Here is a 222671-nt window from a genome sequence, read left to right as displayed (position 1 = left end):
CCCGCGGGTCGTCCCGCGCTGCTCAGCCGGGACGAGGTGACCACCGTCTTCCACGAGTTCGGGCACGCGCTGCACGGTCTGCTCTCGGACGTGACCTACCCGTACTTCTCGGGCACGAGCGTCCCGCGCGACTTCGTGGAGTTCCCGTCCCAGTTCAACGAGATGTTCGCCGCCTGGCCGACGATCCTCGACGGCTACGCCCGGCACCACGAGACGGGCGAGGTACTGCCCGAAGGACTGCGACGCTCGGTCCTCGAGCCCGGCACGCGCGGTGAGGGTTTCGGCACCGTCGAGTACCTGGCGGCCGCGGTGATCGACCTGGCCTGGCACACGATCGAGCCGGGCACCGTCGTCGCCGACGTCGAGGCCTTCGAGGCGGCTGCCCTCGCCGACGCCGGGCTCGATGTGGCAGGCGTGCCGCCGCGCTACCGCGGGCCGTTCTTCAACCACATCTTCTCGGGCGGGTACAGCGCCGGGTACTACAGCTACATCTGGTCGGAGGTGCTCGACGCCGACGCCTCGGCCTGGTTCACCGCGCACGACGGCCCGACGCGGGAGAACGGCGAGAAGCTCCGTGCGGCTGTGCTATCCCGCGGCGGGAGTGTCGATGCTTCGCAGGCCTACCGTGACTTCCGGGGTGCCGACCCCGACATCACTCCGCTGCTCGAGCGCCGCGGCCTGACGGCGTAGTGATCCGGGACGCCGCGCTCGGGGCACCGCGGGCGTGGTTCCGCGCACCGTCGTTCGACGGCCCGCCGCCCTACTGACGTACTGAGAAGATCGACCGCAACGGCGCGCCATCACCCTCGAGATCGCCGTCGGCGATCGCCTCGTCCACGCTGACGGTCCCGGTGGACAGGCCGACGACGGTGTCGGGCGACGCGGTCAGGACCGTGCTTGGTCGCTCCGCCGGGACGAAGGCGGATGGCCCCGCCTCGTCGACGCGCACCACCATGAGGAAGCCCTCGACCTCGATTCCGGCCTCCACGGCAGGGGAGGCGGTGCGACCGCGCAGCAGGGCGGGGACGGCGAGCGTGAGCCAGCGGGGTTGGAAGGCGTCGTCTCCACGGCCCGAGGCGAGCAGGGAGATGCCCCACCGCCCGAGTGCCTCCATCGGCTCGCGGAGCTCGGCACCCCACGGCGTGAGTCTATAGACCACACCGGCACCGTCGAGGTGGCGTTCGACGATCCCGTTCGCTTCGAGGCTGCGCAGGCGATCCGCCAAGAGGTTCGTCGCGATCCCGGCGAGCGAGGTCTTCAGCTCGCCGTACCGCATCGCCCCGGGCAGCAGCTCGCGGACGATCAGGAGGGTCCATCGGTCGCCGATCACGTCCAGTGAGCGCGCGAGTGCGCAGAACTGACCGTACGAGCGGGCCGACACCGGAGGATTGACTTTTTCAACCATGCTTGATTGTATCAAGTCAATTCGCAGGATGGCGCGACCGAGGAGCGATTCGCATGGACATGACCATCAGCTGGCTCGCAGTACTCGCGGCGACCGTCGTCGGGTTCGTGATCGCCTTCGTCTGGTACAGCGACTGGGGTCTCGTGGGCGGAACGTGGCGCAAGCTGACCGGCGTCACGAAAGAGATCTCGGCCGGCGCGGGCAAGGGTCCGATGGTGATCTTCGTCGCCTCGCTGGTCTTGACGGCGATCGGCCTGGCGGCGGCGGACTCGCTCGCGGCCGGCTTCTTCGACTGCGATTCCCCGTGGCTCGGTGTCGCAGTCGGGTCAGCGGCGTGGGCGTGCTTCTCGTTGTCGACGCTGGCGCAGCACAACGGTTTCGAGATGAAGCCCACGCGACTGACCGTGATCAACTGCGCGTATCAGCTGGTCCTGTTCGTGGGCATGGGCCTGGCCGTCGGGCTGCTCCGGTAGTCGCTCGAGACCGTCGTCGAGGGCGCGTCAGTCCGCCAGTCGCCGCAGGATGTCGAGCTCGCACCCGGGTTCGGACGGGTCGTAGCCGTGCTCGATGAGCCAGCGTGAGACCAACAGGCAGCGCATGGACCACCATCCCCGCACGATGTCGCGATCGACCTCACCGCCGTAGCCGGTGAGCACGTCCTCCAGGCGATCGGGATGACCGAGAGTCATGGTCGCGAGGTCGTACGCGGGATCGCCCTGTGCGGCCTCGGACCAGTCGATGATGCCGGTCACGGCGCCGTCGGCGACGAAGACGTGCTCCACCTGGAGATCGCCGTGGATGAACGCCGGCTTCCAGGGGCGCAGAACGGATCGCGCGCTCTCGCGGTTCTGTGTGATGACCCGCTGGGGGAGCTCGCTGTGCTCAAGGAGCCACGCGCACTCGGCGTCGAGTTCTCGGCCGAGTCGCGCGGCCGACGGCCCGTGCCACGGTGGAAGCGGCGCATCGTGGAGAGCCCGGATCGCGGTTCCGGCGGCGATCCACGCCGACCTGGGAGCGGAATCCGGTCCGTCGAGCGAGCCGAGTGCCGTGCCGCGAACGGCTTTCACCGCAAGGACGGGTGGTTCGTGCCAGAGCACGTCCGGGGTGGGCACGGGCGCGAGCCGCATCGCGTCGATCTCTCGGCGCGCGTGCGTCGGATCGCCGTCGACTTTCAGGAAGGTGTCACCGACGCGCAGCGTCGCGCGCGAGCTGTGAGCGACGACCACGTCGACGGTGTCCACCTCGCGATCGTCGCGCACTCACCTGCTCGCGCGCCACGTGTTTGCGCGGCGTCAGGAGACGATCACACCGCGCGGGTCGGTGTGGCTGTCCCGGTCGGCGACGGCGCGACGGACGTCCCGCGCGCGGAAGTCCAGGCCGTCGTGGTCGCTCGTCAGCCAGACGAGGAAGACGATGAAAGTGATCAATGCCAGCACGCTGAGCATCTCGACCTCCTAGGTTCGAAGAGTCTCGATTGATAGTGATGATCCATCAAACTATCACCGGGACTCCGGTCGAACGAGGTGACGCTCAGCACGTCAGCGGCGGAAACGCAGCGTGACCAGCTGAAAGGGACTCAGAGTGAGGCGGACGTCACCGGCGGGCTCGGGAGCGTCGGCAGGGCGTTCCAGCAGGTCGGTGCGGACGGCAGACTCGTGGGGGAAGTCGGCGCGCACGGTCGCGGACGCGCGAGTGCCGCGGGACTCGTAGAGGCGCACGACCACGTCGCCGCTGTCGTCCTCCGCGAGCTTGACCGCCTCGACGATCACGCCCGGGTGGTCGACAGCGACCAGCGGGGAGACGGCCGCCGCGCCGGGGACGCTGCGCGGCGCGAGGTTCCGGCGGTAGCCCTCCTCGACGGCGTCGCCGATCGTCGCGCCCGGCCGCACCGAGACCGCGAGGCGGTGCCGGCCCTGGTCGGTCTCGGGATCGGGGTAGCGGGGCGCGCGGAGCAGCGAGAGCCGCACGACGGTGCCGGATGCGGCCGCGGTTGCGGTGCCGGAGGCGGCCTGGGTTGCGGTGCCGGGCGTCGCGCCGTCGGAATCGATGGGACGCCGCGTGATGTCGTGACCGTAGGTGGAGTCGTTCGCGACGGCGACGCCGTAATCGGGCTCGCCCACGTGCACCCAGCGGTGCGCGCAGATCTCGAACTTCGCGGCGTCCCACGACGTGTTGGCGTGCGTGGGCCGGAAGACGTGGCCGAACTGGGTCTCCGCGGCGCTGCGCTCGGCGTGGACGTCGAACGGGAAGGCCAGTTTGAGCAGCTTCTGCCGCTCGTGCCAGTCGATGTCGTTCTCGATGTCGAGGGCCGGGGAATCTGCTCGCAGGGAGATCCGCTGCGTGATCGTCGAGTCCCCGAAGGCGCGGCGCACCACGACGGCGTCGCGCTCGGCCGTCACCGCCTCCGCGTCGACGAGGTCCGTCACGTCGCGGCGGTAGAACGAGTCGATGTCCCACGCCTCCCAGTGGTTCGGGATGTCGCGGTGCAGTTGGAGCAGGTTACCGGGCGCCGCCATCGCCTCCCGGCCGGTCGCGGCGTCGACCAACGAGACGAGCAGGCCGCGGGCGTCGATCAGGGCGGAGACCACGCCGTTGTCCAGCCGGAAGCCCGATCCCTCGGGTGCCGGTGGGACGGACTCGGGCGCGTCGACCACCGCCGCGCCCAAGGCGGGTACCCCGTCGCGGGCGTGCGGTGCGGCGTTGAACACCAGTCGGCGCTCGCCGGCATCCGCGACCCGCTGCGTCCGGGAGTCGCTGCCCGCCAGCGCCTCCAGGGCCGCCGCGATGATCCGTTCGAGCCGCCGCGCCACCGCGGCGTAGTTCCGTTCCGCGTCCTGGTGCACCCAGGCGATGGAGCTGCCGGGCAGGATGTCGTGGAACTGCTGGAGCAGCACCAGGTGCCAGATCTCCTCGAACTCCTCCAGCGGGTACGCGAATCCGGTGCGGACGGCGGCGGTCGCCGCCCACAGCTCGGCCTCGCGCAGGAGGTGTTCGCTGCGCCGATTGCCCTGCTTCGTGTTGGCCTGCGACGTGTAGGTGCCGCGGTGGAACTCGAGGTACAGCTCGCCCACCCAGCGCGGCGGGTGCGGCAGCTCCGCGGCGGCGGCGTCGAAGAACTCCGCGGGCGAGGAGATCTCGACCGCGGGGGATCCCTCCAGCGACGCCGTGCGGGCGGCCGCGGCGAGCATCTCCCGGGTGGGGCCGCCGCCACCGTCGCCCCAGCCGAACGGGACGAGCGAGCGGGTGCCCGTGCCCTGCTCGCGGTAGTTCTTCTGCGCCCGAGCGAGATCCGCGCCGGACAGGTCCGAGTTGTACTTGTCGACGGGCGGGAAGTGTGTGAACAGCGCGGTGCCGTCGATGCCCTCCCACAGGAACGTCGAGTGCGGCATCCGGTTCGTCTGGTTCCACGAGAGCTTCTGCGTGAGGAAGTACTGCGAGCCCGCGGCGGCGACGATCTGCGGCATCGCCGCGGAGTAGCCGAAGGAGTCGGGCAGCCACGCCTCGGGAGTGTCGATCCCGAACTCGTGCAGGAAGAACCGCTTGCCCGCGACGAACTGCCGGGCCATCGCCTCGCCGCCGGGCATGTTGGTGTCGGCCTCGACCCACATGCCGCCCACCGGGATGAACTGCCCGGCCGCCACCTTGTCCTTGATCCGACCGAAGAGCTCGGGGTAGCGATCGCGCACCCACGCGAACTGCTGCGCGGAGGAGCAGGCGAAGCGGAACGAGGGATCGCGGTCCATGAGGTCCACGACGTTCGCGAAGGTTCGCGCGCACTTGCGGGCCGTCTCGCGGACCGGCCACAGCCACGCGGAATCGATGTGCGCGTGACCGACCGCCGTGATCCGGTGCGCCGACCCGTACGCCGGCGAGGCGAGCGCGGGCGCCAGCGCCGCCCTGCCCGCCGCCGCGGTGCCCGCGACGTCGTGCGGGTCCACCACGTCCAGCATCCGTTCCAGGGCGCGCAGCACCTCGTGCCGCCGGGGCAGGTCGAAGGGCAGCTCGTGCATGAGCCCGTTCAGCGTCCAGACGTCCTGCTGCAGATCCCACACCGTCAGGTCCCGCAGCGCGAGGTCGATCGTGCCGAGCCGGTACAGCGGACCGTCGCCGGCGGTCTCCCGGTCGCCCAGGTGGGTGGGGGAGACGAAGTCGCCGCCCAGGTCGGGATTGGCGGCCGCCTCGATGTACAGGTCCACGGGCTCGCCGGGCTCCAGCGGGACGTAGGCGTTGAAGGGCGAGATCCCCTTCACGACGGTGCCGTCCGCGCGGTACACGAGGCCCTCGGCGTTGAAGCCGGGGCCGCCGGTGAAGCCGAGCTCGACGCGGAGCTCGAGCGCGCCGTCGACGTCCGACCACTCCGACGGCGGCGCTCCGGTCACGTGCAGCCACAGCGTGGACCAGGGGGCGCCCCACGGGGTGCCGGGCGTGATCGCCGTGTACTCCTGGGCCACCGCCTCCGCGAAGGGCACCGGCTCGCCCGGCGCCGGCCACGCGGTCACCGTGACCGGGGCCGAGTGCGAATACACCGCCCCGTTCAGGAACTCCCGCGTGAACCTGTCGAGCCGCTCTTCGGTCAGCCGCCGGTCGTCGTGCATGACTGCACGTTACGGCCTCAGGGCGTGTGATGTGCGGGGAGGAACGCGGACGCGTCGTGCCCCGACTCCTCGGCCCGGATCACGTGCACCACCGCGTTGATCAGCGCCAGGTGAGTGAAGGCCTGGGGGAAGTTCCCGAGGTGCTTGCCCGACTTCGGGTCGATCTCCTCCGCGTACAGCTTCAGCGGCGACGAGTACGCGAGAAGCCGTTCGCACAGCGCCCGGGCGCGGGTGACCTCGCCGATCTCCACCAGCGCCGAGACCAGCCAGAACGAGCAGATCGTGAACGTGCCCTCCTCGCCGTGCAGGCCGTCGTCGGTCTCCTCGACGCGGTAGCGCAGCACGAGCCCGTCCTCGGTGAGCTCGTCGGCGATGGCGAGCACCGTCGCCTTCACCCGCGGGTCGTCGGACGGGAGGAACCGCAGCAGCGGCACCAGCAGCAGGGAGGCGTCGAGCGCGGGGGCGCCGTAGCGCTGGGTGAACACGCCGCGCGAATCCACGCCGTGCTCGAGGATGTCGGCCTTGATGACCTCGGCCTTCTCCGCCCACTCGCGGGCGTAGTCGTCCTCGCCGTGCATCGCCGCGAGCTTGGCCCCGCGGTCCAGCGCGACCCAGCACATGACCTTGGAACTGGTGAAGTGCTGCGGCTCGCCGCGCACCTCCCAGATGCCGCGGTCGGGCTCGCGCCAGTGCTTGAGCGCCTCCTCGACCTGCTCCTTGAGCACCGGCCACAGCGTCTCGGGGATCCGCTCGGAGGACTTGGTGTTCAGGTACACCGAGTCCAGCATCGTGCCCCAGATGTCGTGCTGGCGTTGGTCGAACGCCCCGTTGCCGATCCGGACGGGCCGCGCACCGTCGTACCCCGAGAGGTGCCCGAGCTCCTCCTCGAGGAGAGTGCGCTCCCCGCCGACCCCGTACATGACCTGCAGCGGGTGACGCTCGCCGTTGTTGGCACCGGAGACATCGGCGATGAAGGAGAAGAAGTCCTCGGCCTCGCGGTCGAGGCCCAGCGTGTACAGGCCCCAGAGCGCGAACGTGGAGTCGCGCACCCAGGCGTAGCGGTAGTCCCAGTTGCGGACGCCGCCCGGCGTCTCCGGGAGCGAGGTGGTCGACGCAGCCAGCAGCGCGCCAGTGGGGGAGTACGTCAGGCCCTTCAGGGTGAGCGCCGAACGCTGCAGGTAGGTGCGCCACGGGTGGTCGGGGAACTGGCCGCGGTTGATCCACTGCCGCCAGGACTCCGCGGTCGCCCACATCTTCTGCGTCGCCTCGGGGTAGGTCTGCGGCACGGGATGCTTGCTCCAGGACAGGGCGACGAAGACCTCATCGCCCTCCTTGAGGCGGGTGTGCGCCCGGGCCTCCCGGCCCTCCAGCCCCAGCCGCATGTTCGTCGTGAGCTTGAGCTCCGGGTTCTTCCCGAAGTCCGTGCGGGCCCGCGCGACGGCCTCGCCGTAGCCGTCCGCCGAGTAGGTCCACTCGGCGCCGGCCCGGTGGTAGTCGAAGGCCGGCTCGCAGTTGAGCTGCAGCTCGACGGTGCCGGACACGCACCGGGCCGTGCGGAGCAGGATGTGCTCGGCGTCCCAGTCCGTCGGGGTCCGACGGTGCGTCCGGGACCGGGTGCTCGTGTCGTGCCAGGGACCCATCACGAGGGCGTCGCGCACGATCAGCCAGCCGGTGGAGGTCTGCCACGTGGTCTCCAACATGAGGCTGCCGGGCAGGTAGCGCCGGTCGACGGGGACCTTCACGCCGTACGGCCCGAGCCGGAAGGAGCCGGCGCCGCGGTCGAGGATCGCGCCGAAGACGCTGGGGGAGTCGGGGCGGGGGATGCACATCCATTCGACGCTGCCGTCGCGCGCGATCAGGCAGGTGTTCTCGCAGTCCGAGAGGAAGGCGTAGTCGTGGATGGGCGGGAAGACCGCATCGCCGATCGACGGGGCGTCGGTCACGAGCGCATCGAGACCGAGCACATCGGGGCCGGGTGCGTCGGTGGTGGGGCCGTCGTTCTTCGCTGCCATGCACACCATGATGAGGCACGGTGGCGGGTTCGCGCACGGCGGTCGCTAGGCTGGTCGGGTGCATGCGATCGCGCAGTGGTGGGACTCGGTGGAGCTGTGGCTCACCGGACTGCCCTACGTACTGCAGGTCAGCCTCGTGATGGTTGTACTCGCAGTGATCGCAATGCTGGTGGTGCGCGTCCTCAGCGCCCTCATCGATCGCGTCGCCGACGCGCTCGACGCCCGCCTCGAGCGGTCAGGTCGCGCGGACATCGCAGGTCAGCGTGCCGGAGAAGGGAATGACGAGAGTGTCTGAGACAGGCGGCGGATGGCGGGCGCTCGTGCCCAAGTCGAAGGTGACCCTCGCGTTGATCGCGCTGCTGGTGCTCCTCGTCGTCGCGTGGGCCCTGCTGCGCTGACGGCTCTCCGTAGGATTCTCGCCTGACCTTGTCCCGAGGAGAACGGCGAGACGTGATCCGACCCAGCCTCCGCGGCCGTGCTGTGAGCATCGTCGCGATCGCCCTGACCGTGGTGCTCACGGCGTGCGGCGGCGGCTCCACCGACGACCCGCACGGCGTCGACATCTCCAGTGGCGACAAGCGGGTGAACCTCGTCGCCTTCGCGGCGCCCAAGCCCGCCTTCGACGTGGCCATCCCGCTGTTCCGCGAGACCAACCCCGACGTGGGCTTCTCGCAGTCCTACGGCGCCTCCGGCGATCAGTCCCGCAAGGTCGCGCGGCACGTGCCCGCCGACGTGGTGAACATGTCCGTCGCGCCGGACGTGACCCGCATCGTCAAGGCCGGGCTCATCGACAAGGACTGGGAGAAGGCCTACCCGCGGCGCTCCGTGCCCTTCACGTCCCTCGTCGCCGTCGTGGTCCGGCCCGGCAACCCGAAGGGCATCCACGACTGGGCCGACCTGCTCAAGCCCGGCGTCGAGGTGGTCACCCCGAACCCGGCGAGCTCGGGCTCGGCCAAGTGGAACCTGCTCGCGCCCTACGCCGCGCTCTCCAACGGCGGTCAGGAGCCGGCGAAGGGGCTGGCCTTCGTCAAGGAGCTCATCCGCGATCACACGACCGTGAGTCCCGGCTCCGGCCGCGACGCCACCTCCGCCTTCGAGTCCGGGCAGGGCGACGTCCTGCTCAGCTACGAGAGCGAGGCCGTGCTCCTGCAGCGGCAGAGTGAGAAGGACGGCAAGCCCAAGCCCGAGTACTTCATCCCGCCGCAGTCCTTCCGCATCGACCTGCCCGTCGCCGTCGTGAACACCGCGCAGTCCCTCGACGCGGCGAACCGCTTCGTCGGCTTCCTGTTCTCGCCCGAGGCGCAGCGCGCCATCCCGCGGTCGGGCTTCCGGGCCGGCGACCCCGCGATCGCCGCCGAGACCGCGCACCTGTTCCCCGCGCAGCCGCAGCGACTCTGGACGATCGACGAGCTCGGCGCGGTGCTGGGTAAGGGGACGGCCGCGAAGAACAACGGCAAGGACCTCACCGGCTGGGCCGCCGTCGACGCGGCGCTGTTCGGCGACAAGGGCGCCATCGCCGCGGCCTACAAGAACGGCGGCAAGTGATGCGGAGCCTGATCAACCCGCTGCGCATCGGCGTGGCCTGGCTGTGGATCTCGCTGATCGTGCTGCTGCCGATCGCGGCCATCACGACCAAGGCCTTCGACCACGGCTGGTCCGGGTTCTGGGAGGCGCTGACCGCGAAGAACGCGGTCTCCACCCTGGTCATCACCGTGTGGGTCTCGCTGCTGGTCACGCTGATCAACGTGGTGATGGGCACCGTCATCGCCTGGGTGCTCGTGCGCGACGACTTCCCCGGCAAGGGCGTCGTCAACGCCCTCATCGACCTGCCCTTCGCTCTGCCGACGATCGTCGCGTCGATCGTGCTGCTCTCGCTGTACGGGCCGGACAGCCCCGTCGGGCTGACGCTGAACGCGACCCAGCCGGCGATCGTCATCGCGCTGGCCTTCGTGACGCTGCCCTTCGTGGTGCGGCAGGTGCAGCCCGTGCTCATCGAGCTCGACCGCGAGGTCGAGGAGGCCGCGGCCTCCCTCGGCGCGCCCAACCGGGTGATCGCGGCGAAGATCGTCATCCCCACACTGCTGCCCGCGATCCTCTCCGGCGCCGGCCTCGCCTTCACCCGCGCGATCGGCGAGTTCGGCTCGGTCGTGCTGGTCGGCGGCAACATCCCCGGCCAGACGCAGGTGGCCTCGCAGTACATCCAGCAGCAGCTCGAGGTCGACAACCAGGTGGCTGCGTCCGCCGTCTCGGTCGCGCTGCTCGCCATCGCCTTCGTGCTGCTGGCGGTGATGCGGTTCGTCGGGTCGAGGACCGCGAAGAGGGAGGAGCAGGAGTGAATCTCTCCAGGAAGACGGTGCTGAGCCTCCGGTCGGTCGCGCTGCTGTACCTGCTGGTGCTGCTGGTGCTGCCCATCGGCGTGATCCTGTACCGCTCGTTCGAGCGCGGCTTCGGTGAGTTCTGGGCCTGGATCACGACCCCGGCGGCGATCTCGGCGCTGCAGCTCTCGCTGCTCATCGTCGCGATCGTGGTGCCGCTCAACGTGATCTTCGGCGTGCTCGTCGCGCTGGCCCTGGCCCGCGGGAAGTTCCGCGGCAAGGCCGCGCTGCAGGCGGCGGTCGACCTGCCCTTCGCGGTCTCGCCGGTGGTGGTGGGTGTCGCGCTCATCATGTTGTGGGGCGTGGGCGGCTGGTTCGGCGGCATCGAATCCCTCGGCTTCCGGATCATCTTCGGGCTGCCCGGCATGGTGCTGGCGACGACCTTCGTGACGCTGCCCTTCGTGGTGCGCGAGGTGGAGCCGGTGCTGCACGAGATCGGGCAGGACCAGGAGCAGGCCGCCGCGACCCTCGGCGCGAGCGCCTGGCAGACCTTCTGGCGGATCACGCTGCCGGCGATCCGCTGGGGCCTGACCTACGGCGTGGTGCTCACGATCGCCCGAGCGCTGGGCGAGTACGGCGCCGTGCTCATGGTCTCGTCGAACTTCCCCGGCATCTCGCAGACGCTCACCCTGCTGGTGAGCTCGCGCAACCACGACGACTACAACACCTTCGGGGCGTACGCCGCCGCGACGCTGCTCATGCTGCTGGCGCTCGTCGCGCTGGTGGCGATGTCCCTGCTCGAAGCGACCCGCAGGAGGAACCGCGATGACGATTAACGTGGTGGGAGCCAACAAGCGCTACGGCGACTTCGCGGCCCTCGATGACGTCTCCCTGGAGATCCCGGACGGCTCGCTGACCGCGCTGCTCGGGCCCTCCGGATCCGGCAAGTCGACGTTGCTGCGCTCGATCGCCGGCCTCGACCGGCTCGACTCGGGCCTCGTCGAGATCAACGGCGTCGACGTCACGCACGCGACCCCGCAGCAGCGCGACATCGGCTTCGTCTTCCAGCACTACGCCGCGTTCAAGCACATGACGGTGCGGGAGAACGTCGCGTTCGGGCTCAAGATCCGCAAGCGCCCGGCGGCCGAGGTGAAGGCCAAGGTCGACGACCTGCTCGAGGTCGTCGGACTCAGTGGCTTCCAGACCCGCTACCCCGCGCAGCTGTCGGGCGGCCAGCGCCAGCGCATGGCGCTCGCCCGCGCGCTGGCGGTGGACCCGCAGGTGCTGCTGCTCGACGAGCCCTTCGGCGCGCTGGACGCGAAGGTGCGCGATGAGCTGCGGTCCTGGCTGCGCCGGCTGCACGACGAGGTGCACGTGACCACCGTGATCGTGACCCACGACCAACAGGAGGCGCTCGACATCGCCGACCGGATCGCGGTCCTCAACAAGGGTCGCATCGAGCAGGTCGGCACCCCGTCGGACGTCTACGACCGGCCCGAGACCGAGTTCGTCATGTCCTTCCTCGGCTCCGTCGCGAAGCTCAACGGCGTGCTCGTACGCCCGCACGACATCCGCGTCGGCCGCACGCCCGAGTTGGCCCGCGCCGGCGGGCTGACCGCGGAGGAGGCGGGCGTGCTGCGCGCCGAGGTCGAGCGCGTGGTCTACCTCGGCTTCGAGGTGCGCGTCGAGCTGAAGAACGCCGCGACGGGGGAGCGCTTCCAGGCGCAGATCACCCGCGGCGACGCCACCGCGCTGGACCTCGCGGAGGGCGACGTCGTGTACGTACGCGCCACCCACGTGCCGGAGATCGCCGCGCCGAAGTAGCGATCGGCGCCTCGCCGTCGATGTACGGTCGTGAACATGGCGGCGCGGGATGAGCAACCGCGGGACCTGCGGGGAGCTGCGGACCTGCGGGCGCGGGACGTCGACCGGGTGTGGGTCATGGCCCGCGTCGACGAGGCCTTCACCGACGGGCAGCTGACGGTGGACGAACACCTCGACCGCCTCGCCGCTGCTCGCGTCGCGACGACCATTCGGGAGCTCGACCTCGTGCTGCGCGACCTCCAGGTTCCGGTGGCCCCGAGCGCGCACCGTCGGGGGGAACGGCGCGCGCGGGTGGCGGTCGTCGTGGTCGCGATCGCGGTCGTGGTCACGATTCTCGCGGTGGCGATCGCGTGGTTCTCGGCCGAGTCCGTCCCCGACCGGCCCGCGGCCGCCGACGACCGCCCCGGTGCCGCGGCGCAGGTGGCGGACCGCCTCGTGGGCGGGCCGATGTTCTCCGCCGCCGGCCTCGATGAGGTGGTGCGTGCGACCCGGGAGAAGTTCGGCACCACGGTGATCGAGGGCGTGCACTTCTACCGGGACAAGGCGGTGGTCAGGGTCCCGGAGGCGGTGTCGCCCACCGGTGCGGCGTGGTACACGTACTCCCTCGGAGGGGCGTTCCACGACCGCGAGGTCTACGGCGGCCAGGCGGTGTCGTCGGACGCGGCGCTCCGCGTCGACGTCGCGCGGCTCGACACGAGGCGCCTCGCGGAGCTGATCGCGTCCTCGCCCGAACGGCTCGGGCTCACGGGCGCCGCGAATCTGTCGCCGAACGTGCCCTTCCGCGTGACGGTCGGCGGCGACGACGGCGGCCAGGTCTGGATCGGCGTCAATGACATCGGTATCGACTCGCACCTCGTCGCGGGCCTGGATGGAGCGATCCTCGGCGTCCATCGCTGCGGGTGGGGCTGCTGAGCCGGAAACCCGGTTGTGTGCGTCGGTAATGTTGGCGGTATGACCGATTCGAGCGGTATCGACTTCCAGCGCGTCACCACCCGTGAGCAACTCCTCGGCTTCCAGGAGTGCGCGACCATCGGCTTCCAGAGCAAGATGCCCGACGCCGAGCAGTGGCTCGAAGCGGTGTCCGCGCAGCTGGATTCGCTCGACCACCGCGTCGCGGTCGACGGCGGGCGCACCGTCGGGACCTTCCTCTCCTTCGACCAGGAGCTGACCGCCGTCGGCGGCACGCGGGTGCCCGTGCGCGCGATCTCGGCGGTGACGGTGCTGCCCACGCACCGTCGCCGCGGCATCCTCGGCACGCACATGCGCGAGTGCCTATCCGCAGCCCTCGCCGGCGGCGCGCCCGCGGCCACCCTGATCGCCGCCGAGCAGGCGATCTACGGCCGCTACGGCTTCGGGCAGAGCACCGAGACCGTCGACGTCCGGGTCGCCGTGGACCGCGGCCGCCTGCCCGAGCCGCCCGTCGGCGAGGTGCGGTACGCCCGGAGCGAGGACTACCTCGCCGCGTCGATCCGCGTCCGCGAGCTGCTCGACTATCCCGGGCAGGTCTCGAAGCTCGACATCAACCTGCGCCGCACGGCGGGGGTGCTGCCGGGCGGCGGGCCCGACGAGACCCTGCGCGTGGTGCTGCGTCGCGGCGGCGACGTCGCGGGCGTGCTGGCCTACACGGTCGCGCCCAAGTGGACCGACAGCCGGCCCGACTCCACGCTCAAGGTCACCGAGCTGCTCGCCGTCGACGCGTCCGCCGAGCGCGACCTCTGGTCCTTCGCGATGAGCATCGACTGGGTGCTGTGGGTCGAGGCGTCGCAGCGGCCCCTGGACGACGTCGTGAGCACCGTCCCCGCCGACCCTCGCACCGTGCAGCTGTCCAACCGCACCGACTTCCTGTGGATCCGGCCCTTCGACGTACCCGCCCTGTTCTCGGCGCGCACCTACGCCGCGCCGGGCCGGCTCGTGCTCGACGTCACCGATCCGGGGTTCGACGGTGCCGGCCCCGGCCCCGCGCACGGGCGTTTCCTGATCTCCACTGACGGGGGAGCGGGCACCTGCTCGCCCACCGACGAGCCCGCGGACCTGGCCGTCGACATCGCCGACCTCGGCCGGCTGTGGCTCTCCGACGAGCCGGTGTCGCGGCGCGTCGCGACCGGGGCGATCCGCGAGCTGTCCGACGGGGCGGCTGCCCGCGCCGACCTGATGCTGTTCAGCCCGCGCCGGGCGTGGGCCGTCGAGATGTTCTGACGCAGGCGGCGTCAGTCGGACGGGGCGGTCGCCGCGCGGTGGTCGCGGGACGCGGCGACGACGCGGGCGATGAGCGCGCGCAGCGTCTCCAGGTCCTCCGTCCCGACGGCGGCGCCCACGTGATCGGCCCAGGCATGCTGCTCGGCGGCCATGGCGGCCACGGCGGCGCGGCCGGCATCGGTAGGGGCGAGCAGCTTCGCGCGACGGTGGTGCGGGTTGTCCGCCCACTCCGCCCAGCCGCGGTCCACTACGTCGTTCGCCACCCGCTGCACGCTCTGCCGGGTGAGTCCGAGGCCGATCCGTCGCGCGATCTCGGACACGGGCCGCGCCTCGTCGAGCGTCGCCCCCAGGACCTGCCACTGCGCGGGGGTGAGGGCGTGGGGGCCGGTGATCGCCGCCGCGGCGGCGAGGAACTCCCCGTTCAGCTCGAACGCGGGGAGGACCAGTGCGGTGAGGGCGTCACCCTCAGGCGTTCTGCCAGGCACTCGTCGCCTCCATCAGCCGGTGGAAGTGCTGCGTCTCGCCGGTGCGGAACAGCTGCTCCCAGGCGTCCGCCACGTCGCCGGGGTACAGGCCGGTGACCCGCATGACCTCGGCGGTGAACGGCACCGCGTGAATGCCGCTCGCCGTGGTGATCCCGCGGTCGGTGACCACGGGCGCGTCCGCGTAGAGCGCGCCGCCCGTGTAGCCGGTGAGCTGGAGGTAGCCGGGGTCGTTGGAGGTGTGGCGGCGGTCGTCGAGCAGGCCGGCGCGGGCGAGGAGGAAGGTGGCGCCGCAGATGGCGGCCACCGGAACGTCGCGCGCGAGGAGGCCCGTCACGGTCTCGAGCACTCGCTCGTGCCCCTCGTCGTAGTGCTCCCCGCCCGGAAGGACGAGCGCGGCGAGCGCACCGTCGGCGACGAGATCGGCGACGTCGCGCGTGGGGCGCACCGGCATTCCGCCGAGCGAGGTCACTTCGTCGAGTCCGTCGCCGACCAGCGTGAGGGTGAAGCGACCCGGCCGGGCCTGCTCGGCCTGCGCGATCTGGGTGGTGAGGTAGGCGTACTCCCAGTCGGCCATGGTGTCGGTGGCGTACAGGGCGATGGTGCGAGGGGACATCGGATGCTCCTAATGACAGTGTGCTGTCAGTATGACAGCACACTGTCAATAGGTCCAGGGGTGGCGCAGAAACGACGCCGGCCGCGCCCCGAGAACGGGGCGCGGCCGGCGGACCGTCGAACTGCTCAGACCAGGTGGGCCAGGGCGTCCCCGACCAGGCCCGCGGCGAGCGTGTTGCCGCCCGCGGGGTCGATGAGCAGGAACGAGCCCATCTCCCGGTTCTTGTCGTAGTCGTCCGCGACGATCGGCTCCGCGGTCTGGACGGTGATGCGGCCGATCTGGTTCAGCTCCAGCGTGCTGCCCTCGCCGACAGTGAGGTTCTGCTCGTCGAAGACCGCGTCCAGCCCGCCGATGATGGCCTGCGTGGTCTTGGTGCCGTGCTTGAGCAGCAGCCGCGCACCGATGCGCAGCGGCTTCTCGGCCAGCCAGCACACCGTCGCTTCGAACTGCTGTCGCGCCTCGGGGGCATCCGCGGCGGAGACGATCACGTCACCGCGGCTGACGTCCACGTCGTCGGCGAGGATCACCGTCACGGAGCGGCCGGTGTGCGCGGAGGCGAGCTCGCCGTCCGGGGTATCGATGCGCTCGACCCGGCTGCGGGTGCCGGCGGGGAGGACGAGCACCTCGTCGCCCACGTCGACGGTGCCGGCGGCCACCTGCCCGGCGTACCCGCGGTAGTCCGGGTACTCGGGCGTGCGGGGCCGGATCACGTACTGCACGGGGAAGCGGAAGCCGATCGGCTTCGTGTCCGGGTCCGTGGGGATCGACTCGAGGTGCTCGATGAGCGACGGGCCGTCGTAGTACGGCGTCTGGTCCGAGCGCGAGGCGACGTTGTCGCCGTGCAACGCCGAGACCGGGATGGCGTGGACGGACTCCTCGGCCCAGCCCAGCGAGCCGGTGAGCGCGCGGAATTCGGCGGAGATCTCCTGGAAGACCGACGCGGGGTCGTCCACCAGGTCGATCTTGTTGACCGCGAGCACGAGCCGCGGAACGCCCAGCAGCGACAGCACCGCAGCGTGCCGGCGGGTCTGCTCGATGACGCCCTTGCGCGCGTCGGTCAGCAGGATCACGACCTGTGCGGTCGACGCGCCGGACACCGTGTTGCGGGTGTACTGCACGTGGCCGGGGGTGTCGGCGAGGATGAAGGACCGGTTGGGCGTGGCGAAGTAGCGGTAGGCCACGTCGATCGTGATGCCCTGCTCGCGCTCGGCGCGCAGGCCGTCCACCAGGAGCGACAGGTCCGGGGTGTCGAGGCCCTTGTCGACCGACGCGCGGGTCACGGCGTCGATCTGGTCGGCGAGCACGGACTTCGTGTCGTAGAGCAGCCGCCCGACGAGGGTGGACTTGCCGTCGTCGACGGAGCCGGCGGTGGCCAGGCGCAGGAGCGCGGGAGCGGTGTTCACGGGTGCGCTCATCAGAAGTACCCCTCCTTCTTGCGGTCCTCCATGGCGGCCTCGGAGACGCGGTCGTCGCCACGGGTGGCGCCGCGCTCCGTGAGGCGCGACGCGGCGACCTCGGCCATGATCTGCTCGTTGTTCGACGCGGTCGACTCGATCGCGCCGGTGGTGGAGCCGTCGCCCACGGTGCGGTACCGCACCGACAGGGTCTGCACGTCCTCGCCCTCGCGGGGGCCGCCCCACACGCCGGAGGTCATCAGCATCCCGTCGCGCGAATAGACCTCGCGCTCGTGCGCGTAGTAGATCGACGCCAGCTCGATGTCCTCGCGGGCGATGTAGCGCCAGATGTCGAGCTCGGTGAAGTTGCTGATCGGGAACACCCGCACGTGCTCGCCGGGCGCGTGCCGGCCGTTGTACAGGTTCCACAGCTCCGGACGCTGCCGCTTCGGATCCCACTGGCCGAAGGCGTTGCGCAGCGAGAAGATCCGCTCCTTGGCGCGGGCCCGCTCCTCGTCGCGCCGGCCGCCGCCGAAGACGGCGTCGAACCGGTTCTCCGAGATGGCATCGAGCAGCGGCACCGTCTGCAGCGGGTTGCGGATGCCGTCGGCGCGCTCCTCGAGCCGGCCGTCGGCGAGGTAGTCCTCGACCTTCGCCACGTGCAGGCGCAGGTTGTACTTCTCGACCATCCGGTCGCGGAAGTCCAGCACCTCCGGCAGGTTGTGGCCGGTGTCCACGTGCAGCAGCGCGAAGGGCAGCGGCGCCGGCCAGAAGGCCTTGACCGCGAGGTGCAGCAGCACCGTCGAGTCCTTGCCGCCCGAGAACAGGATGACGGGTCGCTCGAACTCGCCCGCGACCTCGCGGAAGATGTGGATGGCCTCGGACTCCAGTGCGTCGAGCGTGCTGAATTCCGTGGGGTCGCCAGTGGACACGATCGGCTCCGTGGGCTCTGTGATGGTCATGAGGCGTGCAGTCCGCATTCTGTCTTGGTCGAACCGGCCCAGCGGCCGCTTCGAGGATCGGAACCCGGGGCGGGCTTGTTCGTGCAGGGCTGGCAGCCGATCGACGGGTAGCCCTCGTCGACCAGCGGGTTCACCAGGATGCCGTTCTCCTCGATGAACTGCTGCATCTGCTCGTCGGACCAGTCGACGATGGGGTTCACCTTCAGCAGGCCGAAGCCCTCGTCGAAGGAGATGAACGGGGCGTTCGCGCGGGTGGGCGACTCCACCCGGCGGATGCCGGTGACCCAGGCGCGGAATCCCTTGAGCGATTCGCGCAGCGGCACCACCTTGCGCAGGTTGCAGCACAGCGCCGGGTCGCTCGCGAACAGGTCCTTGCCGAGCGCGGCGTCCTGCTCGCCGACGCTCCGTTCGGGCGTCACGTTGAGCAGGTCCACCTCGTAGATCGCCTCGACCGCATCGCGCATGCCGATGGTCTCGGGGAAGTGGTAGCCGGTGTCGAGGAACAGCACCTTCGGCCGGTCCTGCACCTGCTTGGCGAGGTGCACCAGCACCCCGTCCTGCATGTTCGACGCGACGATGAAGTCCTCGCCGAAGGTGTCGAGCGTCCACCGCAGCAGGGTGAGCGCATCCGCGCCCTCCAGCTCCTTCGACGCGCGTTCCGCGAGGGCGCGGAGCTCGTCCGCGTCGCGTCCGGTCAGGGGGTTCGACGGTGCGGTCATCGCAGGTCCTCCTCCGCGGCGCGGAGCGTCCACTGCGCGAAGCGCTCGTCGGCCTCGCGCTGCGACACGAAGTTCCGCACCACTCGCTCGATGTAGTCCCCGAGGTCCGTCGACAGCACCTTGTGCTGGCGCAGCTTGCGGCCGAACCCGCTGTCGAGCCCGAGGCTTCCACCAAGGTGAACCTGGAAGCCCTCGACTTGATTCCCCTCGTGGTCGTCCACGAGCTGGCCCTTGAAGCCGATGTCGGCGATCTGGGAGCGGCCGCAGGAGTTGGGGCAGCCGTTGATGTTCACCGTGATCGGCACGTCCAGCTGGGCGTTGATGTCGGCGAGCCGCTGCTCCAGGTCGGGCACCAGGACCTGCGAGCGCTTGCGGGTCTCCACGAAGGAGAGCTTGCAGAACTCGATGCCGCTGCAGGCGATGAGGTTGCGCCGCCAGATCGACGGGCGGCCCTGCAGGCCCAGCGGAGCCAGTTCGTCGATCAGGGAGTCGACCTGATCATCGGGCACGTCGAGCACGATGAGCTTCTGGTACGGCGTGAACGAGGCGCGGTCCGAGCCCACCCGCTCCATCGCGTCGGCGACGCCGCTCAGGACCGTGCCCGAGACGCGGCCCGCGATGGGGGAGAAGCCGACGGCGTTGAGGCCGTTGCGCAGCTTCTGCACACCGATGTGGTCGATGGGGCGCTCCGGCTGCTCCGGCGCGGGACCGTCGATCAGCTTGCGGCCGAGGTACTCGTCCTCGAGGACCTGGCGGAACTTCTCGATGCCCCAGTCCTTGACGAGGAACTTCAGCCGGGCCTTGCTGCGGAGGCGGCGGTAGCCGTAGTCGCGGAAGATCGAGACCACGCCCTCCCACACGTCGGGCACCTCGTCGAGCGGGATCCACGCGCCCACGCGCTGCGCGAGCATCGGGTTCGTCGAGAGGCCGCCGCCGACCCAGAGGTCGAGGCCGGGGCCGTGTTCGGGGTGCTCGACGCCGACGAAGGCCACGTCGTTGATCTCGTGGACCACGTCCTGCTGGCCCGAGATGGCGGTCTTGAACTTGCGCGGCAGGTTCGAGTACTTCGGGTCGCCGATGTAGCGGCGCACGATCTCGTCGATCGCGGGCGACGGGTCCAGGATCTCGCCGAAGGACTCGCCGGCCAGCGGGGAGCCGAGCACCACGCGGGGGCAGTCGCCGCAGGCCTCGGTGGTCTTGAGGCCGACGGCCTCGAGGCGCTTCCAGATCTCCGGGACGCTCTCGATCTCGATCCAGTGGAACTGGACGTTCTCGCGGTCCGAGAGGTCGGCGGTGTCGCGGCCGAATTCGGTGGAGAGCTCGCCGAGCGTGCGCATCTGCGCCGCGTCGAGCTTCCCGCCGTCGCAGCGCACCCGCATCATGAAGTACGGCGCCTCCAGCAGGTCGATGTTCTCGTCGCCGGTGAACGTGCCGTCGTAGCCCTGCTCGCGCTGCGTGTACAGGCCCCACCAGCGCATGCGGCCGCGGAGGTCGGCCTTGTCGATCGAGTCGAAGCCCTGCTTCGAGTAGATGTTCTCGATCCGGGCGCGCACGTTGAGCGGGTTGTCATCGCGCTTGGTCTGCTCGTTGGGGTTCAGCGGCGTGCGGTACCCCAGCTTCCACTGGCCCTCCGACTTGCGCTTGACCGGGCGCGTGCGCGCCGGCCGCGTGGGGGCGGCGTCAGCGGCGGAGGGGACAGGGGCGTCGGCGATCGACGTCATGGAGACTCCTGGGATTCATGGGATGGTGCGCCGGGCTGGTGGCGCTTCCGGGAATCGACGCGGGCAGAGGCGTCGCGAATCAGGCCCGACAGCCGCTGCTGCAGACCCGCAGGTAATCGATGTGCCGGCGCGACGCCAGCAGCTCTCCCTGTCCATCCATCGAGATCATTGTGCCACCGGCTGGGCGGAAAAGAGGAATCGGGTTCCGCTCACCGGTGCACGAAATCCCGTGGTCGGCGCACCTGCCAGACTGGACCCGTGCCCGCGCCCTCGACCCCTGAGCTCAGCCGGCTCGACGGTGCCGCGACACCGTTCGGGCTGTACCTGCACGTTCCGTTCTGCGCGACGCGCTGCGGTTACTGCGACTTCAACACGTACACCGCCGGCGAACTGGGCGCGTCGACCTCGCCGCAGGCCTGGGCGGAGGCGATCGACGGGGAGCTGGCGCTGGCGCGCCGCGCGCTCGGCGACGCAGAAGTGTCGACGGTCTTCGTGGGCGGCGGCACCCCGTCGCTCCTGGGCGGCGACGGCCTCGCGGCCCTGCTCGACACGGCCCGCCGGCACTTCACCTTCGCCGAGGACGCGGAGGTGACCACCGAGTCGAACCCCGAGTCCACCTCGCCGGAGTTCTTCGCGCGGCTGCGGGAGGCGGGCTTCACCCGGGTCTCGCTCGGCATGCAGTCGGCGGCCGCGCACGTGCTGCGCGTGCTGGACCGCACGCACACGCCCGGGCGGGCCGTGGCCGCGGCGAAGGAGGCCCGCGCCGCGGGCTTCGACCACGTGAACCTCGACCTCATCTACGGCACGCCGGGGGAGTCCGACGACGACCTGCGGGCCTCGCTCGACGCGGTGCTCGACGCGGGCGTCGACCACGTCTCCGCGTACGCGCTCATCGTCGAGGACGGCACGGCGCTGGCCCGGCGGATCCGGCGCGGCGAGCTGCCCGACACCGACGGGGACGTGCTCGCCCACCGCTACGAGATGCTCGACGGCGCCCTGCGGGACGCCGGCTTCGACTGGTACGAGGTGTCGAACTGGGCCCGCTCGGACGCGGGGCGGTGCCGGCACAACGAGCTGTACTGGGAGGGCGCCGACTGGTGGGGCGCCGGGCCCGGCGCGCACGGGCACGTCGCCGGGACGCGGGTCTGGAACGTCAAGCACCCGGCCCGCTACGCCGAGGCCGTCGCGGGCGGGGCGCTGCCGATCGCGGGCCACGAGGTGCTCACCGACGAGGACCGGCACGTCGAGGACGTGATGCTGCGCGTGCGCATGCGGTCCGGGATCCCCCTCGCCGTGCTGCGGCCCGACGAGGCCGCCCGGGCCGACGCGGAGGTCGTCGTCGGGAACCTCCGCCGCGAGGCCGACGCGTACGTGTTGACCGACGCCGGCCGCCTGCTGGCCGACGGGGTCGTGCGCCGGATCCTCGACTGAGCGGTGCGAGACCGGTCAGGACAGCGCGAAGACCACCGTCACCGTCACGGTGAGCGACTGCTCGCCGGACTCGATCGGCACGGGTGCGGCGGCGACGCCCGGAGCGGAGTCGGGGGCCGAGAACTGCCGGGTCGTGGTGGGCCGGGCGGACGCGCCCTCGGTGACCGTGCGGACCTCGCCGAGCTTGCCGCCCGAGAGCTTCGCGTACTGCTCGGCGCGGGACTTGGCCTCCGCGAAGGCCTTGTCGCGGGCCGTCGCCTTGAGGGCGGAGTCGTTCTCGATGTCGAAGCCGACCGAGCTGATCCGGGTCGCGTCGCCGCCGGCGGTCGCGAGGTCGCCGAGCAGCTTCGACGCGGTCTCCAGCTTGCGGACCTTCACCGTGAGCGACTGCGTCGCCTCGTAGGAGGTGATCTGCCGGTCGGTGCCGTAGCGGGGATTGACCCGCACGTTCGCGGTGGCGACGTCCTTCTTGTCGACGCCGTTGGCGCCGGCCGCGTCGATCACCTTCTGCGCGCTCGCCGAGGCGTCGTTGAGCGCGGTCGTCACGTCGCCCGCCTGGTGCTGGACCGCCAGCTCCACGGTGAGGACGTCCGGCTTGCCGGAGGCGTCGCCGGTGCCGACGGCCGTGATCTCGCGCGGGGAGTCGTTGGAGGTGCTCGACGACCCGCACGCCGTCACTGACCCGACGGTGAGTGCGACCGCGACCGCGGCCGCCCCCGCGATGCGCGCGCGTCGTGCCACAGTGGATTTCGTCTTCGCCATGGTCCCCACGGTGCCAGGGCGCGACAGTGACCGCAGCGGATCGCCACTTACCGCAACGAACGGACGGTTAGACCAACTCCCATTCGACGGTGACCCGCGCGGTGACGTGGCGCTCGCCCGCCTCCATGGCGGGGCCGCCCGCGGGGGCCGCGGCGACGGACTTCGCCGCGAAGTGCACCTCGGCCCGCGGACCCGCCGCCGACGGGTCGTCGGAGATGGAGAGCACCGCGCCGAGGGCGTCGCCCGACAGCGCGGCGTACTGCTCGGCCTGTGCCCTCGCGTCCGCGAACGCGGCCTCGCGGGCCGCGGCGGCGGGGGCGGCACCGTCGGACAGGGCGAAGGTGACGGACTGGATCCGGGCCGCGTCGCCCGCGGCGGAGGCGGCGGCCTGCAGGACCGCGGCGGCGTCGCCGACGGTACGGATGGTGACGGTGAGCGACTCGTTGGCGGCGTAGCCCTCCAGCCGGCGGTCCTCCCAGGGGCCCGTCTCGACGGCCTGCAGGCCCACGTTCGACGTGGCGACGTCGCCGTCGGCCACCCCTGCCTCGCGGACCGCGGAGACCACCGCGCGGGCGGCCTCGCCCGCACCGGAGAAGGCGCCGGCCACGTCGGCCGCGCGGAACTCCACGCCGATCCGGGCGATGACGACGTCGGGGGTCGCGGTGGCGATGCCGGACCCGGTCAGGCGGATGATGCGCGACATGGGGAGTCCTCTCAGTCCTGGCGGGCGTGCTTGCCGTGCCTCCCCGAGGATGCCGGACGCGGCGGAGTGCCGGGTGGGAGCGCGTGCACGCGGCAGTGCAGCACCTCGCGGCCGCGCAGCGCGGACCGCACGGCGCGGTGCAGTCCGTCCTCGAGGTAGAGGTCGCCGTTCCACTCGACCGCGTGCGGGAACAGGTCGCCGTAGAAGGTGGAGTCCTCGGAGAGCAGGCGGTCCAGCGCCAGCACCGTCGTGGTGGTGACGATCGCGCTCAGCCGCACCTGTTGCGGCGGGATCTGCGACCAGTCGCGGGCGGTGAGGCCGTGATCGGGGTACGGCTTCCCGTCGAGTACGCCCTTGAAGATCACGGCTCGACTCTAGCCCGCGTAAGCTGGACATTCGAAGTTCACACTCGAAAGGACGGCGCGATGTCGACGACGGAGGACCGGCGCTTCGAGGTGCTCCGGGCGATCGTGGCCGACTACGTCGAGACGCAGGAGCCCGTCGGCTCGAAGGCCCTGGTGGACCGGCACCAGCTGGGCGTCTCCAGCGCGACGGTCCGCAACGACATGGCGGTCCTCGAGGCCGAGGGCTACATCACGCAGCAGCACACCAGCTCGGGGCGCATCCCCACCGAGAAGGGCTACCGGCAGTTCGTCGACCGGATCGCGCAGATCAAGCCGCTGTCCTCGGCCGAGCGCCGCGCCATCCTCCAGTTCCTGGAGACCGGCGTCGACCTCGACGACGTGCTGCAGCGGTCGGTGCGGCTGCTGGCCCAGCTCACTCGGCAGGTCGCGGTCATCCAGTACCCGGTGCTCAGCTCCGCGCGGGTGCGCCACCTCGAGGTCGTCGCGCTCGCACCCACGCGCCTGCTGCTCGTGGTCATCCTCGACTCGGGCCGCGTCGAGCAGCGGCTCGTCGAGCTGGGCGGCCCCGCCTCCGACGAGGACCTCTCCCGGCTGCGCGAGCTGTTCGGCGCCGCCGTGCACGGCAAGCTGATCCCCGACGCCTCGATGGGCGTCGCTGACCTGGCGCCGCTCGCGCCGCGGGACCTGCGCGATGCCGTGATCCGGGTGTCGACGGTGCTCGTCGAGACCCTTGTCGAGCGCGCCGACGACCGGCTGGTGCTGGGCGGCACCGCGAACCTCACCCGGAACGCCTCGGACTTCGACGCCGTCTCCGGCTCCCTGCGCAGCGTGCTCGAGACGCTGGAGGAGCAGGTGGTGGTCCTCAAGCTGCTCACCGCGCGGCAGCAGCCGGGCATGGTCTCGGTGGCGATCGGTTCGGAGACGCAGGACGAGAACCTGCGCGGCGCGTCCGTCGTCTCCACCGGGTACGGCGCGCCCGGTGCGGTCTTCGGCGGGCTCGGCGTGCTGGGGCCCACCCGCATGGACTACCCGGGCACGATCGCCTCCGTCGCCGCGGTCGCGCGGTACGTCGGCGAGGTGCTCGGGGAGCGCTGATGCCCGTCCGCGCATGATTCGCGGCGGGGTGACCTGCGCGAATGGTCCGATCGGGCGGTGTGGTGGAATCATGGGTTGAGCGCGGTCCGATCAGGTCCGCTGACTGTCGCCGATTTCGTTAGAGGGTTTCGCAGACGTGGCACGTGATTACTACCGCATCCTCGGGGTCGATTCGAAGGCCTCCGACCAGGAGATCAAGCGCGCGTACCGCAAGCTCGCCCGCGAGCTGCACCCCGACGTGAACCCCGACGACGCGGCGCAGGAGAAGTTCCGCGACGTCTCCGACGCCTACGAGGTGCTCAGCGACCCCGAGAAGCGGCGCGTCGTGGACATGGGCGGCGACCCGCTGGACAGCTCGCCCGGCGGCGGCGGCTTCGGCGGCGGGGGCTTCAGCGGCTTCGGCGGTGGCGGCCTGGGCGACGTCTTCGAGGCCTTCTTCGGAGGCGGCATGGGCGGCGGACGGGGCCCGCGCGGCCGGGTCCGCGAGGGCAACGACGCGCTGATCCGCATGGAGCTGGACCTCGACGAGTGCGCGAACGGCGTGAGCCGCGAGCTGACCGTCGACACCGCGATCCTCTGCGACAAGTGCCAGGGCGCCGGTACCGAGGGCGACAGCAAGCCGTCGACGTGCCCCACCTGCCACGGCGCGGGCGAGGTCCAGTCCGTGCAGCGGTCCTTCCTCGGCCAGGTCATGACCTCGCGGCCGTGCCCCACCTGCTCGGGTGCCGGCGAGGTCATCGAGAACCCCTGCAGCAAGTGCAGCGGCGACGGCCGCGTGCGCACCCGCCGCAACCTCACCGTGAAGATCCCCGCCGGCGTCGGCGACGGCATGCGCGTGCGCCTCGCGGGGCAGGGCGAGGTCGGCCCCGGCGGCGGCCCCGCCGGCGACCTCTACGTCGAGGTCACCGAGACCGAGCACGAGTACCTCACCCGCGACGGCAGCACGCTGCACGTCACCGCGCGGGTGCCGATGTTCGACGCGGCGCTGGGCGCCGAGGTCACGGTGCCCACCGTCATCGACGGCGAGCTCACCGTGGACGTGCCCGCGGGGACCCAGACCGGCGACACCACGGTGCTGCGCGGCCACGGCATGCCCCAGGTCAACTCGCAGGTGCGCGGCAACCTCGTCGTCCACTTCGACGTGGCGATCCCGGCGCGGCTGGACAAGAAGCAGACCGAGAAGCTACGCGAGCTCAAGGCGCTCTTCCCGGGCGAGGGCCCGCACGCCGCCCGTCGCGGCGGCCAGGACCAGGGCGGCGGCATCTTCTCCCGCCTGCGCGACACCTTCGCCGGACGGTAGCCGCAGGTGGCGGCCACCGTCTTCCTCGCGGAGTCGCTGCCCGCGCCGGGGGAGGAGTACCTCCTCGCCGGCGACGAGGGCCGGCACGCCGCGGCCGTGCGGCGCGTCCGCACGGGCGAGGAGCTCGTCCTCTCCGACGGTGCCGGCGGCTTCGCCCGGTGCACCGCGACCGCGGTCGGCAAGGCCGACGTGACGGTGCGCTGCGCCGAGACCTGGACGGTGCCCCCCGCGTCGCCGCGCGTGGTGCTGGTGCAGGCGCTGCCGAAGTCCGATCGGTCCGAGCTGGCGGTCGAGCTCGCCACCGAGGCGGGGATCGACGCGATCATCCCGTGGCAGGCGTCCCGTTGCGTCTCCCGGTGGGACGGTGGCGGGTCCGGCGGCAAGGGCTCCGGCAAGGCCGAGAAGGGCGTCGCCCGGTGGCGCGCCGTGGCCCGCTCGGCCGCGAAACAAGCACGGCGAGCGTACGTTCCAGAGGTCCACGACCTGGTGACCACGCGGGAACTCGTTCCGTTACTCACCAGTATGGATGCGAATGTAGTTGTCTTGCACGAGGGTTCGGCGGTCCCTTTCGGTGAGGTTGACTTCTCAGTAACCGGAACCATCGTTATCGTGGTGGGGCCGGAGGGCGGAATCAGCCCCGAGGAACTGGATGCCCTGGTCGGGATGGGTGCGCAGCCCGCGCTCCTCGGCCCGACGGTGCTGCGGACCTCCACCGCGGCCGCCGTCGCCCTGGGTGCTCTGGGAGTGATGACCGACAGATGGTCCGGCACGCCGCCGGACTGATCGACCGGACCGGCGGGGTGCCGGCCGGCGGCTGGGACGAAGGAGTGCTCGGACACGATGGCGCGTCGCATCTTCTACGGCAGCGAGGAATCGCAGCACGGGCACTTCTACCCGGGCGACGCCGACAAGCCCCTGATCACCCTGGTGCACGGCGGCTACTGGCGGAACCTGTACTCGATGACGATGGAGTCGAAGGTCGCCAAGGACCTCAACGACCGCGGTTACCCGGTGTGGAACGTCGAGTACCGCCGCGTCGGCGAGCCGGGCGTGGTGTGGCCGATCCTCGGCGACGACGTGCTCGCGGCGATCGACTACGGCACCGACAAGCTGGCCAAGGGCGCCGGGCACATCGTGGCCGCCCACAGCGCCGGCGCCACCCTGGCCGTCTGGGCCGCCGCGCAGCGCCCCGACCTCCTGGGCGTGATCTCCCGCGGCGGCGTGCTCGATCTCATCGAGCGCGGGGACGGCGATCAGTCGATGCGCCTGCTCTTCGACCTCGCGCCCAACGCGAACCAGCGGCTCATCAAGCGGACCTTCGCCCAGGCCAGCCCCGTCGCGGCGATGCCTTTCACGACCCGCGTGCGCGCGCTGCACGGCCGGCTCGACGAGCAGGTGCCCTACCAGCTCTCGGAGTGGTTCCTCTCGCAGGCGCAGGAGAACGGCATGGACGCTACGCTCACGATGATCGAGGGCGAGGGTCACGACGACTTCCTCGAGCCCGGATCGAAGGGGCACAAGGCGACGCTCGCGGCGATCGAGGAGCTCGCCGCGCGGTGACCCGCCGCGGTGCGCGATCCGCCCCCGGCGAAACCCACGGGCCTTCCGAGGGTGAGCGGTACTAAACTGGGCGTATCCGCACCGTCAGGCGCGGTCACCGCCGAGACAAGGATTGACGCACCGCGTGCCAGACCCCACCAGTTCCGACAGCCCCGCCCAGGCCGTGACGCCGGCGCGGTCCACCGTCGAGATCCCCATCGAGCTGACCTTCGGTCTTCTCGGCCCCGCGGACGCGAACCTCCGAGCGCTGGAGAACGTGCTCGACGCGGACGTCCACGCCCGCGGCAACGTGATCACCCTGTCCGGCCGCCCCGCCGACGTCGCGCTGGCCGAGCGGGTCGTCGCCGAGCTGCTCGCCGCCGTGCGCAGCGGCGTCGCGGTGAGCCCCGAGGAGGTGCGCCGGTCCGTCGGCATGATGACCGACGGTTCCGGCGAGTCGCCGGCCGAGGTGCTGACCCTCGACATCATCTCCCGCCGCGGGAAGACGGTGCGCCCCAAGACGGTCAACCAGAAGAAGTACGTCGACGCGATCGACGAGCACACCATCGTCTTCGGCGTAGGCCCCGCCGGCACCGGCAAGACCTACCTCGCGATGGCCAAGGCCGTGCAGGCGCTGCAGTCCAAGCAGGTCAGTCGCATCATCCTCACCCGCCCCGCGGTGGAGGCGGGCGAGCGGCTCGGCTTCCTGCCGGGCACCCTGAACGAGAAGATCGACCCGTACCTGCGCCCGCTCTACGACGCGCTGCACGACATGATGGATCCCGAGGCGATCCCGAAGCTCATGGCCGCCGGCGTGATCGAGGTCGCGCCGCTGGCGTACATGCGCGGCCGGACGTTGAACGACGCGTTCATCATCCTCGACGAGGCGCAGAACACCACCGCCGAGCAGATGAAGATGTTCCTCACCCGCCTCGGCTTCGGCTCGAAGATCGTGGTCACCGGCGACGCGACGCAGGTCGACCTGCCGGGCGGCGCCACCAGCGGCCTCCGCGCCGCGGTGGGCATCCTGCGCGGCATCGACGACATCCACATCTCCGAGCTGTCCAGTGCCGACGTGGTGCGGCACCGCCTGGTCGCCGAGATCGTGGACGCCTACGCCCAGTTCGAGGAACAGCTCGAAGCCACCAAGCGCCCGCAGTTGGGCGCGCGACGCATCCCGGGACGCCGATGAGCATCGAATTCGCCAACGAGTCGGGCTTCGACGTCGACGAGGCGGAGGTCGTGGCGGTGGCCGCGTTCGCCATCGCCGCGATGGACGTGCACCCGGGCGCCGAGCTGAACATGCTCGCCGTCGACCTCGACACCATGGCCGATCTGCACGTGAAGTGGATGGACCTGCCCGGCCCCACCGACGTCATGAGTTTCCCGATGGACGAGCTGACCCCGGGCGGCCGCCCGGACATGGTCGAGGCCGGCCCCGCGACGCTCGGCGACATCGTGCTGTGCCCGCAGTTCGCGGCGGAGCAGGCGACCGCCGCCGGGCACTCCACCGGCCACGAGCTCAACGTGCTCACGGTGCACGGCGTGCTCCACCTGCTGGGCTTCGACCACGCCGAGCCCGACGAGGAGCGTGAGATGTTCGCGCTCCAGGACAGCATCCTCGCCGAGTACTACGCGCAGCAGCGCGACCAGGAGCGGCGCGCCCGCCAGTCCGCGCGCGACGAGAAGCTGCTCGGCCGCACCGGCTTCCTGGGGCGGCGGGACTGAGCGTGTCCTCGTCGATCCTGCTGATCGTCGGCGTCGTGGCCCTGGTCTTCCTGGGCGGTCTGTTCGCGGCGATCGATTCCGCCCTGATCACGGTGTCCCCGGCGCGCGTCGAGGACCTGGTGGAGGAGGGCCGTCCGGGTGCGAAGCGCCTCCAGCGCGTCCTCGTCAACCGGCCCCTCTACGTCAACCTCGTGGTGCTCCTGCGCACCGCGTGCGAGGTCCTGGCAACTGTCCTCGTCTTCCTCGTGCTCGACCGCTACCTGTCCACGGTGTCGACGGCGGTCGTCACCGCGGCCGTGATGACGGTGGTCAGCTACGTCCTGATCGGCGTCGGGCCGCGCACCCTCGGCCGGCAGCACGCGTACACGCTGGGCTGCTCGGCCGCGGTGGTGTTGCAGGCGATCGCGATCCTCATGGGCCCGATCACCCGCCTGCTGATCCTGCTCGGTAACGCCATCACGCCCGGCCGCGGCTACCGCAACGGCCCGTTCGCCACGGAGGTCGAGCTCCGCGAGCTCGTCGATCTCGCGCAGCAGCGCGGCGTGGTGGACGAGGACGAGGGCAAGATGATCCAGTCCGTCTTCGAGCTCGGCGACACCGCCGCGCGCGAGGTGATGGTGCCGCGGCCCGAGATGGTGTGGATCGAGGCCGACAAGTCCGTCTCGCAGGCCACCCGGCTCGCGGTCCGCTCCGGGCACTCCCGCATCCCCGTCATCGGGGAGAACGTCGACGACGTGCGGGGCGTCGTCTACCTCAAGGATCTCGTCGCCCTGCCCGACGGTGCCGATCGCCACGCCATCGAGGTGGGCCGCATGGCCCGCCCGGCGGTCTTCGTGCCCGACTCGAAGCCCGTCGACGCGCTGCTGCGCGAGATGCAGCACACCAACAACCACATGGCCGTCCTGGTCAACGAGTACGGCTCCATCGCCGGCCTCGTGACCATCGAGGACGTGCTGGAGGAGATCGTCGGCGAGATCACCGACGAGTACGACTCCGGCGAGGTCGCGCCGGTGGAGGAGCTCGGGGACGGGGTGTTCCGGGTGTCCGCCCGGCTCGACCTGGAGACACTCGGCGAGCTCTTCGACAAGGAGATCGAGGAGGACGAGGTCGACACCGTCGGCGGCCTCCTCGGCCTGGCGCTGGGCCGCGTGCCCCTGCCGGGATCGGAGGTCGAGGCGCACGGCCTGCTGCTGGAGGCCGAGGGCGCCACCGACCGGCGCGGCCGGGTGCGGATCTCCACGGTCCTGGTGCGCAGCGCCGACGGCGAGGAGGCGGCACCGTCGGACGACGACGCGACCGCGAACGACGAGAAGGAGCCCGCGTGACCGAGACATCCGACGAGGACCGCAAGCTGGTGACCCTCGCGCGCGGCGCGATGGCCCGGGCGGGCGCCGCGCACGGCGCCGCGGTCCGGGACCTCGACGGGCGCACCTACGCCGGTGCCCCCGTCGCCCTGACGTCCCTGACGCTGACGGGGCTGCAGGTGGCCGTCGCGACGGCGCTGAGCTCCGGGGCCGAGGGCTTCGAGGCCGCCGTCCTGGTGGGCTCCGCCGACGGTGCCGACGCCGGCATCGTCACCCTGCACGAGGTGACGCCGGACGCTCCGGTGTCGCTGTTCGATGAGCGTGGAGAGGCCCGCCCGTGACCGAAGAGATCCAGACCCCCGAGGACTTCCGGTCCGGCTTCGTGTGTTTCGTGGGGCGGCCCAACACGGGCAAGTCCACGCTGACCAACGCGCTGGTCGGGACGAAGGTGGCGATCACGAGCTCGCGCCCGCAGACCACCCGCTCGACGATCCGCGGCATCGTCAACCGGCCGGACTGTCAGCTGGTGCTGGTGGACACCCCGGGCCTGCACCGCCCGCGCACCCTCCTCGGGCAGCGCCTCAACGACCTGGTGCGGGACACCTACTCCGAGGTCGACATGATCTGCCTGACGATCCCGGCGGACGAGAAGATCGGCCCCGGAGACAAGTACATCCTCGAGCAGGTGCGGCACATGGCGCCCCGCACGCCCCTGATGGGCGTGGTCACCAAGATCGACAAGGTGGGCCGCGACAAGGTTGCCGAGCAGCTCCTGGCCGTGTCGAAGTTCCTCGGCGAGAACAGCGACGTGATCCCGGTGTCGGCGACGTCGGGGGAACAGGTCGAGGACCTGGTGCAGCTGCTGGCGTCGAAGATGAAGCCCGGGCCCGCGTTCTACCCGGACGACGAGATCACCGACACCGACGACGACACGATGATGGCCGAGCTCATCCGCGAGGCCGCGCTCGAGGGCGTCCGCGACGAGCTGCCGCACTCGCTGGCCGTCGTGATCGAGGAGGTCGTCGAGCGGGAGAAGACGCCCGCCCAGGAGAAGACCGGCAAGCCCGGCCTGCTCGAGGTGCACGCCCTGCTCTACGTCGAGCGGAGCTCGCAGAAAGCGATCATCATCGGCAAGGCCGGCGCCCGCCTGAAGTCCGTCGGCACCGCCGCCCGCGGTGAGATCGAGAAGCTGCTGGGCCGGAAGGTCTTCCTGTCCCTGCACGTGAAGATCGCCAAGGACTGGCAGCGCGACCCGAAGCAGCTGGGGCGCCTGGGCTTCTAGCGCTCGGGCGGTCAGCGACCGAGCATCCGCTGCCACCAGTTGGGGCGGTACCGGTTCCGGTACTTCTCCGGGTCCGGCAGCGGCCCCGGATCGTCGGCCCTGCCCTCGACGAAGTCGATCATCTGCTGCGGAACCGGCTCTTTGAACTCGCGGAGGCCGGTGACCACGACTCGGATGATGTCGCGGCGTTCTGCCAGGCTGAGGGGGCGTTCCACCGCTTCAACGCGGTCGCTGTCCGTCATCTCGAGCCTCCTTCACCGGTGTTCTCGCTTCCAGTATCGCGTCTGTAGCGGGTCAGTGCCAGGTGCATGGCGATGTCGCGTTCGGTGCTCGTCGCAAGCGTAGATTTGAGAAGCCCCTCGATCACAGCCCACCCGTCGCGCTGCTGCATGCGATCACCCGCGTACGTCGCTTCGAGCGCCCACTGGCACCGCGTCCACCACTCCTTCCGGTTGTCCGCCAGCCGCTTCTGGCCGATCGTCACGATCGCCATCACGACGGCCGCCGTGCCGACGATGATCGTGGCCCATCCCGGTGTCATGACCTCTCCCCCCGAAGAAATCGAATCTGATCTCATCGTCCGCCGCCCCACCGACAAGTTCGGCGGCGCGGCGTGGGGTGCGTGTCGGGGCGGGGTGGGATGATGGAGGGTATGAGGTCGTACCGGGACAGCGCTGTGGTGCTGCGGCAGCACAAGCTGGGGGAGGCCGACTACATCCTCACGCTGCTGACCCGGGACAACGGCCTGGTCCGCGCGGTCGCGAAGGGGGTGCGCCGGCCGCGCTCGCGGTTCGGCGCCCGACTGGAGCTGTTCGCGCACGTCGACCTGCAGCTGCACCCCGGCCGCAACCTCGACATGGTGACGCAGGTGCACTCCATCGCCGCCTACTCGGGCGATCTCGCCGGCGACTACGGCCGCTACACCACGGCGTGCGCGGTGATCGAGACGGCGGAGCGGCTGGCGGGCGAGGAACGCGCCCCGGCGCTGGAGCTGCACCGGCTCACCGTCGGCGCGCTGCGTGCCATCGCGGAGGGGACGCGCGACCGCGACCTGGTGCTCATCTCGTTCCTGCTGCGCGCGATGGAGTCGGCGGGCTGGGCGCCCACGCTCACGATCTGCGCCCGCTGCGGCGACGAGGGGCCGCACCGCGCCTTCCACGTGGCCGCGGGCGGCGCCGTCTGCGTGCACTGCCGCCCGTCGGGCTCGGCGGTGCCGGGGCAGGGCGTGCTGGACCTGATGGCGGCCCTCGCCCGGGCCGATTTCGACCTCGCCGAGACCACGGGCGAGCGGCTGCGCAGGCAGGCCAACGGGCTCGCCGCCGCGCACCTACAGTGGCACGTGGGGCGGCAGCTGCGGTCGCTGCCCATGATCGAGCGGCACGCGCCGCACAGCCCGGCCCTCACGGCCGGTGAGAGGGAGGTCGACGGTGCCGGGACTGCGGCGGGGTAGGTCCAAGACGACGGTGCCGAAGGCGCCGGTCACTGTCCGGCCCCCGGACCCGCACCCGTCCGGGGCGACGCCGCCGGAGATCCCCGGGGAGCTGGTGCCGAACCACGTCGCCCTCGTCATGGACGGCAACGGTCGGTGGGCCAAGGAGCGCGGGATGCCGCGCACCGAGGGGCACAAGCGCGGCGAGGCCGTGCTCATGGACACGGTCTGCGGCTGCATCGAGATCGGCGTGAAGCAGCTGTCGGCGTACGCCTTCTCCACGGAGAACTGGACGCGCAGCCCCGAGGAGGTGCGCTTCCTCATGGGCTTCAACCGCGACGTGATCCGGCGCCGCCGCGACGAGATGCACGAGATGGGCGTCCGGGTGAAGTGGGCCGGGCGGCGTCCCCGGCTGTGGGCCAGCGTGATCAAGGAGCTCGAGGTCGCGGAGGAGCTCACCAAGGACAACACCGTCATGACGCTCACGATGTGCGTCAACTACGGCGGCCGGGCCGAGATCGTCGACGCCGCACGGGAGCTCGCGCGTCGCGCCGCTGCGGGGGAGATCAATCCGGACCGCATCACCGAGCAGTCCTTCCAGCAGTACCTGTACCAGCCCGACATGCCGGACGTGGACCTGTTCCTGCGGCCGTCGGGGGAGAAGCGCTCCTCGAACTTCCTGCTGTGGGAGAGCGCGTACGCCGAGTACGTCTACCAGGACACCCTGTTCCCCGACTTCGACCGGCGGAACCTGTGGGACGCGTGCCTCGAGTACGCCAAGCGCGACCGCCGGTTCGGCGGCGCGCAGTGACGGTGCAGGACCCCCGGCTCGACGCGCTGCGCTCCCGGCTCGAGTCCGCACTGGCCGACGGGGTGGTGCTGCGCCGTGACGAGAACCAGGCGGTGCTGGTCGATTTCGGCGAGACCCCGGCGTCCGTGCAGGTCTTCGCCCTCGCCCGCGACGTGGACGTCTACTCGCTGACCCAGGTGGTGGCGTGGGACCTCGCGCTCACCGACGAACTCCGCGCCGACGTGCGCGCCGTGGCGGACGGCGTGCAGTTCGGCTCGCTGCGGCTCATGGAGCGGGAGGTCTCGGCCGACCTGGTGCTGTCCTATTCGTTCCCCGCCGGCACACTCGCGGGCGACGCGCTGCGGGAGTTCGTGCTCTTCGTCCTGGCCCAGGGCGTCGACGCGCGCCGCCGCCTCGTCGGCTGAATGTGCGGTCATCCGTTCCAACGATCGCTCGAACGAATGACCGCACATCTCCGGCGGTGGTGATCAGGGGCGCAGGAGCACCTTGCCCACGCGGCCGGGGCGGCCGCTCGCCGCTGCGGCGGAGGAGATCTCGTCGAGCTGGTACACCCCGTCGACGGGCAGTGCGAGGGTGCCGGCGGCGACGCCGCGGACGACCTCGCCCATGAGCTCGGCCCGCTTGGCGGGCGCCATCTCCTGGCTCACGGTGCGTCCCCAGAAGCCCTTGACCACGATCTCCTTGAAGATCGCGACGTTGACGGGGATCTCCAGCATCGCGCCCTCGCCCGGGTTGGTGGCGCTCATCGCGCCGAACGAGACGAGCGTGCCGCGCTGGCCGAGCAGGAGGGCGAGCTGGGTGCTCGCCGCGCCACCGATCGAGTCGACGGCGGCCGCGTAGCCCGCGTCGCCGGCGAGCTCCTTGGCGCGGTCTCGCCAGCCCACGCTGTCGGTGGCGATCACGTTGGTCACGCCGAAGGTCGCGAGCTCGTCGACGGCGGCGGACCGTCGTACCAGGCCTGTCACGTTGATGCCCCGGGCGGCCGCGAGCTGCGCCAGCAGGCGCCCGACCATGCCGTTGGCGGTGTTCTGCACGATCCACTGGCCGGGCTGGACGTTCAGGTAGTCGAGCAGGCTGATCGCGCTGAAGGGCATCGAGAAGAGCTGTGCGGCGGCCTCATCGGAGATCTCCCCGGGGACCGGAAGCAGACCGGCGGCGCCGGCGACGAAGTACTCCGCCCAGGTGCCGAAGGCCGAGCCGGTGGCGACGCGCTGGCCGACGGTGAAGCCCTCGATGCCCTCGCCGAGAGCGTCGATCACGCCGACGGCCTCGGAGCCGGAGGCGGCGGGGAGGGCGGGCTTGTAGCCGTAGTCGCCCTTCACGGTCCACAGGTCGTGGTTGTGGATCGGGGCGAGCAGAGTGCGGATCCGCACCTGGCCGGGCCGCGGCTCGGGCAGCGGGACCTCGCGGACCGACAGGACGCTCGCGGGGTCGCCGAACTCGTCCTGGATGAGTGCACGCATGGATGTCTCCTTGTGAGAAGTGGTGGGGGAGTTCAGTCGTTCGCGACGGTCACGGTGACGTCGATGTTGCCGCGCACGGCGTTCGAGTACGGGCAGACCTGGTGGGCCGCGTCGGCGAGGGCCTGGGCGGCGTCGTGCTCGACGTCGGGGATGACGACCTCGAGCGCGACGGTGAGGCCGAAGCCGCCGGAGTCGTTGGGGCCGATGCCGACGCGGGCGCCGACGCTGGAGTCGCCGAGCGCGACCTTCTGCGTGCGGGCGACCATCTGGAGCGCGGAGTGGAAGCAGGCGGCGTAGCCGGCGGCGAAGAGCTGCTCGGGGTTGGCGCCGTCGCCGGATCCGCCCATCTCCTTCGGGATGGCCAGCTGCAGGTCGACGCGGCCGTCGTCGGTGCGGGTGCGGCCGTCGCGGCCGGCGCCGGTGGCGATGGCCTCGGCGGTGTACACGGTGCTCATGTCGGGGGTTCCTCCTGGAACGTCGGGGGTGATCAGGTGTGCGCGGCGCAGAAGCGGTTCGCCAGGTCGCGGAGCGCGACCGCGTCCTCGACGGGCAGGTTGAAGCCCTCGTAGACCCGGCTGCGGGCGGCGTCGACCCGGGGGCGCAGCGCGTGCCCCGCGGCGGTGACGTGGACCGTGACCAGTCGTTCGTCGGCCTGGTCTCGGCGGCGCTCGACGAGGCCGGCGCCCTCGAGCCGCCGGATCAGCGGCGACAGGGTGCCGCTGTCGAGGCGCAGGCGTTCGCCCAGCGCCGAGACGGTGACGCCGTCGCGCTCCCACAGGGCGAGGAGCGTGACGTACTGGGTGTAGGTGAGGCCTAGCGTCGACAGCTCCTCGCGGTAGGCGTTCGACGCCACCCGCGCGGCGGAGTACAGCGCGAAGCACAGCTGCTCGTCCAGGGTCCGGTTCGCTTCCACCCCATGATGATGGCACGCAATTCAATTGCGCACAACCGAAAATTCCTGCGACTGGACGAACTGGGTCGACCTGTCTACCTGCGGGTTTACATATCAGCGCGAACTGTCCACGATTTACTTGACAAATCGTCGGAACATGTCAAATACTGAGTCCAGAGCGTATGACCTCAGTCACAGCCCCTGCCGGGGGCGAACGGATTAAGGAGGCACCATGAAGGGCCTGGCTTACATCGATGCGGACGGCAAGGAAGCCGTCTGGACCGACCACAAGAAGCGACTCTGGCTGTGGGGCCTGTTCGTCCCCACCGCCCTGTTCTTCGCGGTGGGGCTCATCATGCTGCTGGGCATCGGCAGCACCCCGCTGATGTACCTCGCCCCGGTGCTGTGGTGGATCGGCCCGATCCTGCTGTACGTGATCCTCCCGATCGTCGACATCAAGGCCGGCGACGACGGCGAGAACCCGCCGGAGGAGGTGATGGAGGCGCTGGAGAACTCCACGTACTACAAGTGGCTCACCTACGTCTTCCTGCCCTTCCAGCTCGCCTCGCTGGTGCTGATGTGCTACCTCCTCACCGCTGACAACCTCACCTGGCTGGGCGGCGTGTACGCGACCGGCGGCGGGCTCGGCCTGATCAGCCAGATCGGCCTCACCCTCAGCCTGGGCGTGGTCGCCGGCATCGCCATCAACACCGGTCACGAGCTGGGCCACAAGAAGCCCGAGAACGAGCGCTGGATCGCCAAGCTCACCCTGGCGCCCGCCATGTACGGCCACTTCTTCATCGAGCACAACCGCGGCCACCACGTGCGCGTCGCCACCCCGGAGGATCCCGCGTCCGGCCGCTTCGGCGAGACCTTCTGGGAGTTCCTGCCGCGCAGCGTGTGGGGCAGCCTCAAGTCCTCGTGGGAGCTGGAGAAGACCCGCCTCGAGCGACTCGGCAAGAGCCCGTGGACCCTGAAGAACGACGTGCTCAACGCCTGGCTCATGACCGTCGTGCTGTTCGGTGGCCTGACCGCGGTCTTCGGCTGGTACGTCCTGCCCTTCCTGATCATCCAGGGCGTCTACGGGTTCAGCCTGCTGGAGTCGGTGAACTACCTCGAGCACTACGGCCTGCTGCGTCAGAAGCTCGCCTCCGGCCGCTACGAGCGTTGCGCCCCGAAGCACTCCTGGAACTCGGATCGCATCATCACCAACGTCTTCCTGTACCACCTGCAGCGCCACAGCGATCACCACGCCAACCCCACGCGCCGCTACCAGACCCTCCGCTCGTTCGAGGAGGCCCCGTCGCTGCCCCAGGGCTACGCCACGCTGATCGGCCTGACCTACTTCCCGCCGCTGTGGCGCCGCCTGATGGACCACCGCGTCCTCGACCACTACGACGGCGACATCACCAAGGTCAACATCCACCCCCGCGTCCGCGACAAGGTCCTCGCCCAGTACGGCGCCACCGCGACCGGAGAGCAGGCCGCCGCATGAGCGCCTTCAAATGCCCCGTGTGCCAGTACGTCTACGACGAGGCGGCGGGCGCGCCCCGCGAGGGCTGGCCGGCCGGCACCCTCTGGGTTGATATTCCCGACGACTGGAACTGCCCCGACTGCGGGGTCCGCGACAAGATCGACTTCGAACCGGTCTGAGCCGGCGCGAATCCTCCCCTCCGAGAAAGGAACCGACAATGAGTGACGCACCCTTCAAGCTGTTCCGCTGCCTCCAGTGCGGCTTCGAGTACGACGAGGCCGAAGGCTGGCCCGAGGACGGCATCGAGCCCGGCACGCGCTGGGACGACATTCCGGACGACTGGTCCTGCCCCGACTGCGGCGCCGCCAAGGCCGACTTCGAGATGGTCGAGGTATCGCGGGCATGAGCACCGACAGCGTGGTGATCGTCGGCACGGGCGTCGCGGGCGCCACCGCGGCCCTGGCGCTGCGGACCGGCGGATACGACGGGGCCGTGACCCTCATCGGGCGCGACCCGCACCTCCCGTACCGGCGGCCCACCCTGTCGAAGGACGTGCTGCTGGCGGGGATGCCCGTCGAGAAGGCGCTCCTCAAGCCGGCCACGCACTGGGAGGACATCGACGTCACGGTTCGCACCGGGGTCACCGTGACGGGTGGCGACACCGCCGCCCGCACCCTGGAGCTGTCCGACGGTGCCGACCTCGCCTACGGCTCGCTGGTTCTCGCGACCGGCGGTGCGGCCCGGGAGCTGCCGGGCCTGCCGCCCGCGCCCCGCGTGAGGTACCTGCGGGACTTCGCCGACGCGACCGCGCTGCGCGACGAATTGGGCCGCGCGGGCCGGGTCATCGTGCTCGGCGCCGGACTCATCGGCTCGGAGGTCGCCTCCGCCGCCGCGAAACTGGGGGCCGCCGTCACCGTCGTCGAGCCGGCCGCTCTGCCGCTCGCCCGCGTCGTGCCCCCGTCGATCGGGGAGCGCCTCGCCGGCCTGCAGCGCGACGCCGGCGTCGACCTGCTGCTGGGCGTCCGGCCGGGGGAGATCACCGTCGACCCCGACCAGGTCTCCGTCGCGCTGCCCGGCGGCGGCGCCCTCGTCGCCGACCTGCTGGTGGTGGCCGTGGGCTCGAGCCCCGACACCGGCCTCGCCGAGCGTCTGGCCCTGCGCGTGGACGACGGTATCCTGGTGGACGAGCAGTACCGCACGTCCGCCGAGGGCGTCTACGCCATCGGCGACTGCGCGCGGGTGCCCCATCCGCTGGAAGGCGGCAGCTACCGGGCCGAGAACTGGTCGGCGGCGCAGGACCAGGGCACCGCGGCCGCGCAGGTGCTCCTCGGCGGCGCGCCCGCCCCCACGGTCCCGTGGGGCTGGTCGAACCAGTTCGGGGCGGTGCTGCAGTTCGCGGGATGGCCCGCGGCGGACGACGAGCTGGAGGTGGACGGTCCCATGGACACGGCGAGCGGTGATCCCTTCTTCGCGCGGTGCAACCGCGGCGGCAGCCTCGCCGGCGCCGTCGCGGTGGGTCGGCCCAAGGAGCTGCGGGCGGTCCGTGGCGAGCTGTCCGAGCAGATCGCGGCGGCGGTCGCACGATGACCGTCCTCGTCGGGCGCGATGCCGCTGATGCCGCGCCGAAGCAAACGGTGCGGGATCAGGCGCTCGACGCGGTCAGCGGCGTCCTGAGCGGGAGGGAGTGGTCGGCGGTCACCATGGCCGCCGTCGCCCGCCAGGCGGGCGTCAGCCGGCAGACCCTGTACAACGAGTTCGGCTCCCGCAAGGGCATGGCCGTCGCCTACGTCACCCGGTTCGTCGACGGCCTCCTCGCCTACGTGCAGGAGCGGATCGACGCGCACCCGGGCGAGATCGACGCCGCCGTCGACGACGCCATGCGCGGCGTCTTCGAGATCGGGATGGGCGACCCCGTCGTCATCAACATCGTGGGACCGAACCCCCACCGCGACCTCATGGGGATCGTGACTATCGACGGCACGCCGATCATGCAGCGCGCCGCCGAGGGCCTCGCGGAGATCCTCGCCATGAGCTGGGCACAGGTCCGCCGGGCCGACGCGCAGATCGCGGCCGGCGTGCTCGTGCGGCTCGCGTTCAGCCACCTCACCATGCCGATCGAGGGCCCGGAGGAGGCGGCGCGCGAGGTGTCCGCGGTGCTCTCGCCGTTCCTCGCCCAGGCCGTTCGTAGCTGAACCGCGCCCGGATCGGGTCAGGGCCGGGAGCAGTCGGCGCAGCGGCCGAAGATCTCCAGCGTGTGGGTCACGTCGGTGAAGCCGTGCGCCGCGGCGGTCCGGGCCGACCACGCCTCGACGGCCCGGTCGGTGACCTCGACGGTGCGTCCGCACTCGCGGCACACGAGGTGGTGATGGTGCTCGTCCGAACACAACCGGAACAGGGCCTCGCCGCTGTCCGTGCGCAGGGTGTCGACGGCGCCCGCGTCCGCCATCGCCTGGAGGTTCCGGTACACGGTGGTCAGGCCGATCGACTCGCCGTCCGCGCGGAGCCGCTCGTGCAGCTCCTGCGCCGACTTGAACTCCGAGACCGATCGCAGCGCCTGCGTGATCGCCCCGCGCTGTTTGGTCGCCCGGATTCCGGTTCCCTTGGCGGCGTGGACGGTCACCGTCACGCCCCCGGCCGCTCGGTGGCGTGGGCGACCGCGTCGACCACGATGTGCGCGAGGTGGTCGTCGACCAGGCGGTAGACGATCTCGCGGCCGTTGCGCTCGCCGCGCACGACGCCGGCCGATTTGAGCACGCGGAGGTGCTGGCTGACGAGGGGCTGGGTCACGCCGAGGGCGTCGACCAGTTGATGCACGCAGAGCTCGGAGTGCATGAGCTCGAGCACGATGGAGATCCGGACCGGGGCGGCCAGGGCGCGCAGGAGGTCGCCCGTGGCGGTGAGCACCTCGGGATCGGGCTGGGTGCGCGGCGGGTCCTCGGGGTCGACGGGGCAGTCGGCGACGAGGGCGGTCGGGACGATGTCGGTGGGAATGGGGTGCCTCCTCTTATCAACAATCATTTTCATATGCGGGATCGGCCACGTCAAGCCGCCGGACCGGAGGCGTCCCATCGCGCCGTGGTCCGGGGTGCGAACGGTAGAGTCGGTGCGTACGTTTTTCTGGTCTCACAACCCGTCGGAGATGAAGCGCGCCGTGGCCAAAGCAACCAAAGTCGATACCGTCGCCAACCTGTGCAAGCGCAGGGGACTGGTCTTCCAGTCGGGTGAGATCTACGGCGGCACGAAGTCGGCCTGGGATTACGGGCCGCTGGGCGTGGAGCTCAAGGAGAACATCAAGAAGCAGTGGTGGCGCAACATGATCACCTCGCGCGACGACGTGGTGGGTCTGGACAGCGCGATCATCCTGCCCCGCCAGGTGTGGGTCGCGTCCGGCCACGTCTCGGTGTTCAACGATCCGCTGGTCGAGTGCCTCAACTGCCACAAGCGGCACCGTCAGGACCACCTCCAGGAGGCGTTCGCCGAGAAGCGCGCCGCCAAGGGCGAAGAGGTCGACCCGGACGCCGTGCCGATGTCGGAGATCGTCTGCCCGGATTGCGGCACCAAGGGGCAGTGGACCGAGCCCCGCGACTTCAACATGATGCTCAAGACCTACCTCGGCCCGATCGAGTCGGAGGAGGGCCTGCACTACCTGCGGCCCGAGACCGCGCAGGGCATCTTCGTGAACTTCAAGAACGTGATGACCACGGCGCGCAAGAAGCCGCCGTTCGGCATCGGCCAGATCGGCAAGAGCTTCCGCAACGAGATCACGCCCGGCAACTTCATCTTCCGGACCCGCGAGTTCGAGCAGATGGAGATGGAGTTCTTCGTCAAGCCGGGTGACGACGACGAGTGGCACCAGTACTGGATCGACTACCGCCTCAAGTGGTACACGGACCTCGGCATCGACCCGGAGAACCTGCGCCTGTTCACGCACCCGCAGGAGAAGCTGAGCCACTACTCCAAGGGCACCGTCGACATCGAGTACCGCTTCGAGTTCACCGGCAGCGAGTGGGGCGAGCTCGAGGGCATCGCCAACCGCACCGACTTCGACCTCGGCACCCACACGAAGCACTCGGGCGAGTCCCTGGAGTTCTTCGACCAGCAGTCGGGTGAGCGGTACACGCCGTACGTCATCGAGCCCGCGGCCGGCCTCACCCGCTCGCTGATGGCCTTCCTCGTGGACGCCTACACCGAGGAGGAGGTGCCGAAGGCCAACGGCGGCACCGACACCCGCGTCGTGCTCAAGCTCGACCGTCGCCTCGCCCCGGTGAAGGTCGCAGTGCTGCCCCTCTCGCGCGACGAGAAGCTCTCGCCCAAGGCACGCGAGCTGTCCGCGCAGCTGCGGCAGTTCTGGAACGTCGACTTCGACGACGCCCAGGGCATCGGCAAGCGCTACCGCCGCCAGGACGAGATCGGCACGCCGTTCTGCGTCACCGTCGACTTCGACACGCTCGAGGACGAGTCCGTGACCGTGCGTGAGCGCGACACGATGGAGCAGGAGCGCGTGCCGCTCGCCGAGATCCAGCAGTACCTGGCCGCGCGCCTCGCCGGCTGCTGATCAGGTCGTGAGAACGGCGCCCCGGTGATGCACCGGGGCGCCGTTGTTCTCTTCGCTCTCGGATCTTGTCCGATCTGGACAGTGCTAGCCGCAGGTGATCTCGACGCGGAACTTCTTGGTGCTCAGGTCGGCGGCGCGGGCCTCTCCGGTGATCGTGTACCGGTTGCCGGCCTTCGAGGCCTTGGCCGAGCCGACCTTCCCGACGGGCGTGTTCAGCACCGTCATCACGTTGCCGCCGGTGGCGATGAACAGGCTGTTCACCGTGGGCGGGTTGCCCTCGGTGAGCATGGCGCCGACGCCGCGGGCGGTCTGCACGCTGCCCGAGCCCACGGTGATGCTGTCGCCGTTGCGCGAGCAGCCGGCGTTGACGTACTCGGCCGCGCTCTCGGCCTTCCCGTCGATCTCGACCACGGTGCTGGAGTCGGTGTTGGGGGAGGTGCACGCCGCGAGCGCCACCAGGGTGCAGCCCGCGAGGGCGACTGCCGCTTTCTTCATGCGATCACCGTACCGGGGGATCGCGGCAGGTCCGACGCGCCGCACCAACCGGCCGCACGGTCTCACTATGGGATACTCGACGCATGACGAACGGCAAGGTGGTCCATTTCGACACGCAGCGCGGCTTCGGCTTCCTCGCGCCGGACGCGGGGGGCGAGGACGTCTTCCTCCACGTGAACGACATCGATTTCGACGAGTCGGCGCTGCGGCCGGGCACTGCGGTCACGTTCGAGGTGGAGAAGGGCGACAAGGGGCTCAAGGCCGTGAACGTCGCCGTCGTCGGCGGAGCTCCCGCCGCCGCGCCCCGTCGCGACAACCGGGACAGTCGCGATTCCCGCGATTCCCGCGATTCCCGCGATTCCCGCGGCGACCGGCGCGACCAGGCGCCCCGTCGGGACGCCGCACCGCGCGCGGCCGCCGGAGCGCTCGACATGCAGTCCTTCGTCGACGAGCTCAACGAGCTCCTGCTCGATTCCTCGGACGATCTGACCGCCGGCCAGATCATCGCGATCCGTCAGCGGATCGCGGACTTCGCCTTCGCGCGCGGTTGGGTCACCGAGTAGGTGCCGCTGCTGCCCGGGCCGGCCGCGTACCAGCCGGCCGACGTCGAACGCCTCGTCGCCGAGCAGCCCAAAACGGCGGGGCTCGAAGCGGATACGGAGCCCACGCTCTTCTCGGGCCCGCAGTGGGAGGCCCTGCGGTGGGAGGGGCACAGCTCCGCCTTCGCGCGGGATCGCGCGCGCGTGCTGCACAGCGCCGCGCTGCGCCGGCTCGCCGATAAGACGCAGGTCGTGGGCCCGCGCGAGGGCGATACGCCGCGCACCCGGCTCACCCACTCGCTGGAGGTCAGCCAGATCGGCCGGGGCATCGCCCTCGGCATCGGCTGCGATCCCGACCTCGTGGACCTCGCGGGCCTCGCCCACGACATCGGGCACCCGCCCTACGGGCACAACGGCGAGCGCGCCCTCGACGAGGTCGCGTCGAGCATCGGCGGCTTCGAGGGCAACGCGCAGAACCTGCGCATCCTCACTCGCCTCGAGCCCAAGGTGCTGAACGCTGCGGGGGAGTCGGCCGGCCTCAACCTCACTCGCGCCGCGCTCGACGCCGCCACCAAGTACCCGTGGCTGCGCCGCGAGCCCGGCGGCAAGTTCGGCGTCTACGACGACGACGCCTACGTCCTGGACTGGATGCGCGGCGGCGAGAACGGCCCGCACGGCACCCGGCAGTGCCTCGAATCGCAGGTCATGGACTGGTCCGACGACGTCGCCTACTCCGTGCACGACGTCGAGGACGGGGTCCTGTCGGGCCGCCTCGACCTGCGCGCCCTCTCCTCGCCCGCGGAGGTGCGCAGCCTCTCCGGCTTCGGCGCGAGCAGCTTCCGCGGCGCCGAGGCCGCCGAGCTGGAGGAGGCCGGCGCCCGCCTCGCCTCCTTCGAGGTGGTCGCCGCGGCCGCGAAGTACGACGGTGACCTCGCCTCCTCGGTGGCGCTCAAGCGCATGACGAGCGAGCTGGTGGGCCGCTTCGCCTCCGCCGCGATCGACGCGACCCGGGCGGCCACGAGCAACGAGCCGGTGTGCCGGTACGAGGCCGACGTCGAAGTGCCGCCGTCCGTGCGCGCCGAGGTGATCCTGCTGAAAACGATGGCGCTGCAGTACATCTACTCGAACCAGATGCACCTCGCCATTCAGCAGGGCCAGCGGGACCGGATCCTGCGCGTGGCCGACTACCTGATGGGCGCGTCACCGTCGAACATCGATCCGCTGTACTCCCCGGCCTACCTCGCCGCGGATTCCGACGCCGTCCGCCTGCGCGTCGTGGTCGACCAGATCGCGTCGATGACGGAGACGCGCCTGGAGCGGCTGGACGAGAAAGTGCTGGAGAGTTGAAAGATCGACACCTCTCCGCGCTCTGAGGGACATCGATTTCGATTGACCTGGGAAAACGCCGGATGCAGGTGTAGATCTTTCACGCCACGGGAGTCAGTAGACTGTTGCCGTGGTCGGCAGAATCCCGGAGCGTGACATCGCGGCGATCCGCGACCGTGCGCGCATCGAGGACGTGGTCGGCGAGTACGTGGCGCTCCGCCCCGCCGGCGTCGGATCGATGAAGGGCCTGTGCCCGTTCCACGACGAGAAGACCCCCAGCTTCCACGTGCGTCCCACGCAGGGCTTCTTCCACTGCTTCGGCTGCGGCGAGGGCGGCGACGTCATCTCCTTCCTGCAGAAGATCGAGCACGTGCCCTTCGTGGAGGCCGTCGAGCAGCTCGCCGACAAGGTGGGCATCCAGATCTCCTACGAGGGCGGCGCTCCCGGCCCCAAGCAGGACCGCGGCACCCGCATGCGGCTCGTCGCGGCCAATGCCGCCGCACAGAAGTTCTACGCCGAGCAGCTGCGCACCCCGGAGGCGGAGATCGCCCGGACCTACCTCACCGAACGCGAGTTCACCGAGGAGGATGCTCGCTTCTACGGCTGCGGCTACGCCCCGTCGGGCTGGGACACCATGACGAAGGCGCTGCTGCGGCAGGGCTTCGACGTCAAGGAGCTCGAGGCGGCGGGCCTGTCCAAGCAGGGGCAGCGCGGCCCGATCGACCGGTTCCACCGCAGGCTGCTGTGGCCGATCAGGAACCTCGGCGGCGACGTGATCGGCTTCGGCGCGCGCAAGCTCTTCGACGACGACAACCTCGGCAAGTACATGAACACGCCGGAGACGATCCTCTACAAGAAGTCCCAGGTGCTGTTCGGTCTCGACCACGCGAAGAAGCACATCGCCAAGGGGCACCAGGTGGTGGTCGTCGAGGGCTACACCGACGTCATGGCCATGCACTCCGCCGGCGTGGAGACCGCCGTCGCGTCCTGTGGCACCGCCTTCGGCGAGGACCACGTCTCTCTCGTGCGGCGGCTCATGATGGACGACAGCTACTTCCGCGGCGAGGTGATCTACACCTTCGACGGTGATGCCGCCGGCCGCGCCGCCGCGATGAAGGCTTTCGACGGCGACCAGAAGATCGCCGGGCAGTCGTTCGTCGCCATCGCACCGGACGGCATGGACCCGTGCGAGCTGCGCCAGAAGCGCGGCGACGAGGCCGTGCGGGACCTCATCGCGCAGCGCGTGCCCATGTTCGAGTTCGTGGTGAAGACGCTGATCCAGGAGTTCGACCTCGACACCGCCGAGGGGCGCGTGCACGCGCTGCGCCGGTCGGTGCCCGTGGTCGCGCGGATCAAGGACATGGCACTGCGGGACGAATACTCGCGCCAGCTCGCCGGGTGGGTCGGCTGGGAGGACGTCGCGCAGGTGCTGCGCCGCGTGCGGGAGGAGTCCGCCCGGATCCGCCGCGGCGAGGGGCGTCCCGGGCCCGGCGCGCCCGCACCGTCGACCAACCGGATCCGCGACGCGGTTCCCGAGGCCCCGGCACCCCGCCCGACGGGGCCGCAGCGCCCCAACCCCGCCGACCCGGTCCTCTGGGTGCAGCGCGAGGTGCTCAAGGCCGCGCTGCAGGTGCCCGCGCTCGCGGGCATGGTCTTCGACGCGCTCTCCGACGACATGTTCACCGACCCCGCGTACCGCCAGGTGCGGCTGGCGATCGAGGCGGCGGGCGGCATCGCGGCGGGCCTCGGCGGCCCCGAATGGGTGGACACGGTGGTGCGCCACGTCGACGGTCCCGTGCTCGAGCCGCTGGTCACCGAGCTCGCGGTGGAGCCGATGCAGGTGGCGGGCGACCCGTCGCCGCGGTACGTCGAGTCCGTGATGGCGCGGCTGCAGGAGGTGTGGGTCGGGGCGCAGGTGGCCGACCTCAAGTCGAAGCTGCGCCGGATGTCGCCCAATTCCGACGGTGACTACAACCGCCTGTTCGGCGACCTCGTCGCGCTCGAGAGCTACCGGCAGAGCCTGCTCAAGATGGCTGTCGGCGACTCGGCGTTCTAGTCCGGTTCGGTCTAGTCCAGGTCGGTCTTGGGGGAGTAGATCACCGTCTGCGCGTCGATCTCGCGCATCGTGCGCATCTTCGGATCGGGGTTGAGCTGCTCGGCGAGCTTGCGGCGCCCGATCTCCACGGCCTTCTTCGTCGCCGGGCTGGTGGCGATGGCCTTCGCGGTGCGGTTGATCTGCTCGTACCGGCGGCGTCCGGCCTTGGTGCCCAGCACGTAGCCGGCACCTGCGGCGATAACCAGTCGCATCATGCCGCCACTGTACCGGCCGCGGCCCCGCTCCGGCGGGCGGTCCCCGGCCGATAGGCTCGATCCATGAGCTCGTACCCGCCCGCCCAGACCGTCGCCGAGTTCGAGGCCGGGATCGCCGAGGTGATGCGCCGCATCGACGCCGCGGCGGCCCGGGCGGGGCGGTCACCGTCGGACGTGCGGCTGCTCCCCGTCAGCAAGACGGTGCCGCAGGAGCGGCTGCGGCTCGCCGTGGCTGCGGGTTGCCGGGAGCTGGGGGAGAACAAGCCGCAGGAGGCGAAGCGCAAGAGCGCCGAGATGGCCGACTTGGACGTCTCCTGGGCCGTGATCGGCCACCTGCAGACCAACAAGGCCAAGGACGTCGCCGCCGTCGCCGCCGAGTTCCAGGCACTCGACAGCGTCCGCGTCGCCGAGGCGCTCGACCGCCGGCTCCAGGCGCTCGGCCGCGGCCTCGATGTGTACGTGCAGGTCAACACGTCGGACGAGGAGCAGAAGTACGGGCTGCCGCCGGCCGAGGTGCCGGCCTTCCTCGCGGAACTGCCCGCGTTCGCTTCGCTGCGGGTGCGCGGCTTCATGACTCTCGCGGAGTTCTCCGCCGACGAGGAACGGGTGCGCGCCTGCTTCCGCCGGCTCCGGGACGTCCGGGACCGGGCCGTGCAGGACTGGCCCCAGGCGGTCGAGTTGTCGATGGGCATGTCGGGCGACTACGAGATCGCCGTGGAGGAGGGCTCGACCTGCGTGCGGGTGGGCCAGGCGATCTTCGGCTCTCGGGCGCTGCCCGACAGCCATTACTGGCCCGAGGGGCAGTAACCTTCCCCTCGTGCTGACCGATGACGAGGATCGCCAGTTCACCGTCGCCGACATCGCCGAGCTCCTGGCGGTCGTCGTGGCGCTCGGCCTGCTGTTCTGGCTGCTCGACCCCCTCAATCCGTGGTTGAAGTACCCCGCGATCCTGTTCGGCTCCGTCGCCGTGCTCGCGGTGTGGCGCGGCCTGCGGAGGGTGATCGCGAAGCGCAGCGGCGGTCGCGCCGGCGGGATCGCGCCCCTGCAACTGGTCGAGACGGTTCCGGGCGAGTACTCGCTGATCCTCCTGGCCGGCGGCACCCCGTCCGACGATGCCGTCGTCGCGCTCGGGCACGAGCCGAACGGCTACTTCTGGCAGGGCGTCGCCGAGCGGATCCTGCCCGAGCAGATGCGCGTGGGAATCCGGTTCGACAGCGAGGCGGGCATGTTCAGCGCGCGAAGCGACAAGGAGACCCTGGTGATCCTGGGCTCGGAGATGGCCCGGATCGCGACCGATCCCGCGCGTGTGCGCGAGGTGGTCGCCGCTGCGGAGGCCGACGGCTTCGTCTTCGACGACTGACGGCCCGGCGGGGGCGCGGCCCGGCACAATGGTCGGGTCCAGCGGTTGCAGACAGTGATCGGAGTCCCATCGTGCTCGGTCTCGTGCGCTCGTGTTCCACTCACCTCGATCCCGCGGTGCGGCGGCTCTGGCGCGCGCACCTGTGCGGGCTGTGCCTGACGCTGCGCGACACCGCGGGGCAGCCGGCGCGGGCGTTCACCAACACCGACGCCGCGCTGCTCTCGGCGCTCGTCGAGGCGCAGCAGCCGCGGCCCGCCGCCACCCGCACGGCCGGCCCGTGCGCGTTGCGCGGGATGCGCCGCGCGGAGGTGATCGCGCCTGCGGAGCTCGGGGTGCGGCTGGGTGCCACCGCCGCGCTCACGTTGGCGTCGGCGAAGATCGGTGATCGCGCCGCCGAGCGGGAGGAGGGCCTGTGCGGCCCCGGTCCCGCGGGGCGCGGCACCGTCGGGCTGCTGCGGGCGACGGAGCGACGGCTCGGGCGCCGCGCCGCAGCCGATGCTCCCGTCGCCGCGGCGGCGCACGTTCCCGACGCCCTCGCCGGGCTCGCCGAGCAGGCGCGGATCGAGTCCCGCGCCACCGAGCTCGCCGAGGTGACCGCGCCGACGGCGTCGGCGGTCGGCGCGATGTTCGCGGCATCGGCCGGGCTCGCCGGCTGCCCGGAGAACGAGGAGGCCCTCGGCGAGCTGGGCCGCGCCTACGGCGAGTTCGCGCACCTCGCGGACGCGCTGGAGGACCTGCCGCGGGATCGGAAACGGGGCGACTACAACCCGCTCGACGCGACCGGCACGTCCGTGGACGCCGCCGTCGCGCGGCTGCAGGCGTTGCGCGACATCGTGATCGACAGGCTCGGCCGGGTCGAGCTGCGCGACGACCGGCTGGTGCGACCCCTGCTGCTCACCGCGATGGCCACGGTCCTCGCCGCCCAGCGCACGCCGATGACCAAGAAGTCGAAGAAGAAGCTGGGCAGGAGATCGGTCGAGGTGGGCGAGAACGCGGGCGATTGCTGCTGCGACGGCGACTGCTGTTGCGGCGACGGGTGCTGCTGCGACTGCTCGTGAAACGACACCGCCCCGGTGGAAGCACGGGCTTCCACCGGGGCGGTGACGGATTCGGGTGCTTAGGCCTCGACGCGGACGTCGGCGCGGGCCGGGATGACCACGGGGTGCACGCCGGACATGCGCTCGAGCACGCGGACCACCTGGCAGGAGTAGCCGTACTCGTTGTCGTACCAGACGTAGAGCACGAGGTCCTTGCCGTCGGCGATGGTCGCGAGACCGTCGACGATGCCGGCGCGGTGCGAGCCCACGAAGTCCGTGGACACGACCTCGGGCGACTCGATGTAGTCGACCTGCTGGCGCAGCTTCGAGTGCAGCGAGACGCGGCGGAGGTAGTCGTTGACCTCGTCCTTGCTGGTCGGCTTCTCGAGGGTGATGTTGAGGATCGCCAGCGAGACGTCCGGGGTGGGGACGCGGATGGACGAGCCGGTGAGCTTGCCCTCGAGCTGCGGCAGCGCCTTCGAGACGGCCTTCGCGGCGCCTGTCTCGGTGATCACCATGTTGAGCACCGCCGAGCGGCCGCGGCGGTCGCCCTTGTGGAGGTTGTCGATCAGGTTCTGATCGTTGGTGAACGAGTGCACCGTCTCGACGTGGCCGCGCTGGATGCCGTAGGCCTCGTCCAGGGCCGCGAGGACCGGGGTGATCGCGTTCGTGGTGCACGACGCGGCGGAGAGGATGTTGTCGGCGTCCTCGATCGTGCTGTCGTTGATGCCGTGCACGATGTTCTTCAGCGGCGCCTTGCCCGGCGCGGTGAGCAGCACGCGCTTGGCGCCCTTGCTCTTGAGATGCAGGCCGAGGCCCTCCTCGTCGCGCCACTTGCCGGTGTTGTCGACGATCAGCGCGTCCTTGATGCCGTACGCGGTGTAGTCGATCGTCGACGGATCGTCCGAGTAGATGACCTGGATCCGAGTGCCGTTGGCGATGATCACGTCGTTCTCGGCGTCGATCGAGACCGAGCCGGCGAACGGACCGTGCACGGAGTCGCGGGCCAGCAGGCTGGCGCGCTTCTCGAGGTCGTTCTTGACGCTGCGGCGCACGACGATCGCGCGCAGGCGCAGGCCGTGGCCGTTGCCGGCGTGGCTGATCAGGATGCGGGCCAGCAGGCGGCCGATGCGGCCGAAGCCGTACAGCACGACGTCGGCGCCGTCACCATCGGAGACCGGGACGTTGCGCTTGGCGATCTCGGCGCGCAGCAGCTCCTGCACGGCCTCGTCGGACTCGAGGTCCGCGGCGAGGACGGCCAGGCGCGCGATGTCGATCGACGCGGGCTCGGGCGCGATCTCCAGCAGGCCGCGCAGCACCTTCTCCGTCTGCGCCAGCGTGAGGGCCTGGTGGCCCAGCTCCTCGGCGCGCTCGTGCGCCGAGATCACCGCGGAGGTGGAGAGGTTGATCAGGCGGTGCCCGTGGATCGACGACACCACACCGTGCTGGCGGTACAGCCGGCCGATGATGGGGATCAGGCGCTCGGCCTGCTCCTCACGGGCGACCCAGGCGTCGCGGTGGCTGTCGTACGCGCCGCGATGCCCATCGGCAGTCGCGGAGTTCGACGGGGACTCGGGCTCCAGCTGTTGCGTCACGCCCATCATTATGCAATGCGCTGACCGCGCCGCGAGCCACCGGGGCGATGGTGGGAGTGTGCAACCAATCGGCTCCGGAATGCCTGGTCACCGTGGTCGGTGCGGCGGAAGTGCGTTCACGCTCCACCGGGACGATCGCCGAGCGCGCGCTCGATCCGGTCGACGACGTCCGACGGTGCGCCCCTCGTGGCGTCGATCGCGACGTCGTGCGCGGGGGAGCGACGGAGGAGCGCCGCCTCGCGGTGGGCGCGATCGGCGAGAATCCGCTGGTGAGCAGGGTCGGCGCCGAGCAGTTCGTCGCCGGGGAGGCGTCCGGTGCTCTCCGCGGAGCGCAGTGCTACGCGGGCGGTGAGGGCCTCGTCCGAGGCGTCGAGCAGGACGCCGGCCAGCCCCTCGGGGTGCGCCTCGGCGACCAGGTCCGGGTCCCGGGTCACGACGATCAGGTCGTCTGCCCCGGCGTTCGCGTATCCCCGGGTCAGCGCCGCGTACGCGGCCGCGTGCACGTCGCGGTGGTAGGCCGGGCCGTGGAAGCCGAGCTGTTCGACGTCGATGTATGCGGTCGCGCGCCCCGCCGCCCACCGGCGCCGGACCAGCTCCCAGCCCACGGTGGATTTGCCGGCGGCGGTCGCGCCGTGGAGCACCGTCGTCGGCAGCGGAGCGGCGCGCGCGCTCGGTGCCGTCGCCCAGGGCGCGGTCCGGGCGGTCGTCCGACGGGCGACCAACTCGCGCGCCACGTCGTCGACGTCGCGCGAGGTGGTGTCGACGGTGTCGGCCGCGCTGCGGTCGACCCGCGCGGCCAGCTCCTCGAGGTCGGCGAGCGCGTCCGGCGGCGAGCCGCGGTCCAGGTAGCGCCGCCGCAGCTCCGGCCACGCGCAGCGCAGCCGCACATGCGTGAGGTCGATGCCGGAATCCGCTGGGGCGTCGGCGAACACGGGGTCGCCGAGGTCCGGGTCGACGATGCCGGAGATCACCATCTGGCGCAGCCCGAGCCCCGCGAGGGTCCCGACCAGACGCCGGGCGTTCTCCGCCTTCACCACGTGCGGCGTGGCGCCCGAGAGGCGCTCGAAGGGGCCGAGCAGCCCGAGCTGATCGATGTCGACGTACGCGGCGTTCGCGCCCGCGGCGGTGAGCAGTTCGAACACCCGCCACCCGGTGGTGGTCTTGCCCGTCCCGGGCGCGCCGCTGATCCACAGCGCTGGCGTGGTCACGGATTCAACGTATCCGGGGTCGCAAGCGGATTTCCGTGACGATCCGCATGGTCCGTCGTGGTGGGGCAGGTGGGGCTCGAACCCACGACCAGCGGATTATGAGTAAGTAGCGCTCGCCTCCGTCGGCAGCGCCGCGACCAGGGATATTTCGTCGGCGAAAAGCGGAAACGCGCCGCGTAACCGCCCTTGACCAGCACGGATCCGGTAGGGATCGGGTCGCCTCCGGTCGCCCTCGGGAGGGGTCCGGCGGGTTCCGGTCGCCCGCACGGGGGCTGAGACGGGGGTGAGATCAAGACCCTCCGAAACCTGTCGGTGGCGCATGGGATGATCCCAGCTCAAGGCAGACGCTTCGGAAGGCAAGGCGCGGTATGGGGTGGTTCAGTTGGATCCGAGACGCGTGGGACTTCTTCTTTGCTCTAAGTGCAAGTGCTTGGAGCGCCATCGCTGCGTGGTTTGCGGTTGGAGCGGCGGTGTTCGTTGGGTTGAAGGCCGCGGGCTATGCGAAGGAGCAAGTTAGGCAGATACGGCAGCAAATAACTGATGCTGAACGCGACAGGATCGTCCAGGCTGACAAAGATCGTCAGGCATCTATCGAACGCGATCGAGCGCGGACCGAACAAATGGCGCAGGCTGAGGCTGACCGGGCCGTACGAGAGCAAGCGATGATCACCCAGGCTGAAAGCGCCGAGGCCGCAAGGCAACAGCAGGCCGACGACGCTAAGAAGCTCCGGGAACTTCAGGCGCGCCCGAACGTCGTGATGTTTGCGCGACCTGTCGAAGGAAACTGGCAGTTCTTGGACATCGTCATCAAGAACTTCGGGACGACTCCTGCCTTCGACATCAGAATTGAACTGGATTCGACCCCAGAGAGCGCGCCTGACAGTCCGGGGGAGCCGATACGGCCGGTGGCGATACCGGATTTCATTCCGATTCTTGCGCCCGGCCAGGAGTGGCGAGGGCTGTGGGATTTTGCGCCTCATCACATCGACGCGCAGGGTATCAAGAACGTTCACGAGGGTACGGTTCGGTACACCGATATTTCGAGGTCGGTCCACTACGAAACTCCCGTTTCGCTCGACTTCCTCATGCTCAACGGGGCGGAATTTGTGTCGATGAACACTATTCACGACGTAGCTAAAACGCTTGAAAAGCGGATGAAGGCGACAAACGAAGCTTTAGTGCAGATCGGAAAGATTGCGGCTAAATTCTCGTCTGAGAACACCGGCATATGGGTAAACCTCAGTGAGGATCCGCAGCAACTTCAAGCTAGGCGGGACGCTGAGCGAATGCAGGATGCCGCCGATGCGAACGATTTGGCTAGGCGTTTCGGAATCAACCAAACAGAGGTACAACCGGCGCGAGGTGAGCCGAATCCTTCGGCTCCTGCCGATCCTGCGCCTGCGGAGCCGCCGCAATCTGAGGGCGAGTGAGCGGCGCGGCCTTGCCGCCCTCCGCGCTGGAGATGTAGTCGCCGTACACGTTCAGGGTCGTGGTGAACTGGGCGTGGCCGAGCCACTTGCTGACCTGCATGTAGTGCTCCCCGGCGGACAGGCTGAGCACCGCGAACGTGTGGCGGAGGTCGTGCCACCGAGAGTTTGGCCTACCCTGCTCGGCAAGCGCGGTCTGTAGGTGCCGCTTGTAGACGTTCGCCGCGTTGATCGGGTGCGCCCAGTCGTACATCTGCGACTTGTCGGTGACGTCGCGCCCCCGGCGCTTGGCCTCAGCGAGCGTCAACCGGGCGGGGAACACCGGCGCGGTCGGTCGGTAGTCGGGGTTGGGCTGGCCGTTGCGGGTCGGCCCGTACGGGTGCACCTCATCGAGGTACCGCCGCAGGTCCTCCACCAGCCACCCGTCAATCGGCACCGTTCGCCGGGACTTCTCGGACTTGGGCGCGCCGACCTTCCAGCCGCCCTTGACGGCGGTCCGGGTCCGCTCGACTCGCAGGCTCCCGGTCCCCGTTGCAGCGGCCTGTCGCCCTCGCTCGCGGTTGCTCGGGAGCGTTAGGTCTCCGAGTTCGAGGCCCTGAAGCTCAGCCTGGCGGAGGCCGGTGTACGCGGAGAACAAGACAGCAAGGCCATAGATCGGGTGGCCCTGCCGGTCGGTGATGTCCGCGACCACAGCGGCCACGGCATCCGCCGTCAGCGGGCGCGCACTGAACCGCTCGGCACGGGCAGTGCGGACGACCGGCGCGGCGTCCGGCGCGGAGGTCTCGGGGGTGGCGTCGGCACTGTGGCCGGCCACGAGCTCCACGACCTCCTCGCCCGCGTGGACGGTGGTTCGGCGCGGGAACGGCAGCGAGTGGACCGGGTTCGACGGCAGCGCCCCATCGACCACGGCCACATCCAGAATCCGGCGCAGGGCGTCATAGGCGTGCTTGGCCGTGCCGCGCGACAGCGTGATGAACTCCGGCGCGGTGTTCTTGGTCTGGTTGGCAGCGCCCTTGTTCTTCCCGGTCTGGTCCTCGTCGGCGCGGCGGGCACGCTCGGCTGCCGGGGTGCGGGTGTTGTAGTCCCGGCGAGGTCGCGGGCTCAGCAGCGCGGTGCGGAACCTCCGCACGTCGGTCGGGCTGATCGTGGCGACTGCACGGCTCCCGAACACGGGCGCGAGGTAGCGCCGGTATGTGGCCTCATACTCCGTGATGGTGTCGGGTTTGATCGTGCCCGCGAGGCTGTCGAAGAACGCGCGGGCGTAGTGGGCGAACGGGAGGTCACCCGCCTTCAACGTGGCCGACGTGGACGTGGCGGCGGTGCGGTGGCGTCGCGACCGCAGGTCGTCCTCGAACTGCTCTGCCTCGGCGTAGGTCGGGAAGGTCCGGTAGTGCTGGGACTTCTTCTTGCGGCCTGTCGGGCGCGCTGGGTCTTGGGGCACGGGCATCCCAAACTCATCGCGCACTGTCTCCTTCCAGGTCACGATGTAGGTGCGGACGGGCTTGCCGTTCTTGCGCTGCTTGGTCTCGCGTGGGGTGATCGCCATGTCAGGCCTCCATCCGGGCGAACGCGCGGCGGACAGTAGACGGCTGCCACTGCATCGACCCGCTGGGGCTGAGCACGCCGTCGGCCTCCAGGGAAGCGGCGATCTTGGCGAAGCTCAGGCCGTCCGCGCGTAGCTCGATGATCTTGGTCTTGGCGTCTCGGCTCATCCGCTCGGGAGCGCCGATCCGCACGCCCTGGGCCTTCTTGGCTGCGAGGGCTGCGCGGGTGCGTTCGCTGATGAGGTCGCGCTCGAACTCCGCGAACACAGCGAGCATCTGCATCATCGCCTTGCCCGCCGGGGTCGTGGTGTCGAGGTTCATGTCGAGGGCGACCAGCGCCCACCCGAACCGGCGGGACTGCGCGCTGATCTCAGCGGCGTGGATGACGGATCGCGCGAGCCGGTCCATCTTCGCCACGACCAGCCCGTCAGCTCGGCCATCGGCCAGCAGCTCCAGCGCCTCCGACAGCGCGGGGTTGATGTGCTTGCCGCTCCTGCCTTCGTCGCTGAACAATCGCAGCTCCCACCCGCGCCGCTCTGCCTCGGCCCGGATCGCAGCCTCTTGGGCGTCGAGTCCTGCGCGGCTCTCGGCCTGTTCCTCGGTGCTGACTCGGACATATCCGAGCATCAATCGCCTACTGCCCGTGGTGCTCTGACTTATCGACATGGCATGTCTCCCAACGTTATTCGGGGCGTATCCGTTCGTTTCCGCCTTACGCCCCGACCTTACCGCCCGATTTACGCGATGGCGACAGCATCGCTTCATGATCATGAAGTCGACAGAGCTGGGTGTGCCCACTCCGGCTCGAGCGGTCGGGCCGTAGGCGGTGCGAGCGAGGCCGGGGCTCCCCGGTCTACCGCTCGCCCCCGTTCAGCGGCGTACGTCGTCGCTAGGCGGTCGCGCGGGCGTCCTCCGGGGCCGGGAGCGGCCGGGGGCGCAGTCCTCGGGGCGTGCGCGCGCGGGCTACTTGTGGCGCGGGGTTGTCCTGGCCGCCTTGGCGTTCGCGGTCCTGACGAACTCTGCTGCGGTCTCGGCGTCTGCTGCATCCGCCGAGGCCAGTGCGGGTGGCAGCTTGGCCGGCGGGTCGCTCGGCTCCGCAGGCTCCACGACCTCCGCGTCGATGTAGCCGCGAGGCCTGCGCGCTTCGTCTTCCTCCATCATCGCCCGGTGTGCTGCGAACGGGTCTGCTTCGTCGGGCTCACCGCCCCGCATTGCTCGGCTGTCCTCTCGGGTGCCACCTGCGATACCCGCGAACACCTGCTCCCACGCCTTGGCCGGTCCCACCTCAACCTCCACGGCCTGCTTGGCTCCGATGCCCGCACGGTCCAGCGCGGTCTTGATGCCCTCCAGCTTCACGTACGCGGGCACCTTGTCGTTGGTGGCAATTCCCAACAGTTCCTTAGCCATTCGGTCTGCGGCCATTTCCAAGCGCACGCGCGCCTTCGCCTTGACCTGGGGTGCAGAGCCACCGTGGTTGCGGCAGACCTGCATCCCGGCGCTCGCGGCTTTCCGGCAGGGCTGGCCGTTCGTGCGTCGCGCAGTACACCGCCGCTTCGGCTCCCGTCCATCCGCCCAGGCTAGGTCTGCGCTGTCGCCTTCCTTGGGTTCTGGCTTCCTATGGTCCTCAGCATCATTGGCCTGCACAACCTCAGCTCGTGGTGCGTCGTCCGCGGCCACGTCATCCTTGGCCTCAAGCGGCACCCAGATTTCCTGGGTGTCGTCCTCGGGGTCGTCCACCCAGTGGCCCCATTCGCCGAACTCCTCGTGCCACTCGGGCGCGGAGCTCTCGACCTCCATAGGCGCGGGGGTGGGGCGGGGCTCGTGGTTGCTGTCGCTGCCTTCGTTCGGCTTGGTGGCGTCGTCGTTCGGGGGTGTGTTCATCTGCTCGGTCATGGTCAATCTCCTTCTAGTGGTGGTGTTTCCGGTGGGTTCTACGTCCGCGTAAAACCGAGACTTCCGTGTTCGTCCCGATCCGTGTTCGTCTTATAGCGCGGGACGAGGACGGCCTAGGGGCCGTCCGTCGTCCCTCGCCCGCCCGCTCAAATTCGGTGTTCGTCCCGTGTTCGTCCCGCTCGGGACGAGCATGAAACCCGCAGGTAGACGCAGGTTTCTTGTCGCTTTGCAGTTCGGTGTTCGTCCCGGCGCGGGACGAGCACGAAAAGTCCGATTCCGTGTTCGTCCCGGTACTCGTCCCGTAGCGCTCGTACGGTTTACCGCCGACCGGTCCGATTCCGCCCGCCCTCACTGCGAATCACCCCGCTCGATCACCAGATTCAGGCCAGGCCCGTGACGCCAGACGTCGGTCATACGGGACTTGCTCCCGTCGCCGTACGGCAGGTTCTCCCTGTCCTTGACGATGCGCTTCCTGGAGACCAACTCGGCCCATGCAAGATCGACGGGCTGCCTCTTGCACTCAAGTGCCTTGGCTGACAATCGGATGTGATCGGACTTGCTCATTGAGGGGTTGCGGTCGATGCTCGCCAACAGCTCATCGCGAATCTGGACCTCACGACGGACCCCCGCGCCTGAGCCACCACTCGACCCCGCCCCACTGGTCCCGGTGGGGTTCACGGCCCACGTGATCCGGTCGTCACCGTCAGCGCCTTCGTGACTGCCGGTGTCCTCGTTGAACCGGCCCAGGTTCCAGTCGATGTCGTACTCGCGCCCGCCCCACTGCCGCGACCCATAGCCCACGCGCAGGTGGAACTCCCCGGCGTCCACGTCGGGGTCGGAGTGGTGGAACCGGGTGATCCATGAGTCCGCGACCTCGGCTTGGCCGGCCATCGAGATCATGTCGAGGTCGTTGCCCTTGCCCGCCGTGGACCGGTAGTGGTCGGTCATCAGAGAGGTCGCGCCCTCACACTCCGACCGGACCAGCTTGTGGAAGGCGTCGATAGCCTGCCCGCGCTGGTACAGGTTCCCGGCTTCCACGCCCTCGGGGTGGAAGTTGTAGAAGCTCTCGATCAGCACCAGGTCGGGCTGCGCCGCGTCGAGCATCCCCTTCAGCTCGGCCGCAAACCTCGGGTCGCTCATCGGAGCAGCACCGAATGCGACCTGGAGCGGGAAGTGGGGATCGCCCGCCACGTCGTTCGGGTCCACCCCGTACGTGCGGCACATGCGCTGGAGCTTGCGCTGAACGTCGCTCTGGCCGCCCTCGCCGACGATGTAGAGCACGCGCCCACGCTTCGGTACCGCGAACGGCTCGTGATTGTAGAGCGGCTGCCCCGTCGCGACCGCCAGAGCCAGGGCGTGGTTCTCGTGGGTCTTCAACGACTTCTTCGGCCCAGCGATCACCCCGAACGTGTCCCGCACGAGGATGCCCCTGACCATGAACTCCGGTGGTGGTACCGGCTTCGCCCACTCCTGCGCGCCCATGAGCTTGAAGATCGGCGTGGGGGCAGCGCCGCTCGCCGTCTTCGCGGTGCTGGTCGAGTCGCCAAGCGCGTCCTGATGCCACGCGCCGCCTGGCTCAAAGGCTGCGTGCACGTAGTCGGGTGTGGGGTCGCCTGCGACGGTCCGCCCCGCGCCCTCCCACGCTCTGTCGAAGTCGCGAGCTGCCGCAGCCTCCCCGTCGCCCCTGGGATCTCGATCCGCATACCTCGGGCCGACCGATGCGATGAACCCGGCGCGCAGGGTGGCGTGCGCGATCCCGAGACCAGCGTCGCCTTGCTCCGCGTAGCGGATCACCTTTCCCTGCACATTCCCGGTCGCGGCTATCGTTTCGTGGCCGTTGCCAGGGAACTCTGCGAGCGCCGTCCGCACGGCCTCCGCCATGCGCGGTGACATCGGCCCCCGGTAGTCGGAACGGGCCGCGAGCCGATCCAGGAGCGCCCCGCCCTCGGCCTCAGTAGCCTTCTCCGCGTTGCGCGTACGCGGCGCGGTAATCGCGTCGATGATCGCTCGCGGCAGCTCCGTCAGGCCCTCGGGCCGCGGGACTTCACCCACCTCAGCGAGCGTCCCGTCAGGCCTCCACCAGCGGTACCGCTTGCCGCCGTTGGCTGGGTTGGTCGACGGGAAGACCACCGAGTAGCGGTGCCCTCGGTGGAGCACCTCCACACCCTCGCCGAATGGCTTGAGGTTGCTCGGCCAGGCCATACCAGCCGACCAACTCCGGCACCCGGTAGAACGCGTGGAACGAACCATCCGCGCGGCTCGTGCTTGTCCAGGTGTCGGGCAGCTCCAAGCCCGCCGCGCCTTCCATCGCGGCGATGGTCTCGGCGGCAGGCTTCCCGTCGTGGTTGTCCACGTCGAACGCGATCACGTTCGACGGCAACCGCAGACACAGGTTCCCGTCCTGGTGGCGCGGCGATTGCGCCCAAGCGGTCAGCTGGTTGCTATCAGGGTCCGCACCTTCGTGCCCGGTGTAGTCCATAGGCGGCGGCCACTTCTGTCCTTCGGGGAGCGGCAGCACTCCGCGCCAACCTGCGGCGCGGTACCGCTGTGCCCATGCCGCATACCCGCCAGGAGGCGAATCGACAGTTTTCTCAGTCGTTGTCACGCCGCACCGACCTTCGCGGTCCACCGCGTGAATGCAGATCGTGCCGCAACCCTGCGTGCCCGCCACCACTCGGCCTCACGTCGAGCGCGGCGCATATCGCGGTCGATTTCCTCGCAGTGAGCGCGCATCATGTCGTTCCAGAGCTGCTGGAAGTAGCCGGGGTACTCGGCGGAGTCGGAGTCACAAGCGGGCCAGCGGCGCGAGTAGTGGTGCGGGTTCTCGACCACTGCTTGTGGGGCGTCGCACCCTAGCTGATCAGGTAGAATAGACATGAAAGCCTCTCTTGGGGATGGGTTTTCGGGCCATCGCTCTTTGCCGGTCGTTGGTTCATTGCTCTGCCCTCGGCTCCAGTCGGGCCGGGGGCATTGCGCTATCTGCGTGCCTTCAGGCGGGTCGGCAGGACGACCGCGCCAGGCCATAGCTCTTCCTTGCAGCACGTGAGGCAGAACGGGAGCGCCCAGATAGTCGCGCCGCGCGTGACCATCACGATCCGCTTCGGCTGATTCGCTCGATCCAGCGCGGCGCGCAGACGGTCCACCTCCGACCACACATCGTCGATGCGGTCCTTGTAGTCGCGGCCAGAGGCGGTGCGAGTCGTGAACTCGGCGTCTCGGTGCGCTGCCCGGTAGTCATTCAGCAGTCCCTGGTAGCGGCTTCCCATGTTGTGGACGCACGAGACGCACACCGAATCGAAGGCGCTCGACCACGTGCCCGTCATCCGGTGGTGCATCATCGTGCTCGCACGGTTGCGCCCGACGTAGTGGTGCGCGAGGTAGACGGCCAGCCGTTCAGGGGATTCGCCGGCCAAGATCGGCCAGACAACGCGACGCATCGCGGTGCCGTCGAACACGCCCGCGTCAGGCCAGCCTGGGCTATCGACGTACTGCGGGTCGAAGGTGTGTGGATCCAGGAAGGCTGCGACCCGCATCCGCCAGTCGCCCACGGATTCGGCGCGGGAGCCATCGGCGTGACGCTTGAATGGCACCCATCGCGTGACCTCTCCGGCGGCTTGCCGGGCGAACTCGGCGCGCTGCTCGCTCTCGCACCACGCCACCGCCTCCGGCTTCGGCTCCCACCAGTGCGCTCCGCGAATATCCTGCCGCCAGTACGGAACCGATGCGCTCGCGAGGACCAGCATGCGGGCTCCGGGCTTGTCGCCAAGCTCGAAGTCCAGTGTCGTGCCGAACTCTCGAACCAGTTCTGTGTCCATGCCACGGACACCGCCGCGCTTGTCCGCCCACGGGTCGGCTTGCCATCCCTCGGGGCGAGGATCGACCATCTCACTGCCCACGTGCGGAATCCCCGCGCCGATGAGCGAGCGCACATCCTCGGGGAGTCCGTAGGTGGGGCGCTCGCGGTCCATGTAGGCGCGCAGGCAGTCGGGGACTTCGCCGGTGCTGTCGCTCTCGGTGAAGGCCGAAACTTGCTGATCGACCGCAGCGAGGTAGCCGGGGCCGTTGTGCTCGGGACGGTGCCCGGTCAGGTGCGGCGCGATGCCGGGGAACTTCGCGAGCAGCGCGGCGCGCTCGTACTGGTTGTTGGTGTACTCGTTCATGCCGCGCCGCCTCGCTCGCCAGCGGTGCCGTAGGCAATCCGCGTACCGCGCAGGCAGGCCCGTAGGTCGTTGACGGAGTACATGTTGCGCGTGCCGACCCGGTAGCACGCGAGTTCGCCGCGCTGGGTGGCCGTCTTGATCAGGTTCTGGGTTACGCAGGGCACCCCAGCGCGAGTGAGATACTCGACAGCCTCGGCGCGAGTCATGGTCGGCAGGTCGGGATCGACCGCCACGGTTTCCACTGTGGACATGGCTTCCTCTCTGAGGGAGAGGGGTGCCCAAACGGGAACTGAGCTCACGCAGGGACATCCCTCACATGGTTGTGAGTTGTCCACTGCGTGACCGAGCGGCTACTTAGCGAGACGCTGCCCTATACAGACCGTGCCCAGGTATCTGGGCCAACACATTCGCACAGTCACTTTCATCCCTGAGCCTGTACCTACCTGCATGACATCTGCAGCACCCGTACAGCTCCGGAACAGCGGGGTGATCCGCCCTTTCGAGCGGGTCGATTCCGATAGTACCCGACCGGATCGGGCGGTCTCGGAAGTCTTTCGGCGCTACTTGTCTCCCCAGAAGGCGCGGCCAAATACCGCTGCCAGGAACATCAAGAGCAGCAGCCCGCCCCAGCCGATGGCTTCCATGTCGACCTCCCTGTGTGAGTAGGCCGCTACCGTAGCGCCAGGCACCGACGTGCTCGCATGGTTTGTCCGGTGCCGGCTGCCTCGCGCTTGCTCCGTTCGGCGTCCGCGCGCTGGCGTAGGGTTTCGTTAGCTGCTGTAACAGAGTTACGGCGACCCTTGCGGTTGTGCCGCATTCACTCCTTGGGCTGGTGGCCCTGACGGAGCCACCTTGTTCTGAATCTTCGCGCTCGGCGTTCTGTCGGCGCTGACCTCCCAGGAGAACCTCATGCGTACTTCCGCACTGGCCGGCCACGAGTCGGTTGATCCCAAGTTCCTCGCCCCGATCTGCGGCGCGGACGTGTCCCGTCGTCGCGGCTACCACTCGGAGGGCGACGTCACGGCCCGCGTGACCGAGACCGCCGATGGTGTCGACCTCAATTCCATTTGGAATGAGCAGGTCTCGGCGCTCTCGATCCTCAACGAGCATCGAACCACCCTGGCGAGCCTTCTGAGCTACACCACGACCGACGCCGCGCTGGCTGTCGCGCAGGGACCGGACGCCGGGGTGAAGATGGAGCTGGCGTCGGAATTCGGTGTGCCGTCCGCGTACCGCCCGAACCAGGACTACCTGCGGATGGGCCTGCCGTTCAAGGACTGGGACACCCGCTCGGCGTTCACCTGGAAGTTCCTCCGCGATGCCAGCTCCGAGCAGGTGTCGGCGATCTTCGCCGCTGGAATCGAGGCCGACAATCGCCTCATCACCGGCTCGATCTTCAACCGGCTGTTCAGCCCCGCGCCTGCGATTGCCGACGACACCCAGCTCACTGTGTACGGCCTGTACAACGGCACCGACGGCATCGCCCCGCCCACCTACATGGGGCGCGAGTTCCCGGCGACCACCACGCACTACTTCACCACCGGCAGCGCGGTACTCGACTGCGCTGACGTCGAGAACGGCATGAAGCTTCTCACTGAGAAGGGATTCGGGACGAAGGCCAGCGGCTCGACGCTGCTCATCATCGCGAACGAAGACACCGTCGAGCACATGACCGAGTGGCGCCGAGGTGAGCCGACGCGCGCTGCGGAGTCGGGTGAGCCGGAGGCACCCAAGGCGCGGTACGACTTCGTACTGTCGGCGGGCGCACCCGCGTACCTCACCGACCAGCAGGTCATCGGCCGGATTGCTCCGGCTGAGTTCCAGGGGCTTGATGTGCTCGGCAGCTACGGCCCGGCGTTCGTGGTCACCAACCACCTCATCCCCGCCGGGTACGTCCTGGTGGTGGCGACCGGTGGCCCGAACAGCGCGCTCAACCCGGTCGCGGTGCGGCAGCACCCCAAGCCCGAGTACCAGGGCCTGCGTCAGATTCCCGGCAACCAGCAGAACTACCCGCTCATCGACAGCTTCCTGTCGCGGTCGTTCGGCGTGGGCGTGGCTCGACGGGGCGCGGCCGCAGCGATCGAGGTCACTCCGTCCGCCAGCTACACCGCCCCGACGTTCGCTGTGTAGCGCAAGAAGAACCTCGCACCCTCGGGTGCTTCACCACGGGCATCGGCGGGGGGCTCACAGCCTCCGCGCCGTTCCTGTCCTCGGGAGAGAAGGCAAGGACATGACCACGAATACATCGGGCAGCGGCCCTACGCCGGGTGAGCGGTTTCGGAACGCCTTCGACCCCGGCTCCGGCGACTTCAGCGGCGGGAGCGGCGTGGAGCTAGGCGCACGGGCCGCCCTCTGTCGCGGTCTCGCCGCGCCGTCACCGGCGGCGGGCGGGTACAGCGGCGCAATCGCCGGAACCAGCCTCCACGACGCCACCGAAAGCCGCGCCCGACTGCTCGCCGGCCAACCGACCTCCGGCAACCACTGGGAGAAGAATCATGGCTAAGCGCAGGCGCACGACGCGGCCACGGACCGCCAAGCAGATCGCAGCCCAGAAGAAGGCCACCGCTGCATCGGCTGCCAAACGGCGCGGTACCGGTAGAGCGACGGCAACACGGGGCACCGGCGCGAGGGCAACACCGACCGGCACGACGAAGGTAACGACCCCGACGCTCAACGGCAAGACCTCCCGCGCTCGGGTGTACCGGTCGGCTGCGTACGCGGCTGCTGTCGCGGGCGGGGCGCGGCTCGCTGCGTCGTCCACGAGTCGGCGCGCTGCGGGTGCGGTCGCGAAGTCCTACGTGCGCGGCAGCTTTGAGCGGAACTTGGAGGTCGGCCAGGGTGGGGCGTTCAAGGGCGTCAAGGCGGGCGCGGAGTTCCGCACCCCGTCAGGGCGCGGGGTGCTCGTCAAGGGCATCGTCGGCTACCACGGCAAGCCAGACCGTCGGTTCGACGTGACGCCGTCCCTCAACAAGCGGACCCGCACCATGACGGTGAAGGTGAAGCCCAACCCTGGCCGAAAGGTCAGGTAGTGCGGCTACGGGTAGACGCCGTTCTCAACCTTCACGCGACAGTTGGCCCGGATGTCGAAGGCGAGGCCGCTGTCGTCGCCCACCTTGACACCCTGTTCCTTCGCGCACTGCTCGATCCTGTTGAAGTCGGATGCGTCTTTGGTCATGCCTGCGATCTGAGCACCGACGAACACGACGACCACCAGCGCGACAATGGCAGCTCCCGCGATGATGATGCGCTTCTTGTTCCGCTGGACGAACGCCTTGAACGCCTCCAGCTGTGGGATCGGCTCCCCGCCCGTCTCCACCGTGATCTTCATCCGAGCTCCCCAAACCGCACGTTGCCTCCTTCTAGACAGGCTTGCATCATGCCTGCTCAGCCGGACATTCCGGCGCGATTCGGAGTCTAGACGATTAGAGTTGTGACGTTTTGACTCTGGGACGTAAAGGGTTGGGACGTATGTAGTAGGTACGCCATGAGTCCCGCGCCGAAGCCCACCCCAAACCCTGCCGTTGCGGCGTTCGGTCGACGGGTGCGGGCGCAGCGGGAGAAGCTGGGCCTGTCTCAGGAGGCGGCAGCGGTCCGGTGTGAAGTCCATTGGACCTACCTCGGGCAGGTCGAGCGCGGGCAGAGGTCCGCGCGGGTCGAGAACATCATCAAGCTCGCCAAGGGGCTGGAGACGACACCGGGCGCGCTGCTCGATGGTCTTTCCATCGACAGCGAGTAGATGCGCGGAGGAATCGGGCAAACCTGTCAGAGGTTGCCGCTAAGTTCACGGCATGGATGAAAACGAGAAGGCCGTCGATGAATCAGGCCAGAAGCCGTTGCAATATCCGAAACTGAAGCAAACGAAAGACTGGTTCGGTGCGCCCGACTACTACCTCCAGCGTATGGCGGACATGGGTAACGCGACCGGGTGGGGCATGGGCCTGACTCTGCTGGTCAACGGCATGGTGGTCCAGGGAACAGTGACTTCGGGGCAGAACTACTTCGAGACAAGTGCGGCGCGTGTGCGGGCAGGTGTTGCTGCGGATGAGGTTGACGAGGAGACTGCGCGCGTTGCAGAACGAATGATTGGGTATTACCTCGATGACCCTGCAGCAGAAATTGATGTGCAGAAGTATGGGGCAATGGAGACTGATGAGGGTATGACGCGGTACATACATCTCAGCGACGTGAGCATCATTCAGTCGGGGCAGCAAACGCTGAACCTCGATAGCTTCAGGGTCCTGTTGTCGCACGTGTCAGCCTGGGCGGTCGGGCGGCGGTAAGACGCCCGGGGGATGAGACGGGGATGAGACGACGGCCCGAAATCGTGTGATTTCAGGCCGTCGGTCTCGATCCTCAACCCGTCTACCTCGGGTTTCTCAGGTGGGGCAGGCGGGGCTCGAACCCGCGACCTACGGATTATGAGATCGTTCTCGTGCCAGTCCAGATGACGCGAAACTGCGCTTGACCTGCGCTGCATCGCGTCGTACTGCGAAGCACAGAGAAGCTGATTTCACCGCGCGCCACCCGCATACCCCCCAGGGCAGAACGCTTCTGTGGGTCGTCCTTCAACGAAAAGACCCTCGTCGCCCTGACCGGCAACGAGGGTCGGAGAAGGACCAGACCAGTGGACCAACTTCGTCTCGACTATACCCAACCCTCAGCCACGAGCGGCGGTCCGGCGGCGAGCCCCCGCGAGCCGCAAGTGGCCGCCGCTGGGCCGCGAAGCGGCCCACTTGGTAATACCTCAGAGTTAGTGCAGCCACCCGAGGTCAGCGACTTCTGGGCGGAGGACTGGGTCACCCGTCGACGGGTTCGTTTCGGAGCACGGGCGCTTCTCTGGGAAGGCTCTAGCCTGGGTGCGGTACGTCGATGCGGGCGCTTCATTCACGGCGATAGTCCCTCTGCCGACGATCGCGTCCGGACAGGGCGCAGGGCGGGCAGAGGCGTTCAGATCAAGCGGACAGGCAACCGCGCTGGGTTCGGTGGCTTAGCTACCTGCGGAAGCGTATGGGCCTGCCCACGATGCTCGGCAGTGGTCGCGGCCGAACGGGCCGTGGAGCTCGGAAACGCGATCCGCGCGTGCCATGCGGCCGGCGGCTCGGTTTTCATGGTCACGCTCACGATGCGACACCGCAGAGAGGACGCGCTCGGTCAGCTGTGGGACGGGCTCAGCTCAGGATGGCGGGCCGCTTTCGGTGGGGTCGCGTGGACTGGTAAGGCCGGAACCACCGACCGCCCGCGAAGGCTCGGGCAACGCGAACTATTCGACGTTGCTGGACATACCAGGACGGTGGAAGTAACGGTCGGGGTCGACGGGGCTGGATGGCACGTCCATGTGCACGCTCTGATCTTCGTAGGTGATGTCGGACTTGAAGGTGCGCTCGTGCGTTCGTGGGGCGACATAATTCGTCGGATGCTGGGGTGGAAAGAAGCTCGCGACGTACCGGCGGCGTGGGTGGCTCGGATAGCCTTCGCGTCGTTGATCTACCGCCGTTGGCGTGCCGGCCTCGGGAAGGCAGGATTTGACTGCGGGGCAGCCGGCGTAGACGTGAGAGAAGTCGCCGACCACGGTGGCGAATTCATCGGCAGGTATCTCGCTAAGGCGACATACGACGCGGCGACCGCCGCCGGCTACGAGAACGCCGGTGGAACCACCAAGAGGGCACGTGGCCGGAACCAGACCCCATTCGAAGTGTTGTACGAGATCTCGGAATCGGTCGCAGCTCGATCCTGGGGCATCAGAACACCACGTCGTTGGAAGATCCTCCGCGACAGTACTGACTTTCTGCTTGTCGACCTCACCACTGCGGAAGTGAAGGAGGTTGCGCCACCACTCCTATGGCGTCGATGGTGGGAGTGGGAGCAGGAGTCGAAGGGCAGGCGTCAGCTGGTCTGGGCACGTTCGCGATCTGGACACCGTGCGGATCTCTGGGACGAGATCCTTCAGGCCAGAGGGCGAGAGCGTGGCGATGAGGAAATCGCTCGCGACGACCTCGGCGGTGTCGTACTGGGGGAGATATCCCGGTCCTCATGGTACGGACGGATGGCATACCGTCCGTCGTGGCTGACAGCAGCTCTCGAAGCCGCTGAACGCGGTCCGAGAGACCTTCGGGATTGGTGTGCCGACCACGATATCGAGTTCGACCCAGTGCCGAGCCGAATCGAGGACTAGGACCCCTCGGGCAGTCCCGAGTCGCACTTTAGCGACACGTCATCGATTCCTACCTGCGTCAGCTGCGGTTTCACGTTCTCCAACAAGGCTTTTTGGTCACTGATGGTTTTCTCAGTTCCAGAGGGTGCGACCACAAGGCGGTAGCCGTCGGTCAGGTAGCACCGTCTCTCGGCCGCTCCCGGTTCCGCGTCTTTGCCGTTTGGAATGACGTCGGCGATGGGCGGGCGCCCCGGATTCGGATAGATCCCCATCCGAACGTCACCACAGAACAGAAAAACATTGAACGCGCTGACATCCTGCGTCGCGTTAGGGGTCTTCTGCCAGCAGCCCCCGATCGGCTTCATGACGGCCATCAGCTCCTGCGCCGACCAATTCGCTCGCTTCTGCGCCTTCTCGGAAGCCTGCGGGGTGGAATCGGAACTACCGGCGCAAGAGATCGCTGTGACGAGAACGATCACGATGAGCACGAGCGCAGCCAAACCGGCGAAGATGAAGTTCCTCGTCCGGTCTGGGCCACTGAACGGGCCATGCTTGGCGAATCCGCTACCAGGCGGTGGGAAGTTCGGCGGTGGACCGGCAGGCCCTTGCTGGTTGCGCTCGTCTGGCTGCATGTCGTTGTCCCCCTCGATAGACAGTCAAAAGGAACATACAACACCTCTGCGACCAGAACCCGGATCTCTCGACCGCGGTCGCTGAGGGCTGCTGGAGTCAGGGCTAGGCCGGCCTTGTGTGAGGAGCGGTTGAGTCGACTACTTACTTGCCTGATCTCGCCACCGGAGCGCGGTTGTGTGCGCAACCCCTGCGGCCTTCGCGGCAGGCTTGATAGCCATCCCGTGATCAACTGCTCTGCGTACCAGTAGTTCTCGTTCACGCTCCGCGGCCCGGACGAGCGTGGCTGCCGCCCGAAGCGCCGGCCCCCAAATCTCTCCGGCTGGCGCGGGCTCCAAGCCGAGGTCGGCAAACAACTCGCCTGGTTCGGTGGTCGCTGCCTCGGCGGCAGTGCGCGCCTCATCCAGCGCCCGGCCGAGTGCCTCAAAGTTCGTCACTAGGCAAGGGTAGCGCACGCTACCGCCCGCGAGTGGTAGTGGCAGCTACCCAATTGGGTTGCGAACGCTACCGACACTGGTAGTGTGGATCTCAGTGGGGCGTGGTGCTTCGCGGCGAATTTGAAGGAGAGAACGCAATGGCTGAACTCACGAGCATGGTGATGCCGACACCCGCTGACCAGGTGTTTGGCGTGGGCACGGGCGGTACTGCGAGAGAGAAGGCGGCGTATGTCGACGGGAAGCGCCAAGACGTAGCTGCGACCTGGCTTGACGGGTCTGCGGTGCATCGGCTGACTGGCATAGCCATCTCGGTCGCGGGCCAGGGGCTCGACGGTGCGGTCGTTGAGACGACGACACCGCTCGAAAATGTCGCGGCTGGAACGGTTTTCCGTGCTGAAGGGCATGTGGAGATCCGTGTGCGCGCCGACGGACGTCCGGGGTTCAACGGAGGTGGGCCGCGCGGCGTGCTGACAGTGACGGTCTTCATTCAACGGCTGGTGCCGGTCGGCGCGATCGATGAGCTCCTGGTTGCGATGGGTGATGCTGCGGCGAAGGCGAAGCGGTGAACACCGATAGGCTGGTGAGGCTCGCGAGTGCGATGCCTCGTCGGGTATGGATGGGGATCCTCGGCGGGGTGCTCGGCCTCGTTCTCTTGCTCGCTACAGCGGGCAGATGTAGCGGTCCGGGCACCCCACAAGCCGACCCTGAGCCACCGATCAAAGTGTTCGGGAATGAACTTCAAGTTGCCACCTGCGGGCTCAGCGACGAATCTCGGACGAATCCGCAGACGTGGGCCGTCGTCGGTCCTGAGTTGGTGGAGACGAGAACGTGCCTGGCGGTTGGTGTTGGAGACCTCGATCGGGCGATTGATGCCGCGATGCCACAGGTCGCGGCTGACCGCGAAGGCAAGCTGGTGAATGCGGACGGGCGATGGCGGGTCTGCGCTATCCCGAAGTACGCATCAAAGAAGGTCTCGCTTCGCGAGATTCACTGCCCGGGGGTTTCGTGATGCGGGCCGGCGCGGGCAGGGGCCGTCCGACGACTATCGATCATGCCCGGGAAGAGACCGCTTTCGAACGTACGGTGCGGACGTACCCGGTCGCGATTCTCTTCGGCGGCTGTGCGTTGCTGGTGACTGCGTACGCATGGGCGCTCGGATATCGGACGGTCCTGGCGGCGGGACTGGTGGCGTTGGTCGCGGCGCTGCTGCTGAGTGCGATGTTGGACCCGGTGCTGGTGATCTGGCTGCGGTGGCGGTCGGTACTCGGCGACGCGGATTTGGTCGCTAACGCGACTGGGATACCGGACGTGCATGCGGTATGGCCGACGACAGACGGCGTGAAGGTGCGCTTTTCAGGCTTGGCGGTCGCGCCGAGCGACGTGTTTGCCGCAGAGGAGGCGATTGCCGCAGGGTTCGGGTACTCGGCGGCAGTGATCGAGGAGCGGCGTGGCCTCGTCCGGACTACGCGCCGCCGGTACGTGATGACGCTGACCCGGAAGGATGGGTTGGTTGAGGCGTTCGACCTCGGTGACGAGATGCGAAACCGATTCACCATCAACGGATCACGGATCGTCATGGGACGCGACAAGTCGATGGGCTGGGTGGAGTGGGACCCTCTCGGCACTCCGGGACACGTGGCCGTGGCCGGCGCTACCCGCAGCGGTAAGTCGGTGTTGACGTACGGCATGTTGGCGCAGCTCGCGCCGATGCGGGACGTGGTAGTCGTCGGCGTTGACCCGACCGGAATCCTTGCGAAACCGTGGGGCGCAGATTGGTGGGCATCGGGAACGGCGGACATGACAAGGGCCGCTGATCTTCTCGAAAGGGAAGTGGCGGAGATGGATTCTCGGAATGGTGAGCTGGCGAACCTTGGAGTTGACAAGATTGGTTCGGTGTCGCCCGAGGTGCCATTGAGAGTGATTGTCTTCGAGGAGTTTGCAGGGATTGTCAAGGCAGCCGAGATGCAGGACCGAAAGGTGCGGCAGCGGATCGAACTGGCTCTTGCCCGGCTCGTCGCTGAAGGCGCGAAAGCGGCTATCCGTGTGATCTTGTTGACCCAGCGTGCTAGTGCGAAAGTCGTTGATACAGACGCGCGATCGAACTTCGCTGTTCGCATAACACTGCGGGTAGAAGACGGTGAGTCCGTGCGGATGCTACATCCGGATCTCGATCAATCCTGGGTGGATGCAGTGAAGAAATACACAAACGGAGTTGGAATCGTGGACATCCCGGGCTTCCCGACGCGCAAATTCAGGGCGGTGTATATCGGGCCTAGAGAGTATGAAAAGTACTTGGTGGCTGTGGGTGTCGGGCGCGACTTAGCGTTTGCGCGAGGTGGAGTTCTCGATCGGTACAAATCGGAACAGGGGGGAGTAGGGGCATGACTTACAGGAATATTCAAGACCTTGTGGACGACGGGTTGGCGTGCTGCGAGTGCCGGCGGCATTTCGTTCCTGGCGACGTGTCGCGGCCGGTATTTGGTCTGCGTTTCGGGTGGTTCGCGTGCAGCACCTGCTCGCCGGGCTCTGGTCTCAACGCGGAGCAACCGCAGAGTCCCGCACCCCGTAACTGGCCGGATTGTGCGGTAACCGGTGCGCGGAAAGGGTCGCGGAGCGACCGCGAAGCGGCTGAAAGCCCTTGTAGGGCAGTGGTTACCGTGAAACAATCGGCCATTGGGGTGGGGGGCGTACGTGCGACGACGGCGCAGCTCGACCACCTCGCTGCTGGTGGTGCACGATGAAACCGACACTGCTCAATGAATCAGGAGCGGCAGACTACCTCGGCGTCGGCGTGCATCGGGTTCGGTCCTGGCGCACTCGAAGGACGGGACCTGCGTATCTGAAGATCGGCCAGGCCGTGCGGTATGACACCCGCGATCTTGATGCGTGGCTGACGGAGCAACGTGTCGAGCCGGAACCCCCGATGCGTGGCGGGCGGGTGCGGCAGGGACGAGTTCGGAGGTGATCGAGAAGCGCGGCGACGGGTACCGGGTGCGGCTCTATCACCGTGGCCGGCATCTGGCGTCGCGGACGTTCCGGAGGAAGCGCGATGCGGAAGTCTGGGAGCGTCAGCAGAAGGATCGGCTCGCACTCGGGACGTGGGTCGCTCAGGATGATCTGGACGCCACTGTGAATGAGTGGGCTGAGCTGTTCGACTGGACGTCGGGGCAGCCGGGGACGCAGGCGAAGCGCCGCGGAATTTGGGACAAGTGGGTGGAGCCGCGATGGGGCCGGCTTCCCGCGAATCAGGTCGCACCATCAGACGTGGGAGTGTGGATCTCCGGAATCGTCGCGAAGAGGTCGCCGTCGACTGCGCGTCAGGCTCTCGGCGTTCTTCGACAGGTGCTCGCGATCCCGGTCTCGGACGGCGTTCTGTCCCGCAACCCCGCTGAGGGAGTGAAGGTGCCTCGTACGCCGCGCACGGAGCCAGCACCGCTCACTCACGACCAGCTGTGGCGGCTGGCAGGTGCGATGGCCGGGGAGCGCGACCGACTGATGATTCTGGTCGCAGGCTATGGCGGCCTCCGGTGGGGCGAACTTTCGGCCCTGCGGGTATCTGACCTGCGGAATTCGGCGGTGCGGGTGTCGCGCGCCTACAGCGATGTTGGCGGAATACTGCATCTGGGCGACGTGAAGGATCATGAGGCCCGCACGGTCCCGCTTCCGCCATCTGTTGCTCGACGACTTGCGAAGCTCGCGGCACAGTACGCTGATTGCAGCGAACAACTGCTCTTTCCCGCGAACAATGGCAACACACCGCTTCGAAACAAGAACTGGCGACGCGACAAGCTGACCCCCGCCGCTGAGACGATCGGCCGCACGGTCACCCCGCATGAACTGCGCGATACCGCCGCAAGTCTCGCGATCGACGCCGGCGCTTCCGTCGTCGCGGTCGCACGTCTCCTCGGCCACGAAGACGCCACCACGACGCTCCGCCACTATGCCGGCCTGTTTCCGTCAGACCTCACCGACATTGCGAAGCGGCTCGAAACCAAGGGCCGGACAGCGCGGCAACGCTATGAACTGCGAACCGGTGACACCCCAAGCGTCACCCGTACGCCCCCCAATGGGGAGCAATTGACCATCGACGACCCGCAGAAAACGTTCTGACCTGGTGGGGCAGGTGGGGCTCGAACCCACGACCAGCGGATTATGAGTCCGCGGCTCTAACCGACTGAGCTACTGCCCCCGAGCCGGTCGTCCTGATCATACGAAGCGTCTCGTCGATTACAGGCCCTGACCAGCGCGGATACAGTAGCACTGCGCGGCTTCGTCGTCTGCATCGGCCCGAGCGCGCGGGGGTTGCGGGCGCAGCGAGTCATACGCCATCGGTGTTACGACTGTTGCAATTGTGGTTCAATGCTCTTCGATGGGCGGATGTGACTGAAGTGACTCAGTGACTTCCGACGATGCTTCAAGACAGCGAGCACCCCGAGGAGTCCGCCATGGCCAGGAGAAACTGGTCCTTCCGCATCACGATCGCCGCGCTCGTCGCGGCCCTGACCGCGACGTGCCTGGCCGCGACGGCGAGCGCGGACACCACCGTCGGCCCCTCGGGCATGACCGTGACCCCGTCCGGCGCCGGCGGCCAGGTCTCCGACTGGCGTGCCGGCACCGTCATGAAGATCTGGAGCAGCGGCGGCGTCTCGATCCCCGTCGTCACGGCGAACGCCGGCGGGAAGTTGGAGGTCCGCGCGCGCGGGGAGATCTGTCGCGGTGCGCCCGTGATGGAGGTCAAACGCGCGGGCGTCACCCTTGCCACGCTCACTCTCGCGTCCGGGTGGAACACCTACTCCGTCGGGCTCGGTGCCCAGACGGGCTCGAGTCCCGTGACCCTGGAGTTCACCAACGACTACCGGTGGTGGTTCTGCGATCGGAACCTGTACATCGCGAGCGTCGCGGTTCGCGACGGTGCGGTGACCCCGACTCCCACGCCCACCCCGACACCGACGACCACGGTGCCCACGACGACGGTGCCGACGACAACCGTCCCGACGACGACGGTGCCCACCACGACGGTCCCGACGACGACGGTGCCGACGACGACCGTCCCGACGACGACGGCGCCAACCACGACGGTCCCGACGACGACGGTGCCGACGACGACCGTCCCGCCGACCGGCTGCCCGGTCAACCAGTTCCAGGCGCGGTACTTCAACAACACCTCGGCGACCGGGACCCCGGTCGCGGTGCAGTGCGAGAACGCCCCCGGTGGCTCCTTCACCGGCCAGCCCCTCGCCGGCGTCAACGCCGACAACTTCTCCGTCGACTACAACGGCGTCCTCACCTTCCCGCAGACCACCACCTACATCGTGTCGGCGACGCTCGGCAACGTCGGCGCACGCGTCTGGCTCGACGACGCACTCGTCATCGACAGGGCGACTCCGCAATGGGGTACGACCAACGTCCCGCGCACGGTGTCCGCGGGACAGCACCGAGTGCGCGCGACCTACCTCAACACCTCGGGGATCGCGCACTTCGGCGCCTCGTTCTCCCGGGCGACGCCGAGCGCGCCGTCGAACAACGGCAACTACTTCGCGGCCGATTCCTTCTGGAACCAGCCCGTGCCGCCCAACGCCACCGTCGATCCGCGGAGCCCCGGGTGGGTCGCCGCGGTGAACGCGAGTAGCAACGGCATCTCGGTGAACAGCCGGGACTGGACGACCACGGTCTACAACGCTCCGCCCGGAACGCCGACCACCGACATTCACGTGAGCAATTCCAATCGCCGACTCACGATTCCGTATCTGTCGTCGTATCGGCCCACCACGGACGGGGATGCGCACCTCGCGGTGATCGACGACGCCACCGGCTGCCTCTACGAGTTCCAGACCTTCAATCAGTGGAGCCGGACGGCCAACGCGTCGGCGACCTACCGGGTGTACACGGGATCCGGCGGTCACACCGCGGGGCCGAGTCACGCGGGCGGCGATCTGTCCTATCTCGCGGGGATGATCACGCCGCAGGACGTGCAGGCCGGCGTCATCGACCACGCACTGCGGTACGCATTGCCGGGCGGCTCTCCCACTTTCGTCTACCCGGGCACGCGGTCCGACGGCTCCGTGCTGGGCGGCGTGCCGCAGGGGACGCGCCTCCAGCTCGACCCGAGCCTCGATCTCACCCGGTTCGGGCTGACGCCCTTCCAGCTCATGGTCGCCCGCGCCCTACAGGTGTACGGCGGTTTCAACGCCGATCACGGGGACGTTTTCGCGTTGTACGCGCGCAGCACCCTCGACGGCACGACGTACGCCCAGGCACCCCAGGGGCTGCCGGACGCGCTGATCCAGCACATCCGGTTCCTCACGCCCACGATCTCGTCGCCCGACGTCTACCTCGACCGCGCCGACGACCCGGGCTGCAACCAGCAACGCTGACCGGGCCCGCCGATCGGCGCGTCGTGCGCCAATTCCTCCCGCCGCGTGAGAACGACGCCTAACGTGTGGCTCAGGTCACTCGAATCGAACGAGGGGGTCGGAGTGCTCGATCACTACGACGTGCGCAGCGGTGAGTTCAGTCTGGGTATCCGTCCGCCCGCGGGCCGGCGAGCAGGCCTGGGGGTGTGGCGCGTGATCAAGGCGGTGCTCAATTCCGCCGCCGAGCTCGACGTCTACGTCTGCGCCGCGCGACACGGAGCGCACGGCGAGCGCTGGGCACCGTCGTAGCACCGGGGCCGCACGGCTAGTCTCGGTCGCATGGCCGACGACGCACGCCAGCTGCCCGACGACGACGGTGCCGCGGCCGACGCGGGTAGGGGGCGGAAGCTGCTGGCCAGGGGTGCGGAGGCCGCGCACCGCGCGAATCGCAGCGCGGCGATGACGGGCCTCGTGCGGGCCGCGCGGGAGAATCTGCCCGGCGGGCCCAAGAAGGACCTGTTCCAGCCCGATGCGGAGTCGACGGAGCGACTGGCGAGTCTGGTCGATCGCATCGTCGGCGACGAGCCGACGGTGACGCGCGAGCTCGGCAACCTGGCGACCGCGACGTGGCAGGCGATGATCAGCCGCCGCGACCGCGACTACCTGCCGCCGAAGCCCATCACGATCCTGTTCACCGACCTCGTGGCGTTCTCGACCTGGGCATTGGATCGCACGGACGACGAGATCGTGCGGCTGCTGCACGCCGTCAACCGGACGACCGCGGAGATCGTCGGGCGGCACGGCGGCGTCGTGGTCAAGACCATGGGCGACGGTGCCCTGGTCGCCTTCGACGGCGAGACCGCGATCGAGGCGGCGTACGAGGCGATCGAGGCCGTCGGGGCCATCGAGGTGGCCGAGGGCTACCGGCCGACACTGCGCGCGGGCCTGCACACCGGCACCCCGCGGCGGGTCAAGGGCGATCTCATCGGCGTCGACGTGAACATCGCGGCACGCGTCGCGGAGGCGGCGAACGGGGGCGAGGTGCTGGCCTCGGAGACCGTCTTCACCATCGCCGATAAGGCCCGCTACCAGGTGCGACCGCGCCGATTCAAGGCCAAGGGCGCGCCCCAGAAGCTACAGGTCTTCTCTGTGCGCCCGCTGTACTGAACCTCCGGGATTTCCCTGAACTTCCCGAAATACCGGAGCCGGGCTGTAACGAACCGTGGCAAGGTCCCTATAGAGCGTGTGACTTGAGTCCTAGAGTCCAGCGGCGGCCTTCGTGCCCCGTCTCCATTTCCAAGGATGGGAACCAGATGAATACGAAGAAGATCGGAGCCGCGTCGTTCGCCGTCGTGGCCGCCGCCGGCCTCCTCGCCGGATGTGGCAAGTCGACCGAGGGCGACAGCCCCGTCGCCTTCTCGCCCGTGACGGGCGACCAGTTCACCGCGAACCCGGGCGCCTTCCAGACCGACGGCGTCGCCGTGCCGCCCAAGGAAGTGACGATGGTGGGTAACACCGTCGCCGCGCAGGCCGTGGCGAACTCCGGCCTGCCGCAGGGCACGATCACGTCGACCGCGAACAACACCACCGTGTACTACCCGCCGGCCCCGTCGATCCCCGGCCTGCGCGTCGCGCCCCAGCCGGCGCCCCCCGCGCCCATGGTGCGCCCGGCGAACTACAAGCCGTGGAACTACACCCCGGCGGAGATCGCCGTCTACCAGCAGATCTGTGAGACGGGCTCCTGGAAGCAGACCGCGTCCGGCCCGGGTGGCACCGTCAGCACCGAGGTGCAGACCCAGACCTGCTACACCCTCTACGGCCGCCAGCTCGGCGTGAAGCCGTGGCACCCGAGCCAGCCGCGTCCGTGGCAGCGCCCGGATTACCCGAAGCCGTGGTTCTCGGCCGACTTCAAGGTCGACGTGCCGGTCTTCTGGGTCTACCCCCAGAACTGGACCCAGCCGCGCCCGCAGCCGATCATCTCGGTGTCGATCAGCCTGAACCTGGGCAACAACCCGTACCGCCGCGTCAACCCGGCGTGGGATCAGCCGTACTACCCCGTGTGGGCGGTCACCCCCGGTCGCGTGATCGACGTGCGTGACCAGGCTCGCGTCGTGGCGCCGATCTACACCACCACGACCACCACGTCGACGACCACCACGACCACCACCACGACGGCGCCCGTCTTCCCGGGCACGGTTCTCGCCCCGCTGCCGACCTCGGCGACGGTGGTTCCCGTGACCGCGGTGCCCGGTGCGAAGGTGACCGGCAACGTGAACCTCGACGCGAACGTGACCGTTCCGACCGCCGCCGCGCTCAAGGGCGCGACGATCCAGGCCGGTACCACCGCCTCGCTGAACGCGGCCGTGGGCACCTCGGTCGAGGCGACCGTCGCGAAGCCCAGCTCCGACAACGGCAATCGCGTCGCGGTCGACGGCAACGCCGGCGCGACCGTCTCCGGCGGTGCGGGTGCGGGTGCGACCGTGACCGGCGGCGCCGGTGCGGGTAACGGCACCGTCACCGGCGGTGCGGGTGCCGGTGCGGGCGCCACGGTGCCCGGCGGTGCCGGTGCGACGGTGTCCGGCGGTGCGGGTGCGACCGTGACCGGCGGTGCCGGTGCGGCCACCACGACCACCACCAAGCCGGCCGAGCGCCCGGCGACCCCGACGCAGACGCAGACGCAGCAGCCCACGCAGACGCAGACGCAGACCCAGGAGCCGACGCAGACGCAGACGCAGCAGCCGACGCAGGCTCAGCCGACGACCACCACCCCGGCCGCGACCCCGCAGGCCGCGACCCGGACGCAGACCCAGGCGCCGACGGCCACCAAGCCGGCGACCGCTCCCACCTGCACCCCGGCTCAGGTCGAGGCGGGTACCTGCACCACCGGTAACTGATCGCCGACGCCCTCGGGGAGACCTCCGGCAGGCCCTCTGACCTGCCGATTGGTCTCCCCGAGCGCGTATGCGCTAGAGTCTCTTCTCGGTCAAAGTTCAATCCCCCATAGCTCAATTGGCAGAGCATTCGACTGTTAATCGAAGGGTTACTGGTTCGAGTCCAGTTGGGGGAGCAGAGAAGCCCGCAGGTCACTGCGGGCTTTTTGCTATCCAAGGTGTGCCGAGTGTCAAAACACGTGCCAGAAGAGATGCCCCGCCCCTCGTCGACCTGTCAGTCGGGCGCGGGATCATCAGTTCATGAAGCGCAACTACATCGGCGCCGCGCCCGAGCAAGCTATCCAGTGTCTGCTCTGCCGGAGCGCCACCAGATTGAGTAAGGCGCACATACCCCCACAGTGCGCGGGCAACCGCCAGGCGGCCGTTAAACGAATGCGCCCATACATTCAGGACGAGGTCATGCGGCAAAGCAGTCCCAAGGACGGGGGGATGTGGTTGCGGACGATATGCCAGGACTGCAACAACCTCGCGAGTAAATACGACCCGGCATACGGAGACCTCGCACGCCGGATAGACGTCGCGAATCGGCTCGCCGGTCGAGTGGTCCTGCCCTACGGTGGCGATGGAACAGTTCCCGCGATCAGCGTGGCACCCGGTCGTGTTGCCCGGTCAGTTCTGCACGGAATGGTCGCCCTCGCTCCGTCCATGAGCTTGATGCACGACGACTTCCTGGCATCGCTCATCCTTGACGACGACTCACTCAGGCTCCCCGAAGGGCTCCGGTTGAGCGTGGCGCGGGTCGACACCTGCGCGTGCAGGATTTCAAGTGCTTACTCGATGATGAGGGTGGTTGGAGCTCGACAGATGTACGACGTGCTGGCCGAGGTGTGCTTCTACCCGTTTCTGTGGATCTTGCATTCGACGCGATCGTCGCACGTCAGCCTGGGACCGCACCTTGCCGATGCGGAGGGCTGGGGTGATGCGACGGAGTGGATTCGCTACAGCCGTTCCGCTTACCGTGCTGACATGCGTGACGTCCTGAGCAGACTTCCGATGACCACTCACCCGACTGAACGTGACCGCGACGAATGGGTCGAAATGCTCAATCAGGAGCACTCCTACCTTCTGGAGGGGGCTATCGACCCATCCAAGCTGCGATTCACGAACCGATAGCCGGATCGCGTCGAACGGGCTGAGGTGTGCGGTGGGGATGCCGAAGCGGCGGCGTACGTGCGCAACGCGGTCGCGCAATACTCGCTCTGTCGGCGGAACCAACCCTGGTCCGCCAGGTCCGCCGTCCGTAGGGCGATGTCGGTGGGCAGGTCGCCGCGTGTCCTCGGCGGCGGAACTCCACTTCGACGATGCCCGTGCCGGTGGCGAGGTCCAGCACTGTGCCTCCCTGTGGGAGGAGTGGGCTGATCGCCTCCGCAGCGGCGGAGGCTCGGGGAGCGCCGCCGCGGGTGGCGTCGTAATCGGCTGCGTGCCGGTCGTAGGTGGACACAGCGCGACGATAGCCGCGCGGCCGCTCAAGCGGAGGTTCGCGCGCCCAGCGCCTCGCAGGCGGCCGCGGCACCCAGGGCGGCCAGCAGGACCACGTCGACGTGCTGTACCCGCCTCAGCTGCGCGCTGGGGCCCTCGGCGGCGCCCGCCAGGGCGAGGAAGGAACCGACGGACGCGGTCCCGGCGGCGATCGCGGGCCAGCGGAAGCGTTGGTCCGCGGCGCCGGCGAGGAGGGCGGTGCCCAGGATCCCGAAGAAGGTCGCGCGGTGCCGCAGCAGGAGTTCGGTGTCGGGGTCCGGCACCGTCACGCCGTAGGCGCGTTCGATGCGATCGCGGGAGAGGACGGCGGCGGCGGGCAGCAGGTGCGCGACGCCCACGGCGGCGAGGAGCGCGCCGGCGATACGGTGCGTGGTCACGGGTGGAACCTCCGGTGGTCGGGGAGTGATGCTCCTAGCATCGGTGAGGTGACCACCAGCGCGCTTCCGGAAACGTGCGCAGTCCCGGGCGTGCTGTGGGTCTCGCCCGCGACCGCGCTGTACCTGGGGCCGTCGCTGGGGCTCGCGGCCCACTCGACGTCCGTGCACTGCCTCGTCGTCGGGGTCGACGGTCCGCTCGACGTGCAGGTGGGTTCCCACACGGTGTCGGCCCGCAGCATCCTGGTGCCGCCGCGGGCCGTGCACCGCGTGGTCGCCGAGCCCGGCACCCGGATCCTGTTCTGCTACAACGACGCCACCGCGGTGCGCGCGCGGGACCTGGCGGCTCGGATGACGGAGCCCGGGGAGTTCGCGACGGGCCACCGGGCCGAGGCCGAGTTGCTGCGGTTGTGCGAGGAGCGCGATCCCTCGGGCGCGGCGCTGGTCGCGGCGGCCTTCGGCGCGGGAGCGCCGCCGGAGCCCAGGGTGCGGCGTTCCGTCGAGCGGGTGCGGGCGGACCCGGCCGGCTGCTCCGCGACGGCGCTGGCGCAGGCCGAGCACCTGTCGACGCCGTACTTCCTCCGGGTGTTCGGCAGGGAGACCGGCACGAGTTTCCGGCGGTACCGACTGTGGGTGCGGATGCTGCGGGCCGCCGAGTCGATCGCCGCGGGCGCCGATCTGACGAGGGCCGCCGCCGATGCGGGCTTCGCCTCGCCGTCGCATTTCAGCGACGCCTTCCTCGCGATGTTCGGGCTCAGCGCCACGGCCCTGCTCGGCACCGGATCGCGCCTGGTCGTCGGTGCCGCACCCGGCGATTGGTCGTAAAATCGATTGGGGTGACGGGGCCGCCGGCGCGATACTGGGGTGCATGGCGACGCAGTACGACCGGATCAGCGATCGGCTCCAGCGGTTCATCGAGGGGCAGCGGATGTTCTTCGTGGGCACCGCGGCGCCCGACGGGCGGGTCAACGTGTCCCCGAAGGGACTCGACTCCCTGCGCGTGCTCGGCCCGAACCGCGTGGCGTGGCTCAACGGCACCGGGAGCGGCAATGAGACCGCGGCGCACCTGCTGCGGAACCCGCGGATCACCGTGATGTTCTGCGCCTTCGAGGGCAAGCCGCTCATCCTGCGCCTGTACGGCACGGCGCGGGCCGTCCACGACGGTGACGCGGACTGGGATGAGCTGATCGCGCTGTTCCCGCCGATGCGCGGCGCCCGCAACGTCTTCGACGTGACCGTCGATCTGGTGCAGACGTCGTGCGGTTTCGGCGTGCCGCTCTACGAGTACGACGGGCAGCGCGCGCTCATGGACTCGTGGGCCGAGAACAAGGGCGACGAGGGCATCGAGCGGTATCACCGCGAGCGCAACACCCACAGCATCGACGGTTTCCCGACGGGAATCCCCGTGCGGTAGAACGATCACCGGCCCGGAGGGGCGGCCGGGCCGGTGATCGAGTCCGCGGGTTACGCGGCCTTGTCCGCGCCGGCGTCCCCGGCGCCCGTGGTCCCGTCGTCCGTGGTCGTCGTGGTGTCGGTGGTCGACGGTGCGGTCGCTGTCTCCGTCTCTGCGGCGGCCGGTTCGGGAGCCGTCACGGGATCCGCTGCGGGAGGCTCGGTTGCGGGATCTTCTGCCGACGGTGCCGGGTCGGGTGCAGCGGGCGCGGGCGCCGGGTCGCTCGCCGGGGTCTGAGTGATCGGCGTCGACTTGCCGTCGTCACCCTTGTCCTTGTCGCCCTGGAGTCGTGCCAGCAGGTCGGGCAACGCCTCGCCGCCCTTGTCGAGGCTGTGGTCGCCGCCGGTCTCGGGCACGGTGACCTTCGACGTGGTGTCGGAGACCGCCTCCTGCCCGGTCGCGGCGAAGGTCGTCGACCGCGCGCTCGCATTCGAGTCCGCGGCGGACTGCGCCGGGGCGCCGGGCAGATTCGCGGACTGCTCGGACAGGGTCTTCGAGAAGTCCAGGAGCGACGACGCCGAACCGTTGATGAACGGGCCGTACTGGCTGGTGGCGAAGTCCGACAGCGGCTTGAGCGTGACCGCGGAGATCGCCTGGTAGACCGGGCCGAACGCCGTCATCACCGGCGTGATGAACGCGTCGATCCCGAGGAGCTGCGTCAGGGAGCTGACGCCGAGCGGCGACGTGACGCCGGTGATGATCTGGCTCAGCGGATCGGTCGGTAGGAGTCCCTCAGGAATGAGGCCGGCGCTCGAGTTCGGACCGGTCTGGCTGCCGACCTGGAGCAGGTTGTCCGAGAACAGCTTGACGCCGAACAGCGACGGCGACGTGAGTCCCGCACCCTCGACGCCGAAGTTGAAGCCGCCCAGGCCGTAGAGGATCGGCAGCGGCACGCCCAGCGGGTTCTGCAGCAGAAGCAGGTTCTGGCCGTTGTTGACATTGATCCCGTTGGTGCCGACGTAGTTGCCCGTCGTCACGTTGATGTTGGTGAAACCGACCGGCAGGATCGTGTTGACGTTCGTCATCGTGAGGCCGATGGGGGAGTAGACGCCGTTCTGCGTGGGCAGCAGCACGTTCGCGCCGAGCACGCCGGCCTTCGCGAGGCCGAGCGGCAGCTCCACGCCGGCCGCGCCGATCGGCACCGACACCACAGTCTCGGAGCCGCCGAGCCACCCGGGGATCTTCAGCGCCGCGGTGGGAGCAGCACCCCAGAAGCCCGCCTTCGCGCCCAGCGGGAAGGTGTAGGTGCCGTCGGCCTGCGGCAGCCAGACGGTCCCCGAGGGGAGGCTGCCCTCGGGGAGGATCTCCAGCGGCCCTAGCGGAATATCGGGCAGGCCGGGAATAGGGTTGGGGAGGATGAACTTCTTGATCGCCAGCCCACTCGGGGTCTGGACGAAGGTGTTGAGGACGTTGGTCGTCCCGCTCAGCTGCAGGAGCTTCCACGCGTACGAGCTGGTGTACTTGCTTTGCGTGGCGGTGAGGCCGTCGACGATCTCGCTGAGCGCGGGGAGATCGCTGATGTACTGGCCGATGACCGGGAGGCCGAGCGCACCGTCGAGCACCGTCGCGGCGCCGTTCAGGAGCGCGCCGCCCGGCATCGACGTGGGCAGGATCTTCGACAGGTCGAGCTGCGTGCCACCGGGGAGCACGACGTTGGGCACCACGCCGGGGACTCCGGTGGGCAGGTTCAGGCCTGCGATGTTGCGGAGGACGGCCGGGAGGCTCGAGATCTTGGTGACATCGACCTTGTTGTACGACGAGCCGAAGGTCGGCAGGATGCCGCCGGTCTGGCCCGCGATCGGGTTCCACACGGAGCCGGCGCTGTTGGTGACGTTGTTCGAGGCGTTGAGGAAGTTGTCCAGCGCGTGCGAGTAGTCGCTGATCGCCTTGCTGTAGTCGGGCGCGGCCGCCTGCGCCGGGGCGCTCATCAGGCCGACGGCCGCAGTAGCGCCGACGGCGGTCGCGGCGACGGCGGTGCGCTTGGCGGCCAGCTTCGAGGCCTTGCGATGCTTCGCACTCATGGTGGGAGGTTCCTCTCGGACGAAATGCAGATGCCGCAATCGCGCATCCACGGTGAGAATAAGAGTGTTGAAGCCTGAAAGAACTTCCTTTGCGCTACAGCAAATATCCGGAGTTCTGCGTCACCGATTCGACGCTCTGCTATTGACCGAATCTAAGGTCCTCGACGGCGTCGCGATAGGGTCTGGGGGAACGATCGAAGGGATTCGGATGAGCCTCGCGGAACTGTCGGAATGGCCGGTCGGCACGGCCGCCGGTGCGCTCCTGCGCACGGATGGGGCGGGCACCGTCGAGACCCATGGGGGCCTGGATCGGCAATACGAATTGGCTTCCGTCACCAAACTTCTCGTGGCCTACGGCGTCCTTGTCGCGATCGAGGAGGAGGCGATCGACCTCCGGCAGCCGGCCGGACCGGAGGGCAGCACCGTCGAGCATCTCCTGGCGCACGCGTCGGGCGTCGCGTTCGATTCCCCCGACGTCGTGGCTCCGCCGGCAACGCAGCGCATCTACAGCTCGTACGGATACGAGCTCCTGGCCGATCTGATCGAAAAGGAAGCCGGAATCGCATTTCCCGAGTACCTCGGCGAGGCCGTCTTCGAGCCGCTGGGGATGGTGAATTCGGAGCTGGCGGGGCCGGCCGGGCACGGCGCTCGGTCCACGGTGTCCGATCTGGCGCGGTTCGCCGCGGAGGTCGCCGCGCCCACGCTGCTCGACCCGGGCACCGTCGACCGTGCGCGCGGCGTCCACTTCCCGGGCCTGCCGGGCTTCGTGCCCGGCTACGGGAAGTTCGCGAACAACACCTGGGGGCTCGGCTTCGAGGTGAAGGGCGACAAGCGGGCGCACTGGACGGGTACGCGGAACTCGCCGCGGACCGTCGGACACTTCGGACAGGCGGGGACGTTCCTGTGGATCGACCCCGATCTGCAGCTCGCGGCGGTCGTCCTCACCGACCGGCCCTTCGGCGCCTGGGCCAAGCCGCTGTGGTCCGAGTTCAACGATCGGCTGATTTCTCAGGAACTTCAAGGCGAGTAACTGGCGCAACACGCGCATCATGGTGCACAATGGCTTCATAACTACATCGATGTGATAAAGCGCAGCTGGTAGCCGGCACGTTTCGACAGGTGGCTTGGGGAAGACGTCCTCGTCGAAACGAAGAAGGTGGCAACCATGCAGCAGCTGAGTCAGTTTGCAGAGGTGACGACGGGAGTCGTGTGGATCCACGCCGCACCTGCTGCATTGTGCCCGCACGTGGAGTGGGCACTGTCGAGGACCCTCGACGCCCGGGCCACCCTCAAGTGGTCCGCGCAGGAGGCCGTCCCCGGTATGCAGCGTGCCGTCGTCGACTGGGTGGGCCCGGTCGGCAGCGGTGCGCGGATGGCGAACACCCTGAGGGAGTGGAACTCCCTCAGGTTCGAGGTCACCGAGGACCCCTCCGAGGGGGTCGACGGTGAGCGGTTCTGCTACGCCCCGGGTCTGGGGCTGTGGCGCGGCACCATGAGCGCGTCCGGCGACACCCTGCTGGGCGAGGCGCAGCTGCGCTCGATGATGCTCGACCAGGGTCCCGAGGGCCTGCAGACGTCCCTCGACTCGCTCCTGGGCACCGCCTGGGACGAGGCCCTCGAGCCCTTCCGCATGGGCGGCCAGGGCGCTGAGGTCACCTGGCTGTCCCAGGCCGTCGGCTGAGACCTGCCTGAAACCCGGCCCTGGCGGGCGAGCGCGGCGCTGGGCGACGGCGCCCCGCCGGGACCGGGACACGGGTGAGGATTCCCCTGCGATTCCTCGAGCGCGAAAAGTTGTCGGCCCGATCTGCCACCATCGGGACATGGCACTCTCCACGTCTGAGAAGCAGGAATTCCTCGCACAACCCCACGTCGCGGCGTTCTCCGTCGCCGAACCCGGTCGCGGGCCGCTCACCGTGCCCGTCTGGTACGCCTACGAGCCGGGCGGAAAGCCCTGGATCACCATCGGTCCCGGGTCCCGCAAGGCGACGGCGCTCGCTGCGGCCGGCCGGTTCTCGCTGATGGTCGACACGGTCGAGCCGCGCACGATGTACGTGAGCGTCGAGGGAGCGGTCGCCGAATCGCGGCCGTCGACCGACGAGGAGGTCCGGGCGATGGCGGCCCGCTACCTCTCCGGCCCCGCGCTCGACGGCTACCTCGAGTTCGCCTTCGGCCAGCTGGGGGAGCACCTCACCGTGGTCCTCGAGCCCGAGCACTGGCTCGGCGCCGACCTCACGATGTGATCGCCCGACGGTGCCGGGGCCGCCGGCACCGTCGGTGCGTTCAGTACTTGACCCAGCGCGCCGTCGTGGGCGCGCTGCTGCAGGTGACCCGCACCCAGTACCACTTCCCGGTGGGCTGGGCGCCGGGCACGATCACCTCGCGAACCGCCTTGCCCGGCAGGGGGAACGGGATGTTGACGGTGTCGAAGTTCCAGCCGGACGGACGCGAGTGGTAGGTGCACCACCCGGCGTCGCCGTACGTCTGATTCCGGACGATCACCCGGGCGCCGGCCCACGTGGCGACGGGATTGCTGAACGTCACGGTCGTCCAGGCGTTGGCGACGCCGGAGCCGACGACGCCGGCGGCGGGAACGAGTGCGAGGGCGGCGGCCGTGGCGGCCAGACGCTTGGCGGAGGTGTTCATGGGCTTGTCCTTCTGATTCGGGGAGTGCTTGCCGGATCAGAATGGCGGTGCCCCAGGCGCGTTGACACGCGTAGCGGACTACTCGACCTGCAGGGACGGTGCCCTGCGGACTACTCGATCGGCACCGTCGGGACATGCGAAACCGGCCGCCGAGGAGATCCTCGACGACCGGCTTCTGGAGAGAAGTTTCAGTACTTGCCGAACGCCAGCGCCACGTTGTGGCCGCCGAATCCGAAGGAGTTGTTCAGCGCGTAGGAGATGTCGCCCGTGCGGGCGGAACCGTGGACCACGTCCAGCTCGATCTCCGGATCCTGGTTCTCCAGGTTCAGGGTGGGCGGGATGATCCCGTCGCGGATCGAGAGTACGGTCAGTGCGGCTTCGAGAGCACCCACGGCGCCGATGGAGTGGCCCAGCGCGCCCTTGGGCGCGTAGATCGCGGCGTCCGTGCCGACGACGGCGTTGATGGCCTTCGCCTCCGCGGCGTCACCGATCGGCGTTGCCGTGGCATGCGCGTTGATGAAGTCGATGTCGGAGCGGGACAGGCCCGCGGTCTCCATCGCCCTCTTCATCGCGCGGGCGGCGCCGCCGCCCTCCACGTCGGGGGAGACCATGTGATAGCCGTCGGAGGTGATGCCGGCGCCGAGCAGCCGCGCGATCGGCTTCGCGCCGCGCGCCAGGGCGTGCTCCTCGGTCTCGATGATCATGAGGGCCTGTGCCTCGCCGAAGACGAAGCCGTCGCGGTCCTTGTCGAACGGACGCGAAGCGGCCTGCGGGTCGTCGTTGCGGGTCGACAGTGCGCGCATCATCGCGAAGGAGGCGATGGGCGGCGAGTCGATCCGGCCCTCCACGCCACCGCAGACCGCGATGTCGGCATCGCCGAGCACGATCTGGCGCCAGGCGTGCGCGATGGCCTCGTTGCCCGTCGAACAGGCCGAGACCGGCGCGATGGCACCCGCGCGGGCACCGATCTCCAATGCCGAGACGGCGCACGCGCCGTTCGGCATGGACATCTGCACGGCGAACGGCGAGACCTTGCGGACACCGTGATCGCGCAGCGCGTCCACGGCCTCCACCATCGTCTCGCCGCCGCCGAGCCCGGTGCCGACGACCGCCGCGAGGCGCGTCGGGTCGACATCCGGGCGTCCGGCGCGGTCCCACAGCCGCTTGGTCATCACGTGGGAGACCTGCTCGACGTAGGACATGCGCCGCTTCGACACATGCTGCTTGCTGATGTCCCCGGCGTACTGGCGGTCGGGCCGCTCGGGTACGTCGTCCGACGGGTCCGACAGCAGCTGGCCGCCGAACCGCACCGGCAGATCGGGGATCTGTACGCCGATGAAATCTCCCTCGAGCGGACGGATGCCGCTCTTACCCTCGAGCAGACCCTGCCAAGTGGAGTCGGTATCGACGCCGATCGACGTGGTCAGCTCGATGGCGGTGACGACGACACTCGGGAAGTCGCCACCGCGCGTCGAGAAATTCCTCAGCGAAGGCAAGGGCTTACTTGCCCTTCTCGGCCTCGTACTTGCCCTTGAGCTCGGCAGCGAGATCAGCGTTCTCGGCCTCGAGCTTCTGGATGTACGCGACGGCGTCGCCGACGGTCTTCAGGCCCGCGAGGTCCTCGTCCGGCACCTTGACGCCGTACTTGTCCTCGAGCTGCACGGCGATCTCGACCATCGACAGCGAGTCGATGTCCAGGTCGTCGATGAACGCCTTGTCCAGGGTGACCTCGGAGGGCTCGATGCCGGTGACCTCTTCGATGATCTCGGCGATGGCGGCGACGATTTCGTCCTGGCTGGTGGCCACAGTGGGTCCCTTTCCTTGTGTGACCCGACCCGCGATTTCGCGGAGACGGGAGTCTATCCGTGCGACGACGGGCGTCGCGGGGTTCGACGGTGCCGGGCGGCCCGTCGGGTGGTCTTCTCGCTACTGCGCGGGGGCGAGCAGCTCGGTGAGGTCGGCCGGGGTCTTGACGGCGACCTGCGGCACACCCTTGAGCTCGCGCTTGGCGATGCCCACGAGGGCCCCGGCCGGGGGCAGCTCCACGACCATCGAGACCTCGGCCTCGCGCATGGTGGCGGTGCACAGGTCCCAGCGGACCGGGCGGGTGACCTGCGCGACGATCTGCGCCAGGGCGGCCTCGCCGGACGTGACGGGCTTGCCGTCGCGGTTCGAGAGCAGCGTCAGCTGCGGGTCGCGCGGGGTGATGGCCTGCGCGGCGGCGGCGACGGCCTCCTGTGCGGGGGCCATGAACTCGGTGTGGAAGGCGCCGGCCACGGCGAGCGGGCGCAGGCGCGCCTTCTCGGGGGCGTTGTCGGCGAGCTTCTGCAGGTTCTCGACGGTGCCCGCGGCCACGATCTGCCCGGAGGCGTTCATGTTGGCGGGGATCAGGTCGAAGGACTCGAGCGTGGCGAGCACGTCCGCCTCGTCGCCGCCGAGGACGGCGGTCATCGAGGTGGGGACCAGGGCGCACGCGGCGGCCATGGCGCGGCCGCGGATGGCGGCCAGGCGCACGGCGTCGTCGGCCGTGATGACACCGGCGACGGCGGCGGCGGCGAGCTCACCGACGGAGTGGCCGGCGACGACCGTGTCCGAGGGCTGCGTGCCCATCTGCTCGAAGGCGAGCAGTGCGGCGGCGACCACGAGGGGCTGAGTCACGGCGGTGTCCGTGATCTCGTCGGCCTCGGCGATGGTGCCGAGGCGGACCAGGTCGAGATCGGCGATCTCGGACCAAGCGCGCAGGCGCTCCACGGCAGAAGGCTGATCGAGCCATGCGGTCAGCATGCCGGGCTTCTGGGAACCCTGTCCGGGTGCGAGCAGTGCAATCACGTGTACCAGGAAACACCCCGGGAACCTGAAAAGAAGGTGTTGGAGCCTGAGAACCTGGCTCATCGAATTTGTGGGGTTTCCACAAAAGTGCTGCTCAGCGAGTCCTGCCTGTTACCAGAGTGTTATGTGTGACTGGATTAGCTCAGCGAGATGTCTGTGATCCGCGTCATAGCGGCGGGGGTGAAGCGGTCAGGATTCGCTGCCGCGAGACGTCCGATCGTCGCTGCCACACGCAACACGAAGGCGTCGCGCGGGTCCTGCGGGTCCCGCCCGGTGATCTCGGCGATCTTCTTCAGGCGGTACCGCACCGTGTTGGGGTGGACGAACAGCTCGCGGGCGCACGATTCGACTGCGCCGCCGGAGTCCAGATAGGCGTCCAGCGTGTCCGACAGGGCCGAACCCGCCTCTTCGAGGGGCTTCACCAGGAGTTCGTAGAGGGTGCGGCCGGCGTGCGTGTCGCCGATCAGCGCGCGCTCGGGCAGGAGCTCCCAGCTGTGCACCGGACGCGGCGCGCCGGGCCAGCCGGCGACGGCGTTGACGCCCGCGATGGCCTCGACCGCCGAGGCGTGGGCGTCCTCCAGCGTCGGCGTGGTGTGCCCGATCACCACGGGACCGTCGGCGAAGTGGAGCATGAGGGCGTCCGCGAAGGGGTCCCCTGTCGTGACGGCACCGCTGACGATGACCACCAATTTGGTGCCTTGTACAACGGCGAGCGCCGACCGGCCGTGCGATCGGGCGGTGTCGTGGACCGATCCCGCGACGGAGACGTTCTGGTCCGGCGGGGGATTGCCGACGATGACGGTCGCGGATGCGACAGGGTCCCAGTTCAGCGCGGCGGCGCGGGAGAGCAGGTTGGCGCCGGTGTCGCCGCGGACCACCGCGTCGACCACCAGCGCCTCCATCCGCGAGTCCCACGCGCCCCGGGCCTCGGCGGCCGAGGCGTAGATCGACGCGGCGCCGAAGCCGATCTCCCGGCCGTACCGCAGGACGGCCTCGGTGAGCGCGATGAGCTGGTCCTCGTTGCGGGCCAGCAGCGGCAGCCAGCGCTCGAAGAACTCCATGGCCACGCGGACCATCTCCACGGTCTGCAGGAGCGAGACCTTGCGGGCCAGGTCCTGCGGCACCGTCTGGAAGGAGGCGACCGTGTACTCGACGTTGCTCGGGTTCTCGATCCACTCGGCGAAGTTGACCACCGCCGTCTGCACGACCAGCTGGATCGACGCCCGCTGACTGGCCTCCAGGTCCGCGAAGTACGGGAGCTGCTCCTCCATGGAGCGCACCGCCTCCGTCGCGACGCGGCCCGAGTACTGGCGAATCCTGGCGAGGATCGCTTCGGGCAGCACGTCGCGAGGCTCGGGGCGCTTCCGGTTGAAGCTCCCCTTCCCCGGCTTCCCGGGGAGGGGGAACGAGCCCGTATCAGCGGTCATGGAGTCCTAGGCTACGCCGGGGTCCGACGTCTGCTTCGGGGCGGCGAGCACGTCGTCGATCCGGTACCGCTTCGCGGCGTCCGCGGCGACCGAGAAATCGAGTGCTCCGTCCCGGGCGAGCCCCAGGAGAACGCCCACGACGATCGACTCGGCGTCCACGTTGAAGTACCGCCGGGCCGCCGGGCGCGTGTCCGAGAAGCCGAAGCCGTCGGTGCCCAGGGTGACGTAGGTGCCGGGCACCCACTGCCGGATGAGGTCCTGCGTGCCGCGCATGAAGTCGGACGCCGCGATCGTCGGGCCCTCGGTGCCGCCGAGGATCTTGGTGACGTGCGGGGTGCGGAATTCGGCGCCCGGGTCGCGCAGCGCCGCCTTCTCGGACTCGATGCCGTCGCGCGACAGTTCGACCCAGCTGGTCACCGAGAACACCGACGCGGAGACGCCCCACTCCTCGGCCAGCATCTGCTGGGCCTTGAGCGCGTCGGGCATCGTGACGCCGGAGGCGAGGATGTTCGCCTTCTTCTCGTGCGCGGTGTCGGCGGGCTTGAACAGGTACAGGCCCTTGAGCAGACCGTCGACGTCCAGGTTCTCCGGCTCCGCCGGCTGGTGGATCGGCTCGTTGTAGACGGTGATGTAGTAGTAGATGTTCTCCGGGTTCTCCCCGTACATCCGCCGCAGGCCGTCGATCACGATGTGCGCCAGCTCGTAGGCGAACGCGGGGTCGTAGGCGACGACCGCCGGGTTGGTCGACGCGAGCACGTGGCTGTGGCCGTCGGCGTGCTGCAGGCCCTCGCCGGTCAGTGTGGTGCGGCCGGCGGTGGCGCCGAGCACGAAGCCGCGGGCCATCTGGTCGGCGGCCGCCCACAGGCCGTCGCCCGTGCGCTGGAAGCCGAACATCGAGTAGAAGATGTACAGCGGGATCATCGGCACGTCGTGCGTGGCATATGAGGTACCCACCGCGGTGAACGACGCGGTCGAGCCGGCCTCGTTGATGCCCTCGTGCAGGATCACGCCCTGCGGGTTCTCCTTGTACGCGAGCATCAGCTGTGCGTCGACGGCCGTGTACGTCTGGCCGAGGCGGTTGTAGATCTTCAGCGTGGGGAACCAGCTGTCCATGCCGAAGGTGCGCGCCTCGTCGGGGATGATCGGGACGATCCGCGGGCCCACCTCCTTATCGCGCAGCAGCTCCTTGAAGATGCGCACCACGGCCTGCGTGGTCGCGACCTCCTGCTTGCCCGAGCCCTTGAGCATCACCTTCACCGCGTCGATGCCGGGGGTCTGGAGAACCTGGGCCTGCGTGCGGCGGGTCGGCAGGAAGCCGCCGAGCTGCTTGCGGCGATCCAGCATGTACTGGATCTCCTTCGACTCCGGTCCCGGGTTGTAGTACGGCGGGAGGTAGGGGTCCTTCTCGAGCTCGGCGTCCGAGATCGGGATCCGCAGGTGATCGCGGAAGCCCTTGAGGTCGTCGAGGGTGAGCTTCTTCATCTGGTGCGTGGCGTTGCGGCCCTCGAAGTTGTGGCCCAGGCCGAAGCCCTTGACGGTGTGCGCCAGGATCACCGTCGGCTGGCCCTTGTGCTCCATCGCCGACTTGTAGGCCGCGTACAGCTTGCGGTAGTCGTGGCCGCCGCGGCGCAGGCCCCAGATCTGCTCGTCGGTCATGTCCTGGACCAGTTCCTTGGTCCGCGGGTCGCGGCCGAAGAAGTGCTCACGCACGAACGCGCCGTCGTTCGCCTTGAAGGTCTGGTAGTCACCGTCGGGCGTGTTGTTCATGATGTTAACGAGCGCGCCGTCGCGGTCCTTGTGCAGCAGCTCGTCCCACTCGCGGCCCCAGATCACCTTGATCACGTTCCAGCCGGCGCCGCGGAAGAAGGACTCCAGCTCCTGGATGATCTTGCCGTTGCCGCGGACGGGCCCGTCGAGGCGCTGCAGGTTGCAGTTCACGACGAAGGTGAGGTTGTCGAGCCCCTCGGTCGCGGCGATCTGGATCTGGCCGCGCGATTCGGGCTCGTCCATCTCGCCGTCGCCGAGGAACGCCCAGACGTGCTGGTCGGACGTGTCCTTGATGCCGCGGTCGTGCAGGTAGTGGTTGAACCGCGCCTGCTGGATGGCGTTCATCGGGCCGAGGCCCATCGACACCGTCGGGAACTCCCAGAAGTTCGACAGCAGCCGGGGGTGCGGGTAGGAGGGGAGGCCCTTGCCCTTGTCCTCGTGCGACTTCTCCTGGCGGAAGCCGTCGAGGCGCTCCGCGGGGATGCGGCCCTCGAGGAAGGCGCGGGCGTAGATGCCGGGGGAGGCGTGGCCCTGGATGAAGACCTGGTCGCCGCCGCCGGGGTGCTCCTTGCCGCGGAAGAAGTGGTTGAAGCCCACCTCGTACAGCGACGCCGCGCCGGCGTACGTCGAGATGTGGCCGCCGACGCCGACGCCGGGCCGCTGCGCGCGGTGCACCATGATCGCGGCGTTCCACCGGATGTAGGCGCGGTAGCGGCGCTCGATCTCCTCGTCGCCCGGGAACCAGGGCTCGAGATCGGTGGGGATGGTGTTGACGTAGTCGGTCGACGTCAGCGACGGGATGGAGACGCGCTGCTCGCTGGCGCGCTCGAGCAGGCGCAGCATCAGGTAGCGGGCGCGGGCGGGGCCGTGGGTGGCGATCAGATCGTCGAAGGACTCGATCCACTCGCCGGTCTCGTCCGGATCGATGTCCGGGAGATACGACGCCACCCCCTCGCGAATCACGCGGACGCGGTCCGGGCGGCCGTCGTTCGACGGTGCGGGACCCTCTCCTGAGGCGGGTGCCGGGGTGGTGGCGATCGAGTCTGTCACTGGTGCTCCTCACGGGTCGCGAAGGCGGTGCGTAGGTCTGCGGTGTGTCGCAGATCCCATCCTGCCGCATTCGAAAGTTACTCGACAGTCGTATTCCGCGTGGTGGAATTCGCCAGGTCTGCAGCGCGAGTTCGGCGTACCCCGCTTGCGCGCACGCGCAGGTGCCGTAAGTTGACACCGAACAGCTGTATGCGGGTGGCAACGGGCCGCCCGCGCTGACGCGAGGAGGCTCCCACCGGTGTCCACGAATGGGTCATTCGCCCAGAAGATGGGCCTGCAGCCCGGCAACATCGTGCAGGAGATCGGTTGGGACGACGACACCGACGACGATCTGCGCCTTGCCATCGAGGAGCTCACCGGCGCGGAGATGCTCGACGAGGACACCGATGAGGTGATCGACGTGGTCGTGCTGTGGTGGCGCGACGACGACGGGGACCTCGTCGACACCCTCATGGACGTGATCACCCCGCTCTCCGACGACGGCTACGTCTGGGTGCTCAGCCCCAAGACCGGTCAGCCGGGGCACGTGCAGCCCAGCGAGATCGCCGAGGCCGCGCCGACGGCCGGCCTCACGCAGACCTCGTCGACCAATCTCGGCTCCTGGATCGGCTCGCGGCTCGTGCAGCCGAAGTCCGGCCGCGTGGCCAAGAGGTGACATCTCCCCGGCTCGACGGTCCGCTGCAGGTCGGTGCCGAGGCGCCGTCGTTCACGCTGCGTGATCAGAACAACCGGCCGGTCTCGCTGGAGTCCTACCGCGGCCGCAAGAACGTGCTGCTCGTCTTCTTCCCGCTGGCCTTCACGGGCACCTGCGAGAGCGAGCTGGGCGGGATCCGCGATTCCCTGCCGGCGTTCGAGAACGACGAGGCCGCCGTGCTCGCCGTCTCCGTGGGCCCGCCGCCCACGCACAAGGTGTGGTCCGGCTCGCAGGGCTACCTGTTCCCGATCCTCTCGGACTTCTGGCCGCACGGCGAGGTGGCGAACGCGTACGGCGTGCTCAACGGCAAGAACGGCTACCCGAACCGCGGCACCTTCGTCATCGACCGCGAGGGCGTGATCCGGTTCTCCGAGATGAACGAGCCCGGCGTGCCCCGCGATCAGTCGCTTTGGGAAGACGCCCTCGCTGCGCTATCTTCGACCGGCAAGCGCACATAGCTCAGTTGGTTAGAGTCCCGGTCTTACACACCGGTTGTCGGGGGTTCGAGTCCCTCTGTGCGCACCACGGCCTCACCGGTCCCGGTAGGCCTCCAGGAGGCGTAGCCACACCTCGCTGATCGTGGGGTAGGCGGGCACCGCGTGCCACAGCCGCGCGATCGGCACCTCTCCCACCACGGCGATCGTGGCCGCGTGCAGCAGTTCCGCGACCGCGGGACCCACCAGCGTCATGCCGATCACCACACCGCGGGCCTCGTCGACGACCATCCGCGCGCGGCCCGCGTAGCCGTCGGCGTACAGGGTTGCGCCGGCCACCCAGCCGAGGTCGTAGTCGACCACCGCCACGTCCGTGCCGGCCTTCCGCGCCTGCGCCTCCGTGACGCCGATGGCCGCGACCTCCGGCTCGGTGAAGATCACCTGCGGCACCGCGGTGTGGTCCGCCGTCGCGACGTGCGCGCCCCAGGGCGCGTCGTCCACGGCGGCTCCGCGCGCCCGGGCGGCGATCGCGTCGCCGACCGCCCGCGCCTGGTACTTGCCCTGGTGCGTGAGCAGCGCCCGGTGGTTCACATCGCCCGCCGCGTACAGCCAGTCGAAGCCCTCGACCCGCAGCGTGTCGTCCACGGCGAGCCACGACCCGGGCTCCAGCCCGACGGTCTCCAGCCCCAGGTCGACGGTCCGCGGCGTACGCCCGGTGGCCGCGAGCACCTCGTCGGCGACGACGGTCCGCCCGGCCGAGGTCTCGATCGTCACCTCGCCGTCCGCGCGGGTGACCCGGGTCGGGGACTCGCCGGTCACCACCTCCACGCCGAGCGCGCGGAGGCCGTCGCCGACCGCCTCGCCCGCGAAGGGCTCCAGGCCGGTGAGCAACCCGCTGCGCGCGAGCAGCGTCACCTCCGAGCCGAGAGACGCGTACGCCGTGGCCATTTCGGCAGCGACCACGCCACCGCCGATCACCGCGAGACGCCGCGGCGCCGCCTTCGCGCTGGTGGCCTCACGGCTGGTCCACGGGCGCGCGGCCCGCAGGCCCGGGATGTCGGGAACGGCCGCATCGGTGCCCGTCGCGAGGACGACGGCGTGCTTCGCGGACAGGGCGGTCTCGGCACCGTCGGGCCCGACGACGGTGACCCGGCGCGGCCCGGAGAGTCGCCCCTGGCCGCGGATCGCGGTGATCCCGGCGTTCGTCGCCCACCGCACCTGCCCGGCGTCGTCCCAGTTCCCGACCACGGCGTCCCGTCGGGCGAAGACCTCCGACGGGTCGAGCGAGGCTTCGCCGGCGAGCGCGCCGCGGACGTGCTGCGCCTCGCGCAGCGCCTGTCCCGGCCGAAGCAGCGCCTTCGACGGCATGCACGCCCAGTAGGAGCACTCACCGCCGAACTTCTCGCTCTCCACCAGCGCGGCGGTCAGCCCGCCCCGCACCGCGCGGTCGGCCACGTTCTCGCCCACCGGCCCGCCGCCGATCACGACCACGTCGAATTCGTCCATGGCGCACCTCCTTCGACCACCGTACGTCCGTCGGCGGCGGGCCCGCGAAAAAGGGGATGCGGACGGTCTGGGCCGGCGGATACGCTGGGCGCAACCGTGACAGGACCTGAGGAGGTGAGACCCGTGAACGTTTCACGCATGTGGGTGCTCCCTCCGTTCTCACGGTCGACCTAGGTGTCGCCACCAGGAGCGCCGCACGCAGGCATTCCTGGAAGGCATCACCATGAACGATTCCCCTCTCACTCTCGTGCGCGCCGAGGACGGCGACTGGCTCGCGATCGACGCCGAGGACCGCGTCATCGGCCGCGGCGGACCGTCACGACGGGCCGGATTCATCAGCGTCGACGCCTGGACCGCAGCGGCTTTCGACCTGCTCGCCGCAGCGCTCCTCGCCGAGCTGCCGCCACCGCTGTTCACCCTCGTGGCGGACGGCGACCATGAGTTGCTCGCCGCCTGGCGCCGGCACGGCTTCGCCCCGCACCGGCGGGAGACGCTGTACCGGATCCCGCTCGACCCGCCGCCCGCCGTCACCCCGCCCGGGGCGTGGCGGGTCCGATCCGCGCCCGGGGTCGCGCCCTTCCTGGCGGCGCAGGCCGATCCCGCCGACGGTGCCGCCGTCGCCGTGATCGAGCAGGCCGGCGGCATCGAGGTCGAGACCACCGTCGAGCTGGTGCGGTCATGACGAAGACCTCGCGCGGCATCGAGGCCGCCGGCACCGTCATCGAAGGGCTCCGCGCGGCCACGTTCCGGGTGGAGCTCGACAACGGGCACGTCGTCCTGGCGCACATCAGCGGGAAGATCCGGAAGAACTACATCAAGATCGTCCCGCTCGACCGCGTGCTCGTGGAGATCAGTCCCTACGACCTCACCCGCGGCCGGATCGTCTTCCGCTACCGGAACTGACGGCGGGGCCGGATCGGTCAGGAATCGAGAAGCGTCCCGAAAGCGCAGCTCATAGCGTTGTCGGCATGACAACCTCGCTCAGCACCCCGGTCCGGTCCCTCACCCTGGAGGCGGCCGACCCGGCCGCCGCCCAGGCCTTCTACAACGCCGCGTTCGGCCCCGACCCGCGGCTCCGGTCCGCGCCCGCCGGCGGCCCGTCCGAGGGCTTCCGCGGCTTCGTGGTCTCCCTCGTCGTGGCGGAACCCGCTGTCGTCGACTCCTTCGTCGCGCCCCCCCCCGCGGGGGGCGCGACGGAGATCAAGCCCGCCCGGAAGTCCTTCTGGGGCTACGGCGCCGTCTTCCGCGCGCCCGACGGCACCGTCTGGAAGATCGCCTCCTCGTCGAAGAAGAACACCGGAGCGCCGCTGCGCACCATCGACGACATCGTGCTGCTCCTCGGCGTCGACGACGTCGCGGTCACCAAGGCCTTCTACACCGAGCGCGGGCTCACCGTCGCGAAGAGCTTCGGCCGCAAGTACGTCGAGTTCGACGCCCAGCCCGGCGCGGTGAAACTCGCGCTCCACGGCCGCAAGGCCGCGGCCAAGGACGCAGGGGTCCCGGCGGAGGGGAGCGGCTCCCACCGCCTCCGCATCGACGGCGCCCTCGGCGAGCTCGTCGACCCCGACGGCTTCGTCTGGCACTGAGGTCACCCGGGGACGACGGTGCCCTGGTGGAATCGGAGGAGCGGCCGCGGGGCGACAACCTCCCACAGCGACGAGTGCCGACTCGTTCGGGCGTCGAGCCTCAGCCGGTACGTGACGAGGACGAGTGTCTCGCTCAGGTCGACGAACCGCCACTCGTCGGCAACGGGCGGTTCTGACCGCTCAGGGGAGGCGGCGATCGACGCCGCGATGTCATCGGCGGTCCAGAACCGTCCCGAGCGGCCGATCTCTGCGAAGTCCTCGTGCAGGTACGAACGCACGAGGGCTGCGTCCCGGCGGACATCCGGCCGGTGCAATTCGACCTCCAGCGACTGAATCAGGGCGTGCCGGTCCATGACCCGAGCGTATGGCTCGATCGTGCCCCGCACGACTCGACCGGTAGCGTCGAGCCCCGTGAACCGTTCCACCGAGCTCGCACTCGGCGTCCTCGCCGACGAGGTCTTCGGCGACCCGCGCCGGTACCACCCGGTCGCGGGCTTCGGCACCGCCGCGCAGGCGCTGGAGGCGCGGATGTACGCGCCGTCGAAGCTGCGGGGCGCCGCCTACACCGCGATCCTCGTCGGGGGCGCCGCCGCGCTCGGATACACGCTGCGGAACGTGCCGGGCGCCACCGCCGTCGGCACCTGGGCGGTGGTCGGGGGAGCGGGCCTGCGGAAGGTCGGCTCCACGCTGGGCGCCGACCTCGAGCGCGGCGACCTCGACGGCGCGCGCGCCCTGCTGCCCAGCCTGTGCGGGCGCGATCCGTCGGTGCTCGACACCGCGGGGCTCGCCCGCGCGGCCACGGAGTCGGTCGCCGAGAACACCTCCGACGCGGCGGTCGCGCCGCTGTTCTGGGGCGCCGTCGCGGGCCTGCCCGGCCTGCTCGCGTACCGCGCGGCCAACACCCTCGACGCGATGGTCGGCTACCGCAACGACCGCTACGCCGACTTCGGCTGGGCGTCCGCGCGCCTCGACGACGTGCTCAACTACGTCCCCGCCCGGCTCGCCGGAGCGGTCACCGTCGGCCTCGCGCCGGCCGTCGCCGGGGCACCGTCGGACGCGGCGCGGGCGTGGCGGCGGGACGCGGCGAAGCACCCCAGCCCCAACGCCGGGGTGGCGGAGGCGACCGCCGCGGGCGCGCTGGGCCTGCAACTGGGCGGGCGGACGCAGTACGCGCACGGCGTGGAACTGCGCCCCACCCTGGGCGACGGTCGCGCGCCCGAGCCGCGCGACCTGGCGCGGGCGGCCCGCCTGTCGCTGGCCGTCGAACTGGGCGCGCTGGCCGCTACTGTCCTTTGCGTCCGTACCGGTCGGCGAGCCGCGCGGCGCGCGCGGCCTCGGGCGTGATCTCCGGCGTCGGCTCGTCGTCCGCCGCCTCCTCGGGGTCCGCCGTGCCCGCGTCGAAGACCGCCTTGTCTTCGCGCCGGCGGCGCACCTCCGACCACACGAAGTAGCCGATCGCGAGCGGCGCCATGATGCCGAACGCCAGCCACTGCAGGCCGTACGAGAGGTACGGGCCCGCGTCGAGCATCGGGAGCGGGATCGGGTCGAGGCCGCCGGGCTGGCCCTCGTCGAGATTGAGGTAGCCGGGCGCGAAGGCGACGCCCTGCGCGGGCCCGATCGCCCCCGGGTCGATGGCGAAGACCTGCAGGTAGCCGCCCTCCGTGCGCGGGCCGCGGGCAGGGTCGGTCTTCTCCGGGGCGCGGACGCGCGCCTGGACCGTCACCGTGCCCGACGGTGGCGGCGCGAACTCCGGCACGACCCCGCCGGTCGGGGTCTGTACGAAACCGCGGTCCACGAGATAGGTCGCGCCGTCGTTCGCGGCGAAGGGCACCAGCACCTCGTACGCAGGCTTGCCGTCCTGGTTCCGCAGGCGGGCGAGCGACTGCTTGTCGGCGAGGTATTGCCCGGTGAGCACGACGCGCCGCCATTCGGCGTCCTTCGGCACCTCGGTGCGACCGCCGAGGACCTGCGCGGCCGGCACGGGCTCGGCGTTCACGGAGTCGGCGATCTGCTGGTTGCGGTGGCTGGTGGAGGAGTTCTTGCCCAGCTGCCACGGCGCGAGCACCGACCAGCACAGCGCGGTGAAGGCGATGGCTGCGACGGCGAGGGCGATCCACCGCGGCTGGAAGATCACCTTGATCCAGCTAGGCAAGATTCGCTCGCGTCCACTCGAGGAGCCCGGGCATCGCGCCCTCGACCTGCGCGAGCGTCGCGCGGAAGTCGTCGTGGTCGCCGTAGTACGGGTCGGGCACGCTCTCGTGCGCGGCGTCGGGGTCGAAGCTGCGGAGCAGGCGGATCCGCTCCGCGGGGACGCCGCGCTGCCGCAGCGGCCCGACGTGGGAGCGGTGCAGCGCCACGACGAGGTCCGCGGCGAGGTGGTCGTCCGTGAGCTCCGCTGCGGTGTGATCGGTGGAGTAGCCGGCCTCGGCGAGCACGTCCCGCGCCCGCCGATCCGCGGCGCCGCCCTCGTGCCAGCCGTCGGTGCCGGCGCTGGTGACCCGCACCGCCTCGGCCAGTCCGGCGTCGGCGACCGACTGCTCGTAGACGATCTTGGCGATCGGCGAACGGCAGATGTTGCCGGTGCACACGAAGGTGACATGCAGCGGAGTACTCACCCCTCCATCTTGCCCGAAACGGCGCGGACCAGGCCGCCGCACCCGATCGACGGTGACGGAGCGCATGTCGTTCGCGTCCGGCTATGAAATCGTGTCACTGGCGGGCACGATTTCACAGCGGGTGAGCGGGCGGCCTCGGCTCCAGACGGTCCCGACGGATCTACGCTGACAGCCATGAAGCTGGCAGAGGTCATCGAGGTGCTCGATCAGGCGTATCCGCCCCGGCTCGCGGAGGGGTGGGACAGCGTCGGGCTCGTGTGCGGCGACCCGGAATCCGAGGTCACGCATGTCCTGGTCTGCGTGGACGTGACCGCGGACGTGGTGGACGCCGCGCTCGCCCGCGGCGTGCAGCTGGTGATCGCCCACCACCCGCTGCTGCTGCGCGGCGTGGACACCGTCGCGGCGAGTACGCCGAAGGGCGCGCTCATCCACCGCCTGATCCGCGGCGGCTGCGCGCTGTTCACGGCACACACCAACGCAGACCGCGCGCGGGGCGGCGTCAACGACGCCCTCGCAGCCGCGCTCGGCCTGGAGGTGACCGGCCCCGTCGAACACCTCGACGCGCCGCTCGCGCTCGACCGGTGGGGCGTGATGGTCCCGCCCGCCCATGCCGACGAGGTGCTCTCCGCGATGTTCGAGGCCGGGGCCGGCGAGGTCGGGGAGTACTCCGAGTGCGCCTGGCGGGTCGACGGTGTCGGCCAGTTCCGGCCCGGCGCGTCGGCGAACCCGGCGATCGGCGCGAACGGCGAGCTGACGACGGTCGTCGAGACGCGGGCCGAGCTGGTGGCGGCCCGCGGCCGTCGCGCCGACGTGCTCGCCGCGCTGCGCAGCGCCCACCCGTACGAGGAGCCCGCCCACGACGTCGTCGAGCTCGTCGGTGGCGAGCGGGAATGGGGCCTCGGCCGCGTCGGCGTGCTGCCCGAGCCGATGACCCTGGAGGCGTTCACCGCCCACGTCGCTGCGGCGCTCGGCGCGCCGGCCCGGGCGGCGGGCGACCCCGCCGCCGTGATCCGCACCGTCGCCGTCTGCGGGGGAGCGGGGGACTCGCTGCTGGGCACCGTCGCGCGCCTCGGCGTGGACGCCTACGTGACCGGCGACCTGCGACACCACCCCGTCGACGAGCACCTGCGCGCCGGCGGTCCCGCCGTCGTGGACGCCGGGCACTGGGGCACCGAGTTCCCCTGGTGCGCCGCCGTCGCCGAGCTGCTGTGGCCCTACCTCGACGTCGCCGTGCACGACGCCCCGACGGATCCGTTCACGGTGCGGGCCGCGCCCGCACCGGATGCGTAGAGTGGCGCAGATGAACGCTGATCCGGCCGCCCAACGCATCCTGCTGGACCTCGCCGAGGTCGACGCGGAGATCTCCCGTCTGGCCCACCGCGCCACCCACCTGCCCGAGGACGCCGAGATCGCCGAGCTCGAGAAGCGCGCGACCACCGAGCGCGACGAATCGGTGCGCGTCTCGATCCTGGTCGAGGACCTGGACCGCGACATCAGCAAGCTCGAGAAGGAAGTCGAGCAGACCCGCCTCCGCGAGCAGAAGGACCGCGAGCTGCTGGCCGCCGGCGCCGTCCCGGCGAAGCAGCTCACCGAGATCGAGCACGAGCTGCGCGGACTCGAGCGGCGCCAGTCGGTGCTGGAGGACGAGGAGCTCGAGCTCATGGAGAAGCGCGAGGCGGTCGAGCTCGATCAGCAGCGCGCCGAGGCCGTGGTGACCGCGACGAGCGACGAGATCGCGGCCGTGCAGCGCCGCCGCGAGGAGACCGTCAAGGACATCGACGTCGCTCGCGCACGCACGACCGCGACCCGCGAGGAGACCGTCGGCAAGCTCCCGGAGGACCTGTACGCCGAATACGAGCGGTGCCGCAAGAACTCCGGTGCCGGCGCGGGGCTCCTGCAGGCCCGACGGTGCGGCGCCTGCCGCCTGGAGCTCGACCGGGGCTTCCTCGATTCCGTCAACCGCAAGCCCGCCGATCTCGTGGTGCACTGCGACGAGTGCGGCGCGATCCTGGTGCGGACCAACGAGTCCGGCCTGCCCCAGCCGAAGCCCGAGGAGTGACGGGAGCGCAGCGCGGGGGCTGGACCGCCTCCGCGCACGAGCCCACCCGCGTGATCCTGTTGCGACACGGGCAGACTCCGGCATCGGTGCGGCGGCTGTACTCGGGCCGCGGCAACCCGTCGCTCACGGACCTCGGGCGCGAGCAGGCCGCCGAGGCCGCGGAACTGCTGCGGCTCACGCCGATCGACGCCGTCCTCTCCTCGCCGCTCGACCGCGCGCGACAGACGGCCGACGCCGTGGCCGCCGGCCGGGGGCTCACCGTCGAGATCGAGGACGCCCTGATCGAGACGGACTTCGGTGCGTGGGAGGGCCTCTCGTTCAGTGAGGCCCGGGACCGCGACCCGGAGCTGCACGCCCGATGGCTCGGCGACACCGCGGTGGCCGCGCCCGGCGGCGAGAGCTTCGACGAGGTGCACAGCCGCGTCGCGGCGCTGCTGGAGCGCGTCACCGCCGAGCACGCCGGCCGTACCGTGCTCCTGGTCTCGCACGTCACGCCGATCAAGACGGCGCTGCGGATCGCCCTCGACGTCGGCCCGCAGCTGCTCTACCGGCTGCACCTCGACCTGGCCTCGATCTCGATCGCCGACTTCTACCCCGACGGTGGCGCCTCCGTGCGGCAGGTCAACCGGACCGCGGGGCTCTGAGGCTCGGGTACTCTGTACCGCGCGGACGAGCTGACCGGGCGGCCGCGGCGTCGGGAACGGCTGGGTGACCAGTACGCCCGCGTCGAGGAAAGTCCGGACTCCACAGGGCAGGGTGGTTGCTAACGGCAACCCGGGGTGACCCGCGGGACAGTGCCACAGAGAACAGACCGCCCGGGCTCCGGCCCGGGTAAGGGTGAAACGGTGCGGTAAGAGCGCACCAGCGCGGCGGGTGACCGTCGCGGCTCGGTAAACCCCACCCGGAGCAAGGTCGAAGGCGCCACCTCACGGTGGCGCTGCGCGCGTGATCGAGGGCTGCTCGCCCGAGCGCGCGGGTGGACCGCTCGAGGCACCCGGCGACGGTGTGTCCAGATGGATGGTCGCCACCCCGGCGCAGCGATGCGGCGGGGGACAGGATCCGGCTTACACGTCAGCTCGTCCGCCCCGACGTCCCGCCGCTGCCGGGCTTAACCTGGTCCGATGGACCTCTCCGTGCTGTCCTGCGGTCTCCGCGGTCACGTCACCTACGACCCCGACGAGGCGGATCTCCGCGCCCGGGTCCGGACGGACACCCCCGAGGGCGAGGCGTGGCGCTGCCTGCGCTGCGACGACTTCGTCGTCGGCCCGCCGCACGGTTCCGGACCGGCCGCGCACGCACCGTCGGTTCCCCAGGGCCGGGCGCTGCGCGACGAGCTGATCATGCGCTTCCTCGGGTTCGAGCGGTTGCTGCGCGGGATCGTCTTCGCGGCCGCCGGCGTCGTCGTGTGGCAGTTCCGCGGCACCCACGAGCACCTGCGCGAAGTGTTCCAGTCCAAGCTGCCGGTGCTGAGTCAGCTCGGATTCAACGTGGGCGACTCGAGGATCGTGCAGACCGTGGACACGGCGCTGGGCCTGTCGAGTACGACGCTCGCCTGGATCGCCGCCGGCCTCGTCGCCTACGCCGTGATCGAGGTCGTCGAGGCGGTGGGGCTCTGGCTCGGCAAGCGCTGGGGCGAGTACTTCGCGGTGATCGCGACCTCCGCGTTCCTCCCGCTGGAGATCTACGAGATCACGGAGAAGGTGACCGCACTGCGCGCCGGCGCGCTGCTGATCAACGTCGCCGCCGTCGCGTGGCTCGTGTGGAGCAAGCGGCTGTTCGGGGTCAACGGCGGCGCGGCGGCCTACCGCGCCGAGCGGGAGTCGGACAGTGTCCTCACGGTCCGCCGCGCCGGCGAGTAGCGTGCAGAGGTGACCGATTCGAGCGCCCGCGACGCCGTCATCGCCCTCCTGCAGAGCCTCCCCGAATCCACCGTCGACACCATCGCGCCCGGCGCGATCGCCGCCGACGGGAAGACCCCCGTGCCCGAGATCGCCTGGGGCGACACCTTCGTCTACTCCACGCCGAACGGCGAGCCCGGCGTCATGCCCTACCTCACGATCATCACCAAGAACTACCCCGACGACGAGCAGTCCGGCCTGGACCGGCCCGGCGCCTTCCGGCTCAACGCCAACGTCGGGCGCGAGTCCTTCACCGAGCTGATCGGCTATCCGCCCGCGGTGCACGCCGACCGCGCGGGCGAGTGGGACTACGCCGCCGACGGCGTCGTGATCCCGCACCCGCTGTACGCCAAGCTGGGCTGGGTGTCCGTGGTGAACCCCGGGGCCGGGCCCGACGTCGTCGACCTCCTGGAGCGCGCCCGCGCCCACGTGCAAAAGCAATAGAAACTTGTCGGCGGTCCCCACTACCGTGTGAGCCATGACACAGGGTGAGAGCGGTGACTGGGCGATCGAAGCCATCGGCCTGGTGAAACGGTTCGGTGACTTCACGGCGGTGGACGGGGTCAGTTTCCAGGTGCCGCGGGGCTCGGTGCTCGGCCTGCTGGGCCCCAACGGCGCGGGCAAGACGACCACGGTGCGCATGATGACCACCCTGTCGCCGCCCACCGAGGGCACGGCGCGCATCGCGGGGTACGACGTGCGGGAGCACCCCATCGAGGTGCGTCGCAACATGGGCCTCACCGGGCAGTCCGCCACGGTGGACGAGATCCTGACGGGGCGCGAGAACCTGGCGATGATCGGCGGCCTCTACGGCATCCCGCGGGCCGCGCTCAAGCGGCGCAGCGCGGAGCTGCTCGAACAGTTCTCGCTCACTGCAGCGGCGGACAAGCAGGTCAAGGCCTATTCGGGCGGCATGCGCCGCCGGCTCGACCTGGCCGTCAGTCTGCTCACCGCGCCGCCGGTGCTCTTCCTCGACGAGCCCACCACCGGCCTTGACCCGCGCGCCCGCTCTGAGCTGTGGGACGTGCTGCGCACGCTGGTGGCGAACGGCACCACGCTGCTGCTCACCACGCAGTACCTCGAGGAGGCCGATCAGCTGGCCGACGAGATCATCGTCATCGACAAGGGCCGGATCATCGCGCAGGGCACTCCGCTGCAGCTCAAGGAGCGCGCGGGCGCCGCCAGCCTGGTGCTGACGGTGTCCGACGCGGCCGACCTGCCTCGCGCCCGCGACATCCTGGCGCAGCTCGGCAGCGAGGTCTTCGTCGACGAGGGCGCGCGCCAGGTGAGCAGCCCGGCCAACGGGCTGGACGACCTCAACCGGGCCGGCGCGTTGCTGGGGGAGAGCGGGATCAAGGTCGACGACCTCGGCCTCTCCCGCCCCAGCCTCGACGACGTCTTCCTCTCCCTCACCGGGCACCGCACCGAAGCCGACGACAGCGCCGCCGAGGAGGCCTCCGCATGACCGCCACCACCGAGGCCGCCGGAGTGGGCGGCGTCGAGACGCATCAGACCAGCCTGTGGCAGCAGTCCTGGATCATGGTTCGCCGCAGCATGATCCACACCAAGCGCATGCCGGAGATGCTCTCCGACGTGACGATCCAGCCGATCATGTTCACGGTGCTGTTCGCGTTCGTCTTCGGCTCCGCGATCCCCACCGAAGGCGTCTCCTACCGCGAGTACCTGCTGCCCGGCATCCTGGGGCAGACGATGGTCTTCACCTGCTTCGTCGTGGCGGGCGGCCTGACGACCGACCTGGACAAGGGCGTCATCGACCGATTCCGGTCGCTGCCGATCAGCCGCGCCTCCGTGTTGATCGGGCGCAGCATCGCGAGCCTGCTGCACTCGTCGATCGGCATCGTCGTCATGTGCCTGACGGGCCTCGCCATCGGGTGGCGGATCCGCACGAACCCGGTGGACGCGGTCCTCGGCTTTCTCGTGCTCCTGGTCTTCGGCTTCGCCATGATCTGGTTCGGCATCCTCGTCGGCTGCATGATGCAGTCGATCGAGGCCGTGAACGGCTTCATGTTCGCGACGATGTTCCCGATCACCTTCCTCTCGAACGCCTTCGTCCCCACGGCGGGGATGGCGCCGTGGCTGCGGGCGATCGCGGAGTGGAACCCGGTTTCGTCGCTGGTCCAGTCCATGCGGGAGCTGTGGGGCAATGACCTGCCGCTGCGCGACGGCGCGCCGTGGTCCCTGCAGCACCCCGTGCTCGCGACCGTGATCTGGTCGATCGCACTCACCGCCGTATTCGCGCCGCTGGCCGTGCGCGCCTTCAACAAGCGCACCGTCGACTAGGCTCGGGCGGGTGATCGGAGACCCCCTGCCCCCGCGCATCACCGAGCCCGAGCGACGCCGCGAGCTGCTGGACAGCGGCGCCATCTACACGGCGCAGCGATCCGTGCGCGGCGACGCCGTCAGCCCCGACCGCCGCCTCAAGTTCGACGGGGTGGCCCGCTACCTGCAGGACACGGGGCAGGACCACCTGCGCCACGTCGACTACGAGGACATCCACCCGTACTGGGTGGTGCGGCGCACTGTGATCGAGATTCTCGAGGGCGGCGAGCAGCCCGACATCCTCACGGTCGAGCGCTGGGGCTCCAAGATGGGTTCGCGGTGGTGCAACGTGCGCATCGGCATCGACGGGCAGAAGGGCACCCGGATCGAGACCGAGGCCTTCTGGATCAACTTCAACATCGACACCCTCACCCCGTCGGCGCTGAGCGAGACCTTCCTTAGCACCTTCGGTGCGGCCGCCGAGCCGGGCGTGCTGCGCTGGAAGCAGTGGCTCGATCCCACACCGCACCCCGACGCGGTCGAGGTGCCCTTCCTGCTGCGCGCCGCCGACCTCGACATCATCCAGCACGTCAACAACGCGGTGTACTGGACGGCGCTCGAGGAGGTGCTCGCCACCTACCCGGACCTGCGAGAGCGACTGCCGCTGCGCGGCGTCGTCGAGCACAACTCGGCGCTGCAGCTCGAGGACGAGCCGCGGTTGCTGGCGCACCGCGAGGGCGACGTCGTGCACGCCTGGCTCGTCGCGGGGGACCGCACCGCCGCGGCCATGAGCGTCGAGGCGCTGGCGGAGTAGACGTGACCGGTATCCCGATGCGCGGCCCCGTCCCGTCCAGCGCGGTCGACTTCGGGGCCGTCCGCACCGAGTTCGAGCTCGTCGAGGACTTCCCGGCCGACGTGCTGGCCGAGGCGCAGGCGAGCACCGACCGGTTCCCGGAGGGGCGCGAGGACCGCCGCGACATCGAGTTCGTCACCATCGACCCGCCCGGAGCGAAGGACCTCGACCAGGCGGTGCACATCGCCGCCGAGGGCGACGGCTACCTCGTGCGCTACGCGATCGCCGACGTCGGCGCGCTCGTCGCGCCCGGCGGCCCGCTCGAGGCGGAGACCCGCCGCCGCGGCCAGACGATGTACCTGCCCGACGGTTCCGTGCCGCTGCATCCCCGGCCGCTCTCCGAGGGCGCCGGGTCCCTGTTGCCCGGCGAGGATCGCGCGGCCGCCCTGTGGGAGATCCACCTCGACGCCGCGGGCGAGGTCACGTCGGCGACCGTGCGCCGCGCCCTGGTCCGCTCCCGCGCGCAGCTCGACTACGCGGGCGTGCAGGCCGACTTCGACGCCGGCCGCGTGCACCCGAGCATCGCGCTGCTGCCCGAAGTGGGGAAGCTCCGCGCCGCGTGGGGTCGCGCCCACGGCGCCATCGACCTGCGGCTGCCCGCGCAGGAGGCGGTGGAGGCTCCCGGCGGCTGGACCGTGCGGATCGAGCCGCGCACCGATTTCGACGCCCACAACGCGCAGATCTCCCTGCTCACCGGCATCTGCGCCGCCGACATCATGCTCCGCGCGGGGGTGGGGCTGCTCCGCACCCTGCCGGCCGCGCCCGACGACGCGGTCGCCGACCTGCGCCGCACCGCCGCAGCGCTCGGCCAGGACTGGCCGCGCGAGGTCACCGTCGGCGACTTCCTCGCCGGTCTCGACGTCGCCACTCCGCAGGGCCTCGCCGTGATGACCGACGCCGCGCGGCTCCTGCGCGGCTCGGGCTACGCCGCCTTCGGCACCGCCGCCGCGCCGGAACCGCCCGCCGACCGCGGGCACGCCGGCGTGGGCGCGCCCTACGCCCACGTCACCGCGCCGCTGCGCCGCCTGGCCGATCGCTACGCCACCGAGGTGTGCCTCGCCGCGTGCGCGGGCAGCCCGATCCCGGACTGGGCCCGCGGCGCGCTCGACGACGTCGCCGAGACGATGCGCCGCACCAACACCCTCGCCAACAAGGTGGACCGGGCGTGCATCGACGTCACCGAGGCCGTGATCCTCGCGGGCCGGGTGGGTGAGGAGTTCGCCGCCGTCACGATGCGCGCCGATCAGGTGCTCCTCGACGAGCCCGCGGTCATCGCGCCCTGCACGGGCGGCCCGCCGGAGGGCAGCAGGGTCACCGTGCGGCTCGAGACCGCCGACGTTGCGTCCCGAAAGGTGTCCTTCGCGTACGAGAAGGCGCTAGCGTGAGGCCATGAGCCGTCGCCTCGTCCTCATCCCCGCGTTGGCAGCCCTGCTCGCGCCCCTGATCCCCGCCCTCGCGGCACCCGCAACGGCGGCCCCGGAGTGCGCCGACTACACCTTCATCGGCGCCGCGGGCTCCGGCGAGGGGCACTCCGCCGGCGGCCTCGGGGCCACCGTGAACTCCGCCGCCCAGGCCTTCGCCGGCCGGGCCCGCGCCGCGGGGAAGACGGTGGCGATCCGCCCGATCTACTACCCGGCCGCGGCCGTCCCCACCCGGGTGGACCAGTTCGGCGGCTTCCTCGCCAGCATGAACACCGGCGCCGCGAACACCCAGGGGGACGTCGACATCGTCCTCAAGGCCTGCCCATCGACGAAGATCGTGCTCGCCGGCTACTCCCAAGGCGCGTCCGCGGTGCACCGGGCGCTGCAGCGGCTCGGCGACCGGAAGCAGATCACGGCGGCGGCACTCATCGCCGACCCGGACCGGATCCCGAACGACACCACCCGCTACCTCGGCTCGGCGCCGCGCTCGCAGGGGATGGCGCAGGCCTCGGCGATGATCAGCGGCGCCAACCCCGCGCCGCTGGCCCCGCGCATCGGCGGCCGCACCCTGAGCATCTGCACCTCCGGCGACCCGGTGTGCCACTGGACCGGTGACCTCGCGAAGACGGTCCCGAACTCGCACGACTCCTACTCGGGAGCCGACATCGGCGGCCGGCTGGCCGGCATCGCCGGCCTCTGACGGGCCCGGGGAGGCCCCGGGTCAGCGCAGCCCGCGCAGCATGCCCGGCAGGCTCGCGCGCGCCTGCGCGGCACGGAACTCCTCGACGGCGTCGAGGCGGCCGAGGCGGAAGGCGATGGCGGGATCGGTGGTCTCCGCCGCCAGCTCGGCCACCGCATCCCGCGCGATCGTCGCGTCCTGGAACTCGCCGAGCCGGTTCTGCACCTTCGCGAGCGCCTTGACCTCGGCGCGCAGGTCGCCGCGCACCACGGGATCGACCACGGCGGAGGCGTAGCGCAGGCGCTTCGCGTGCTTGCGGATCGCGTGCACGTCGTGATCGGTGCACGCCGGGTCGGCGAGCAGCACCATCGACTGCCGGGCGAAGGAGCGGATCCGCTTGTCCAGCAGCGGCGCCAGGCTCTTCACCGCGGGCCGGTCGGCCCGCTCCCGCAGTGGCGGGTCGGCGAGGAAGGCGTCGATCGCGTCCAGCAGCACGAAGTACCGGTCCGAGTTCAGCGCGATGTCCACGCGCGTCCAGCCGCGGGCCTCCGCGGCGTGCTGCCGCTGTGCGAGGGCGGCGCCGACGCCGCCGAGCTCGCCGTCGGCGTCGAACTGCGCGAACCGCTGCGCGAGCACCTCGGCGTCGCGCACGGCACCCAGGATCGACGCGAGCAGCTTGAGCTCCGAGCTCAGCGCGGCGCGGGCCGGACCTTCGAAGAAGCCGGAGAATTCGGTGAGCACGCTGCGCAGTTGCCGGGTCGCGATGCGCATCTGGTGCACGGAGTCGTCGCCGTGGGACCGCACCCGCGGATCTTCGCGGAGCAGCTTGTCGCGGTACGCCGCCAGCGCCGCGGTCAGCAGCTGCCCGGCCGTCGCGTGCGCGATCTTCTTCGGCAGGTCGACGGGCTCCCGCGCCGCGTCGGCGTCGATCGCGCGCGCCAGCTTCGACGCCGCGTCCGGCTCGACGCCGCCCGCAGCCCGCAACGCCTTGTCGACGGCCACCGCCGTCTTCCGGCCCAGCGAGGTGTCCGGCACCTCGAACTCCCACTCGCGCCACTGCTTCTCGGGCCCGTCGGGCAGCAGCGACACCGAGTGCACGTGGTCGTCGACGAACTCGCCGAGGAGCTCGCCGTCGACCGCGTGGCAGTAGGTGGTGTGCCGCTCGTTCTCGACGATGGCGATGGGGGCGAGAGCGCGCCCGCGCACGACGGCGCGGACGCGCTCCACCAGCTCCTCGGGCACCTCGGAGGCGGCGCCCTCCGGCGCGTCCTCCTCGTCGCCCAGCGGCACCGTCACCTCGCGGCGGTCGGCACCGTCGGGCAGCTTGAGGTGCCACCCGTCGTCCTTGCCGCCGGTGCGGCGGCGCAGCGTGATCCGGTTGGCGGCGAGGTCCAGGGCGTCGGTGTCGTAGTACACCGCCACCAGGTGGAAGACCTCGTCGGTCGAGACGTGGTCGACGCCGGGGACGGCGGCCAGCGAGGGCGCCGCGGTCTCGGGGCCGACCTCGTACTTCGTCTCGATCTCACGCTGCTCGGCCATGCTCAGCCCTTCGCGAAGCGGTCGGTGGCCTCGATGAGGGCCGAACGGATCCCCGGCTCGAAGGCCGAGTGGCCGGCGTCGGGCACCATCACCAGGTCGGCGGTGGGCCAGGCGCGGTGCAGGTCCCAGGCGCTGCGGGCGGGGCACACGACGTCGTAGCGGCCCTGCACGATGACGCCCGGAATGCCGGCGATGCGGCCGATGTCCCGCAGCAGCTGCCCCTCGTCGAGGAAGCCGCCGTTCACGAAGTAGTGGTTCTCGATCTGCGCGAAGGGGATCGCGAACCGCGGGTCGTCGGCGTCGGCCGAGCTCTCGGGCGTGTTGATGAGGTGGCTCGTGCTGCGCTCCCACTTCGACCACGCCTTGGCGGCGGCCAGCGCGACCTCCTGGTCGTCCGCGTGCAGGAGCCGGTGGTAGGCCGCGATCTTATCGGCCGACGGTGCCCGGTCCGCCTCGTCGAGCGGCGCCAGGTAGTCCTCCCAGTTGTCGGGGTAGACGTGCGAGGCGCCCTCGTTGTAGTACCAGTCCAGCTCGCTGCGGCGCAGCAGGAAGATGCCGCGCAGCACCAGCTCGGTCACCCGCTCCGGATGGGTCTGCGCGTAGGCCAGTCCCAGCGTGGAGCCCCAGGAACCGCCGAAGACCTGCCAGCGGTCGATGCCGAGGTGCTCCCGGATCCGCTCGATGTCGGCGATGAGGTGCGCGGTGGTGTTCACCGCGAGCCGGTCGGCGAGCGAATCACCCTCGCCCGTCGAGGGATCGGCGATGTGCGGCTTGCACTGCCCGCAGCCGCGCTGGTCGAAGACGACGATGCGGTACGCCGCCGGGTCGAAGAACCGCCGGCAGTCGGGGGAGGTGCCGCCACCGGGGCCGCCGTGGATGAACACCACGGGCTTGCCCTCGGGGTTGCCGCTCTGCTCGACGTACAGCAGCTGTCCGTCGCCGACGTCCAGCAGCTCGGTGCTGTAGGCCTCGATCTCGGGATAGAACTCTCGCATCAGAATCCGTGCTCCGGTCCGGGGAACTCGCCGGAGGCGACCTCCGCCACGTACTCCTGGGCGCCGCGCAGCAGCTCGTCGCCGATGTTCGCGTACTTCTTGACGAATCGCGCAGTGCGGCCGCGGTTGAGGCCGGAGAAGTCCTGCCACACCAGGACCTGGCCGTCGCACTGGTTGCCGGCGCCGATCCCGATCGTCGGGATCGCGATCTCCTTCGTGACCTGCGCGGCCACGTCGGAGGGCACCATCTCCAGCACGACCGAGAAGGCACCGGCGGCGTCGACCGCCTTCGCGTCGAGGCGGATCTTGTGGGCCGCGTCGTCGCCGCGGCCCTGAACCCGGTTGCCGCCCAGCGAGTTCACCGACTGCGGGGTGAAGCCGATGTGCGCCATCACCGGGATGCCGCGGCGCTGCAGGAACTCGATGGTGGGCGCCATGTGCTCGCCGCCCTCGAGCTTGACCGCCTCGGCGCCGGCCTTCATCAGCGTCGCGGCGCTGCGGTAGGCCTGCTCGGGGGACGCCTCGTAGCTGGCGAAGGGCATGTCCGCCACCACCAGTGCGTACTTCGTGCCGCGACGCACCGCCGCGACCATCGCCGCCATCACGTCCAGCTCCATCGGCAGCGTGGAGTCGAACCCGTACACGGTGTTCGCTGCGCTGTCGCCGATCAGTAGGGCGGTGACGCCGGCCTCGTCGAAGATCGACGCGGTCATGAAGTCGTAGCTGGTGAGCATCGCCCACTTCTCGCCGCGCTCCTTGAGCTCGGCCAGGTGGTGGATGCGCACCTTCTTGCGCGGGGGCTTCGCGGCGGTCTCGCCGCCCTCCCCAGTGGATCCGCCTCCGTACAACGGGGTCTCGCTCATCTCGTCACTCCATTTCAACAGTCCCAGCCGGAATCTCCGGTCCGGGCAGTCTCTAGGCCGGGTCGTGCCAGCGGTTCGTGATCGGCATCCTGCGGTCGCGGCCGAACGCCTTGGGCGTGATCTTCGGGCCGAGCGGGTACTGGCGCCGCTTGTACTCGGCGCGGTCGACGAGGCGCGCGACCTTGCGGATGAGGTCCGGGTCGTAGCCGGCGCCGTTGTTCCCCTCCGCGGCGATCTCGGCGACGCCCTGGTCCTGCTCCACGTAGCGACGCAGGATGTCGTCGAGGATCTCGTAATCGGGCAGCGAATCGCTGTCCTTCTGGCCGGGGCGCAGCTCCGCCGAGGGCTCCTTGGTGATGGAGTTCTCCGGGATCGGCGGCGTCTCGCCGCGCTCGACGGCGACCTTGTTGCGCCACCGCGCCAGCTCCCAGACGAGCGACTTCTCCACGTCGCGGATGGGGGCGTAGGCGCCCACCGCGTCGCCGTAGATCGTCGAATAGCCCACGGCCAGCTCGCTCTTGTTGCCGGTGGCCAGTACCAGATGGCCGTCGAGGTTCGACAGCGACATCAGCGTCATCCCGCGGCAACGGGCCTGGATGTTCTCCTCCGCCAGGCCGGACAGGTGCAGCTGGCCGACGAACGCCTCCACCATGTGCTCGATCGGCTCGAAGCGGAAGTTGATCCCCATGCGCTGCGCCTGATCCGCGGCGTCGTCCTTCGAGTGGTCCGAGCTGTACTTCGAGGGCATGCCCACGCCGTACACGTTGTCGGCGCCCACCGCGTCGGCGGCGATGACCGCGACCAGGGCCGAGTCGATGCCGCCGGACATGCCCAGGCCGACGGTGCGCCCGCCCACCTTGTGGACGTAGTCCCGCGTGCCGGTGACCAGGGCCGCCCAGATCTGCGCGAGCTCGTCGAGCTCCGTCCAACCGGTGACGATCGGCACCAGGTCGGTCGGCCGCGCGGGGAGGGCGACCTCCTCGACCTGCCACCCATCGACGGCGCGGGCCCGTTCGCGGCCCAGCGGCGCGATGTCGGCGAACTGTGTGAACTCGATGAACTGCGGCCCCGGCGTCAGCGCCCCGGCGTCGGGCCGGAAGACGAAGGAGTCACCGTCGAAGACGAGCTCGTCCTGCCCGCCGACGAGGTTGACGTAGACCACCGGGGCGCCGCCCTCGGCGACGCGGGCCGCGACCACCTCGCGGCGCTGCGCGGGCTTGCCCGCCTCGAAGGGGCTGGCGTTGAGGCACAGCACCGCGTCGACGCCGAGCTCCGCCAGCCCGGCGACGGGACCGTCGGGCCACCAGACGTCCTCGCAGATCGCGAGGCCGAGCCGCACCCCGTCGACGTCGAGGACGACCAGCCGGTCGCCGGGGGTGAACCAGCGCTTCTCGTCGAAGACGCCGTAGTTCGGCAGGAAGTGCTTGTCGTACCGCGCGACGAGCTCGCCGCCGTGCAGCACGCCTGCGGCGTTGCGGGCGCCGCCGGTGGGGTTGGTGCTGGTCTCCGGCGCGTCCGGGTCGCGGTCGAGGAAGCCGACCACCACGATCAGATCCCCGCAGCCGGCCGCGTCCAGCGATCGGGCCAATTCGTGCACGGCCTCGCGCGAGTCGACGGCGAAGGACCGGCGCAGGAGCAGGTCCTCCACCGGGTAGCCCGTGAGGGCCATCTCGCCGAAGACGGCGACCTGCGCGCCGCGCTGCGCGGCGTCCCGGGCTGCGGCGGTGATCCGAGTGACATTCGCGTCCAGGTCACCCACGACGGGGTTGATCTGGCACGCCGCGACACGAAGGGGCGTCATGGCTCAACCCTAGCGTCCCGGGAACCGGGAGCGCCGCGTGGCAGGATCGGAAGGATGAAGGCAGGCAAGCCCCTCCTGACCGCGACCGCGGTCCTCGCCGCGGCGGTACTCGCGGGATGTTCGGTCCAGATAGGGGGGACCGCGGAACCGGCGGGCGGATCGTCCGCGCCGGGCAGCGCCACCCCCACCCGGACGTCGGTCGCGGGCGTGCCCGCGAGCCTCGGGAAGTACTACGGGCAGAAGGTCGAGTGGGGCTCCTGCGCCGCGATCGCCAAGGCCGACGACATCGCCGAGTACGACAAGACGAAACTCGAGTGCGGCCGCGTGACGGTGCCGATCGACTACGACGATCCGTCGGCGGGCGAGACGAAGCTCGCCGTCGCCCGGGTCAAGGCGACCGGGCAGCGGCGGGGCTCGCTGCTGATGAACCCCGGCGGCCCCGGCGGCTCCGGCGTGCAGCAGGTGGCGGGCAAGTCGATGGAGGCCGACAAGTTCGAGATCGCGCAGAGCTTCGACCTGGTCGGCTGGGACCCGCGCGGCGTGGGTGCTAGCTCGCCCGCCGTGAAGTGCTTCAGCGACAAGCAGCGCGATGAGAACCGCCTCTCCACCCTCGCCTTCGACAACTCCCCGGCGGGCATCGCGAAGCAGGAGGCGTTCAACAAGTCCCAGGCGGACCTGTGCGCCGAGAAGATGGGGAAGGCCTTCCTGGCCAACGTCGGCACCGCGCAGACGGTGCGGGACCTGGACGTGCTGCGCGCGGTGCTCGGCGACGAGAAGCTCACCTACCTCGGCTACAGCTACGGCACCTTCATCGGCGCGATCTACGCGGAGACCTTCCCGGAGCGGGTCCGGGCCATGGTGCTCGACGGTGCCGTCGACCCCGCCCTCGACCAGATCACCGCGAACGTGCAGCAGATGGCCGGCTTCCAGACGGTCTTCGACGACTGGGCGAAGGACTGCGCCAAGTACCCCACGTGTCCGGTCGGGACCGACCCGGCGCAGGCGACGGCGCGGTACCAGCAGTTGGTGCGCCCGCTCATCGACAAGACGGTGCGCGGCCAGGGCGGCCGGCAGCTCAGCTACAGCGACGCGACCACCGCCACCATCCAGGCCATGTACGCGCAGCAGCTGTGGGAGCCCCTGCGGCGGGCGCTCACGGGCCTGCAGCGCGGCGACGGCTCGCTGCTGCAGCGGATCGCCGACCTCTATCTGAACCGCGACGAGATCGGCCGCTATTCGCCGATGATGGACGCCAACACCGCGATCAACTGCGTCGACGGCCCCGCCGTCACCGCGCCCGCGGACCTGGCCCGGCTCGACACCGAGATCCGCAGGGCCGCGCCCTTCCTCGACGACGGCCGCGGCACCGGCCGCGGCGCGAAGGGCACCTGCGCGTTCTGGGCGGCGGCTCCCACCCTCAAGCCGCACGAGGTGAACGCCGTCGGCGCGCCGAAGCTGGTCGTGGTCTCGACCACGCACGACCCGGCGACGCCGTACGAGAACGGGGTGAGCCTGGCCAAGCAGCTCGGCGCCTCCCTGATCAGCTTCGAGGGCAGCCAGCACACCGTCTCGCTCGAGGGCAACGCCTGCGTCGACGACGCCGTGACCGCCTATCTGCGCGACCTGAAGACCCCGGCGGCGGACCTGCGCTGCACGGCGTAGTGCGGAATATATTATCCGGCGGTGCGTTGGTACCGAGCATGACCGATCACAAGAACGTCCTCATCCTCGGAGCCAACGGGCGCATCGCGCGCCACGTCGTCGACGCCCTCGCGGGGCAGGAAGCCGTGCGGCAGACGCTCTTCGTGCGCGACGCCGCGAAGATCGCGGCGCCGCCGTCGAACTCCGAGGTCGTGGTGGGCGACGCGACCGACGAGGAATCGCTTCGCGCGGCAGCGCGAGGCCAGGACGTCGTGTACGCCAACCTCACCGGAGACGACATCGATGTGCAGGGCGAACGGGTGGTCGCCGCCCTTCGTGCCGAAGGGGTGCGCCGGCTGATCTTCGTGGCGTCCCTGGGCATCTACGACGAGGTGCCGGGGGCCTTCGGCGAATGGAACCGGGCGATCATCGGCGAGCCGCTCAAGCCCTTCCGTCGCGCCGTCGATGCGATCGAGTCGTCCGGGCTCGACTACACCGTCCTGCGGCCGGCTTGGCTCGACGACGAGGACGAGGTGGACTACGAGATCACCCGCAAGGGCGAGCCCTTCCGGGGCACCGTCGTCTCCCGGCGCAGCGTCGCGGCACTCATCACGACGATTATCGAGGACCCGTCGTTGCACGTGGGCGAGAACCTGGGCGTCGACAAGCCGGGAACCGACGGGCCGAAGCCGTACTTCATGTGATCGTCAGTTCGCGGCGAGCACGCGGATCGCGAAGATCAGGGTGTCGCCCGGCTCGACGCCGGCCTGCGGCTCGCCCTTCGGGTAGCCGTCGGCCGCGGTGACCGCGGTGATGACCGTCGTGCCGGACCGCTGCCCGACGAGCGCCGCCCGGAAGCCGGGGACCACGTCGGGGAGGGCGATCTCGGCCGAGGTCGCACGGCCGAACGCGTCGTCGAAGACCGCCCCCGTACGGCCGTTCACGCCCTGGTAGCAGACGGTGACCACCGACCGCTCGGTGAGCTCGGCACCGGACCCGGCCGCCGCGACGACGGCCTGCGACCGGTCGACCCGGTACGGCGCGTCGACCGTGATGCGCGGCGCTGTGTGCTCGGTCGGCGGGACGACGACCGCCCGGCCGGTGACCCCGGTCAGGGTGACCGCCTTGGCATCCGCGGCCGGCGCTGCGGCGGGGCAGGTGTCGATCGTGCCGGTCACCCTGGACGGGGCGGGGGGCTCCGTCGCCGCACCGCACCCGGCGAGGGCGAGGGCGCAGGCCGCCGCGGCGGCGACGGTGAGGCGAGCGAACGGTGCATCCACGCCGGGGACGCTACTCGGTATCCCCTTCGCAGGTGCGAATCGGCCGGAACCCGGGGGAGGCGTTCGGTGGCCTGCAACCTTCTCGGGTTGTAACACGCAGTTAACACCTCCTCGCTTAGGGTCGAGACATGGACCGGCAGCAGGAGTTCGTGCTTCGCACCATCGAGGAACGGGACATCCGCTTCGTGCGGCTGTGGTTCACCGACGTCCTCGGTTTCCTCAAGTCCGTGGCGATCGCGCCCGCGGAGCTGGAGGGCGCGTTCACGGAGGGGATCGGCTTCGACGGCAGCTCGATCGAGGGCTTCTCCCGGGTCTCGGAGGCGGACACCGTCGCCAAGCCCGACCCGTCGACCTTCCAGGTGCTGCCCTGGACCAGCGGCGACGGGGAGATGCACTCCGTCCGCATGTTCTGCGACATCGCGATGCCCGACGGGACGCCCTCGTGGGGCGACAGCCGGCACGTGCTGCGACGCCAGCTCAACCGCGCCGCCGATCTGGGCTTCTCCTGCTACGTGCACCCGGAGATCGAGTTCTACCTCCTGAAGAAGGAGTCCGGCCCGCACGGCATGCCGATCCCCGCCGACAACGGCGGCTACTTCGACCAGGCGGTGCACGAGTCGGCGCCGAACTTCCGGCGCAAGGCGATCGAGGCGCTCGAGGCGATGGGGATCTCCGTCGAGTTCAGCCACCACGAGGCGGGGCCCGGCCAGCAGGAGATCGACCTGCGCTACGCGGACGCGCTCTCGATGGCCGACAACGTGATGACCTTCCGCTACCTGGTCAAGGAGGTGGCGATGACCGAGGGCGTGAAGGCCTCCTTCATGCCGAAGCCCTTCTCGATCCACCCGGGCTCGGGCATGCACACCCACATGAGCCTCTTCGAGGGCGACTCCAACGCCTTCCACGACCCCGACGACGAGCTGCAGCTCTCCACCACCGGCAAGGCGTTCATCGCGGGCATCCTGCACCACGCGCCCGAGATCTCCGCCGTCACCAACCAATGGGTCAACTCCTACAAGCGCCTGGTGACGGGCGACGAGGCGCCGACCGCGGCCACCTGGGGCGCCGCCAACCGCTCCGCGATGGTCCGGGTGCCCCTGTACACGCCGAACAAGGCGAGCAGCCGCCGCATCGAGGTGCGCTCGCCCGATTCGGCCTGCAACCCGTACCTGGCCTTCGCGGTCCTGTGCGCCGCCGGCCTCGAGGGCATCAAGGGCGGCTACGAGCTACCCGAGGCCGCCGAGGACGACGTGCGGCAGATGACGGCGCGGGAGCGCCGCTCGATGGGCTTCAAGGACCTGCCCGCCAGCCTCGACGATGCGCTCGTGCTCATGGAGAAGAGCGAGCTGGTCGCGGAGACGCTGGGGGAGCACGTCTTCGAGTACTTCCTGCGCAACAAGTGGTCGGAGTGGAACGACTACCGCGCGGTGGTCACGCCGTTCGAGCTCGACCGCTTCCTCTCGCTGTAGGGCGGGGCCGACGGTGCCGCCCACGAACCGCGAGGTCCGCCGCCCGAGTGCGGGCCGGCTGGGACTCCTGGACTCCAACGCCGAGCCGAACCTCGAATCCCTGGGGTGGGCGAACATCGAGAGTGCCGACGTCCTGTGGGCGCTCTCCCGTGCCGCCGACCCGGATTGGACGCTGCGCGCCCTGGTGCGGCTGCGGGAATCCGCGGCCGCCGACTGGGCGGAGATCGACGGCCTGATCCGCGGCGACACCACCTTTCGCGGCAGGCTCTTCGGGCTGCTCGGCGCGTCCGACGCCCTCGGTGACCACCTCATCAGCCACCCCGCGTCGTGGCGCCTGCTGCGGGACACCGCCCCGCTCAAGTCGCGCGACGACCTGATCGCCGCGATGCTCGCCACCGTCGACGCGGTGAAGGTCCCGGGTCGCCGCGACGACGACCTGATCTACCGCGCCGCGGTCACCGGCGGCGCCGCGATCGCCGCGCTGCGGGACGGCTACCGCGACCTGGTGATGGTGCTCGCCGCGCGGGACCTGGCCGAGCTCGTGGAGAACGAGCCCACCCTGCCCTTCGCGATCGTGGGCGCGCATCTCGCGGACCTCGCGGACGCCGCGCTCACCGCGGCGCTGTCCGTCGCCGTCGCCTCGGTCTTCCCGGACTCCGACCCGCAGGGCCGCCTCGCCGTGGTCGCGATGGGCAAGTGCGGTGCGCGGGAACTGAACTACGTCTCCGACGTGGACGTGATCTTCGTCGCCGAGCCCGCCGACGGGGCCTCGGCGCGGCTCGCCGGCGAGATGATGCGGATCGGCTCCGCGGCCTTCTTCGACGTGGATGCCGCGCTCCGCCCGGAGGGCAAGGCCGGCAGCCTCACTCGCACGCTGGAATCCCATGTGGCGTACTACAAGCGGTGGGCGAAGACGTGGGAGTTCCAGGCGCTCCTCAAGGCCCGCCCGCAGACCGGCGACATGGAGCTGGGCCACGACTACCTGGGCGCGCTCAGCCCCATGGTGTGGGAGGCCGCCGAGCGCGAGGACTTCGTGCAGGACGTGCAGGAGATGCGCCGCCGCGTCGAGGAGAACATCGCTCCCGACCTCCGCGAGCGCGAGCTGAAGCTGGGCCGAGGCGGCCTCCGCGACGTCGAGTTCGCCGTCCAGCTCCTGCAATTGGTGCACGGTCGCACCGACGAGACGCTGCGGGAGCGGAGCACCGTCGACGCCCTGGAGGCGCTCACCGTCGGCGGCTACGTGGGTCGCGACGACGGCGCGAACTTCACCGCCTCCTACGAGTTCCTGCGCACCCTGGAGCACCGGCTGCAGCTGCGTCGCATGGAGCGCACGCATCTGCTCCCGCCGACCGACCACGAGGAGGCGTGGCGCTGGCTGGCCCGCGCCGCGCACATCCGGCCCGACGGGGACCGCGACGCGGCCGGGGTGCTGCGGGCGGAGCTCAAGCGGCAGTCGGCGCGGGTGCGCCGACTGCACACCAAACTCTTCTACCGCCCGCTGCTGGACTCGATCGCGAACCTCGACGCGGACGCGGTGAGCCTGAGCGACGACGCGATCGTCGCGCGACTGGCCGCGCTCGGCTTCCTCCAGCCGCAGCACGCCCTGGCGCACCTGAAGGCGATGGCCGACTCCTCGCGGCGCGGCCGGATCCAGACCATCCTGCTGCCCACCCTTCTCGAATGGCTCAGCGAGACCCCGAATCCCGATGCCGGCCTGCTGAACTACCGCAAGCTCTCCGAGGACCTGCGCGACGTCGAGTGGTACCTGCGCGTGCTGCGCGACGAGTCGGTGGTCGCGCAGCGGCTCATGACGGTGCTGGGCTCGTCGACCTTCGTCGCGGAGCTGCTGGGCCGCTCGCCCGACGTGATCCGCCTCTACGCCGACGGCGCCGCGGGACCGAAGCTCACGGAGCCCTCGCCGAAATCGGTCTACGACGGCATGCTCGCGGCGGTCAGCCGTGCGCCGCACCGCGACCGGGCGATCGCGGTGGCGCGGGCCATGCGGCGCAGCGAGATCGCCCGCGTCGCCTCGGCGGACATCCTCGGCATGATGACGGTGCCCGAGGTCTGCGCGGCGCTCTCGTCGGTCTGGGGTGCCGCCCTCGACGCCGCACTCGTCTCCGAGGTCGCGACGTCCGTGGTCGAGCGCGAGTCCAGCCGCAGCGCCTACGCGCCCGGAGCGCCGGCCCGGATCGCGGTCATCGGCATGGGCCGGCTCGGCGGGCACGAGATCGGCTACGGCTCCGACGCCGACGTGCTGTTCGTCTGCGTGCCCAACGAGGGCTACGAGGATTCCGACGCGGTGCGGTGGGCGAACCACGTGGCCGATGCGGTGCGGACCCGGCTCGGCGCACCGTCGGTGGACCCGGGCCTGGAGGTCGACACCGGCCTGCGCCCCGAAGGCCGCAACGGACCCGTGGTGCGGACCCTGGCCGCGTACCGGGCGTACTACCAGCAGTGGGCGCAGCCCTGGGAGGTGCAGGCGCTCCTGCGCGCCACCCACGTGGCCGGCGACGAGGGCATCGCCCGCGAGTTCCTGCACATGGTGGACGAGACCCGGTACCCCGAGGGCGGCGTCTCGCCCTCGACGGTCAACGAGCTGCGGCGCATCAAGGCGCGCGTCGACTCCGAGCGGCTGCCCCGCGGCGCGGACCCCGCGACGCACACCAAGCTGGGCCGCGGCGGCCTCTCCGACGTCGAGTGGACGGTGCAGCTGGAGCAGCTGCGGCGCGCCAGTGCCGTTCCCGCGCTGCGTAACACCTCGACCCTCGAATCGCTCGACGCGATCGAGGCGAACGAGCTGCTCCCGGCGAGCGACGTCGAGCTGCTGCGGGCGGCGTGGCTCACCGCCACCCGCGCCCGCAATGCCCTGTTCCTGGTGCGCGGCAAGCCCGTCGACCAGCTGCCGGGCCCGGGCGCAGTACTCTCCAACGTGGCCTACGTGGCCGGGTGGCGGGGCAGCTCCCTGGACTACCTCGACGACTACCTGCGCACCACCCGGCGCGGGCGCGCCGTGGTCGACCGGGTCTTCTGGGGCGAATAGCGCCGCAGCGGGCAGGATGTCCGCATGAGGATCTTCTTCCGGATGGCGGCGAGCATCGTCGGCACCGCGGCCCTGCTGGGCGCGCTCCTGGCGCTCGTGCTGCACTTCTGGCCCGGCACCGACAAGATCACGGTGGCCGCCGCCGCGGTCTCGCCGGTGCTCTGGGTCGCCTGCATCGCGATCGCCCTGGTGTGCCTGCTGTACGTCCGCGCGCTGCTGCGCCTCGTGCTGGCGGTGGCCGTGGTGGCGGCCGGGATCTGGGTGCAGGCGCCGCTGTGGCGGGGCGAGCCGGCGCCCGCCGGCCCGACGCTCACCGTGCTCAGCGCCAACATCCAGGTGGGTGCGGGCGACGTGGAGGCGCTCGCGACACTGGTCCGCGAGAACCGCGTCGACGTGCTCGCCGTGCTCGAGGTGACGGACGACGCCGCTCGGCGGATCGCCGCGTCGAGCATCGCCACGGACCTGCCGCACTCGATCGTCCGGCCCGCCGCGCTGGCCGACGGGACCGCGCTCTACAGCCGTCACCCCCTCAAGAGCACCGGCACCGTCCCCGGCTTCGTCATGAACGCGCTGACCGCCGTCGCCACCGTCCCCGGCCGCGGCGACGTGCAGCTGTTCGCGCTGCACCCGATGCCGCCGCTGGACCCCGAGACCTGGGACTCCGAGCTGCGTCGGATCGGTGCCCTGCTGCAGGGCGTGCCCGAGGGCCGTCCCGTCGTGGCCCTCGGCGACTACAACGCCACGTACGACCACGTGCGCTTCCGCAGCCTGCTCACCGGCGGCTACCGCGACGCGGGGCAACTCGCGAGCGCCGGCTGGCTGCCGACGTACCCGACGGACAAGGTCTACCCGCCCGTGGTGGGGATCGATCACGTGCTGCTGCGCGGGCTCGGGGCGGCCGAGGTCACCGGTCACGAGGTGCCCGGGGCGGATCACCGGGCGCTGCTCGCCCGGGTGGGCTGAGCTGCTGGCCGGCGATCAGGCCACGGTCAGTTCCAGGCAGTTCTCCACGCCGAACAGCCGCAGGGTGCGGCGCGCGCCCGCCGGGATCTCGTCGATGACATCGGTCGTCGCGACGACGCGGGGCTCCGTCGCGCTCAGCGTCGCGCCCTGCCGCAGGAGGTCGACGGTGCCGGCCGCGCGGATGTTGCGCACCCAGTCGGTGTCCGGCCCGTAGGGCAGCGCGATGACGAGCGTGCCGCGGTCGGTCGCGAACGCGTCGACGGGCGTCTCGTAGGCCGTGCCGCTGCGCCGCCCGACGTGCCGCACCACGGTGCGGGTCGAGTCGGGCGATTCGGCGTCGTGGACGGCGCGCGGGTTCGTGAAGTCCCGGTTGATCCGACGCACGACGTTCAGGACGGGGCGGATCCGGAACCGGATGCCCGCGAGGATCACGGCCAGCGCCGCGAGGGGGAGGAGCGCCACGGCTCCGACGACGATGGACAGCTTCCGCATGACGCCTCCAGGGATCGGTGTGCTCCCAGTCTTGCCGCGGCGCGCGGACAGCACCTCCGGTGAATCCCTGAGATCCGTCAGGGGGCTCGCCAGGCGAGCGTGAACCGGAAAGGCACCCGTCGGTGCAGGACCGCACCCGGCAGTATCGCGGACGCCGCGGCTGCGACCTCGTCGAAGGACTCCTGGGGGTCGCGGGTCGGGAACGTCGGGCGCGGGGAAGGTTCGGCGACGGGGATGGGGTGCCGGAGGAAGCCCATGACGGGATTGGCCAGCGCGGACCGGCTGACCCACAGTGCGTCCGCGATCGTCTCGGGCCGAGCCAGTCCCACGACCGACAGTCGACCGCCCGGAGCGAGCAGGTCCGCGCACCGGGCCAGCGTCGACTCCAGGTCCAGGTGGTGCAGGGTGGCGATCATGGTCACCAGGTCGTACGGTCCCTCCGCTGCGTCGAACCCGTCGAGGACCCGGACGTTCGCGACGCCCCGCTCGGCGGTGGTCGCGCGCATCCCGGCATCGGCGTCCGCGGCGTCGACGGCGCGGAACCGCTCCGCCAAGCGTTCCGCGAGGAGTCCCTCGCCGCAACCGACGTCGAGGGCCCGCCCGCGGTGCGTGGGCAGGTTGCGCAGGATCCATCCGTGGAAATGGTCGTTGTGGCTGAAGGGATGCCGGGCGTTGAACCAGTTGAGCGCACGTATGGGCAGCCCGAGAGCGGGGCTGGTGCGGATGTCCACCGCTTAGTTCGCGGAGAGGATCTTGATCGCGAAGATCAGCGTGTCGCCCGCCTGGATGCCGGCGGAGGGCTGTCCCGTCACGTAGCCGTCGGCGGGCGCGATCGCCACGCCCACCGAGGTGCCGACCTTCTGACCCGCGATGGCCTTCTTGAAGCCGGGGATCACGCCGTCGAGCGAGAACGACGCCGGCTTGCCGCGGTCGTAGGTGCTGTCGAAGCGCTCGCCGGTGCGGCCGTTCACTCCCAGGTAGCAGACCGAGACCGTCGCGGTGTCGCCGACCACGGCACCGTCGCCGGGCGGGTTGAAGGCCTGGACGTGCGTCTGCTCGACGGAGAAGGGCTTCTCGACGGTGATCTGCGGGGACGCGGTGTCCGAGGGGCCGGTTACCACGATGGAGCCGGTCTGTCCCTGGTAGGTCCAGTCGGGGGAGTTCGCCGTGCTCGGGGCGCCCGTGGGGCAGGCCGCGGAGGCCTCCGGCGTGCTGCAGGCGGTCAGGGACGCCGCCGCGAGGACGACGGAGGCGACGGCGAGGGTCGAACGGGAGGCACGCATGGTCTCGAACCTACCGCCTCGCCGGAGGTTCTCAGCAGCGTCCCAGGCGGACCGACCGGATCCGGGACTCCCCTTGGGTAGCGTGTGGCCGTGGGTACGCGCGGGACGGTGGCGGAGCTGGTGCGGATCGCGCGTCTGGACGGCGCCGCGCGGCGGGCCGTGGGCGCCGCGGAGCGGCTCCTCGGCGGCGTCGGGCGCGGCGAGATCATCTACCTCATCGGAGTCGCCGGGCATCCCAACCTGGGCGACGAACTGGTGCTGCGGATCTGGCTGCGCTACCTGGCCAGGGTCAGGCCCACGGCCACGGTCGTGGTGGACGTCGCCCACGTGGGCGAGGCCGCGTTGCTGTTCGCCGGCGACCATCCCCGCGCCGTCTTCGTGGACACGCTGTGGCGGCTCGCCCGCGCCGCCGACGAGAACCCGGACCTGCAGGAGGGCACCGCCGCGCAGGACTGGGTCGCGAGCGCCGCCACCGACCTGCGGATCGCCCCCGGCCTGGCCGAGGGCGTCGACCATCTGCTGCGCGCCTCCAGCATCCACGTCATCGGCGGTGGATACGTGAACCGGCAGTGGCCCCAGTGGTTCCCGGTGATCTCGGCGGTCGCCGCCGTCACGGCGCGCACCGGCGCGGCGGCCTACGCATCGGGGCTCGGTCTGCTCCCGCTGCCCGACGGTGCCGACCTCGACCGGTTCCTCGCGGACGCCGCGGCGTTCGCGGTGTTCGACGTGCGGGACCGCCCGTCCTATGCGGCACTGCGCGACGTGCCGGGCGCGTTGCTGACCGGCGACGACGTCTGGCTCGGGCTGGGCACCGCCGCGGGACGATCCGGCGCCGCATCGGGATTCGGTCGAGCGCCAGCGATTCCGGCGCGGCCCGGTGGGGTGGTGCTGTGCATGCAGGAGGACCTGTCCGAGGGCTTCGTGAGGGACGGCCTGGTCGGCGCGCCGGCGCTGGCCGCCCTCGCTCGCGAGGTGCTCGACGCCTGGGACGTTCCGGGCGAGCGGGTCACCGTCGTCGAGGGCATCCCCGGCCACGACTACACCGTCCCGAAGCTGTTGGGGGACAGGATCGACGGCGCACGGATCATCCCGTTCCTCGACGTCTGGCGCGCGGGGCTGCCCGTCGGCGAGGGGCGCACCTGGATCAGCTCCCGGTTCCACCCGCACCTCCTTGCCGCCGCCGCGGGCGACAGCGGCGTCGCGGTGGTGCCCAAGCGGGAGTACTACGACATCAAGCACGGCTCACTGGTCGACGCCGGGTCGCGGTGGACCGTCGTCCACGACGACTCGCCCGTGCCGGCCCGACCCGATGCCGGAGGCTTCCCGGAAGCGGATCGTCGGGCCAATGTCGCGCGGAAGACGGCGCTGGCGGCGCGGTTGTACCCGAGTGTCTGAGGAACGGGTTCGCGGCGCGCCTCCCGCTAGCGTGGAGTCGTGATCATCTGGCTCAACGGCGGTTTCGGTGCCGGCAAGACGACCCTGGCGGGCGAGTTGCACCGTCGGCTGCCGGAGGCAGTCGTCTTCGACCCGGAGGAACTGGGCATCACGCTGTGGCGGTGGGTGCCGCGGAACGAGGACTTCCAAGACCTGGACAGCTGGCGCGAACTGGTTGTGCACACCGCGCTGGCTCTGCGCCGGCACCACGCGGAGGTCCTGATCGTCCCGATGGCGCTCGTGCGCGACGCCTACCGCGAGGAGATCCTGGGCGGGCTGGCCGCCGCGGGGGAGGAGATCCTGCACGTCTTCCTGGATCTGGACCTCGCGGTACAGCGGGACCGGTTGCTGAGTCGCGCTCCCGAGGGCGAGGTGCCGCCCGGGGCGGAGGAGTGGGCCTTCAGCCGCCTCGATCCCGACGCCGCGGCCCGGCAGCCCGAGGGCACCCTGATCCTGCGCTCCGATCGGCTCGGTCCGGGTGAACTCGCGGACCAGGTTCTGGCGGCCCTCCCCGGGTGAGAGCTAGGACGGATCGGGGCGGGCGGAGCTGCGCCCGAGTCGCTCGGCGTCGTACTGCCGGCTCATGTCCGCGGTGGGGATGACGAGCACCTCGCCGTCGGGCAGCGTCGTGCTGATCTGCGGGCGCGCCGGGCCGGAACCGGCGCCCGACCGGTCGACCACGTCGTTCCCCTTGAGCTTCGTCTCGAACATCGTCGCCTCCTGTTCTCCACCGACGATACGCGCGTCGTGGCGGATTCGACGGGGCCGTTTCCGAGCCGGCGTCGAGCGTCAGGCGAGCCGGTCCATGAGGAGGGCGGTGCCGTCCTGCCGGCGGTGGGCGTCGATCTGCGGGACGAGCCTGCGGAAGTGCTCGGAGGCGCAGTGCGCGTCGAGGGCGTCCTGGTCGGGCCAGGTCTCGATGTAGACGAAGTGACCGGCGTCCTGGCGGTCGACGAACAGGTCGTAGCTGATGCAGAGCGGTTCCCGCCGGGTGAGGCGGACCAGCTCGTCGATCAGGGGCCGCACCTCGTCGACGGCGTCGACTCGGATGAAGTCCTGCGCGATCACCTGCAACGTCACCCGTTCAGCGTAGCCGCGCCGCGCGGCCCCGGAACGGGCTCGGCCCCGCACCTGGAGCAGGTGCGGGGCCGAACCGGGTGGAGCTCAGTCGATCACACGTCGTAGTAGAGCTGGAACTCGTACGGGTGCGGGCGCAGGTTCACCGGCGCGATCTCGTTCTCGCGCTTGTAGGAGATCCACTCCTCGATGAGGTCCTCGGTGAAGACGCCACCGGCGGTGAGGTACTCGTGGTCCTCCTCGAGACGGTCGATCACGTCCGCGAGCTGCGTCGGGGCCTGCGGGATGCCCTTGGCCTCCTCGGGCGGCAGCTCGTAGAGGTCCTTGTCGACGGGGGCGTGCGGCTCGATCTTGTTCTTGATGCCGTCGAGGCCCGCCATCATCATGGCGGCGAAGGCCAGGTACGGGTTGCCCGAGGAATCGGGGCAACGGAACTCGATGCGCTTGGCCTTGGGGTTGTTGCCCGTGATCGGGATACGGACGCACGCCGAGCGGTTGCGCTGGCTGTACACCAGGTTGATCGGGGCCTCGTAACCCGGGACCAGGCGCTTGTACGAGTTGATCGTCGGGTTGGTGAACGCGAGCAGCGACGGGGCGTGGTGCAGGATGCCGCCGATGTACCAGCGCGCCAGGTCCGACAGACCGCCGTAGCCGGCCTCGTCGTAGAACAGCGGCTTGCCGTCCTTCCAGAGCGACTGGTGGGCGTGCATGCCCGAGCCGTTGTCGCCGAACAGCGGCTTCGGCATGAACGTGACGGTCTTGCCCTCCTGCCACGCGGTGTTCTTCACGATGTACTTGAAGAGCTGGACGTCGTCGGCCGCGTGCAGCAGCGTGTCGAACTTGTAGTTGATCTCGGCCTGGCCGCCAGTGCCCACCTCGTGGTGGCCGCGCTCGAGCGTGAAGCCGGCGTTCTGCAGGTTGGTCGAGATCTTGTCGCGCAGGTCCACGTAGTGGTCGTACGGCGCGACGGGGAAGTAGCCGCCCTTGGTCTTGACCTTGTAGCCGAGGTTCGGGGAGCCGTCCTCCTCGACCGCGCGGCCGGTGTTCCACGAGCCCGAGATCGAGTCGACCTCGTAGAACGAGCCGTTGATCGTCGAGTCGAAGGAGACCGAGTCGAAGATGTAGAACTCGGCCTCGGCACCGAAGAAGCAGGTGTCGGCGATGCCGGTGCTCTGGAGGTACTCCTCCGCCTTACGCGCGATGTTGCGCGGGTCGCGGCTGTAGGCCTCGCGGGTGAACGGGTCGTGCACGAAGAACGAGATGTTCAGGGTCTTCGCCGCACGGAAGGGGTCGATGCGCGCCGTGGTGACGTCCGGCAGCAGCATCATGTCCGACTCGTCGATCGACTGGAAGCCGCGGATCGACGAACCGTCGAAGGCCAGGCCGTCCTCGAAGACGCTCTCGTCGAACGCCGAGGCGGGGATGCTGAAGTGCTGCATCGTGCCGGGCAGATCGCAGAAGCGGATGTCGACGTACTCGACGTTCTCCTTCTTCAGGTAGTCGAGAAGTTCCTCTTTGGTAGTGAACACCTGTTACTGGCTCCTTCGTCGTCCGGCGGTGACGGTCGCGGTCGTACCGTTCGCACCACCACCGAGGTTACGAGAATGAACGGTATGGACGAGGTGTTGCCCGAGAACTAACGCAATGTTTCAACGGTGTTACACATCGAGGGCCGTCCGGAAAGCCGCCGAATCGGACCCCACGTACCCTGAGTGCATGCGTCGAGAAACGGGATCATGGCTGTCCGGAGCCTCCGCGGCCCTGCCGGAGGGTTCCCACGGGGACTACCGCGGGCAGGCACTGGGCCTGCCGCGCGACGGTGCCGGGTCCGCGGCCGGATCGGGCCGCCGCGTGCTGGGGCTGTTCCTCGACTGGGTGCCGTCCGCGCTGATCGCGGTGGCGATCGTGGGACCGAGCCGCGTCTTCGCGGGGGAGCCCACCGCCTTCGACACGCTCGCGCTGGGCATCTGGTTCGCCGTCGGCGTGCTGTCGGTGACCCTGTTCGGCTTCACGCCCGGCCAGTACTTCGTCGGGCTTCGCGTCGCGCGGATCGAGAACCCGCAGATGCGGGTGGGCTTCGTCCGCGCGCTGGCGCGCAACCTGCTCATCGTCTTCATCGTGCCGCCGCTGATCCAGGACGTGGACGGCCGCGGCATGCACGATCGCGCCACCGGCACGATCCTCGTCAAGGCCCGCTGAGTCCCGGGCCCCGCTGACGACTCAGGGCCCGCCGTGGCGGGCCCTGAGGGGCGGATCAGTTCGAGCCGGTCTTGCGCCGGACGGTGCGCTGCACGCTGCGCATCTTGGCGCCCTGCGGCAGCGGGCCGCGCGGCATTTGCGCGCCACCCGTGCGGGTGGAGAGCGCCGCGAGGCGGCCCTCGAGCTCGTCGATCTTCTTGCCGTTGATGTTCGACGGGAGCTTGTTCAGGGAGCGCTGCAGCTTCCGCAGCGGGACCTGTCCCTCCTCGTTGCCCACGGTGAACTCGTAGATCGGGGTCTGGCCCACGACGCGGGCCGTCTTCTTCTTCTCCTGCGCGAGCAGGCCCTTGATCCGGCCCTCGTTGCCCTCGGCCACGAGGATCACGCCGGGCTTGCCGATCACGCGGTGCACCGCGTCGGCGTGGGTGGTGCGGGCGACGGCCTGCGTCACGCGCCACGAGCCGCGCATGTTGTCGAGCGCCCAGCCGGCCGCGCCGACCTGGCCCTCGTTCTTGGTGTACACGCTGCGCTCGAGGCGGCGGGTGAAGACGATGAACGCGCCGAGCGCGCCCAGCAGCACGCCGAGGATGAGGAACATCCACCACGTGCCGGCGAAGTAGCCGATCACCAGAGAGAGCGCCACGGCCGCGACGAAGACGCCGACCATGATCGGTACCAGCGCCTTGTCTTCCTTGCGCTGCATCTGGAACGCCTGCCACATCTGCTTGCGGCGGTCCTTCGAAGCGGCCCTGCGGGCGCGCTTCGCCTCGGCCTTCTGCGCCTTGAGCTTGTCGGCGGCTGCCTTGTCCTGTGCCATGTCTCCCAGCTTAATGTGCGATTACTTCACGCCGAACCGCTACTTCGCGGCGGCGGCCATCCGGCTCAGCACCGAGGTGGCCTCCTGCGCCGCGTCACCCTCGGCGGTCAGGTGCGCCATGTTCTCCGGGATGGGCCGGCCGTGGTGCGCCATCGCCTTCGCGTAGAGCTTGCCCGCGCGGTACGACGAGCGCACCAGCGGTCCGGCCATGACGCCGGCGAAGCCCATCTCCTCGGCGGCGGCGGTGTGCTCGACGAACTCCTCCGGCTTGACCCACCGCTCCACGGGGTGGTGCCGCGGCGACGGGCGCAGGTACTGCGTGATGGTGATGATGTCGCAGCCCGCGTCGTGCAGGTCGCGCATCGCCTCCATCACCTCCTCGGGGGTCTCGCCCATGCCGAGGATGAGGTTCGACTTGGTGACCAGGCCGAAGTCGCGGGCCTGGCGGATCACGTCGAGCGAGCGGTCGTACCGGAACGCCGGGCGGATGCGCTTGAAGATGCGCGGCACCGTCTCCAGGTTGTGGGCCAGCACTTCGGGGCGCGACTCGAAGACCTCGGCCAGCAGCTCCGGCTTGGCGTGGAAGTCGGGGATCAGGTTCTCGACGCCCGTGTTCGGGTTCAGCGCGTGGATCTGGCGCACCGTCTCCGCGTACAGCCAGACGCCCTCGTCGGGCAGGTCGTCGCGGGCGACGCCCGTGATGGTGGAGTAGCGCAGGCCCATGGCCTGCACCGACTCGGCCACGCGGCGCGGCTCGTCCCGATCCAGCTCCGCGGGCTTGCCGGTGTCGATCTGGCAGAAGTCGCAGCGACGGGTGCACTGCTCACCGCCGATGAGGAAGGTGGCCTCGCGGTCCTCCCAGCACTCGTAGATGTTGGGGCAGCCCGCCTCCTCGCACACCGTGTGGAGGCCCTCACGCTTGACGAGGCCCTTGAGCTCGGTGAATTCAGGGCCCATCTTCGCGCGCGTGCGGATCCAGTTCGGCTTGCGCTCGATCGGGGTCTGTGCGTTACGGACCTCGAGGCGGAGTAGCTTGCGGGGGTTCTCCGGGGTACTCACTCGGTCCATGCTACGCCCGGTCCCGCGGCCCGACGGTGGCGCGGGTCACGGCCCGTCGCCCTTGATTGTTCGACCATCTAATCTGACTCGGGCAGGAGGTGTGACGATGGCGCAGGGGCGGACCCCGTGGGGCACGTTCGTCGTGCTCTACCTGGTGTTCTTCCTCATGGGCGCGGAGATGAACCTCGTCGCGCCGCTGCTGCCGGACATCGCGCGGGCCTTCGACGCATCGACCGGCGCCGCGGGCAACGTCGTCACCGCCTACGTCCTCTGTTACGCCGTCACCGGGCCCCTCTTCGGCCGGCTCTCCGACCGGCTCGCACGGCGGCACGCGATCGCCGCCGGGATGGCGGTCTTCGCCGTGGCGGACGTCCTCAGCTACCTCGCGCCGTCGCTGGAGCTGCTCGTCGCGGCGCGTGCGCTCTCCGGCCTCGGCGCGGCGCTCGGCGCACCGTCGATCTGGGCGTACCTCGCCGAGTACGCCGCGCCCGCGCAGCGCGGGCGGGCGGTCTCGCTGGGCGCCGCCGCGTACGCCGGCGGCCAGGTCCTGGGCGTCCCGTTGGGCGCGCTCCTGGCGACGGGTCTCGGGTGGCGCGCGCCGTACCTGCTGATCGGCGTGCCGATGCTGGTGGTGGCCGCGGTGACGGCCCTGCGCCTGCCGTCCGCGGGCCCGTCCGCTCCCGGCCCCGATCGGGGCGGCCTGTTCGCGCCCTGGCGGGATCGTCGGATCGCGCTCGCCTTCTCGTCTTCGCTCCTCCTGCAGGCCGGGCGGCTCGGCGCGTACACCTACGTCGGCGTCCTGCTCTCGCAGCGGTTCGGGTACGGCCTCACCGCCCTCGGCCTGGTGGGCCTCGTGGTCGGGATCGGCTCGATGGCCGGGTCCGTCAGTACGGGCGTGCTCGTCGACCGCCTGGCCCGGCGCGGCGTGCACCCGGCGTGGGTGCCGGCCGGCGCGGCCCTGGTCGTCGCCGCGGGGGTCGCGGTCGCCACGACGGCGACCGTCCCGGCGGTGGTCATCGCGGCCGTCGCGGTGTGGTGCGCGGGCGGCGGGGCCTTCTTCTCCGCGCAACAGACCTACCTGTCGTCCGCCGACCCCGACAACCGCGCCGCCGTGCTGGGCTGGAACAACGCCTGCACGAACGCCGGGGTCGCGACGGGCACCTCGGTGCTGGGCGCGCTGGCGGTGGGCGGCCCGTGGTTCGCCGCCACGGCGACGGCGTTCGCGGTGGCGGCCGCGCTGCTGTGCTTCGCCTCCGTGCGGCTCGGCGACGCCCCGGCCCGCGGGTAGCGGGCGCGGGACGGGCCGCTCAGGGCTTCGACGGCCACCACACCCGGTCACCGAGCGCGGTGATCGCCGCGGGCACGAACACGGTGCGCACCACCACGATGTCGATCAGGAGGCCGATGCCGATCGTCGATCCGATCTGCAGCAGGTTGATCACGCTGCCGCTCATCAGCGCGAACATCGTGATGGCGAAGACCAGTCCGGCGGTGGTGATCACGCTGCCGGTGGTGCCGAACGCGCGGAGCACGCCGCGGACCGTCGAATCCCCGGCGGCCTCCTCGCGGATGCGGTCCGCGAACAGCATGCTGTAGTCCGCGCCCACCGCGACCAGCGCCATGAAGGCGATCGGCAGCACCGACCAGTCGACGGGGATCCCCAGCCCGTGCTGCCAGAGCAGCACCGACGCGCCCGCCGCGGCGGCGAAGGACAGCACCACGGTGGCGACCATGAGCGCCGCCGCGATCACCGCGCGGAGCAGAACCAGGAGCACGAGGAAGACGCCGATCACGGCGACCAGGCCGAAGAGCAGGAAGTCGCGCAGCACCTGCTCGCGCATCTGCGCCGAGATCGACGCCAGTCCGAAGCCGTCCATCGTCGCGGGCTCGAGCACGGTGCCCTTCGCTGCGGCGCGCGCGGCGTCGGGGATCGACGCGGCGGTGTTGAGCGCCTCGTCCGAATACGGGTTGATGCCCCACACCACGAGCATGCGGGCCGACCGGCCGTCGGGCGACATGAGCACCCGCGAGCCGTCGACGAAGCGGTCCGACTGCAGCCCCTGCGCGGGCAGGTAGAAGCCGCGGCCCGGGCCGTTCGTGGTGCCGGCGCTGAGCCCGGTGAGGTAGTCGGTGGCGGTACCCAGCCCCTCCTGGAGGCGGCCCGTCATCTCCACGACCTGATCGGTGCCGGTCTTGACCTGACCGAGGCCCGTGCTGAGCTGGGAGAGGCCGGTGGACAGCTGGGTGACGCCCGCGTTGAGCTCGGCGAGCTGCCCCTTGACCTGTTCCGGGCTGAGCCCGCCGAGGCCCGTGAGGAGCCCCTGCAGGCGGGCGAGGGCGTCGTCGGCCTGGGCGAGCGCGGTCGCCGCGCGATCCGTCGTGCCGGCGGGCAGTACGACGGTGGCCGCGCGCACCGCCGTCGACGCCCGCCCGGAGGTGGCGCGATCGAGCTGCGCGAAGGCCTGGCGCGCCGCGACGCAGTTCGCGTCGGCGGTGCAGGCCGGGGAGGCCGGGCCGACCAGCGGGCCGAAGACGTCGCCGATCCCGGCGTTCTGCCGCTGCGCGGTGCGCACCGCGTCGGCGGCGGTGGTCAGGGTGGCCACGGCGCTGCGCAGCAGGGCGGTCGCGGCGTTCACGTCGACGGTGCCGCCGCTCGCGGTCGCCAGCGCCTGCTGCGCGGAGGTCAGCGCGTCGAGCACGCCCGACGCCAGCCCGGTCACGCGCTGCGTGCCGGCGACGAGCTCCGGGACCCGGCGCGACGCCTCGCTCGCGCCGGCGTTGAGCTGATCGACGCCGGAGGCGAGCGCCTTGAGCTGCGGCGAGGCCTCCTTGAGCTGGCGGTTCGCGTCGCCGAGGCCGTTCGCCACCTGCTGCGTCTGGTAGCCGACCGCCGACTCGGGGATCGGCTTCCCGTCGGGCCGGGTGATCGACCGGACGTAGGCCACCTGCGGGAGATTCGACACCCCGATCGCGATGGCCTCGAGCGCCGCCAGGTCGTGGGTGTTGCGCATGTCGTGATCGGCGCGGATGAGCAGGAACTCCGGCACCGCCTCGTTGACGCCCCAGTGCTCCTGCACCGTCTCGTAGCCGTTGCGGGAATCCGTGGCCCGCAGCTGCATCCGGTTCTCGTCGAAGCCGATCACCATGCTCGGCAGTACCGCCGCGGCGGCGACCAGCACCACGAGCGCGGCGGCGGACAGCGGCACGGCGCGGCGCATCACCTTCGCGCCCGTGCGGCGCCACCGCTTCTCCGTGCCGGGCCGCGGCTCGACCCAGCCGCGCGCGCCCAGGAAGCGCAGCAGCGCGGGCGGCAGGGTGAGCGCGATGAGGCAGGTGACGATGATGGAGATCGTCGTGGGCAGCCCGGCGGTCACGAAGATGCCGACCTTGCAGAAGATCATCGCGCCGCTCGCCACGGCGATGGTGAGGGCGGAGGCGACGATGATGCGCCCGACGCGCGTCGACGCGGCGACCGCGGCCTCGTCGGACGGGATTCCGGCGCGGCGCGCCTCGTGGTACCCGGCGACGGCGAAGATCGCGTAGTCGGTCGCGGCGCCCAGCACCATCGCCGTCATGATCGCGATGGAGAAGTTGGACACGGGGATGACCTCGTGCTCGCCCAGCAGCGAGACGATGGGTCGCGACACCGCGAGCGAGAGCCCGATGGTCAGCAGCGGCACCATCGCCGCGCCGATCGACCGGTAGGTGATGAGCAGCAGCGCCATGATGAGCACCACCGAGACCGCGGTGATCACCAGGAGCGACGCGTCGATCGCGGTGAACAGGTCCGACAGGGTCGGAGCGGTGCCCGTGAACTCCACGGTCGTGCCCGCCGGCGCCGGGATCGAGCGGATGGTTTCCCGGATCGCCTCGGTACTCGACTGCGCCCGGGTGGAACCGATGTCGCCGACCTCGGCCACGAGCAGGTTGATGGCCTTGCCGTCGGGGCTCAGGCCCACCTCACGTGCGGCCGGCTTGCCGAAGGTGTCGATGACGTACGCGACGTGCTCCTTGTCGGCCTCGAGGGCCGTGGTGAGCGCGCGGTAGTACTGCTCCTGCTCGGGGCCGATCCTCCCCTCGGCGGCGACGATGACGTTGCCCTGCGCCGTCGACGACGGGGTGCCGAACTCCTCGGCCATGGCCCGCAGCCCGTCGACGCCGGGCAGGTCGCCCGGGATGAACGGCGCGGAGTGCTTGTGGACCGTGACCTCGAGCTGCGGCACCGCGACGTTGAGGACGCCGGCGACGGCGACCCAGAACAGGAGGATCCAGGCGGCGTAGCGCACGCAGAGCCGGCCGAGCCGCGCGAAGAAGGGCTGCTTCGCGGCGGAATTACTATGGGCGTCGATCACGGTCACCTTCCGGTCCGCCGGAGGAGATCCGGGCGTGGTCCAAAAATCGAACTAGACTGATAGGTGTGAACCGTATCTCTATCGACGAGGCGCGCCTAGAGCCTCCCGGTGTGGGTTCCGACGCAGAGCGGCAGGGGGAGTGACATGGGTCACAATGACGGGGACGTCGACCGACCGCTACCCGGGCGGCCGGTCCGCGGGTCGGACACCGGGCGGCCGATGATGGCCGCGCTGGACCTGTTCGGCCGGCGGTGGGCGCTGCGGATCGTGTGGGAGCTGCGGTTCGGGAAGTCGCGGTTCTCCGACCTGCGCAACGAGATCGAGGGCATCTCGTCGAGCACGCTCTCGCAGCGGCTCTCGGAACTCACGGCGGCGCACATCGTGACGCAGACGTCCGACGGCGCCTACCGCCTCAGCTATCAGGGCAAGGCGCTGCTCATCGCCCTGGGGCCGCTGGAGTTGTGGGCCAAGACGTGGGCGAAGGGCGTCCGGGACGGCGTGGAGGAGGACCCGGCCGATCAGGCGTGATCGGCGGCGTGCAGGGTCTCGTCGGTGACGGGGAGGTCGCCGTCGAGCGCGCGCTGGACGGCGTCGACGACGGCGTCGCGCACCTCGCCGACGGTGACGTCGCGGCCCAGCTCGGAGCTCAGCGTGGTCACGCCCGCGTCGGGGATGCCGCAGGGGATGATCGCGTCGAAGCCGCCGAGCGTGTTGTCGCAGTTGAGGGCGAAGCCGTGCAGGGTCACGCCGCGCGCCACGCGGATGCCGATGGCGGCCACCTTGCGCTCGGGGCGCGCACCGTCGGCGGGGAACCAGACGCCCGAGCGGCCCTCGACCCGGCCTACCGCGAGGCCCAGCCCTCGGCAGACCTCGATGAGGGCCTGTTCGATCCGGCGGACGTAGTCGACGACGTCCATCGCGGAGCCGAGTTTGATGATCGGGTAGCCGACGAGCTGGCCGGGGCCGTGCCAGGTGATCTTGCCGCCGCGGTCCACGTCGATGACGGTGCTGCCGTCCGTCGGCAGGTCCTGCGGCTCGGTGCGCTTGCCCGCGGTGAACGTGGGCGGGTGCTCGAGGAGGAGCATCCGGTCGCCGATGGCGCCGTCGGCGCGCTGGTTCGCGAGGTCGTGCTGGAGGTCGAAGGCCTCCTGGTAGCCGATGGTGCCGAGGTCCTCGACCAGGATCGGGGCGGAATCGGCGCGGGCGGAGCGTGCGGGCATGCCCTCGACGCTACGCCTCGTCCACCATCGCCGCGGCGAGTGCGGCGGGAAGTGTGGTGTGCGCGAACCGGAATCCGCTCTCGTGGAGCACGCGCGGGACGGCGCGCTGCGACGTGAGCAGGCCCTCGTCGGCGATCTCGCCGACCGCGGTGCGCAGGGCGATCCGGGGCACCACCCAGCGTGCGGGGCGGTGCACCTCGCGGCCGAGCGCCTCGCTGAAGGCCTGCTGCCGCACGGGCGCCGGCGCGACGACGTTGACGGGCCCGGAAATCGTGCCGGCGAGGGCACCGTCGAGCACGTGCAGGACGGCGCGGGCGGCGTCGTCGCGCGAGATCCACGACATCCACTGGTGGCCGCTGCCGAGCCGGCCGCCCAATCCGAGCCGGTAGACGCGACGCAGCACGGGCAGGAGACCGCCGGCCGCGGAGAGGACGTGACCGAAGCGCAGGTGCGCCACCGTGACCCCGGCGGCACGGGCGGGGGCCGCGGCGGCCTCCCACTCGACGCACAGGCTCGCGAGGAAACCCGAACCCGGCGGGGTGCCGTCCGGTCCGTCGAGGCACTCCGTCTCGCCCGCGTCGCCGTAGACGCCGATCGCGCTCGCGCCCAGGAACACCGGCACGCCTGCGCGCGCGGCCGCGTCGGCGAGCGCGGCGGACCCCTCGATGCGGGAGTCGCGCAGGTCCTGTTTCACCGCGCCGGTCCAGCGGCGGCCCGCGATGGGGGAGCCGTTCAGCACGATCACCGCGTCGAAGCCGGCCAGGTCGGGGACCTCGCCGCGCGCCGGGTCCCACGGGAGCCCGCGTGCGGCATCGCCCCGAACGAGCGGAACGACGGTGTCGCCCCGCCGCGTCAGCGCTCGCGACACCGCAGTGCCGATGAGCCCCGACGATCCGGCGAGGGCGACCCGTCGTTCCATGAGATCGGGTGGTTCCGGGTTTACAGGCCCAGATCCGCCTCGAACGCGCCCTCCTCGAGACGGTGCTTGACCGTCGTGAGGAAGCGGCCCGCGTCGGCACCGTCGATGAGGCGGTGATCGTAGGTCAGCGGGAGGAAGGCCATCGGGTGGATGCCGATGGACTCGGTGCCCGCGGCGTCCTTGACGACGACCGGGCGCTTGACGATCGCGCCGGTGCCCAGCATCGCCGCCTGCGGCGGGACCAGGATCGGGGTGTCGAAGAGCGCGCCCTCGCTGCCGATGTTGGTGATGGTGAAGGTGCCGCCGGACAGCTCGTCGGGCTTGAGGCCGCTGTTGCGGGTGCGCTCCGCGAGGTCGACGATCGCGCGGGCCAGGCCGGCCAGCGACAGGTCGTCGGCGTTCTTGATCACCGGCGAGAGCAGGCCCTGCGGGGTGTCGACGGCGATGCCCAGGTTCACCACACCGTGGTAGGTGATCTCCTTGAAATCGTCGCTGATCGACGCGTTGACGTTCGGGTGCACCTTGAGCGCCTCGATGACCGCCTTCGCGATGAAGGGCAGGTAGGTGAGGTTGACGCCCTCGTTCGCCTTGAACGCGGCCTTCGCCTGCGCGCGCAGCGCCACGATCTTGGAGAAGTCGACCTCGAAGACCTGGGTGAGCTGCGCGGAACCCTGCAGCGACTCCCGGGTGACCTTCGCCGTGATCTGGCGGATGCGGTTGGTCTTCTGCGAGGTGCCGCGGAGCGCCGCCAGCTCGGGGCGGGCGCCCTTCGGGGCCGACGGCGCCGGAGCCGCGGCGGCCGCAGGGGCGGCAGCAGCCGGAGCGGCGGGGGCCTTGGCGGCCTCGGCCGCGGCGAGCACGTCCTGCTTGCGGATGCGGCCACCGACGCCGGTGCCCTTGACCGCGTTCAGGTCCACGTTGTTCTCCGCGGCCAGCTTGCGCACCAGCGGAGTGACGTACGGCGTCGAATCCGACGACGACGCGGCCGGGGCGGCGGGCGCCGCGGGGGCGGCCGGAGCAGCCGGGGCCGCGGGAGCGGCCGCAGCAGGAGCGGGGGTCGGCGCGGGAGCCGGGGCCGCGGGGGCGGCCGGAGCGGCGGGTGCCGGGGCGGGCTCGGGGGCCGGTGCCGGTGCGGCGGGCGCGGCCGGCGCCGCGGGGGCGCCGGAGCCGACGACGGCGAGCACGCCGCCCACGGCGATGACGTCGTCCTCGTTCGCCTTGATCTCCAGCAGCGTGCCGGCGACCGGCGACGGGATCTCCGTGTCGACCTTGTCGGTGGAGACCTCGAGCAGGGGCTCGTCGACGGCGATCTCGTCGCCGACGTTCTTGAGCCAGCGCGTGACCGTGCCCTCGGTGACGGACTCGCCCAGCTCGGGCATCGTCACCTCGGTGCCCGACGCGGGCGCGGCGGGAGCCGCAGGCGCCGCGGGGGCGGCCGGAGCCGCAGGAGCGGCGGGCTCGGCCGGAGCGGCGGCCGCGGAGGCCGGCTCGGGCTCGGCGGCGGGGGCAGGGGTGGACTCCGCGGGGGCGGACTCGCCCGCCTCGCCGATGGTGGCGAGATCGCCACCGACCTCGACGACGTCGTCCTCCTGCGCCAGGATCTTCAGCAGCACACCCGAAGCCGGAGCCGGGATCTCGGTGTCGACCTTGTCGGTCGAGACCTCGAGCAGGGGCTCGTCGACGGTGATCGTGTCGCCCTCCTGCTTGAGCCACCGGGTGACGGTGCCTTCGGTGACGCTCTCGCCGAGTGCCGGCATCTGGACGGAGAAGGCCATTTCCTCTGACTCCTCAGGTTCGGTTATCTGCTGTGATACGAGCTGAACGCGGGCTTCGGCTGGTGGCCTCCACCGACACCTGACCCTACCCTCAGGGGTCGGATCCGCGCGGCGGTTGGGGGCTTACTCGCCGGTAACTCCCAGGGGGCGGGACGTCAGCCCCGCTGCGCGATGTCGCGGAGCACCGCGAGCATCGTGCGGACCGGGACGCCCGTACCACCCTTGGTGATGTAGCCGAAGGGACCGCCGGTGTTGAACGCCGGACCCGCGACATCGACGTGCGCCCACTGCACCCCGTCGGCCACGAACTCCTTGAGGTACACCCCGGCGGTGAGCATGCCGCCCCACCGGTTGGGGCTCACGTTCGCCAGATCCGCGACGCGCGAGTTGATGTCGGCACGCAGCTCCTCCGGGAAGGGCATCGCCCAGCCGTTCTCGCCGACGGAGCGGGAGAGCTCCGCGACGCGGTCGCGGAAGTCGTCGGTGCCCATCACGCCGGGCGTGCGGGTGCCGAGCGCGACCATCTGCGCGCCCGTCAGCGTCGCGGTGTCGATGAGGTAGTCGGGCTCGTCCTCGCAGGCGCGGACGATGGCGTCGGCCAGGATCAGGCGGCCCTCGGCGTCGGTGTTGATCACCTCGACGGTGATGCCGCCCTTCTCGGGGCCGGGGTACTGGGTGAGCACGTCGCCGGGGCGCTGCGCGGTGTGCGAGGGCATGTTCTCGGCCATCGGCACCGTCGCGGTCACGTCGACCGGCAGGCCGAGCTGCGCGGCCAGGATCACGGTGGCGATGACCGCCGCGGCGCCGCCCATGTCGGAGGTCATCTGCTCCATGCCCGCGGCCGGCTTGATGGAGATGCCGCCGGTGTCGAAGGTGATGCCCTTGCCGACCAGCGCGACGTGCTTGGCGCCGTCGACGCCCGAGACGTGGCGCAGGCGCACGAGGCGCGGCGGGCGCGAGCTGCCCTTGCCGACCCCGACGATGCCGCCGTAGCCGTTCGCGTCCAGGTAATCCTCGTCGAAGACCTCGACCTCCAGCCCGGCCGCGGTGCCGAGCCGCTGGGCGCGGTCGGCGAACTCGCCGGGGGAGAGGACGTTCGGCGGGGTGTTGACGAAGTCGCGGGCCAGCGCCACCGCGCCGGCCGTCAGCCGGGCCTGCTCGACGGTGCCGCGCGCCTCGTCCGCCAGCGCGTCCGACGCGGGGGTCGAGAGGACCGCGAGCGCGCCGAGCGTCTCCTTCTTCGGCGCGGAGGTGGTGCGGAACTCGGCGTACCGGTACGCGCCGAGGATGCCGCCCTCGACGGTGGCCGCCAGGTCGATCGAGGAGAGGGTCGTCGCGGCCGCGGCGACGCCCTCGAGCGCGCGGCTCGCGACGCCCGCGGCGCGGCGCACCGCCTCCGGGGTCACCGCGGCCTCGGTGCCCAGGCCCACGCCCAGCACCGTCGCCGCGCCCAGGCCGGTCCCGGCCGGCGTGGCGATCCGGACGGTCTCGCCGGCCTTGCCCTCGGCGCCGAGGAGTGCGAGCGCCTCCGCGACCGGTCCGCGCGCGGCCGCCGGGACGCCGGCGTCGAGCGTGATCGGCCCGTCGCCCTCCGCGGAGTACACGCCCACGACGAGCGCGTCGGTCGCCGCCGCGAGATCGTCGGTCAGCGTGATGGCGGGTCCGGTGAACGGCGTGCTCAAGGGGTTTCCTCTCGTCGGGGCGGCGGGTGTGCTTGCCTGTACGGATGTTACGCCTGGGACTCTGGGGCGCGCCGCCGCCCGGGGCGGCCGGTTACGCGGTCGCGATGCCCGCTCCCGTCGTCGCGCACCTGATGGAGGCGCTGGGGCGGGAGGGGCACCCGGTGGCGGCGTGGGCGGCGCGTGCGGGGATCCGCCCGGCTGATTCCGCGGTCGACCTCGAGCTCACCCATCCACAGGTCGTGCGGTTCCTGACCGAGGTGGTGCACGCGCTACCCGATCGTCCCCTCGGGTTCGAGGCGGGCGCCCGCCCGCTGCTGCAGTCCTTCGGGATGCTCGGGGTGGCGGTGCAGACCGCCGATGATCTCGAGGGCGCCGTCGCCGTCGGCCTGCAGTACCACCAGGCGGCGGGCAGCCTGGTGGACTTCGACGTGGACGCCGACGGCGATGCCCTCCGCCTCGCCGTGGTGCCGCGCTCCGCGGACCCGGACCTGCTGCCCTTCCTCTGCGAGGAGACTCTGCTCAGCGTCACGACGCTGCTGCGCTCCGCGCTCGGGGACGAGCGCTGGTCGCCCGTACTGGTCGAGCTGCCGTATCCGGCGCCGCCGTACGCCGCCGAGTACCCGCGTTCCTTCGGCTGCCCCGTGCGGTTCGACGCCCCGTCCGGGCGGATGACGGTGCCGCGGAGCCTGCTCGGTACGCCGCTGCCCCGACGCGAGCCGGCGGTGCACGCCGCCGCGCTGGCGGCGTGCCGCGCGCTCACCGGGACGAGGGCGGAGGCGCGCGACCTCGACCACGTGTGGGCCGTCGAGCAGCTGCTCCGCTCCGACCTGCGCCGCCCGTTCACGATGGCCGGCGTCGCCCGACAGCTGAACACCACCGAGCGGACGCTGCGCCGGAGCCTCACGGAGGCGGGCGAGTCCTTCCGGTCGATCCACGCCCGGGTCCGGCGTGAGCGCGCCGAGACGCTGCTGCGGACCACCGACCTGCCGATGCGGGCGGTCGCCGAGGCCGTCGGCTTCGCCGATGCCCGCGACTTCCGGCGCGCCTTCGCGCAGTGGACCGGGAGCACTCCCGCCCAGGTCCGGGCCGCCGGGGAGATCCGGACGGGCGAGGGGGGATCTGCGGTCACGCCGAGCTGAGGTGGCACCTGCGCCCGTACGATCGGTGCTCATGACGGGAAACGGCACGGGCGAGACCACGACCGGAGCGGGCGCACTGGACCTGGCGGCGGCACCGTCGTCCCTCGACCGGGACTGGGAGATCGACCCGGCCGCGTACTGGGCCACCATCGACGCCGCCACGCACGGCCTCGACGCGCCGATCCTCGCCGCGGACCTCGATGCCTTGCGCTACAACGTGGCCGACATGCTGCGGCGCGCGGCCGGCAAGCCGATCCGCGTCGCCTCGAAGTCGATCCGCTCCCGGCCCGTGCTCGACGCGCTGCTGCGCGTGCCCGGCTACGCGGGCGTGCTCGCCTACGACGTGGCGGAGGCGCACTGGCTCGCGGCCGACGGGGTCGACCACGACGGCGCCGACCGGCCGGGGTGTACCGACGTGGTGGTCGCCTATCCGAGCGCGGACCTCGCCGCCATCGCCGCGCTGGCCGCCGATCCGGCCGCCGCGATGCGCGTGACCCTGATGATCGACGACGCCGAGCAGCTGGACCTCATCGACGCCGCGGTGCCGCCGAGCCGCCGCCCCGAGCTGCGGGTCTGCATCGACGTCGACGCGTCGTACCACGCCCCCGCGCTGGGCGCGATCGGCGCGCGCCGCTCCCCGATCCGCACCCGCGGCGAGGCCTCGGTCCTCGCGGCGACGGTGGCGGGCCGCAAGGGATTCCGGCTCGTCGGCGTGATGACCTACGACGCCCAGATCGCCGGAGTCGGCGACCTCAGCATCCGCCGGCCCGGTGCAGGCACGCTGCTGCGGACCATGCAACGCGCGTCCTGGGACGAGCTGGTGACGCGCCGCCGGGAGATCCTCACGGACCTGCGCCGGATCGCCGACCTCGAGTTCGTCAACGGCGGCGGCACCGGCTCCCTGGAGCGCAACGCCGAGGACCCCAACGTCACCGACATCGCCGCCGGCAGCGGCCTGTACGGGCCGCACCTCTTCGACGGCTACTCCCACTTCCGTCCGGCGCCGGCGATGGGCTTCGGCCTGGCGGTGGTGCGCCGCCCCGCGCCGGACACGGTGACCTGCCACGGCGGCGGCTGGATCGCCTCCGGTGCAGCGGGCGCCGACCGGCTGCCGCGGCCGGTGTGGCCCGAGGGGCTGAAACTGACGGGCCGCGAGGGCGCGGGCGAGGTGCAGACGCCGTTGACCGGCGAGCGCGCCGAGCGGATATCCCTCGGCGACCGGGTCTGGTTCCGGCACACCAAGGCCGGGGAGCCGGCCGAGCACGCCGACGACCTGGTGATCGTCTCCGACGGCGCCGTGCACGCCACGGTCCCGACCTACCGCGGCGAAGGGAAGTGCTTCCTGTGAACAAGTGGATCCCGAGCCTGGATCAGCTGACCGGCAACGTGGGCGAGTGGCGCAACTGGGGGCGCACCGCCTCCGCGTTCCCGTCGTACGTCTCGCGGCCCGCGAAGATCGAGGACGTGGTGCGCACCGTCGAGCGCGCCCGCGAGCGCGGTGGCACCGTCAAGGCGCTCGGCGCGGGGCACTCGTTCACCGCGATCTCCGCCCCGCGCGACGTGGCGCTGGCGCCCGACCACCAGGGCGGGCTCATCACCGTCGACGTGGACGCCAAGCGGGTGACGCTGCGGGCCGGTACCCGGTTGTACGACGTGCCCGCGCTGCTCGAGCCCTACGGCCTGGCCATGGCGAACCTGGGGGACATCGACCGGCAGACCGTCGCCGGGGCGATCTCGACCGGCACGCACGGCACAGGCCTGGGCTTCGGCGGCATCGCCACCCAGGTGGTCGGTGCGACCCTCGTCTCCGGGACCGGGGAGGTGGTCACCGTCGGCGAGCACGACCCGCGGCTGCAGGCCGTCGCGCTCGGGCTCGGCGCGTTGGGGATCCTGGTCGAGGTCACGCTGCAGTGCGTGGACCGGTTCGTGCTCGAGGCCACCGAGGCGCCGATGTCGCTGGCGGAGACGGTGGACGGCTTCGTCGAGCGGGTGCGCGGCGTGGACCACTTCGAGTTCTTCTGGTTCCCCGGTTCCGACGGCACGCTCACCAAATCGCAGATCCGCCGCCCGGGCGACCACAAGCGCAAGCCGATCGGGACGGTGCGGCGGTTCGTCGACGACAAGGTGGTCGGCACCGGCGCGCTGATGGCCGTGTGCGAGGTGGGGCGCGCGGTTCCGGCGCTCACGCCCCGGCTGGTCTCGCTCGCCACGTCGATGCTCTCCGAGCACACCGAGATCGACTACTCCACGAACGTGCTCACGACCGATCGTTCCGTGCGCTTCCGCGAGACGGAATGGGCGGTGCCACTGGAGAACACGATGCCGGCGTTCGCCGCGCTCAAGGCGGCGACCGAGAAGCACGACTGGAACCTCACCTTCCCGATCGAGGTCCGCGTGGCCGCCGCCGACGACCTGATGCTGTCGACCGCCTCGGGCCGGCAGTCCGGGTACATCGCCGCGCACCGCTACATCCGGGACAAGCCCAGCGACTACTTCGCCGAGGTCGAGCGGATCATGATCGAGCACGGCGGCCGCCCGCACTGGGGCAAGATGCACACGCGCACCGCCGAGTTCTTCCGCGGCGCGTACCCCCGGTTCGAGGAGTTCTTGGCCGTGCGCGCCGAGCTCGACCCGGACCGTGTGTTCGCCAACGACTACCTGGACGCTGTGCTCGGCCGCTGACTCGTGCATGATTTCCCGCCATGAAGACATTCGGCTGGACGCCGACCACTGACGGTGCGGGCGTGGTGGCGCCCGGTGAGCGGCTGAGCTGGCCCAAGACGTTGGGCATCGGCGTGCAGCACGTGGTGGCGATGTTCGGCTCCACGTTCCTGGTGCCGGTGCTCACCGGCTTCCCGCCGGCCACGACGCTGCTGTTCTCGGGTGTGGGCACCCTGCTGTTCCTGCTCATCACCGGCAACCGGCTGCCCAGCTACCTGGGGTCGAGCTTCGCAGTGATCTCGCCGATCACCGCGGCCACGGCCTCGCAGGGGATGGGGAGCGCGCTGGGCGGCATCGTCGCCGTGGGCGCGCTGTTGATCCTCGTGGGCGGCGTGGTGCACCTCGTGGGAACCGCGTGGATCGAGAAGCTGATGCCGCCCGTCGTGACGGGCGCGATCGTCGCGCTGATCGGCCTCAACCTGGCGCCCGCGGCGAAGGCGAACTACGAGAAGGCCGCCGTGACGGCCACCATCACGCTGGTCTGCCTCATCCTCTCCCTCGCCCTCTTCAAGGGCATGCTCGGTCGCCTTGCGATCTTCACCTCGGTGCTCATCGGCTACGCGGTCGCGTGGTTCCGCGGCGAGGTCGACTTCGCGAAGGTGTCCGCGGCGTCGTGGGTCGGCTTCCCGGAGTTCCACGCCCCGTCGTTCTCCTGGGCCGTGCTGCCGATGTTCCTGCCCGTGGTCCTGGTGCTCGTGGCCGAGAACGTCGGGCACGTGCGGTCCGTCGCGCAGATGACGGGGGAGGACTACGACCCGGTGATGGGCCGGGCGCTGGCCTCGGACGGCCTCGCGACGATGCTCGCCGGCGCGGGCGGCGGCTCCGCCACCACGACCTACGCGGAGAACATCGGCGTCATGGCCGCGACCCGCGTCTACTCGACGGCCGCGTACTGGGTGGCCGGCGTCGCCGCGATCCTGCTCGGCATGTCGCCGAAGGTCGGCGCGGTGATCGCGTCGATCCCGCCCGGCGTCCTCGGCGGCATCACGACGGCGCTGTACGGCCTCGTCGGCATCCTCGGCGTGCGGATCTGGGTCGAGGCGCGCGTCGATTTCAGCAAGCCCATCAACCAGCTCACCGCCGCGGTGCCGCTCATCATCGGCATCGCCGACTTCACCTGGTCCGTCGGCGACGTCACGTTCACCGGCATCGCGCTCGGCTCCGTCGCCGCGATCGTCATCTACCAGGGCATGCGGCTGCTGGGCCGGTCCGGCAGTGCGGCCCTCGACTAGAGTGCCGGGCATGAGTGAGACGCTGATCGAGGGACCCCTGAACGCCGTGCACGTCGAGCTGGGGGCGGCGTTCGCGCCCTTCGGCGGCTGGTCGATGCCCGTCAAGTACGCGGGCACCGTCGGCGAGCACACCGCGGTCCGCGAGGCCGTGGGCATCTTCGACGTCAGCCATCTCGGCAAGGCCACCGTCGCCGGGCCCGGCGCCAAGGACTTCGTCAACCGCGTGCTCACCGCCGACCTCGGCAAGATCCACCCCGGCAAGGCGCAGTACACCCTGTGCACCAACGAAACCGGCGGCGTGATCGACGACCTCATCGTCTACTACGTCTCCGACGACGAGCTCTTCCTCGTGCCCAACGCCGCCAACACGGCCGCGGTGGTCGCGCACCTGCGCGAGCGTGCCCCCGAGGGCATCACCGTGACCGACCAGCACCGCGACTACGCCGTGCTCGCCGTGCAGGGGCCGAAGTCGGCGGAGGTCCTGCAGGCCGTCGGGCTGCCCACCGAGATGGAGTACATGGCCTACGAGGACGCGTCGCTGAACGGCACCCCCGTGCGCGTCTGCCGCACCGGCTACACCGGCGAGCACGGCTACGAGCTGATCCCCGCGTGGGGCGATGCTGAGACGGTCTTCCGCGCGCTGCTTCCGGAGATCACCTCGCGCGGCGGCCAGCCCGCCGGCCTCGGCGCCCGGGACACCCTGCGCACCGAGATGGGCTACCCGCTGCACGGCCACGAGCTCACCGTCGACATCACCCCGGTCCAGGCCCGGGCAGGCTGGGCCGTCGGGTGGAAGAAGCCCGAGTTCGTCGGCCGCGAGGCCCTCCTGGCCGAGAAGGAGGCGGGCCCGGCCCGCAAGCTGTGGGGCCTCCGCGCGACCGGCAAGGGCGTGCTGCGCGCCGACCTCACGGTGCTCTCCGCCGACGGTGCGCCGATCGGCACCACCACGTCGGGCACCTTCAGTCCCAGCCTGAAGACCGGAATCGCCCTGGCGCTCATCGATTCCGCGGCGGGCGTCGAGAAGGGGACGCCGGTGAGCGTGGACGTGCGCGGCCGCGCGATCGAGTGCGAGGTGGTCCTCCCGCCGTTCGTCGAGGCGAACACCAAGTAGTCCTGCGGAGGCCCCGGAAAAATACTCGGGGTTCCTACTGATTGGTACGGCCCGCGCCCGCGCGCGCGGGTCGTAGAATCTTGTCCCATGACAACTGGCACGGCCTTCGCCCTCACCCGCAACGACCACCCCCGCTCTGCGGCTGAGCGCTCCGAGATCCTGGCGAACCCGGGATTCGGCAGGTACTTCACCGACCACATGATCTCGCTCCGGTGGAGCGAGGCCGAGGGCTGGCACGCCCCCGAGGTGCTGCCCTACGGCCCCATCCCGATGGAGCCGTCGGCGTCGGTGCTGCACTACGCGCAGGAGATCTTCGAGGGCCTCAAGGCCTACCGCCAGCCCGACGGTTCCGTCGCCACGTTCCGGCCCGAGGCCAACGCCGCGCGCTTCCAGCGCTCCGCCGAGCGGCTCGCGATCCCGCCGCTGCCCGAGGACGTCTTCGTGGAGTCGCTCAAGCAGCTCGTCGCCATCGACGGCGAGTGGGTGCCCGCGGCCGGCGGCGAGGAGGCCCTGTACTTCCGGCCGTTCATCTTCGCCGACGAGGAGACCCTCGGCGTCAAGCCGTCCAACAGCTACCGCTTCCTGGTGATCGCCTCGCCCGCCGGCGCCTACTTCGCGGGCGGCGTGAAGCCCGTCTCCGTGTGGCTCTCCCGCGAGTACGTGCGCGCCGCGCCCGGCGGCACCGGCTTCGCCAAGTGCGGCGGCAACTACGCCGCGTCGCTCGTCGCGCAGGCGCAGGCCGCTCAGCAGGGCTGCGACCAGGTCGTGTGGCTCGACGCCATCGAGCACGAGGCGATCGAGGAGATGGGTGGCATGAACCTGTTCTTCGTCCTCGGCTCCGGTTCGAACGCGAAGATCGTGACGCCCGAGCTGTCCGGTTCGCTGCTCCCCGGCGTGACCCGCAGCTCGCTGCTCCAGCTCGCCCGCGACGCCGGCTTCGAGACCGAGGAGCGTCGCATCACGGTCGACGAGCTCAAGGAGGGTGTCGCCTCCGGCGCCATCACCGAGGTCTTCGCCTGCGGCACCGCCGCCGTCATAACGCCCGTCGGACGCGTCAAGGGTGCGTCCGAGGACTTCACCATCGGCGACGGCGAGCCCGGTGAGATCACCATGGCGCTGCGCGAGACCCTCACCGGCATCCAGCGCGGCACCGTCCCCGACACCCACGGCTGGATGACCACCCTGAGCTGAGTGTCGTCCAACGACGCGCGCGGCCCGCACCGGATTCGGTGCGGGCCGCGCTCGTTCGAAAGGTGGTGCGGCGTGCGGCCACACCATCTTTCGAAGCGTTCGGCGACCGGAGCTGCCGCCTTGAGAATCGCAGAACGTTCTGAAAGGTGTGGGCGTGTGGCGGAGACGGGTGACAGATCAGTCGGTCCCGAACTGCTGCTCGAGTCGGCGCGGGAAGCCAGGACTGCAAGTGCCGAGCGCCGCTTCGATGTGGTCCTCCGCGTCCTCGTCGAAGCCGATGTATCGAGTTCCGCTGCACGTCTCCTCGTAAGTATCGAACGGCTTGGCCGTAAAGGTGGAGGTGATCGCCTCGATCCACGAGGCGAAGTCGGGAGCATAGATCTCGCGGAATTCAGCGTCGTGCGTGAAATCCATGATCTGACCGGGAAGGCTCGTCCATTTCTCGACGTCCAAGCGCGTGCGGGTGTGCTCGTCCCAGCGGGTCTCCTTGAGGAGGGCTTCACCGGACATGTCGATGCAGATGTTGTCGCCGGCGTGGTTGTCGAGGATAGGGAGGTAGTGCTCGCCCCACCACGCAGAGGTGATCCAGCTGGGGTCGGCCGCGCGTAGTTCCCGCATCATCGTGACGGTGTCGATGACTTCACGCGCGGTCATGAGGTCCTGGTTGTAGATCAGGCTGCCCGCCTCGACTGGCGCGCCGTCGGGACTGGGGCCGCGCCAGGCGAGGAAGTCGCGGTACAGCGGCGGAAGCGGGAGGCCGAAGACGCGCTCGAGCTCGTCGATGTCCTCGTCGGGCGAGCCCGGGCCGAGCGCGGCGTGATACTCGGGATATCCAGATGCCAATGCAGTATCTAGATTCGCGATCAGTGGATTCACGATCGCCAGGTTAGCGCGATCGGGTCAGTGCGTGACGTGGTGCGCCGAGTGGCCGACGGCGGCCTCCTCGTTCAGGGTGCGCATGAACTTCGCCTGACCCACGTCGCCGCGGCGGGCGGCGCGCTCGCGGCCGCCGGGGAGCTGGTTGAACACGGACTCGACCAGGTGGTACGGAATCCGCAGGGCCGGGTACCAGGGGAGGGTCGACGGAACGCCGAGCTCCTTCATGGCGCCCCGCCCCAGGTAGGCGGTCGCGATCGACAGGTGCTGCGAGCGGGCGATCCGGCGCCGCAGCCCCGTGAGATGCCCGTACCGCCACAGCATCGGATCGTCGGCCATCGGCTGCGCGAGCGCCTTGCTGGTCTCGTCCGGGGTCGAGAGCGCCCGCGAGGTCTGGAACAGGATCCGCAGGCTGTCGCGGAAGCTGTGCGGCAGGAAGTCGTCGTGCACGCCCATCAGCCGCCCGACGTACCGCGTCAGGTGCGCCGCCGCTTCGTACTCGCGGGGGTTGGCGACCATGCCGATGCCGGTCCCGGTCGTGACGGGGGCGATGAGCGCGCCGACCAGCGTGGCCGCCATGTCCGTCTGATTGATCGGCAGGCCGTAGGTCTCGTAGTCCCAGTCGGGGAGGGCCATGACGTGCCGTCGCACCATCGAGTGGATGAACCGGACGTGCAACGTGGACCGGTAGCCGGCGCCACCCGGGCGCAGGCCGTCCGGCACGATCACGTCGAGCGCCCACTGGGAGGTCTCGGCGAACCGCTTGTTCGAGCCCTTCTCGAGCGCGCCCGTCCGCAACAGGGTCTGGTTGAAGCCGGAGAAGAGGTAGCCGCCCATGAGCGCGACGTCGCGGGCGATCGAGAAGCCGTCCGCGCCGCCGCTGCGCATGAGCTGGCCGCCGAGGAGGATCCTGTCCCAGTCGACCCACTCCGGGGCGGTCTCCATGTCCTCGAAGAACGCCCGCAGCATGCCGGGCGCCTCCGGGACGGACGCGATGCCCTCGTTCAGGGCGCGGTCGAACATCGGCTTGCGTGTCTCGCGGTCCTCGTAGATCCACTCGACGAGCTCGTCCATCGGCGCGTCCCCGACGGTGAGCAGCTCGCCGAACCGCCGGAACTCGGCGTCGGTGGGCTCGGGGAGGCGGAGCGCCGCGCTCACCATGCGGATACCCGGCGGCACCCGCCGCGGACGCGCGGGGTGGCGCGCGGGGATGGGCCTGGGAGTGTCCACTGTCGTCACACCACTGTGTCTACTCCTGACTACACGCGTTGTCGAGTCCCCGGTCGGCGGGTCCCGACGAATCAGCGCCGGCCTTTCCAGTGCGCGTAGAGCTCGTCGAGCACCGGCTCGACCGCGTTGTAGAGCAGCCACGTGTCGGGAGCGGCGTACATGCTGGCGGCCGCCGCGACCGCGGGGATCCGCTCGTAGGCCTCGAGGTAGGCGTCGTACTCCGCCTCGACGAACGCGCAGCCCTCGGTGGTGAAGAAGCTCGGGTCGAGCTGGCCGTCGAGGTACTGGTCCAGGTACGCGCCGGGCGTGAGGGTGCGCTCGTCGAGCAGCGGAAGGGACTCGTCGGGCACCTCGCCGTCGACGCCGTGCTCCAGGTGCGTGCCGCTCGCCAGGCCGCGGGCGCGGGCCCACGCGTAGAACATGCCGATGTGCGTACCGGCCGCCTCCTCGGGCAGGCCCAGCTCGGCGATGGTGTCGGAGTGCCACCCGGCGTCGTCGTAGGTCATGTCGTGAGCCTTGCTCACCGTGCTTGGCGGGCGCTTGCGGCCCGGTTGCGTGCGAACCCCCGGGCCGCTCGGCTCAGACCGGGAAGTTGTCCCGCGGGTCCTCGCCGAGTCTCGGTGCGGCGGGGCCGAACCGCTCCATGTAGTCCAGGACCCGGGTGAGTGAGTCCATCGTGTACGGGCGGCCGCGCAGGTGCTTGCGCAGGATCGTCGAGCCGTCGGTGGTCCGTCGGGTGAAGTCCATCCCGGGGCGATCGAACAGGAGGTCGCGGAGCGGATCCCGTTCACTTCCGAAGGGGCCCCCGCGGCCCATGCCGAGCAGCTGGATCGCTCGGTCGCCACCCTTCACGACAGCCAGCGGATCGCTGCCCCCGTCCAGCAGGCGGGCCAGCAACGGCAGTTCCAGCTCCGCATCGTGAACGTGGTGTTCGAACATGATCGCGAGGTCGATCCGGCCGACCTTCCACCCGGCGTCGAGCAGCGCCTCGGCGATCCGGACCCGGGCTTCGATCGAGTCGTTCCGGAGCGCCCCGTGCAGGACGTTGGTCCACCCGTTCTCCGGGTCGAGATCCAGGTCGTGCTGGAGGCGTACGACACGGGCAACGTCGACCTTCCGCACGAATTCCTCGTAGCTCGAATCCCGCGCCTGGTGGCGGTATTCCATCATGTCGCCGTGATCGGTCATCGGGTCGCCTCCTCGGAGCGCAGCAGCAGCCAGTCGGGAACGAACCGCAGGTCGCGCGGGTGCTGCCGCAGCTCGTCGGCGTAGTGGACCGCGGGAATCTCCGGGTCCCAGTGCGGTTCGTGGTCCCAGTTGAACCGGGGGTAGACGAAGGTTCCTCCCGACTGGCGCGGGTCGAACTCCGAGTACAACGAGAACCACGCGCCCACCGAATCGGCCGCCGTGCCGGTGCGGAGCCGGGCGGCCGAGGCCAGTGCGTCATCCGCGACCGGCTCGACGCGCGCAACGCCTTCCTGGTCGACGAAGGTCACCCGCCCCTGCGCCGCCGTGCCGGCGAAGCGCAACACGATCGACGCCTGCTCGGCGGTCGGATGCGCCGCGCGGAACGTCGAGGTGAACACCGCGAGCATCGCGAAGATCGAATCCTGGAAGTCCCTGAACTCCATCGGCGACAGGCCGCGGGGCGCCGGAGACGTGAACCGCGTGCGGGACTGCCGGATCCGTTCGGCCGCCGACGCTCGGACGTCGTCGACCGTCCCCGCGGCTGCACGCGAGACCCGGTCGCCGATCGTGAGCTCGATGCCCTGCCCGGGAGGTGCGAGCGTGAGGAGCTCGCGACCGGTCATGCGCTCGAACCACGAACCCACCCGTGGGGTGGACCTCAGCTGCGCCTCGTCGAGAAAGACGCGGACGTGCGGAACTTTCGCCACCGACCGCGTGACGAAATCCCGTGGGCCCGCGCCGCGCTTGTTCAGACCGCGCAGGGGCACGTACACCACGCTGCGGAAGAACGCCGCTTCCAGCTCGTCCGCGGACGCGCTCGGTCCCAGCTCCCGCAATCTCGGGTCGATCACATCCATCCCTCCGTCACATTCAGCCCCACCAGGGCGCCCACCGTAGCGAGCTCGATGCCGAAACCCAGGACGTCGCCGCTCATCCCGCCGAACCGGCGCACGCAGTGCCGCATCGCGAGGGCCGCGACGACAAGTCCGGCCGCGACGGCGAGCGGGCCCTGCCACGGGCGTCCGGGCACCGCCGGGACGGCTGCGGCCAGCGCGGCCACGGCCCAGAATCCCTGCGTCGCAAGGCCTTGGGTGCCGGCCGTCAGGGCCCCGAAACCGTCGGGGTTCGACGGTGACCACCCGCGCCGGCAACCGAGCACAGCGGCCACCCGGGCGGCGCCCACGGCGACGCCGATCGCGAGCCACGCCCCGCGGTCCGCGAGCCCGCCCACGGCGGCGGAGCCCGCGATCAGCAGCAGCGCCAGCGCGGCGGCGCCGAACGGCCCGACGGTGCCCTGGCGCATGATCTCCCGCGCCCGCTCCGGCGATCCGTAGCTGCCGAGGCCGTCGACGCAGTCCGCGAAGCCGTCGAGGTGCATGCCGCGCGTCAGGAGCGCCCCGGCGCCGACGGCCAGGGCGCCGACGAGCACCGTCGGCAGGCCCGCGGCGTGGGCGACCCAGGCGACCGCGGCCGCGGCGGCGCCCACGAGCGCGCCGACGAGGGGCACGAGGGCGATGATGCGCGCACCGTCGGCCCGCGTGACCGGGCTCGGCTGCAGCGAGCCGGGCACGGGCAGCACCGTCATCCAGGCGATCGTCGCGAGCAGGTGCTTCACACCTGCGACACCCCGGCGGATTCGAACGTGGCCATCTCGCCGAGGACGGCCACGGCCGAGCGCACCAGGGGCAGCGCGAGCGCCGCGCCGCTGCCCTCGCCGAGCCGCAGCCCGAGGTCGAGCAGGGGCTCGAGGTCCAGGCGGTGCAGCGCGAGGGCGTGCGCGGGCTCGGGGCTCTTGTGCCCGGCGACCCACCAGCTCACCGCGCCGGGGGCGAGGTCGTTCGCGACCAGCGCGGCGGCCGTGACCACGACGCCGTCGAGGATCACCGGCGTGCGCCGCACCGCGGCCTGCGCCAGGAAGCCGGCCATCGCGGCCAGGTCCGCCCCGGCGACGGTGCGCAGCAGCGCCTTCGGGTTGCCGACGTGCGGGCGCGCGCGGTACATGCCGTCGCGGATCGCGGCGGCCTTGCGCATCCAGGCGTTGTCGTCGATGCCGGTACCGCGGCCCACGACGAGAACGGGCTCGGTGTCGGTGAGCGCGCCGACCAGCACCGCGGCGGGCGTCGTGTTGCCGATGCCCATGTCGCCGGCGATGAGCAGGTCCGCGCCGGAGTCGATCTCCTCGTCGGCGATCCGGCGGCCCGCGGCGATCGCGGCGATCGTCTCCTCGTCGGTGAGCGCGTCGGTCACGGCGATGTCGCCCGACGAGCGGCGGATCTTGTTGCGGCTCAGGTCCTCGCGGGTGTCGCCGGCGACGGCGATGTCCTCGACGCGGACCGTCGCGCCGGCCTGCGCGGCGAGGACGTTGATCGCGGCGCCGTCGGCGGCGAAATTCGCCACCATCTGCGCCGTGACCTCCGGCGGGTACGCCGAGACGCCGCCCGCCGCCACCCCGTGATCGCCGGCGAAGACGACGATGCGCGCGCGCTCGAACTGCTTCGGCGGGCACACGCCCTGGCACGCGGCGATCCACTCGCCGAGCTGCTCGAGGCGGCCCAGCGAGCCCGCGGGCTTGGTCAGCTCCAGCTGGCGGTCGCGGGCCTCGCGGCCCACGAACGGATCCGGCGGGGAGAGCTGCGGGAAGGCCAGCGGGTCGGCGCCCGGCTCGAACGGCGGGAGCACGATCGGCGGTGCGGGCGGCACCTCCGGCACGGGCTTGACCAGGCTCGCGGCCGGCGCCGCGGCGGGGGCGAGCGCGGGCGCGCCGTCGAGCAGCACGGGAATCCCGGCGACGACGAGCTCGGCCCGGTCGGCGATCGCTGCGAGCCGGCCGTTGAGCGCGCCCAACAGGTCCTGGAAGACGCGGCCGGCGTGCGTCTCCGCGACGAGGGACAGGCCCACCTCGGGGCTGACGATGACCAGCTCGCCCGCGTAGGCCGCCGCGGCGGCGACGAGGCCGTCGAGATCGGGCTGGACGTTCTCGGGGGTCTCCCAGCCCGCCACGTCGAGGCGCGCGGCGAGCCAGCCGCCCAGGTCGTCGATCAGCGTCGGGGCGGAACCCTCGGACAGAACCGTGCGGAGGTCCTGCGTCTCGACGGTGGACCAGGACGACGGGCGTCGCTCGCGGTGCGCGGCGACGCGCGCGGCGAGGTCGGGGTCACCGTCGGGCCGCGGCGCCGTGGCGACGTACCGGACGAGGGCGCCGGACCCGGCGATCAGCTGCTCGGCGCGCGCGGACTTGCCCGAGCGGACCCCGCCGAGAACGAGGGTGAGCGCCACGGGCTAGACCGCGTCGCCCGGCTTGACCTGCGGCCGCGGGATGCGCATGCGTCGCAGCTGCGTGGAGCGCATGAAGGCGTACCAGCCGAGGCGGAAACCCGTCTCGGTGGTGTCCGGCCAGCGCTCGCGGACGCGGTTGTTGACGCGGCGGCCGGTGAGGATGCCCTCGATCGCCATGACCGCGACCATGACCAGCAGGATGAGCATCGGGATGCCCGCGAGCTCCGGCCGGTTGACGGTGACGAACATGAAGACCATCACCGCGACCGCGAACGGGATGAACATGGTGGAGATGTGGCGCTTGGCGTCGACCAGATCGCGCACGTAGGCCTTGACGGGGCCCTTGTCGCGGACCGGCAGGTACCGCTCGTCGCCCTGCATCATGAGCTCGCGGCGCTCGTTGGCCTGCGTGCGACGATCCGCCGCGGCGGCCTTGCGCTCCTCCTTGCTCATGGAGTTGCGCAGCTCCTTCTTCCGCGCCCGGGCCTCGGCCCGCGTCATCGGCGCGGGAGCGACGGGGCCGCGCTTGCGGCCCTGCGCCTCGCGGCGGCTGGGCGTGGGGCGGCCCTTGCCCGCCGTCGGCGCGGGCTTGGCGAGCGGATCCGCAGCGGTCTCGTCGACGGTGTCGGCTGCCGCGGACTCCGCCGCCTCGGAGGTCGAATCGTCGGCCTTCTGCCAGGGGAGTTTCACGTCGTCCAGCCTATTCGATCCCACCGGGTGCGCGACGACGCGGGTGATGGTGACTCCCGGGAATGCGGGGCGGGGGAGTACCGTTGAACCAGACACCGACGTGCGTCTGTGAGGAGAACCTATGACTACTGCTGAGACCGAAACCACCGGTGTGGTGCTGACCGAGGCCGCTGCCTCGAAGGCGAAGGCGCTGCTGGACCAGGAGGGTCGTGACGACCTGGCGCTGCGCATCGAGGTGCAGCCCGGCGGATGCGCGGGCCTGCGGTACCAGCTGTACTTCGACGACCGGTCGCTCGACGGTGACGTGATGTCCGAGTTCGGCGGCGTCAAGCTGTCCGTCGACCGGATGAGCGTGCCGTTCCTGATCGGCGCGAAGATCGACTTCGTCGACTCGATCGAGAAGCAGGGTTTCACCATCGATAACCCGAACGCCACCGGCTCGTGCGCCTGCGGCGACTCGTTCAACTGACGCACGACTGACGCCCGCGAGGCGTCCGGAACCCTCTCGCGGTTAGGCTGACTGGATTCGTCCGTCGCCGACCACGGGAGGGTTTCGTCGTGTCGATCGCCGTTTCCGGTTCCATCGCCACCGATCATCTGATGCGTTTCGAGGGGAAGTTCTCCGAGCAGTTGCTCGCCGAACACCTCGCCCACGTCTCGTTGAGCTTCCTGGTGGAGGAGCTCGTGCTGCAACGCGGCGGCGTCGGCGCGAACATCAGCTTCGGCATGGCCCGGCTCGGCCGGCGGCCCGTACTCGTCGGCGCCGTGGGCGCCGATTTCGACGAGGGCTACCGCGCCTGGCTCGAGGACGCGGGCGTCGACACCCGCGCGGTCCGGGTCTCGCAGACCGCGCACACCGCGCGCTTCCAGTGCACCACCGACTCGGAGATGGCGCAGATCGCCTCCTTCTACTCGGGCGCGATGGCCGAGTCGCGGGAGATCGCGATCGCCGACGTGGCCGCCACCGTCGGCGAGCTCGACCTCGTGGTGATCGGTGCGAACGATCCCGCGGCCATGACCCTGCACAGCGCGCAGTGCCGCGAGGCGGGCATCCCCTTCGCGGCGGATCCGTCGCAGCAGCTCGCCCGCCTGAACGGCGAGGAGGCCCGCGACCTGGTCGAGGGCGCCAAGTTCCTGTTCACGAACGAGTACGAGTGGGGCCTGCTCCAGCAGAAGACCGGCGTGAGCGCGGAGCGGCTCACCGCGATGGTCGAGGTCCGCGTGACCACGCTCGCCGAGAAGGGCGCCGAGATCGTCGTCAACGGCGCGGACGGCGCCGTCGTGGAGCGCATTCACGTCGACGTGGTGCCCGATCGCGGCCGCGTCGACCCGACGGGCGTCGGCGACGCCTTCCGTGCGGGCTTCCTGGTGGGCCTCGACGCGGGCCTGAGCTACGAGCGCGCCGGCCAGCTCGGCTCGTACGTCGCGGTGAAGGTGCTCGAGACCGTGGGGCCGCAGGCGTGGGACTACGACGTCGAGGACGCCCGTGAGCGGCTGACCGAGGCGTACGGCGCCGACGTGGCCGCCGAGATCCTCGCTGCGCTGTAGGTCACAGTATCGATTACCCGCGAGTAACCTACGGTATCGTAGGTTCATGACGATCGCAGGTGTGCCCGAGGTCAAGCCGCGCCTGCGAGGCGTGATCCACCAGTTCGGGGCGCTCGGCGCCGCCGTCCTGGGGATCCCGCTCGTGATCGCGGGCTTCCGGGAGAGTCCGGCCGCCGGCCTCGCGCTGCTCGTGTACGCGATCACGGTGATCGGTGTGTTCGGGGTCAGTGCCGCCTACCACCGCGGGAAGTGGACCGATGCGCAGCGCATCTGGATGAAGCGCGCCGACCACTGCATGATCTTCGTCTTCATCGCCGGCAGCTACACGCCGATCGCCGTCCTCGCCCTGCCCTCCGGCGTCGCCCGGTGGGTGCTCGCCGTGGTCTGGGGCGGTGCTCTCGCCGGCGTCGCGCTCAAGCTGCTGTGGCCGCACGCGCCGCGCTGGGTGGGCGTGCCGCTGTACATCGCGCTCGGCTGGGTGGTCGTCGCCGTCGCCGGCGACCTGGTGCGCGGCGCCGGCTGGACCGCGTCGATCCTGCTCGCCGTCGGCGGCGTGCTCTACAGCGGGGGAGCGGTCCTCTACGCCACCCGCTGGCCGAATCCGTGGCCCGGCGTCTTCGGGCACCATGAGTTCTTCCACGCCGCCACCGTCGTCGCGGCGCTGTGTCATTACATCGCGATGTGGATTGTCCTCGCGGGCGCTTAGAATCTGTGCTCGCATTTCAAGGAGGCGCTGCCTACTATTCGTTCAATCCCTGACGGAGAAACGCTCGACCGGCCACAATGTAGGTGTGCAATTCGCGGGCGCCGATAGGGATCGATCCTTCCCCGCGTCGTTGTACTACGCTGAAGAACGCGTTCTGATACCGATCGCCTACGATTGCTCCACTCACAAGATATGGGATCATTTCGCTCGGTTGGCGAGGAATGTGGATTGCCAAGAATCCCGAATTTTCGTCCTTCTTGATGATATGGACTTGTAGGCCGCGAACAGCGGGAAAAACTCGTTCGTCGAGAACGTTTACGTACTGCTTCTCATTGAGCATATCGAGGGGGATCGGTCGGGCTCGATCGATTCGCAAATCGCCATCTCTCGCGGATTCAGAGAATCCGATGAGGAGAATGGACTCGGCCTCTCCGTTGACTAGACGTGCCACGTCTTCGGCGAGCTCCACCTTCTGGGCTATGCCCTCGTTTCCGGGAGCCTTGAGTCGGTACGGCGCCGACTTGACCTCTAGCCATTGACTCTCCTGTAGCCCCATTAGTAGCTCCTCATGGCCGGACCGCAGCCATGCGAGGATTGCGGATGGGCCGGGTGGCAGATTTCCATCCGTAACAGAAAGTAGCTCGGTCATGGCCTCTGCTGCCTGCACTAGATGAGCGATTGATTTGTCGCTCGCGCTTAGCTTCAGGAGAACCCCGACTGATCGAGTGCCGCCGTAGGACGTTGAGATGTCCTGTTTGAATCGAGCTCTCTCGACAGGGTCTGGGTCCTTGCTGTGGCGTCCGGAAGCGTCTTCCCAGGGGTATCCGAACTGACTGCCGTCGTACTCGAGGTAGGTGTTAATTCGAACGACTTCGACCCTGGTCCTCTCGGCTATTTCATGCAAGATTGAATCGAGGTCTAAGGGGGTTTTTGAGGCATCGGAGAGCTCGATCTCAATCACCGCTGCGAGGTGGTCGTCATTTATTGTTAGGTAATAGTTTTTGCTCCACGTCGCACCGGGGCGTGATGGCAGATATCCATCATTCTCAGCGATGAAAATGCGATCTGGTTCGTACTGAAATACTTCGGTCAGAGCGGTAACGAGCTGGTCGAGATCCGCACCAGCCAATGTGGATGAGTACGCCGCATACGGACAGTGCTTGTCGCGAGTGATCGAACCTTTGCCGACTACGTGCACCGTTGCACCGTAGTCACGCTCTACTCGCGTCCCCGCTGGATCGCGTAGGGCGTTGCCGCCGGAAATGTCGAAGTCTTCGTATCGAAGCACGACGACGTCGCCGGTCGTGCAAGAGTCGAGCTTTTCGTGCAACGGCGCTTCCTAAGCGTAAAAGAGGTGGGGCCTACAGGCGGACCGGGTAGACCGGCTCCTCGATGGCGGGGTGGATGCGGTCCTCGACGAAGATGCCGTGCCAGACCATGAACACCAGGACGGTCCAGATCCGGCGCGAGTGGTCGGTGCCGCCCGGCCAGCCCTCGGGGGCCTTGGCCTTGTGCTCGTCGAGCATGGCGAGCACCGCGCGCCGGTCGATCCACTCGTCGGTCTGCGACTCCTCGATGACGTTCCGGGCCCAGTCGTAGAGCTCCGGGCCGGCCAGCCAGTGCCGCAGCGGCACGGGGAAGCCCAGCTTCTTCCGGTGCAGCACGTGCGGCGGAATGATCTCCTCCAGCGCGCGGCGCAGCGCGTACTTCGACGTGCCGCCGGCCAGCTTGAGGTCGGCGGGCAGGGTCTCCGCGACGCGGAAGACCTCCTTGTCCAGGAAGGGCACGCGCAGCTCGAGCGAGTTGGCCATCGTCATCTTGTCGGCCTTGACCAGGATGTCGCCGCGGAGCCACGTGAACTGGTCCAGGTGCTGCATCCGCTCGACGGGGCCCCAGCCGCGGGTCTTGGCGTAGATGGGCGCGGTGACGTCGGTGTGCGTCCATTCCGGGCGGAAGTCGCGCAGCACGTAGTCCAGCTGGGCGTCGTTGAACGAGCGCGCGTTGCCGTAGTACCGCTCCTCGAGCGGCAGCGAGCCGCGCTGCAGCAGCGACTTGCCGCGCTTGCCCTCGGGCAACCGGTCGCCGATCCTCCCGGCGGTGCGGCGCGCCCACGCCGGCAGCTTGTCGAAGGGTGCGAGGGAGAGCGGCTCCTTGTAGATGGTGTAGCCACCGAACAGTTCGTCGGCGCCCTCGCCCGACAGCACGACCTTGACGTGCTTGCGGGCCTCGCGCGCGAGGTAGTAGAGGGGGACGAGCGACGGGTCGGCCACCGGATCGTCGAGGTACCAGACGATGGCCGGGATCGCGTCGCGGAACTCCTCGGGGGAGACGGTCTTGACCACGTGGCGGGCGCCGATCGCCTCGGCGGACTCGGCGGCGACGTCGACCTCGCTGTAGCCCTCGCGCTGGAAACCGGTGGTGATGGTGATCAGGTCGGGGTTGTGCTGGATCGCCAGCGCCGCGACGGCGGTCGAGTCGATGCCGCCGGAGAGGAAGGACCCGACGGTCACGTCGGCGCGCATATGCATCTTCACCGAGTCGCGCAGCGCATCGGCGATGTCGCGGTAGACGGCCTTCGCCTCGGCGGACTCCAGGCCGCCGGTGACGGGCTTCACGGGGAAGCGGGGCTCGAAGTAGCGCTGCCCGACGACCTCGCCGCCGGGGGAGAGGGTGGCGTAGCAGCCCGACTCGAGGCGGCGGATGCCCAGGTGCAGCGACTCGGGCTCGGGCACGTACTGGAGCACGGTGTAGTGCTGCACGGCGCGGGCGTCGAGGCCCGGCTTCAGGCCCGCCTCGTCGGCCAGCGCGAGCACGGACTTCTTCTCCGACGAGAAGACGGTGCCCTTCGAGCCGGTCGCGACGTACAGGGGCTTGATGCCGAACTGGTCGCGGGCGAGTGTCAGCTCCCGCTTCTCGGTGTCCCAGATCGCGAAGGCGAACATGCCGCGCAGCTCGGCGAGCACCCCGTCGATGCCCCAGTGGTGGAAGCCGGCGACGATCGGCTCGCCGTCGCCCTCGGTGCGGAACTCGGCGCCGAACTCGTCGGTCAGGCGCTGCCGCAGCTCGAGGTAGTTGTAGATCTCGCCGTTGAAGGTCAGCGCGTACCGGTCGGGGCTCTCGGGCGGGCCCCAGCGCAACGGCTGATGGGCGTGCTCGATGTCGATGAAGGCGAGGCGGTTGAAGCTCAGCGCCAGGTCGTCGTCGTGCCACGACCCGCCGAACTCGTCGGGGCCGCGGTGCCGCATGCACCGGCCGGCGGCGGTCACCGCGTCGACGACGTCGCCCGCGTGTCGATCGGCGGACAGGAATCCCAGGAGGCCACACACGGTTGACCAGTATGCCGGAACGGGGCCCCGCACCCGGAACGACGCAGGCCCGTGCGCCGGGCACGCGAAACGACGCGCCATTTGCCGACCCCGCAACGTGTACCCCGTCCCGTTGGTCTACGCTGCGTAGTACAAGGGGAACGTGCAGCCCCGGCCGTGAGTTCCCGGACTGGGAGACGGTCCGGAACGGGCCCCGTAGCACTGACCGTGTTTCAGCAGGAAGGCGCGACATTGGCACCCGGAAGTAACGCCCACGGTGGGGCCGCGTCCTGGCGTAAGCGCCTGGTTCTGGCCGCCGGGCTCGTCGCTGGCATGTTCGCTCTGGCGGGCTGCTCGGCCGACGAGGTGATGCGTTTCGGTTGGCCCGAGGGTGTTACCCCCGAGGCCCGTGACATGACTGAGCTGTGGAGCTGGTCCGTCGTCGCCGCCCTCATCATGGGTGTGCTCGTCTGGGCCCTCACGTTCTGGACCATCACGTTCCACCGGCGCAAGGCGGACTCGCCCGATTTCCCCCGGCAGACCGCGTACAACGTGCCGCTGGAGCTGCTGTACACCGCGATCCCGTTCCTCATCATCGCCGTCCTCTTCTACTTCACCGTGGTCGTGCAGACCAAGGTCGAGAAGATCGAGGACAACCCGGGCGTGACCGTCGACGTCACCGCCTTCCAGTGGAACTGGCGCTTCGCGTACCGCGAGGTCACCCTCGACGGCACCAAGATCAAGCTCGAGCGGGAGAACCCGTACGGCAAGCAGCCCGACATCGCGAAGCTCAACGAAGAAGCCGAGAAGATGAAGGAGCACGGGCACGTCGAGGCGCAGCCCGAGCGCGGCCCCAACCACGGCCGCTTCCAGGAGATCCGCGACTACCTGAAGTTCAGCACCGTCGAGGTGCAGGGCTCGTCCGCCGAGATCCCCGTCCTGGTGCTGCCGACCGACACCCGCATCCAGTTCGACCTGGCCTCGGCCGACGTCGTCCACTCCTTCTACGTCCCGCAGTTCGCCTTCAAGCGCGACGTGATGCCGAACCCGGTGCAGAACCACACTCAGAACAAGTTCCAGGTGTCCAGCATCGACCGGCCCGGCGCCTTCGTCGGCCGTTGCGCCGAGATGTGCGGCGACTACCACTCCATGATGAACTTCGAGATCCGCGCCGTGACGCCGGAGAACTTCAAGAAGTACATCGAGGCGCGTCAGGGCGGCAAGGACAACGTCGCCGCGCTGGAGTCGATCGGCGAGGTGGGCGTCTCCACGAGCACGTTCCCGTTCGACACCCGCCGCACCGGCCGCACCCCGTCGGGCAACAGCACCGCGCCCGTCAACGCAGAAGGAGCGAACTGACCCATGAAGGTCGAAGCGAAACTCTTCGAGTTCCTCACCGCGTTCTTCTTCCTCGCGGGCATCCTCTACACCGTCGCGACCGCGATCTGGGGCCCGGGCTACGGCTACGGCGCCGTGGAGTGGGTCGGCGTGACCGGCATGTTCCTCACCGGCGGCCTGACGCTGATCATCGGCACGTACTTCCGGTTCGTGTCCAACCGCGTCGACACCCGCCCCGAGGACTACGAGGACGCCGAGGTGTCCGACGGTGCCGGCGAGCTGGGCTTCTTCAGCCCGCACTCGTGGTGGCCCATCCTGCTCTCGGCCTCGGTCGCCGTGGTCGGCATCTCCGTCGCCCTCCAGCTCTACTGGCTCTGGTTCTTCGGCGGCCTGCTCGTCGTGGGCGCCGCGTGGGGCCTCGTCTTCGAGTACCACAAGGGTCCCGAGAAGCACTAGGACACGTTCTTTCAGCGACGCCCGCACCGGAGTTCACCGGGGCGGGCGTCGTTCTTTCGTCCACGTTCACCGCGGCGCCGCCCGCGGGTCGTCTCGGCCTGATTGCATGCACCCATGACGCAGGCCAGAGCCGGGCTGTCCGTACGCAAGCTCACCGCCGACGAGGTGCGCGGCCGGGGCGGCACCGTCGCTCCGCCGAAGACCAAGCTCGACTTCGCGGAGGCGGAGCCCGAGGCGTACGGCGACGGGGCCTACGGCACCGTCGGGCACACCGGCGTCGTCCACGCTCCCGAGCGCGCCTACCTGGCCGTGGACACGGTCGGCAGCCCCCGCACCTCGGAGGACTTCCGCCTGGCCGCGGAGGCCCTCTACGCGGCCGCGTACGGCGTCAAGGTGCGCAACAAGGCCCTCTACCGCCGCGGCACCCCCGGCGCCGACGACGCGGTCCGCAGCGACTTCCGGATGCCCCCGCTCGAGCGGCTCCGCGGCGACGTGGCGCCGCAGGACACCGGCGCGGCCCGCTGGACGCTGCTGCTGCGCCGACCCGCGTGGATCGACGAGGCCGAGGTGGGCGACGTGCTCGAACAGCTCGAGGTCAGCAAGGGGCTCAGTCTCGCCCGCGTGCACTGCCTGGACCTGCCGGCATCGTCGTACCTGCAGACCCGCGTCGACGGCCGGTGGTCGGCCGCCCTGACGCCCACCGCGAAGGCCTTCGCCGTGCAGCTGCGCGAGCGGGGCCTCACCGCCGTCGACGGTGCCTGGCACGAGGTCTGCCTCGGCGAGCCCGGCGCCCCGGTGGGGGAGAACAGCTACCTGCTGCGCCTGCGCCTGGCCTGAGTCAGCGGCGCTCGTCGCCGCGGGCGCGCGCCCACGTCACGTCGTCCCGGTTGCGCCGCTCCCGCGCGACCCCGGCGACCGTGCCCGGCGCGTGCGCCGCGACCCCGAAGGCCGTCATCGACGTCACCTCCCACTCCCGCGGCACCCCGAACTCGGCGGCGACGGCGTCGCGGTCGAACGCCCGGAACTGGTGTGCGTCGAAGCCGATGGAGAGGGCCTGCAGCGTCATGTGCGCCACGGCCTGGCCGAGGTCGTAGTGGGCGAACTCCGAGTACTCCCAGTCGGTGTCCTCGACGAGGACCCGGGCCAGGTTCACGACGATCGCGGAGGCGTCGGGCGCCCAGCGTGCCGAGCTCCCCGCGAGGTGCCGGACGATCCGTGCGTGCACGCCGTCGCCGCGGCGCCCCACGACGAACGCCCAGGGCTGCGAGTTCCCGGCCGAGGGTGCGAGGCGGCCGGCATCGAGGATCGTGTCGAGCGCGGCGTCGCCGATCTCCGCGTCGGCGTCGAACGCCATCGGGCTGTGGCGGCGCAGAACGGCGGGATGGACCTCCGGGACGACCGGGACCTCGCAGGTGCTCACGGCGTCCATTGTGGCGGACCGTCGGACCCCGGAAACGACTGCGGCCCCTCCCCGGGTGGGGGAGGGGCCGCAGTGGCGTTGTCAGGACCTACTCGACGTCGAGCTTGCCGCCGTTGTCCTGGACCTTCTTGAGGGCCTCGAGCGCCTTGACCTCGTTCGCGTGATCGCGTGCGGCGTTGTCGCGCTGCTCGTCGGCCGAGTCGGCCCGCAGGAACGAGCCCGTGCCGGGCTGGCCGGCGGCGCCGAGCTGGTTGGCCTTGGTCGGGACGACCGCGCCCTCGTAGGGGAGCGGCACGGCGTGGCCGTGGTCGTCGACGGGGCCGAGCGGCTGGTGGAGCTCGATGAACTCACCGTTCGGGCGGCGCACGATGACGCCGGTCTCGATGCCGTGCTCCAGAACCGCGCGGTCGGCGCGCTGCAGGCCGATGCAGAACCGGTAGGTCAGCCAGTAGGCGACCGGCGGTGCCACGACCAGGCCGATGCGGCCGATCCACGTCATCGCGTTGAGCGAGATGTGGAACTTGAGCGCGATGACGTCGTTCACGCAGGAGAGCGTGAGCACGATGTAGAACGCGAGCGCCATGGCGCCGATCGCGGTGCGCACCGGCACGTCGCGGGGACGCTGCAGGATGTTGTGGTGCGCATCGTCGCCGGTGAGCTTCTTCTCGATCCACGGGTAGCCGATCATCAGGCCGATGATGACGCCGATGATGATCGCCACGAACGCGGCGCCCGGAACCGTGTGGCCCCAGATGTAGAGCTCCCACGCCGGCCACAGACGGGCCAGGCCGTCCGTCCACATCATGTAGACGTCGGGCTGCACGCCCGCGGAGACCTTCGCCGGGTCGTACGGGCCGATCGTCCACACCGGGTTGATCGTGAAGATGCCCGCCATGAGGGCGATGATGCCGAAGGTGGCGGCGAAGTAGGCGCCGGTCTTGACCGCGAAGACGGGGAGGATGCGGACACCCACCACGTTCTCCTCGGTGCGGCCGGGGCCCGCGAACTGGGTGTGCTTCTGGTACCAGACGAGGGCGAGGTGGCCCGCGATCAGCGCCAGGATGATGCCCGGGAACAGCAGGATGTGCAGCACGTACAGGCGCGGGATCAGCAGCTCGCCGGGGAAGTCCCCGCCGAACAGGGCCCAGTGGACCCAGGTGCCGACCACGGGGAGGCCGACGACGATGCCCGACATGGCGGCGCGGACGCCGGTGCCCGAGAGCAGGTCGTCCGGGATCGAATAGCCGAAGAAGCCCTCGAACATCGCGAGCAGCAGCAGCGCGCAGCCGATGACCCAGTTGGCCTCACGCGGGCGACGGAACGCGCCGGTGAAGAAGATGCGGGCCATGTGGATGATGATCGACGCGGCAAACATCAGGGCGGCCCAGTGGTGGATCTGGCGGACGAACAGGCCGCCGCGCACCTCGAACGAGATGTCCAGGGTGGTGGCGTAGGCGCGCGACATCGCGACGCCGTGCAGCGGCTCGTAGGCGCCCTCGTAGTGGACCTCCGACAGCGACGGGTCGAAGAACAGGGTGAGGTACACGCCCGACAGCAGCAGGATCACGAAGCTGTACAGCGCGATCTCGCCCAGCATGAACGACCAGTGCGTGGGGAAGACCTTGTTGATCTGGCGACGGATCCCGGGCGCGAAGTGGTACCGCGAATCCAGATCGTTGGCCTGGTGGCCGATCCGATCTCCGAGTGTGGTCATCAGTGCGTCGCCTCCCAGAAGGCCGGTCCGACCTGTTCGATGAAGTCGCCGTTGGCGACCATGTAACCCTGCTCGTTGACCGAGATCGGCAGCTGCGCGAGGGCACGGGCGGCGGGACCGAAGACCGGCTTGCCGTACTCGAGCGCGTTGAACTGCGACTGGTGGCAGGGGCAGAGGATGCGGTTGGTCTGCTGCTCGTACAGCGAGGTGGGGCAGCCGAAGTGGCTGCAGACCTTGGTGTAGGCCCAGTAGTCGCCGTAGTTGAAGCTCTCCTGGCCCTCACGCTTGATCGCGCGCACGGCGTCCTCGGGACGCAGGCGGATCAGCATGACGGGGTTGCGGATGCCCTTGAGGCCGTGGAGCAGCTTGAGCCGCGACTCCTCGGTCTCGCCGAAGCCGTCCGAGACGCGCCACGGGAAGACCGTCATCATGCCGCCGGCGTCGAGGTCCTCGGCGCGCACCAGCTTGACCTTGTAGGGGTCGCCCACGTCGTTGCGCAGGAACACGGCCTCGTGGTTGAGGTCGCTCGAGAAGTCGTTCTCGAGCGAGTTCCAGTAGGGGGACCAGCCGGTGTGCCACAGGGGCGATGCCTCGCGCTTGGCCCACGGGTTCTTCACCAGGCCGCCGATGAAGCCGGCCGCGGCACCGAGGCCGAGGACGCCGACACCGAATCCGGCCGAGGCCATGATCATCTTGCGGCGGGGGAGCGTGGAGGTCTCCAGCGCGTCCTTGAACAGCGCGGCCGTGGTGGCCTTGTCGACCTTGGACGAGCCGCCGGCATCGTGCCGCTGCTGGACCGCGATCTCCTCGGGGATGAACTTCTTGGTGAACTGCACGGTGCCCGCGAAGACGCAGAGCAGCGACAGCCCGAAGGTGATGCCCAGCATCGGGGTGTACAGCGTGTACCACCAGTAGTGGGCGTCATCGATGCCCTGGTACTTCCACGGCCAGAACAGGAAGACTCCGAGCAGCGCCGCGCCGAAGACGCCGGCCAGGGCGAACCACAGGGCGACGGTGCGCTCGGCGCGCTTCTCGGCGCGGGTGCCGGGGACGGGCCAGCGGGGCTCGCGGTAGACCAGCTCGACGCCGTCGAGGTTGGTACCGAGCTTCACCAGCTCTTCGTGGGACAGGTTGTCCAGTTCGTCGTCCGACGGGACGTTGTTCAACGGCTTGGCGGTCAATTCCTGCTCCCAACCCACATCGCGGCGCCGACGACGGCGATCATCCCGGTTACCCACATCACCATGCCCTCGGACGCGGTACCGAAACCGCCGAGGCCGTGGCCGCCGGGGGACTGGGTCTCGCCGACGTTCTTGATGAAGCCGATGATGTTCTTCTTCTCTTCAGGCGACAGTGCACGGTCCGAGAACTTGGGCATGTTCTGCGGGCCGGTCAGCATCGCGGCGTAGATCTCCTGCTCGTTCGCGGGATCCAGCGGCGGCGCGAACTTGCCACCGGACAGGGCGCCGCCCCGGCCGGTGAAGTTGTGGCACGAGGCGCAGTTGAGGCGGAAGAGCTCGGCGCCGGCGCCGAGGTTCTTGCCGCGCAGCGACTCCTGCGCGATGACGCGGTTACCGTTCTCGTCGCGCTTGATCGAGCCGTCCGGGTTGTACTCCCACACGATCGACGGTCCGCCGCCGATCGACTGGATGTACGCGCCCATGGCGTCGATCTGCTTCGCGTCGAACTTGGCGGGCTTGCGCACGATCTGCGCCGAGTTGACGGTCGCGGGCATGCGGCCCGAGTGCACCTGGAAGTACACGGCCGAATCGCCGACGCCGACGAGGCTCGGGCCGCGGTCCTTCACGCCCTCGAGGCTGGCGCCGTGGCAGCTGATGCACGAGGTCTCGTACAGGCGCTTGCCGTTCTCGACCTGCGCGGCGTCGAAGTCGTCGGCGATCGCGACCTGCGGGGTGGGGCTGGCGATCGTGGCGACACCGCCCGCGGCGAGGAGGCCGCCGACCAGCAGCGCCGCGCTCGCGAACTTGCGGCGGAGCTTGCGCTGCTTCCGGGCCTTCTGTGCCGAGGCGACGGACGCGCGCCCGGCACCGTCGGGCTCGCCTCCCTCGCCGGCGGGCTCAAAGTTGGCTGAACTCATCTGCTATCCCTCTGTGATGGCGACTGAGATAAACGTCTTTAGCGAATGATGTAAATGACGGCGAAGAGGCCGATCCACACCACGTCGACGAAGTGCCAGTAGTAGCTGACGACGATCGCCGAAGTCGCCTGGGCGGGCGTGAACTTCGAGGCGCGGCTGCGGGCCAGGATGAAGATGAAGGCCACGAGGCCGCCCATCACGTGCAGGCCGTGGAAGCCGGTGGCCATGTAGAACACCGAGCCGTAGACCGAGGAGCTGAGCGTGAGGCCCTCGCCGATCAGGGTCTTGTACTCGTTGAGCTGGCCCGCGACGAACGCGGCACCCATCAGCAGCGAGATCAGGTACCAGATGCGGAACTTGAAGACGTCGCCCTTCTCCGCGGCGAAGACGCCCAGCTGGCAGGTGACCGACGAGGCGATCAGCACGATGGTCGGCGGCAGCGCCGCGGCCAGGCTGATGTTCGTGTCGGCGGGGGGCCATCCGTTCTCCCCAGCTCCGGCCCGCGCCACGAAGTACATGGCGAAGAGCCCGGCGAAGAACATGAGCTCGCTCGACAGCCAGACGATGGTCCCGACGCTGACCATGTTGGGCCGGTTGAGTGAGTGCACGCGCTGGGTGATGGCTGTAGCTGAGGTCGGTGCGGCGCTAGTCACTCCGCAAGTATGACCGGTCGTAGTATCGAATGCCTACCCGGGTCGCAGATTGGGCGCGTCGAATATCGCGGGCAGGTTCAGGACCTCCCGCACGATGACTCGAAACGCCACGTCAACGGCCTGATCGGCACCGGCAGATAAGGCATACCTTGCCCTACGACCTCAATGGCAGACCCGAGGAGCGGACCCGTCTGGGCCGCCTTCTCGGACGCCTGTCCACGCGCACCGTCGAGGAGTTAACGCCCGGCGACCCCGGTTTGGTTCCCGTGGCCGAATCGGACGACGACGCGGCCGCCTCGTCGTCGGTCCTCGACGCCTCCGCGGGCTTCGATCCGGAGGCGCAGAGCGTGCTGCGGCACGTGCTCGAGATCCCGGGCGACGAGGTCGATGAGGTACTGCGGCTCGTCGGGCAGGACCGGTACGAGCGGGTCCCGGCCGACGGTGCGCCGGACCTCCCCGGGATGGAGACCGTCGCCGTCGCGCGGGTGCAGAAGGTCGATGCTCTGCACGTCTCGCAGGAGCGCTCGCGGATGGCGGGCGTCACCGCGCGGCACGGCGGGCGGGCCGTGCTGTGGCAGGTGCTCCAGATACCGGGTTGACCGCCCCGATTACAGTTGCGGCCATGGATTGGCCGACGGTTCTCACCGAGCTCACCTCCCAGCGCGACCTCAGCGCGGAGCAGGCGCGGTGGGCGATGTCCGAGATCATGAGCGACGGGGCGACCCCGTCGCAGATCTCCGCGTTCGGCGTCGCCATGAAGATGAAGGGACCGTCGCCCGTCGAGGTGCGGGCGCTGGCCGACGTGATGCTCTCTCTCACCACCCCGGTGCCCTTCGACGCCCGCGCCGTCGACATCGTCGGCACCGGCGGCGACCGCTCGCACTCGGTGAACATCTCCACCATGAGCTCGATCGTCGTGGCGGCCGCGGGCGTGCCCGTGCTCAAGCACGGCAACCGGGCAGCGTCGTCGAAGTCGGGCGGCGCGGACTGCCTCGAGGCGCTGGGCGTCGCGATCGGGCTGAACGCCGACGGTGTCGCGCGCACCACGACCGAGCTGGGCATCGGTTTCTGCCTCGCCTCCGTCTTCCACTCGGGCCTGCGCTTCGCCGGCGCGACCCGCAAGGAGATCGGCATCCCGACCGTCTTCAACGTGCTCGGCCCGCTGACCAACCCTGGCCGCCCCTCCGCCGGCCTCATCGGCTGCGCCTTCGCCGATCTGGCGCCCGTCGTGGCCCAGGCCTTCGCCGACCGCGGCGGCCAGGACCACGTGATCGTCGTCCGCGGCGACGACGGCCTCGACGAGCTGACCACCACCTCGACCTCCACCGTCTGGCGCGTGCAGGAGGACGGGGTGGGCGTCGAATCCGTCGACCCCCGCGAGCTCGGGCTGGCCCGGGTCGCGATGGAGGACCTGCGGGGCGGCGACGCGTCCGTCAACGCCGCGATCGCCCGGAGTTTCCTCGCCGGCGAGACCGGCCCGGTCCGTGACGCGGTGCTGCTCAATTCGGCGGGCGCCGTCGCCGCGTACGAGGGGCTGACCGCGGGGGAGTCCGTGCAGGACTCGATCGCGGCGCACCTGCCGCGGGTCGCCGAGGCCGTCGACTCGGGTGCTGCCGCCGCGCTGCTCGACCGCTGGGTCGCGCTGTCGCAGGAGATCGCGGGCGCGTGAGCGAGTCGGGACTGGACCGGATGCGCGCGGACGCCGCAGCCCGGGGCCTGACGGTGACCGTCCGCGAGCGTCCCGCCGCGCGCAGCCTGGAGGAGGCGGCCGCGTTGATGGACCTGCCGCCGTCGCAGCTGGTGAAGTCGCTCGTCGTGCGCCGTGGCGAGGGGGCCTACCTGTTCGCGCTGGTCCCCGGCGATCGGTCGATCGCCTGGCCCAAGCTTCGCGCAGTGGTCGGCGTGAACCGGCTCGCGATGCCGCCGGCCGACGAGGCGCTCGAGGCCACGGGGTACGAGCGCGGCACGATCACGCCCGTCGGGGCGCGCGGCGACTGGCCGGTGTACGTCGACGAGCGGATCGCCGGCGCGACGGTGGCGCTCGGCGCCGGCGCGCACGGACACAGCGCGATCGTCGACGCGGACGCGCTGATCGCGGCGTACGGCGCGACCGTCGCGGACATCTCCGACTAGACGCGCGAACACAACGCACAAAATTCCATTCCGCGGAATTCAGCGTTCCACGCGCCTAATCTTGACGGCGTGAGTAAGCGCACCGTCTCCCCGCAGATCGCCCGTTCCTGGCTGCTCGTCCCGGCCTCCCATCCCGAGTCCTTCGCGGTCGCGCAGGCCAGCGAGGCCGACGCCGTGATCATCGACCTCGAGGACGCCGTCGCCGCGAAGGACAAGGAGCAGGCGCGGGCGGACACCGTCGAGTGGCTGTCGACCGGCCACCGCGCGTGGGTGCGCATCAACGACGCGGCGAGCGAGTACTGGAGCGCCGACTGCGCCGCGCTCAAGCAGTGCGCAGGACTCGAGGGCGTGATGCTCGCGAAGTCCGAGGGGTCGAGCCACCTCGACGACACCGCGGACCGTCTCCCCGACGGCACGCCGATCCTCGCGCTCGTCGAGACCGCCCGCGGGATGCAGAACGTCGCGCGGATCGCCTCTGCGCCGTCGACCTTCCGGATCGCCTTCGGCACGGGCGATTTCAAGCGGGACACCGCGGTCGGCGAGGATCCGATCGCCCTGGCCTACGCACGCTCGCAGCTGGTCATCGCGTCGCGAGCGGCCCGCCTGCCCGCGCCCATCGACGGGCCGACCCTGAACATCGCGCACCTGCCCACCGGGACCGCCCTGGCGAAGGAGATGGGCATGTCCGGGAAGCTGTGCCTCACGCCGGAGCACGCCGGCGTCATCAACAGCGGCCTCAGCCCGAGCGAGTCCGAGGTGGCGTGGGCGCACGGCTTCATCGACGCCTTCGAGAAGTCGGGCGGCAAGATCACCGACGGCTCCGACCTCCCGCGCCTGGCACGCGCTCAGAAGATCGTGCAGCAGGCCGTCGACTTCGGCATCGAGGTCGAGGCGGCGGAGGTCAGCCACAGCGGCTACTGAGCGCGAGGCCTACTCTCGGGGGCATGGGGCTGTTCGGGAGGAAGAAGTCGGTCGAGGACCAGCCGGATCCGCACCTCTACCTGATGACGATCCGGGATGCTGACCGATTGCGGTCGCTCACGCGGACCGTGCTGGCGGAGAACGGGTTCGAGGCGGAGGTCCGCGGCGATCACGTGCTGACCGCGGATGGTCGCACGTTCGGGCTCGACAATCTCATGCGCAAGGTCCGCGGTGTGGGGCCCGCCGAGTGGGACGGAGTCGTCCGCGAGCACTTCAGCACGATGCTCCGACCGGCGGACGAGGGGCCGGACGAGGCGCAGATGCGCGAACGGATCATCGCGCGGCTGTGGGACGTGACCGCGACGGACGGTCGGATGAGCTTCGACTACGCCCTCGAATGGCAGTCCGGCGTGGCCGAGGTGCTCGCCATCGACTACCCGGACCGGGTCAGCATCCTCAGCGACGGCTCCGTGCGGGAGATGGCGCCGCTCGGGCCGTGGTACGACCGCGCGCGGCGCAACCTGTGGCGCGAGCTCACCGAGACGGCGGAGATCCGGGTCGAGACCGTGGAGCACGACGGGCACCGATTCCTGTGCGCTCTCAGCGATTCCGTGTACACGGCCAGTGGCGCATTGCTCCTGGCTGAACTGCTCCCGCGGTGGGTGCCGGGCATCGACATGAGCAGTGGCGTGCTGTTCGCTGTGCCCTTCCGCAACCAGCTGGCGTTCGCGGCCTGCTCGAACGCGGAGGCCGCGCTCGGCGGCCTCATGCTGTTGCCGGTGTTCGCCGCCAACGGCTACTCCGACGGGGTGGGCCCGGTGTCGCCGAACGTGTACTACTGGCGCGACGGCACGGTGACGCAGATCAGCAGCATCGCCGATGACGCCCTGAACGTGACGCCGCCGCCGGAGCTGCTGGAGATCATCAACGGCGGCTGAGGCTCAGTTCCCGATGTCGAAGCCCGCGTCGACGTCGGCCGAGGCGTACTCGCGGAAGGCGATGTGGGTGGAGGTGCTCGCGACGCCGTCGATGCGGTTGATCTTCTCCGTGACCACCTCGGCGATCTGGTCGTGCTCGCGCACGCGGACCTTCGCGATGAGGTCGATGTCGCCGGCGCACGAGTACACCTCGGTGACGCCCTCGATGTTCGCGACGGCCTGCGCGGTCTCGGGGATGCGGTGCACGTCGGCGTTGATGAGGACGATCGCGGTGATCACTGCGGGGCCTTCCGGTCGATCTGGCGTTCACGCGGCGTGCGTGGCCTCCTCACTGTATTGCCTGGCGGTCCCGCGCGGATGCGCCGCCGCCGCACGGGCGTCGCGGCCCGCCTCGGAGGCGCGCCCGGCCCACTCGAGCCAGCGACCCGCGCCGGCCAGCGGCTCGCCCCACGTGCCCTGCACGTCCACGATGCGCGTCCCCGGCCGCAGCGCCCAACGGCGCAGGAGCGCCGCCTCCTCGGGACTCGCGCCGTGCAGGGTGTCGGCGGGGAAGAGGGTGTCGGGCACGTCCGGCGCGGCGAGGTCGCCGAACGCCTCGTAGACCGACTCGGCGCCCGCGCGCAGCCGGTCGAAGACGGGCATCGGCGGCACCCCGCGCGGGGCGACGCCGGCGGCGGCGAGGCGGCCGTGGCGCACGATCGACAGCTCCCAACCGCCGGCCCCGTCGGGATGGGCGATCGAGAGCTCGGGCACGTCCGCGAAGGCGACCAGCGCGTGTGAGCGGGCGACCGCGTCCACCAGGTGCGCGGCGCGGTCGCGCAGCCGGGCGGCGGACTCGAAGAACTCCCGCTCCGCGAGCGCGGCCAGACGCGCCTCCAGCGCCTCGAAGACCTCCGACGAGTGCCCGGTGAGCGCGGCGGCCGCCCGGTCGGCCCGCGGCCGGTACAGGGCCGCGGGCTCCGGCGCTACGGCCGACGCCTGGCAGCCGCCGAGCGGGCGGGCACCGTCGGGTCCCAGCGCGCAGGTGTGGGCCGCCCCGGCGCGCAGCCGGGTGGTGCACGTGCGGAGGCCGCACGCCTCGGCGAGCAGTTCCGCGAGATCGGCCGCGTCGGTGCGGGAGCGCACGGGCCCGATGCACGGGGTGCCCTGCGGCGCGGAGCGCTTCACCGCGAGCCGGGGGAAGGGCTCGGCGGTCAGACAGATCCACCAGCCGCGCTTCGGGTACTTCGACCGGCGGTTGTACGGGGGAGTGTGCGCGGCGATGAGGCGCAGCTCCCGCGCGGCCGCCTCCAGCGCGTGCGCACACTCCACGTGGTCCACCCGTTCCGCGAGGCCCACCATCTCCTTGATCCGGCCCCGCGTCTCGCCGGCGGTGAAGTAGCTGCGCACCCGGCGGTGCAGGTTCCCCGACGTGCCCACGTAGAGCACCTCGTTCCCCGGACCGCGGAACAGGTACACGCCGGGCCGCTCCGGCAGCGGATCGGCGAGGTGGCGCTTCGCGCGCTGCTGCGGCGTGACGGACGGGAGGTGCCCGCGGAGCTCCCCGAGGGTGTGGATGCCCAGGTTGCCCACGCGGCCGATCAGCCCGTGCAGCACCTCGACCGTGGCCCGTGCGTCGTCGAGCGCGCGGTGGTTGGGCGTGGTCTCGGTGCGGAACAGGCGCGCGAGCTCGCTGAGCTTGACCGACGGTGCCTCGTCCCGCGTGAGCACCCGGCGCGCGAGCTGCACCGTGCACAGCGACGCGGGCTTCGGCCATGGGGTGCCGGTAGCGGCCGCGGCCGCCTTGAGGAAGCCGAGGTCGAAGCGGGCGTTGTGCGCGACCAGGACGGCGCCGTGCGCGAACTCGAGGAAGGAAGGGAGCACTGACTCGATCCGCGGGGCGCCCGTGACCATCGCGGTGGTGATGCCGGTGAGGTGGGTGATGTGCGGGGAGATGCCGCAACCGGGATCGACCAGCGTCGCGAACTCGCCCAGGACCTCACCGCCGCGCACCTTGACCGCGCCGATCTCGGTGATCGCGTCCCCGCCCTTGGGGGAGCCGCCCGTGGTCTCCAGGTCGACCACCACGAAGGTCACCTCACGCAGGGGCGGGTCGACGGTGCCCGTCTCGCAATCGTCCAGGCTGAGCTGCATGGCGTGACGGTAGAACACCCCACCGACAGGTTTTCGCCGCCCGAACGCGCACTCGAAACTTGTCAGTCGCCGCGCCTAGCGTCGCCGGCATCGAGACCCCGTCAACGAAGGGACGCGCCATGACGCTGCACGTCGACTGCTCCACCTGCCCCGCGAAGCCGCGAGCCTGCGGCGACTGCGCCGTGGGCTTCCTCCTCGGACCGGTGGTCGTGGCCACGCCGCCCGTGCCGGGTTCCGGCGTCGGGGGTGCTTCGGTCACGGAACCGGGTCTGAGTGACGCAATCGCGGCCTTCGCGAACGAGGGAATGTTGCCGCGCCTCAGGGTGGTTCCTGACCAGGCGAAACAGGCCGGCTAGGGGAGGTCTCGGGGGTGTCTGGGGAGGCTCCCCCGGCGCGTCCGGCTAGACAGGCGCGTTTCCGTTTCGTAATCTTTCTGAGACCTTGCGGAGGAGCCCGGAGCGAAAATCGCCCCGTCTCCCGAGGTCACCGCCTAAGAGGCCGCGAGGCCTCGCCGGGGACCCACACGCGTTATCCGGGGTGAATCGCCGGAGGTTCGTAGAGCCTCCGGGGTAGGGCATCTTCCTCGCCCGAACCCGTCAGCTAACTCGGTCGGCGGTCGGGAAGAAACTTAGGAGAATCGCTTCGTGGCGAAACACCGACTTCAGCCGCAGCCCAGCCGCGGTGCCACCGTCGCCCGCGGTGCCCTCGCAGCGGGCGCCGTGACCCTCGGCACGCTCGCGGTGCCCACGGCCGCGTTCGCAGCGCCCGCCCCCGCGGCGCCGGCACCGGTCGCGCCGAAGGCGAAGCCCGCCCCCGCGCCCGGCGTGAAGCCCGCGGTCGCCGCAGGGAAGGCCAAGCCCGCCGCGAAGCCCGCGCAGACCGTCACCTCCCGCAACACCACCGCGCGCCCCAACGTCGTGAGCGGGGTCGCGATCGCCCCGAAGCCGGGCGTCACCACCGTCGCCGGAGCGCAGCCCGGCGGCGCGAAGGCCAAGGTCGTCCAGGCCGCGCTGTCGCGCACCGGCCTGCCCTACTCCTACGGCTCCGCCGGCCCCAACTCGTTCGACTGCTCGGGACTCGTCTACTGGTCCATGAAGCAGGCCGGCATCACCGTCCCGCGCGACAGCTACGGCCAGCTCGGCGGCGGTCGCTCGATCCCGATCTCGGACCTGCAGGCCGGCGATATCGTGATCTACAACGGCGGCAGCCACGCCGCGCTCTACATCGGCAACGGCAAGGTCGTGCACTCGGTGAATTACGGCATCCCGGTCAAGGTGAGCCCGCTCAACGAGATGTCGGTCTACTCCGCCCGTCGTTACTGACGTAACCTGGCAGTGATTGCGTTCGCAATCGTGCTCCAGCTTGGAAGGACCCGCTCGGCCGTGTCATCGACCTCCTCGTCCCGTTCGCTCGTGCTGCGCGGATCCGCTGCGTCCGCCGTGGTCGCCCTCGTGGCCGGCCTGACCGTCACCGGTAGCGCGACCGCGGATCCCGACACCGCCGACGCCGCGCTCAAGCAGTACGAGGCGCTCTCCGAGCAGGCCTCGGGCACCAACGAGGCAGCGAAGGCCGCACAGGAGGACGCCGAGAAGGCCACCGCCGCCAAGCGCGCCGCCGACGCCACGCTCGTGGCCGCCAAGCGCGAGGTCGCCGCGGTGCAGGCGCGGAAGGCCGCCCTGCAGCCCCAGATCGACGCGGTCGTCGTCGCCAACTACAAGGGCTCGCGCACCAACCGCACCTACGCGCTGCTCGTCAGCGACTCGCCGCAGCAGATGCTCGACCAGATGTCGACGCTCGACTTCGTCAACCGCGACGTCGTCGCCACCGTCGACGCCTACAAGAAGTCGAAGGCCGCGGCCGATTCCGCGGCCACCCGCGCCGCCGAGGCCGCCAAGTCGGCCGAGGACACCCGCACGGAGGCCGAGCGCAAGGCCGCGGATCTCCGGCAGAAGAAGTCGCGCCTGGCGCAGGAGATCGCGCGGATCAAGGCGATCTACGACCGGCTCACGGGCGCTCAGCGCCAGACGCTCATCGGCCCGCCCACCCCGTTCGACCCCAGCAAGGTGCCGCCGGGGAGCACCGCGGAGCTCGCCGCCGTCCGGGCCGCGCTCACCCGCGTCGGCAGCCCGTACGCCTGGGGCGGCACCGGCCCGGGCCAGTTCGACTGCTCGGGGCTCATGGTCTGGGCCTACCAGCAGTCCGGCAAGTCCCTGCCGCGCACCTCGCAGGCCCAGCTCAACGGCGGGCGCCCCGTCTCCCGCGGCGAGCTGCAGCCGGGCGACATCATCGTGTACTACTCCGCGGCCACCCACGTCGGCATGTACGTCGGCGACGGAAAGGTCGTGCACGCCTCCACCTTCGGCGTCCCGGTGCAGGTCGTGCCGATCGACGCCGCCGGCCCGTACAACTCGGCGGTCCGCTACTAGTCAACCGCGGTCCGGAGGGCATCCACGGCGCTACAGTGAGCCATGGCCGCTTTCCTGTTGAATCCGCAAACCGCCGACTACGCGCACTTCGACGAGGAGACCCGGCGACTGCTGCGGGCCACCGTCGACTTCTTCGAGTCGTACGGCAAACGACGGCTCCTGCAGGCGGATCTCGATGCCGACTGGGTGGCGGACTTCCTGGAGTTCGAGAAGCGCGAGAAGCTGTTCGCCACGTTCCTCACGCCCGCGGCCTACGCGGACGGGGATCCGAACCGCCGGTGGGACGGGGCCCGCAACGCTGCGCTCAGTGAGATCCTCGGCTTTTACGGCCTCTCGTACTGGTACGCCGAGCAGGTCACCATCCTCGGCCTGGGGCCGATCTGGATGAGCGCCAACGAGGAGGCCAAGCGGAAGGCCGCGCGCCAGTTGGCCGACGGCGGCGTCATGGCCTTCGGGCTCTCCGAGCGGGCGCACGGCGCCGACGTGTACGACACCGACATGATCCTCACCCCGACGGGCGACGGCGGTTTCACCGCCTCCGGCACCAAGTACTACATCGGCAACGGCAACGTCGCCGGCATGGTCTCGGTGTTCGGCCGGCGCGCGGACGTGGAAGGGCCGGAGGGCTACGTCTTCTTCGCCGCGGACAGCGGCCATCCGGCCTACGAGCTGATCGACAACGTCGTGCACTCGCAGATGTTCGTCTCGACGTTCGCCCTGCACGACTACCCGGTGGCTGCTGAGGACGTCCTGCACACCGGCCCCGACGCCTTCGCCGCCGCGCTGAACACCGTCAACGTCGGCAAGTTCAACCTGTGCCACGGCGCGATCGGCATCGGGGAGCACGCCTTGTACGAGGCGATCACCCACGCCAACAATCGAATCCTGTACGGCCACCCCGTCACCGACTTCAGCCACGTGCGCGCCAACTTCGTCGACGCCTACGCCCGGCTCGCCGCGATGAAGCTGTTCAGCGACCGCTCTGTCGACTACTTCCGCAGCGCCAGCCGGGAGGACCGGCGGTACCTGCTTTTCAACCCGATGACGAAGTCGAAGGTCACCTCCGAGGGGGAGAAGGTCGTGACCCTGCTGCTCGACGTCATCGCGGCGAAGGGCTACGAGAAGACGACGTACTTCCACCAGGCCAACCGGTACATCGGGTGGATGCCGCGGCTCGAGGGCACCGTGCACGTGAACGTGGCGCAGATCCTCAAGTACATGCCCAACTACCTCCTCAACCCGGCCGAGTACCCCGAGGTCGGCACCCGCCTCGACGCCGCCGACGACGCCTTCTTCTTCGCCCAGGGGCCGCTGGGCGGCGCGAGCAAGGTGCCGTTCGCGGACTGGACGACCGCCTACGAGGCCGCGGCGGACGAGCCCAACGTCGCGATCTTCTACGAGCAGGCGAAGGCGCTGCGCGAGCTCCTGCTGACCGCGGCGCCCGACAAGGCGCAGGCCGAGGACCTCGACTTCGTCCTCAACGTCGGGCATCTCTTCTCGCTCGTGGTCTACGGCCAGCTGATCCTGGAGCAGGCCGCCCTCATCGGGCTCGACCGCAGCCTGCTCAGCCGCATCTTCGACGTGCAGATCCGCGACTTCTCGGCGTACGCCATCGGCCTGTACGGCAAGCCCGGAGCCACTGCGGCCCAGCAGCAGTGGGCGCTGGACGCGGTGCGCCGGCCCGTCGCGGACCAGGCGACCTTCGATCGGGTGTGGGACCAGGTCGCGGCGTACGACGGCGCTTACGAGATGCGCCCCTGAGCGGTCGGGGAGGGGGCGCCCAGTACGGTTGACCCATGCCGCGCACGCTGCTGGTCACCAACGACTTCCCGCCCCGCCCCGGAGGCATCCAGACCTACCTCCAGGCCTTCGTCCGGCAACTGCCCGCCGACGAGCTCGTGGTGTACGCCTCGCGCTGGCGCGGCAGCGAGGAATACGACGCCGCACAGCCCTTCGAGGTGGTCCGCCACCCGACGACCCTGATGATCCCGACTCCCGACGCGTTCTCCCGCGCCCGGGACCTGGTGCGCTCCCGCGACATCGAGACCGTCTGGTTCGGCGCCGCGGCCCCGCTCGCGCTCCTGGGCGCCCCGCTCAAGGACGCCGGCGCGCTGCGCACCGTCGCCTCCACCCACGGCCACGAGGTGGGTTGGTCGATGCTGCCGCCGTCGCGCGCCTGCCTGCGCCGGATCGGCGACACCACGGACGTGACGACGTACGTCAGCAAGTACACACGCGGCCGGTTCGCCGCCGCGTTCGGCCCGCGCGCCGCGCTGGAGCACCTCCCGCCCGGCGTCGACAGCGACGTCTTCCGGCCCGACGATGCCGCCCGCTCGGCCCTGCGCGCCCGCTACGGCCTCGGCGAGGACGAGCCCGTCGTGCTGTGCCTCTCGCGGCTCGTGCCGCGCAAGGGACAGGACATGCTGATCCGCGCCCTGCCGCGCATCCGGACGCAGGTGCCCGGCGCCAAGCTGCTGATCGTGGGCGGCGGGCCCTACGCGGACACGCTGCACACGCTCGCGCGGGAGACCGGCGTCGAGGAGCAGGTCATCTTCACTGGGACGGTCCCGTTCGACGAGCTCGCCGCGCATCACAACGTGGGCGACGTCTTCGCCATGCCGTGCCGCACCCGCGGCGCCGGCCTCGACGTGGAGGGGCTCGGCATCGTCTTCCTCGAGGCCTCCGCGGCGGGGAAGCCCGTGGTGGCGGGCGATTCCGGCGGCGCGCCCGAGACCGTGTGGGAGGGAGAGTCGGGCCACGTCGTGCCCGGCCGCGACGTCGAGGCGATCGCCGACGCGGTCGCGGGCCTCCTCGCCGATCCCGATCGGGCCGCGAAGATGGGCGCCCGCGGGCGCGAGTTGGTGGCCGAGCACTTCGACTGGCGCCGCCTCGGCCACCGCCTCCAGACCCTGCTGAACCCGTACTGATCCACCTCTGAACTGACCGCCGAGCGATCTTCGGTGGGATCCTGCGGCCGCGGACCGGCGCGTCGCCGCCGACGTGCACCGAAGCTGCGCGGTCGCACCGTCGTCCCGGAGAACAGAACCGCCGCACCGGGATCCGGTGCGGCGGCTCGTTGTTCGAGGGACTACTTCGCGTACAGCTCGGCGATGTCGTCGGCGTACTTCTGCGAGACGACGTTCCGCTTGACCTTCATGGTCGGCGTCATCTCGCCGGTCTCCTCGGAGAAGTCCTCGGGCAGGATGCGGACCTTCTTGATGGCCTCGGCCTTGGAGACGGTCTCGTTGGCGGCCGCGACGGCCTTGTTGATCTCGGCCACCAGGTCGGGATCGTTGCGCAGGTCCGTGACGGTCGCCGACCCCGGCTTGCCGTTCGCGGCCTTCCACTGCGGGAAGGCCTCCGGGTCGATGGTGACCAGCGCCGCGATGTACGGCTGCGCGTCGCCCACGACCATGGCCTGCGAGATCAGCGGGTTGCTGCGCAGCGCGTCCTCGAGGCCGGCGGGGGAGACGTTCTTGCCGCCCGCGGTCACGATCAGCTCCTTCTTGCGGCCGGTGATCGACAGGTAGCCGTCGTCGTCGATCGAACCCAAGTCGCCGGTGTGGAACCAGCCGTCCTCGATCGAGGCCTTGGTGGCCTCCTCGTTGTGCCAGTAGCCTCGGAAGACCACGGAGCCCTTGAGCAGGATCTCGCCGTCCTCGGCGATCTTCGCGGCCTGCCCGGCCAGCGGCCGCCCGACGGTGCCGATCTTCTGCGCGCCCGCGACGTTCACGGTGATGGCCGCGGTGGTCTCGGTGAGGCCGTAGCCCTCCATGACGGTGACGCCCACGCCGCGGAAGAAGTGGCCGAGCCGCGCGCCCAGGGGAGCGCCGCCCGAGATCGCGACCTTGCAGTTCCCGCCGAGCGCGGCCTTGAGCTTGCCGTAGACCAGCTTGTCGAAGAGGGTGTGCTTCGCCTTGAGGATCAGGCCGGCGCCGCCGGTGTCCTGCGCCTGGCTGTACTCGATCGCGGTCTGTACGGCCGCGTCGAAGATCTTGCCCTTGCCGCCGTCCACGGCGCTCTGCTGCGCCGAGGCGTAGACCTTCTCGAAGACGCGCGGGACCGAGAGGATCAGCGTGGGCTGGAAGATGGAGAACTGCGGCACCAGGTTCTTGGTGTCGTTGAAGTGGCCGACCAGCGCGCCGCCCTTGAAGCAGGCGATGTTGACGGCGCGCGCCAGCACGTGGGCGAGCGGCAGGAACATCACGTTGGAGCCGCCGCGGATCGCGTCGCCGAACGGCGAGCTGAGGATCGCCTCGGCCTCGCTCATCAGGTTGGAGTGGGTCAGCTCGCAGCCCTTGGGCCGGCCGGTGGTGCCGGAGGTGTAGATCAGCGTCGCGAGGTCCTCGGCCTTGACGTCGGCGCGGCCGGCGTGGACCTGGTCCTCGGTGATCTCCGCGCCCTCGGCGGTGAGCGTCGCGACGGCGCCCGGGTCGCCGTCGGCGGGGTCGATCTGCAGGACGCGCTGCACGTTGTGCAGGCCCTTCAATTCGGCCACCTCGGCGGCCTGCTTGGCGCCCTCGATGATCATGAGGACCGCGTCGGAATCCTCGAGGATCCAGTCGATCTGGCCCGTCGAGCTGGTCTCGTAGACGGGCACGGTCACTGCGCCGACGGCCCAGATCGCGAAGTCGATGAGCGGCCACTCGTACCGGGTGGACGAGACCAGCGCGACGCGGTCGCCCGGCTTCACGCCCTGCGCGACGAGGCCCTTGGCGACACCGAGGATCTCCTGCTCGTACTGCTTCGAGGTCACCGGCTCCCAGGTACCCGCGACCAGGCGCTTGATCCGGACGCTGTCCGGGTCCGTGCGGGCCACATCGAAGACGACGTCGACCGTGGAGGCCGAGGGGTCGATGGTGTAGTTGGCGGGAACGCTGATCTCGCGCACGAATCCTCCGGGTCGCAAACGGTGGTGTTGTGGTGAACCTTACACCGCTGCTCGGGGCGCGTTCCGGGCCCGAACCGACCCGGCACCGTCCGCCCCGCGGCCGGATGTGTGAAGCTTAGGAGGTGAGCACCATCCAAGTGGCCGACGTCGCGTTCGTCGCTGCCCACCCGAGTGCCGTGGCCGCCGCGATGGCGGGCGCGCAGCGGTGGCGCGGCTGGTTCCCCGACCTGCGTATGACCGTCACCGAGGACCGGGGCGATCTCGGGATCCGCTGGAAGGTCGACGGTCCCGTCTCCGGGACCTCGGAGTTCTGGATCGAGCCGCACCTCGACGGGAGCCTGCTGCACTACTTCCTGCACGCCGAGCCGAAGGCGCCCATGACCCCCGAGCAGATCGTCGCCGACGTGCGCGAGCGCCGGGTCCGCGGGCACGACGTCATGTTCGACGTGAAGTTCACCGCCGAGAACGGCCGCGTCCTCGGCGGCCCCGCCGTCGGGGAGGTGGAGCGTGTCTGACGCGGAGCGCACCCGCGAATCCATCGTCATCGCGGCGCCGCCCGAGCGGATCATGGCCGCGATCTCCGCCTTCGACCGCTACCCCGAGTGGGTCTCCGCGGCGCGCGAGGTCACCGTCCTCGAGACCACCCAGGACGGGCAGCCCCGCCGCGTGCGGTTCGTGCTCGAGGAGGGCTTCCTCCGTGACACCTACGAGCTCGAGTACCGGTGGGCGCCCGGCGGCCGGTCCGTCGAGTGGGACCTTGCGGCGAGCACGCTGCAGAGCACCCAGCACGGCCGGTACGACCTGACCCCGACCGCCGACGGTGCCGGCACCACCGTGACGTACACCCTCGAGGTGACGCTGCAGATCCCGATGCTCGGGATGCTCCGCCGCAAGGCGGAGAAGGCGATCACCGACACCGCCCTCAAGGAGCTCAAGCGCCACGTCGAGGGCGAGTCGGCGGCGCAATCCTGATGTCCGGGGAGGGCACCGCGCCCCGCCTGCTGCTGGTGTCCGGGGCCGGGGGAGCGGGCCGGACGGTTCTCGCGACGGCACTGGCCACCCGCGCCGCCGGCCACGGACGCACCCTGCTCGTCACCGTCGGGCGGGTCGTCGATCCGCTCCTGGCGGACGGGACGGGGCCGTTCGACCACGTCCATCTCAATCCCGTCGAACTGCTCGCGCAGTGGTGGGCGGGCCTGTCCGCCACCGTCCGCGCCGGTCGCGGGCTCGCCGACGGTGCCGACGCGGGCTCGTCCGGGTTCGACCCGTTCGCGCTCGAGCCGCCCGAGCTGACGGGCCTCGCCGACGCCGAGCACGTCCTCGTGCTCCGGGCGATCCGTGGGCACGTGGAGTCCGGCGCGTACCGCACCGTCGTCGTCGACGGACCGGCCTTCGACGGCCTCGTCTCGCTGCTCACCGCCCCGTCGTCGCTGGCCGCCTATCTGGAGCGGGTGTGGCCGCGGCACGTCCGGCTCTCCGGACCCACCTCCGGCCCCGCCGCGGGCGCGCTCGCCGCGCTGCTGCTCGCCGAGCCGCTTGCGGGCCTCGCCGACCAGCTGGCGGCGTTCGTCGCCGACCGATCGGCGCTCGAGCTGGTGCACGTCGTGACCGGCGATCCCGGCCGCCCGGCCCGCGCCCGGGAGGAACTGGCCGCGCTGGAGGTACTCGGGCTGCGCCCGGTGGCGCTCGTGCTCAACCGGCTGATCACGGTCGACGACCGGTTCGCGCTGGACCTGCCGCACCCGGCGGTGCGACTGGTCCGGTCCCGGGTGGCCGCGCAGGACGACGCGCGGGAGGCCCTCGCGGAGGTGGCGACGGTGCTCGACCGCCCCGTCGTCGAGGCCGCCGAGGCGCTCGAGCCCGTCCTGACGCCGGCCGCCACCGCCGCGGTGGAGTGGGACGCGGACGCGATCCTCGACGCCGCGCCCGCGGTCGTGCCCGTGCCGGAGGTGCGCTCGCTGGGCGGCGCGGGACTCGACGCGCGGTACGAGTGGGCCGTCGCGCTGCCGCTGGTCGACCCCGCGACGATCGGGCTGGGCCGGGTCGAGGAGGACGTCGTCGTCGAAGCCCAGGGTGTGCGGCGCCGGATCCGGCTACCGTCTGTGTTGCGCCGCTGCGTCGTTGCGGGCGCCACGTACGAGGAAGGGGAGTTGCGCGTGACCTTCGTCCCCGATCCGGAGGTGTGGCCCCGTGGCTGATCCGACCCCCGATCCCTCCGAGGAGTTCCTCGCCTCCGCGGCGCGGCTGTTCGAGACCGCCCGGCCGTGGATCGCCGCGGCCCTCGCCGAGCACTCCGCGCACCCGGACGGCGAGCCCGGCGCGTGCCGGCTGTGCGCGCTCGGCGGTGCCGTGGGCCGGCACATCGAGCCCTTCGCAGCTGAGGCCTCGAAGTCCTTCGGCCAGTTCGCGGACGAGGTGCTCGCCGACCTGCTGCGGCTCGCCGAGGAACTGCTGGGCAGCGCGCGGATCGCCGCGGCGGCCGTGGCCGCCGACTACTTCGCCACCATCGGGGGCGAGGCCCCCGTCGACCCCGAGGCGCCCACCGCCGAGGCCCCCGCTCCCTCGTCGCAGGCGAGCGGGTACGAGCGCATCGACGTCCGGCTCAACTCCTCCGAGGAGGACCCTCCCGCATGACGCTGACGATCGGCATCGACATCGGCGGCACCTCGGTCCGCGCGGGCGTCGTGACGGACGACGGCACCGTCGTCGACACGGCGCGGGCGGAGACCCCGCGCAGCGCCCGCGCCCTGGAACGCTGCCTGGACCGCGTGGTCCAGGAGCTGTGCGTGGAGCACGACGTGAAGGCCGTGGGCCTCGCCGTCGCCGGCTTCCTGGACCCCACGCGCCGGACGGTGGCGTTCGCCCCGCACCTGCCGTGGCGCGACGCGGCGGTGCCCGCCGAGATGACCGAACGGATCGGCCTGCCGGTGGTCATGGAGCACGACGCGAACTCCGCGGCGTGGGCCGAGTTCGTCCACGGTCCGGCCCGGCAGTCGCGCGTCACGTGCGTCGTCGCGCTCGGCACAGGCATCGGCGCGGGCCTGCTCATCGACGGCGAGCTCTACCGCGGGGCCTACGGGGTCGCGCCGGAACTCGGCCACCTGCAGGTGGTGCCCGACGGTCGGCCGTGCGAGTGCGGCAAGCGGGGGTGCTGGGAGCGCTACTGCAGCGGAACCGCCCTCGTGGAGACCGCGATCGACCTGATGGGCGGGCAGGGCTCGCGGGGTGTGCTGCTCGCGCGGGAGCTCGCCGACGACCCGGGATCGCTGACGGGGCGCAAGGTCGCCGCCGCCGCGGAGGCCGGCGACCCCGTCGCGCAGGAGGCGGTCGGGGAGCTGGCCCGCTGGCTCGGCGTGGGCCTGGCGATGGTCAGCGACGTCTTCGACCCGGATCTCATCGTGCTCTCCGGCGGCGTGGGCGCCTCGTCGCGGCTGTTCCTCGACGACGCCCGGGACCACTACGCGCAGCAGCTCACCGGCGGCAGGTACCGCCGCAAGGCCCGCATCCGGGCGACGGAGCTGGGCGAACGCGCCGGCATGCTCGGCGCCGCCGCGCTCGCGCGGGACGCTGTCCGCGGCTGATCGCGCGGCGCCGTCCGCGCGGCCTCGGTAGAGTGAGACGCAGCACGTCGGGTCGGGGATCAGGAGCTGGTCACATGTGGTGGATGGTCTTCAAGTGGGTCCTGATCGGACCGGTACTGCGCCTGCTGGGGCGCCCGCGCGTGGTCGGCGTCGAGAACCTGCCGAAGGACGGCGCCGCGATCCTCGCGAGCAATCACCTCGCGGTGATGGACTCGTTCTTCCTGCCGCTCATGGTGCCCCGGCCCATCAAGTTCCTCGCGAAGAGCGAGTACTTCACCGGCAAGGGCCTCAAGGGCGCCTTCAAGAAGTGGTTCTTCTCCTCCGTCGGCTGCATCCCGATCAAGCGCGGCAGCGCGAGCGCGGCGCAGGACGCGCTCAACGCCGGTGTCGGCGCGCTCCAGGACGGCCAGCTCCTCGGGCTGTACCCGGAGGGCACGCGCAGCCCCGACGGCCGGCTGTACAAGGGCAAGACGGGCATGGCACGGATGGCGCTGGAGACCGGCGCCCCGATCATCCCCGTGGCGATGGTCGACACCGAGAAGTTCAATCCGCCCGGCTCCACGCTGCCGCATCCCACGAAGGTGCAGATCCGCATCGGTAAGCCGCTGGACTTCTCCCGGTTCGAGGGCATGTCCGGCAACCGGTTCATCGAGCGCGCCATCACCGACGAGGTGATGTACGAGCTGATGAAGCTCTCCGGCCAGCCGTACGTGGACGTCTACGCGCAGGACGTGAAGGACGGCGTCGTCGTCCCGGGCGAGGAGCGCGAGGCCGGCGCCGCGTAGCCTGACTGCCCATGCGCTACTTCTATGACCTGGAATTCATTGAGGACGGCAGGGTCATAGACCTGGTCTCGATCGGCATCGTCGGCGAGGACGGGCGCGAGTTCTACGCGGTCTCCACCGAGTTCGACCCGGAGCGCGCCGGGCCGTGGGTGCGCGCCAACGTACTGCCCAAGCTGCCGCCGCCCGCGAGCAAGTCGTGGCAGTCGCGCGCCGCGATCCGCGACGGTGTGCTCGACTTCCTCACCGCCGGCCCCGGCGACATCGAGCTGTGGGCCTGGGTCGCCGCCTACGATCACGTCGCGCTGTGCCAGCTCTGGGGGCCGATGACGGCGCTGCCCCGGTCCATGCCGCGGTTCACCCGCGAGCTCAAGCAGCTGTGGGACGAGCAAGGCCGGCCGCACCTGCCCGCCGCACCGTCGGACGCCCACGACGCCCTGGCCGACGCCCGGCACAACCTCGCCAAGTACCGGGCGATCACGGGCGGATAGACCCGGCGTAATCTTGCTCACGTGGCAGTGAACTGGACCGTCGACGTCCCCATCGATACCCTCCCCAAGCTCCCCGCTCTCCCGGGTGACCTGCGCGAGCGCCTCGACGACGCGCTGGCCAAGCCGGCGCTGCAACAGCCGAGCTGGCCGCGGGAGCAGGCGGACGCGATGCGCACGGTGCTGGAGTCGGTGCCGCCGATCACCGTGCCGCCGGAGATCCAGTCGCTGCAGGACCAGCTGGCCGAGGTCGCGCTGGGCCGCGCCTTCCTGCTGCAGGGCGGCGACTGCGCCGAGACCTTCGTCGACAACACCGAGCCGCACATCGCCGCGAACATCCGCACCCTGCTGCAGATGGCCGTCGCGCTGACTTACGGCGCGTCCATGCCGGTGGTCAAGGTCGCGCGCATCGCCGGCCAGTACGCCAAGCCGCGCTCCTCGGACACCGACGCCCTGGGCCTGACCAGCTACCGCGGCGACATGGTCAACGGCTTCCCGCCGGAGGAGGCCGTGCGCAAGCACGACCCGTCGCGCCTGATCCGCGCCTACGCCAACGCGAGCGCGGCGATGAACCTGGTGCGCGCCGTCACCGGATCCGGCATGGCCGACCTGCACAAGGTGCACGAGTGGAACCGCGAGTTCGTCGCGAACTCGCCCGCCGGCGCCCGGTACGAGGCGCTCGCCGCCGAGATCGACGGCGGCCTGCGGTTCATGGCCGCCTGCGGCGTGGAGGATCGGAACCTCAAGTCCGCCACCATCTTCTCCAGCCACGAGGCGCTGGTGCTCGACTACGAGCGCGGCCTGCTGCGCCTGGCCGACGACCCGGAGGATCCCGAGGCCCAGCAGGTGCTCTACAACCTGTCGGCGCACTTCCTCTGGGTCGGGGAGCGTACCCGCCAGCTCGACGGTGCCCACATCGCCCTGATGGAGCTGATCCAGAACCCGATCGGCGTGAAGATCGGCCCGACGACCACGCCCGAGCTGGCGGTGGAGTACGTGAAGAAGCTCGACCCGCACAACAAGCCGGGCCGGCTCACCCTGATCTCCCGCATGGGCAACGGCAACGTGCGCACCGCGCTGCCGCCGATCGTCGAGGCCGTCGAGGCGACGGGCCACAAGGTGATCTGGCAGTGCGATCCGATGCACGGCAACACCCACGAGTCCTCGACGGGCTACAAGACCCGCCACTTCGACCGCATCGTCGACGAGGTGCAGGGCTTCTTCGAGGTGCACCGCGCGATCGGCTCGCACCCGGGCGGCGTCCACGTCGAGCTCACGGGCGAGAACGTCACCGAGTGCCTCGGCGGAGCGCAGGACATCTCCGATGCGGATCTCGCCGGCCGCTACGAGACCGCCTGCGACCCGCGCCTGAACACCCAGCAGTCGCTGGAGTTGGCGTTCCTGGTCGCGGAGATGCTCCGCGGCTGATCACACGAGGTAGCGGAGCTCCCGGACCGCGGACTCGCCCGCCGGGGGCCCGTCGCCGTCGCCGGGCGCCACGGTGAGGGACTCGCCGCGCGCGACGGCCATCCGGATGTCGGACATCTCCCGCCGCGACCACGGCTCGCGGCGGAAGAACATGTCGTCGAGGCCCTTGACGAACCACGACGCCGAGAACGCGAGGATGCCGACGACCTCGGCCACCCACAGCGGGCCGAAGTGCAGGGGTAGCGTCGTGTGCGTCCTCGAGGCGAGCAGGCACAGGCCGCCGATCACGACGATGGTCAGCGCGCACCCGAGGTGGAACCGCCAGCCGAGACGGTTCGACACCTGCGCGAGGAGGCGTGTGAGCCGCCCGCTCCCGGCCGGCGCGACCGCCGGCCGCAGGAACGGGTTCCGGCGGTCGTGCAGCGCCGTCAGCACGCACATGAGGACGAACATGCCGAACACCACGGCTGCGGCGCTCAAGTGCACGACCGACGTGTCGAAGGGCAGCCGCTGTTGGAGGGGCGTGGGCAGGGGGAGTGCCGATCCCGCGCCGCATTCGCCGACGGGGATCGGGTCGGGCAGCTTCGTCGGGAAGACCGCCACGAGCACGGCCGCGACGCCGGCCACGGTGCTCGCCGCGTTCGCCACCGATCGCCGGTCGAGCTTGTACGAGAACAGCAGGAAGCCGACGATGCCGAGCCCGATGACGAAGACGTCGCGCGCGCCGGAGTGGTAGTACGCGCTCAGCGAGTCGCGCACGCGCAGGCAGCCTTCGCCGAGGGCCAGGAAGTCGACCGCGATCAGCGCCACCGGCAGGAGGACCCCCACCAGGCCGCCGTGGAACCGGATGGTCAGGAGCGAGCGGACCGAGTCGGACCGCTCGATGGCGCGGAGGTCCTCGGCGGGCATGACGTCCGCCGCGCACCGCCGGGGCGAAGGGGAATCGTTCTGTGTCATAGCATCATCCATTCCCAGGTGCACCCGGAACCACTGCTGCGTCGAGGCTAGCAAGGGCGGTGTGCCGGCGCTCGGGTTCCGGAGGCGCGGACGAGAGGACGCGGGCCACAATCGGGGGAATCGCCTGACCGTGCGGCCCGGGTCCTGGGACCATGCGTACATGGGTGCCTACGCCGACGAGTACCGCCGCAGTATGTCCGATCCCGAGGGGTTCTGGGCCGAGCAGGCCGCCGCGATCGACTGGATCGTCCCGCCGTCGCGGGTCCTCGACGACGCGGACGCGCCGCTGTACCGGTGGTTCCCGGACGCGGAGCTGAACACCTGCGTGAACGCGGTGGACCGGCACGTCGCCGCCGGGCGCGGCGATCAGCCCGCGGTGATCCACGACTCCGCGATCACGGGCGAGGTGCACACGCTCACCTACGCGGAGTTGCTGGAGCGGGTCGCGAAGTTCGCGGGCGTGCTCGCCGGCCTCGGCGTGGGCAAGGGCGACCGGGTGGTGGTGTACCTGCCGATGATCACCGAGGCGGTGATCGCGATGCTCGCCTGCGCGCGGATCGGGGCGGTGCACTCGGTGGTCTTCGGCGGCTTCGCGGCGCCGGAACTGGCGGCGCGCCTGGACGATGCACAGCCGAAGGCGATCGTCACCGCGTCGTGCGGGCTCGAGGGCTCCAAGGTGCTGCCGTACCTGCCGATCGTGCACGCGGCCATCGACGCGGCGACGGCGAAGCCGGACGCCGTGGTGGTGTGGCAGCGCCCGCAGCTGACGGCGGAACTGGGCCCGCGCGACCACGATTGGGCCGTGGCGGAGGCGGCGGCGCAGCCCGCCGACCCGGTCGCGGTGAAGGCCACCGATCCGCTGTACATCCTCTACACCTCCGGCACCACCGGTAAGCCCAAGGGCGTCGTGCGCGACAACGGCGGACACGCGGTGGCGCTGGCCTATTCGATGCGGGCGATCTACGACGCGCACCCGGGCGAGGTGTGGTGGACGGCGTCGGACGTGGGCTGGGTCGTGGGCCACAGCTACATCGTGTACGCGCCGCTGCTGATCGGGGCGACAACCGTCGTCTACGAGGGCAAGCCCGTCGGCACCCCCGACGCGGGCGCCTTCTGGCGGGTGATCGAGCGGCACGGCGTGAGCAACCTGTTCACCGCGCCGACCGCGCTGCGCGCCATCCGCAAGGAGGACCCGGACGCCGAGTTCCTCACGCGCTCCGACGTCTCCGGCCTGCGGACGCTGTTCATGGCGGGGGAGCGGCTCGACCCGGACACGTACGAGTGGGCGGCGGCGAAGCTGGGCGTGCCGGTGATCGACCACTGGTGGCAGACCGAGACCGGCTGGCCGATCGCGGCCAACCTGCGCGGCGTGGAGCCCATGCCGGTCAAGCCGGGCAGCGCCACCGTCCCGGTGCCAGGGTTCGGGGTGCGGATCGTCGACGACGCCGGGCAGGACGTGCCCGCGGGCGCCGAAGGCGCCGTGGTGATCTCGCTGCCACTGCCGCCCGGCACGCTGCCGACGCTGTGGGGCGCCGACCAGCGGTACATCGACTCGTACCTCTCGACGTTCCCCGGCAACTACCTCACCGGCGACGGCGGCTACCTCGACGAGGACGGCTACCTCTTCGTCATGGGCCGCACGGACGACGTGATCAACGTGGCGGGCCACCGCCTCTCGACCGGCGCGCTGGAGGCGGCGATCGCCGGGCACCCGGCGGTCGCGGAGTGCGCGGTGATCGGCGTGGCGGACCAGCTCAAGGGGCAGCTGCCGCGGGCGCTGGTGGCGCTCAAGGCCGGCGGCGACTGGGACCACGACGCGGTGCGCGCCGAGATCGTGCAGCAGGTGCGCGAGACGATCGGTGCCGTCGCCGCGCTCAAGGAGGTCGCGATCGTCGCGGCGCTGCCGAAGACGCGGTCGGGCAAGATCCTCCGCCGCAGCATGCGCGCCATCGCCGAGGGTCGCGACGAGGCGGTCCCGTCGACCATCGAGAACCCGGCGGTCCTCGACGACCTGCGGGGCGTACTCCGCGGGTGAGGCCTCAGCGCTGCAGCAGCGGCGCGCTGCGGTAGCTCCACAGGCCGATCGTGCTCAGCGCGTCGCGGTAGATGCTGCGCAGTTCGTCCACCGACGGCGTCGCCAGGTCGGCGAGCGGCTTGTCCACGGCCGCCACGGAACTCACCGTGAACGTCGCGGGCAGGTTCTCGCGCGCCGCCAGGATCAGGTCGACGGTGCCGCGCCGCACGTGGCTCGCCGAGCTCACCACGATCGCGTGCTCGACCCTCTTCGTCGCGAGCGCGTACGAGCTGTACAGCGCGTTCTCGACGGTGGTGCGGGCGAAGTTCTCGTCCGTGATCCGCGCGGCGTCGACGCCGCGCTCGACGAGCCAGTCCTTCATCAGCGCGCCCTCGGTCTTGCCGGCCTGTTCCACGCCGCCGGTGACCACGATCGGCGCCGCGGGAAGGGCCCGCGCGACCTCCAGGGCCTTCTCCAGGCGCTGGATCAGCGGCGCGTCCATCGTGCCGTCCTTCTTCAGCGCGTAGCCGAGCACGACGATGCCGGTGGTCGGCGGCGCGATCCGTGGCGACGAGTCGGTCAGGGTGTACGCGACGGCCCACTCGATCGCGGCGAACAGCGCCTCGACCTCGGGAACCCGGTCGGGCGCGACCCGGCGCAGTTGCTCGACCTCGGCGGCCGAGCCCGCGGCGTCGCCGAGGAAGCGGTTCCATACCGCGAGGTAGGTGTGCGCGTCGTCGTCGTCCGGCGCGAAGGCCAGGACCTTGCGGTACAGCTCCAGGGCACCGGGGACGTTCTTCTGCGCGATCCGCGCCGAGGCGGCGCTGAAGAGGAGGTCGGCGCGGTAGGGCGCGAGCGCGGAGGCCTCGAGCAGCTTCTGCTCGACGACCGCCATGTTGTCGACGGTCTTGTCGGTGTTGCCCGCGGTGGACGTGCGGGTGGGATTGTCGAAGGCGTCCTTCGCCTCCGCGAGCAGCGCCGCCACCTGGCTCGCGACGCCGCGCGCCGCGGCGGACGAGGACGCCGCGGAGGACGTCGGCGCACCGTCGGAGGAGGTCGAGGTGCAGCCGGCGAGGGTGACTGCGCCGACTGCGGCGAGGGCGACCGCGCGGGTGAGGACGGAGGTCCGGTTCATGGCGCCCACGCTATCCGGCGGGCCGGGGCCGCGCCGGGGATCAGTCCTTCGCCGGCGCCTGCTGGGCGAGCTTGAGCAGGCGGCCGAGCAGCTCGTCGCCCGCGAGTTCGGTCTCCGCGGCGTCGCGGTCGGCCGCGACGGCGGCGTCGTGCTCGCCGTGCACTTGGGAGTGCAGCTGCTCCATGCGCCGGTCCAGCTGCTCGGCGATGGCCGCGGCCGCGGAAAGCTCGTCCTGCAGATGGGCGGGGACGGCACCGTCGTACTTGTAGAAGATCTTGTGCTCCAGGCTGGCCCAGAAGTCCATGGCGATGGTGCGGATCTGCAGCTCCACCGGCACGTGCACGGGGCCGGTGGAGAGGAAGACGGGGATCTCGATGATCGCGTGGAGGCTCTTGTAGCCGTTGGCCTTCGGCTCCGCGATGTAGTCCTTGACCACGACGACGCGCACGTCGTCCTGCGCGGTGATGGTCTCGAGGATCCGGTAGGTGTCGGCGATGAAGCTGCACGTGATCCGGATCCCCGCGATGTCGGTGATCGCCTCGCGGATCAGCGGCAGCTCGGGCGCGATGCCGCGGCGCGAGACCTTCTTGACGATGCTCTCGGGCTTCTTGATCCGCGAGGTGACGTGCTCGATCGGGTTGTACCGGTGCAGCTGCAGGAACTCCTCGCGGAGGATCGTCACCTTGGTGAGCACCTCCTTCACGGCGAACTGGTACTCCATGAGGAAGCGGGTCAGCTCGTCGCGCATGCGGCGCGCCTGCGCCAGCGTCGCGGCGTCGGGCACGAAGCCGGGATCGAACGGCGCGGGGCTGCTCATCGACGGTTCCCGGGCGTCACGGCAGGGCCGTGACGGTCACCGTCGAACCGGCCTGGACGCGCGTGCCCCCGCCCGGGTCCTGCCAGATGACCTGCGACTTGTCCGAGGCGAAGATGCCGTTGACCTTGACCTGCAAGCCGGCGTCGCGCAGGACGGAGCGCGCCTGGCCCACGTTCATCCCGGTCACCGAGGGGACCGTCACGCGGGAGGCCATGGTGACGGTGACGCGCTTGTTCGCCGGGTCGACGCGGCCGCCCGCGGACGGGCTCGTCGAGGTTACGACGGAGCCCGAGCCGGTCTCGCCCGTGAGCTCGGCGACCAGGCCCGCGCGCTGCAGCAGCTGCTGCGCCTCGGTGGACGTCTTGCCGATCACGTCGGGCACCGTCAGCGCGTTGGAGACGAGGAGCGTAACGCTGCCGCCCTTGTTCACCTGCCCCGACGGGTCCGTGCCGAAGACCTTCCCGGCCTCGGTCCCGGAGTCGAACTGCTGCTGGGTCTCCTTGACCGTGAGCCCCGCCGCGCGCAGCAGCGCCGTCGCCTCCTCGGGGGTCTTACCGCGCACGTCGGGGATGTCGACGGGCTGGTTGCCGGCGGAGGCGACGACGGTCACCGTCGCACCGACGGCGACGCGGGTGCCGGGCGTTGGCGAGAGGCCGATGACGCCGCCGTGCGCGATGTCACGGCTGAACTGCGCGGGGCCGCGCTTGGGCACGAGGCCGCTGTCGCGCAGTTGCTTCTCGACGTTCTCCGGGCTGTCGCCGGGGCGGAACTGGGGGACGGTCGGCCTGCCCCGCGAGTACTCGATGGTGACGGTGCCGAAGCGGCTGATCCGGCTGCCCGCGGACGGGTCGACGCGGGTGATCGTGTCCTCGGTGATGTCGTTGCTGTAGGTGCCCGCCAGCTCGACGTCGAGGCCGGCGTCCTTGATCGACTTCTCCGCCGCCGCGCGGTCCATGCCGGTCACGTTGGGCACCGTCGTGTACTGCCCGGACGCCAGCCACCAACCCCCGAACGCGAGCAGCAGCGAGACGACGGCGATGAGCGCGACGATGATCCACGACTTCGCGCGGTTCTTCCGCGGCGGCGTCCAGGGCTGCGACGCGGTCTCGGACGGCAGCGGCTCGTGCATGGTCTCGGCGCGGGTGTGCTGCACCGGGGTCGGCGGTACGGCGGGCTGGGAGAGGGTGGGCGCCGGCACCACGGGCGGGGCGCCCTGCGTCGCCTGGCCGGGCCGCGCGGGACCGGGCTGTCCGGAACCGGGCACCGGCTGGCCGGCGATGAGCGCACCGGTGGGCTCGGCCGCAGCAGGGATCAGGGGCTCGCCGCGCTGCGCGTACATCGCGGCGGCGGCGCGCTGCTCGGCGCTGGACTGCGGCGCGGGCACGGTGAACGGCGGCAGATCGAGGTCCTCGGCGATCGCGCTGAGCGCCTCGGCCATGGCGAAACCGTCGACGTAGCGGCGCGCCGGATCACGGTCGGTCGCGCGGGCGACGAACTCGTCGAACTCCGGCGGCACCCCGGCGATCGCGGCCCCGGGCCGCGGCACGTCGTTGTGCAGGCGCTGGTAGGCCAGCGAGATCGCGGTGTCGCCGGTGAAGGGCACCTGGCCGGTGAGCAACTCGTACACGAGGATGCCGCTGGAGTACACGTCGGAGCGGGCATCGGCGTTGCCGGACTCCACCTGCTCCGGCGAGAGGTAGGCCGCTGTGCCGAGGATCACCGACGAGCTGGTCACGGACGCGGCCGCGATGGCGCGGACGAGGCCGAAATCGGCGACCTTGACCTCGCCGCCGTCGGAGATGAGGACGTTCTCGGGCTTCACGTCGCGGTGCACCAGGCCGGCGCGGTGCGCGGTGCCCAGCGCGGTGAGCACGGGGCCCATGACGGCCGCCACCGCGTGCGGCGGCATCGGTCCGCGCTCGCCGAGCAGCTCGCGCAGGGTGCCGCCGGTGACCAGCTCCATCACGAGGAAGGCCAGCTCACCGTCGACGCCCTGGTCGTAGACGGCGACGAGGCCGGGGTCCTTGAGCTTGGCGACGGCGCGCGCCTCGAACTCGAAGCGCGAGACGAACTGGGCGTCGGCCGCGTATTTCGGGTCCATCACCTTGATCGCGATGGGCCGGTCGAGCCGCAGGTCGAGGCCCATGTAGACGGTGGACATGCCGCCACGCGCGATCACCGCATCGATGCGGTAGCGGCCCTCGATGCGGGCACCGATCAGCGGGTCGCGCGGGGTGTTCACCTTCTCGGGGTCCTCTCGGTGCGTGCGGTATCGACAGTTCAGCCTAGCGACCCCGGGGGTGGATGGGCCGAATCCGCGGGCTGGGTACAGTGTGACGGTGAGCTCCGTCCCCTATCTCAGCGACGATCTGCTGCCCGAGGGCACCGCGACCTACAACCTCGCCACGGTTGCGAAGGGTCTCGGCGTGTCGCAGTCGAAGGTTCTGCAGCTGCTGCGGGACGGGCAGCTGATCGCCGTCCGGCGCGGCGGCGACTTCCACGTCCCTCGGCTGTTCTTCGGCGAGGTCGACGGGCGCTTCTCCATCGCCAAGCACTTCACCGGTCTGCTCAGCGTGCTGCGCGACGGCGGCTTCGAGGAGGAGGAGATCCTGCGCTGGCTGTTCGAGCCGCAGGACGACCTGAACGACTGCCCCGCCGAGCTGCTGCACACGGACTCCGCGCGCGAGATGATCCGTCGCGCGCAGTCGATGGCGTTCTAGCGACGCCCGGATCCGGCCGGCGCGGGCGCGGCGGATCTCCGCGCTCCCGAGGAACGACGTCGAGTGTGCTCGTCCTTGCAGGGTATGCGGATGTTGCATACCCGGATATGTGCAGTTCAGGGTGCACTTCTGCTACGTAGGGTATGCCGAAACCGCATAGCTCTGGGGCTCATGACAAGTGGTCGACAACCGCGCGGGCCTGCGGCCTCACGTCCGGCCGGTTCAACAGTTCGACCCGCCGGCTCCGGGACCACACCCGCACTGGAACGGCCTCGAACCCGTCGAGTCGCGGCCCCGTCACCAGGGCGACGGCGAGATCGGACTCGCCGGAGCGCAGCGCCGCGACCGGGTCGTCCACGATGACCTGGTGGATCTGCAGCTCGCGCTCCCGGTTCCATCGCGTGATCTTGCCCTCCAGATGGTCGGGTAGGCCGATCTCGGCGGTACGGCTGATGGTGACGGACCGCCGCGCAGTGCCGCTCAGCGCGTTCAGTTCGTCGATGTCCGCGACGATCCGTTCGATGATCGCGAGCGCCGGGAGACCGGCCGGCGCCGGTGAGGCGCCGCCCGGCCCGCGCTCGAACAACGCGAACCCCAGCGTGCGTTCGGTCGCGGAGACGTACCGCGTCACGGTGGACTGCGCGATCCCGTGCGCGCGTGCGGCCATGTTCATGCTGCGCGTCCGGGCGAGTGTCGCGACCACCCGGAACCGCTCGATATCCGACATGTCCGGACGGTAGCCCCGAGCACCGACACGTCGGGGAACGACGTGTCGGGTGGGTGCGGCGATGCTCGGCGCGGGCGGGGCTGCGCGGAGGGCCGACGGGTGCCGCGCTCGGACCGCCGAGCGATGCTCGGTATGCCGAATCCGCATAGCTCCACGTCATCGCGACGCTCTGACCTACGCATTCGCGGTATGCCGCATAGCCCGTTCCAGGCGACACGTCACCACTTCCGGCTGGGCAGGTCCGTTCCTACGCCTGCCCGCCCGCTCTCGCGGAGCTCGCGCCTACACCGCGGGTGCGAGGCCGAGCTTCGGCCGCACCTTGAGCGGGTCAGGGCCCAGCAGGGACCAGCCGGCCAGCGCGCCCAGCGCCACGGCCAGCGCGACGTTCCACAGCGAGTACAGGCCGATGGACCCCGTGGGCATGAAGACCACCATGAGCCACACGGACAGGCCCGCGATGATCGCCAGCGTGCGCCGCGACCAGGTGAACGCGCCCGCCACCGCCAGCGGCCACGTGTAGTACCAGGGCAGCGACGCGGGGGAGAGCACGCACACGGCCAGCAGGCCCAGCAGGATGCCCATCACGTTGCGCCGCTCGTTCTGCCGGAACCGCCACCACAGCACCACCAGGGTGAGCGCGAGCAGAACGATGCCGAGGGCGCGGGTCACCACCAGGATCGGCGCCAGGTGCAGGTCCGTGAACGGGGCCGCGAGGAAGGCCGTGATCTGCGCGAGCGCGGTCGGCAGGGTGATGTAGTTGATGATCTTGATCGAGCCGGCGAGCGCCGTCATCCACCCCAGCCCGACGCCGGCGATGACGGTGAACGCCGCGAACAGCGCGACGAAGGCACCCACCGAGGCGGCCAGCACCGCGCCGAAGGCCTTCGCGGGCGATTCCTGCGGGTTCGTCTCGCGTCGGTGGTGGAACCAGATCCACACAACGAAGGGCAGTGCGATCGCCGCGGTGCCCTTGACGGCGACCGCGGTCACGATCACCGCGACCCCGAACAGGTGCCGCCGGTCGAGGACGAGCGCGATCCCGGCCACCACGAGGCCCACCATGAGCGTCTCGTTGTGCACGCCGCCCACGAGATGCACGACGACCAGCGGGTTGAGCACCGCGAACCACAGCGAGACGGCGGGTTTGGCGCCGAAGTGCCGGGCCAGCTTCGTCACGCCCCATACCGAGAGGGCGATGCCCGGGAGCATGGCGAGCCGCAGCGCGATGACCCCGGCGAGCACGTTGTCGCCGCACAGCTGCGTGATCCACTTGGCGATGAGGATGAACAGTGGGCCGTAGGGTGCGGTGGTCGTGGTCCAGATGCCGCTCACGTCGTCGAGCAGGCCGTTCGGGTTCACGACGGGGCCGTCCACGTACGGGTCGAAGCCGTCGCGCAGCAGCGCGCCCTGCGCGAGGTAGGAGTAGGCGTCGCGCGAGTACAGGGGGACGGCCACAAGTAGTGGCACGATCCACAGGGCGACGGTGCCGGCGACCTGCGGGACCTGCAGCCGGCCGCCCAGCGCGGCGCGGCCCAGCCGGATCCACGCGATCACCAGCAGCGCGATCCCCGTCCAGAACAGGATCGAGCTCAGCACCAGGCCGTGGCCGAAGCGCAGCCACGACAGGTGCGCCGCCTCGAGGGTGGTGTCGTGCACACGGATCGCGCCGGCGCCGAAGCTGCCCACGGTCGTCAGGACGGCGCCGACGAGCCCGAGCAGGGCGGGGCGCCCCTCGGGCGAGCGGAGGAACGTGCTGTAGCCGCGCAGCGCGGACTGAACTGATCCGGACATCCCCGCCAGTCTAGTGAAGGGCCGGGCGTCAGCCCGCGCTTCGGTCGCGGCTCAGCGCGCCCAGCAGGTTCCAGGTGCGGCGTTGATCTTCGGGGCCGCCGAGATCGGTCTGCGTGGCGAAGATCTCGGTGGCGCCCGCGTCGACGTACTCGCTCAGCCGCCGCCCGACGTACTCCTCGTCGCCGATGACGGCGAGCTCGATCGGGTGGGCGATCCCCTCCGCCCCGAACACCGATCGGTACGACGGCACCGTCGCGTAGAAGTCGAGGGCCGGCCGCACGGCGTCCCGGACCCGGTCTGCCTCGTCGGTCACCACGACGACCACCCCGGCCACCACTCGGCGCGGGGCGCCGCCGGAGCCCTGGAGCAGCCCGGGGACGATGCGCTCCGCGATGGTCCGCGGCCCCGTGAGGAACGGGATCGTGCCGTCCGCGAGCTCGCCCGCCGCACGCAGGGACTGCTCGCCCAGGGCCGCCACGAGGAGCCCGAAGCCACCGCCGCCCGCTATCGCCGACGGTGCCGTGGTGCGCGCGATCACCTGATCGCCGGCGTGGTCGACGACGCCCGTCGCGCGGAAGTCGTCGAGAACGGCGAGCGCCTCGCGGAGGTGACCGATCGGGCGGTCCACGCCGACGCCGAAGGTCGGCCGGTCGCGGTCGGGTCCGGCGACCCCGACGCCGAGCGTGAACCGGCCTCCGTTCGCGGCGTTCGCGGTCTGCGCCTGGCCGGCCAGCACGAGCGGGTGACGTGGACCCAGCGGCACCACCGAGGTGCCGACCCGCAGGCCCGGAACCTGCGCGCCGACCACGGCCGCGAGCGTCGGCGCGTCGTGGTCCTGGCGCTGACCGAACCACACCGCGGGCACGCCGAGCCCGTGCACGGTGCGGGCCTGGCCGACGATGTCGCCGACGTGGTCGACCGCGTCCGCGCGCTGCCACAGCGCGACGCCCACGTCGACGGGGAGCCTGGAGACCATGACAGCAGCCTGCCCCCGTCGCGCGCCCGCCGCCAGGGTTGCGACCCCGCTGATCCTGGGGGATCCCGCGGCTACAGCCCCGCGTACACGGCCACGGGGCCGCCCTCCAGGACGTGCACGGCGACGGGGGTCTCGAAGATCTCGGTGAGCAGCTCGCCGGTCATGATCTCCGACGGTGCGCCCGACGCCGCGATGGTGCCGTTCTTCAGCGCCACGATGCGGTCCGAGTAGGCGGCCGCGAAGTTCAGGTCGTGCACCACCAGGATGATCGTCTTGCCCAGCTCGTCGGCCGCGCGGCGCAGGCGCCGCATCATGCCCACCTGGTGGCGCATGTCGAGGTTGTTGAGCGGCTCGTCCAGCAGGATCACGTCGGTGTCCTGCGCGAGGGTCATCGCGACGTAGGCGCGCTGGCGCTGGCCGCCCGAGAGCTCGTCGAGGAAGCGGTCGGAGAGCTCCGTCAGGCCCAGGAAGCCCAGGGCCTCGTCGACGTGCCGCACGTCCTCCGCCGTCATCCGGCCGCGGCTGTGCGGGAACCGGCCGAAGGCGACGAGGTCGCGCACCGTCAGGCGGGCGTTCACGCCGTTCTCCTGCCGGAGGATGGCGAGCTTGCGCGCCACCTCCGTCGGCTTCATGGTGCGGATGTCGGTGCCCTCGAGCAGCGCCGTGCCGGAGTCCGGCGTCAGCAGGCGGCCCAGGATGGTGAGCAGCGTCGACTTCCCGGCGCCGTTGGGCCCGACGAGCGCCGTGACGCCGCCGCGGGTGAACTCCCCGGAGACCGGGCCCAGCACGACGGTCTCGGCGTACGTCTTGGTGAGGTCCGTGAACGCGATCGCCGGGATCGTCTCGGTCAGATTCTGGGTGGTCACATCGTCCCCCTTCGGCGGAACAGCATGGCGAGGAACAGGATTCCGCCGACGAACTCGATGATCACCGTGAGCATCCCGTTGGCGTAGAAGATGTTGTGCAGGATGAACTGCCCGCCGGCGAGCAGGATCACGCCGAGCAGGAAGGCCATCGGCAGCGTCGCGCGGTGCCGCCAGTCGCCGGCCAGCTGGTAGGCGAGCGTGGCGATGATGAAGCCGAAGAACATCATCGGGCCGACGAGCGCGGTGCTGATCGACACCAGGACGGCGATGAGGACCAGCGCCAGCGTGAGCTCGCGCTGGTGGTTCACCCCCAGGCCCATCGCGGGATCGCGGCCCAGCAGCAGCACGTCGAGCACGCGGCGCCGCCGCCAGACGATGACGCCCACCACGATGCAGGTGACGGCGGCGATCGGCAGCAGGTCCGCGTTCACCGCGGTGAGCCGGCCGTACAGCTTGATCGAGAGCGCGTCGAACTCGGTGGGGGAGAGCAGGCGCTGCAGGAACTCGGCGAAGGCGCGGAAGGCCAGGCCCAGCACGACGCCCGCGAGCAGCAACAGGAACAGGCTCGCGAAGCGGCCCGAGAACAGCCAGCCGTAGAGCACGGCGGCGAACATCACCATGGCCGCGGTCTGGGCGACGAACTGCGGCACCGAATCCCCGTTGTCGACGAACTTGCCGCCCACGATGTACACGCCCACCGTCTGGATCAGCACGTACAGCGAGTCCAGCCCGATGATCTGCGGCGTCAGGATCCGGTTGTGCGTCACGGTGTGGAAGAGCACCGTCGAGAGGGCGCCGCAGAAGGCGGCGATGAGGATGGCGGTGGCGGTGCGCAGGCGCCGCTCGAACGACAGCCCGAACTGGAAGTCCCAGCGCAGCACGTCGTCCGCGCCGGTGCGCATCAGCAGGTAGACGGCGAGGCACGCCGTGGCGAGCGTGGCGGCGATCGCCATCCGGGCGCGCCAGCCCACGCGGCTCGTACTCCCGGCCACCGCGGGAGCCGAGACGGCCTCAGAGAGCGACACGGTTCCTCCTCGTGAGCAGGATCGACAGGAAGGTGACGGCGCCGACCACGCCCATGATCACGGACACGGGGATCTCCATGGGGCGCACCACGACCCGGCCGATGAGATCGCAGCCCACGATGAGGACGGTGGCGAGCACGGCCACCCAGGGGAGCCCGCTGCGCACGTCGTCGCCGCGCAGCGCGCTGATGATGTTCGGCACCACGAGGCCCAGGAATGGGATGAAGCCGACGACCACGCTGGTGACGCCGGAGGCCAGCGCCACCATGGTGACGCCGATGCCCATCGTGAGCCCGTAGCGCAGCCCGAGCGACGTCGCCACGTCCTTGCCGAGCCCCGCGATGGTGAAGTAGTTCGCCAACAGGAAGGTCGCCACGGCGATGATCGCGACGGCCCACAGCGGCTCGTAGAAGCCGCGCACGATGTGCGCGAAACCGCCGGAGCGCCAGCTCACCACGGCCTGCAGCAGGTTGGCGCCGATCGCCAGATAGGTGGTGATGGCGCTGACCACGGCGCCCAGCATGAGGCCCACCAGCGGCACGATCGCGGAGCGCCGGGCCCGGATCCGGGAGATGAAGCCGAGGAAGACGAGGGTGCCGAGGAACGCGGTCGCCGTGGCGGCGATCATCCGGACCATCGGCGATGCGCCGGGGATGTAGAGCATGCACAGCAGCACGCCCAGGCCCGCCCACTCGGCGGTGCCGGCGGTGGTCGGCTCGACGAACCGGTTCTGCGTGAGCCGCTGCATGATCACGCCGGAGAAGCTCATCGCGAGGCCCGCGAAGACCAGGGCCGCGGTGCGGGGGACGCGGGAGATGAAGAACATGCGCCACATCTCGTCGTCGCCGGCGAGGAGTCCGGCGAGGGTGATGTGGTACTCGCCGGTCATCAGCGAGGCGAACAGCAGTGCCACGCACGCGAGTGCGAGCAGGGGGAGCGTGACGCGACCCAGGCGGGTCCCCTTCCGGGGACCCGCCTGGGGAGGTGCGTCGGTGTGCGTCGCCGTCACTTCTTCGCGGCGATGGCCTCGGCCAGCTTGGCGTAGTTCTCGCCGTAGTCCTGGATGCCCTCGCGGATGTAGAAGTCGTTGTCCAGGTAGAAGATCCGGTCCTTCTGCTGGAACTCCACATTCGCGAAGGCCTGCTGCGCCTTGAAGGTCTCGGCCGCGGTCTGCGGCTTGCTGCCGTCGGTCGGCGGGACGGCGGCGTCACGGTCCATGACGATGACCCACTGCGGGTTCGCCTGGGCGATGGCCTCGGGCGTGAGGCCCGAGTTGGTGTGATGGTCGCCGGCCTGGCCGCCGAAGACGTCCTTGAGGTTCAGCGGGGCGATGAAGGGCTGCATGCGCTTGGCGCCGTTGTCGATCTTGCCGCCGTTGACGATCGAGAGGAAGACGCTCTGGCCGGTGGCCTGCGCCTTCGCCGCGTCGAGGCTCTTGTCGAAGTCGGCGACGATCTGCTTCGCCTGCTCGTCCTTGCCGAAGATCTTGCCCAGGGTGATCGTCGAATCGCGCATGGTCTCGACGCGGCCCTTGGGCGCGCCGTCCTCGGCGGCGATGTCGATGAAGGCGGCGCCGGTCTTCTCGGCGATCTTCTTGATGTCGCCCTCCGCCTTGGCGAACCGGTAGCCGCCGATGATCAGGTCGGGCTTGACGTCCTCGATGACGTCCAGCTTCGGCTCCGCGTGGGTACCCGTGTCCTTGATGTCCGCGTTGGAGATCCAGTCGCCCAGCACGCTCTTGGCGAACAGGCCCTTGGGGATCGCGACGGGGGTCACGCCCATGGCCTTGACGGTCTCCGCGCTCGTGTTGTCGAGGACGACGACCCGCTTCGGGTTCTTGGGGACCTGCACCTCGCCCTTGTTGGTGCTGACGGTGATCTTCTCGCCGGCGGCGGGCTTGTCCTCATCGGCGCTGGTGGTGGAGCAGCCGGCGAAGACGAGGCCGGTCGCCATCAGCGCGGCCGCGACGGGCGCGGCCTTGCGGAAGCGGGTGAACATGCGGGGTGACTCCTTCTCGTACTTGCTGCAAGACGGGCACCGTAAGCCATCAGTAAAGAGGCTTAGGTAAACGGAACCATACCCAGGGGTGGCTAGGTTTGCCTAACCCTGCTGACCGCGATCAGGCCGCGCGGTCGACGAGGACCGCCGCGAGCCGGGCCAGGACGGGCCGCGCACCGTCGTCGATGGGCGCCTCCGCCAGGGCGGACGTGGCCCGGGCCGTGAGCTCCTCCACCCGCGCCTGCATGGCCGACGGTGCCCCCGTCTCCCGCAGGGCGGCCCGGGCACGCTCGACGCCCGCGTCGTCGAGGTTGGTGCCGACGAGGGCGCGCAGCTCGGCCGCGGCGGCGCCGCCGGTCGCGAGGGCGTGCGCGAGCATGGGGGTGTGCTTGCCGGAGCGCAGGTCGTCGCCCGAGGGCTTGCCCGTGACGGCCGGGTCGCCGAAGGCTCCCAGCAGGTCGTCGCGCAGCTGGAAGGCGACGCCCAGGTCGACGCCGATCTCCCGCAGCGCCGCGATCGTCGCGTCGGACGCCCCGGCCAGCGCCGCGCCCACGTGCAGCGGCCGCTCCACCGTGTAGCCGGCGGTCTTGAACCGGACCACGCGCTCCGCGGCCTCCTCCGACTCGTCCCGCGAGGCCTCGCTGACGATGTCGAGCAGCTGGCCGCCGAGCACCTCGGTGCGCATCGCCGCCCACGCGCGCGCGGCCCGCAGGTAGCGCTCGGGGGCCAGGCCGGCGCCGAGGAACATGTCGTCGGCCCAGGCCAGCGCCAGGTCGCCCAGGAGGATCGCCGTCGCCTCGCCGAACTTCTCCGACGAGCCCGACCAGCCCCGCTCGGCGTGCAGCTGGGCGAACTCGCGGTGCGTCGTCGGGAAGCCGCGCCGGGTCAGCGAGGCGTCGATGATGTCGTCGTGGATGAGGGCGCACGCCTGCACGAACTCCAGCGACGCGCACGCCCGGAGCGCGGCCCGGGCGACGTCACCGTCGGCCTCCCCGCCGCCCGCCAGCCACCCCGCCCAGGCGAACGCGGGCCTAATACGCTTACCGCCGCGCAAAACGAAGCGCTCCAGCCCCGCGGTGGTCTCCACGAACACCGGGCCGACGGGTTCGACCAGGTCACGGCGCTCGTCGAGGAAGGATTCGAGGGCCGGCTGCACGGCCGCCGCGATGTCCGTCAGGGAGGTCTGGGGCGGGGCGACGGGCAGCGTCATACCTGGAAACCTATTCTTAAGGGCGTGAGTGAACAAAGCCGGACCGTACTCGACCGACTCGACGCCGTGCGCGCGAGCGGCCGAATGCCGTTCTCGGTCGAGTTCATGCCGCCGCGCGACGAGGAGGGCGAGGCCCGGCTGTGGCGCGCCGTCCGTACCTTCGAGCGGATGGACCCGGCGTTCGTCTCGATGACCTACGGCGCGGGCGGCTCGACGCGCGACCGCACCGTCCGCGTGACCGGCGAGATCGCGGAGACCACCACGCTGCTGCCGGTGGCGCACCTGACCGCCGTGAACCACAGCATCTCGGAGCTGCGCGCCCTCATGGGCTCGTACGCGGACCGCGACGTGCGCAACGTGCTCGTGCTGCGCGGCGACCCGCCCGGCGATCCGATGGGCAAGTGGGTGCGGCACCCCGAGGGGCTCAAGTACGCCAGCGAGGTCGTCGAGCTGGTGCGCGAGCTGGGCGACTTCCACGTGGGCGTGGCCGCCTTCCCGGAGGGGCACCACCGCTCGCCCGACCTGGACACCGACGTGCGGTACTTCGCGAACAAGCTGCGCGCGGGCGCCGACTACTCGATCACCCAGATGTTCTTCGACGTCGACGACTACCTGCGGCTGCGCGACGCCGTGGTGGCCGCCGACCCGGAGCAGGGCGCGAAGCCGCTGATCCCCGGGATCATGCCGATCACGTCGTTGAAGTCGGTGGTCCGCATGGCCGAGCTGTCGAACGCGAAGATCCCCGACGCGATGCGCGCCGAGCTGCGCGCCGCCGCGGGCGACGGGCCCGAGGAGGACCGCGCCGCCGTGCGCGCCGTCGGCATCGACATCGCCACCCGGATGGGGGAGCGGCTCATCGCCGAGGGCGCCCCGGCGCTGCACTTCTGCACCCTGAACTTCGCGAAGGCCACCTCCGAGGTGCTCGAGAACCTCGGGATGCTGCCGGTCGGCGTCTAGCGGTTGAGCTTCTCCCGCAGCCACTGGGGCAGCTCGATGAGCGACTCGGGCTCGTCGGACTCCTGACCGGGCTTCGGGCTGCGGTCGCGGCGCACGTAGGCGGCGCCGGCGACGATCGCGGCGGCGAGGAACGAGGTCAGGGCGGTGATCCACGCCCACGTGGTGAACGAGGCGATCGACGGGTCGGCGTACTCGGCCTCGGCGGTCAGCGCCGCGGACGTGCCGGCGTTGAGCGTCCAGGTCACCAGGTCGTCGGCCTCCTGTTGGCCGTTCGTGGCGGTCACCGGGCCGGGGAACTGCAGTTGGACGACGATGACCGCGGAGTTCGGCGCGAGCGACGACAGGTCGGCCGTGCCGGAGAGGATCACCGTGCCGCCGGTGCGCTGCACCCGCATCTTGATCGATGCCGCCGACGTGTCGAACGCCTGCGAGACCACGTCGCCGACCTGATTGAACTGGCCGAAGGTGATCTCCTGGAAGATCATCTGCGTTCCGACCTTGCCGTTCGAGTCGTACGCCTTGACCTCCGCGAGGCCCTTCAGCTCGCCCGGCGCCGCGATCTGCGGGCCCTGCGGGTTCGACGCCGGCGTCTGCGCGGCGACGATCTTGCCGGACATCCGGTCGCCCTTGCCGGGGCCGGCGCACGCCGCGGGGGCGGCGACCAGCAGCAGGACCGCCAGGGCAGCGAGCATCCTTCGGAGTATCACGGTCGCCATCGTGCCAGGTGTCCCAGGTCGCGGGCGAGCAGCCGCGCCGCGATCCGCCCGCTCGATCCGTTCACGCCGCCGCCCGGATGCATCGACGCGCCCGCCAGCGCCAGGCCCGGCGCGCCCGGCACGCGGCCGCCCGCCAGCTCGGGGACCGGCCGGAACAGCAGCATGTTGTGCAGCGCCATCTCCACGTGCATGACGTTCCCGCCGAGCAGCCCGAGCTCCGACTCGAGGCTCGCCGGGGTCTGCACGAAGCGGTGCTCGATCGAGTCGGCGAAGCCGGGCGCCCAGCGCTGCGTCTCGGCGACGATCCGGTCGGCCTCCGCCTCCGCGACGGCGGCCCACTCCTGCCCGCCGCTCAAGGCGTACGGGTACCACTGCGCCCACAGCGTGGTGTTGTGCCGGCCCGCCGGGGCGATGGACGGGTCGAGACCCGAGAAGGTCATCGCCAGCACCGCCGGCCGACGGGGTGCGTCGCCGGCCAGCATGTCGCCGCGGGCGCGCGCCAGGTGCCCGCGGTCGGCGGTCAGCAGGCCCAGCCCGGACTGGTCGGCGAGCTGCACCCCGTCGAAGGCGGGCGGCGCCGTGGTTCCCAGCCGCAGCACCATCCCCACGCCGGGGCCGACCTGGATGGTGCGGCGCCAGCCGGCGATCCGTCCGGCGTCGTAGCCGCCGCGCTCCAGCAGGCCGAGGGTGGTCAGGACGTGGCAGCCCGCGAGCACGGTGCGGGCCCGGACGGTCCGCGCACCGTCGGGCCCGCCGACGGTGACCTCCCACTCCCGGCCCGCACGGCGCAGGGCGGTGACGGGGGAGCCCAGCGCGACGGTGGCCCCGTCGGACGTCAGGCGGGAGAGGAGGGCGGCGGTGAGCGCGCCGCTGCCGCCGACCGCCCGGCCCGGCGGGAGGGTGTGCAGGAGGGCGGCGAAGCCGATCATGGGCGCGGTGCCGGGCTCGCTCATCGCGGGGCCGGACTGGGCGCCGAACCAGGCGAGCGCGGCCTTGAGGCGCTCGTCGTCGAAGTACTCGTCCAGCAGCTGATCGCCCGAGGCGAGGTAGGTGCGCGACATCTGTGTGAGGCTCGCGCGCCCCTTCGTGGGCCAGAACGCGCGGCCCAGCCGCGGGGCCGTGGGGGAGGAGCCGAAGGCGGCCATGGTCGCCTTCGCCCGGGGCGTCCACTCCGCGACGAACCGACGGTACGCCGCCGCCTCCCGGGCGCCGCAGGCCGCGGCGATGGACTCGGCGGTGGCGCCGAGGTCCCGCCGGAAGACGATCGGCGGGGCCAGCGTTCCGGGCGGGGTGGGCGCGAAGGCCCACGGGTCGCAGTCCAGGTAGCGCAGCCCGTGCGCCGCGAGGTCGAGCTCCTCCGCGATGCCGGTGTGCCGGAACATCAGGTGCGCCGACGAGCCGCGGTCCACGCGGTAGCCCGGGAACCGTTCGACGGTGCTGACCGCCCCGCCCGGCACGACATCGGCCTCGAAGACGGCCACGGACCGGCCCTGCGCCGCGAGGTACGCGGCGCCGACCAGCGCGTTGTGGCCGGACCCGACGACGGCGACGTCGACTTCGCGCGCGCTCACCGTGCCGGCGGCGGGGTGAAGGGCAGGTCGTGGCCCAGGACGGCGAACGGCCGCGGGTCTCCGGAGAAGCGGAAGTCGCGGAGCACGTCGTAGAAGCCGGTGCGGCGGTAGAGCCGCCAGGCGCGGTTCTGCTCGGCGGCCACCTCGGGGGTGGAGAGCAGGACCCGCGGCTCGGGCCGGTCGGCGAGCAGGGCGCCGAGCAGGGCCGAGCCGACGCCGTGCCCCTGCGCCGCGGGGTGCACGTGCAGCTCGGTGAGCTCGAAGTAGTCGGCGGCCACCGCCTCGATCTGCTGCTGCGTCAGCCCGCGCCTACCCAGCCCCACGCGGAGCTGCCGGTTCCACCACTGATCGCCCGCGCCGCTGTAGCCGTAGGCGATGCCCACCAGGTGGTCGACGATGCGGCCGTCCTCGGTGCGGAGCGCCTGGACCGCGCCGAACGCGGCGTAGCCGGGCCGGTTCAGGTGCTCGCGCCACATGGGAAGACGGTGCGATTCCGTGCCGGCCGGGTAGTCCATCGCGGCCACGTAGATCTGCAGGGCGGCGGGCAGCCACAGCGTGGCGTCCTGCGGCGACAGGACGTGGATCCGTGGTTGCTGCGTCGGCACTGCGGTCACGGCTTCCTCTCCCTTGACGTCTCGCACACTCACGCTATATTAGAGGTGATCGAATGATTGTTCGATCACGGACCATCGGATTGGCGCACACGTTCTGGCGCCGGGGCTTCGGTCGCCGATCCCGGTCCGCCGGGCGGGACTGGCGCGGAACGAGGGAAGCGTTACGTGTCAGTCCCGTCCGGTACAACTCGCGGTAACAGGGTGAGAAGGCCCACGGAGCAGGAGGAAGGTCATGGTCGAATCGAAGGCACGGATCGGTCACGTCGGTTCCGGTCGTCGCATGGGTGAGTCGGGCGCGGCCCGCATCCTCGATCGCGCGGACCAGTTCCTCGCCCGGGCCGGCGGCTCGCCGTCCCCGGCCGATCAGTACCGCGAGATCTACCACGCCGCCCTGCGCGGCGCGGCCGCCCTGCTGGCCGAGCGGGAGACCGGTGTCCGGCGCCCCACGCGCAACGCCTGGCTTCGGCTCGCCAAGGCGGCCCCCGGCTACGCGGAGTGGGTCGCCTACTTCACGTCGGTCTCCGGGGTCGTCGCGGCGCTCGAGACCACGGCCCGCTCGGTGAGCGCCGAGGAGGTCGCGGTTCTCCACGGTCGCGTGCAGACCTTCCTGAATTCCGTCGAAGCGGATCTGTGCCGGGCTGCATGATTTCTCACAGCGAACGCTCATTCTTCGACGGATGGTGGTCGTGGGGTCGCAAGCCTCGTATCATGAAGGGAGGAGTTGGACCCTATGAGTGCTGAAGGAGGGGAACGTGCCACTCTCCGAGCACGAGCAGCGCATGCTCGACCAGATCGAGAGCGCGCTGTACGCAGAGGATCCGAAGTTCGCGTCGAACGTACGAGGCGGACGGTTCGGTGGCGCTTCGGGTAAGCGCCGCGTCATCGCCGCGATCGGCTTCGCGGTCGGATTGATGCTGCTCATCGCCGGGATGCTGCTGGGCAAGGTCGAGTACACCGTGATCGTCGGCCTCATCGGCTTCCTGCTGATGTTCGGTTCCGTGATCTACGCGCTGTGGTCCGGGCCGGCGTCCAAGGGCCCCCGCGGCACCGTCGATGAGGACGGATCCGTCCGCGCCCGATCGGGACGTGGTCGAGGCGCCCGCGCCTCCGGTCAGTCCTTCGTCGCCCGCATGGAAGAGCGTTTCCGCCGCCGCTTCCCCTGAGTTCGCAACGCTGAAAGAGCCGCCGACCTGATGGTCGGCGGCTTTTTCGTTGCGCTGTGAGCGAAATCAGCGACCGCGCCGCCGTGATCGCCTCGCGGAGTCCGCGCCGCAGCGGTCCGGCCCCGCCGGGCGCTCTGGCCGCGCCGTGTGCAGCGTGCGTGCGCCAGCCGTCGCCTCCGTAGTCGTTGCCGGCTCCTCGGCGAGGATCTGACACTCCCGCGGGCGTTTCTGTCTCGTCATGCCGCTGCAACGCAATGACGAGGCAGAAACACCCGCGGGAGCGGGAGTGATCCGATCGCGGGAGGAGCGTCGTAGCTCAGCCGCTCAGCCGCTCGGCCGACCGCGCAGCCGCTGTTCCGCCGGCAGCTCCGCCCGCCGGCCCGCTGTGAATCCACGGCTGGAGCTGCACACGAGACCGAATCCGGTCTCGTGTGCGTGTGAGCCGTGGATTCACGGATCGGCCCGCGCTCCAGCGTCCCGGCGGGCCGCACCCCACTTCTCCCCACCCCGATTCCCCACATCTCCCCACGGCCCGCCCGCGGGTGATTTCTCATGCCTCATGAGTCCCAGCAGTCGCGCAGATCGCGCGCGATCTCGCGGGTGTGATGAAGTCCGCCACGCCGGGGCGCGCCGCGTCCCCCACTTCTTGCCACGCGACTGACCTGCGCTGTTTCTGAGAATCCGCCGCGAAACGCGCTGCGATGTGGTTGAAAGTGGTGAATGGTGGGGTAATGTGGGGCGCACTGGAGAAAGACGCGCTAGTCTGAAGTCTCGATCCAGTGACAACCCCTCGGGGTAGGCGGGAGGTGGCCGTGATGTTCACGGGTACCTACACGCCGAAGCTCGATGACAAGGGACGGCTCACCCTCCCCGCGAAGTACCGCGAGGAACTGGCGGGTGGGCTGACGATCACGAAAGGACAGGATCGAAGCCTCACGGTGTACCCGAAGGCGGAGTTCGAGCGCATCGCCGAGAAGGCGGATGCCATCGAATGGACCGACCCCGCGGGACGCGCCTTCTACCGCAACTTCTTCGCCAGCTCGGACGATCAGCGTCCCGACTCCCAGGGTCGGATCTCGCTCTCGGCCGATCACCGTCGCTACGCAGGCCTGACCAAGGAATGCGTCGTCGTCGGATCGCGGAGGTTCCTGGAGATCTGGGACGCGGAGGCGTGGGAGCACTACCAGGCACAGCACGAAGACGACTACGCACAGCCGCAGTCCGAATCGCTCAAGGCGATCTTCTGACAACCGCGCACTCGCGCGGCCCGGTCGGGGTGGACCGAGGCCTGCGCCCGAACCGGCCCTGACGTACTTCCCCAACGCCAGGTACGGGTCGGGCGGGGACCCCGCTCCATCCGCCAGAAACCATCGAACGCCATCGTGTGCCCTGGAGGAGTCATGTCCGACGAGTTCTTCGGTCACGTGCCGGTCCTCGCGACCCGCGTGCGTGAGCTCCTCGCCCCGGCGCTGCAGCACGACGGTGCCGTCTACGTCGACGCGACCCTCGGCGCCGGCGGTCACTCGGAGCTCATCCTCGAATCCTTCCCGCACGCCCGCGTCGTCGGCCTCGACCGCGACACCGACGCGCACGCCATCGCCGGCGAGCGACTGGCCCGGTTCGGCGATCGCTTCATCCCCGTCCACACCCGCTACGACGGGATGGCGGACGCCCTCGACGACCTGGGGCTCTCGCGGGCCGCGGGCGGCCCCGGCGTCGACGCGATCCTGTTCGACCTCGGCGTCTCGTCCATGCAGCTCGACCGGGCCGAGCGGGGCTTCGCCTACTCCGTCGACGCGCCCCTGGACATGCGGATGAACGTCGAGGACCCGCTCACCGCGGCCGACGTCCTCAACACCTACTCCCACGGCGACCTCGCGCGGATCCTGCAGCGCTACGGCGACGAGCGGTTCGCGGGCAAGATCGCCTCCGCCGTGCTCAAGGAGCGCGAGAAGGAGCCCTTCACCACCAGCGGCCGCCTCGTCGAACTGCTCTACGCCACGATCCCCGCGCCCGCGCGCCGCACCGGCGGGCACCCCGCCAAGCGCACCTTCCAGGCGCTCCGGATCGAGGTCAACGCCGAGCTCGCGTCCCTGGAGGCCGCGGTGCCGCAGGGCCTCGACGCGCTCGCCGCGGACGGTCGCATCGTCTTCCTCAGCTACCAGTCGCTCGAGGACCGCATCGTCAAGACCGCGCTCGCCGAACGCACCCGGTCCACCAGTCCGGCGGGGCTGCCCGTCGAACTACCCGGCACCGGCGCGACTTTCGAACTGCTCACCCGCGGCGCCGAGCGCGCCACCGACGACGAGATCGCCGAGAACCAGCGGGCGGCGCCCGTGCGCATGCGCGCGGCCCGCCGCCTCGACACCCCCACCGACCGGACCCGCAGCACGAGGAGCGCGCGATGACCGCACCGAACGCGACCCAGGCACCGTCGACTCCGGACACCCGGACCCGGCGGGCGCCCGCGCGGCGCGACGACCGCGACACCTCGCGGCCCCGGTCGAGTTCGGCGCAGCGCGCGCTGGACCGGCGGCAGAAGCGCATCGAGCAGCAGCGGGCGGTCCTCGACGCGGGCGGCTCCCTGCGGGAGACGCCCGCCGAGCGCGCCCTGCGCCGGCACCGCGACGGCGCGGCCTCCGCGGGCCTGCTGGCCCGCCTGCCCCGGCCGGCCGGCGTGGTGCGCCGGGTGCCGTTCGTGCTGGCCCTGATCGCGCTCGTCTGCGCCGGACTGGGCCTGACGCTGTGGCTCTCGACCGGTAGCGCCGAGAACTCCTACGACCTCCGCAAGCGCGAGGCCGTGAACAACTCGCTGGCCGAGAAGAAGGCGGCCCTCGAGCGCGACGTGAAGTCGGGGGAGAGCGCCCCGGGCCTCGCCGAGCGCGCCACCGCGCTCGGCATGGTCCCCGCGGGGACCGTCCCGGTTCTGGTGGGCAAGGAGGGCGGCAAGGTCGTCGTGGTCGGCAAGCCCGCGCCCGCCACCGGCGCGGCCAAGCCCGCGCTCAACCCGCCCGCGCAGCGCACCGGCGACCCGAGCGGCGCCACGTCCGACGGTTCCGGCACGCCGGTCGCCGGGAATCCCGGGCCTGCCCCGGCGGGCGGGGAACAATTGGTCACCATGAACCCCGGCAGCCCGACCGTCGTGAACGCGCCGACGCCCGCACCGTCGGCGGCCACCCAGACACCCGCCCAGACTCCGGCGCAGACCCCCGCCCCGAGCCCGGCCGCGCAGGCGCCGGCCCAGGGGACGGCCCGGTGACGCGCGCCCAGCGCCCGCCGACGAAGACGCGGCCCGCCGCGCGCTCCGGGGCACCGCGCGGCGCCGCGGCCCCCAAGGCGGGCCACCAGTCCGCCCGCGCCCGCGTCAAGGGCGGTCGCGCCCCCGAGGTCTCCACCGCCTTCACCGGCCGTGTCCGCATCGGCGGCTGGGTGATCGTCGCCGTCTTCACAATCATCGCGGTGTGGCTCGGCGTCGTCCAGTTCGTGCAGGCACCGGGCCTGTCCGCGAAGGCCGAGAGCCAGCGCCAGGTCAAGGAGGTGCTGCCGGCCGTCCGCGGGTCGATCACCGACCGCGCGGGGCAGCCGATCGCCTTCACCATGGAGGCCAAGTCGCTGACCCTGCAGCCCGTCGCCGTGCGCAAGCAGATCCAGGAGAAGTACGACAAGGACGTCGAGCTGGTCAAGGAGGGCGGCGACGCCGCGAAGGGCGTCACGCCCGTCGGCGTCGACGACCGGCTGCAGCAGATCGCCAAGAAGATCGTCTCCGTCCTCGGCGACGCGGTGAACGAGCAGAAGCTGCTCGAGCAGATGCGCGGCAACGACACCTTCGTCTACCTGGCCCGCGGCGTCGACCCGGCCAAGGCCTCGGCGATCACCGACGAGTACTCCGAGGTCGGCGCCGAGCGGCAGTCGATCCGCAACTACCCCGGCGGCTCGCTGGCCGCGAACATCGTGGGCACCACCGGTTTCGAGGGGCAGGGCCTGATCGGCCTCGAGTCCTCGCTGGACTCGATCCTCGCCGGCACGGACGGCTCGCGCACCTACGACCGCGGTTCCGACGGCGCCATCATCCCCGGTAGCACCCGCGACATCCACCCCGCCGCCAACGGCGCCCGCGTCGTGCTCACGCTCGACAACGACGTGCAGTTCTTCGTCCAGCAGGCCGTCGCGCAGGCGAAGGCGAAGTCCGGCGCGAAGAGCGTGCAGGCCGTCGTGCTCGACTCCAAGACCGGCCAGGTGCTGGCGATGGGCGTCGACAACACGTTCAACCCGTCGCACGGCATGAACAATCAGCCCGACTCGGCACGCACCGGCAACCTCGCGGTGACCACGCCCTTCGAGCCGGGATCGGTGAACAAGCTGATCACCGCGGTGGCCGCGATCGACGGCGGCAAGACCAAGCCCGACGAGGTGCTCCAGGTCCCGGGGCAGATCCGGATGGCCGGCGTCACGGTCAAGGACGCGTGGGCGCACGGCACCGAGCCGTACACCACGACCGGCGTCTTCGGTAAGTCCTCGAACGTGGGCACGCTGATGCTCGCGCAGCGCGTCGGCGAGAACGCCTTCGCCGACTACGTCGACCGCTTCGGCCTCGGCCGCTCCACCGGCGTCGGCCTGCCCGGCGAGTCCGGCGGCGCCGTGCCCGCGCGCAACCAGTGGTCGGGCGGCACCTTCGCCAACCTGCCGATCGGCCAGGGCCTGTCGATGACGGTGCTGCAGATGGCCGGCATGTACCAGGCCCTCGCCAACGACGGGGTCCGGATCCCGCCGCGCATCATCAAGGAGGTCGACGGTGCCGCGAACCCCGCGTCCGGCGCCGAGCCGGTCCGCGTGATGAGCTCCGAGACCGCCCGCACCGTGCTCGACATGTTCCGCGCCGCGCTGCAGCGCGACCCGATGGGCTACCAGCAGGGCACCGGCGCGCCGGGCTCGGTCGAGGGCTACCAGATCAGCGGCAAGACCGGTACCGCGCAGCAGGTCGACCCGGTGACCAAGGCCTACTCCAACTCGCTGTACAACATCACCTTCGCGGGCGTCGCGCCCACGAACGATCCGCGCTTCGTCATCGGTCTGATGATGGACGCGCCCACCCGGAGCTCCGACGGCACCGGCGGCCAGTCCGCGGCGCCGCTGTTCCACGACATCGCCTCGTTCCTGCTGCAGAAGTACGGCGTCCCGCTCTCGCCGCCGTCGAAGCCGCTGACGCTGGTGGCCGGTAAGTAGTTAACCGGCGGGTAGGATCTACCGGTGCCCGAATCGACTCTCACCCGCCCCGCCCACCCCCGCGGAGCCACGCCGGCCGAGGTCGCGGCGCAGGTCCCGGGCGTCACCCTCGCGGGTGCCGACGCCGGGGATCTCCGGCTGACCGGGGCCACCGTCCGCGCCCAGGACGCGCGGCCCGGCGACCTGTTCTGCGCCGTCCCCGGCACCGCCACCCACGGCGCGCGGTTCGCCGCCGGCGCGATCGAGGCGGGGGCCGTCGCCGTCCTCACCGATCCCGACGGTGCCGCGCTCCTCGCGGAGGACGGCCACGACGTCCCCGTGCTCCTGCACGACGACCCGCGCCGCGTCCTCGGCCCCGTCGCGGCCGTGGTCTACGGCGCACCGTCGACGCGGATGACGCTCGTCGGCATCACCGGCACCTCCGGCAAGACCACCACCAGCTACCTCGTCGAGGCGGCGCTCGCCGCGGGCGGCAACCCGACGGGCCTGATCGGCACCGTCGGCACCCGGATCGCCGGCGTCGACGTCCCGACCACCCTCACCACGCCCGAGGGCTCCGCGCTGCAGGGGCTGTTCGCGTCGATGGTCGAGCGCGGCGTGACCGCCGCCGTGATGGAGGTCAGCTCGCACGCGCTGGCCCAGAACCGGGCGGGCGGCACCCGGTTCGCCGTCGGCGCCTTCACCAACCTCAGCCAGGACCACCTCGACTACCACCCGACGATGGAGGACTACTTCGCCGCGAAGTCGCTGCTCTTCCTCGGGCCGGGAGCCTGCGAGCGCGCCGTGATCTGCGTCGACGACGAGTGGGGCCACCGCATGGCCGAGCTGCGCCGCGCGTCCGGGCTGCCGCTGGTCACCGTCGCCACCACCGGTCCCGCCGACTGGACCGCGGGCGAGGTCGCCGCGTACTCCGACGGCACCCAGCGGTTCACCCTCAGCGGGCCGGACGGACAGACCTTCTCCGCCGTCGTCGGGCTGCCCGGCGCGTACAACGTCGCCAACGCCGCGCTGGCGCTGGTCATCGCCCACGAGGCCGGCGTCCCGCTCGCCGACGCGGCCCGCGGGATCGGCGCCGTCGCCGTGCCCGGCCGGGTGCAGCGCATCGACCGCGGGCAGGACTTCCTGGCCGTCGTGGACTACGCCCACAAGCCCGCCGCCCTCGACGCCGTGATCGCGACGCTGCGCGGCCAGACCGCCGGCCGGATCGTCGTGGTCGTGGGCGCGGGCGGCGACCGCGACCGCGGCAAGCGGCCGCTCATGGGCGAGGCGGCCGCGAGCGCCGCCGAGCTGGTCATCGTGACCGACGACAACCCCCGCACCGAGGATCCGGCCGCGATCCGCGCCGCCGTGGTGGCGGGCGCGCGCGCCGTGACCGGCGGCGGCGAGGTCCGCGAGATCGGCGACCGCCGCGCCGCCATCGTCGAGGCCGTGAACTGGGCCCGCACCGGCGACGTCGTGCTCGTCGCGGGCAAGGGCCACGAGGCCGGCCAGGAGATCAACGGCGTCAAGCACCCCTTCGACGACCGCGACGAGGTGGCCGCCGCGCTGGAGGCCCGCGCATGATCGAACTCACCCTCCGCGAGGTCGCCGCGATCGTCGGCGGCACCCTGCACGACGTGCCCGACCCCGAGGCCAAGGTCACCGGCACCGTCGAATTCGACTCCCGCGAGATCGGCCCCGGCGGGCTGTTCCTCGCCCTGCCCGGCGCCCGCGTCGACGGCCACGAGTTCGCCGCGACCGCGATCGACAGGGGCGCGGTCGCCGTGCTCGGCGCCCGCCCCGTGGGCGTCCCCGCGATCGTCGTCCCGGTCTCCGGCGAGACCGACAACCGCGTCATGGCGCTGGAGAACGACACCGACGGCGCGGGCGCCGCGGTGCTGAAGGCGCTGGGCGACCTGGCCGCGCACTGCACGAAGGCCCTCGCCGCAGACGGGCTGACCGTCGTGGGCGTCACCGGCTCGGCCGGCAAGACATCGACGAAGGACCTCATCGCCGCCGTGCTGCGGCCGCTGGGCGAGACCGTCGCGCCGCCCGGCTCCTTCAACAACGAGATCGGCCACCCGTGGACCGCATTGCGCGCGACCGCGTCGACGAAGTTCCTCGTCCTCGAGATGTCGGCCCGCGGCGAGGGCCACATCGCCGCCCTCGCGCGGGTCGCGCCGCCGCGCATCGGCGTCGAGCTCAACGTGGGCACCGCGCACCTCGGCGAGTTCGGCTCCCGCGAGGCCATCGCCCGCGCGAAGGGCGAGCTGGTCGAGGCGCTGCCCGCGGACGGGCTCGCGATCCTCAACGCCGACGACGCCGCGGTGGCCGCGATGGCCTCGCGGACCGGCGCGCGGGTGGTGTTCTACGGCACGGGCGAGGCGGAGGTCGCGGCGGCGGACGTGAAGATCGACGCCCAGGCCCGCGCGTCCTTCACCCTGCGCGCCCCGGCGGGCGCCGCGCCCGTCGCGCTCAAGGTCCACGGCGAGCACCAGGTGCACAACGCGTTGGCCGCTGCCGCGGTCGGTCTCGAGTGCGGCGCGACGGTCGCTCAGGTCGCCGAGGCGCTCTCGGGCGCCGGCGCCGCATCGCCGCGCCGGATGGACGTCTTCACCACCGACGACGGCGTCACCGTGGTCAACGACACCTACAACGCGAATCCCGACGCCATGCGGGCCGCGCTCCGCAGCCTCGTCCTCATGTCCGAGCACGACGAGGCGGGGGAGCGGCTGCCCGGCCGCGACCGTCGCCGCACCTTCGCGGTGCTCGGCGAGATGGGCGAGCTGGGCGAGGAGTCGATCGTCGAGCACGATCGGCTGGGCCGGTTCCTGGTGCGGCTCGACATCACGTCGACCATCTGCGTCGGCACCTCCCGCGCCGTGCACGCGCTGTGGCAGGGCGCCGTGATGGAGGGCTCCTGGGGCAGCGAGGCCGTGCGCGTCGACACCCGCGAGGAGGCCGTCGAGCGGCTGCGGGACGAGCTCCGGCCGGGCGACCTCGTTTTGGTCAAGGCGTCGAAGTCCGAGAAGATGTGGGAGGTCGCCGAGCACCTGGGCACGGCGAGCGCGGTCAACAACGAGAACGGGGAGTCACCGAAGTGATCCAGATCCTGTTCGCGGGCGGCATCTCGCTGGCCGTGGCGATCCTGCTCACGCCCGTCCTGATCCGGGTCTTCTCCCGGCAGGGCTTCGGTCAGGAGATCCGCGTCGAGGGGCCGCAGAGCCACCAGAAGAAGCGCGGCACCCCGTCGATGGGCGGCGTCGCGATCGTCGTGGCCCTGTGGGCCGGCTACCTCGGCGCGCACCTGCTGGGCTGGAACTCCGGCCCCGGCCCCAGTGCCTCGGGCCTGCTGGTCCTCGGCCTCGCCACGTCGCTCGCGATCGTCGGCTTCCTCGACGACTTCATCAAGGTGCGCAAGCAGCGCAACCTGGGCCTGAACAAGACCGCGAAGACCGTCGGCCAGACCGTCGCCGCCCTGATCTTCGGCGTGCTCGTGCTGCAGTTCCCCAACGCCCAGGGGGTGCGCCCGGCCAGCGAGTTCCTCAGCTACACGCGCGACATCAACACCATCTCGATGGGCGCGATCGTCTTCGTGATCTTCTGCTGGTTCGTCGTCTCCGCCTGGTCGAATGCGGTGAACTTCACCGACGGTCTCGACGGCCTCGCCGCCGGTTCCATGGCGATGGTGCTCGGCAGTTACGTGCTCATCAGCTTCTGGCAGTTCCGCTACGCCTGCGAGACCAAGCAGGTCGCCGGCTGCTACGACGTGCGCGATCCGCTCGACCTGGCGCTCATCGCGGTCGCCGCGGGCGGCGCCTGCCTCGGCTTCCTCTGGTGGAACGCCGCGCCCGCGAAGATCTTCATGGGCGACACGGGCTCGCTGATGCTGGGCGGCCTGCTGGCCGGCCTGTCGATCACCACCCGCACCGAGCTGCTCGCCGTCGTGCTGGGCGCGCTGTTCGTGGCCGAGATGGTCTCGGTGGTCATCCAGATCGCGGTCTTCCGCTCGACGGGCCGCCGCGTCTTCCGGATGGCGCCGTTCCATCACCACTTCGAACTCTCCGGGTGGGCCGAAACCACGGTGATCATCCGGTTCTGGCTGCTCACGGCCATTTCGTGCGGCCTCGGCCTCGTGCTGTTCTACGCCGAGTTCCTCGGCTCCGGCGCGGTCGGCTAGATGGCGACGATCCCCGGCCCCGGCGCGCACGTCCTCGTCGCGGGCGGGGGCGTCACCGGCCCGGCCGTCGCCCGGGCCCTGCTCCGGCTCGGGTCCACGGTCACCGTCGCCGACGGTAAGCCCGCCGCGCGGGAGAAGATCGCGAGCGAGGTGCCGGGCATCGTCGTCGCCGATCTCGACGGGCACGACCCGTCCGGCTACGACCTCGTCGTGGTCGCGCCCGGGTTCCGCCCCACCGCCCCCGTCGTGGTGGCCGCCGAGGCCGCCGGCGTCGAGGTGATCGGCGACGTGGAGCTGGCCTGGCGGATCGACCGCGCCGGCGCCTTCGGCGCGCCCCGCGACTGGCTCGTGGTGACCGGCACCAACGGCAAGACCACCACCACGCAGATGCTCGAGGCGATCCTGTTGCACGCCGGCGTGCGCGCCGTCGCCTGCGGCAACATCGGCCGACCCGTCATCGACGCGATCGGCGACGACGCCGATCCGCGCGTGCTCGCCGTCGAGCTCTCGTCCTTCCAGTTGCACTGGGCCCCGTCGGTGCGGCCGCGCGCGGGCGTCGTGCTCAACGTCGCGGAGGACCACCTCGACTGGCACGGCTCGATGGCCGCGTACACCGCCGACAAGGCGCGCGCCCTCGCCGGCGAGCTCGCCGTCATCGGCCTCGACGACCCCGTGGCGTCGGGCCTGCGCGGGGCGGTCACCGTCGGCTTCACCGCGGGAGAGCCCGGGCCGGGGCAGTACGGCGTGCGCGGGGGCGTCCTGGTCGACGGTGCCGGCGCGCCCGTCCTGCCCGCCGACGCGGTCTCGCCACCCGGACCCGCCGGGATCTCGGACGCCCTGGCCGCGACGGCGCTCGCGCAGGCGGTCGGCGTGACCGCCGCGCAGGCGGGGGAGGCCCTCGCCGCGTTCCGGGTGGGCGCGCACCGCGCCGAGCCCGTCGCGACCGTGCGCGGCATCACGTACGTCGACGACTCCAAGGCCACCAACCCGCACGCCGCGCTGAATTCCATCGAGGCGCACGAGCGGGTGGTGTGGGTCGCGGGAGGTCAGCTCAAGGGCGCCGACATCGGGCCGCTCGTGGCGCGCGTGGCGCCGCGGCTCGTGGGCGCCGTGCTGCTCGGACTGGATCGAGACGAAATCGCGGATTCACTCGCGCGACACGCACCGGATGTCCCCGTGGTTCGGGTGTCCTCGGGCGAACATAGTCCTGTGTCTCCTGTGACTAATGATGCGAATCGTTCTGTAGGGACGACTGGGGCTGGCGATGTGCGAGTGTCCGGCGATGCTGATGCGGTGATGGCCGCCGTCGTCGCCGAGGCCTCCCGGATCGCCGAAGCCGCAGCCCGCGACGGTGCGGCGCCGGTGGTGCTGCTCGCGCCCGCCGCGGCCTCGCTCGACATGTTCACGTCGTACGGGCACCGCGGCGACGCCTTCGCCGCCTCCGCCCGCGCGCTCGGGGACGCCTCGTGAGCCGCGCCGGCAAGGCCGCCGCCGGTACCGACACCGATTCCGATCTCGCCCCCGGCGGCGTCAACGCCCCCGAGAGCACCGAGTTCGACGCGCAGCCCCAGGAGACGGCCGCGTCGACGACGGGCTCCCGCGGCGCGGCCGCCGCGTCCGCGGCGCGCTCGGGCGCGGACGTCGCCCGCACCGGCGCCTCGCTGCTGCGGGGCGGCGCCGTCGGGCTCGCGACGGCCCTGCGCCGCCCGCTCGCGTCCTTCCACCTGGTGCTCGGCCTCACCGCCGTCCTGACGGTGATGGGCCTGATCATGGTGCTCTCCGCGTCGTCCGTCGAGGACATCAGCGCCACCGGATCGCCCTGGGGCAAGTTCACCAGCCAGCTGATCTACGTCGCCCTCGGCGTGGTCGCCTTCGTCTTCGCCCTGTACCTGCGACCCGCGCTGTTGCGCCGGGTGGCGCTCGGCGGCGTGCTCGTCTCCATCGCGCTGCTCGCGGCCGTGCTCGTACCCGGCGTCGGCACGATGGTCGGCGGCGCGCGCCGCTGGATCGACGTGGGCGGCTTCACCCTGCAGCCCTCGGAGATCGCGAAGGTCGCGCTCATCATCTGGGGTGCGCACCTGCTCGCGGACCGCGGGCGCAAGGGCAACATCAAGGAGCTGCTGCTGCCGCTCGGCCCAGTCGTGGTGCTGATGGCCGCGCTCGTCGTCGCCGAGCCCAACCAGTCGACGGCCATGATCATCGTCGCCATCGGCGCGATGCTGCTCTACTACGCCGGGCTGTCGTCGAAGCTGATCGCCTCGCTGCTGGTCGTCTTCGCCCTGCTCGGCATCTTCTTCGCGCTCGCGGAGGGCTACCGCTCGGCGCGCGTGCAGGCCTGGCTCGGCCGCACCGACGACGCGCTCGGCGCCAACTACCAGTCGAACCAGGCGCGGTACTCGCTCGCCGACGGCGGCCTCTTCGGCGTGGGCCTGGGCAATTCGACGGCCAAGTGGAGCTACCTGCCCAACGCGCACAACGACTTCATCTTCGCGATCATCGGCGAGGAGCTCGGCTACCTCGGTGCGGGCGTCGTCATCCTCATGTTCGGCATCCTCACCTGGGTGGGTATGCGGATCGCCGGCCGGGTCGCCGACCCCTTCCTGCGCCTCATGGCCGCCTCCATCACGACGCTCGTCGCGCTGCAGGCGATCATCAACATGGGCTACGTCGTGGGCCTGCTGCCGGTGACCGGCATCCAGCTGCCCCTGCTGTCCGCGGGCGGCAACTCGGTGATCCTCGTCTTGTTCATGATGGGCCTCCTGGCCAACGCCGCCCGGCACGAGCCGGAGGCGATCGCCGCGCTCGCCGGCGGCCGCGAGGGCCGTGCCGGCCGGCTCCTGCGCCTGCCCAAGCCGCTGCCCTACATCCCGCCGCGCCCCGAGCGCCCGGCCGGCCGCGGGCCGGCGCCCCGACAGGGCCGTCCCGCGCCCGCCCGGCGTGCGCCCGCGAAGGGGCGTACCGCGCCCGCGGCGCCGTCGCCGTACGATCGACACCCGTACGGTGACGAGAGCCTGGGCCGGCGCAGCGCGCCGCGCCGGGACCTCCCGCCGATGCGGCCGCAGGGCCGCGGCGGCGAGCCCTGGCGGGGCGATCGTGCCGGACAGCAGCGGAACGCGCCGCAGCAGCGGCGCCGAGGACAGGAAAAGGGCAGACGGGCGTGGTGAGTTCTTCTCGAGCGGTTTCGGTGGTGGTGGCCGGTGGCGGCACCGCAGGACACATCGAACCCGCACTGGCGGTGGCCGACGCCGTCCGGGCCCAGCGCCCCGACGCCGTGGTCACCGCCCTCGGCACGCCGAAGGGGCTCGAGGGCCGCCTCGTCCCGGAGCGCGGCTACCCGCTGGCCATGATCCCGCCCGTCCCGCTGCCGCGGAAGCCCGGCAAGGACCTGGCGAAGCTGCCCTTCACGCTCACCGGCGCGGTGCGCCGCACCCGGAAGGTGCTCCGCGAGACCGGCGCCGACGTGGTCGTCGGCTTCGGGGGGTACGTCGCCCTGCCCGCCTACCTCGCCGCCCGCAGCATGGGCGTGCCCATCGTCATCCACGAGGCCAACGCCAGCGCGGGCGTCGCGAACAAGGTCGGCGCGAAGCTCGCCACGAAGGTCTTCGCCGCGGTCCCCGGATCCGGCGTGCCCGCCGAGGTCGTCGGCATCCCCGTCCGC

221 protein-coding genes, 3 tRNA genes, 1 other RNA gene, 1 pseudogene and 1 riboswitch (2 of these 227 running past the window's edge) are annotated in these 222671 nt (G+C 70.7%); of the genes and pseudogenes, 128 read left to right on the top strand and 98 right to left on the bottom strand.

The annotated features are described in order from the left end of the window. Positions 1 to 690: the final stretch of a M3 family metallopeptidase gene (locus WFK95_RS18480; protein WP_336671514.1), read on the top strand. 1347 nt of this gene lie to the left of the window's left edge; 690 of the gene's 2037 nt are visible here — the last part of the coding sequence; its start codon lies beyond the left edge, outside the window; the stop codon is at positions 688 to 690. A 70-nt stretch (positions 691 to 760) separates the two neighbouring features. Here WFK95_RS18480 and WFK95_RS18475 read toward each other — a convergent pair whose 3' ends face one another. After that, positions 761 to 1405 (bottom strand): winged helix-turn-helix transcriptional regulator, encoded by a 645-nt coding sequence (locus WFK95_RS18475; protein WP_336671513.1) that lies wholly within the window; start codon positions 1403 to 1405, stop codon positions 761 to 763. Between the two features lie 53 nt (positions 1406 to 1458). Here WFK95_RS18475 and WFK95_RS18470 point away from each other — a divergent pair, with 53 nt between their 5' ends. Then, a complete protein-coding gene (locus tag WFK95_RS18470; RefSeq protein ID WP_336671512.1) occupies positions 1459 to 1878 on the top strand; it encodes a DUF1761 domain-containing protein in 420 nt (139 codons plus the stop codon). A gap of 27 nt (positions 1879 to 1905) precedes the next feature. On the opposite strand, the gene WFK95_RS18465 is transcribed toward WFK95_RS18470, so the two are convergent. The 4 genes from WFK95_RS18465 to WFK95_RS18450 form a co-directional block, all read right to left on the bottom strand. Further along, positions 1906 to 2664, bottom strand: a complete 759-nt coding sequence (locus WFK95_RS18465) for a phosphotransferase family protein (protein WP_224646464.1) — start codon at positions 2662 to 2664, stop codon at positions 1906 to 1908. A gap of 33 nt (positions 2665 to 2697) precedes the next feature. After that, the gene (locus WFK95_RS18460; RefSeq protein WP_224646465.1) at positions 2698 to 2850 is read right to left on the bottom strand and encodes a hypothetical protein; all 153 of its coding nucleotides are present in this window, start codon (positions 2848 to 2850) and stop codon (positions 2698 to 2700) included. Positions 2851 to 2943: 93 nt separating this feature from the next. Continuing rightward, positions 2944 to 6000 (bottom strand): alpha-mannosidase, encoded by a 3057-nt coding sequence (locus WFK95_RS18455; protein WP_224646466.1) that lies wholly within the window; start codon positions 5998 to 6000, stop codon positions 2944 to 2946. A gap of 17 nt (positions 6001 to 6017) precedes the next feature. Then, positions 6018 to 8021: a glycoside hydrolase family 15 protein gene (locus tag WFK95_RS18450; RefSeq protein WP_374201297.1), complete on the bottom strand. Its 2004-nt coding sequence runs from the start codon at positions 8019 to 8021 to the stop codon at positions 6018 to 6020. A gap of 49 nt (positions 8022 to 8070) precedes the next feature. Here WFK95_RS18450 and WFK95_RS18445 point away from each other — a divergent pair, with 49 nt between their 5' ends. The 7 genes from WFK95_RS18445 to WFK95_RS18415 all read left to right on the top strand — a co-directional run bounded on the left by WFK95_RS18445 (position 8071) and on the right by WFK95_RS18415 (position 14347). Continuing rightward, positions 8071 to 8307, top strand: a complete 237-nt coding sequence (locus tag WFK95_RS18445; RefSeq protein WP_224646468.1) for a hypothetical protein — start codon at positions 8071 to 8073, stop codon at positions 8305 to 8307. Positions 8308 to 8462: 155 nt separating this feature from the next. Next, positions 8463 to 9557 (top strand): sulfate ABC transporter substrate-binding protein, encoded by a 1095-nt coding sequence (locus WFK95_RS18440; RefSeq protein WP_374201298.1) that lies wholly within the window; start codon positions 8463 to 8465, stop codon positions 9555 to 9557. Then, on the top strand, positions 9557 to 10348 hold the full coding sequence (gene cysT / locus WFK95_RS18435; RefSeq protein WP_336671511.1) for a sulfate ABC transporter permease subunit CysT: 792 nt from the start codon (positions 9557 to 9559) through the stop codon (positions 10346 to 10348). The genes WFK95_RS18440 and cysT overlap by 1 nt, the downstream gene beginning before the upstream one ends. Continuing rightward, positions 10345 to 11163 (top strand): sulfate ABC transporter permease subunit CysW, encoded by an 819-nt coding sequence (gene cysW / locus WFK95_RS18430; protein ID WP_224646470.1) that lies wholly within the window; start codon positions 10345 to 10347, stop codon positions 11161 to 11163. The genes cysT and cysW overlap by 4 nt, the downstream gene beginning before the upstream one ends. Continuing rightward, positions 11153 to 12151: a sulfate/molybdate ABC transporter ATP-binding protein gene (locus WFK95_RS18425; RefSeq protein WP_224646471.1), complete on the top strand. Its 999-nt coding sequence runs from the start codon at positions 11153 to 11155 to the stop codon at positions 12149 to 12151. The genes cysW and WFK95_RS18425 overlap by 11 nt, the downstream gene beginning before the upstream one ends. A gap of 36 nt (positions 12152 to 12187) precedes the next feature. Further along, positions 12188 to 13063: a DUF1707 SHOCT-like domain-containing protein gene (locus WFK95_RS18420; protein ID WP_336671510.1), complete on the top strand. Its 876-nt coding sequence runs from the start codon at positions 12188 to 12190 to the stop codon at positions 13061 to 13063. Positions 13064 to 13102: 39 nt separating this feature from the next. Continuing rightward, positions 13103 to 14347 (top strand): GNAT family N-acetyltransferase, encoded by a 1245-nt coding sequence (locus tag WFK95_RS18415; RefSeq protein ID WP_336671509.1) that lies wholly within the window; start codon positions 13103 to 13105, stop codon positions 14345 to 14347. Between the two features lie 11 nt (positions 14348 to 14358). Here WFK95_RS18415 and WFK95_RS18410 read toward each other — a convergent pair whose 3' ends face one another. The 6 genes from WFK95_RS18410 to WFK95_RS18385 form a co-directional block, all read right to left on the bottom strand. Continuing rightward, complete coding sequence (locus tag WFK95_RS18410; RefSeq protein WP_224646476.1) at positions 14359 to 14832, bottom strand: MarR family winged helix-turn-helix transcriptional regulator; 474 nt, start codon at positions 14830 to 14832, stop codon at positions 14359 to 14361. Then, positions 14813 to 15445, bottom strand: a complete 633-nt coding sequence (locus tag WFK95_RS18405) for a DJ-1/PfpI family protein (RefSeq protein ID WP_336671508.1) — start codon at positions 15443 to 15445, stop codon at positions 14813 to 14815. The genes WFK95_RS18410 and WFK95_RS18405 overlap by 20 nt, the downstream gene beginning before the upstream one ends. A 125-nt stretch (positions 15446 to 15570) precedes the next feature. Then, positions 15571 to 16848, bottom strand: a complete 1278-nt coding sequence (locus tag WFK95_RS18400; protein WP_336671566.1) for a sulfate adenylyltransferase subunit 1 — start codon at positions 16846 to 16848, stop codon at positions 15571 to 15573. A gap of 11 nt (positions 16849 to 16859) precedes the next feature. Next, on the bottom strand, positions 16860 to 17801 hold the full coding sequence (gene cysD, locus WFK95_RS18395; protein WP_224646480.1) for a sulfate adenylyltransferase subunit CysD: 942 nt from the start codon (positions 17799 to 17801) through the stop codon (positions 16860 to 16862). After that, positions 17798 to 18520 (bottom strand): phosphoadenylyl-sulfate reductase, encoded by a 723-nt coding sequence (locus WFK95_RS18390; RefSeq protein WP_224646481.1) that lies wholly within the window; start codon positions 18518 to 18520, stop codon positions 17798 to 17800. Before WFK95_RS18390 ends, cysD begins: the two co-directional genes overlap by 4 nt. Further along, a complete protein-coding gene (locus WFK95_RS18385; RefSeq protein WP_224646482.1) occupies positions 18517 to 20241 on the bottom strand; it encodes a nitrite/sulfite reductase in 1725 nt (574 codons plus the stop codon). The genes WFK95_RS18390 and WFK95_RS18385 overlap by 4 nt, the downstream gene beginning before the upstream one ends. Before the next feature lie 258 nt (positions 20242 to 20499). Here WFK95_RS18385 and hemW point away from each other — a divergent pair, with 258 nt between their 5' ends. After that, on the top strand, positions 20500 to 21672 hold the full coding sequence (gene hemW / locus WFK95_RS18380; RefSeq protein ID WP_224646483.1) for a radical SAM family heme chaperone HemW: 1173 nt from the start codon (positions 20500 to 20502) through the stop codon (positions 21670 to 21672). 15 nt (positions 21673 to 21687) lie between these two features. Here the strand turns inward: hemW and WFK95_RS18375 are convergent, their stop codons facing one another. The 3 genes from WFK95_RS18375 to WFK95_RS18365 all read right to left on the bottom strand — a co-directional run bounded on the left by WFK95_RS18375 (position 21688) and on the right by WFK95_RS18365 (position 23502). Continuing rightward, complete coding sequence (locus WFK95_RS18375; protein ID WP_224646484.1) at positions 21688 to 22434, bottom strand: SIMPL domain-containing protein; 747 nt, start codon at positions 22432 to 22434, stop codon at positions 21688 to 21690. Positions 22435 to 22501: 67 nt separating this feature from the next. Continuing rightward, positions 22502 to 23137, bottom strand: coding sequence for an SIMPL domain-containing protein (locus WFK95_RS18370; RefSeq protein ID WP_336671507.1), 636 nt, complete (start codon positions 23135 to 23137; stop codon positions 22502 to 22504). 11 nt (positions 23138 to 23148) lie between these two features. After that, entirely contained in the window at positions 23149 to 23502 is a 354-nt protein-coding gene (locus WFK95_RS18365) for a type II toxin-antitoxin system VapB family antitoxin (RefSeq protein ID WP_224646486.1), read from the bottom strand. 60 nt (positions 23503 to 23562) lie between these two features. Here WFK95_RS18365 and hrcA point away from each other — a divergent pair, with 60 nt between their 5' ends. The 9 genes from hrcA (at position 23563) to era (ending at position 31750) form a co-directional block, all read left to right on the top strand. Then, positions 23563 to 24597, top strand: coding sequence for a heat-inducible transcriptional repressor HrcA (gene hrcA / locus WFK95_RS18360; RefSeq protein WP_224646487.1), 1035 nt, complete (start codon positions 23563 to 23565; stop codon positions 24595 to 24597). Positions 24598 to 24733: 136 nt separating this feature from the next. After that, entirely contained in the window at positions 24734 to 25897 is a 1164-nt protein-coding gene (gene dnaJ, locus WFK95_RS18355; protein WP_336671506.1) for a molecular chaperone DnaJ, read from the top strand. Positions 25898 to 25903: 6 nt separating this feature from the next. After that, a complete protein-coding gene (locus tag WFK95_RS18350) occupies positions 25904 to 26680 on the top strand; it encodes a 16S rRNA (uracil(1498)-N(3))-methyltransferase (protein WP_336671505.1) in 777 nt (258 codons plus the stop codon). 57 nt (positions 26681 to 26737) lie between these two features. Continuing rightward, the gene (locus tag WFK95_RS18345; protein ID WP_224646492.1) at positions 26738 to 27457 is read left to right on the top strand and encodes an alpha/beta hydrolase family protein; all 720 of its coding nucleotides are present in this window, start codon (positions 26738 to 26740) and stop codon (positions 27455 to 27457) included. A gap of 112 nt (positions 27458 to 27569) precedes the next feature. Further along, the gene (locus WFK95_RS18340; protein WP_255603186.1) at positions 27570 to 28628 is read left to right on the top strand and encodes a PhoH family protein; all 1059 of its coding nucleotides are present in this window, start codon (positions 27570 to 27572) and stop codon (positions 28626 to 28628) included. Then, positions 28625 to 29164: an rRNA maturation RNase YbeY gene (gene ybeY, locus WFK95_RS18335; protein ID WP_224646494.1), complete on the top strand. Its 540-nt coding sequence runs from the start codon at positions 28625 to 28627 to the stop codon at positions 29162 to 29164. The genes WFK95_RS18340 and ybeY overlap by 4 nt, the downstream gene beginning before the upstream one ends. 2 nt (positions 29165 to 29166) lie before the next feature. After that, a complete protein-coding gene (locus WFK95_RS18330; RefSeq protein ID WP_224646495.1) occupies positions 29167 to 30489 on the top strand; it encodes a hemolysin family protein in 1323 nt (440 codons plus the stop codon). Beyond that, positions 30486 to 30809: a cytidine deaminase gene (locus WFK95_RS18325; RefSeq protein WP_336671504.1), complete on the top strand. Its 324-nt coding sequence runs from the start codon at positions 30486 to 30488 to the stop codon at positions 30807 to 30809. The genes WFK95_RS18330 and WFK95_RS18325 overlap by 4 nt, the downstream gene beginning before the upstream one ends. Then, positions 30806 to 31750 carry a GTPase Era gene (era, locus tag WFK95_RS18320; RefSeq protein ID WP_336671503.1) on the top strand — a complete coding sequence of 315 codons (945 nt, stop codon included), beginning with the start codon at positions 30806 to 30808 and terminating at the stop codon, positions 31748 to 31750. Before WFK95_RS18325 ends, era begins: the two co-directional genes overlap by 4 nt. A gap of 11 nt (positions 31751 to 31761) precedes the next feature. Here era and WFK95_RS18315 read toward each other — a convergent pair whose 3' ends face one another. Next, on the bottom strand, positions 31762 to 31992 hold the full coding sequence (locus tag WFK95_RS18315) for a hypothetical protein (RefSeq protein ID WP_336671502.1): 231 nt from the start codon (positions 31990 to 31992) through the stop codon (positions 31762 to 31764). After that, on the bottom strand, positions 31989 to 32291 hold the full coding sequence (locus WFK95_RS18310) for a hypothetical protein (RefSeq protein WP_336671501.1): 303 nt from the start codon (positions 32289 to 32291) through the stop codon (positions 31989 to 31991). Before WFK95_RS18310 ends, WFK95_RS18315 begins: the two co-directional genes overlap by 4 nt. A 111-nt stretch (positions 32292 to 32402) precedes the next feature. Here WFK95_RS18310 and recO point away from each other — a divergent pair, with 111 nt between their 5' ends. From recO to WFK95_RS18295, 3 genes are read left to right on the top strand one after another with little or no spacing between them, the layout of a single operon-like run. Continuing rightward, entirely contained in the window at positions 32403 to 33200 is a 798-nt protein-coding gene (recO, locus tag WFK95_RS18305; protein ID WP_259142841.1) for a DNA repair protein RecO, read from the top strand. Beyond that, positions 33178 to 33990 (top strand): isoprenyl transferase, encoded by an 813-nt coding sequence (locus tag WFK95_RS18300; protein WP_336671500.1) that lies wholly within the window; start codon positions 33178 to 33180, stop codon positions 33988 to 33990. The genes recO and WFK95_RS18300 overlap by 23 nt, the downstream gene beginning before the upstream one ends. Next, positions 33987 to 34394 (top strand): hypothetical protein, encoded by a 408-nt coding sequence (locus tag WFK95_RS18295; RefSeq protein WP_336671499.1) that lies wholly within the window; start codon positions 33987 to 33989, stop codon positions 34392 to 34394. Before WFK95_RS18300 ends, WFK95_RS18295 begins: the two co-directional genes overlap by 4 nt. A 63-nt stretch (positions 34395 to 34457) precedes the next feature. On the opposite strand, the gene WFK95_RS18290 is transcribed toward WFK95_RS18295, so the two are convergent. The 3 genes from WFK95_RS18290 to WFK95_RS18280 are packed head-to-tail and all read right to left on the bottom strand — an operon-like array spanning position 34458 to position 36366. Then, entirely contained in the window at positions 34458 to 35453 is a 996-nt protein-coding gene (locus WFK95_RS18290; protein WP_336671498.1) for a zinc-binding dehydrogenase, read from the bottom strand. A gap of 32 nt (positions 35454 to 35485) precedes the next feature. Next, positions 35486 to 35908, bottom strand: coding sequence for an organic hydroperoxide resistance protein (locus tag WFK95_RS18285; protein ID WP_336671497.1), 423 nt, complete (start codon positions 35906 to 35908; stop codon positions 35486 to 35488). A gap of 32 nt (positions 35909 to 35940) precedes the next feature. Further along, positions 35941 to 36366, bottom strand: coding sequence for a MarR family winged helix-turn-helix transcriptional regulator (locus tag WFK95_RS18280; protein WP_336671496.1), 426 nt, complete (start codon positions 36364 to 36366; stop codon positions 35941 to 35943). A gap of 211 nt (positions 36367 to 36577) precedes the next feature. Between WFK95_RS18280 and WFK95_RS18275 the strand changes: the two genes are divergently transcribed. Genes WFK95_RS18275 through WFK95_RS18255 form a run of 5 tightly spaced genes read left to right on the top strand, consistent with a single transcriptional unit; the run spans position 36578 to position 40011 of the window. After that, positions 36578 to 37840: an alkane 1-monooxygenase gene (locus WFK95_RS18275; protein ID WP_336671495.1), complete on the top strand. Its 1263-nt coding sequence runs from the start codon at positions 36578 to 36580 to the stop codon at positions 37838 to 37840. Then, positions 37837 to 37998, top strand: coding sequence for a rubredoxin (locus WFK95_RS18270; RefSeq protein WP_224646514.1), 162 nt, complete (start codon positions 37837 to 37839; stop codon positions 37996 to 37998). Before WFK95_RS18275 ends, WFK95_RS18270 begins: the two co-directional genes overlap by 4 nt. Positions 37999 to 38036: 38 nt before the next feature. Beyond that, the gene (locus WFK95_RS18265) at positions 38037 to 38225 is read left to right on the top strand and encodes a rubredoxin (protein ID WP_068521261.1); all 189 of its coding nucleotides are present in this window, start codon (positions 38037 to 38039) and stop codon (positions 38223 to 38225) included. Beyond that, positions 38222 to 39406, top strand: coding sequence for an NAD(P)/FAD-dependent oxidoreductase (locus WFK95_RS18260; RefSeq protein WP_224646516.1), 1185 nt, complete (start codon positions 38222 to 38224; stop codon positions 39404 to 39406). Before WFK95_RS18265 ends, WFK95_RS18260 begins: the two co-directional genes overlap by 4 nt. After that, positions 39403 to 40011, top strand: a complete 609-nt coding sequence (locus WFK95_RS18255) for a TetR/AcrR family transcriptional regulator (RefSeq protein ID WP_224646518.1) — start codon at positions 39403 to 39405, stop codon at positions 40009 to 40011. Before WFK95_RS18260 ends, WFK95_RS18255 begins: the two co-directional genes overlap by 4 nt. A 17-nt stretch (positions 40012 to 40028) precedes the next feature. Here WFK95_RS18255 and WFK95_RS18250 read toward each other — a convergent pair whose 3' ends face one another. Continuing rightward, on the bottom strand, positions 40029 to 40445 hold the full coding sequence (locus WFK95_RS18250) for a Fur family transcriptional regulator (protein WP_224646519.1): 417 nt from the start codon (positions 40443 to 40445) through the stop codon (positions 40029 to 40031). Then, entirely contained in the window at positions 40442 to 40843 is a 402-nt protein-coding gene (locus WFK95_RS18245) for an ArsR/SmtB family transcription factor (RefSeq protein WP_224646520.1), read from the bottom strand. Before WFK95_RS18245 ends, WFK95_RS18250 begins: the two co-directional genes overlap by 4 nt. 127 nt (positions 40844 to 40970) lie before the next feature. On the opposite strand from WFK95_RS18245, the gene WFK95_RS18240 reads away from it, so the two are divergent. Continuing rightward, positions 40971 to 42374 carry a glycine--tRNA ligase gene (locus tag WFK95_RS18240; protein WP_374201300.1) on the top strand — a complete coding sequence of 468 codons (1404 nt, stop codon included), beginning with the start codon at positions 40971 to 40973 and terminating at the stop codon, positions 42372 to 42374. Positions 42375 to 42458: 84 nt separating this feature from the next. Here the strand turns inward: WFK95_RS18240 and WFK95_RS18235 are convergent, their stop codons facing one another. Further along, a complete protein-coding gene (locus tag WFK95_RS18235) occupies positions 42459 to 42869 on the bottom strand; it encodes a lipoprotein LpqH (RefSeq protein WP_259142860.1) in 411 nt (136 codons plus the stop codon). Positions 42870 to 42952: 83 nt separating this feature from the next. Between WFK95_RS18235 and WFK95_RS18230 the strand changes: the two genes are divergently transcribed. The 3 genes from WFK95_RS18230 (at position 42953) to dnaG (ending at position 46790) form a co-directional block, all read left to right on the top strand. Beyond that, positions 42953 to 43432 (top strand): cold-shock protein, encoded by a 480-nt coding sequence (locus tag WFK95_RS18230; RefSeq protein ID WP_336671494.1) that lies wholly within the window; start codon positions 42953 to 42955, stop codon positions 43430 to 43432. Further along, positions 43433 to 44755 (top strand): deoxyguanosinetriphosphate triphosphohydrolase, encoded by a 1323-nt coding sequence (locus tag WFK95_RS18225; RefSeq protein ID WP_336671493.1) that lies wholly within the window; start codon positions 43433 to 43435, stop codon positions 44753 to 44755. A gap of 109 nt (positions 44756 to 44864) precedes the next feature. Further along, the gene (dnaG, locus tag WFK95_RS18220) at positions 44865 to 46790 is read left to right on the top strand and encodes a DNA primase (RefSeq protein ID WP_336671492.1); all 1926 of its coding nucleotides are present in this window, start codon (positions 44865 to 44867) and stop codon (positions 46788 to 46790) included. Positions 46791 to 46801: 11 nt separating this feature from the next. Here dnaG and WFK95_RS18215 read toward each other — a convergent pair whose 3' ends face one another. Then, positions 46802 to 47044 carry a hypothetical protein gene (locus WFK95_RS18215; protein WP_068521248.1) on the bottom strand — a complete coding sequence of 81 codons (243 nt, stop codon included), beginning with the start codon at positions 47042 to 47044 and terminating at the stop codon, positions 46802 to 46804. A gap of 63 nt (positions 47045 to 47107) precedes the next feature. Between WFK95_RS18215 and WFK95_RS18210 the strand changes: the two genes are divergently transcribed. The 3 genes from WFK95_RS18210 to WFK95_RS18200 all read left to right on the top strand — a co-directional run bounded on the left by WFK95_RS18210 (position 47108) and on the right by WFK95_RS18200 (position 49462). Next, positions 47108 to 47851 carry a YggS family pyridoxal phosphate-dependent enzyme gene (locus WFK95_RS18210; protein ID WP_336671491.1) on the top strand — a complete coding sequence of 248 codons (744 nt, stop codon included), beginning with the start codon at positions 47108 to 47110 and terminating at the stop codon, positions 47849 to 47851. Positions 47852 to 47861: 10 nt separating this feature from the next. Beyond that, positions 47862 to 48404, top strand: coding sequence for an Imm51 family immunity protein (locus WFK95_RS18205; protein WP_336671490.1), 543 nt, complete (start codon positions 47862 to 47864; stop codon positions 48402 to 48404). Positions 48405 to 48475: 71 nt separating this feature from the next. Next, the gene (locus tag WFK95_RS18200; RefSeq protein ID WP_336671489.1) at positions 48476 to 49462 is read left to right on the top strand and encodes a DUF5685 family protein; all 987 of its coding nucleotides are present in this window, start codon (positions 48476 to 48478) and stop codon (positions 49460 to 49462) included. Positions 49463 to 49521: 59 nt separating this feature from the next. Here WFK95_RS18200 and WFK95_RS18195 read toward each other — a convergent pair whose 3' ends face one another. Further along, positions 49522 to 51036 carry a glyceraldehyde-3-phosphate dehydrogenase gene (locus tag WFK95_RS18195; RefSeq protein WP_224646538.1) on the bottom strand — a complete coding sequence of 505 codons (1515 nt, stop codon included), beginning with the start codon at positions 51034 to 51036 and terminating at the stop codon, positions 49522 to 49524. 116 nt (positions 51037 to 51152) lie between these two features. Beyond that, positions 51153 to 52244 carry a hypothetical protein gene (locus tag WFK95_RS18190; RefSeq protein ID WP_336671488.1) on the bottom strand — a complete coding sequence of 364 codons (1092 nt, stop codon included), beginning with the start codon at positions 52242 to 52244 and terminating at the stop codon, positions 51153 to 51155. Positions 52245 to 52612: 368 nt separating this feature from the next. Between WFK95_RS18190 and WFK95_RS18185 the strand changes: the two genes are divergently transcribed. Further along, complete coding sequence (locus WFK95_RS18185) at positions 52613 to 53674, top strand: cell envelope integrity protein TolA (RefSeq protein WP_336671487.1); 1062 nt, start codon at positions 52613 to 52615, stop codon at positions 53672 to 53674. On the opposite strand, the gene WFK95_RS18180 is transcribed toward WFK95_RS18185, so the two are convergent. The 7 genes from WFK95_RS18180 to WFK95_RS18150 form a co-directional block, all read right to left on the bottom strand. Beyond that, positions 53577 to 55217, bottom strand: coding sequence for a tyrosine-type recombinase/integrase (locus WFK95_RS18180; protein WP_336671486.1), 1641 nt, complete (start codon positions 55215 to 55217; stop codon positions 53577 to 53579). The two genes, WFK95_RS18185 and WFK95_RS18180, sit on opposite strands and share 98 nt — an antisense overlap. A gap of 1 nt (position 55218) precedes the next feature. Beyond that, positions 55219 to 55842, bottom strand: a complete 624-nt coding sequence (locus WFK95_RS18175; RefSeq protein ID WP_336671485.1) for a recombinase family protein — start codon at positions 55840 to 55842, stop codon at positions 55219 to 55221. A 336-nt stretch (positions 55843 to 56178) separates the two neighbouring features. Continuing rightward, positions 56179 to 57108 carry a hypothetical protein gene (locus tag WFK95_RS18170; protein WP_336671484.1) on the bottom strand — a complete coding sequence of 310 codons (930 nt, stop codon included), beginning with the start codon at positions 57106 to 57108 and terminating at the stop codon, positions 56179 to 56181. 348 nt (positions 57109 to 57456) lie between these two features. Further along, positions 57457 to 59160 (bottom strand): AAA family ATPase, encoded by a 1704-nt coding sequence (locus tag WFK95_RS18165; protein ID WP_336671483.1) that lies wholly within the window; start codon positions 59158 to 59160, stop codon positions 57457 to 57459. 16 nt (positions 59161 to 59176) lie between these two features. After that, positions 59177 to 59713, bottom strand: coding sequence for a bifunctional DNA primase/polymerase (locus WFK95_RS18160; protein ID WP_336671565.1), 537 nt, complete (start codon positions 59711 to 59713; stop codon positions 59177 to 59179). 370 nt (positions 59714 to 60083) lie between these two features. Beyond that, positions 60084 to 61268, bottom strand: a complete 1185-nt coding sequence (locus tag WFK95_RS18155; protein WP_336671482.1) for a hypothetical protein — start codon at positions 61266 to 61268, stop codon at positions 60084 to 60086. Continuing rightward, entirely contained in the window at positions 61265 to 61519 is a 255-nt protein-coding gene (locus tag WFK95_RS18150) for a hypothetical protein (protein ID WP_336671481.1), read from the bottom strand. Before WFK95_RS18150 ends, WFK95_RS18155 begins: the two co-directional genes overlap by 4 nt. Before the next feature lie 658 nt (positions 61520 to 62177). Here WFK95_RS18150 and WFK95_RS18145 point away from each other — a divergent pair. Continuing rightward, positions 62178 to 63398, top strand: a complete 1221-nt coding sequence (locus WFK95_RS18145; RefSeq protein WP_336671480.1) for a hypothetical protein — start codon at positions 62178 to 62180, stop codon at positions 63396 to 63398. A gap of 365 nt (positions 63399 to 63763) precedes the next feature. Beyond that, positions 63764 to 64297, top strand: coding sequence for a hypothetical protein (locus tag WFK95_RS18140; protein ID WP_336671479.1), 534 nt, complete (start codon positions 63764 to 63766; stop codon positions 64295 to 64297). A 5-nt stretch (positions 64298 to 64302) separates the two neighbouring features. On the opposite strand, the gene WFK95_RS18135 is transcribed toward WFK95_RS18140, so the two are convergent. Next, positions 64303 to 64596 carry a hypothetical protein gene (locus tag WFK95_RS18135; RefSeq protein ID WP_336671478.1) on the bottom strand — a complete coding sequence of 98 codons (294 nt, stop codon included), beginning with the start codon at positions 64594 to 64596 and terminating at the stop codon, positions 64303 to 64305. Positions 64597 to 64752: 156 nt separating this feature from the next. Between WFK95_RS18135 and WFK95_RS18130 the strand changes: the two genes are divergently transcribed. The 3 genes from WFK95_RS18130 (at position 64753) to WFK95_RS18120 (ending at position 67440) form a co-directional block, all read left to right on the top strand. Further along, complete coding sequence (locus tag WFK95_RS18130) at positions 64753 to 65004, top strand: helix-turn-helix domain-containing protein (RefSeq protein ID WP_336671477.1); 252 nt, start codon at positions 64753 to 64755, stop codon at positions 65002 to 65004. A gap of 52 nt (positions 65005 to 65056) precedes the next feature. Next, positions 65057 to 65548: a hypothetical protein gene (locus tag WFK95_RS18125; protein WP_336671476.1), complete on the top strand. Its 492-nt coding sequence runs from the start codon at positions 65057 to 65059 to the stop codon at positions 65546 to 65548. Positions 65549 to 66300: 752 nt separating this feature from the next. Beyond that, a complete protein-coding gene (locus WFK95_RS18120) occupies positions 66301 to 67440 on the top strand; it encodes a hypothetical protein (RefSeq protein ID WP_336671475.1) in 1140 nt (379 codons plus the stop codon). Here the strand turns inward: WFK95_RS18120 and WFK95_RS18115 are convergent. Then, positions 67437 to 68051 carry a hypothetical protein gene (locus tag WFK95_RS18115; protein WP_336671474.1) on the bottom strand — a complete coding sequence of 205 codons (615 nt, stop codon included), beginning with the start codon at positions 68049 to 68051 and terminating at the stop codon, positions 67437 to 67439. The genes WFK95_RS18120 and WFK95_RS18115 overlap by 4 nt on opposite strands. Positions 68052 to 68623: 572 nt before the next feature. Between WFK95_RS18115 and WFK95_RS18110 the strand changes: the two genes are divergently transcribed. The 4 genes from WFK95_RS18110 to WFK95_RS18100 all read left to right on the top strand — a co-directional run bounded on the left by WFK95_RS18110 (position 68624) and on the right by WFK95_RS18100 (position 72596). Continuing rightward, positions 68624 to 69052, top strand: a complete 429-nt coding sequence (locus WFK95_RS18110) for a hypothetical protein (protein ID WP_336671473.1) — start codon at positions 68624 to 68626, stop codon at positions 69050 to 69052. Between the two features lie 364 nt (positions 69053 to 69416). Beyond that, on the top strand, positions 69417 to 70871 hold the full coding sequence (locus WFK95_RS18105; RefSeq protein WP_336671472.1) for an FtsK/SpoIIIE domain-containing protein: 1455 nt from the start codon (positions 69417 to 69419) through the stop codon (positions 70869 to 70871). A gap of 352 nt (positions 70872 to 71223) precedes the next feature. Further along, entirely contained in the window at positions 71224 to 71451 is a 228-nt protein-coding gene (locus WFK95_RS24775) for a helix-turn-helix domain-containing protein (protein WP_443081574.1), read from the top strand. Next, positions 71448 to 72596: a tyrosine-type recombinase/integrase gene (locus WFK95_RS18100; protein ID WP_336671471.1), complete on the top strand. Its 1149-nt coding sequence runs from the start codon at positions 71448 to 71450 to the stop codon at positions 72594 to 72596. The genes WFK95_RS24775 and WFK95_RS18100 overlap by 4 nt, the downstream gene beginning before the upstream one ends. A gap of 2 nt (positions 72597 to 72598) precedes the next feature. On the opposite strand, the gene WFK95_RS18095 is transcribed toward WFK95_RS18100, so the two are convergent. After that, positions 72599 to 72675: transfer RNA gene (locus WFK95_RS18095), tRNA-Ile, on the bottom strand. A 256-nt stretch (positions 72676 to 72931) separates the two neighbouring features. Between WFK95_RS18095 and WFK95_RS18090 the strand changes: the two genes are divergently transcribed. From WFK95_RS18090 to WFK95_RS18065, 6 genes are all read left to right on the top strand, one after another. Beyond that, positions 72932 to 74860, top strand: a complete 1929-nt coding sequence (locus WFK95_RS18090) for a carbohydrate-binding domain-containing protein (RefSeq protein ID WP_336671470.1) — start codon at positions 72932 to 72934, stop codon at positions 74858 to 74860. Between the two features lie 102 nt (positions 74861 to 74962). Continuing rightward, on the top strand, positions 74963 to 75148 hold the full coding sequence (locus WFK95_RS18085; protein ID WP_224647665.1) for a hypothetical protein: 186 nt from the start codon (positions 74963 to 74965) through the stop codon (positions 75146 to 75148). Between the two features lie 30 nt (positions 75149 to 75178). Continuing rightward, positions 75179 to 76006, top strand: coding sequence for an adenylate/guanylate cyclase domain-containing protein (locus WFK95_RS18080; protein WP_336671469.1), 828 nt, complete (start codon positions 75179 to 75181; stop codon positions 76004 to 76006). 146 nt (positions 76007 to 76152) lie between these two features. Next, positions 76153 to 77733, top strand: coding sequence for a hypothetical protein (locus tag WFK95_RS18075; protein ID WP_336671468.1), 1581 nt, complete (start codon positions 76153 to 76155; stop codon positions 77731 to 77733). A 100-nt stretch (positions 77734 to 77833) separates the two neighbouring features. Then, positions 77834 to 77906, top strand: a tRNA-Asn gene (locus tag WFK95_RS18070). Positions 77907 to 78030: 124 nt separating this feature from the next. Beyond that, positions 78031 to 78903 carry a hypothetical protein gene (locus WFK95_RS18065; RefSeq protein WP_336671467.1) on the top strand — a complete coding sequence of 291 codons (873 nt, stop codon included), beginning with the start codon at positions 78031 to 78033 and terminating at the stop codon, positions 78901 to 78903. A 353-nt stretch (positions 78904 to 79256) separates the two neighbouring features. Here WFK95_RS18065 and WFK95_RS18060 read toward each other — a convergent pair whose 3' ends face one another. After that, positions 79257 to 79646: a hypothetical protein gene (locus WFK95_RS18060; protein ID WP_336671466.1), complete on the bottom strand. Its 390-nt coding sequence runs from the start codon at positions 79644 to 79646 to the stop codon at positions 79257 to 79259. Positions 79647 to 79694: 48 nt separating this feature from the next. On the opposite strand from WFK95_RS18060, the gene WFK95_RS18055 reads away from it, so the two are divergent. Then, positions 79695 to 80468 (top strand): AraC family transcriptional regulator, encoded by a 774-nt coding sequence (locus tag WFK95_RS18055; protein ID WP_336671465.1) that lies wholly within the window; start codon positions 79695 to 79697, stop codon positions 80466 to 80468. Between the two features lie 43 nt (positions 80469 to 80511). After that, entirely contained in the window at positions 80512 to 81057 is a 546-nt protein-coding gene (locus tag WFK95_RS18050; protein WP_336671464.1) for a pyridoxamine 5'-phosphate oxidase family protein, read from the top strand. 50 nt (positions 81058 to 81107) lie between these two features. Here WFK95_RS18050 and WFK95_RS18045 read toward each other — a convergent pair whose 3' ends face one another. Continuing rightward, the gene (locus tag WFK95_RS18045; RefSeq protein WP_336671463.1) at positions 81108 to 83117 is read right to left on the bottom strand and encodes a hypothetical protein; all 2010 of its coding nucleotides are present in this window, start codon (positions 83115 to 83117) and stop codon (positions 81108 to 81110) included. 208 nt (positions 83118 to 83325) lie between these two features. Between WFK95_RS18045 and WFK95_RS18040 the strand changes: the two genes are divergently transcribed. From WFK95_RS18040 to WFK95_RS18030, 3 genes are all read left to right on the top strand, one after another. Further along, the gene (locus WFK95_RS18040; protein WP_336671462.1) at positions 83326 to 84147 is read left to right on the top strand and encodes a serine hydrolase domain-containing protein; all 822 of its coding nucleotides are present in this window, start codon (positions 83326 to 83328) and stop codon (positions 84145 to 84147) included. Positions 84148 to 84282: 135 nt separating this feature from the next. After that, entirely contained in the window at positions 84283 to 84798 is a 516-nt protein-coding gene (locus tag WFK95_RS18035; protein WP_068521214.1) for a DUF3145 domain-containing protein, read from the top strand. A 139-nt stretch (positions 84799 to 84937) separates the two neighbouring features. After that, on the top strand, positions 84938 to 85357 hold the full coding sequence (locus tag WFK95_RS18030) for a pyridoxamine 5'-phosphate oxidase family protein (RefSeq protein ID WP_336671461.1): 420 nt from the start codon (positions 84938 to 84940) through the stop codon (positions 85355 to 85357). Positions 85358 to 85397: 40 nt separating this feature from the next. On the opposite strand, the gene WFK95_RS18025 is transcribed toward WFK95_RS18030, so the two are convergent. The 6 genes from WFK95_RS18025 to aceE form a co-directional block, all read right to left on the bottom strand. After that, positions 85398 to 85760, bottom strand: coding sequence for a hypothetical protein (locus tag WFK95_RS18025; RefSeq protein ID WP_224647671.1), 363 nt, complete (start codon positions 85758 to 85760; stop codon positions 85398 to 85400). A 188-nt stretch (positions 85761 to 85948) separates the two neighbouring features. Beyond that, positions 85949 to 87256: a KasA/KasB family beta-ketoacyl-ACP synthase gene (locus WFK95_RS18020; protein WP_443081573.1), complete on the bottom strand. Its 1308-nt coding sequence runs from the start codon at positions 87254 to 87256 to the stop codon at positions 85949 to 85951. 4 nt (positions 87257 to 87260) lie between these two features. Next, positions 87261 to 87566, bottom strand: coding sequence for a meromycolate extension acyl carrier protein AcpM (acpM, locus tag WFK95_RS18015; protein ID WP_068530048.1), 306 nt, complete (start codon positions 87564 to 87566; stop codon positions 87261 to 87263). Between the two features lie 120 nt (positions 87567 to 87686). Next, a complete protein-coding gene (locus WFK95_RS18010; RefSeq protein ID WP_336671460.1) occupies positions 87687 to 88589 on the bottom strand; it encodes an ACP S-malonyltransferase in 903 nt (300 codons plus the stop codon). 137 nt (positions 88590 to 88726) lie between these two features. Next, a complete protein-coding gene (locus tag WFK95_RS18005) occupies positions 88727 to 90016 on the bottom strand; it encodes a PucR family transcriptional regulator (protein ID WP_336671459.1) in 1290 nt (429 codons plus the stop codon). A gap of 6 nt (positions 90017 to 90022) precedes the next feature. After that, positions 90023 to 92833, bottom strand: coding sequence for a pyruvate dehydrogenase (acetyl-transferring), homodimeric type (aceE, locus tag WFK95_RS18000; RefSeq protein WP_224647653.1), 2811 nt, complete (start codon positions 92831 to 92833; stop codon positions 90023 to 90025). A 268-nt stretch (positions 92834 to 93101) separates the two neighbouring features. Between aceE and WFK95_RS17995 the strand changes: the two genes are divergently transcribed. The 3 genes from WFK95_RS17995 (at position 93102) to WFK95_RS17985 (ending at position 94052) form a co-directional block, all read left to right on the top strand. Next, on the top strand, positions 93102 to 93488 hold the full coding sequence (locus WFK95_RS17995; protein ID WP_224647669.1) for a DUF3052 domain-containing protein: 387 nt from the start codon (positions 93102 to 93104) through the stop codon (positions 93486 to 93488). Next, entirely contained in the window at positions 93485 to 93985 is a 501-nt protein-coding gene (locus WFK95_RS17990; RefSeq protein WP_336671458.1) for a peroxiredoxin, read from the top strand. Before WFK95_RS17995 ends, WFK95_RS17990 begins: the two co-directional genes overlap by 4 nt. After that, positions 93976 to 94052: transfer RNA gene (locus WFK95_RS17985), tRNA-Val, on the top strand. The genes WFK95_RS17990 and WFK95_RS17985 overlap by 10 nt, the downstream gene beginning before the upstream one ends. A gap of 5 nt (positions 94053 to 94057) precedes the next feature. Here WFK95_RS17985 and WFK95_RS17980 read toward each other — a convergent pair. After that, complete coding sequence (locus tag WFK95_RS17980) at positions 94058 to 95467, bottom strand: dihydrolipoyl dehydrogenase family protein (RefSeq protein ID WP_224647651.1); 1410 nt, start codon at positions 95465 to 95467, stop codon at positions 94058 to 94060. Between the two features lie 223 nt (positions 95468 to 95690). Between WFK95_RS17980 and WFK95_RS17975 the strand changes: the two genes are divergently transcribed. From WFK95_RS17975 to WFK95_RS17965, 3 genes are all read left to right on the top strand, one after another. After that, the gene (locus WFK95_RS17975) at positions 95691 to 96149 is read left to right on the top strand and encodes a hypothetical protein (protein ID WP_336671457.1); all 459 of its coding nucleotides are present in this window, start codon (positions 95691 to 95693) and stop codon (positions 96147 to 96149) included. After that, a complete protein-coding gene (gene infA, locus WFK95_RS17970) occupies positions 96146 to 96370 on the top strand; it encodes a translation initiation factor IF-1 (protein ID WP_336671456.1) in 225 nt (74 codons plus the stop codon). Before WFK95_RS17975 ends, infA begins: the two co-directional genes overlap by 4 nt. Positions 96371 to 96435: 65 nt before the next feature. Next, positions 96436 to 97053, top strand: a complete 618-nt coding sequence (locus tag WFK95_RS17965) for a glyoxalase (RefSeq protein ID WP_336671455.1) — start codon at positions 96436 to 96438, stop codon at positions 97051 to 97053. A 2-nt stretch (positions 97054 to 97055) separates the two neighbouring features. On the opposite strand, the gene WFK95_RS17960 is transcribed toward WFK95_RS17965, so the two are convergent. Beyond that, positions 97056 to 97406, bottom strand: coding sequence for a nuclear transport factor 2 family protein (locus tag WFK95_RS17960; RefSeq protein WP_336671454.1), 351 nt, complete (start codon positions 97404 to 97406; stop codon positions 97056 to 97058). On the opposite strand from WFK95_RS17960, the gene WFK95_RS17955 reads away from it, so the two are divergent. After that, positions 97405 to 98397 carry a cobalamin biosynthesis protein gene (locus WFK95_RS17955; protein ID WP_443081572.1) on the top strand — a complete coding sequence of 331 codons (993 nt, stop codon included), beginning with the start codon at positions 97405 to 97407 and terminating at the stop codon, positions 98395 to 98397. The genes WFK95_RS17960 and WFK95_RS17955 overlap by 2 nt on opposite strands. Here the strand turns inward: WFK95_RS17955 and WFK95_RS17950 are convergent. After that, positions 98336 to 99205, bottom strand: coding sequence for an SURF1 family cytochrome oxidase biogenesis protein (locus WFK95_RS17950; RefSeq protein ID WP_336671452.1), 870 nt, complete (start codon positions 99203 to 99205; stop codon positions 98336 to 98338). The genes WFK95_RS17955 and WFK95_RS17950 overlap by 62 nt on opposite strands. Next, a complete protein-coding gene (locus WFK95_RS17945) occupies positions 99198 to 99668 on the bottom strand; it encodes a low molecular weight protein-tyrosine-phosphatase (RefSeq protein ID WP_336671451.1) in 471 nt (156 codons plus the stop codon). Before WFK95_RS17945 ends, WFK95_RS17950 begins: the two co-directional genes overlap by 8 nt. A gap of 174 nt (positions 99669 to 99842) precedes the next feature. Between WFK95_RS17945 and WFK95_RS17940 the strand changes: the two genes are divergently transcribed. From WFK95_RS17940 to WFK95_RS17890, 11 genes and pseudogenes are all read left to right on the top strand, one after another. Beyond that, positions 99843 to 100958 carry a Nif3-like dinuclear metal center hexameric protein gene (locus WFK95_RS17940; RefSeq protein ID WP_336671450.1) on the top strand — a complete coding sequence of 372 codons (1116 nt, stop codon included), beginning with the start codon at positions 99843 to 99845 and terminating at the stop codon, positions 100956 to 100958. 10 nt (positions 100959 to 100968) lie between these two features. Beyond that, the gene (locus tag WFK95_RS17935) at positions 100969 to 101727 is read left to right on the top strand and encodes a zinc ribbon domain-containing protein (RefSeq protein WP_336671449.1); all 759 of its coding nucleotides are present in this window, start codon (positions 100969 to 100971) and stop codon (positions 101725 to 101727) included. Between the two features lie 17 nt (positions 101728 to 101744). Then, a pseudogene (locus tag WFK95_RS17930) lies at positions 101745 to 102371 on the top strand (histidine phosphatase family protein); the annotation flags it as partial. 26 nt (positions 102372 to 102397) lie between these two features. Continuing rightward, positions 102398 to 102810: RNase P RNA component class A (gene rnpB, locus WFK95_RS17925), an RNA gene on the top strand. A 38-nt stretch (positions 102811 to 102848) separates the two neighbouring features. Continuing rightward, the gene (locus WFK95_RS17920) at positions 102849 to 103586 is read left to right on the top strand and encodes a DUF2127 domain-containing protein (RefSeq protein WP_336671448.1); all 738 of its coding nucleotides are present in this window, start codon (positions 102849 to 102851) and stop codon (positions 103584 to 103586) included. Between the two features lie 9 nt (positions 103587 to 103595). Next, positions 103596 to 104069: a DUF6194 family protein gene (locus tag WFK95_RS17915; RefSeq protein ID WP_336671447.1), complete on the top strand. Its 474-nt coding sequence runs from the start codon at positions 103596 to 103598 to the stop codon at positions 104067 to 104069. Positions 104070 to 104103: 34 nt separating this feature from the next. After that, positions 104104 to 105090, top strand: a complete 987-nt coding sequence (locus tag WFK95_RS17910) for an ATP-binding cassette domain-containing protein (protein WP_336671446.1) — start codon at positions 104104 to 104106, stop codon at positions 105088 to 105090. After that, positions 105087 to 105926 (top strand): ABC transporter permease, encoded by an 840-nt coding sequence (locus WFK95_RS17905; protein WP_224647639.1) that lies wholly within the window; start codon positions 105087 to 105089, stop codon positions 105924 to 105926. The genes WFK95_RS17910 and WFK95_RS17905 overlap by 4 nt, the downstream gene beginning before the upstream one ends. A 10-nt stretch (positions 105927 to 105936) precedes the next feature. Then, the gene (locus WFK95_RS17900; RefSeq protein WP_224647638.1) at positions 105937 to 106719 is read left to right on the top strand and encodes an acyl-[acyl-carrier-protein] thioesterase; all 783 of its coding nucleotides are present in this window, start codon (positions 105937 to 105939) and stop codon (positions 106717 to 106719) included. 17 nt (positions 106720 to 106736) lie between these two features. Continuing rightward, positions 106737 to 108143, top strand: coding sequence for an RNB domain-containing ribonuclease (locus WFK95_RS17895; protein WP_336671563.1), 1407 nt, complete (start codon positions 106737 to 106739; stop codon positions 108141 to 108143). Between the two features lie 4 nt (positions 108144 to 108147). Next, positions 108148 to 108879, top strand: a complete 732-nt coding sequence (locus tag WFK95_RS17890) for a cutinase family protein (protein ID WP_224647637.1) — start codon at positions 108148 to 108150, stop codon at positions 108877 to 108879. A 21-nt stretch (positions 108880 to 108900) separates the two neighbouring features. Here WFK95_RS17890 and WFK95_RS17885 read toward each other — a convergent pair whose 3' ends face one another. The 4 genes from WFK95_RS17885 to WFK95_RS17870 are packed head-to-tail and all read right to left on the bottom strand — an operon-like array spanning position 108901 to position 114056. Beyond that, a complete protein-coding gene (locus WFK95_RS17885; RefSeq protein WP_336671445.1) occupies positions 108901 to 110397 on the bottom strand; it encodes a CYTH and CHAD domain-containing protein in 1497 nt (498 codons plus the stop codon). 2 nt (positions 110398 to 110399) lie between these two features. Continuing rightward, entirely contained in the window at positions 110400 to 111392 is a 993-nt protein-coding gene (gene pip / locus WFK95_RS17880; protein ID WP_336671444.1) for a prolyl aminopeptidase, read from the bottom strand. After that, positions 111392 to 112255: a 3-methyl-2-oxobutanoate hydroxymethyltransferase gene (gene panB / locus WFK95_RS17875; protein ID WP_224647634.1), complete on the bottom strand. Its 864-nt coding sequence runs from the start codon at positions 112253 to 112255 to the stop codon at positions 111392 to 111394. Before panB ends, pip begins: the two co-directional genes overlap by 1 nt. A 52-nt stretch (positions 112256 to 112307) precedes the next feature. Beyond that, positions 112308 to 114056 (bottom strand): NAD+ synthase, encoded by a 1749-nt coding sequence (locus tag WFK95_RS17870; RefSeq protein WP_336671442.1) that lies wholly within the window; start codon positions 114054 to 114056, stop codon positions 112308 to 112310. A gap of 54 nt (positions 114057 to 114110) precedes the next feature. On the opposite strand from WFK95_RS17870, the gene WFK95_RS17865 reads away from it, so the two are divergent. Both WFK95_RS17865 and WFK95_RS17860 read left to right on the top strand, forming a co-directional pair. Next, entirely contained in the window at positions 114111 to 115718 is a 1608-nt protein-coding gene (locus tag WFK95_RS17865) for an alpha/beta hydrolase (protein WP_336671441.1), read from the top strand. 38 nt (positions 115719 to 115756) lie between these two features. Continuing rightward, positions 115757 to 116401, top strand: a complete 645-nt coding sequence (locus tag WFK95_RS17860) for an SDR family oxidoreductase (RefSeq protein ID WP_336671440.1) — start codon at positions 115757 to 115759, stop codon at positions 116399 to 116401. A 3-nt stretch (positions 116402 to 116404) separates the two neighbouring features. On the opposite strand, the gene WFK95_RS17855 is transcribed toward WFK95_RS17860, so the two are convergent. Continuing rightward, the gene (locus tag WFK95_RS17855) at positions 116405 to 116977 is read right to left on the bottom strand and encodes an FKBP-type peptidyl-prolyl cis-trans isomerase (protein ID WP_336671439.1); all 573 of its coding nucleotides are present in this window, start codon (positions 116975 to 116977) and stop codon (positions 116405 to 116407) included. A gap of 128 nt (positions 116978 to 117105) precedes the next feature. Between WFK95_RS17855 and glnA (WFK95_RS17850) the strand changes: the two genes are divergently transcribed. The 3 genes from glnA (WFK95_RS17850) to WFK95_RS17840 are packed head-to-tail and all read left to right on the top strand — an operon-like array spanning position 117106 to position 122452. Beyond that, a complete protein-coding gene (gene glnA / locus WFK95_RS17850; protein ID WP_224647630.1) occupies positions 117106 to 118446 on the top strand; it encodes a type I glutamate--ammonia ligase in 1341 nt (446 codons plus the stop codon). A gap of 13 nt (positions 118447 to 118459) precedes the next feature. Continuing rightward, a complete protein-coding gene (locus WFK95_RS17845; RefSeq protein WP_336671438.1) occupies positions 118460 to 121489 on the top strand; it encodes a bifunctional [glutamine synthetase] adenylyltransferase/[glutamine synthetase]-adenylyl-L-tyrosine phosphorylase in 3030 nt (1009 codons plus the stop codon). A gap of 24 nt (positions 121490 to 121513) precedes the next feature. Next, the gene (locus tag WFK95_RS17840; protein ID WP_336671437.1) at positions 121514 to 122452 is read left to right on the top strand and encodes an endonuclease/exonuclease/phosphatase family protein; all 939 of its coding nucleotides are present in this window, start codon (positions 121514 to 121516) and stop codon (positions 122450 to 122452) included. 15 nt (positions 122453 to 122467) lie between these two features. Here the strand turns inward: WFK95_RS17840 and WFK95_RS17835 are convergent, their stop codons facing one another. The 3 genes from WFK95_RS17835 to WFK95_RS17825 all read right to left on the bottom strand — a co-directional run bounded on the left by WFK95_RS17835 (position 122468) and on the right by WFK95_RS17825 (position 124227). Then, positions 122468 to 122944 (bottom strand): nitroreductase family deazaflavin-dependent oxidoreductase, encoded by a 477-nt coding sequence (locus tag WFK95_RS17835; protein WP_336671436.1) that lies wholly within the window; start codon positions 122942 to 122944, stop codon positions 122468 to 122470. Between the two features lie 77 nt (positions 122945 to 123021). Continuing rightward, on the bottom strand, positions 123022 to 123675 hold the full coding sequence (locus tag WFK95_RS17830; protein WP_336671435.1) for a class I SAM-dependent methyltransferase: 654 nt from the start codon (positions 123673 to 123675) through the stop codon (positions 123022 to 123024). Positions 123676 to 123678: 3 nt separating this feature from the next. Next, positions 123679 to 124227 carry an FKBP-type peptidyl-prolyl cis-trans isomerase gene (locus WFK95_RS17825; RefSeq protein ID WP_224647625.1) on the bottom strand — a complete coding sequence of 183 codons (549 nt, stop codon included), beginning with the start codon at positions 124225 to 124227 and terminating at the stop codon, positions 123679 to 123681. A 90-nt stretch (positions 124228 to 124317) separates the two neighbouring features. Here WFK95_RS17825 and WFK95_RS17820 point away from each other — a divergent pair, with 90 nt between their 5' ends. Both WFK95_RS17820 and WFK95_RS17815 read left to right on the top strand, forming a co-directional pair. Then, complete coding sequence (locus WFK95_RS17820) at positions 124318 to 125622, top strand: polysaccharide pyruvyl transferase family protein (protein WP_336671434.1); 1305 nt, start codon at positions 124318 to 124320, stop codon at positions 125620 to 125622. 39 nt (positions 125623 to 125661) lie between these two features. Then, entirely contained in the window at positions 125662 to 126180 is a 519-nt protein-coding gene (locus WFK95_RS17815) for an AAA family ATPase (protein ID WP_336671433.1), read from the top strand. Positions 126181 to 126183: 3 nt separating this feature from the next. Here the strand turns inward: WFK95_RS17815 and WFK95_RS17810 are convergent, their stop codons facing one another. From WFK95_RS17810 to glnA (WFK95_RS17800), 3 genes are all read right to left on the bottom strand, one after another. Continuing rightward, positions 126184 to 126372 carry a hypothetical protein gene (locus tag WFK95_RS17810; protein ID WP_336671432.1) on the bottom strand — a complete coding sequence of 63 codons (189 nt, stop codon included), beginning with the start codon at positions 126370 to 126372 and terminating at the stop codon, positions 126184 to 126186. Between the two features lie 78 nt (positions 126373 to 126450). Beyond that, complete coding sequence (locus WFK95_RS17805; protein WP_224647622.1) at positions 126451 to 126741, bottom strand: putative quinol monooxygenase; 291 nt, start codon at positions 126739 to 126741, stop codon at positions 126451 to 126453. 92 nt (positions 126742 to 126833) lie between these two features. Then, entirely contained in the window at positions 126834 to 128267 is a 1434-nt protein-coding gene (gene glnA, locus WFK95_RS17800) for a type I glutamate--ammonia ligase (protein WP_336671431.1), read from the bottom strand. 187 nt (positions 128268 to 128454) lie between these two features. Between glnA (WFK95_RS17800) and WFK95_RS17795 the strand changes: the two genes are divergently transcribed. Beyond that, entirely contained in the window at positions 128455 to 128937 is a 483-nt protein-coding gene (locus WFK95_RS17795; RefSeq protein WP_336671430.1) for an RDD family protein, read from the top strand. A gap of 55 nt (positions 128938 to 128992) precedes the next feature. Here the strand turns inward: WFK95_RS17795 and WFK95_RS17790 are convergent, their stop codons facing one another. After that, complete coding sequence (locus WFK95_RS17790) at positions 128993 to 129754, bottom strand: DUF4191 domain-containing protein (RefSeq protein WP_336671429.1); 762 nt, start codon at positions 129752 to 129754, stop codon at positions 128993 to 128995. A 39-nt stretch (positions 129755 to 129793) separates the two neighbouring features. After that, positions 129794 to 130822, bottom strand: coding sequence for a lipoyl synthase (gene lipA, locus WFK95_RS17785; RefSeq protein WP_336671428.1), 1029 nt, complete (start codon positions 130820 to 130822; stop codon positions 129794 to 129796). Between the two features lie 97 nt (positions 130823 to 130919). On the opposite strand from lipA, the gene WFK95_RS17780 reads away from it, so the two are divergent. Then, entirely contained in the window at positions 130920 to 132101 is a 1182-nt protein-coding gene (locus WFK95_RS17780) for an MFS transporter (RefSeq protein WP_336671427.1), read from the top strand. 19 nt (positions 132102 to 132120) lie between these two features. On the opposite strand, the gene WFK95_RS17775 is transcribed toward WFK95_RS17780, so the two are convergent. Continuing rightward, the gene (locus tag WFK95_RS17775; RefSeq protein WP_336671426.1) at positions 132121 to 135171 is read right to left on the bottom strand and encodes an MMPL family transporter; all 3051 of its coding nucleotides are present in this window, start codon (positions 135169 to 135171) and stop codon (positions 132121 to 132123) included. 138 nt (positions 135172 to 135309) lie between these two features. On the opposite strand from WFK95_RS17775, the gene WFK95_RS17770 reads away from it, so the two are divergent. Then, entirely contained in the window at positions 135310 to 135693 is a 384-nt protein-coding gene (locus WFK95_RS17770) for a winged helix-turn-helix transcriptional regulator (protein WP_336671425.1), read from the top strand. Here the strand turns inward: WFK95_RS17770 and lipB are convergent. The 4 genes from lipB to WFK95_RS17750 form a co-directional block, all read right to left on the bottom strand. Then, complete coding sequence (gene lipB / locus WFK95_RS17765; RefSeq protein ID WP_336671424.1) at positions 135684 to 136385, bottom strand: lipoyl(octanoyl) transferase LipB; 702 nt, start codon at positions 136383 to 136385, stop codon at positions 135684 to 135686. The two genes, WFK95_RS17770 and lipB, sit on opposite strands and share 10 nt — an antisense overlap. Before the next feature lie 10 nt (positions 136386 to 136395). Further along, a complete protein-coding gene (locus tag WFK95_RS17760) occupies positions 136396 to 137304 on the bottom strand; it encodes a TIGR01777 family oxidoreductase (RefSeq protein ID WP_336671423.1) in 909 nt (302 codons plus the stop codon). Between the two features lie 20 nt (positions 137305 to 137324). Further along, entirely contained in the window at positions 137325 to 139079 is a 1755-nt protein-coding gene (gene sucB, locus WFK95_RS17755) for a 2-oxoglutarate dehydrogenase, E2 component, dihydrolipoamide succinyltransferase (protein ID WP_336671422.1), read from the bottom strand. A 155-nt stretch (positions 139080 to 139234) separates the two neighbouring features. Further along, complete coding sequence (locus WFK95_RS17750) at positions 139235 to 140761, bottom strand: leucyl aminopeptidase (RefSeq protein WP_336671421.1); 1527 nt, start codon at positions 140759 to 140761, stop codon at positions 139235 to 139237. Between the two features lie 44 nt (positions 140762 to 140805). On the opposite strand from WFK95_RS17750, the gene WFK95_RS17745 reads away from it, so the two are divergent. From WFK95_RS17745 to WFK95_RS17720, 6 genes are all read left to right on the top strand, one after another. Next, the gene (locus WFK95_RS17745) at positions 140806 to 141900 is read left to right on the top strand and encodes an AraC family transcriptional regulator (protein WP_336671420.1); all 1095 of its coding nucleotides are present in this window, start codon (positions 140806 to 140808) and stop codon (positions 141898 to 141900) included. A 31-nt stretch (positions 141901 to 141931) separates the two neighbouring features. Further along, positions 141932 to 143248 carry an alanine racemase gene (locus WFK95_RS17740; protein ID WP_336671419.1) on the top strand — a complete coding sequence of 439 codons (1317 nt, stop codon included), beginning with the start codon at positions 141932 to 141934 and terminating at the stop codon, positions 143246 to 143248. Continuing rightward, on the top strand, positions 143245 to 144582 hold the full coding sequence (locus WFK95_RS17735; RefSeq protein ID WP_336671418.1) for a D-arabinono-1,4-lactone oxidase: 1338 nt from the start codon (positions 143245 to 143247) through the stop codon (positions 144580 to 144582). Before WFK95_RS17740 ends, WFK95_RS17735 begins: the two co-directional genes overlap by 4 nt. A gap of 20 nt (positions 144583 to 144602) precedes the next feature. Further along, complete coding sequence (locus WFK95_RS17730) at positions 144603 to 145853, top strand: uracil-xanthine permease family protein (RefSeq protein ID WP_336671417.1); 1251 nt, start codon at positions 144603 to 144605, stop codon at positions 145851 to 145853. A gap of 10 nt (positions 145854 to 145863) precedes the next feature. Beyond that, on the top strand, positions 145864 to 146964 hold the full coding sequence (gene gcvT, locus WFK95_RS17725; protein ID WP_336671416.1) for a glycine cleavage system aminomethyltransferase GcvT: 1101 nt from the start codon (positions 145864 to 145866) through the stop codon (positions 146962 to 146964). 87 nt (positions 146965 to 147051) lie between these two features. Further along, complete coding sequence (locus WFK95_RS17720; protein ID WP_336671415.1) at positions 147052 to 148155, top strand: branched-chain amino acid aminotransferase; 1104 nt, start codon at positions 147052 to 147054, stop codon at positions 148153 to 148155. A gap of 177 nt (positions 148156 to 148332) precedes the next feature. Here the strand turns inward: WFK95_RS17720 and WFK95_RS17715 are convergent, their stop codons facing one another. The 8 genes from WFK95_RS17715 to WFK95_RS17680 all read right to left on the bottom strand — a co-directional run bounded on the left by WFK95_RS17715 (position 148333) and on the right by WFK95_RS17680 (position 155415). Continuing rightward, entirely contained in the window at positions 148333 to 149031 is a 699-nt protein-coding gene (locus WFK95_RS17715) for an SMI1/KNR4 family protein (RefSeq protein WP_336671414.1), read from the bottom strand. A gap of 24 nt (positions 149032 to 149055) precedes the next feature. Further along, positions 149056 to 150270 (bottom strand): oxygenase MpaB family protein, encoded by a 1215-nt coding sequence (locus WFK95_RS17710; protein WP_443081571.1) that lies wholly within the window; start codon positions 150268 to 150270, stop codon positions 149056 to 149058. 62 nt (positions 150271 to 150332) lie between these two features. Continuing rightward, positions 150333 to 150767, bottom strand: coding sequence for a DUF7832 domain-containing protein (locus WFK95_RS17705; RefSeq protein ID WP_336671413.1), 435 nt, complete (start codon positions 150765 to 150767; stop codon positions 150333 to 150335). Positions 150768 to 150840: 73 nt separating this feature from the next. After that, positions 150841 to 151449: a hypothetical protein gene (locus WFK95_RS17700; RefSeq protein ID WP_336671412.1), complete on the bottom strand. Its 609-nt coding sequence runs from the start codon at positions 151447 to 151449 to the stop codon at positions 150841 to 150843. Beyond that, positions 151446 to 152300, bottom strand: a complete 855-nt coding sequence (locus WFK95_RS17695) for a hypothetical protein (protein ID WP_336671411.1) — start codon at positions 152298 to 152300, stop codon at positions 151446 to 151448. Before WFK95_RS17695 ends, WFK95_RS17700 begins: the two co-directional genes overlap by 4 nt. Continuing rightward, positions 152297 to 153064 (bottom strand): adenosylcobinamide-GDP ribazoletransferase, encoded by a 768-nt coding sequence (locus tag WFK95_RS17690; protein ID WP_443081570.1) that lies wholly within the window; start codon positions 153062 to 153064, stop codon positions 152297 to 152299. The genes WFK95_RS17695 and WFK95_RS17690 overlap by 4 nt, the downstream gene beginning before the upstream one ends. Beyond that, positions 153061 to 154725: a nicotinate-nucleotide--dimethylbenzimidazole phosphoribosyltransferase gene (gene cobT / locus WFK95_RS17685; RefSeq protein ID WP_336671410.1), complete on the bottom strand. Its 1665-nt coding sequence runs from the start codon at positions 154723 to 154725 to the stop codon at positions 153061 to 153063. Before cobT ends, WFK95_RS17690 begins: the two co-directional genes overlap by 4 nt. 3 nt (positions 154726 to 154728) lie before the next feature. Continuing rightward, entirely contained in the window at positions 154729 to 155415 is a 687-nt protein-coding gene (locus WFK95_RS17680; protein WP_336671409.1) for a DUF3043 domain-containing protein, read from the bottom strand. A gap of 121 nt (positions 155416 to 155536) precedes the next feature. Between WFK95_RS17680 and WFK95_RS17675 the strand changes: the two genes are divergently transcribed. The 3 genes from WFK95_RS17675 (at position 155537) to trhA (ending at position 157669) form a co-directional block, all read left to right on the top strand. Beyond that, positions 155537 to 155884: a HesB/IscA family protein gene (locus WFK95_RS17675; RefSeq protein ID WP_336671408.1), complete on the top strand. Its 348-nt coding sequence runs from the start codon at positions 155537 to 155539 to the stop codon at positions 155882 to 155884. A gap of 89 nt (positions 155885 to 155973) precedes the next feature. Further along, entirely contained in the window at positions 155974 to 156963 is a 990-nt protein-coding gene (locus tag WFK95_RS17670; protein WP_336671407.1) for a carbohydrate kinase family protein, read from the top strand. A 46-nt stretch (positions 156964 to 157009) separates the two neighbouring features. Beyond that, entirely contained in the window at positions 157010 to 157669 is a 660-nt protein-coding gene (trhA, locus tag WFK95_RS17665) for a PAQR family membrane homeostasis protein TrhA (protein WP_336671406.1), read from the top strand. Positions 157670 to 157703: 34 nt separating this feature from the next. On the opposite strand, the gene WFK95_RS17660 is transcribed toward trhA, so the two are convergent. Then, positions 157704 to 158999, bottom strand: a complete 1296-nt coding sequence (locus WFK95_RS17660; RefSeq protein ID WP_336671405.1) for a hypothetical protein — start codon at positions 158997 to 158999, stop codon at positions 157704 to 157706. 31 nt (positions 159000 to 159030) lie between these two features. Next, positions 159031 to 160995 carry an asparagine synthase (glutamine-hydrolyzing) gene (asnB, locus tag WFK95_RS17655; RefSeq protein ID WP_336671404.1) on the bottom strand — a complete coding sequence of 655 codons (1965 nt, stop codon included), beginning with the start codon at positions 160993 to 160995 and terminating at the stop codon, positions 159031 to 159033. 207 nt (positions 160996 to 161202) lie between these two features. On the opposite strand from asnB, the gene ctaC reads away from it, so the two are divergent. The 3 genes from ctaC to WFK95_RS17640 all read left to right on the top strand — a co-directional run bounded on the left by ctaC (position 161203) and on the right by WFK95_RS17640 (position 163605). Beyond that, on the top strand, positions 161203 to 162333 hold the full coding sequence (gene ctaC, locus WFK95_RS17650; protein ID WP_443081569.1) for an aa3-type cytochrome oxidase subunit II: 1131 nt from the start codon (positions 161203 to 161205) through the stop codon (positions 162331 to 162333). Between the two features lie 3 nt (positions 162334 to 162336). Then, on the top strand, positions 162337 to 162768 hold the full coding sequence (locus WFK95_RS17645) for a cytochrome c oxidase subunit 4 (protein WP_068521058.1): 432 nt from the start codon (positions 162337 to 162339) through the stop codon (positions 162766 to 162768). A gap of 114 nt (positions 162769 to 162882) precedes the next feature. Continuing rightward, positions 162883 to 163605 (top strand): hypothetical protein, encoded by a 723-nt coding sequence (locus WFK95_RS17640; protein WP_336671402.1) that lies wholly within the window; start codon positions 162883 to 162885, stop codon positions 163603 to 163605. Between the two features lies 1 nt (position 163606). Here the strand turns inward: WFK95_RS17640 and WFK95_RS17635 are convergent, their stop codons facing one another. The 5 genes from WFK95_RS17635 to ctaE all read right to left on the bottom strand — a co-directional run bounded on the left by WFK95_RS17635 (position 163607) and on the right by ctaE (position 168653). After that, entirely contained in the window at positions 163607 to 164197 is a 591-nt protein-coding gene (locus WFK95_RS17635) for a nitroreductase family protein (RefSeq protein WP_443081568.1), read from the bottom strand. A 79-nt stretch (positions 164198 to 164276) separates the two neighbouring features. Next, positions 164277 to 165902 carry a cytochrome bc1 complex cytochrome b subunit gene (gene qcrB / locus WFK95_RS17630; RefSeq protein WP_336671400.1) on the bottom strand — a complete coding sequence of 542 codons (1626 nt, stop codon included), beginning with the start codon at positions 165900 to 165902 and terminating at the stop codon, positions 164277 to 164279. After that, positions 165902 to 167083 (bottom strand): cytochrome bc1 complex Rieske iron-sulfur subunit, encoded by a 1182-nt coding sequence (gene qcrA, locus WFK95_RS17625; RefSeq protein ID WP_336671399.1) that lies wholly within the window; start codon positions 167081 to 167083, stop codon positions 165902 to 165904. Before qcrA ends, qcrB begins: the two co-directional genes overlap by 1 nt. Next, a complete protein-coding gene (qcrC, locus tag WFK95_RS17620) occupies positions 167080 to 168000 on the bottom strand; it encodes a cytochrome bc1 complex diheme cytochrome c subunit (protein ID WP_336671398.1) in 921 nt (306 codons plus the stop codon). The genes qcrA and qcrC overlap by 4 nt, the downstream gene beginning before the upstream one ends. A 38-nt stretch (positions 168001 to 168038) precedes the next feature. Beyond that, complete coding sequence (gene ctaE / locus WFK95_RS17615; protein WP_336671397.1) at positions 168039 to 168653, bottom strand: aa3-type cytochrome oxidase subunit III; 615 nt, start codon at positions 168651 to 168653, stop codon at positions 168039 to 168041. Between the two features lie 266 nt (positions 168654 to 168919). Here ctaE and WFK95_RS17610 point away from each other — a divergent pair, with 266 nt between their 5' ends. The 5 genes from WFK95_RS17610 to WFK95_RS17590 all read left to right on the top strand — a co-directional run bounded on the left by WFK95_RS17610 (position 168920) and on the right by WFK95_RS17590 (position 172645). Next, complete coding sequence (locus tag WFK95_RS17610; protein ID WP_336671396.1) at positions 168920 to 169252, top strand: hypothetical protein; 333 nt, start codon at positions 168920 to 168922, stop codon at positions 169250 to 169252. A 23-nt stretch (positions 169253 to 169275) separates the two neighbouring features. Further along, positions 169276 to 170322, top strand: coding sequence for an anthranilate phosphoribosyltransferase (trpD, locus tag WFK95_RS17605; protein WP_336671395.1), 1047 nt, complete (start codon positions 169276 to 169278; stop codon positions 170320 to 170322). Further along, positions 170319 to 170786 (top strand): aminoacyl-tRNA deacylase, encoded by a 468-nt coding sequence (locus WFK95_RS17600; RefSeq protein WP_336671394.1) that lies wholly within the window; start codon positions 170319 to 170321, stop codon positions 170784 to 170786. The genes trpD and WFK95_RS17600 overlap by 4 nt, the downstream gene beginning before the upstream one ends. A 69-nt stretch (positions 170787 to 170855) precedes the next feature. Further along, a complete protein-coding gene (locus WFK95_RS17595) occupies positions 170856 to 171707 on the top strand; it encodes an HpcH/HpaI aldolase/citrate lyase family protein (RefSeq protein ID WP_068521038.1) in 852 nt (283 codons plus the stop codon). Positions 171708 to 171730: 23 nt separating this feature from the next. Next, entirely contained in the window at positions 171731 to 172645 is a 915-nt protein-coding gene (locus WFK95_RS17590; protein WP_336671393.1) for a hypothetical protein, read from the top strand. 3 nt (positions 172646 to 172648) lie between these two features. Here the strand turns inward: WFK95_RS17590 and WFK95_RS17585 are convergent, their stop codons facing one another. Continuing rightward, on the bottom strand, positions 172649 to 172924 hold the full coding sequence (locus WFK95_RS17585) for an Lrp/AsnC family transcriptional regulator (protein ID WP_068521033.1): 276 nt from the start codon (positions 172922 to 172924) through the stop codon (positions 172649 to 172651). Positions 172925 to 172951: 27 nt separating this feature from the next. After that, positions 172952 to 174778 carry a DEDD exonuclease domain-containing protein gene (locus WFK95_RS17580; RefSeq protein ID WP_336671392.1) on the bottom strand — a complete coding sequence of 609 codons (1827 nt, stop codon included), beginning with the start codon at positions 174776 to 174778 and terminating at the stop codon, positions 172952 to 172954. Positions 174779 to 174897: 119 nt separating this feature from the next. On the opposite strand from WFK95_RS17580, the gene WFK95_RS17575 reads away from it, so the two are divergent. The 5 genes from WFK95_RS17575 to WFK95_RS17555 all read left to right on the top strand — a co-directional run bounded on the left by WFK95_RS17575 (position 174898) and on the right by WFK95_RS17555 (position 180131). After that, positions 174898 to 175134 carry a hypothetical protein gene (locus WFK95_RS17575; RefSeq protein ID WP_336671391.1) on the top strand — a complete coding sequence of 79 codons (237 nt, stop codon included), beginning with the start codon at positions 174898 to 174900 and terminating at the stop codon, positions 175132 to 175134. A 121-nt stretch (positions 175135 to 175255) separates the two neighbouring features. After that, positions 175256 to 175408, top strand: a riboswitch (cyclic di-AMP (ydaO/yuaA leader). 14 nt (positions 175409 to 175422) lie between these two features. After that, positions 175423 to 176100 carry a C40 family peptidase gene (locus WFK95_RS17570; RefSeq protein ID WP_336671390.1) on the top strand — a complete coding sequence of 226 codons (678 nt, stop codon included), beginning with the start codon at positions 175423 to 175425 and terminating at the stop codon, positions 176098 to 176100. Positions 176101 to 176190: 90 nt separating this feature from the next. Then, positions 176191 to 177204: an NlpC/P60 family protein gene (locus tag WFK95_RS17565; protein WP_336671389.1), complete on the top strand. Its 1014-nt coding sequence runs from the start codon at positions 176191 to 176193 to the stop codon at positions 177202 to 177204. A 42-nt stretch (positions 177205 to 177246) separates the two neighbouring features. After that, positions 177247 to 178965, top strand: coding sequence for an acyl-CoA dehydrogenase family protein (locus WFK95_RS17560; protein WP_336671388.1), 1719 nt, complete (start codon positions 177247 to 177249; stop codon positions 178963 to 178965). Between the two features lie 35 nt (positions 178966 to 179000). Beyond that, positions 179001 to 180131 carry a glycosyltransferase family 4 protein gene (locus tag WFK95_RS17555; RefSeq protein ID WP_336671387.1) on the top strand — a complete coding sequence of 377 codons (1131 nt, stop codon included), beginning with the start codon at positions 179001 to 179003 and terminating at the stop codon, positions 180129 to 180131. A 161-nt stretch (positions 180132 to 180292) separates the two neighbouring features. On the opposite strand, the gene WFK95_RS17550 is transcribed toward WFK95_RS17555, so the two are convergent. After that, a complete protein-coding gene (locus WFK95_RS17550; RefSeq protein ID WP_336671386.1) occupies positions 180293 to 182095 on the bottom strand; it encodes an AMP-dependent synthetase/ligase in 1803 nt (600 codons plus the stop codon). Positions 182096 to 182217: 122 nt separating this feature from the next. On the opposite strand from WFK95_RS17550, the gene WFK95_RS17545 reads away from it, so the two are divergent. From WFK95_RS17545 to WFK95_RS17510, 8 genes are all read left to right on the top strand, one after another. Continuing rightward, positions 182218 to 182610, top strand: a complete 393-nt coding sequence (locus WFK95_RS17545) for a hypothetical protein (protein WP_336671385.1) — start codon at positions 182218 to 182220, stop codon at positions 182608 to 182610. Next, positions 182603 to 183067, top strand: coding sequence for an SRPBCC family protein (locus tag WFK95_RS17540; protein ID WP_336671384.1), 465 nt, complete (start codon positions 182603 to 182605; stop codon positions 183065 to 183067). The genes WFK95_RS17545 and WFK95_RS17540 overlap by 8 nt, the downstream gene beginning before the upstream one ends. Next, entirely contained in the window at positions 183067 to 184293 is a 1227-nt protein-coding gene (locus WFK95_RS17535) for an ArsA family ATPase (protein ID WP_336671383.1), read from the top strand. Before WFK95_RS17540 ends, WFK95_RS17535 begins: the two co-directional genes overlap by 1 nt. Continuing rightward, on the top strand, positions 184286 to 184729 hold the full coding sequence (locus tag WFK95_RS17530) for a hypothetical protein (RefSeq protein ID WP_336671382.1): 444 nt from the start codon (positions 184286 to 184288) through the stop codon (positions 184727 to 184729). The genes WFK95_RS17535 and WFK95_RS17530 overlap by 8 nt, the downstream gene beginning before the upstream one ends. Further along, positions 184726 to 185676, top strand: a complete 951-nt coding sequence (locus tag WFK95_RS17525; protein WP_336671381.1) for an ROK family protein — start codon at positions 184726 to 184728, stop codon at positions 185674 to 185676. The genes WFK95_RS17530 and WFK95_RS17525 overlap by 4 nt, the downstream gene beginning before the upstream one ends. 74 nt (positions 185677 to 185750) lie before the next feature. Continuing rightward, positions 185751 to 186461, top strand: coding sequence for a lysophospholipid acyltransferase family protein (locus WFK95_RS17520; RefSeq protein ID WP_336671380.1), 711 nt, complete (start codon positions 185751 to 185753; stop codon positions 186459 to 186461). Between the two features lie 11 nt (positions 186462 to 186472). Further along, positions 186473 to 186949, top strand: coding sequence for a polyadenylate-specific 3'-exoribonuclease AS (locus WFK95_RS17515; RefSeq protein ID WP_259144395.1), 477 nt, complete (start codon positions 186473 to 186475; stop codon positions 186947 to 186949). Between the two features lie 27 nt (positions 186950 to 186976). Further along, positions 186977 to 188374, top strand: a complete 1398-nt coding sequence (locus tag WFK95_RS17510) for a class II 3-deoxy-7-phosphoheptulonate synthase (protein ID WP_336671560.1) — start codon at positions 186977 to 186979, stop codon at positions 188372 to 188374. Here WFK95_RS17510 and WFK95_RS17505 read toward each other — a convergent pair whose 3' ends face one another. After that, on the bottom strand, positions 188375 to 189331 hold the full coding sequence (locus WFK95_RS17505) for a hypothetical protein (protein WP_336671379.1): 957 nt from the start codon (positions 189329 to 189331) through the stop codon (positions 188375 to 188377). It lies immediately after the preceding gene. Between the two features lie 160 nt (positions 189332 to 189491). Here WFK95_RS17505 and WFK95_RS17500 point away from each other — a divergent pair, with 160 nt between their 5' ends. Further along, on the top strand, positions 189492 to 191366 hold the full coding sequence (locus tag WFK95_RS17500) for an acetate--CoA ligase (protein WP_336671378.1): 1875 nt from the start codon (positions 189492 to 189494) through the stop codon (positions 191364 to 191366). 4 nt (positions 191367 to 191370) lie between these two features. On the opposite strand, the gene WFK95_RS17495 is transcribed toward WFK95_RS17500, so the two are convergent. The 3 genes from WFK95_RS17495 to pknB are packed head-to-tail and all read right to left on the bottom strand — an operon-like array spanning position 191371 to position 195539. Next, complete coding sequence (locus WFK95_RS17495; RefSeq protein ID WP_336671377.1) at positions 191371 to 192480, bottom strand: ElyC/SanA/YdcF family protein; 1110 nt, start codon at positions 192478 to 192480, stop codon at positions 191371 to 191373. Positions 192481 to 192520: 40 nt separating this feature from the next. Further along, positions 192521 to 193297, bottom strand: a complete 777-nt coding sequence (locus WFK95_RS17490) for a GTP pyrophosphokinase (RefSeq protein WP_336671376.1) — start codon at positions 193295 to 193297, stop codon at positions 192521 to 192523. Between the two features lie 16 nt (positions 193298 to 193313). Beyond that, positions 193314 to 195539 (bottom strand): Stk1 family PASTA domain-containing Ser/Thr kinase, encoded by a 2226-nt coding sequence (gene pknB / locus WFK95_RS17485; RefSeq protein ID WP_336671375.1) that lies wholly within the window; start codon positions 195537 to 195539, stop codon positions 193314 to 193316. A 97-nt stretch (positions 195540 to 195636) separates the two neighbouring features. Here pknB and WFK95_RS17480 point away from each other — a divergent pair, with 97 nt between their 5' ends. Continuing rightward, positions 195637 to 196017 (top strand): Rv2175c family DNA-binding protein, encoded by a 381-nt coding sequence (locus tag WFK95_RS17480; protein ID WP_224651903.1) that lies wholly within the window; start codon positions 195637 to 195639, stop codon positions 196015 to 196017. A 169-nt stretch (positions 196018 to 196186) separates the two neighbouring features. Here the strand turns inward: WFK95_RS17480 and WFK95_RS17475 are convergent, their stop codons facing one another. The 8 genes from WFK95_RS17475 to WFK95_RS17440 all read right to left on the bottom strand — a co-directional run bounded on the left by WFK95_RS17475 (position 196187) and on the right by WFK95_RS17440 (position 204610). Beyond that, positions 196187 to 196744, bottom strand: a complete 558-nt coding sequence (locus tag WFK95_RS17475; RefSeq protein WP_336671374.1) for a LysR family transcriptional regulator — start codon at positions 196742 to 196744, stop codon at positions 196187 to 196189. Positions 196745 to 197026: 282 nt separating this feature from the next. After that, positions 197027 to 198535 (bottom strand): alpha-(1->6)-mannopyranosyltransferase A, encoded by a 1509-nt coding sequence (locus tag WFK95_RS17470; protein WP_336671373.1) that lies wholly within the window; start codon positions 198533 to 198535, stop codon positions 197027 to 197029. Positions 198536 to 198563: 28 nt separating this feature from the next. Continuing rightward, positions 198564 to 199511, bottom strand: a complete 948-nt coding sequence (locus WFK95_RS17465) for a TIGR03564 family F420-dependent LLM class oxidoreductase (protein WP_336671372.1) — start codon at positions 199509 to 199511, stop codon at positions 198564 to 198566. Positions 199512 to 199582: 71 nt separating this feature from the next. After that, positions 199583 to 200377, bottom strand: a complete 795-nt coding sequence (locus WFK95_RS17460) for an iron ABC transporter ATP-binding protein (protein ID WP_224651895.1) — start codon at positions 200375 to 200377, stop codon at positions 199583 to 199585. Beyond that, positions 200374 to 201402: an iron chelate uptake ABC transporter family permease subunit gene (locus tag WFK95_RS17455; RefSeq protein WP_224651893.1), complete on the bottom strand. Its 1029-nt coding sequence runs from the start codon at positions 201400 to 201402 to the stop codon at positions 200374 to 200376. Before WFK95_RS17455 ends, WFK95_RS17460 begins: the two co-directional genes overlap by 4 nt. Beyond that, positions 201389 to 202315, bottom strand: coding sequence for an ABC transporter permease (locus tag WFK95_RS17450; RefSeq protein WP_308011492.1), 927 nt, complete (start codon positions 202313 to 202315; stop codon positions 201389 to 201391). The genes WFK95_RS17455 and WFK95_RS17450 overlap by 14 nt, the downstream gene beginning before the upstream one ends. Before the next feature lie 92 nt (positions 202316 to 202407). Continuing rightward, positions 202408 to 203400: an ABC transporter substrate-binding protein gene (locus WFK95_RS17445; protein ID WP_224651890.1), complete on the bottom strand. Its 993-nt coding sequence runs from the start codon at positions 203398 to 203400 to the stop codon at positions 202408 to 202410. A 121-nt stretch (positions 203401 to 203521) separates the two neighbouring features. Next, on the bottom strand, positions 203522 to 204610 hold the full coding sequence (locus WFK95_RS17440) for a polyprenyl synthetase family protein (protein ID WP_224651888.1): 1089 nt from the start codon (positions 204608 to 204610) through the stop codon (positions 203522 to 203524). A 24-nt stretch (positions 204611 to 204634) separates the two neighbouring features. On the opposite strand from WFK95_RS17440, the gene metF reads away from it, so the two are divergent. Continuing rightward, positions 204635 to 205567, top strand: a complete 933-nt coding sequence (metF, locus tag WFK95_RS17435; protein WP_224651886.1) for a methylenetetrahydrofolate reductase [NAD(P)H] — start codon at positions 204635 to 204637, stop codon at positions 205565 to 205567. Here metF and WFK95_RS17430 read toward each other — a convergent pair. The 3 genes from WFK95_RS17430 to WFK95_RS17420 are packed head-to-tail and all read right to left on the bottom strand — an operon-like array spanning position 205564 to position 208468. Further along, complete coding sequence (locus tag WFK95_RS17430) at positions 205564 to 206259, bottom strand: LppM family (lipo)protein (RefSeq protein ID WP_224651884.1); 696 nt, start codon at positions 206257 to 206259, stop codon at positions 205564 to 205566. The two genes, metF and WFK95_RS17430, sit on opposite strands and share 4 nt — an antisense overlap. Before the next feature lie 11 nt (positions 206260 to 206270). Next, a complete protein-coding gene (locus WFK95_RS17425) occupies positions 206271 to 207854 on the bottom strand; it encodes a phytoene desaturase family protein (RefSeq protein WP_336671371.1) in 1584 nt (527 codons plus the stop codon). Next, complete coding sequence (locus tag WFK95_RS17420; protein ID WP_224651880.1) at positions 207851 to 208468, bottom strand: GNAT family N-acetyltransferase; 618 nt, start codon at positions 208466 to 208468, stop codon at positions 207851 to 207853. The genes WFK95_RS17425 and WFK95_RS17420 overlap by 4 nt, the downstream gene beginning before the upstream one ends. Before the next feature lie 232 nt (positions 208469 to 208700). Between WFK95_RS17420 and WFK95_RS17415 the strand changes: the two genes are divergently transcribed. The 12 genes from WFK95_RS17415 to murG all read left to right on the top strand — a co-directional run. Further along, the gene (locus tag WFK95_RS17415) at positions 208701 to 209114 is read left to right on the top strand and encodes an SAV_6107 family HEPN domain-containing protein (RefSeq protein WP_336671370.1); all 414 of its coding nucleotides are present in this window, start codon (positions 208701 to 208703) and stop codon (positions 209112 to 209114) included. A 106-nt stretch (positions 209115 to 209220) separates the two neighbouring features. After that, entirely contained in the window at positions 209221 to 209631 is a 411-nt protein-coding gene (locus tag WFK95_RS17410) for a DUF3040 domain-containing protein (RefSeq protein WP_224651877.1), read from the top strand. Between the two features lie 815 nt (positions 209632 to 210446). Continuing rightward, on the top strand, positions 210447 to 210878 hold the full coding sequence (mraZ, locus tag WFK95_RS17405; RefSeq protein WP_068523171.1) for a division/cell wall cluster transcriptional repressor MraZ: 432 nt from the start codon (positions 210447 to 210449) through the stop codon (positions 210876 to 210878). A gap of 153 nt (positions 210879 to 211031) precedes the next feature. Next, positions 211032 to 212039 carry a 16S rRNA (cytosine(1402)-N(4))-methyltransferase RsmH gene (gene rsmH / locus WFK95_RS17400; protein ID WP_336671369.1) on the top strand — a complete coding sequence of 336 codons (1008 nt, stop codon included), beginning with the start codon at positions 211032 to 211034 and terminating at the stop codon, positions 212037 to 212039. Beyond that, positions 212036 to 212890, top strand: coding sequence for a hypothetical protein (locus tag WFK95_RS17395; protein WP_224652143.1), 855 nt, complete (start codon positions 212036 to 212038; stop codon positions 212888 to 212890). The genes rsmH and WFK95_RS17395 overlap by 4 nt, the downstream gene beginning before the upstream one ends. After that, positions 212887 to 214854, top strand: coding sequence for a peptidoglycan D,D-transpeptidase FtsI family protein (locus WFK95_RS17390; RefSeq protein ID WP_336671368.1), 1968 nt, complete (start codon positions 212887 to 212889; stop codon positions 214852 to 214854). Before WFK95_RS17395 ends, WFK95_RS17390 begins: the two co-directional genes overlap by 4 nt. A 24-nt stretch (positions 214855 to 214878) precedes the next feature. Then, positions 214879 to 216417: a UDP-N-acetylmuramoyl-L-alanyl-D-glutamate--2,6-diaminopimelate ligase gene (locus WFK95_RS17385; protein WP_336671367.1), complete on the top strand. Its 1539-nt coding sequence runs from the start codon at positions 214879 to 214881 to the stop codon at positions 216415 to 216417. Next, positions 216414 to 217937, top strand: a complete 1524-nt coding sequence (locus WFK95_RS17380; RefSeq protein WP_224646647.1) for a UDP-N-acetylmuramoyl-tripeptide--D-alanyl-D-alanine ligase — start codon at positions 216414 to 216416, stop codon at positions 217935 to 217937. Before WFK95_RS17385 ends, WFK95_RS17380 begins: the two co-directional genes overlap by 4 nt. Then, positions 217934 to 219013 carry a phospho-N-acetylmuramoyl-pentapeptide-transferase gene (gene mraY, locus WFK95_RS17375; RefSeq protein WP_224646646.1) on the top strand — a complete coding sequence of 360 codons (1080 nt, stop codon included), beginning with the start codon at positions 217934 to 217936 and terminating at the stop codon, positions 219011 to 219013. Before WFK95_RS17380 ends, mraY begins: the two co-directional genes overlap by 4 nt. Next, positions 219014 to 220483, top strand: coding sequence for a UDP-N-acetylmuramoyl-L-alanine--D-glutamate ligase (gene murD / locus WFK95_RS17370; protein WP_224646645.1), 1470 nt, complete (start codon positions 219014 to 219016; stop codon positions 220481 to 220483). Continuing rightward, positions 220480 to 222177 (top strand): putative lipid II flippase FtsW, encoded by a 1698-nt coding sequence (gene ftsW, locus WFK95_RS17365; protein WP_224646644.1) that lies wholly within the window; start codon positions 220480 to 220482, stop codon positions 222175 to 222177. Before murD ends, ftsW begins: the two co-directional genes overlap by 4 nt. Continuing rightward, positions 222171 to 222671, top strand: the 5' portion of a protein-coding gene (gene murG / locus WFK95_RS17360) for an undecaprenyldiphospho-muramoylpentapeptide beta-N-acetylglucosaminyltransferase (protein ID WP_336671366.1). The gene runs 597 nt beyond the window's last position; the window shows 501 of its 1098 coding nt (coding positions 1–501); it begins with the start codon at positions 222171 to 222173; the stop codon falls past the right edge of the window. Before ftsW ends, murG begins: the two co-directional genes overlap by 7 nt.

It is taken from the genome of Tsukamurella sp. USMM236 (genome assembly GCF_037148755.1).
Lineage (GTDB): Bacteria > Actinomycetota > Actinomycetes > Mycobacteriales > Mycobacteriaceae > Tsukamurella.
This window is presented reverse-complemented; position numbering and strand designations above follow the sequence as displayed.

What these genes read in the sequence shown, in the direction of transcription:
- WFK95_RS17745 (WP_336671420.1), top strand. Translation starts at nt 140,806, where the DNA reads ATGTTACGCCTGGGACTCTGGGGCGCGCCGCCGCCCGGGGCGGCCGGT.
- WFK95_RS18270 (WP_224646514.1), top strand. Translation starts at nt 37,837, where the DNA reads ATGAGCGCCTTCAAATGCCCCGTGTGCCAGTACGTCTACGACGAGGCG.
- WFK95_RS18065 (WP_336671467.1), top strand. Translation starts at nt 78,031, where the DNA reads ATGAAGCGCAACTACATCGGCGCCGCGCCCGAGCAAGCTATCCAGTGT.
- WFK95_RS17525 (WP_336671381.1), top strand. Translation starts at nt 184,726, where the DNA reads ATGACGCTGACGATCGGCATCGACATCGGCGGCACCTCGGTCCGCGCG.
- cysT (WP_336671511.1), top strand. Translation starts at nt 9,557, where the DNA reads ATGCGGAGCCTGATCAACCCGCTGCGCATCGGCGTGGCCTGGCTGTGG.
- WFK95_RS17995 (WP_224647669.1), top strand. Translation starts at nt 93,102, where the DNA reads ATGGGCCTGCAGCCCGGCAACATCGTGCAGGAGATCGGTTGGGACGAC.
- WFK95_RS24775 (WP_443081574.1), top strand. Translation starts at nt 71,224, where the DNA reads ATGAAACCGACACTGCTCAATGAATCAGGAGCGGCAGACTACCTCGGC.
- WFK95_RS17635 (WP_443081568.1), bottom strand. Translation starts at nt 164,197, where the DNA reads ATGGACGCCGTGAGCACCTGCGAGGTCCCGGTCGTCCCGGAGGTCCAT.
- WFK95_RS17555 (WP_336671387.1), top strand. Translation starts at nt 179,001, where the DNA reads ATGCCGCGCACGCTGCTGGTCACCAACGACTTCCCGCCCCGCCCCGGA.
- WFK95_RS18390 (WP_224646481.1), bottom strand. Translation starts at nt 18,520, where the DNA reads ATGACCGCACCGTCGAACCCCCTGACCGGACGCGACGCGGACGAGCTC.
- WFK95_RS18460 (WP_224646465.1), bottom strand. Translation starts at nt 2,850, where the DNA reads ATGCTCAGCGTGCTGGCATTGATCACTTTCATCGTCTTCCTCGTCTGG.
- WFK95_RS18235 (WP_259142860.1), bottom strand. Translation starts at nt 42,869, where the DNA reads ATGAAGAAAGCGGCAGTCGCCCTCGCGGGCTGCACCCTGGTGGCGCTC.
- WFK95_RS18245 (WP_224646520.1), bottom strand. Translation starts at nt 40,843, where the DNA reads ATGAAAATGATTGTTGATAAGAGGAGGCACCCCATTCCCACCGACATC.
- WFK95_RS17760 (WP_336671423.1), bottom strand. Translation starts at nt 137,304, where the DNA reads ATGGAACGACGGGTCGCCCTCGCCGGATCGTCGGGGCTCATCGGCACT.
- WFK95_RS18080 (WP_336671469.1), top strand. Translation starts at nt 75,179, where the DNA reads ATGGCCGACGACGCACGCCAGCTGCCCGACGACGACGGTGCCGCGGCC.
- WFK95_RS17500 (WP_336671378.1), top strand. Translation starts at nt 189,492, where the DNA reads ATGGGTGCCTACGCCGACGAGTACCGCCGCAGTATGTCCGATCCCGAG.
- WFK95_RS17730 (WP_336671417.1), top strand. Translation starts at nt 144,603, where the DNA reads ATGAAGACATTCGGCTGGACGCCGACCACTGACGGTGCGGGCGTGGTG.
- WFK95_RS17560 (WP_336671388.1), top strand. Translation starts at nt 177,247, where the DNA reads ATGGCCGCTTTCCTGTTGAATCCGCAAACCGCCGACTACGCGCACTTC.
- WFK95_RS18345 (WP_224646492.1), top strand. Translation starts at nt 26,738, where the DNA reads ATGGCGCGTCGCATCTTCTACGGCAGCGAGGAATCGCAGCACGGGCAC.
- WFK95_RS18255 (WP_224646518.1), top strand. Translation starts at nt 39,403, where the DNA reads ATGACCGTCCTCGTCGGGCGCGATGCCGCTGATGCCGCGCCGAAGCAA.
- WFK95_RS18475 (WP_336671513.1), bottom strand. Translation starts at nt 1,405, where the DNA reads ATGGTTGAAAAAGTCAATCCTCCGGTGTCGGCCCGCTCGTACGGTCAG.
- WFK95_RS17825 (WP_224647625.1), bottom strand. Translation starts at nt 124,227, where the DNA reads ATGCGTGCCTCCCGTTCGACCCTCGCCGTCGCCTCCGTCGTCCTCGCG.
- WFK95_RS18455 (WP_224646466.1), bottom strand. Translation starts at nt 6,000, where the DNA reads ATGCACGACGACCGGCGGCTGACCGAAGAGCGGCTCGACAGGTTCACG.
- gcvT (WP_336671416.1), top strand. Translation starts at nt 145,864, where the DNA reads ATGAGTGAGACGCTGATCGAGGGACCCCTGAACGCCGTGCACGTCGAG.
- WFK95_RS18210 (WP_336671491.1), top strand. Translation starts at nt 47,108, where the DNA reads ATGAGCTCGTACCCGCCCGCCCAGACCGTCGCCGAGTTCGAGGCCGGG.
- WFK95_RS17380 (WP_224646647.1), top strand. Translation starts at nt 216,414, where the DNA reads ATGATCGAACTCACCCTCCGCGAGGTCGCCGCGATCGTCGGCGGCACC.
- ybeY (WP_224646494.1), top strand. Translation starts at nt 28,625, where the DNA reads ATGAGCATCGAATTCGCCAACGAGTCGGGCTTCGACGTCGACGAGGCG.
- WFK95_RS18090 (WP_336671470.1), top strand. Translation starts at nt 72,932, where the DNA reads ATGGCCAGGAGAAACTGGTCCTTCCGCATCACGATCGCCGCGCTCGTC.
- pip (WP_336671444.1), bottom strand. Translation starts at nt 111,392, where the DNA reads ATGCGAGAGTTCTATCCCGAGATCGAGGCCTACAGCACCGAGCTGCTG.
- lipA (WP_336671428.1), bottom strand. Translation starts at nt 130,822, where the DNA reads ATGGACCGAGTGAGTACCCCGGAGAACCCCCGCAAGCTACTCCGCCTC.
- WFK95_RS17575 (WP_336671391.1), top strand. Translation starts at nt 174,898, where the DNA reads ATGACGCTGCACGTCGACTGCTCCACCTGCCCCGCGAAGCCGCGAGCC.
- WFK95_RS17590 (WP_336671393.1), top strand. Translation starts at nt 171,731, where the DNA reads ATGGGGCTGTTCGGGAGGAAGAAGTCGGTCGAGGACCAGCCGGATCCG.
- WFK95_RS17740 (WP_336671419.1), top strand. Translation starts at nt 141,932, where the DNA reads ATGACGGGAAACGGCACGGGCGAGACCACGACCGGAGCGGGCGCACTG.
- WFK95_RS18110 (WP_336671473.1), top strand. Translation starts at nt 68,624, where the DNA reads ATGGCTGAACTCACGAGCATGGTGATGCCGACACCCGCTGACCAGGTG.
- WFK95_RS17905 (WP_224647639.1), top strand. Translation starts at nt 105,087, where the DNA reads ATGACCGCCACCACCGAGGCCGCCGGAGTGGGCGGCGTCGAGACGCAT.
- WFK95_RS17975 (WP_336671457.1), top strand. Translation starts at nt 95,691, where the DNA reads ATGAACGATTCCCCTCTCACTCTCGTGCGCGCCGAGGACGGCGACTGG.
- WFK95_RS17860 (WP_336671440.1), top strand. Translation starts at nt 115,757, where the DNA reads ATGACCGATCACAAGAACGTCCTCATCCTCGGAGCCAACGGGCGCATC.
- WFK95_RS17645 (WP_068521058.1), top strand. Translation starts at nt 162,337, where the DNA reads ATGAAGGTCGAAGCGAAACTCTTCGAGTTCCTCACCGCGTTCTTCTTC.
- qcrB (WP_336671400.1), bottom strand. Translation starts at nt 165,902, where the DNA reads ATGACCACACTCGGAGATCGGATCGGCCACCAGGCCAACGATCTGGAT.
- WFK95_RS17520 (WP_336671380.1), top strand. Translation starts at nt 185,751, where the DNA reads ATGTGGTGGATGGTCTTCAAGTGGGTCCTGATCGGACCGGTACTGCGC.
- WFK95_RS18175 (WP_336671485.1), bottom strand. Translation starts at nt 55,842, where the DNA reads ATGCTCGGATATGTCCGAGTCAGCACCGAGGAACAGGCCGAGAGCCGC.
- WFK95_RS18265 (WP_068521261.1), top strand. Translation starts at nt 38,037, where the DNA reads ATGAGTGACGCACCCTTCAAGCTGTTCCGCTGCCTCCAGTGCGGCTTC.
- WFK95_RS18315 (WP_336671502.1), bottom strand. Translation starts at nt 31,992, where the DNA reads ATGACGGACAGCGACCGCGTTGAAGCGGTGGAACGCCCCCTCAGCCTG.
- WFK95_RS18260 (WP_224646516.1), top strand. Translation starts at nt 38,222, where the DNA reads ATGAGCACCGACAGCGTGGTGATCGTCGGCACGGGCGTCGCGGGCGCC.
- WFK95_RS18025 (WP_224647671.1), bottom strand. Translation starts at nt 85,760, where the DNA reads ATGAACACCTCCGCCAAGCGTCTGGCCGCCACGGCCGCCGCCCTCGCA.
- WFK95_RS18310 (WP_336671501.1), bottom strand. Translation starts at nt 32,291, where the DNA reads ATGACACCGGGATGGGCCACGATCATCGTCGGCACGGCGGCCGTCGTG.
- WFK95_RS17490 (WP_336671376.1), bottom strand. Translation starts at nt 193,297, where the DNA reads ATGAGCAGCCCCGCGCCGTTCGATCCCGGCTTCGTGCCCGACGCCGCG.
- WFK95_RS18420 (WP_336671510.1), top strand. Translation starts at nt 12,188, where the DNA reads ATGGCGGCGCGGGATGAGCAACCGCGGGACCTGCGGGGAGCTGCGGAC.
- WFK95_RS17780 (WP_336671427.1), top strand. Translation starts at nt 130,920, where the DNA reads ATGGCGCAGGGGCGGACCCCGTGGGGCACGTTCGTCGTGCTCTACCTG.
- WFK95_RS17470 (WP_336671373.1), bottom strand. Translation starts at nt 198,535, where the DNA reads ATGTCCGGATCAGTTCAGTCCGCGCTGCGCGGCTACAGCACGTTCCTC.
- WFK95_RS17955 (WP_443081572.1), top strand. Translation starts at nt 97,405, where the DNA reads ATGACCCGAGCGTATGGCTCGATCGTGCCCCGCACGACTCGACCGGTA.
- WFK95_RS18170 (WP_336671484.1), bottom strand. Translation starts at nt 57,108, where the DNA reads ATGACCGAGCAGATGAACACACCCCCGAACGACGACGCCACCAAGCCG.
- WFK95_RS18180 (WP_336671486.1), bottom strand. Translation starts at nt 55,217, where the DNA reads ATGGCGATCACCCCACGCGAGACCAAGCAGCGCAAGAACGGCAAGCCC.
- WFK95_RS17475 (WP_336671374.1), bottom strand. Translation starts at nt 196,744, where the DNA reads ATGTCGGATATCGAGCGGTTCCGGGTGGTCGCGACACTCGCCCGGACG.
- WFK95_RS17640 (WP_336671402.1), top strand. Translation starts at nt 162,883, where the DNA reads ATGACGCAGGCCAGAGCCGGGCTGTCCGTACGCAAGCTCACCGCCGAC.
- WFK95_RS17720 (WP_336671415.1), top strand. Translation starts at nt 147,052, where the DNA reads ATGACAACTGGCACGGCCTTCGCCCTCACCCGCAACGACCACCCCCGC.
- WFK95_RS18450 (WP_374201297.1), bottom strand. Translation starts at nt 8,021, where the DNA reads ATGGTGTGCATGGCAGCGAAGAACGACGGCCCCACCACCGACGCACCC.
- WFK95_RS18290 (WP_336671498.1), bottom strand. Translation starts at nt 35,453, where the DNA reads ATGCGTGCACTCATCCAGGACGAGTTCGGCGACCCCGCGAGCGTCCTG.
- qcrC (WP_336671398.1), bottom strand. Translation starts at nt 168,000, where the DNA reads ATGAGTTCAGCCAACTTTGAGCCCGCCGGCGAGGGAGGCGAGCCCGAC.
- WFK95_RS17580 (WP_336671392.1), bottom strand. Translation starts at nt 174,778, where the DNA reads ATGCAGCTCAGCCTGGACGATTGCGAGACGGGCACCGTCGACCCGCCC.
- WFK95_RS17465 (WP_336671372.1), bottom strand. Translation starts at nt 199,511, where the DNA reads ATGGTCTCCAGGCTCCCCGTCGACGTGGGCGTCGCGCTGTGGCAGCGC.
- WFK95_RS18005 (WP_336671459.1), bottom strand. Translation starts at nt 90,016, where the DNA reads ATGACCGCTGATACGGGCTCGTTCCCCCTCCCCGGGAAGCCGGGGAAG.
- WFK95_RS17980 (WP_224647651.1), bottom strand. Translation starts at nt 95,467, where the DNA reads ATGGACGAATTCGACGTGGTCGTGATCGGCGGCGGGCCGGTGGGCGAG.
- WFK95_RS18155 (WP_336671482.1), bottom strand. Translation starts at nt 61,268, where the DNA reads ATGAACGAGTACACCAACAACCAGTACGAGCGCGCCGCGCTGCTCGCG.
- WFK95_RS18375 (WP_224646484.1), bottom strand. Translation starts at nt 22,434, where the DNA reads ATGGCGAAGACGAAATCCACTGTGGCACGACGCGCGCGCATCGCGGGG.
- WFK95_RS17495 (WP_336671377.1), bottom strand. Translation starts at nt 192,480, where the DNA reads ATGAACCGGACCTCCGTCCTCACCCGCGCGGTCGCCCTCGCCGCAGTC.
- WFK95_RS17440 (WP_224651888.1), bottom strand. Translation starts at nt 204,610, where the DNA reads ATGACGCTGCCCGTCGCCCCGCCCCAGACCTCCCTGACGGACATCGCG.
- panB (WP_224647634.1), bottom strand. Translation starts at nt 112,255, where the DNA reads ATGAGCGAGACCCCGTTGTACGGAGGCGGATCCACTGGGGAGGGCGGC.
- WFK95_RS18140 (WP_336671479.1), top strand. Translation starts at nt 63,764, where the DNA reads ATGGCTAAGCGCAGGCGCACGACGCGGCCACGGACCGCCAAGCAGATC.
- WFK95_RS17920 (WP_336671448.1), top strand. Translation starts at nt 102,849, where the DNA reads ATGGACCTCTCCGTGCTGTCCTGCGGTCTCCGCGGTCACGTCACCTAC.
- WFK95_RS18230 (WP_336671494.1), top strand. Translation starts at nt 42,953, where the DNA reads ATGACGAACGGCAAGGTGGTCCATTTCGACACGCAGCGCGGCTTCGGC.
- WFK95_RS17790 (WP_336671429.1), bottom strand. Translation starts at nt 129,754, where the DNA reads ATGGCACAGGACAAGGCAGCCGCCGACAAGCTCAAGGCGCAGAAGGCC.
- WFK95_RS18470 (WP_336671512.1), top strand. Translation starts at nt 1,459, where the DNA reads ATGGACATGACCATCAGCTGGCTCGCAGTACTCGCGGCGACCGTCGTC.
- WFK95_RS18050 (WP_336671464.1), top strand. Translation starts at nt 80,512, where the DNA reads ATGGCGACGCAGTACGACCGGATCAGCGATCGGCTCCAGCGGTTCATC.
- WFK95_RS17940 (WP_336671450.1), top strand. Translation starts at nt 99,843, where the DNA reads ATGAAGCTGGCAGAGGTCATCGAGGTGCTCGATCAGGCGTATCCGCCC.
- WFK95_RS17415 (WP_336671370.1), top strand. Translation starts at nt 208,701, where the DNA reads ATGGTCGAATCGAAGGCACGGATCGGTCACGTCGGTTCCGGTCGTCGC.
- WFK95_RS18275 (WP_336671495.1), top strand. Translation starts at nt 36,578, where the DNA reads ATGAAGGGCCTGGCTTACATCGATGCGGACGGCAAGGAAGCCGTCTGG.
- WFK95_RS18125 (WP_336671476.1), top strand. Translation starts at nt 65,057, where the DNA reads ATGGATGAAAACGAGAAGGCCGTCGATGAATCAGGCCAGAAGCCGTTG.
- WFK95_RS17840 (WP_336671437.1), top strand. Translation starts at nt 121,514, where the DNA reads ATGAGGATCTTCTTCCGGATGGCGGCGAGCATCGTCGGCACCGCGGCC.
- WFK95_RS17770 (WP_336671425.1), top strand. Translation starts at nt 135,310, where the DNA reads ATGGGTCACAATGACGGGGACGTCGACCGACCGCTACCCGGGCGGCCG.
- WFK95_RS18145 (WP_336671480.1), top strand. Translation starts at nt 62,178, where the DNA reads ATGCGTACTTCCGCACTGGCCGGCCACGAGTCGGTTGATCCCAAGTTC.
- infA (WP_336671456.1), top strand. Translation starts at nt 96,146, where the DNA reads ATGACGAAGACCTCGCGCGGCATCGAGGCCGCCGGCACCGTCATCGAA.
- WFK95_RS18370 (WP_336671507.1), bottom strand. Translation starts at nt 23,137, where the DNA reads ATGTCGCGCATCATCCGCCTGACCGGGTCCGGCATCGCCACCGCGACC.
- WFK95_RS17535 (WP_336671383.1), top strand. Translation starts at nt 183,067, where the DNA reads ATGTCCGGGGAGGGCACCGCGCCCCGCCTGCTGCTGGTGTCCGGGGCC.
- murD (WP_224646645.1), top strand. Translation starts at nt 219,014, where the DNA reads ATGGCGACGATCCCCGGCCCCGGCGCGCACGTCCTCGTCGCGGGCGGG.
- trhA (WP_336671406.1), top strand. Translation starts at nt 157,010, where the DNA reads ATGACGATCGCAGGTGTGCCCGAGGTCAAGCCGCGCCTGCGAGGCGTG.
- WFK95_RS18185 (WP_336671487.1), top strand. Translation starts at nt 52,613, where the DNA reads ATGGGGTGGTTCAGTTGGATCCGAGACGCGTGGGACTTCTTCTTTGCT.
- cysD (WP_224646480.1), bottom strand. Translation starts at nt 17,801, where the DNA reads ATGACCATCACAGAGCCCACGGAGCCGATCGTGTCCACTGGCGACCCC.
- WFK95_RS18150 (WP_336671481.1), bottom strand. Translation starts at nt 61,519, where the DNA reads ATGTCCACAGTGGAAACCGTGGCGGTCGATCCCGACCTGCCGACCATG.
- WFK95_RS17395 (WP_224652143.1), top strand. Translation starts at nt 212,036, where the DNA reads ATGACCGCACCGAACGCGACCCAGGCACCGTCGACTCCGGACACCCGG.
- WFK95_RS18285 (WP_336671497.1), bottom strand. Translation starts at nt 35,908, where the DNA reads ATGAGCACCGTGTACACCGCCGAGGCCATCGCCACCGGCGCCGGCCGC.
- WFK95_RS18030 (WP_336671461.1), top strand. Translation starts at nt 84,938, where the DNA reads ATGGCACTCTCCACGTCTGAGAAGCAGGAATTCCTCGCACAACCCCAC.
- mraZ (WP_068523171.1), top strand. Translation starts at nt 210,447, where the DNA reads ATGTTCACGGGTACCTACACGCCGAAGCTCGATGACAAGGGACGGCTC.
- glnA (WP_224647630.1), top strand. Translation starts at nt 117,106, where the DNA reads ATGGACCGGCAGCAGGAGTTCGTGCTTCGCACCATCGAGGAACGGGAC.
- WFK95_RS18385 (WP_224646482.1), bottom strand. Translation starts at nt 20,241, where the DNA reads ATGACGTCGATCGCCGACGCCCCTGTCCCCTCCGCCGCTGACGCCGCC.
- WFK95_RS17705 (WP_336671413.1), bottom strand. Translation starts at nt 150,767, where the DNA reads ATGACCTACGACGACGCCGGGTGGCACTCCGACACCATCGCCGAGCTG.
- WFK95_RS17865 (WP_336671441.1), top strand. Translation starts at nt 114,111, where the DNA reads ATGAAGGCAGGCAAGCCCCTCCTGACCGCGACCGCGGTCCTCGCCGCG.
- WFK95_RS17810 (WP_336671432.1), bottom strand. Translation starts at nt 126,372, where the DNA reads ATGTTCGAGACGAAGCTCAAGGGGAACGACGTGGTCGACCGGTCGGGC.
- WFK95_RS17870 (WP_336671442.1), bottom strand. Translation starts at nt 114,056, where the DNA reads ATGACGCCCCTTCGTGTCGCGGCGTGCCAGATCAACCCCGTCGTGGGT.
- WFK95_RS18425 (WP_224646471.1), top strand. Translation starts at nt 11,153, where the DNA reads ATGACGATTAACGTGGTGGGAGCCAACAAGCGCTACGGCGACTTCGCG.
- WFK95_RS18130 (WP_336671477.1), top strand. Translation starts at nt 64,753, where the DNA reads ATGAGTCCCGCGCCGAAGCCCACCCCAAACCCTGCCGTTGCGGCGTTC.
- WFK95_RS17895 (WP_336671563.1), top strand. Translation starts at nt 106,737, where the DNA reads ATGCGCGGCCCCGTCCCGTCCAGCGCGGTCGACTTCGGGGCCGTCCGC.
- WFK95_RS18045 (WP_336671463.1), bottom strand. Translation starts at nt 83,117, where the DNA reads ATGAGTGCGAAGCATCGCAAGGCCTCGAAGCTGGCCGCCAAGCGCACC.
- WFK95_RS17505 (WP_336671379.1), bottom strand. Translation starts at nt 189,331, where the DNA reads ATGACACAGAACGATTCCCCTTCGCCCCGGCGGTGCGCGGCGGACGTC.
- WFK95_RS18040 (WP_336671462.1), top strand. Translation starts at nt 83,326, where the DNA reads ATGAGCCTCGCGGAACTGTCGGAATGGCCGGTCGGCACGGCCGCCGGT.
- rsmH (WP_336671369.1), top strand. Translation starts at nt 211,032, where the DNA reads ATGTCCGACGAGTTCTTCGGTCACGTGCCGGTCCTCGCGACCCGCGTG.
- trpD (WP_336671395.1), top strand. Translation starts at nt 169,276, where the DNA reads ATGGATTGGCCGACGGTTCTCACCGAGCTCACCTCCCAGCGCGACCTC.
- WFK95_RS18415 (WP_336671509.1), top strand. Translation starts at nt 13,103, where the DNA reads ATGACCGATTCGAGCGGTATCGACTTCCAGCGCGTCACCACCCGTGAG.
- WFK95_RS18075 (WP_336671468.1), top strand. Translation starts at nt 76,153, where the DNA reads ATGAATACGAAGAAGATCGGAGCCGCGTCGTTCGCCGTCGTGGCCGCC.
- WFK95_RS17700 (WP_336671412.1), bottom strand. Translation starts at nt 151,449, where the DNA reads ATGACCGATCACGGCGACATGATGGAATACCGCCACCAGGCGCGGGAT.
- sucB (WP_336671422.1), bottom strand. Translation starts at nt 139,079, where the DNA reads ATGGCCTTCTCCGTCCAGATGCCGGCACTCGGCGAGAGCGTCACCGAA.
- WFK95_RS18135 (WP_336671478.1), bottom strand. Translation starts at nt 64,596, where the DNA reads ATGAAGATCACGGTGGAGACGGGCGGGGAGCCGATCCCACAGCTGGAG.
- hrcA (WP_224646487.1), top strand. Translation starts at nt 23,563, where the DNA reads ATGTCGACGACGGAGGACCGGCGCTTCGAGGTGCTCCGGGCGATCGTG.
- WFK95_RS17445 (WP_224651890.1), bottom strand. Translation starts at nt 203,400, where the DNA reads ATGTTCACCCGCTTCCGCAAGGCCGCGCCCGTCGCGGCCGCGCTGATG.
- recO (WP_259142841.1), top strand. Translation starts at nt 32,403, where the DNA reads ATGAGGTCGTACCGGGACAGCGCTGTGGTGCTGCGGCAGCACAAGCTG.
- WFK95_RS17935 (WP_336671449.1), top strand. Translation starts at nt 100,969, where the DNA reads ATGAACGCTGATCCGGCCGCCCAACGCATCCTGCTGGACCTCGCCGAG.
- WFK95_RS17910 (WP_336671446.1), top strand. Translation starts at nt 104,104, where the DNA reads ATGACACAGGGTGAGAGCGGTGACTGGGCGATCGAAGCCATCGGCCTG.
- WFK95_RS18115 (WP_336671474.1), bottom strand. Translation starts at nt 68,051, where the DNA reads ATGCAGCCAGACGAGCGCAACCAGCAAGGGCCTGCCGGTCCACCGCCG.
- WFK95_RS17835 (WP_336671436.1), bottom strand. Translation starts at nt 122,944, where the DNA reads ATGCGGAAGCTGTCCATCGTCGTCGGAGCCGTGGCGCTCCTCCCCCTC.
- WFK95_RS18405 (WP_336671508.1), bottom strand. Translation starts at nt 15,445, where the DNA reads ATGTCCCCTCGCACCATCGCCCTGTACGCCACCGACACCATGGCCGAC.
- lipB (WP_336671424.1), bottom strand. Translation starts at nt 136,385, where the DNA reads ATGCCCGCACGCTCCGCCCGCGCCGATTCCGCCCCGATCCTGGTCGAG.
- WFK95_RS18215 (WP_068521248.1), bottom strand. Translation starts at nt 47,044, where the DNA reads ATGATGCGACTGGTTATCGCCGCAGGTGCCGGCTACGTGCTGGGCACC.
- WFK95_RS18035 (WP_068521214.1), top strand. Translation starts at nt 84,283, where the DNA reads ATGCAGCAGCTGAGTCAGTTTGCAGAGGTGACGACGGGAGTCGTGTGG.
- WFK95_RS17515 (WP_259144395.1), top strand. Translation starts at nt 186,473, where the DNA reads ATGCGCTACTTCTATGACCTGGAATTCATTGAGGACGGCAGGGTCATA.
- WFK95_RS17885 (WP_336671445.1), bottom strand. Translation starts at nt 110,397, where the DNA reads ATGGCCGAGCAGCGTGAGATCGAGACGAAGTACGAGGTCGGCCCCGAG.
- WFK95_RS17960 (WP_336671454.1), bottom strand. Translation starts at nt 97,406, where the DNA reads ATGGACCGGCACGCCCTGATTCAGTCGCTGGAGGTCGAATTGCACCGG.
- WFK95_RS17430 (WP_224651884.1), bottom strand. Translation starts at nt 206,259, where the DNA reads ATGCTCGCTGCCCTGGCGGTCCTGCTGCTGGTCGCCGCCCCCGCGGCG.
- WFK95_RS17965 (WP_336671455.1), top strand. Translation starts at nt 96,436, where the DNA reads ATGACAACCTCGCTCAGCACCCCGGTCCGGTCCCTCACCCTGGAGGCG.
- WFK95_RS17675 (WP_336671408.1), top strand. Translation starts at nt 155,537, where the DNA reads ATGACTACTGCTGAGACCGAAACCACCGGTGTGGTGCTGACCGAGGCC.
- WFK95_RS17890 (WP_224647637.1), top strand. Translation starts at nt 108,148, where the DNA reads ATGAGCCGTCGCCTCGTCCTCATCCCCGCGTTGGCAGCCCTGCTCGCG.
- WFK95_RS18105 (WP_336671472.1), top strand. Translation starts at nt 69,417, where the DNA reads ATGGCGGGTCTGCGCTATCCCGAAGTACGCATCAAAGAAGGTCTCGCT.
- WFK95_RS17795 (WP_336671430.1), top strand. Translation starts at nt 128,455, where the DNA reads ATGCGTCGAGAAACGGGATCATGGCTGTCCGGAGCCTCCGCGGCCCTG.